Origin of the sequence: Methylomagnum ishizawai (assembly GCF_900155475.1) — a bacterium.
Lineage (GTDB): Bacteria > Pseudomonadota > Gammaproteobacteria > Methylococcales > Methylococcaceae > Methylomagnum > Methylomagnum ishizawai_A.
Window position 1 is genome coordinate 4460843 of sequence record NZ_FXAM01000001.1, and the last position, 168058, is coordinate 4628900.

The 168058-nt window shown below is 63.8% G+C and carries 150 protein-coding genes, 2 tRNA genes and 4 pseudogenes (1 of these 156 only partly in view); 83 read left to right on the plus strand and 73 right to left on the minus strand.

Annotated elements, in window-relative coordinates:
- From fliP to B9N93_RS20115, 5 genes are all read right to left on the minus strand, one after another.
- Positions 1 to 170 carry the 5' end (the start) of a flagellar type III secretion system pore protein FliP gene (fliP, locus tag B9N93_RS20095; RefSeq protein ID WP_085215985.1) on the minus strand. It extends 595 nt beyond the left edge of the window, so the window shows 170 of its 765 coding nt (coding positions 1–170); its start codon is at positions 168 to 170; the stop codon falls past the left edge of the window.
- Positions 167 to 586 (minus strand): flagellar biosynthetic protein FliO, encoded by a 420-nt coding sequence (gene fliO / locus B9N93_RS26090; RefSeq protein WP_085215986.1) that lies wholly within the window; start codon positions 584 to 586, stop codon positions 167 to 169. Before fliO ends, fliP begins: the two co-directional genes overlap by 4 nt.
- Positions 583 to 900 (minus strand): flagellar motor switch protein FliN, encoded by a 318-nt coding sequence (gene fliN / locus B9N93_RS20105; protein ID WP_246628668.1) that lies wholly within the window; start codon positions 898 to 900, stop codon positions 583 to 585. The genes fliO and fliN overlap by 4 nt, the downstream gene beginning before the upstream one ends.
- 189 nt (positions 901 to 1089) lie before the next feature.
- Positions 1090 to 2097: a flagellar motor switch protein FliM gene (gene fliM, locus B9N93_RS20110; protein ID WP_085215987.1), complete on the minus strand. Its 1008-nt coding sequence runs from the start codon at positions 2095 to 2097 to the stop codon at positions 1090 to 1092.
- An 8-nt stretch (positions 2098 to 2105) separates the two neighbouring features.
- Positions 2106 to 2735: a flagellar basal body-associated FliL family protein gene (locus tag B9N93_RS20115; RefSeq protein WP_176225347.1), complete on the minus strand. Its 630-nt coding sequence runs from the start codon at positions 2733 to 2735 to the stop codon at positions 2106 to 2108.
- A 290-nt stretch (positions 2736 to 3025) separates the two neighbouring features.
- On the opposite strand from B9N93_RS20115, the gene B9N93_RS20120 reads away from it, so the two are divergent.
- Together B9N93_RS20120 and B9N93_RS20125 are read left to right on the plus strand one after the other, a co-directional pair.
- Positions 3026 to 4240: an NAD(P)/FAD-dependent oxidoreductase gene (locus B9N93_RS20120; protein ID WP_085215989.1), complete on the plus strand. Its 1215-nt coding sequence runs from the start codon at positions 3026 to 3028 to the stop codon at positions 4238 to 4240.
- 330 nt (positions 4241 to 4570) lie between these two features.
- Positions 4571 to 5227: a hypothetical protein gene (locus tag B9N93_RS20125; protein ID WP_085215990.1), complete on the plus strand. Its 657-nt coding sequence runs from the start codon at positions 4571 to 4573 to the stop codon at positions 5225 to 5227.
- 70 nt (positions 5228 to 5297) lie between these two features.
- Here B9N93_RS20125 and B9N93_RS20130 read toward each other — a convergent pair whose 3' ends face one another.
- Entirely contained in the window at positions 5298 to 8111 is a 2814-nt protein-coding gene (locus B9N93_RS20130) for a class I adenylate cyclase (RefSeq protein WP_085215991.1), read from the minus strand.
- 9 nt (positions 8112 to 8120) lie between these two features.
- The gene (locus tag B9N93_RS20135; protein ID WP_085215992.1) at positions 8121 to 8888 is read right to left on the minus strand and encodes a GGDEF domain-containing protein; all 768 of its coding nucleotides are present in this window, start codon (positions 8886 to 8888) and stop codon (positions 8121 to 8123) included.
- A 113-nt stretch (positions 8889 to 9001) separates the two neighbouring features.
- Here B9N93_RS20135 and B9N93_RS20140 point away from each other — a divergent pair, with 113 nt between their 5' ends.
- The 4 genes from B9N93_RS20140 (at position 9002) to smbP (B9N93_RS20155) (ending at position 10958) form a co-directional block, all read left to right on the plus strand.
- Positions 9002 to 9571 carry an IMPACT family protein gene (locus B9N93_RS20140; RefSeq protein WP_085215993.1) on the plus strand — a complete coding sequence of 190 codons (570 nt, stop codon included), beginning with the start codon at positions 9002 to 9004 and terminating at the stop codon, positions 9569 to 9571.
- Positions 9572 to 9586: 15 nt separating this feature from the next.
- Positions 9587 to 9976, plus strand: coding sequence for a CoA-binding protein (locus B9N93_RS20145; RefSeq protein ID WP_085215994.1), 390 nt, complete (start codon positions 9587 to 9589; stop codon positions 9974 to 9976).
- A gap of 78 nt (positions 9977 to 10054) precedes the next feature.
- Entirely contained in the window at positions 10055 to 10450 is a 396-nt protein-coding gene (smbP, locus tag B9N93_RS20150; RefSeq protein ID WP_085215995.1) for a small metal-binding protein SmbP, read from the plus strand.
- A gap of 169 nt (positions 10451 to 10619) precedes the next feature.
- Positions 10620 to 10958 (plus strand): small metal-binding protein SmbP, encoded by a 339-nt coding sequence (smbP, locus tag B9N93_RS20155; protein WP_125469084.1) that lies wholly within the window; start codon positions 10620 to 10622, stop codon positions 10956 to 10958.
- A 34-nt stretch (positions 10959 to 10992) separates the two neighbouring features.
- Here smbP (B9N93_RS20155) and B9N93_RS20160 read toward each other — a convergent pair whose 3' ends face one another.
- Entirely contained in the window at positions 10993 to 11916 is a 924-nt protein-coding gene (locus B9N93_RS20160; protein WP_085216354.1) for a DNA/RNA non-specific endonuclease, read from the minus strand.
- 160 nt (positions 11917 to 12076) lie between these two features.
- On the opposite strand from B9N93_RS20160, the gene B9N93_RS20165 reads away from it, so the two are divergent.
- From B9N93_RS20165 to B9N93_RS20175, 3 genes are all read left to right on the plus strand, one after another.
- Positions 12077 to 13852, plus strand: coding sequence for an SLC13 family permease (locus tag B9N93_RS20165; RefSeq protein WP_085215997.1), 1776 nt, complete (start codon positions 12077 to 12079; stop codon positions 13850 to 13852).
- 78 nt (positions 13853 to 13930) lie between these two features.
- Positions 13931 to 16255, plus strand: coding sequence for a hybrid sensor histidine kinase/response regulator (locus tag B9N93_RS20170; protein WP_125469085.1), 2325 nt, complete (start codon positions 13931 to 13933; stop codon positions 16253 to 16255).
- A gap of 75 nt (positions 16256 to 16330) precedes the next feature.
- Positions 16331 to 16675, plus strand: coding sequence for a zinc ribbon domain-containing protein YjdM (locus tag B9N93_RS20175; protein ID WP_085215999.1), 345 nt, complete (start codon positions 16331 to 16333; stop codon positions 16673 to 16675).
- A gap of 116 nt (positions 16676 to 16791) precedes the next feature.
- Here B9N93_RS20175 and B9N93_RS20180 read toward each other — a convergent pair whose 3' ends face one another.
- Entirely contained in the window at positions 16792 to 17565 is a 774-nt protein-coding gene (locus B9N93_RS20180) for a dienelactone hydrolase family protein (protein ID WP_085216000.1), read from the minus strand.
- Between the two features lie 536 nt (positions 17566 to 18101).
- Here B9N93_RS20180 and B9N93_RS26880 point away from each other — a divergent pair.
- Together B9N93_RS26880 and B9N93_RS20190 are read left to right on the plus strand one after the other, a co-directional pair.
- Entirely contained in the window at positions 18102 to 18254 is a 153-nt protein-coding gene (locus B9N93_RS26880) for a transposase (RefSeq protein WP_085216001.1), read from the plus strand.
- A 376-nt stretch (positions 18255 to 18630) separates the two neighbouring features.
- Positions 18631 to 19863: an anion transporter gene (locus tag B9N93_RS20190; protein WP_217807325.1), complete on the plus strand. Its 1233-nt coding sequence runs from the start codon at positions 18631 to 18633 to the stop codon at positions 19861 to 19863.
- Positions 19864 to 19874: 11 nt separating this feature from the next.
- Here the strand turns inward: B9N93_RS20190 and B9N93_RS20195 are convergent, their stop codons facing one another.
- The 4 genes from B9N93_RS20195 to fusA (B9N93_RS20210) all read right to left on the minus strand — a co-directional run bounded on the left by B9N93_RS20195 (position 19875) and on the right by fusA (B9N93_RS20210) (position 25593).
- On the minus strand, positions 19875 to 21587 hold the full coding sequence (locus tag B9N93_RS20195) for a hypothetical protein (RefSeq protein ID WP_085216002.1): 1713 nt from the start codon (positions 21585 to 21587) through the stop codon (positions 19875 to 19877).
- 2 nt (positions 21588 to 21589) lie between these two features.
- Entirely contained in the window at positions 21590 to 21841 is a 252-nt protein-coding gene (locus B9N93_RS20200) for an acyl carrier protein (RefSeq protein WP_085216003.1), read from the minus strand.
- A 115-nt stretch (positions 21842 to 21956) separates the two neighbouring features.
- Complete coding sequence (locus tag B9N93_RS20205) at positions 21957 to 23462, minus strand: amino acid adenylation domain-containing protein (RefSeq protein ID WP_176225349.1); 1506 nt, start codon at positions 23460 to 23462, stop codon at positions 21957 to 21959.
- Between the two features lie 70 nt (positions 23463 to 23532).
- The gene (fusA, locus tag B9N93_RS20210; protein WP_085216005.1) at positions 23533 to 25593 is read right to left on the minus strand and encodes an elongation factor G; all 2061 of its coding nucleotides are present in this window, start codon (positions 25591 to 25593) and stop codon (positions 23533 to 23535) included.
- Positions 25594 to 25904: 311 nt separating this feature from the next.
- On the opposite strand from fusA (B9N93_RS20210), the gene B9N93_RS20215 reads away from it, so the two are divergent.
- From B9N93_RS20215 to yjgA, 3 genes are all read left to right on the plus strand, one after another.
- Positions 25905 to 26573: a PEP-CTERM sorting domain-containing protein gene (locus B9N93_RS20215; RefSeq protein ID WP_085216006.1), complete on the plus strand. Its 669-nt coding sequence runs from the start codon at positions 25905 to 25907 to the stop codon at positions 26571 to 26573.
- A 593-nt stretch (positions 26574 to 27166) separates the two neighbouring features.
- A complete protein-coding gene (locus B9N93_RS20220) occupies positions 27167 to 31495 on the plus strand; it encodes an SdrD B-like domain-containing protein (protein ID WP_085216007.1) in 4329 nt (1442 codons plus the stop codon).
- A gap of 151 nt (positions 31496 to 31646) precedes the next feature.
- A complete protein-coding gene (yjgA, locus tag B9N93_RS20225) occupies positions 31647 to 32213 on the plus strand; it encodes a ribosome biogenesis factor YjgA (protein ID WP_176225350.1) in 567 nt (188 codons plus the stop codon).
- A gap of 11 nt (positions 32214 to 32224) precedes the next feature.
- Here yjgA and B9N93_RS20230 read toward each other — a convergent pair whose 3' ends face one another.
- Entirely contained in the window at positions 32225 to 32998 is a 774-nt protein-coding gene (locus B9N93_RS20230; protein ID WP_085216009.1) for a class II glutamine amidotransferase, read from the minus strand.
- A 169-nt stretch (positions 32999 to 33167) separates the two neighbouring features.
- Between B9N93_RS20230 and B9N93_RS20235 the strand changes: the two genes are divergently transcribed.
- A complete protein-coding gene (locus B9N93_RS20235) occupies positions 33168 to 33518 on the plus strand; it encodes a cyclic nucleotide-binding domain-containing protein (protein ID WP_085216010.1) in 351 nt (116 codons plus the stop codon).
- Between the two features lie 8 nt (positions 33519 to 33526).
- On the opposite strand, the gene B9N93_RS20240 is transcribed toward B9N93_RS20235, so the two are convergent.
- Positions 33527 to 36649 carry an efflux RND transporter permease subunit gene (locus B9N93_RS20240; protein ID WP_085216011.1) on the minus strand — a complete coding sequence of 1041 codons (3123 nt, stop codon included), beginning with the start codon at positions 36647 to 36649 and terminating at the stop codon, positions 33527 to 33529.
- A gap of 379 nt (positions 36650 to 37028) precedes the next feature.
- On the opposite strand from B9N93_RS20240, the gene B9N93_RS20245 reads away from it, so the two are divergent.
- Complete coding sequence (locus B9N93_RS20245) at positions 37029 to 38684, plus strand: IS1634 family transposase (protein WP_085214819.1); 1656 nt, start codon at positions 37029 to 37031, stop codon at positions 38682 to 38684.
- 211 nt (positions 38685 to 38895) lie between these two features.
- On the opposite strand, the gene B9N93_RS20250 is transcribed toward B9N93_RS20245, so the two are convergent.
- From B9N93_RS20250 to B9N93_RS20270, 5 genes are all read right to left on the minus strand, one after another.
- Positions 38896 to 40143, minus strand: a complete 1248-nt coding sequence (locus B9N93_RS20250; RefSeq protein WP_085216012.1) for an SBBP repeat-containing protein — start codon at positions 40141 to 40143, stop codon at positions 38896 to 38898.
- 131 nt (positions 40144 to 40274) lie between these two features.
- Positions 40275 to 41138, minus strand: a complete 864-nt coding sequence (locus B9N93_RS20255) for a transglutaminase family protein (RefSeq protein ID WP_085216013.1) — start codon at positions 41136 to 41138, stop codon at positions 40275 to 40277.
- Between the two features lie 164 nt (positions 41139 to 41302).
- Entirely contained in the window at positions 41303 to 41605 is a 303-nt protein-coding gene (locus B9N93_RS20260) for an RNA recognition motif domain-containing protein (RefSeq protein WP_085216014.1), read from the minus strand.
- Positions 41606 to 41677: 72 nt separating this feature from the next.
- Positions 41678 to 41947: an RNA recognition motif domain-containing protein gene (locus B9N93_RS20265; RefSeq protein ID WP_085216015.1), complete on the minus strand. Its 270-nt coding sequence runs from the start codon at positions 41945 to 41947 to the stop codon at positions 41678 to 41680.
- A gap of 31 nt (positions 41948 to 41978) precedes the next feature.
- A complete protein-coding gene (locus B9N93_RS20270; RefSeq protein ID WP_085216016.1) occupies positions 41979 to 43211 on the minus strand; it encodes a DEAD/DEAH box helicase in 1233 nt (410 codons plus the stop codon).
- 382 nt (positions 43212 to 43593) lie between these two features.
- Here B9N93_RS20270 and B9N93_RS20275 point away from each other — a divergent pair, with 382 nt between their 5' ends.
- The 6 genes from B9N93_RS20275 to B9N93_RS20300 all read left to right on the plus strand — a co-directional run bounded on the left by B9N93_RS20275 (position 43594) and on the right by B9N93_RS20300 (position 47735).
- Entirely contained in the window at positions 43594 to 43857 is a 264-nt protein-coding gene (locus B9N93_RS20275) for a hypothetical protein (RefSeq protein ID WP_085216017.1), read from the plus strand.
- 75 nt (positions 43858 to 43932) lie between these two features.
- Complete coding sequence (locus tag B9N93_RS20280; protein ID WP_085216018.1) at positions 43933 to 45303, plus strand: O-linked N-acetylglucosamine transferase, SPINDLY family protein; 1371 nt, start codon at positions 43933 to 43935, stop codon at positions 45301 to 45303.
- Positions 45304 to 45358: 55 nt separating this feature from the next.
- Complete coding sequence (locus B9N93_RS20285) at positions 45359 to 45547, plus strand: hypothetical protein (protein ID WP_125469086.1); 189 nt, start codon at positions 45359 to 45361, stop codon at positions 45545 to 45547.
- A gap of 427 nt (positions 45548 to 45974) precedes the next feature.
- On the plus strand, positions 45975 to 46211 hold the full coding sequence (locus B9N93_RS20290) for a hypothetical protein (RefSeq protein ID WP_085216020.1): 237 nt from the start codon (positions 45975 to 45977) through the stop codon (positions 46209 to 46211).
- Positions 46212 to 46323: 112 nt separating this feature from the next.
- Positions 46324 to 46698, plus strand: coding sequence for a hypothetical protein (locus B9N93_RS20295; RefSeq protein WP_085216021.1), 375 nt, complete (start codon positions 46324 to 46326; stop codon positions 46696 to 46698).
- 170 nt (positions 46699 to 46868) lie between these two features.
- A complete protein-coding gene (locus B9N93_RS20300; RefSeq protein WP_085216022.1) occupies positions 46869 to 47735 on the plus strand; it encodes a TrmH family RNA methyltransferase in 867 nt (288 codons plus the stop codon).
- Positions 47736 to 48631: 896 nt separating this feature from the next.
- Here B9N93_RS20300 and B9N93_RS20305 read toward each other — a convergent pair.
- Both B9N93_RS20305 and B9N93_RS20310 read right to left on the minus strand, forming a co-directional pair.
- Entirely contained in the window at positions 48632 to 49390 is a 759-nt protein-coding gene (locus tag B9N93_RS20305) for an SHOCT domain-containing protein (RefSeq protein WP_085216023.1), read from the minus strand.
- Positions 49391 to 49924: 534 nt separating this feature from the next.
- A complete protein-coding gene (locus tag B9N93_RS20310; protein ID WP_085216024.1) occupies positions 49925 to 50590 on the minus strand; it encodes an O-methyltransferase in 666 nt (221 codons plus the stop codon).
- A 58-nt stretch (positions 50591 to 50648) separates the two neighbouring features.
- Between B9N93_RS20310 and B9N93_RS20315 the strand changes: the two genes are divergently transcribed.
- On the plus strand, positions 50649 to 51356 hold the full coding sequence (locus tag B9N93_RS20315; RefSeq protein ID WP_217807326.1) for a TetR/AcrR family transcriptional regulator: 708 nt from the start codon (positions 50649 to 50651) through the stop codon (positions 51354 to 51356).
- A gap of 65 nt (positions 51357 to 51421) precedes the next feature.
- Here B9N93_RS20315 and B9N93_RS27005 read toward each other — a convergent pair.
- Positions 51422 to 51541, minus strand: a pseudogene (locus B9N93_RS27005) (IS630 family transposase); the annotation flags it as partial.
- On the opposite strand from B9N93_RS27005, the gene B9N93_RS26490 reads away from it, so the two are divergent.
- Together B9N93_RS26490 and B9N93_RS20320 are read left to right on the plus strand one after the other, a co-directional pair.
- Positions 51482 to 51607 carry a hypothetical protein gene (locus B9N93_RS26490; RefSeq protein ID WP_254899445.1) on the plus strand — a complete coding sequence of 42 codons (126 nt, stop codon included), beginning with the start codon at positions 51482 to 51484 and terminating at the stop codon, positions 51605 to 51607. The pseudogene B9N93_RS27005 and the gene B9N93_RS26490 overlap by 60 nt on opposite strands.
- 65 nt (positions 51608 to 51672) lie before the next feature.
- On the plus strand, positions 51673 to 53052 hold the full coding sequence (locus B9N93_RS20320; RefSeq protein WP_085216025.1) for an IS1182 family transposase: 1380 nt from the start codon (positions 51673 to 51675) through the stop codon (positions 53050 to 53052).
- Positions 53053 to 53201: 149 nt separating this feature from the next.
- Here the strand turns inward: B9N93_RS20320 and B9N93_RS20325 are convergent, their stop codons facing one another.
- On the minus strand, positions 53202 to 54026 hold the full coding sequence (locus B9N93_RS20325) for an IS5 family transposase (RefSeq protein ID WP_176225166.1): 825 nt from the start codon (positions 54024 to 54026) through the stop codon (positions 53202 to 53204).
- 75 nt (positions 54027 to 54101) lie between these two features.
- Between B9N93_RS20325 and B9N93_RS20330 the strand changes: the two genes are divergently transcribed.
- The 4 genes from B9N93_RS20330 to B9N93_RS20345 all read left to right on the plus strand — a co-directional run bounded on the left by B9N93_RS20330 (position 54102) and on the right by B9N93_RS20345 (position 56167).
- The gene (locus B9N93_RS20330) at positions 54102 to 54785 is read left to right on the plus strand and encodes a hypothetical protein (RefSeq protein WP_125469087.1); all 684 of its coding nucleotides are present in this window, start codon (positions 54102 to 54104) and stop codon (positions 54783 to 54785) included.
- On the plus strand, positions 54772 to 55056 hold the full coding sequence (locus tag B9N93_RS20335; protein ID WP_085216027.1) for a hypothetical protein: 285 nt from the start codon (positions 54772 to 54774) through the stop codon (positions 55054 to 55056). Before B9N93_RS20330 ends, B9N93_RS20335 begins: the two co-directional genes overlap by 14 nt.
- Positions 55057 to 55508: 452 nt before the next feature.
- Positions 55509 to 55799 carry a YkvA family protein gene (locus tag B9N93_RS20340; protein WP_085216028.1) on the plus strand — a complete coding sequence of 97 codons (291 nt, stop codon included), beginning with the start codon at positions 55509 to 55511 and terminating at the stop codon, positions 55797 to 55799.
- An 11-nt stretch (positions 55800 to 55810) separates the two neighbouring features.
- On the plus strand, positions 55811 to 56167 hold the full coding sequence (locus B9N93_RS20345) for a hypothetical protein (protein ID WP_085216029.1): 357 nt from the start codon (positions 55811 to 55813) through the stop codon (positions 56165 to 56167).
- A 62-nt stretch (positions 56168 to 56229) separates the two neighbouring features.
- Here the strand turns inward: B9N93_RS20345 and B9N93_RS20350 are convergent, their stop codons facing one another.
- The 6 genes from B9N93_RS20350 to B9N93_RS25770 all read right to left on the minus strand — a co-directional run bounded on the left by B9N93_RS20350 (position 56230) and on the right by B9N93_RS25770 (position 65504).
- Positions 56230 to 59673 (minus strand): type I restriction endonuclease subunit R, encoded by a 3444-nt coding sequence (locus B9N93_RS20350; protein WP_085216030.1) that lies wholly within the window; start codon positions 59671 to 59673, stop codon positions 56230 to 56232.
- Between the two features lie 165 nt (positions 59674 to 59838).
- Entirely contained in the window at positions 59839 to 61485 is a 1647-nt protein-coding gene (locus B9N93_RS20355; protein ID WP_085216031.1) for an ATP-binding protein, read from the minus strand.
- Complete coding sequence (locus B9N93_RS20360) at positions 61482 to 62708, minus strand: restriction endonuclease subunit S (RefSeq protein WP_085216032.1); 1227 nt, start codon at positions 62706 to 62708, stop codon at positions 61482 to 61484. Before B9N93_RS20360 ends, B9N93_RS20355 begins: the two co-directional genes overlap by 4 nt.
- Before the next feature lie 40 nt (positions 62709 to 62748).
- A complete protein-coding gene (locus B9N93_RS20365; RefSeq protein ID WP_125469088.1) occupies positions 62749 to 62973 on the minus strand; it encodes a hypothetical protein in 225 nt (74 codons plus the stop codon).
- A 10-nt stretch (positions 62974 to 62983) separates the two neighbouring features.
- A complete protein-coding gene (locus tag B9N93_RS20370) occupies positions 62984 to 65116 on the minus strand; it encodes a class I SAM-dependent DNA methyltransferase (protein WP_085216034.1) in 2133 nt (710 codons plus the stop codon).
- Positions 65117 to 65393: 277 nt separating this feature from the next.
- A tRNA-Gln gene (locus B9N93_RS25770) sits at positions 65394 to 65504 on the minus strand.
- A 545-nt stretch (positions 65505 to 66049) separates the two neighbouring features.
- Here B9N93_RS25770 and B9N93_RS20375 point away from each other — a divergent pair.
- The 13 genes from B9N93_RS20375 (at position 66050) to B9N93_RS20430 (ending at position 76800) form a co-directional block, all read left to right on the plus strand.
- Complete coding sequence (locus B9N93_RS20375; protein ID WP_085216035.1) at positions 66050 to 67234, plus strand: tyrosine-type recombinase/integrase; 1185 nt, start codon at positions 66050 to 66052, stop codon at positions 67232 to 67234.
- Positions 67235 to 67640: 406 nt separating this feature from the next.
- Complete coding sequence (locus B9N93_RS26885; protein WP_085216036.1) at positions 67641 to 67844, plus strand: helix-turn-helix transcriptional regulator; 204 nt, start codon at positions 67641 to 67643, stop codon at positions 67842 to 67844.
- A 340-nt stretch (positions 67845 to 68184) separates the two neighbouring features.
- Positions 68185 to 68394, plus strand: a complete 210-nt coding sequence (locus tag B9N93_RS20385) for a hypothetical protein (RefSeq protein ID WP_085216037.1) — start codon at positions 68185 to 68187, stop codon at positions 68392 to 68394.
- 98 nt (positions 68395 to 68492) lie between these two features.
- The gene (locus B9N93_RS20390) at positions 68493 to 70373 is read left to right on the plus strand and encodes a hypothetical protein (protein WP_085216038.1); all 1881 of its coding nucleotides are present in this window, start codon (positions 68493 to 68495) and stop codon (positions 70371 to 70373) included.
- A complete protein-coding gene (locus B9N93_RS20395) occupies positions 70366 to 71172 on the plus strand; it encodes a hypothetical protein (RefSeq protein ID WP_085216039.1) in 807 nt (268 codons plus the stop codon). The genes B9N93_RS20390 and B9N93_RS20395 overlap by 8 nt, the downstream gene beginning before the upstream one ends.
- Before the next feature lie 284 nt (positions 71173 to 71456).
- Positions 71457 to 71786: a hypothetical protein gene (locus tag B9N93_RS20400; RefSeq protein WP_085216040.1), complete on the plus strand. Its 330-nt coding sequence runs from the start codon at positions 71457 to 71459 to the stop codon at positions 71784 to 71786.
- Between the two features lie 206 nt (positions 71787 to 71992).
- Positions 71993 to 72160 (plus strand): hypothetical protein, encoded by a 168-nt coding sequence (locus B9N93_RS25775; RefSeq protein WP_176225351.1) that lies wholly within the window; start codon positions 71993 to 71995, stop codon positions 72158 to 72160.
- 561 nt (positions 72161 to 72721) lie between these two features.
- Complete coding sequence (locus tag B9N93_RS20405) at positions 72722 to 73618, plus strand: helix-turn-helix transcriptional regulator (RefSeq protein ID WP_085216041.1); 897 nt, start codon at positions 72722 to 72724, stop codon at positions 73616 to 73618.
- A gap of 59 nt (positions 73619 to 73677) precedes the next feature.
- Positions 73678 to 74517 (plus strand): lecithin retinol acyltransferase family protein, encoded by an 840-nt coding sequence (locus B9N93_RS26890; protein ID WP_368655832.1) that lies wholly within the window; start codon positions 73678 to 73680, stop codon positions 74515 to 74517.
- Positions 74518 to 74698: 181 nt separating this feature from the next.
- On the plus strand, positions 74699 to 75418 hold the full coding sequence (locus B9N93_RS20415; protein ID WP_085216043.1) for a hypothetical protein: 720 nt from the start codon (positions 74699 to 74701) through the stop codon (positions 75416 to 75418).
- Entirely contained in the window at positions 75405 to 75689 is a 285-nt protein-coding gene (locus tag B9N93_RS20420; RefSeq protein ID WP_085216044.1) for a hypothetical protein, read from the plus strand. Before B9N93_RS20415 ends, B9N93_RS20420 begins: the two co-directional genes overlap by 14 nt.
- Positions 75690 to 76189: 500 nt before the next feature.
- Complete coding sequence (locus tag B9N93_RS20425; protein WP_217807327.1) at positions 76190 to 76432, plus strand: YkvA family protein; 243 nt, start codon at positions 76190 to 76192, stop codon at positions 76430 to 76432.
- Between the two features lie 11 nt (positions 76433 to 76443).
- Positions 76444 to 76800: a hypothetical protein gene (locus B9N93_RS20430; RefSeq protein ID WP_085216046.1), complete on the plus strand. Its 357-nt coding sequence runs from the start codon at positions 76444 to 76446 to the stop codon at positions 76798 to 76800.
- Between the two features lie 48 nt (positions 76801 to 76848).
- On the opposite strand, the gene B9N93_RS20435 is transcribed toward B9N93_RS20430, so the two are convergent.
- The 8 genes from B9N93_RS20435 to B9N93_RS20470 all read right to left on the minus strand — a co-directional run bounded on the left by B9N93_RS20435 (position 76849) and on the right by B9N93_RS20470 (position 84801).
- Positions 76849 to 77322, minus strand: coding sequence for a PIN domain-containing protein (locus B9N93_RS20435; protein ID WP_085216047.1), 474 nt, complete (start codon positions 77320 to 77322; stop codon positions 76849 to 76851).
- Entirely contained in the window at positions 77319 to 77579 is a 261-nt protein-coding gene (locus B9N93_RS20440; protein ID WP_085216048.1) for a UPF0175 family protein, read from the minus strand. The genes B9N93_RS20435 and B9N93_RS20440 overlap by 4 nt, the downstream gene beginning before the upstream one ends.
- 358 nt (positions 77580 to 77937) lie before the next feature.
- Positions 77938 to 78011, minus strand: a tRNA-Gln gene (locus tag B9N93_RS20445).
- An 18-nt stretch (positions 78012 to 78029) separates the two neighbouring features.
- A complete protein-coding gene (rpsI, locus tag B9N93_RS20450; RefSeq protein WP_085216049.1) occupies positions 78030 to 78422 on the minus strand; it encodes a 30S ribosomal protein S9 in 393 nt (130 codons plus the stop codon).
- Between the two features lie 18 nt (positions 78423 to 78440).
- Positions 78441 to 78869: a 50S ribosomal protein L13 gene (rplM, locus tag B9N93_RS20455; RefSeq protein WP_085216050.1), complete on the minus strand. Its 429-nt coding sequence runs from the start codon at positions 78867 to 78869 to the stop codon at positions 78441 to 78443.
- A gap of 60 nt (positions 78870 to 78929) precedes the next feature.
- On the minus strand, positions 78930 to 80819 hold the full coding sequence (locus tag B9N93_RS20460; RefSeq protein ID WP_085216051.1) for a polysaccharide biosynthesis protein: 1890 nt from the start codon (positions 80817 to 80819) through the stop codon (positions 78930 to 78932).
- Positions 80820 to 80821: 2 nt separating this feature from the next.
- On the minus strand, positions 80822 to 81850 hold the full coding sequence (locus tag B9N93_RS20465; protein WP_085216052.1) for an MraY family glycosyltransferase: 1029 nt from the start codon (positions 81848 to 81850) through the stop codon (positions 80822 to 80824).
- Positions 81851 to 81963: 113 nt separating this feature from the next.
- The gene (locus tag B9N93_RS20470) at positions 81964 to 84801 is read right to left on the minus strand and encodes a tetratricopeptide repeat protein (RefSeq protein ID WP_125469089.1); all 2838 of its coding nucleotides are present in this window, start codon (positions 84799 to 84801) and stop codon (positions 81964 to 81966) included.
- A 452-nt stretch (positions 84802 to 85253) separates the two neighbouring features.
- On the opposite strand from B9N93_RS20470, the gene B9N93_RS20480 reads away from it, so the two are divergent.
- Positions 85254 to 86570, plus strand: a complete 1317-nt coding sequence (locus tag B9N93_RS20480) for a M18 family aminopeptidase (RefSeq protein ID WP_085216055.1) — start codon at positions 85254 to 85256, stop codon at positions 86568 to 86570.
- Between the two features lie 13 nt (positions 86571 to 86583).
- Here the strand turns inward: B9N93_RS20480 and B9N93_RS20485 are convergent, their stop codons facing one another.
- From B9N93_RS20485 to B9N93_RS20505, 5 genes are all read right to left on the minus strand, one after another.
- Positions 86584 to 86979, minus strand: coding sequence for a DUF6524 family protein (locus tag B9N93_RS20485; RefSeq protein ID WP_085216056.1), 396 nt, complete (start codon positions 86977 to 86979; stop codon positions 86584 to 86586).
- A gap of 110 nt (positions 86980 to 87089) precedes the next feature.
- The gene (locus B9N93_RS20490; RefSeq protein WP_176225352.1) at positions 87090 to 89402 is read right to left on the minus strand and encodes an EAL domain-containing protein; all 2313 of its coding nucleotides are present in this window, start codon (positions 89400 to 89402) and stop codon (positions 87090 to 87092) included.
- A 287-nt stretch (positions 89403 to 89689) separates the two neighbouring features.
- Positions 89690 to 91168, minus strand: a complete 1479-nt coding sequence (locus tag B9N93_RS20495) for a RimK family protein (RefSeq protein WP_085216058.1) — start codon at positions 91166 to 91168, stop codon at positions 89690 to 89692.
- 1 nt (position 91169) lies between these two features.
- Positions 91170 to 92279, minus strand: a complete 1110-nt coding sequence (locus B9N93_RS20500) for a GNAT family N-acetyltransferase/peptidase C39 family protein (protein ID WP_085216059.1) — start codon at positions 92277 to 92279, stop codon at positions 91170 to 91172.
- Positions 92276 to 93133, minus strand: coding sequence for a 23S rRNA (adenine(2030)-N(6))-methyltransferase RlmJ (locus B9N93_RS20505; RefSeq protein ID WP_085216060.1), 858 nt, complete (start codon positions 93131 to 93133; stop codon positions 92276 to 92278). Before B9N93_RS20505 ends, B9N93_RS20500 begins: the two co-directional genes overlap by 4 nt.
- Before the next feature lie 129 nt (positions 93134 to 93262).
- Between B9N93_RS20505 and B9N93_RS20510 the strand changes: the two genes are divergently transcribed.
- Complete coding sequence (locus B9N93_RS20510) at positions 93263 to 93757, plus strand: hypothetical protein (protein WP_085216061.1); 495 nt, start codon at positions 93263 to 93265, stop codon at positions 93755 to 93757.
- Between the two features lie 14 nt (positions 93758 to 93771).
- Here B9N93_RS20510 and B9N93_RS20515 read toward each other — a convergent pair whose 3' ends face one another.
- The 6 genes from B9N93_RS20515 to B9N93_RS20540 all read right to left on the minus strand — a co-directional run bounded on the left by B9N93_RS20515 (position 93772) and on the right by B9N93_RS20540 (position 97830).
- Complete coding sequence (locus B9N93_RS20515) at positions 93772 to 94200, minus strand: GFA family protein (protein ID WP_085216062.1); 429 nt, start codon at positions 94198 to 94200, stop codon at positions 93772 to 93774.
- A gap of 127 nt (positions 94201 to 94327) precedes the next feature.
- Positions 94328 to 94684: a hypothetical protein gene (locus B9N93_RS20520; RefSeq protein WP_368655821.1), complete on the minus strand. Its 357-nt coding sequence runs from the start codon at positions 94682 to 94684 to the stop codon at positions 94328 to 94330.
- An 82-nt stretch (positions 94685 to 94766) separates the two neighbouring features.
- Complete coding sequence (locus B9N93_RS20525; protein WP_176225353.1) at positions 94767 to 95243, minus strand: DUF3124 domain-containing protein; 477 nt, start codon at positions 95241 to 95243, stop codon at positions 94767 to 94769.
- Positions 95244 to 95275: 32 nt separating this feature from the next.
- Entirely contained in the window at positions 95276 to 96034 is a 759-nt protein-coding gene (locus tag B9N93_RS20530; RefSeq protein WP_085216065.1) for a LytR/AlgR family response regulator transcription factor, read from the minus strand.
- Positions 96015 to 97070: a sensor histidine kinase gene (locus B9N93_RS20535; protein WP_085216066.1), complete on the minus strand. Its 1056-nt coding sequence runs from the start codon at positions 97068 to 97070 to the stop codon at positions 96015 to 96017. The genes B9N93_RS20530 and B9N93_RS20535 overlap by 20 nt, the downstream gene beginning before the upstream one ends.
- 103 nt (positions 97071 to 97173) lie before the next feature.
- A complete protein-coding gene (locus B9N93_RS20540; RefSeq protein WP_085216067.1) occupies positions 97174 to 97830 on the minus strand; it encodes a thiopurine S-methyltransferase in 657 nt (218 codons plus the stop codon).
- A gap of 288 nt (positions 97831 to 98118) precedes the next feature.
- Here B9N93_RS20540 and B9N93_RS20545 point away from each other — a divergent pair, with 288 nt between their 5' ends.
- The 5 genes from B9N93_RS20545 to B9N93_RS20565 all read left to right on the plus strand — a co-directional run bounded on the left by B9N93_RS20545 (position 98119) and on the right by B9N93_RS20565 (position 108671).
- The gene (locus B9N93_RS20545; RefSeq protein ID WP_085216068.1) at positions 98119 to 103362 is read left to right on the plus strand and encodes a PAS domain-containing hybrid sensor histidine kinase/response regulator; all 5244 of its coding nucleotides are present in this window, start codon (positions 98119 to 98121) and stop codon (positions 103360 to 103362) included.
- Entirely contained in the window at positions 103359 to 104393 is a 1035-nt protein-coding gene (locus B9N93_RS20550) for an HD-GYP domain-containing protein (RefSeq protein WP_085216069.1), read from the plus strand. The genes B9N93_RS20545 and B9N93_RS20550 overlap by 4 nt, the downstream gene beginning before the upstream one ends.
- Positions 104394 to 104444: 51 nt before the next feature.
- Entirely contained in the window at positions 104445 to 105725 is a 1281-nt protein-coding gene (locus B9N93_RS20555; protein ID WP_085216070.1) for a radical SAM/SPASM domain-containing protein, read from the plus strand.
- A 256-nt stretch (positions 105726 to 105981) separates the two neighbouring features.
- Positions 105982 to 107277 carry a TolC family protein gene (locus tag B9N93_RS20560; RefSeq protein ID WP_085216071.1) on the plus strand — a complete coding sequence of 432 codons (1296 nt, stop codon included), beginning with the start codon at positions 105982 to 105984 and terminating at the stop codon, positions 107275 to 107277.
- Positions 107274 to 108671: an efflux RND transporter periplasmic adaptor subunit gene (locus tag B9N93_RS20565; RefSeq protein ID WP_085216072.1), complete on the plus strand. Its 1398-nt coding sequence runs from the start codon at positions 107274 to 107276 to the stop codon at positions 108669 to 108671. Before B9N93_RS20560 ends, B9N93_RS20565 begins: the two co-directional genes overlap by 4 nt.
- 100 nt (positions 108672 to 108771) lie before the next feature.
- Here the strand turns inward: B9N93_RS20565 and amoB are convergent, their stop codons facing one another.
- The 3 genes from amoB to amoC form a co-directional block, all read right to left on the minus strand.
- Positions 108772 to 110016 carry a bacterial ammonia monooxygenase, subunit AmoB gene (gene amoB / locus B9N93_RS20570; protein WP_085214203.1) on the minus strand — a complete coding sequence of 415 codons (1245 nt, stop codon included), beginning with the start codon at positions 110014 to 110016 and terminating at the stop codon, positions 108772 to 108774.
- A gap of 121 nt (positions 110017 to 110137) precedes the next feature.
- Positions 110138 to 110881: a bacterial ammonia monooxygenase, subunit AmoA gene (gene amoA / locus B9N93_RS20575; RefSeq protein ID WP_085214205.1), complete on the minus strand. Its 744-nt coding sequence runs from the start codon at positions 110879 to 110881 to the stop codon at positions 110138 to 110140.
- Positions 110882 to 111016: 135 nt separating this feature from the next.
- Entirely contained in the window at positions 111017 to 111796 is a 780-nt protein-coding gene (amoC, locus tag B9N93_RS20580; RefSeq protein ID WP_085214207.1) for a bacterial ammonia monooxygenase, subunit AmoC, read from the minus strand.
- A 371-nt stretch (positions 111797 to 112167) separates the two neighbouring features.
- Between amoC and B9N93_RS25780 the strand changes: the two genes are divergently transcribed.
- Complete coding sequence (locus B9N93_RS25780) at positions 112168 to 112455, plus strand: DUF4389 domain-containing protein (RefSeq protein ID WP_176225354.1); 288 nt, start codon at positions 112168 to 112170, stop codon at positions 112453 to 112455.
- Positions 112456 to 112529: 74 nt separating this feature from the next.
- A complete protein-coding gene (locus B9N93_RS20590; RefSeq protein ID WP_085216074.1) occupies positions 112530 to 113093 on the plus strand; it encodes a DUF2058 domain-containing protein in 564 nt (187 codons plus the stop codon).
- Between the two features lie 21 nt (positions 113094 to 113114).
- On the opposite strand, the gene B9N93_RS20595 is transcribed toward B9N93_RS20590, so the two are convergent.
- Both B9N93_RS20595 and B9N93_RS20600 read right to left on the minus strand, forming a co-directional pair.
- Entirely contained in the window at positions 113115 to 113900 is a 786-nt protein-coding gene (locus B9N93_RS20595) for a response regulator (RefSeq protein WP_254899447.1), read from the minus strand.
- Positions 113901 to 113918: 18 nt separating this feature from the next.
- Positions 113919 to 114326, minus strand: a complete 408-nt coding sequence (locus B9N93_RS20600; RefSeq protein ID WP_085216076.1) for a bacteriohemerythrin — start codon at positions 114324 to 114326, stop codon at positions 113919 to 113921.
- A 301-nt stretch (positions 114327 to 114627) separates the two neighbouring features.
- Between B9N93_RS20600 and B9N93_RS20605 the strand changes: the two genes are divergently transcribed.
- Positions 114628 to 115644 (plus strand): FAD:protein FMN transferase, encoded by a 1017-nt coding sequence (locus B9N93_RS20605; protein ID WP_085216077.1) that lies wholly within the window; start codon positions 114628 to 114630, stop codon positions 115642 to 115644.
- Positions 115645 to 116022: 378 nt separating this feature from the next.
- Positions 116023 to 118116, plus strand: a complete 2094-nt coding sequence (gene fusA / locus B9N93_RS20610) for an elongation factor G (protein ID WP_085216078.1) — start codon at positions 116023 to 116025, stop codon at positions 118114 to 118116.
- Positions 118117 to 118235: 119 nt separating this feature from the next.
- On the opposite strand, the gene murU is transcribed toward fusA (B9N93_RS20610), so the two are convergent.
- Together murU and B9N93_RS20620 are read right to left on the minus strand one after the other, a co-directional pair.
- Entirely contained in the window at positions 118236 to 118913 is a 678-nt protein-coding gene (gene murU, locus B9N93_RS20615; protein WP_085216079.1) for an N-acetylmuramate alpha-1-phosphate uridylyltransferase MurU, read from the minus strand.
- Positions 118910 to 119923, minus strand: a complete 1014-nt coding sequence (locus tag B9N93_RS20620) for an aminoglycoside phosphotransferase family protein (protein WP_085216080.1) — start codon at positions 119921 to 119923, stop codon at positions 118910 to 118912. The genes murU and B9N93_RS20620 overlap by 4 nt, the downstream gene beginning before the upstream one ends.
- 471 nt (positions 119924 to 120394) lie before the next feature.
- Here B9N93_RS20620 and lptD point away from each other — a divergent pair, with 471 nt between their 5' ends.
- Genes lptD through rsmA form a run of 4 tightly spaced genes read left to right on the plus strand, consistent with a single transcriptional unit; the run spans position 120395 to position 126385 of the window.
- Positions 120395 to 123205 (plus strand): LPS assembly protein LptD, encoded by a 2811-nt coding sequence (gene lptD, locus B9N93_RS20625; RefSeq protein WP_176225355.1) that lies wholly within the window; start codon positions 120395 to 120397, stop codon positions 123203 to 123205.
- 27 nt (positions 123206 to 123232) lie between these two features.
- On the plus strand, positions 123233 to 124588 hold the full coding sequence (locus B9N93_RS20630) for a peptidylprolyl isomerase (RefSeq protein WP_085216082.1): 1356 nt from the start codon (positions 123233 to 123235) through the stop codon (positions 124586 to 124588).
- A complete protein-coding gene (pdxA, locus tag B9N93_RS20635; RefSeq protein ID WP_085216083.1) occupies positions 124585 to 125565 on the plus strand; it encodes a 4-hydroxythreonine-4-phosphate dehydrogenase PdxA in 981 nt (326 codons plus the stop codon). The genes B9N93_RS20630 and pdxA overlap by 4 nt, the downstream gene beginning before the upstream one ends.
- 34 nt (positions 125566 to 125599) lie before the next feature.
- Positions 125600 to 126385, plus strand: coding sequence for a 16S rRNA (adenine(1518)-N(6)/adenine(1519)-N(6))-dimethyltransferase RsmA (gene rsmA / locus B9N93_RS20640; RefSeq protein ID WP_085216084.1), 786 nt, complete (start codon positions 125600 to 125602; stop codon positions 126383 to 126385).
- An 82-nt stretch (positions 126386 to 126467) separates the two neighbouring features.
- Here rsmA and B9N93_RS20645 read toward each other — a convergent pair whose 3' ends face one another.
- Positions 126468 to 128102, minus strand: a complete 1635-nt coding sequence (locus tag B9N93_RS20645) for an alpha-D-glucose phosphate-specific phosphoglucomutase (protein WP_085216085.1) — start codon at positions 128100 to 128102, stop codon at positions 126468 to 126470.
- A gap of 474 nt (positions 128103 to 128576) precedes the next feature.
- Here B9N93_RS20645 and B9N93_RS20650 point away from each other — a divergent pair, with 474 nt between their 5' ends.
- Positions 128577 to 128846 (plus strand): Lpp/OprI family alanine-zipper lipoprotein, encoded by a 270-nt coding sequence (locus B9N93_RS20650; RefSeq protein ID WP_085216086.1) that lies wholly within the window; start codon positions 128577 to 128579, stop codon positions 128844 to 128846.
- Between the two features lie 60 nt (positions 128847 to 128906).
- Here B9N93_RS20650 and B9N93_RS20655 read toward each other — a convergent pair whose 3' ends face one another.
- The 3 genes from B9N93_RS20655 to ccmA are packed head-to-tail and all read right to left on the minus strand — an operon-like array spanning position 128907 to position 130964.
- Positions 128907 to 129656 (minus strand): heme ABC transporter permease, encoded by a 750-nt coding sequence (locus tag B9N93_RS20655; RefSeq protein ID WP_176225356.1) that lies wholly within the window; start codon positions 129654 to 129656, stop codon positions 128907 to 128909.
- 4 nt (positions 129657 to 129660) lie between these two features.
- The gene (gene ccmB, locus B9N93_RS20660) at positions 129661 to 130338 is read right to left on the minus strand and encodes a heme exporter protein CcmB (protein ID WP_085216087.1); all 678 of its coding nucleotides are present in this window, start codon (positions 130336 to 130338) and stop codon (positions 129661 to 129663) included.
- A complete protein-coding gene (gene ccmA / locus B9N93_RS20665) occupies positions 130335 to 130964 on the minus strand; it encodes a cytochrome c biogenesis heme-transporting ATPase CcmA (RefSeq protein WP_085216088.1) in 630 nt (209 codons plus the stop codon). Before ccmA ends, ccmB begins: the two co-directional genes overlap by 4 nt.
- 144 nt (positions 130965 to 131108) lie before the next feature.
- Between ccmA and B9N93_RS20670 the strand changes: the two genes are divergently transcribed.
- From B9N93_RS20670 to B9N93_RS20730, 13 genes are all read left to right on the plus strand, one after another.
- Complete coding sequence (locus tag B9N93_RS20670; RefSeq protein ID WP_085216089.1) at positions 131109 to 132263, plus strand: NAD(P)/FAD-dependent oxidoreductase; 1155 nt, start codon at positions 131109 to 131111, stop codon at positions 132261 to 132263.
- 73 nt (positions 132264 to 132336) lie between these two features.
- A complete protein-coding gene (locus tag B9N93_RS20675; protein WP_085216090.1) occupies positions 132337 to 132819 on the plus strand; it encodes an SRPBCC family protein in 483 nt (160 codons plus the stop codon).
- Positions 132820 to 132908: 89 nt separating this feature from the next.
- Positions 132909 to 133370: a type II toxin-antitoxin system RatA family toxin gene (locus B9N93_RS20680; protein ID WP_085216091.1), complete on the plus strand. Its 462-nt coding sequence runs from the start codon at positions 132909 to 132911 to the stop codon at positions 133368 to 133370.
- 17 nt (positions 133371 to 133387) lie between these two features.
- Positions 133388 to 133693: an antibiotic biosynthesis monooxygenase family protein gene (locus B9N93_RS20685; RefSeq protein ID WP_217807328.1), complete on the plus strand. Its 306-nt coding sequence runs from the start codon at positions 133388 to 133390 to the stop codon at positions 133691 to 133693.
- Between the two features lie 417 nt (positions 133694 to 134110).
- A complete protein-coding gene (gene fliW, locus B9N93_RS20690) occupies positions 134111 to 134554 on the plus strand; it encodes a flagellar assembly protein FliW (RefSeq protein WP_085216092.1) in 444 nt (147 codons plus the stop codon).
- A gap of 70 nt (positions 134555 to 134624) precedes the next feature.
- On the plus strand, positions 134625 to 135155 hold the full coding sequence (locus B9N93_RS20695; protein ID WP_085216093.1) for a DsbE family thiol:disulfide interchange protein: 531 nt from the start codon (positions 134625 to 134627) through the stop codon (positions 135153 to 135155).
- 46 nt (positions 135156 to 135201) lie between these two features.
- Positions 135202 to 135657: a cytochrome c-type biogenesis protein gene (locus tag B9N93_RS20700; protein WP_176225357.1), complete on the plus strand. Its 456-nt coding sequence runs from the start codon at positions 135202 to 135204 to the stop codon at positions 135655 to 135657.
- Between the two features lie 44 nt (positions 135658 to 135701).
- Complete coding sequence (gene ccmI, locus B9N93_RS20705) at positions 135702 to 136919, plus strand: c-type cytochrome biogenesis protein CcmI (RefSeq protein WP_085216094.1); 1218 nt, start codon at positions 135702 to 135704, stop codon at positions 136917 to 136919.
- Between the two features lie 110 nt (positions 136920 to 137029).
- Positions 137030 to 138364 (plus strand): SWIM zinc finger family protein, encoded by a 1335-nt coding sequence (locus B9N93_RS20710; RefSeq protein ID WP_085216095.1) that lies wholly within the window; start codon positions 137030 to 137032, stop codon positions 138362 to 138364.
- A complete protein-coding gene (locus tag B9N93_RS20715) occupies positions 138364 to 139917 on the plus strand; it encodes a DUF5691 domain-containing protein (protein ID WP_085216096.1) in 1554 nt (517 codons plus the stop codon). The genes B9N93_RS20710 and B9N93_RS20715 overlap by 1 nt, the downstream gene beginning before the upstream one ends.
- Positions 139914 to 140996: an ATP-binding protein gene (locus tag B9N93_RS20720; protein WP_085216097.1), complete on the plus strand. Its 1083-nt coding sequence runs from the start codon at positions 139914 to 139916 to the stop codon at positions 140994 to 140996. The genes B9N93_RS20715 and B9N93_RS20720 overlap by 4 nt, the downstream gene beginning before the upstream one ends.
- Positions 140997 to 141078: 82 nt before the next feature.
- Positions 141079 to 141537 (plus strand): YqiA/YcfP family alpha/beta fold hydrolase, encoded by a 459-nt coding sequence (locus B9N93_RS20725; protein WP_085216098.1) that lies wholly within the window; start codon positions 141079 to 141081, stop codon positions 141535 to 141537.
- A gap of 1 nt (position 141538) precedes the next feature.
- Positions 141539 to 142519 carry a DMT family transporter gene (locus tag B9N93_RS20730; protein WP_254899448.1) on the plus strand — a complete coding sequence of 327 codons (981 nt, stop codon included), beginning with the start codon at positions 141539 to 141541 and terminating at the stop codon, positions 142517 to 142519.
- Here the strand turns inward: B9N93_RS20730 and B9N93_RS20735 are convergent.
- From B9N93_RS20735 to gcvPB, 3 genes are all read right to left on the minus strand, one after another.
- The gene (locus B9N93_RS20735) at positions 142479 to 143411 is read right to left on the minus strand and encodes a carbohydrate kinase family protein (RefSeq protein WP_085216099.1); all 933 of its coding nucleotides are present in this window, start codon (positions 143409 to 143411) and stop codon (positions 142479 to 142481) included. The genes B9N93_RS20730 and B9N93_RS20735 overlap by 41 nt on opposite strands.
- Before the next feature lie 65 nt (positions 143412 to 143476).
- Positions 143477 to 143839 carry a diacylglycerol kinase gene (locus B9N93_RS20740; protein WP_085216100.1) on the minus strand — a complete coding sequence of 121 codons (363 nt, stop codon included), beginning with the start codon at positions 143837 to 143839 and terminating at the stop codon, positions 143477 to 143479.
- A 91-nt stretch (positions 143840 to 143930) separates the two neighbouring features.
- A complete protein-coding gene (gcvPB, locus tag B9N93_RS20745) occupies positions 143931 to 145385 on the minus strand; it encodes an aminomethyl-transferring glycine dehydrogenase subunit GcvPB (protein ID WP_085216101.1) in 1455 nt (484 codons plus the stop codon).
- A gap of 333 nt (positions 145386 to 145718) precedes the next feature.
- On the opposite strand from gcvPB, the gene B9N93_RS20750 reads away from it, so the two are divergent.
- Both B9N93_RS20750 and B9N93_RS20755 read left to right on the plus strand, forming a co-directional pair.
- Positions 145719 to 148007 carry a DUF5682 family protein gene (locus tag B9N93_RS20750; protein ID WP_085216102.1) on the plus strand — a complete coding sequence of 763 codons (2289 nt, stop codon included), beginning with the start codon at positions 145719 to 145721 and terminating at the stop codon, positions 148005 to 148007.
- Positions 148004 to 149185: a VWA domain-containing protein gene (locus B9N93_RS20755; protein ID WP_085216103.1), complete on the plus strand. Its 1182-nt coding sequence runs from the start codon at positions 148004 to 148006 to the stop codon at positions 149183 to 149185. The genes B9N93_RS20750 and B9N93_RS20755 overlap by 4 nt, the downstream gene beginning before the upstream one ends.
- 67 nt (positions 149186 to 149252) lie before the next feature.
- On the opposite strand, the gene B9N93_RS20760 is transcribed toward B9N93_RS20755, so the two are convergent.
- From B9N93_RS20760 to alaC, 4 genes are all read right to left on the minus strand, one after another.
- Positions 149253 to 150563, minus strand: a complete 1311-nt coding sequence (locus B9N93_RS20760; RefSeq protein WP_085216104.1) for a homoserine dehydrogenase — start codon at positions 150561 to 150563, stop codon at positions 149253 to 149255.
- 116 nt (positions 150564 to 150679) lie between these two features.
- A complete protein-coding gene (locus B9N93_RS20765) occupies positions 150680 to 150964 on the minus strand; it encodes a virulence factor (RefSeq protein ID WP_085216105.1) in 285 nt (94 codons plus the stop codon).
- Complete coding sequence (locus B9N93_RS20770; protein ID WP_085216106.1) at positions 150964 to 151158, minus strand: DUF5397 family protein; 195 nt, start codon at positions 151156 to 151158, stop codon at positions 150964 to 150966. Before B9N93_RS20770 ends, B9N93_RS20765 begins: the two co-directional genes overlap by 1 nt.
- A gap of 33 nt (positions 151159 to 151191) precedes the next feature.
- On the minus strand, positions 151192 to 152376 hold the full coding sequence (gene alaC, locus B9N93_RS20775; protein WP_085216107.1) for an alanine transaminase: 1185 nt from the start codon (positions 152374 to 152376) through the stop codon (positions 151192 to 151194).
- Between the two features lie 101 nt (positions 152377 to 152477).
- On the opposite strand from alaC, the gene B9N93_RS20780 reads away from it, so the two are divergent.
- The 4 genes from B9N93_RS20780 to B9N93_RS20800 all read left to right on the plus strand — a co-directional run bounded on the left by B9N93_RS20780 (position 152478) and on the right by B9N93_RS20800 (position 157114).
- On the plus strand, positions 152478 to 153203 hold the full coding sequence (locus B9N93_RS20780) for a class II aldolase/adducin family protein (protein WP_254899449.1): 726 nt from the start codon (positions 152478 to 152480) through the stop codon (positions 153201 to 153203).
- A 111-nt stretch (positions 153204 to 153314) separates the two neighbouring features.
- A complete protein-coding gene (locus tag B9N93_RS20785; protein ID WP_085216109.1) occupies positions 153315 to 154754 on the plus strand; it encodes a DUF4331 domain-containing protein in 1440 nt (479 codons plus the stop codon).
- A gap of 63 nt (positions 154755 to 154817) precedes the next feature.
- Positions 154818 to 155987: a hypothetical protein gene (locus B9N93_RS20795; protein WP_125469091.1), complete on the plus strand. Its 1170-nt coding sequence runs from the start codon at positions 154818 to 154820 to the stop codon at positions 155985 to 155987.
- Complete coding sequence (locus tag B9N93_RS20800; RefSeq protein WP_085216112.1) at positions 155984 to 157114, plus strand: HupE/UreJ family protein; 1131 nt, start codon at positions 155984 to 155986, stop codon at positions 157112 to 157114. The genes B9N93_RS20795 and B9N93_RS20800 overlap by 4 nt, the downstream gene beginning before the upstream one ends.
- A 24-nt stretch (positions 157115 to 157138) precedes the next feature.
- Here the strand turns inward: B9N93_RS20800 and B9N93_RS20805 are convergent, their stop codons facing one another.
- The 4 genes from B9N93_RS20805 to B9N93_RS20820 form a co-directional block, all read right to left on the minus strand.
- A complete protein-coding gene (locus B9N93_RS20805; RefSeq protein ID WP_085216113.1) occupies positions 157139 to 157744 on the minus strand; it encodes a cupin domain-containing protein in 606 nt (201 codons plus the stop codon).
- A complete protein-coding gene (locus B9N93_RS20810) occupies positions 157741 to 158319 on the minus strand; it encodes a sigma-70 family RNA polymerase sigma factor (RefSeq protein ID WP_085216114.1) in 579 nt (192 codons plus the stop codon). Before B9N93_RS20810 ends, B9N93_RS20805 begins: the two co-directional genes overlap by 4 nt.
- Positions 158320 to 158452: 133 nt before the next feature.
- Positions 158453 to 160756 carry a hypothetical protein gene (locus B9N93_RS20815; protein ID WP_085216115.1) on the minus strand — a complete coding sequence of 768 codons (2304 nt, stop codon included), beginning with the start codon at positions 160754 to 160756 and terminating at the stop codon, positions 158453 to 158455.
- Between the two features lie 291 nt (positions 160757 to 161047).
- Entirely contained in the window at positions 161048 to 162034 is a 987-nt protein-coding gene (locus B9N93_RS20820; protein WP_254899450.1) for a lytic transglycosylase domain-containing protein, read from the minus strand.
- A gap of 342 nt (positions 162035 to 162376) precedes the next feature.
- Between B9N93_RS20820 and msrP the strand changes: the two are divergent.
- Positions 162377 to 163308: pseudogene (msrP, locus tag B9N93_RS20825) on the plus strand (protein-methionine-sulfoxide reductase catalytic subunit MsrP).
- Positions 163309 to 163416: 108 nt separating this feature from the next.
- Positions 163417 to 164729: pseudogene (rimO, locus tag B9N93_RS20830) on the plus strand (30S ribosomal protein S12 methylthiotransferase RimO).
- Between the two features lie 43 nt (positions 164730 to 164772).
- Here the strand turns inward: rimO and B9N93_RS20835 are convergent.
- A complete protein-coding gene (locus B9N93_RS20835) occupies positions 164773 to 165258 on the minus strand; it encodes an FKBP-type peptidyl-prolyl cis-trans isomerase (protein ID WP_085216116.1) in 486 nt (161 codons plus the stop codon).
- 88 nt (positions 165259 to 165346) lie between these two features.
- Positions 165347 to 165547 carry a hypothetical protein gene (locus tag B9N93_RS20840; RefSeq protein ID WP_085209720.1) on the minus strand — a complete coding sequence of 67 codons (201 nt, stop codon included), beginning with the start codon at positions 165545 to 165547 and terminating at the stop codon, positions 165347 to 165349.
- 237 nt (positions 165548 to 165784) lie between these two features.
- Here B9N93_RS20840 and B9N93_RS26895 point away from each other — a divergent pair, with 237 nt between their 5' ends.
- From B9N93_RS26895 to B9N93_RS20855, 4 genes and pseudogenes are all read left to right on the plus strand, one after another.
- Positions 165785 to 166339, plus strand: a complete 555-nt coding sequence (locus B9N93_RS26895) for a hypothetical protein (RefSeq protein WP_368655822.1) — start codon at positions 165785 to 165787, stop codon at positions 166337 to 166339.
- Positions 166333 to 167109 (plus strand): hypothetical protein, encoded by a 777-nt coding sequence (locus B9N93_RS26900; protein ID WP_368655823.1) that lies wholly within the window; start codon positions 166333 to 166335, stop codon positions 167107 to 167109. Before B9N93_RS26895 ends, B9N93_RS26900 begins: the two co-directional genes overlap by 7 nt.
- 137 nt (positions 167110 to 167246) lie before the next feature.
- A pseudogene (folK, locus tag B9N93_RS26500) lies at positions 167247 to 167581 on the plus strand (2-amino-4-hydroxy-6-hydroxymethyldihydropteridine diphosphokinase).
- Positions 167582 to 167700: 119 nt separating this feature from the next.
- A partial coding sequence (locus B9N93_RS20855; protein ID WP_254899451.1) for a 3-methyl-2-oxobutanoate hydroxymethyltransferase occupies positions 167701 to 168058 on the plus strand: 358 nt, incomplete at its 3' end.

A 168058-nucleotide genomic window follows, 5' to 3' on the forward strand; every position in this document is an offset into this window, starting at 1 on the left:
ATCAGCACCAGGATTTGCAGGCTGACCGTGTAGGATTGCCCGCCCGCGGGGTTATTGGTCACGGTCACGGCGTCGATGCCGGGCGCGGCCTGCGCGGCGGCGACGAATAACACCCCCCAGGCCAGCAGCACACCCGCGCCGAATCCCCGGAGCGGATGCCGCGCTTTCAAGGCCGCTTCCGGTTCAACAATTCCGCCAGCCGCTGGGCGAACAGGCCCGCGGTTTCCGGCGGTGGCGGGGCCGCCTCGACCGGGATCGAGTCGTTCCCTTCCAGCACGCACAGGGTTTCCACCCGGCCCGGCGCGACGCCCAACACCAATTGCTTGCCGCCCGCCTGCAACAACACCGCCCGTTCCCGCGCCCCCAGCGACACCGCCGCCAGCACCCGGAACTGCCCCGGTGCCAGCCGCGAAAAACTCCCCAAGCGCCGCAGCAGCCAAGCGCCGAGGAAAATCAATCCCAGCACCAGCACCAAGGCAGACAGCCATTGCCCGAGATTCACGGCGGGCACGGCGGGAGGGATCGGGGTTTCGGCCCATACCGCCAGCGGCCACAGCGTCCAGCCCACTGCCGCCCGTCTTTTCATCTCAGTTTCTTCACCCGTTCGGCGGGGCTGACCACGTCGGTCAGGCGGATGCCGAACTTGTCGTTCACCACCACCACTTCGCCATGGGCGATCAAGGTGCCGTTCACCATCACGTCCATGGGTTCGCCCGCCAGCCGGTCCAGTTCCACCACCGAGCCTTGGGTCAGTTGCAGCAGGTTGCGGATATTGATGCGGGTGCGGCCTATCTCCATGGCGATGGTGACGGGCACGTCCAATAACACGTCGAGGTTGACATCCTCGGACTTCGCCTCGACCGTGGGCGGCGGCACCAAGTCGTCGAACTCGGCCCGCATGGGTTGGGCGATCTTGGGGGCGCTCGCGATGCGGTCGGCCAAGGCCTGTTGTTCCTGCATCGCCGCCGCCCAATCGTCGGCGAAATTGTCGCCCGCCCCGTCGCCCGCACCTTCCAAGGGATCGTCCAATCCCAGATCGTTCTCGCTCATCGCTTGTTTTCCTCACCACCGGGCATGGCCCGGCACGCCCTAAATCAACACACCCCGGTCCGCCTCCGGCTGCCGGGCCACCTTCTCCAATATCTGCACCGCATAATAACCCTTGGAGACGCCCAGCTTGGCTCGGAACACCGGAATGTCCTCGATGATGACGGTGACGGTCTCGGGCAGTTCGACCGGGATCACATCGCCGGGCTTGAAGTGCAACAGGTCTTCCAGCACCAGTTCCTTTTCCACCAGGAGGCTGTGCATTTCGAGTTCGGCCCCCAGGATTTCCGCGTGCAGGGCCGAGCGCCAGCGCCCATCGACATCCTCGCCGCGGTCGCCCTGGATACCGGCGTCCAACAGCTCCCGGATCGGCTCGATCATGGAATACGGCATGGTCATGTGCAAATCGCCGCCGCCGCCTTCCAGTTCGATATGGATGGTCGAGACCACCACCACCTCGGTCGGGCTGACGATATTGGCGAACTGCGGGTTGACCTCGGAACCCAGGTATTCGAAATCGATGGGCATGACCGGAGCCCAGGCTTCCTTCATGTCCTTGAAGATCAAATCCAGGATGATGCGGATGATCCGCATCTCGGTGGGGGTGAACTCGCGGCCCTCGATCTTGTTGTAGAACTGCCCGCTGCCGCCGAAGAAATTGTCCACGGCGGTGAACACCAAGGTCGGCTCGATCACCAGCAAGGCCCGCCCGCGCAGGGGGTTCATGCGGACCACGTTGAGGTTGCTCGGCACGAACAGGCTGTGGACGTATTCCGAGAATTTCAGCACCTGCACCCCCGACACCGAAATCTCGGAGGAGCGCCGCAGCATATTGAACAAGCTGACCCGGAAATGGCGCACGAAGCGGTCGTTGACCATTTCCAGGGTCGGCATCCGGCCCCGGACGATACGGTCCTGGCTGGTGAAGTCGAAGGCCCGCACCTCGCCGCGGGTGTAGCCGGCATCCGACTCGGTCTTGATCTCGCCATCGTCCACGCCATGCAAGAGCGCGTCGATTTCTTCCTGGGTCAATAAATCATGGACGGCCATGGCGGGGGCTACTGCATGACGAAAGCGGTGAAATAGACCTCATCGACGGCATCGCGCTTGCGGGCCTGCTTTTTGATGATGGCGTTGATTTCCTCCAACAGCTTGGCACGCAAGGCTTCCTTGCCCTCGGTGGTCTTGAGGGCGGCGGGGTCTTCGGCGCTCATCAGCATCAGGAGGTTGTTGCGGATCATGGGCGAATGCTTCTTCACCGCCTCGACCACACTGGCATCGTCGGTCGCGATGCTGAGGCTGACTTGCAGCACGCGGGCGTCCGGGCTGCCCTGGAAGTTGACCACGAAGGCCGGTTCCAAGTCCTGGTAGAGCGTCGGCGCTTCGTCGTGTTCGCCATGTTTGCCCTTTTTGTGCTTGCCATGATCTTCCTCTTCGCCCTCGTGTTCCGCCGCCTCGGCGGTTTCGGTCTTTTCCGCGCCGTGTTCGTCATGTCCGGCCGCCGTGGCTTCCTGGCCCGCCGGGGCCGCGCCGTCCGCCGCCTTGGGCGGGAAGATGCCGAGGAAATACAAGGCCGCGAACACCGCGATCAAGGTGCCCAACACCGCGCCCAGCACGATGAAGGCGAGCTTCTTGACGGACGAGGTTTTGCGTTCCTCGCCCAGGTCCAGTTTGTCTTTTTCCGCCATGGTGGATTCCTTGGAAGTTCGCCGGGGTGGGAGTCCACCCAGTGCCATAAAACATAGCCCCATTCACCGCAATTGGTAAGCGGCGGCGAGATTCCGGCGGGCCTGGGCGCACCGGGCCGCGCCAAAAACCGGACGCGCACCGCTCCGCCGGGCCGCCCGCCGGGAGCGCAGGTGGATTGTCAACACGCCGGGCCGGGATGCAGAATGGCGAGGGTTCCGCGCCCAAGGCCGCGGTGTCCATCCCTACAAGCATAATCCCCATCACCCAATTATCCCGGAGAGACTATTCCATGGAGAACGCAACCCATCACCGTGTCGTCGTGGTCGGCGGCGGTGCCGCCGGACTCGGCGTCGCCGCCCGTTTGCTACGCGCAGGCATCAAGGATGTCGCCATCGTCGAGCCTTCCGAAAACCATTATTACCAGCCGTTCTGGACCTTCGTCGGCGGCGGGGTCGTGAGCCGCGAGCAATCGGTACGGCCCATGGCGGGCCTGATCCCCAAGGGCGCGACCTGGATCAAGGACGCCGCCGCGAGCTTCGATCCCGCCAATAACAGCCTCGCCACCCAAGGCGGCAAAACCCTCAATTACGACTATCTGGTGGTCTGCCCCGGCTTGCAGATCGATTGGGGCAAGATCAAGGGCTTGCCCGAAGCCCTGGGCAAGAACGGCGTATGCAGCAACTACGGCTACGACCTCGCCCCCATCACCTGGGACAATATCAAGAATTTCCAGGGTGGCAACGCCGTGTTCACCTTTCCGCCGCCGCCCATCAAATGCGCGGGGGCCCCGCAGAAGATCATGTACCTGGCCGAGGATTATTTCCGCAAGCACGGGCTGCGCGACAAGACCCGCGTCCTGTATTACTGCGCCACGCCGACTCTCTTCAGCGTGCCCAAGTACGCCAACGCCCTGATGGAACAGGCCGTGGGACCGCGCGGCATCGAGACGTTCTTCAAGCACAACCTGGTGGAAATCCGCGCCGAATCCAAGGAAGCCGTGTTCCAGAACGCCGACTCTGGCGAAGAAGTCGTGCAGCCCTACGACATGATCCATGTGGTGCCGCCGATGAGTTCGCCCGATTTCATCAAGCAAAGCCCCTTGGCCAACGCGGGCGGCTGGGTGGACGTGGACAAGGCCAGCTTGCAGCACACCCGCTATCCCAATGTGTTCAGCCTGGGCGATGCCAGCAGCCTGCCGACCTCGAAGACCGCCGCCGCCATCCGCGCCCAAGCCCCGGTGCTGGAAGCCAACCTGCTCGCGGTCATCAACGGCGGGCAGCCGACCCTGGCCTATGACGGCTATACCTCCTGCCCGCTGGTCACGGGTTATGGCAGGCTGATCCTGGCCGAATTCGACTACGATCTGAAGCCCAAGGAAACCTTCCCCTTCGACCAGAGCAAGGAACGCCTGAGCATGTATCTGCTCAAGCGCTACGCAATCCCGATGATCTACTGGGAAGGCTTGCTGAAAGGCTACCAGTGGCCGCGGCCCGGCATGTCCTGATGGCATTCTGGCGGCGGGCGGGCTGATCCCCCCCGGTGCCCGGTCCCGGCGGTGGCGTCCCGGTTCGACGGCCCAAACTGGAGTCCAAAGTTTGCTTTGGACCGCCCCGGCCAAAGCAAGCTTTGGACTCCAGCCCTGGCGCGCTACCGCGTGCCACCGCCCCGGCCCGAATATTACAAAACAGCGGGCGATATGCTATAAACCCCGCGCCTTGCAACGCCGGTCGATACCGCTGTCCACCGCCTTTCCCGCCCGGAAAAAAACCAAAAACCGCCGGTGGTTCCGCAACCCCGACCGGATCGCCCCACTTCAAACATTGGCCTCAGAACCATGACCCAACCACACTCCACACAGTCCTTCCCCCTCCTGAAAAGCGGCCTGTGCGCCCTGTCCATCGCGCTGGCCGCGGTGTTCGCGGCGGGCTGCGACAGCGGCCAGAGCGGCGGCGGCGGCGTCTCGGCCCCCGCCAGCGAGGAGGCCCATATCGCCGGCAATGTCCAGGACCAGCACGGCCCGATCATGGACGGCAAGGTCGAAGTCCACGACAAGAACGGCAAGCTCATCGTCAGCACCCCGCTGTCCGGCAATTCCAACCATTACAACCTCACCGTGCCGGCCGGTACCCTCTATCCCATCGTGCTGACCGCGACCCCACCCGCGAATGACGTGGTCGGCCCGGTCAAGGCCGTGGTGACCAGCCCGCTGGCCGACCGCATGGACATCACCGACGTGACCACCATCGTGGTGGATTCCGCCCTGACCCTGGGCGGGCTGACCGCCGAAAACATCGCCAAGGCGTCCGGCGCGGCCATCGGCCTTAGGCAGCGCGAAGGCGTGAGCGCGGGCGCGGGCGGCGGTGGCAGCGGCGCGGGCCAGAGCGCCGGCGGCGTCAGCCGGGGCGGCCATGGCGGGCACGATATGTCCGGCATGGGCGGTGGCGCTGGCTCCAATAGCGGCGACCCCGCCATGCAAGGGATGCAGCACTGAGCCGGGACGGCGGCTTCCCGCTAAAAAACGGCGGTGGGAACGACCCACCGCCGTTTTTTTAGCGCCCGAGCTACGGCCTGGGCTGGTTCAAGCGCTGCTCGATCTTGCGCTTGTACAACAGGAAATGTACGGTCTGGAGCTGCTCCGCCGTCTCGACCCCCAGGATCGACAAGGGCAGGTCGATATCGCTGATATAGATCGGATAGCGCAGCCCGCTCCGGCGCAAGGCCAGGATGTGTTCTGCCGCCGCCGCGAACACATCCCGCCCGCTCTCCATGGACGAAAACTCCCGGTCGTCGCAGGCGATGGTATACGCCGCCCGCCCCGGCCCGATCTCCTGGGCGAACACCCGCACCTCGATCTTTTTGCCGACCGCCCCCGGCGGGAACCCGGCGGGCCGCACGGCATATTCCCCCGCGCCATCGCGCTCGACCAGGTAATACTCGATCCCCGCCGCCGCCAGCACATAACGCTGCGCCACCGCTTCCAGGAACACCGCATACGGTCCCAGCACCACCGACGGTCCCAAAGGTTCGTGGACCCGATGGAACAAGGAGCCGCGCTCGTCCAGGACGAACACCCGCACCTGCGCCGCCTCCACCAGGCAGAATACCTGGACCGCCCCCGGCTTGTTGCGCCGGTAGAGCGCGGGCAAAGGGTCCGGCCCATCGCCCGCCAGGGCCGGATCGAAGCTCAAGGGCGCGAAGGCCGCCCTGGGCTCGGCCAGCTCGGTATAAAGCCGGTCCTCGTCGGGAATCTCCCGGAACTCCACTCCCAAAGGCAGGCGCTCGAACAAGAAATAAGAGCGCCCGCCCCGTACCAGGTAACGCGCCGCGCCCGTGCCGAACGCCGCCCGCAGGTCGCGGTACAAGGTTTCGACCCGGCCCGCGATGGTGCGGGCGCGGGTGGTGGAAAAGCAAAAACCGTGGAATTCCGGGGCGGCCCCGCCGGATTCGCCGACCAGTTCGGCCAAGCAGGCAAACAGCCCGCTCAAGCCCAGGTATTGATGGACCAGGATTTCGCGCCAGGAAGTCAGGATCAAGGCATCGACCCGGTCGATCAGGTTGGCCCGCTCATAGCCATAGCTCAGGGCGTCGTAGCGGTTGCTGGCAGGCCGCAGGTTATCGCGGCGCTGGGCCTCGGCATCCACGCCCAGGTTGATGAACAAGGCCACGGCCACGGCGCGGGGGGGGCGGGTGTATTCGTCCAGGGTTTCCGATTCCGCCCGTTGCGCCTTGAATACCCCGGCCAGGGCGTCGCATACCTGCCTCAGCTCCGCAGGGCCGAATACGCTGTTCTGGGTTTCCAGGAACGGATTCATCGATGGGCGGTACAGGCCGTTATGCACCAGCCAGGTGAGGTTTTCCAGGAGGCTCCGGGTTTTGCGGAGGATGGGCGGCGCGGCGGCGGCGCCCGTACGCCGCAGCGATAGCGCCCAGCCCGGTTCACCATCGGCCAGCCGGATTTCTTGCAAGGCGTAGTCCTCCGGCTCGATATGGTCACCGCCGTCCAGGCAGAGCGTGTCGATCTTACCCGGCTTGCGTTCCAGCGCGGCGGCCATGCGCCGCCCCAGCCGGATGATTTCCTCGCCCACCAAGGCCCGTCCGCCCGAATGCAGCAAGGCGAACCGGCGCATCCCTTCATAGCTCAGGCGCAGTTCGCCGGCGATGGCTTTCTGTTCTTCCAAGGCCGCCACGACGCGCCAACGGCGGCGCTGTTCGATGGCTTTGAGCCGGGCGGGGGTCCAACCCCAATCGCGCACCATCCGGGCCAGGACTTCGCGCCGCCGCGCCTTCTCGGCGGGAGCCGCCGTCACCGCCGCCATCAGCCCGTTGATCTTGAGGTAGAAGCTTTGGCGGGCCAATTCCAGCCGGGCGCTTTCGCCGCGCCCGAGCAGGTAGCGCTCGACCTTGCGGTACATCAGGAGATAGGAATCGAGTTCCTCGCTATCGGTACGGTCCTGGTACAAAGCCGCCTTCAAGCGGGTGCAAAGCCATTCGATGCGCGGGTATTCGGCGCTGTAGCTCTCCATCAGCAGCAGTTTAAGCAGGGATTTGTGCGGGGAGGCGATGGCCTTGTTCAAATGCCACAGCGCCCCGCCCAGGAATTCCTCGGCCCGCACCTGTTCCAGCCCGCCGAAATCGATCAAATCGTCGGCGTTGACGAAGCGGTTGTCGATCAAATGGCGGAGGTATTCGTCATGGCGGTCCTCTTGCTCCGGCGGCACCAGCCACCAGCCCGGAATCCGGCCCGCCAGCCACACGCTGGTGCGGTAGAACTCCTCCAACAGCAAATGACGCTGCACGCTGCCGCAGCTCTCGGTCGAGACCGGCGTGCCCTGGCCTTGCCGGAACAGTTCGCTGTCGATGAAGAAGATATGGGCTTCCAAGCCCAGGGACGCGGCCCATTGCTCGATCCCCGCCGCCTTGCGGTGCAGTTCTTCCAAGCCGGATGCGGCCAGGCCGGGCCGGTGGCACAGCCAGATATCGAGGTCGCTTTTGCGGGAATAGGCGATGCTGCCGACACTGCCCATGAGGTAGAGGGCGTCGATGGGATATTCCGGGCGCAGGGCGCGGCTACGGGTCTCGAAGCTTTTGGAGAGCCGGGCGGCGCAGCGCAAAGTGGCACGGCCCGGTTGATAATCCGGGAGTCCGGCCGGGGTGTCGAGGCTGACGAAACCCGGCAGGTTGGGATGGTTGCAATGGAACAGCAAGGGCAGGAGGTCGAGGAATTCGCGCTGGCGGAGGGTCTGGCATTCCTGGATATGCTGGGCTTGCAGACGGTGCAGGTTCTTGAAGCGGCGCACCACGGTGGCGAGGTCGCGGCGGTCGATGTCCTCGCCGGGAACGCCAAGATGGATGGGACGGGCGTCGGGACCGGACATGCCCCGGCCTCAGCGCTGGGGCGGGGTGGGCAACAACCGCCGCAGGAGCTTGCGGGCGTCGTCGCCGGTGCGCCAATCGGTGGCGGACACCGCGATGGACCCGCCCCCGGCCCGGACCCGCGCCGCCCGTTCCGCCCCGAGCTTGGCGGCCAGCGCCTCGGCGGCGGCCAACCGGGTTTCCGGCAGCACCACTAGGAACGAGTTGGCGTCGAAACGGCCAATCTGGTCGGCCCAGCGCAGTTCGGCGTTCAATTCCTGGGCGACGCGCTTGAGCGCTTCGGGATCGGGTTCGCCGTCCGGCGGCAGGACGCGCAAGAGAATCGCCGCCAGCGGATTGCCGTAGCGGCGGCTGCGGCCCATTTGATTTTCCAGCGCCTGTAGGATGGCCCGGAGGTTGAGGACGCCGGTTGCGGGATCGCGGGTTTCGAGGCTCTGGGCCAGGGCGCGGTATTGGTCGCGTTCCTGGGCCAGCCGCGCCTCCGCGCCCATGTCCTCGAAGAAATAGGCGGTGCCGCCCGCCGCCAAGGGCGTCTGGGTACGCCGCCAATGGATGGCTCCGGCCACCGTCTCAAGCGTGCCTTCGGTGGCCGCGCCGAACCAAGCCGCGACCGGGGGTGCCGTCCAATCCAGCCCGACCAGCGCCACAGGTTCACCGCCGCACCAAGCCGCCCAGCGCCGGTTCGCCCAGGCGATCCGCCCGGCTTCGACGATCACGGCCCCGCAGGGAGCCGCGTCCAATACCTCGCGCAAGGCCAGCGCCGCCACCGAATTCCCCATGCATACTTACCTCGTGTCCGAGCGCCGTCGCGCTCTATCCGACAGTTTACCGGAAGCGCGGGCCTTGCCCTATGATGGCGGTCCCCGCTCCACGCCCCACGGCCCGGCCTGCCATGCTGTTGATCGAACAAAGCTCCGAAGTCCACCACACCGTCAACCATTCCCGCTTCATCGGCTTCGCCCTGCCCTGCGCCGACGAGCGCGAACTGCGGGCGCGGCTGTCCCAGGTCGCCCGCCAACACGCCGACGCCCATCATCTGGCCTTCGCCTACCGCATCCAGACCGGGCAGGGGCTCGCCACCTATTGCACCGACGCGGGCGAACCCGGCGGCACGGCGGGACGGCCGATCCTGGCCCATCTGGAAGGCTTCGCCGTGGTGAACGCCGTGGTGGCGGTGATCCGCTATTTCGGCGGGATCAAGCTGGGAGCGGGCGGCTTGGTGCGGGCCTATGGCGGCACCGCGAAACTGGCCTTGGAAGCCGCCCGGCTCATCCCCTATGTCGAATACACCCACATCCGCCTGAGCATCGCCTATCCCGACCTTCAACCGCTGACCTACGCCCTGGGCAAGGCGGGCGGGGAAATCCTGGCCAAGGACTTCGGGGCGCGGGTGGATTTGACCGTGAAGCTCCCCGCGCCGGAAGCCCCGGCCTTCCTGGCCCGGTTCGGCGGCAAACCCTGACCCCGGGGAGATTCCATGGACTTGATCGGACACCTCGACACCCCCGGCCTCCGCATCGCCCTGGTCGGCGCGACCGACGATCCCGGCAAATTCGGCGCGGCCATCTACCGCGACCTTAAGCGCAAGGGCTACCGGGTTTATCCCGTCAATCCACGCCGCGCCACGGTGGACGGCGACCCGACCTATGCCAAGCTCGGTGATTTGCCCGAGAAACCGGATTGGGTGAACCTGGTGGTTCCGCCCACCATCGGCCTCGCGGTGTTGCGCGAATGCCTGGCGCTTGGGCTGCAACGGGTGTGGTTACAACCGGGGGCCGAGGACGCGGCGATCCTGGGGTTCTTGGACGCGCACGGCTTCGCATACGTGGCCCGGCGCTGCATCATGGTGGAGAGCCGGGCGCAGTAATCATCCGTAGAGACGCCCCCTATCCACCCGCCCATAATCCGCGCCACCTTCCCCCGCACTCAGCAAGGAGCCACCACCATGCCCACCAGGACCGCAGCCGGATTATGGGCGGCGTTCGCCGCCGCGCTGGTCGCTACCCCGACCCTCCTCCCCGCCTCGCCCGCCCAGGCCGAAGCCGCGCCGGAAGCCGGGAAATCGCCGGAAACCGGCAAACAACACATCCAGGCGGCCCTCAAACACGCCAAGGAAGCCGCTAGAAGCGGCAAGAAAGGCGATGCCAGCGTAGTCGCCCAGCACGCGCAACTGGCGAAAACCGAAGTCGAGGCGGCGCTGGGCCAAAGTCCCGACAATCCCCACCTCAAGGCCGCGCTGGACAGCCTGAACCAAGCCATCCGCCAGGGCGAATACGGCGGAGGCGAAGAAGCCAGAGCCGCCGCCCACGAAGCCGTCACCCACCTCAAAGCCGCCCAATAGCCCGGTCCCAGGTTTTTGGACGCGGGATGCAGCAACCGGGCTGGAGGCCGGTCTAAGGCTCACTTGCCAGGCGACCGGACCCGGTCCCCGGCGAGCCGACCCAGCCCATAAGGGTCGCACACCCACCCCGCACCACGGGGCAATACCAATAATCCCAATGGAGGATGCTATGCGTGGAATCAACCTGTTCAGTCTGAAGGTCGGCGTCCTGGCCGCGCTGCTGGCCCTGAACCCAGCCATCGCCGCCGAGAACCACAAGGCCGAAGCCCTGAAACACGCCGAGGCCGCCGCCGAAAGCGGCAAGAAAGGCGATGCCCCGGCCGTGGTCACCCACGCCGAAGCCGCCAAACCCCATGTCGAGGCCGCCGAGAAGGAGAAAGCCAGCCCGCATTTCGAAGCCGCCGACAAGAGCCTCGACAGCGCTATCGAACATGGCAAGATGGGCCATGCCGACCTCGCGGGCAAAGCCGCCGAGGAAGCCGTCACCCACCTGAAGGCCGCGCCCTAGGCCCCCGCGCCGGACGGGCCATCCGCCCGGCGCCTCACTCCCTCCCCGTGAATTTGCCCTTCCTGTCGCCGTAGCGCCCGGCCACCGCCGCCCATTCCCCCACCTGCCAGAACACCGGATCGATCTTGCCTTCCGCCGCGGGTTCGAGCTTGGGATCGAGTCCGGGGAAAAAATCGAAGCCGGTACGGCGCTCCACCTCGTCCACCGTCACCACGAAACGATCCAGCGACTCGTTGCCCCGCACCGTCTGCGGCACCACCACGGCCAGGAACCGGGGCGCGCCGTCCGCGCCCTGGGCCGCGTAAATCTTGTAGCAGGCATCCGGCACCTCGACCCGGAACGCCGATTTGAGCCGTTCGGTGCCGCCCTCGAACACCGGCCCGGTGACGACCCACAGCTTGCCGAGGCGCGGGGCCAGCCGGTCCAGTTCCATTTCTTCCAGCCGTTCCCACACCCGTTCGTTCAGCGCCGCCGTCTGCGGCACGATATTGGTCATCAGGAAGGTATCGCGCTGGCCGGCCCGGCCATACAGCAGGCTGATGGCATGGTTCGGGGCCATGTGGCCGCGGTCGTAGCCGCTCTTGTCGTAATCGTCGTGGCCGATACGGGTCAGGCTGCGCCCGTCGGCGATGAAACGGTTGAGGCGCTTGAGGTGCGGGGCGTCGGCGGGCGGGGCCGAAAGGGCGTAGATCACCCACAAAGGATCGCCGCGCAATTCCGAGTAACCCGCCAGATAGCCCTGGTTGCGGAACACCCGCGTCCAGGTCATGGGATCGGCCCAACGGGTGGCTTGCGGCAGGCCCAGATAGGCCATCTGTGGCCGGACATATAGCGCTTCGTAGCCATACCAGCCCCCCAGTCCGGCCAGCGCCAACAACAAGGCCACGGGATTGCCGCGGCCCCAGCGCCACACCCCGGCGAACAGCGCCCATAGCGCCAACAGCTTGCGTAGATTCACGGTATCGCACCCCAAAACATGGCAAAATCGGGAATTTTACCGGCGGTTCCGGGTTCGGAAACCCTCCGCCCCGGCTTCTACCCTGCCGCCTATCCCCCTAAAATCCGTCATCTTATTCAAATCATCCAAGATCATCGTTCAAATAGGGAGGGGCAATTCGATGGGTACTCAAGCCTGGATCGCGGTCGGCGTGGTATCGGGGTGCTTGGTTTTCCTGCTGTCCACGGCGGCGGCACCGGAATTGATCCTGATGGGCGGGGTGGTGGCCTTGCTCATGTTTGGCGTGTTGACGCCCGAGCAAGCCCTGGGCGGTTTCGCCAACGAGGGCATGATCACCGTGGCCCTGATGTATGTGGTGGTGGCCGGCATCCGCGAGACCGGCGGCGTGGACCTATTGGTGCAGTACGTCCTGGGGCGGCCCAAGACCCTGCGCGGCGCATTGCTGCGGCTGACGGTGCCGGTGGCCACGGTCAGCGCCTTCATGAACAACACGCCCCTGGTGGCGATCTTCCTGCCGGCGGTGTTGACCTGGGCCAAGCGCCTGCAAGTCTCGCCGTCCAAGTTACTGATCCCCCTGAGCTATGCCGCGGTGTTCGGCGGCACCATCACCTTGATCGGCACCAGCACCAACCTGATCGTCAACGGCCTCCTGGTCAGCGGCAACAAGGGCCATCTGGGCTTGTTCGATATCGCCTGGGTGGGGATTCCCTGTTCGGTGCTGGGCATTCTGTACATCTGGTTGCTGGCCCCGCGTTGCCTGCCGGAACGCAAGCCCGCCAGCGCCGTGTTCGAGAATCCCAAGGAATACACCGTGGAAATGGCGGTGGAAGACAACGGCCCCTTGGTCGGCAAAACCATCGAGGAAGCCGGGTTGCGCCATTTGCAGGGCTTGTACCTGGTCGAGATCGGGCGCGGCGAGGAAGTGTTGGCGGCGGTCGGGCCTTACGAGCGCTTACAGGCGGGGGACCGGCTGGTGTTCGCCGGGGTGGGCGATTCGGTGGTGGAATTGCAGCGCATCAAGGGCCTCCGGCCCAGCATGGACCACGCCTTCACCCTGGAAGACCGGACCCACCGCGAGCGCGTCCTGGTCGAGGCCGTGATCTCGCCGCATTGCGCCTTGATCGGCAAGACCTTGAAGGAAGGCCGGTTCCGCATGGCCTATGGCAGTTCGGTCATCGCCATCGCCCGCAACGGCCAGCGCCTGGAAGGCAAGCTCGGCCAAATCCGCCTGGAAGCCTCCGACACCTTGCTGCTGGACGCCCGCCCGCCGTTCCTGGAACGCCACCGCAATTCCAACGACTTCCTGCTGATCAGCCAGGTGTCGGACTACATCCCGGTGCGGCACGAACGCGCCACGCTGGCGTGGTTGATCCTGACGGCGGTGGTGGCGAGCGCCAGCCTGGAATGGCTGTCGATGCTGAAGGCCGCCATGCTGGGCGCGAGCGCCATGCTGTTGACCGGCTGCTGTTCGGTGTCGGAAGCCCGCAAGAGCCTGGACGGACAGGTCTTGCTCGCCATCGCCGCCTCGTTCGGCCTCGGCAAAGCCCTGGAACTCAGCGGGGCGGCGTCGGGGGTGGCGCACGGCTTCCTGGCCCTGGTGGGCGGCGAACCCTGGCTGGCGCTGGCCCTGTTCTATTTCCTCACCGTGGTGCTGACCGAACTGCTCAGCAACAACTCGGTGGCGGTCCTGATGTTCCCCCTGGCCCTCGCCATCGCCGACAAGCTGGGCGTGAGCTTCTGGCCGTTCGTGGTCGCGGTGATGGTCGCCGCCTCCATGGGCTTCTCCACGCCCATCGGTTACCAGACCAACCTGATGGTCTACGGTCCCGGCGGTTATCAGTTCCGCGATTTCGTGCTGTTCGGCGTGCCTTTGAATCTCCTGATGGGGATCGTGGCCTTGATCGTGATTCCCTGGATGTGGCCGTTCCATCCTTGAATAGGGTGGTGGGCGGTGGAGCGGAATAGTATCCTCGTCCCCTCCCCCCTCGCACCCGGCGGACACGGAGCGCACATATTGAAGCAGCCGGAATCCCAAGACGCCTCCCATCCTCCCAGCCACCCCCCCGCCCCATCACCGGAATTCGCCGACAACCCCTGGCTGGACGAGCTACCCCACATCGTTTGGGTCGCGGACCCGGACGGCGGTGCCGTCCATTTCAACCACGCCGGGCGGGATTATATGGGTGCCGACCCGGCCGGCGCGGATTGGTCGGCCTGGGTCCACCCCGAGGACGGCCCGGTCCTCGGGGCGGCGTGGACCGAGTCCCGGCCCTATGCCGTCGAGGCCCGGCTGCGGCGGCGCGACGGCGCTTACCGCTGGTTCAGGATCGTGGGCAAACCGCTGCCCGATGCCGGGGACGGGATCGCGCATTGGTTGGGCACCTGCGACGATATCCATGAATATAAACAGACCGAACACGCCCTGGCCTCGAAACACGCCCTGCTGGCCACCGCCCCCATCGGCCTGGCCTGCCTCGACCTGGAACTCCGCTACGTCCAGATCAATTCCGCCCTGGCCGATATGAACGGCCTGCCGGTCGACGCCCATCTGGGCCGGAGCGTCGCGGAGGTCCTCCCGGAACTCTGGCCGGGCTTGGCCCCGGTCTTACAACGGGTGTTGGATAACGGGGAAGCGCTGGTCGATCTCGAACTCAGCGGCGAGACGGCGGCGGAACCCGGCATCACCCGGCATTGGCTGGCCGGCTATTTTCCACTGCGGGTGGAGACGGCCCTGGTCGGCCTGGGCGCGGCGGTCCTGGAAATCACCCCGTTCAAGCGGACCGAGGCGCTGCTGCGCGAAAGCCGGGATTTCAAACGGGCGGTGCTGGATTCCATGGAGGCGCAGATCGCCGTGCTGGACCGCGACGGCGTCATCGTCGAAGTCAACGCGCCTTGGCATAGCTCGGCCCTGGCCCGCGGCTCCGAACCCGGCAGGCCCGCTCCCCGCACCGGGATCGGCACCAACTACCTGGAAGTCTGCCGCGCCTGCCAGGGCCCGTCTTCCGAACACGTCCTGGAAGCCCATGACGGCATCCGGGCGGTGCTGGACGGGGCGCTACCCTGTTTCCAACTGGAATATCCCTGCCATATCCCGGACCAAGAGGAGTGGTACAGCATGAAAGTCACTCCCTTGGGCCCGGATATCCGGGGCGCGGTGGTGGCCCATAGCCGCATCACCGAATACAAGCGGATCGAGGTCAAGCTGGCCGAACAGGCCCGGCAGCTACGCGAGGCCGACCGCCGCAAGGATGAATTCATCGCCATGCTGGCCCATGAACTCCGCAATCCCCTGGCCCCCATCGGCAACGCGCTCAAGATCATGGGCCACACGGACGGCCTGCCCGTGCGGGCCGCTTGGTGCCGGGGAGTGGTCGAGCGCCAGGTCGAGCATCTGACCCGCTTGATCGACGACCTTCTGGACGTATCCCGCATCAACCATGGCCGCATCGAACTCAAGCGGGAACCCCTGGCGCTCCAGGAGGTGGCCCGGCAAGCGGTGGAAACCAGCCGCCCGCTGTTCGAATCCCGCCACCAGCGTTTCTCCCTGGCCGCGCCCCGCGAGCCGATCTGGATCGAAGGCGACCGCATCCGGCTGGCCCAGGTGATCGCCAACCTGCTCAACAACGCCGCCAAATACACCGGCGAGGGCGGGCGCATCACCCTGGCCCTGGAAGCCCGGCCCGGCCATGTGGACATCCGGGTCCGCGACACCGGCTGCGGCATCGACCCGGCCTGCCTGCCCAATTTGTTCGAGCTGTTCTACCAGGCCGACCACAGCCTGGACCGCGCCCAGGGTGGCCTGGGCATCGGCCTGTCCTTGGTGCGGCGCCTGGTGGAGATGCACGGCGGCGAAGTGCGGGCGTTCAGCGCCGGGCGGGGGCGGGGCAGCGAATTCGTGGTATCCCTGCGGCGGCTATACAGCGTCCCGGTTCCATCGGCGGCCCCCCTCCCCGGCCCGTCCCCGGCGGGGCTGAAAAAAATCCTGATCGTGGACGATAACCAGGACGCCGCCGAAAGCCTGGGCTTGTTGCTGGGACTCGGCGGGCACCGGGTCTGGATCGCCCATGACGGGCCGGACGCCCTGACCATGGCCCTGGCCGAACCGCCCGAGGTGGTGCTGTTGGATATAGGCTTGCCGGGAATGGATGGCTACGCGGTGGCGCGGGCCATGCGTGGATCCGCAGGCACGGACCGCCCAACGATCATCGCCCTGACCGGCTATGGCCAACCCGAGGACCGGGAGAAAACCCGCGCCGCCGGTTTCGACGCCCATTTGGTCAAGCCGGTCGATCTCGACACTTTGAACCGGCTGCTGGGCGCCGCGGATCGCGGGCCGTAGCGTGGGCTCCCGCCGTGGGGATGGCGGCCCGCCCACGGGTATAATGTGTGGTTTCATCCGAGCCGTACCACCACCATGTCCAATGTTTTCCCGCCCTGTCCCCAATGCGCCCTTGAAAACACCTACCCCGACGGCGACCGCTATGTCTGCGCCGATTGCGGCCATGAATGGTCCGCCACCGCCCCGGAGGACGCCGACGCCACCGATAGCCGGATCGTCCGCGACGCCAACGGCAATGTGCTGGCCGATGGCGATGCCGTGGTCCTCATCAAAGATTTGAAGGTCAAGGGTTCGTCCACCGTCCTGAAGATGGGCACCAAGGTCAAGAGCATCCGTCTGGCCGATGGCGACCACGAAGTCGATTGCCGGATGGAGGGCGGCAATTTCATGCTGAAAGCCTGCTATCTGAAGAAGGTCTAGCGGGTGGCTCGTGGGATGGCTGGCCGGTATGTTGGTAGGCCGACGGGTTTCGGCGACCGCTTCCACCCTTCCATGCGCCACCCACAGGAAAAGCGCGAACGCTCCCCGCCGACGGTTTACAGGGGCGGCCCCAGGTCGTCCTCCCCGGCCGGCTTCTTCTTTTTCTTGTCGGCCTTGGCGTTCGCGGACGCGGCGTAGGCACCGGCGTTCTTGAGGGTGACGGTGGGCGGGCCTTCGACGGTGTGGGCAATCAAGGTCGCCACCCGTTCCAGGGCCAAGCCGGCCGCCTCGGCGCTATAGCCCGCCCGGCCCTCGGCGGCGAAACCATGGCCGGCCGGATATTCGTACACCCTGACATCGGGCCGGGTCGAGCGGAACCCGATGATCCGCGCCGCCGGGATGTGGGGATCGGCCAGACCGAAATGGAGTTGGGTCGGTATCCGCCGCTTGGGGCCGGGGTCTTCGGCGATGCCGCAGCCGTAGTAGCCGATGGCGCAGGCCAGCCCCTTCACCAGGTTCGCCGCATGGTAGGCCAGATACCCGCCCCAGTCGTAGCCGATCAAGACCACCTTGCCATGGGCGGCGACGGATTCGACCGTGGCCTGGATATCGGCCATGGCTTTCCCGAAACCCACGCCCCGGACCAGGGCCAAGCCCTCGGCGGCACCGGCCTCGTCCGCGCCCAGTTCCACGCCCTTCTTGGCACGGTCGAACAAACAGGGCGCGACCGCGACGTAACCCCGCGCCGCGTGGGCGTCCACCACGTCCCGGATGTGCCGGGTCACGCCGAACAATTCCTGAAGCACCACCACCGCGCCTTTCGGCGCACCCGCCGGGTCCGCCCGGTAGGCGGAGAAAACAAAGCCGTCACTTGCCGTAATATCGATCATCGTCGCTTATCTCCAAACTTGGATCCGCCCGCGACCCGCCCCCGGAAGGATCGGTCCCGTCCGGCCAATGGGCCGCCACCTGCCGGAATCCCATGGGTTTCGCGTTCCGACCGCAGCGTTTCCGGCCCTGGTCCGCTACGCAGGTTCCGGGCCAGGGAGCGGGTGGGTGGCCGGTCGCCGCCCCTGGGGACCGTGCTGGATATGGGCCGGGCCTCCTTAGAGAAACATAGATTAATCAATGATTTGGAGCTGGTCGGTCCGGGTTTTCCGCCGTCCGCCCTCACAGTTGGGAGATATGGTCCGGGGTGTGGCCATCGCTGTCGGCGGGCATTAACTCCACTAAATACCATGTAATTTACTCAACATTTTGTCCGGTCCCGCCGCACGAAACGCGACAAGGGGAACGGGCGGCGGGATGTCCGGGCGGAACCCAAGCGCGGTGGGCACCGGATCACCCTGGGCAGGCGGCAGGCTAATTGTTTAATAGCCGGGGCCGGAAACCGGGGGAAAGCCTTTATGGCGGGCTTCGCGGCCCTATGCTGGCTGCCGCGCCCTGGATCATGGAACGCGCGTTGGGCTGGCTGAACCATTCCCGACGGCTGAGCAAATGCTACGAGCGCCTCACCCGGACCGACGCAGCCTGGATTTACATCGCCATGACCCGCATCATGCTTCAGCGAATAGCTTGAGCGGGGAATTCCCTAACAGCCTCTAAGCGATTCCGGCCCAAGGCAAAAACCGGGCTTGGATTCTTACCCTTATTTTCACCCTCTTACCACCCTCCACTCACCTCCACAGGGAAGCCGGTTGCCCCGTGGCCCGGAAGATGGGAAAATGGCCCAAGCTATTGTTTTCAAATGACCTTATACCTAGAACGGCTCATGCTGGTCGAACCCGACTCCCAAACTCCCAAGGGGAAGGTCGTACGTTCCAATCGTATTCGGGGCACCCTGTTCATCAAAGGCTTATCCCCATCACGGGGGTGGGCCTTTTTCGTTTGCGGCGGATTCCATCCGGCTCTTCACCCAGGCCGGTCCTCATCACACTCCACGCGAGGCTTTGCCCTTGACCACCATCGCCGTGATTTTCGCCTTGGTCTACCTCGGCATGTTGCTGGGGGGTTTGCCGTTCTTGCAGTTGGACCGGACCGGCATCGCCCTGCTGGGCACCATCGCCCTGCTGGTCAGCGACTCGATCACCCTGGAGGACGCCGGGCGGGCGATCCATATGCCGACCTTGATCCTGCTATTTGCCTTCATGGTGGTGGCGGCCCAATTACGGCTGGGCGGCTTTTACGGCTGGATCACCGAGCGCTTCGGGACGCTGCGGACCAGTCCGCCGGGCCTGCTCGCCGTGTTGATCGCGGTGGTCGCGGGGCTTTCCGCCGTCTTCAGCAACGATGTGGTCTGCCTTTCCATCGCCCCCGTCTTGATCGACATCTGTCTGTACCGCCGTCTCGACCCGGTTCCGTTCCTGCTGGGACTGGCCTGCGCGGCCAATATCGGCTCGGCGGCCACTTTGATCGGCAATCCGCAAAACATGCTGATCGGCGGCAGGTTGGGCCTTTCGTTCACCGGCTACCTGCAAGACGCGGCCATTCCGGTGCTGCTCGCCATGATCGTGACCTGGCTGGTGATCGCCGGTCTCTGGCGGGGGCGGTGGGCCGGGCAAAGCCGCCCCGGCCCGCTCGAAACCGCAACCCACCCCCCCACCCAGCTCGATGGGTGGCAAGCCGCCAAAGGACTGCTGGTGGCGGCGACCCTGTTCGTGTTATTCCTATTTTCCGGGGAGTCGCGGGAGTTATTGGCCCTGGGCGGGGCCGGCCTGCTGCTATCGTCCCGCAAGCTGCATTCGCGCCAGATGCTGGGCTTGGTGGATTGGCAAGTGCTATTGCTCTTCATCGGCCTTTTCATCGTCAACGCCGCCCTGGAACGCACCGGCCTGCCGCAACGGGCGGTCGCCGACTTGGCGGCTTCCGGGGTCGATTTGCACCGTCCGGCGGTGCTGTACGGCGTCACGTTCCTGCTCAGCAACTTGGTTTCCAACGTCCCGGCGATCATGCTGTTGCTGCCGGTCGCCGCCCCCAAGGACGGGGCGCTCCTCGCCCTGTCGAGCACCTTCGCCGGGAATTTGCTGGTCATCGGCAGTATCGCCAACATCATCGTGATGGATGCCGCCGCCCGCCGTGGTATCCACATCGGTTGGAAACAACATGCCTGGGTCGGCGTGCCGGTGACTTTACTCACCCTGGGGATTGCCGCCGCGTATCTGTTGGTCTGGCCGGGAGCGATGCGCTAACACGGTCCCCGTCATCCAGAGAGCCCCAGCCCGATCAAGAACAAGCGCCCATAATCCGCCAGCGTCCCGCCCTGGCAAGGCCGGGCGAACACATGGATCAAGGCATAAAATTGCAAAGTGCCATACACCGCCAGGATATCCAGCGGCCAGCGCCCGTCCCAGGTCCAAGGCTTGCGCTTGCTCCGCTTGCCCAATAGATAAAGTTCGGTCAGCGCGATCCCCAGGCCCAACAGGACGAAATAAGGCCAGGTCTGCAATACGCCCCAGAAATTCTCGAAGCGCAAACCCTTATAGAAAAACTCTTCCGGCACATGTCCCCAAAACAGATTGCCGAAGCAAGCCGCCGCCATCGTTGCCACGAAAATCCGCAGCCGGGTATGCTGCTTGAAAAACCGGAAAAACACCGGATAAAAGAACGCCCGCACCAGGAATTCCCGGTAATGGAAAGTGAAGCGCGTCCAAAATGAAACCAGGTTGGTCGCCAACCAAGGCCGGTCGAAATAAGGGTCCATCCGATAGCCGAATACCCGCCATACCCCGGTTTTGAAATGCAATACCGCCGCCCAGACCAGGAACCAGCGCACTTGATCCAATAGCGTGGTCAGCAATACTGAAGCCGTGGTCGCCGTGTGGGTCGCGACATAATCGCACACCAATTGCTTGGTATGGGCCTGATGGACATCCAGTCCCAGCGCCGCGAATCCCGCCACCAAGCGCAGGCGCAAATATTCGCCAAATACCAGATACAGCAAAGCCACGCCCCAGATCTTCACGCCTTCCCAAGCCAGTTTGTTCTTATCCTCGGCCAGATAAGTTTCATCGAGATAGCGATACCCTTGGCCGATGGCCACGCCCCAGTGCCAATTGGGCAGGGCGGCGGGCGTCAGGAACACGGCGAGATACTCCCGGAAAGCCAGGTCTTGCGGTACTTGCCGCTGGTTATAATCGATGTGGTACAGCATCAGCCGTTCCCATTGCCAGAAGAACAGCAAAATACCCAGCGGCAGTTTCCAGGCGTGGCTCCCCAAACCCTCGGCCAACGCACCCAGCAAGACCACGATCAAGGCCGATTGGATGGCGACGATCCGTGCCGCCGCCAAGGCGCGGGGCTGGCGCTCCAAGCGCGGCAAACCGTGGCGGTAGAGTTCCATGACCGCCCAACCGGCCAGCAAGGCCGGGGCGGCACCGGCATCGCCCCCGGCCAAGGCCCAATAGCCCAGGCCGCCGCTCGCGGCGGCGATGGCAAGCCCGAACCGCGGCGGGCAAGCATGGAACAACAGGTAAACCACTCCATGCGCCGCCAGCAAGCCCGCCAAGGCCGCGCCGCCATACACCACCCACCCCGCCAGCAAGAACCACAGCACCAGCGCCGTCCGCTTATGCCGCAGCGGCAGGAAATACGCGCTGAGGAACGCACCGGCCACCGCGCCGAACAGCACCAGGCGCTGGTCGTCGGTGTCGAGCGCATCGGTATCGGCTCGATACATCCACAACTTGCTATCGACATTGTGGTCGGTGTCGAACACACCTTCGGGCACCCAACCCAGCCAACGGGCCAAGTCTTCCGGGGCAGGCAGGCCCAGCGCCGTGGCGGCGTGGGTGAACAGGTAGCCATAGACGGCCAGCATCGCCAGCACGGCGGCGACGGTTTTGGGGTCGTGGCGGACGGCGTTTTCGGCGCGGCGGGAGGCGCTGGCGGGGCGGTTGCGGAACAGGCCGGCCATGCCTAGCCCGCGAGCTTGGCGAGTACGAAATCGGACAGGGCGTCCAGGGTCTCGAAATTATCGGCGCTGATATCGGCGTCGCCCAGTTTGATGCCGAAGCGCTGTTCCAGGAATAACACCATTTGGATGACCTCCATGGAATGGGCGAACCAATCGTCGAGCAAAGGGGTATCCGGGGTTAATTCGCCGGTTTGTTCCGGGGCGCTGTGTTGGAGATGGGCGGCGAGTTGGGCGATAACCGTATTTTTATCCATGGCGTGGGCTTCCGGGAGTTTTTAGGAATAAGGTAGCCCGCATGGAACGGCGCGTCATATGGGGCACGCGGCCCGGGGACCGAATCCCCCGGATCGCGCTATCGCTCCATCCGGGTTACGCGGGGGAGGAGCATCCGGCCAACAGGGTTTCCCGGTCGATCTTGCCATTGGGCGTGACCGGGAAATGGTCCAGGTATTGGCAGGTTTGGGGAATCATATAGGCGGGCAGGCAGGCCGCGAGTTGTTGCCGCAAATCGGGCAGCGGCTGGCCGCTGGCGGCGGTATAGAACGCCAGTATCCTTTGCCCGGCGCGGTCGTAGAGGGCGCAGCACTGTTGGATGCCCTCGATCCGGCCCAGGGCGGTTTCGATTTCGCCGAGTTCGATCCGGTGGCCCAGGTATTTGATTTGCTGGTCGCGGCGGCCCACGAAATAAATCAAGCCATCCCGGCCCGAGCGATAACCATAATCCCCGGTTTTATACAGGATTTCCCGGTAATGGGGGTTGCCGGGGTGTTGGATGAAAGCGGCCTGGGTTTGCTCCGGGTTGTTCCAGTAACCTAAAGCCACGCCGATACCGCCCACACAGATTTCCGCCACGGTATCGGGTTCGGCGACCACTCGGCCCACGTCGTCCAGGAATATGATTTTGCTATTGGCGCAGGGTAGACCCAAGGGCACGGCGTCGAGCCCGGCCAATTCATCCCCGAAGATATGAAAAATGGCATCGACCGTGATTTCGGTCGGGCCGTAGAGATTAGATAACAGGGCGTGGGGGAGTTTTTCGCGCAGGTATTTCAGGGTATTGAGCGGCATGGCCTCGCCCGCGAATAGGACTTTCCGCAAGCTTTCCAACTTCCGCCCGGAAAATAAATCGAAGGCGGCGATATTCGCCAATAACGAAGGCACGAAGAAAATCAGGCTGATGCGTCGGGCTTCGAGATAGGCCACCAAATCCGACAGGAAACGGAATGTGCGTTTGGGAATGAGATGCAGGGTGGCCCCGGTGGCGAAACTGGCATAGAGGTCCAGCACCGAGTTGTCGAAATATAAGGGGGCTTGGCTGCCGATGATTTCGTCGGCGTGGATTTGGTAGGTCGCCACCACCCAATCGATGTAGTCGATCACGGCGGCGTTGGCGATGGTCACGCCCTTGGGTTCGCCGGTGGTGCCGGAGGTGAAGATGATATAGAGCGGGTCCAGCCCGGTCAGCGGGGCGAGGTCCGCGAGCAAGGCCGTCGCCTGCGCGGGATCGTGATCCAGCGCGACGGTCCGGCCCGCCACCTGGAAATCCGCGCCGTCCCATTCCACCACGGGCGGATCGTCCAGCAAGCGCCACACCGCCGCCCGCCGCGCCGCGGGACTCGTGACATCGAAGGGCACGTAGATATGCCCGGCGAGTTGCACGGCCAAGATCGCCGCCACCGCCGCGCTGGATTTGTCGATGGCGACCACCACCGGGCGGCGCGGTCCCGGCACGGCTTGTTTGATGCGCCAGCCTAGGGCTACGGCTTGCCGCCACAGTCCGGCATAGGTGATGGACCCCTGCACATCGACCAGGGCGGTGCGGTCGGGGTGGCGGTCCTTCGTGCTTAGGAAATAATCGAGCGCAAGTCTTTGCATGGCGGGAACGGGGATGGGGTGGCCGGACGGGTTGCGACAGCGTAACCCGCCCCGGCGCGGAATCCCAGGCTCAATCCTCCGGCCTGGGCTTGAACTGCGCCGCCAATTGCGCCTGCACATTGGGCGGCACCGGCTCGTAATGGCTGAGTTCCAGGGTATAGGAACCTTGCCCGGCGGTCAGCGCCTTGAGCCGGGAATGGTAGCCTTCCAACTCGGCCAAGGGGGCGCGGGCCTTGACCTGGGCCATGCCGCCCCGCGCCGGATGATGGCCCGTCACCTGGCCGCGCCGGGCCGACAAATCGCCGCTGACATCGCCGATGGCGGATTCGGGGATGTTGAGTTCGATGGCGACGATGGGTTCCAGCAGGATGGGCTTGGCCTTGGCGATAGCGTCGAGGAAGGCTTTCTTGCCCGCCGACACGAAGGCGACTTCCTTGCTATCCACCGAATGGCTCTTGCCGTCGTAGACCGCCACCTTCACATCTTGCAAGGGATAGCCGGCGATGGCCCCGAGTTCCAACACCTGATGCACGCCCTTGGCCACCGCCGGGATGAATTGGCCGGGGATGGTGCCGCCCTTGACCTCGTCCACGAACTCGAAACCCGCCCCGCGCGGCAAGGGTTCGACCCGCAGGAACACCTCGCCGAACTGGCCCGCGCCGCCGGTTTGTTTTTTGTGGCGGTGATGGCCTTCGGCAGGGGTGGTGATGGTTTCGCGGTAGGGGATTTTGGGGGTGTGGGCGTCCACGTCGAGCCGGTATTGCTCGTGCATCTTTTCCAACACCCGCTTCAAATGCAGTTCGCCCAGGCCGTGCATCACTTCCTCGTGGGTCGAGGCATCGTAGTCCACATGGAAACTGGGGTCTTCGGCCTCGATCTTGTGCAGGACTTCCGACAGTTTATGCTCGTCGCCCCGGCGCTTGGGCTTGATGGCGAGGCCGAACACCGAATGCGGGAAATCCAAGGGCTTGAGGTGGATATGGTCGTCCTCGGGCGCATCGTGCAAGACCGAGTCGAACACCACTTCCTCGACCTTGGCCACGGCGCAGATATCGCCCGGCCCGGCGCGGTTGATCGGCATATGCTGCTTGCCTTGCAGCATGAACAACTGGTTCACCTTGAACGGCTTGCGCGATTCGCCGACGAACAGCTGGGTGTCCGGGGTGATGGTGCCCTGGTGGACCCGGAACACCGTCATCTTGCCGACATAGGGGTCGATCTCCACCTTGAACACATGGGCCAAGACGTGCTTGGAAGGATCGGGCACCGAGCGGAACGGCACGGCGTCCTTGCGCTCGCTATTCGAAGGCCAGCGCTCGAACAAGGGCGGATTGCCCTCGCCGGGATGGGGCAGGAGTTTCACCATCATATCGGCCAGTTCCGCCACCCCCGCCCCGGTGCGGGCCGAGACGAAGCACACCGGCACCAGATGCCCTTCCCGCAAGGCCGCCTCGAACGGCGCGTGCAATTCTTCCGGGGCGATCTCGCCCTGTTCCAGGTAGCGGGTCATCAAAGCCTCGTCCACCTCCACCACTTGATCGACCAAGGCCCGGTGGGCTTCCGCCACCGAGGAAAAATCGGCCTCGCCCGCCGGATTGAAGAAGCAATCCACCACGCGGGCACCGTTGGCGGCGGGGAGGTTGATGGGCAGGCATTCCTTGCCGAAGGCGTCCTGGATTTCCCGCAAGAGTCCGGGCAGGTTGCCGTTCTCGCCGTCAATTTTATTGACAACGATCATCCGGCATAGGCCACGGGCCTCGGCCCAGTGCATCATGCGCTGGGTGGTGAATTCGACACCGTTCTGGGCATTGATCACCACGGCCACGGTCTCCACCGCGTCCAGGGCGCATAGCGCCTGCCCCAGGAAATCGGGAAAGCCGGGTGTGTCCAATAAATGGACGCGGGTATCTTGGTGGACGAGATGGGCGACGGCGAGTTTCAGCGAGTGTTGGTGGGATTTTTCGAGGGGCTCGTAATCGCAGACGGTATTGCCTTTCTCGACGCTGCCGGGCGTGTTGATCATGCCGGTCTTATGCAGCAAGGCTTCGGCCAGGGTGGTTTTGCCCGCCCCGCTCTGGCCCACCAGGGCGAGGGTGCGGAGGTTTTCCGTGGGATAGGCCAAGGCATTCATAGTGTTTCCCTCCGAGGCTTGTTCTGTTATCTATTCATAGCGCCGCCCGCGAGTGTAGGCGAGGGGGTGGGAAGGTTCAAGCGGCCCTACGGTCCTGATAAAGCCCAGTCCCACCAGGGCCGGATTTGTATGGATTTTCTTACGGCGGACCCCGCCGCCGCCGCCAAACCCCGTCCGAACAGAGAAAAATATCGCGTCCAGACAAAGCCTTGGCCGACATGGTGCGATTCATGCTATGCCGGAGGCAGGCGCTGGCTTGACGGCACCACCGCAAACCAGCCGGAAAATTTTCGATTCCCCGAGGAACCACAATGAACCAAAACGCTCCTTACCGCGGCCTGATCGGCACGGTGGCGGCACTCGCGCTATGGGGGTTCGCCACCCTGGGCCAGGCCGCCTCCCTGGTCACCAAAACACCCGGTCTGCCCGATATCGACAGCAGCGGCGACAGCCCCCACCTCGAAATCCATTACAACGCCGGCAGCCAAGCTTTCTCGGCCAACAGCGGCGGGTTTTTCTTCTTCGATCCCGCGCCCCCCACTTATTTTTCCGACGGGAGCTATTCGGTGTCGGCCCAGATCGACACCAGCGGCAACCTGATCGCCGATCCCGGCAACCTCGTCAGCCTGTACGGCGATATCGATGGCGGTACCGGCGTCCTCAACCTCTTCACCGGGCATATCTCCCAGTTCGCCTATACCTTCGACGCCTCCGCCAACACCAGCGAATTCCAATTCGTGGTCGATGTGACCAGCACCGACGCCAGCCTGGGCTTCAATCCGGGCACGCAGGTCGGCATCATCATGCTCAGCCACACCAACTGGGGCAGCTTCGGCGGCGGCTTCGACGACACCGCCGGCACGGCGACCGTCGATAACTTCCTCCTCGCCTCCGTCCCCGAACCGTCCATCCTGGCCCTGTTGGGCATCGGCGCCTTGGCGACCGGCCTTCGTTCCCGGCGCGGCGCGACAACCGCCTAAACCGGCCCCGGCCCAAGCCCGGCCATGGGCCGGGCTTCACAATTCCGAAGCCCATCCCTCTTGCCACCGCGGCGGCACCAGAGCGAAACTTTGCCGACGCGGGATGTCTGGAATTTTTTACTCCTTCCCATCCCTCCGACACTTCCCAGGAATATCCAGCCAGCGCTTGCCAACCCAAGCGGGGCGAAGGCGTCCCGTGGGCAGTAACACGCCCATAGACCACTTGACGGCGCAGGGTGGCAACGCCAGGCCGGGGTATCCGTATGCGATTTTTTACGATTTAGCTGGCTTTCCTTTACAAAGCCCTGAAAAAAAACAAAATTTCCCTTACAATCAAATGCTTACATTAAAAAAGATAGGGTGGCCCGGTTTGTGCTTACACCAAGTATCCAGGTTAATTACCACAAAACACCTGAAAAACAAAGTGATTTAAGTCTCATTTTGGACAATAAAGCCGCGAACCCGCTGGCGGGATTGGAGATTTCCCCGGCCCAGGTTCACGGCAATACACGGCCCATGGATACGCAATATTTCGATGTCGCCCCCCGTCATTGGCTCATCGATGAATACAATCAATCAAAAGTGACAATAAAATGAGTCCATTCATCCGACCATTCACACTACTAGCCCTCTTGTCCTATTGGGTCGGCGGCTCTGCGGCCATACCGACACCTGGCTATCCCAAGATACAGCTCACCAACCCCGGCAGCCTCAGCTATAACGCCGCTTCCGGGCTGGTCACCCTCAGTTCCTCCCTCAGCACCGCGACCCTGGTGTCCGGTGGCAGCGCGGCCTTGGTCCAGCCGATCGCTACCGCCGCTTCCCGGAACCTCAGCGTCAAGCTGATGCTGAACCCGGCCAACGGCAGCTTCGTGGGCGGCGTGACCGGCAACGACTTGGTGGTGACCGGCAACATCGGCAGCAGCTACGCCTCCCCCCTGCTGACCGGCGAGGTCTTGAGCTTCCAATACAGCGATACCGCCAGCGCCACCGACACCGCCGAATTGCGGGTCAAAGTCACCGGCGGCAGCCTCGCCAGCGATCCCGGCTACCAAGGCCAGGACATCGGCATCCTGTTGACCCTGGAATCGGTCACGATCAATCCCGTGGTCTATAGCCAGAACTTCACCAGCGCCTCGGCCAAGGGCAATTTCGGCCCGATCCCGCCGGTCGCCGCCCCGCCCTGCACCGTGGAAATCGGCGATTACGTCTGGCAGGACAGCAGCCGCGACGGCATCCAGGACAGCGGCGAACCCGGCCTCAACAACGTCAAGGTCAACCTGCTGGACGCCAGCAACGCCGTGGTCCAGTCGATCCTGACCGCCCAGGGCGGCCCGACCAACCAGGACGGCTACTACGTGTTCTACGCCCAGTGCGGCACCTACACCGTCTCGGTCGATACCACCACCCTCCCGGCCGGCTTCTCCCCGACCACCCCGAACGCGGGCACCAATCCCACCGCCGACAGCAACGGCAGCCCCTACACGGTGAGCCTCGGCACCGACGGCAGCGCCGACGATAGCATCGACTTCGGCTATACCCCGCCCTGCACCGGCAGCATCGGCGATTTCGTCTGGCAAGACACCAACCTCAACGGCAAGCAGGACGGCGGCGAACCCGGCCTCGACGGCATCACCGTCTACCTGAAAGACAGCACCGGCACCACCATCCTGGCCACCGCCACCACCGGCACCGGCGGTCCCAACAACCAATCCGGCTACTACCAGTTCTCCGGACGTTGCGCGGGCAGCTATCTGGTCGAAGTGGACGCCACCACGGTCCCGGCCAACTTCACCGCCACTACCACCAATGTCGGTGGCGACGCCAGCCTGGACAGCAACAGCCATCCTGCCCCGGTGACACTGGCGAGCGACAGCGGCAGCGACCAAAGCGTCGATTTCGGCTACAAGCCGCCCTGCACCGGCACGCTCGGCAACCTCGTCTGGAACGACCTCGACCGCGACGGCATCCAAGACGCGGGCGAACCCGGCATCAACGGCGTCAAGGTCTTGCTGCTCGACGCCAACCAGAACCAGATCGCGATGGCGATCACCAATCCGGGCGGCTCCGGCAACCCGGACGGCCTGTACCAGTTCACCGGCTTGTGCGCGGGCACCTACTACGTCAAGGTCGACGAAACCACCCTCAACCCCGATCTGGTGGCGAGTCCGGTCAGTGTCGGCGGCAACCGCACGGTCGATAGCAACCCGCAGCCGGCCCAGGTGGTGTTCACCCTCAACAACGGCGGCGACCAAACCCTGGATTTCGGCTACAACTCCCCCTGTAAGGGCAACATCGGCGACTACGTCTGGCACGACCTCGACCGCGACGGCATCCAGGACGCGGGCGAACCCGGCATGAACGGGATCACCGTCAACCTCAAGGATTCCACTGGCGCCATCGTCGCCACCACCGTGACCGGCCCCGGCGGTCCCGGCAGCCAGGACGGCTACTACCAGTTCAACGGCCTGTGCGCCGACAACTACACGGTGGAAGTGGACACCGCCAGCCTCCCGACCGACTACACCGCGGCGCCATCGGTCCAGGGCAACAACACCAACCAGGACAGCAACGGCAGCCCCGCCACGGTCAGCCTGGGAACCGACACCAGCACGGCCCAAGATATCGACTTCGGCTTCCTGTCGCCCTGCTCCGGCGTCATCGGCGACTATCTCTGGGAAGACGACAACCAGAACGGCCTCCAGGACTCGACCGAACCGGCCCTGGACGGCATCACCGTGCAGTTGAAGGACGGCCTGGGCAATATCGTCGCGACCGATATCACCGGCACCGGCGGTTCCACCGGCAAACCTGGCTACTACGAGTTCCGGGGCTTCTGCGCGGGCACCTACACCGTGGTGGTCGATCCCACCGGCCTGCCGCCCGGCTTCGTCCCCACGCTGAACAACGTGGGCGGCAACCGGGGCGTGGACAGCAACGGCAGCCCGGCCAGCGTCACCCTGGCCTCCGACAACGCCAGCGACCTCAGCATCGATTTCGGCTACAAACCGCCCTGCCTCGCCAAGATCGGCAACTACGTCTGGGCCGACAAGAACCAGAACGGCCTCCAGGATGCCAGCGAAACCGGCATCAACGGCGTCACCGTCAACCTGAAGGACAGCAGCGGCACCCTCATCTACACGGAGCAGACCTACACCAACACCAACCCCGGCTATTACCAGTTCAGCGGCCTTTGCACGGGCAGCTATAGCGTCGAGGTGGACGGTTCCACCCTGCCGCTGGGCTATATCCCGACCACCGCCCTGGTGGGCGGCGACCGCGGTGTCGATAGCAACAACATCCCGAGCGCCGTCACCCTGACGACCAACAGCAGCTACGACAGCACGGTGGACTTCGGCTATGTGCCGCCCGCCAACCTGGGCGATAGGGTCTGGAACGACGCCAACGGCAACGGCATCCAGGACGGCGGCGAAACCGGCCTCGTCGGCCTCAAGGTGGAGCTGTACCAATGCACCAGCAACACCCTCAAGGGAACCACCTACACCGGCACCGACGGCCTCTATGGCTTCCCGAATATCGCGCCGGGCAGCTATTACATCCGCGTCTACGCCAACGCCACCTACCCGGTGTTCACCACCGCCAACCTGGGCGGCAACGAAGCGCTGGACAGCGACGCCAACGCCAGCGGCGTCACCCAGTGCGTCACCTTGACCTCGGGCCAGACCTACAACGACCTGGATGCCGGGTTGCAACCGGCCACCGCCAGCCTGGGCGACTTCGTGTGGAACGACGCCAACCAGAACGGCTTGCAGGATAGTGGCGAGGCGGGCATCGGGGGCGTCTTGGTCAGCCTCTATAACTGCGGTTCGACCGCCGCGCTGCGCACCACCAACACCGGCTCCGATGGCAAATACGCCTTCACCGGGCTGGTGGCGGGCTGCTACGAAGTCGGCTTCCAAACCCCAGGCGGCTACACCCTCACCGTGGCGAACGTGGGCGCGGACGACGGCATCGACAGCGACCTGATCCAGACCACGGGTCGCACCACCGCCTACACCCTGGCGATAGGGCAGGCGTTGACGACCGTGGATGCCGGGTTCTACACCAAGGGCTCCAATGGCTGCGACGAGGACGACGACGATAAGGACGGCGATAAATCGGGCGACAAGGACGACGACAAATCCGGCTGGGGCGACAAGTCCGACGACAAGGACGGTGATAAATCCGGCTGGGGCGACAAGTCCGACGACAAGGACGGTGACAAATCCGGCTGGGGCGACAAGTCCGACGACAAGGACGGCGACAAATCCGGCTGGGGCGACAAGTCCGACGACAAGGACGGCGACAAGTCCGGCTGGGGCGACAAGTCCGACGACAAGGACAGCGACAAATCCAGTTGGGGCGATAAATCGGACGATAAGGATGATGACAAATCCGGCTGGGGCGATAAATCGGATGACAAGGACGGCGACAAATCCGGTGGCGGCTCCAGCAGCGACTGCGAACACGACCACGATCCGTGTTCCAGTGGCAACACGGGTTCCGGCGATAAGTACGGCGACGACAAATCGGGCGATAAATCCTGGGACAAGTCCGACGACAAGGACAGCGACAAATCCGGCTGGGGCGATAAGTCCGGCGACAAATCCAGTTGGAACGACAAGGATGGCGATAAATCTTGGGACAAGTCCGATGACAAATCCGGCGACAAGTCGGATGACAAGGACGGGGATAAATCGGGCGCGGGTAGCTGCGGCGATAAGTCCGATGACAAATCGGGCGATAAATCCGATGACAAGTCCGGCTGGGACGATAAGTCCGATGACAAATCCGATGACAAGTCCGGCTGGGACGATAAGTCCGATGACAAATCCGACGACAAGTCCGGCTGGGATGACAAGTCCGATGACAAATCGGGCGATAAATCCAGCTGGGGGGGATGGTATGGCTGGAAACACTAAACCCTAGCTTCGTCCACCATCGGGGCGCGGCTCGACGCCTGTCCCGGAAACCAAGCCCTTGCCCTTACGGGGCAAGGGCTTTTTCATGTCCGCCGCCCAGCACGAGCGGTGCTATAGTTGCCAGCCCTTAGCGAACCCTTTGGACCAACCTATGTGGACGGACGATCCCGATGATTACGAACCCGAGCTTCCCCCCAGCAAATCCCAACTCAAGCGCGACAGCGCGGCGCTACACGACCTGGGCCAGGAACTGATCGAACTCCCCCCCGAGCAACTCGCCCGGCTGGACCTGCCCCCCGGACTCCTGGACGCGGTGCGGCTGGGCCAGACCATCACCGCCCACGGCGGACTGCGCCGCCAGCGCAAATACATCGGGAAGCTGCTGCGCGACCTCGACCCCGAACCCATCCGCCAAGCCTTGGCCGATTTGAAAGTGGTCAGTGCCGACGCCGTCCGCCTGCAACACACCTGCGAGCGCTGGCGCGAACGGATGCTGGCCGGGGGCGACGCCGCCGTGAACGAATTCCTGGCCGAATACCCGGAAGCCGACCGCCAGAAACTCAGGCAATTGGTCCGCGACGGCCAGCGCGAGCGCCAAGCGGGCCAAGCGCCACGGGCGGCGCGGGCGCTGTTCCGCCATGTCCGGGAAACGCTATCGGCGGACGCGGACGCGGACGGGACGGGGGAGTTCGAGGAGGAGGCACCGGAAGCCGATTGACGCGGCCCGGCCTACAAACCCTCGACCGGAACGCCATCCCGGAACAGCACCAACTGATGGGTCCGCAGCGCCGTCCAGGCCTCGTTGTCGGTGAGCGGCAAGGTGGCGATCACCGCGACCCGGTCCTCGGGCGTGGTGAGCTGGCTGAAATCGACGGTCACGTCCTGATCCACCAAATGGGCGCAGCTGAACGGGGCTTGGCGCACCAGATAATGCAACTGGGTCGAGCAATGGGCGTAGAGAGCGTCGCCGTTCGACAGCAGGCAATTGAAAGTGCCATGGGCGGCGATGTCCTGGCAGAGCCGCTTCAGCACCCCGAACAAGGCGATCTCGTCGGGCGGGCCGTTGGGGAATTCGCGGCGGAAGGTGTCGAGGATATGGCAGAAGGCCCGCTCGCTGTCGGTATCGCCCACCGGGCGGTAATCGCCGGACAGCGCGGGCGCGTAGTTTTCCAGATTGCCATTATGGGCGAACAGCCAATAGCGGCCCCACAGCTCGCGCTGGAACGGATGGCTGTTCTCCAGGGCGATGCGGCCCTGGGTGGCTTTGCGGATATGGGCGATGACATTGGTGGAATGGATCGGATAGCGCCGTACCAATTCGGCGACCGGCGATTCGATGGTGGCCTTGGAATCGAGGAACACCCGGCAGCCCCGGCCCTCGAAAAAGGCGATGCCCCAACCATCGCGGTGATGGTCGGTCAGCCCGCCGCGCAGTTGGAAACCCTCGAAGGAAAAACAGATATCCGTGGGGACGTTGCAATTCATGCCTAGCAATTGGCACATGGCGGTGTCGGTCGGGAGGTTGTGGAAAACGCTTACCAGTATGCCACGAAGCGGCCCCGGCCCCGCCCGGATTCCACCCCGCGCCGTCCATCGCTCCCGCGTGGCGGGCCGGGAATGGGGCTGGTACACTCCGGTCCATCGCACTCCAGTCCTCCAGAACGGGACCGCCATGCACATCGATTTATTCAAGAACACCGACAGCGTCGAAACCTTCCCGGCCGGGACGGCGATCTTCTCGGAAGGCGAGGATTCCGACGGTCTCATGTACGTCCTGCTGGAAGGCGAAGTGGAAGTCTTCGTCGGTGGCAAGCCGGTCAACCTGATCGGGCCGGGCGAATTCCTGGGCGAGATCGGCCTGATCGACCGCGGCCCGCGCAGCGCCACGGCCATCGCCACGATGGATTCCAAACTGGCCCCGATCAACGAAAAGCGCTTCCAATTCCTGGTGCGGCAAACGCCGAACTTCGCCCTGGCGGTGATGCGGTCCATGGCCGAACGCCTGCGCCTGCCCCGCGACTGAGCGGAGCCTCAGCCCGGACGGACGGGCAACCCCCGCCCCTTCACCCAGGCATACAAGGCCGGAATCACCACCAAGGTCAGCACGGTGGAGGACAACATCCCGCCCACCATGGGCGCGGCGATGCGGCGCATGACCTCCGAACCCGTCCCCGTCCCCCACATGATCGGCAGCAAGCCCGCCATGATGGCGACCACGGTCATCATCTTGGGCCGCACCCGGTCCACCGCGCCCTCGCGGATGGCGGCGTAGAGATCGGCGGCCCGCAGCGCCCGCCCCTCCCGCCCGCAACGCGCCCGCGCCGCGCCGAGCGCCTGGTCCAGATAAATCAGCATCACCACGCCGGTTTCCGCCGCCACCCCGGCCAGGGCGATGAACCCCACCGCCACCGCCACGCTCAGGTGATAGCCCAAGCCATACAACAGCCACACCCCGCCGATCAAGGCGAAGGGCAAGGACAGCATCACGATCAGGGTTTCGGTCAACCTGCGGAAATTCAGATACAGCAGCAGGAAGATGATGAACACGGTCAGCGGCACCGCCAGCGCCAGCTTGGCCTTGGCCCGCTCCATGTACTCGAACTGCCCGCTCCAGGTGGCGTAATAACCGGGCGGGAACTTCACCCGTTCCAGCACCGCCCGCTGCGCTTCCGCCACATAGCCGCCGATATCGCGGTCGCGGATATCCACGAACACATAGGCCGACAACAGCGCGTTCTCGGTGCGGATAACCGGGACGCCACGCTCCAGGCCGATCCGCGCCAATTGCCCCAAGGGCACCATGGCCCCGGCGGGCGTCGGCACCAGCACTTCCGAGGCGATGCGCTGCGGCGAATCGCGCAGTTCCCTGGGATAGCGCACGATCACATCGAAGCGCTCCCGGCCCTCGACCGTGGTGGTCACGGTCTCGCCGCCCAGGGCCGTGGCGATCACCTCCAGGAAATCGCCGACCCCGAGGCCGTGCCGCGCCAATTGCAGCCGGTCCGGCTCGATATTGAGGTAATAGCCGCCGGTGATGCGCTCGGCGTAGGCGCTGCCGGTGCCGGGCACGGTCTTGACCACGGCCTCGATCTGGGTGGCGAGCCGCGCCATTTCCGCCAAATCCTTGCCGAACACCTTGATGCCGATGGGCGTGCGGATGCCGGTGGACAGCATATCGATGCGGTTCTTGATCGGCAGGGTCCAGGCGCTGGTGACGCCCGGTAGCTGGGTCGCCCGGTCCATCTCGGCGATGAGCCGGTCCAGGGTCAGGCCGGGCCGCCATTGGTCCTCCGGCTTGAGGTTGACCACGGTCTCGAACATTTCCAAGGGCGCGGGATCGGTGGCGGTGGCGGCGCGGCCCGCCTTGCCGAACACCGACTCGACCTCGGGGAAGGTTTTCAGGATGCGGTTCTGGGTCTGCATGATCGCCGCCGCCTGGGTCACCGACAACCCCGGCAGGCTCATGGGCATGAACAGCAAAGTCCCCTCGTTCAACGTGGGCATGAACTCGCTGCCCAACCTGGAGGCGGGATAGACGCTCGCCGCCAGCGCCAGCACGGCCACGGCCAGGGTGAGCTTCTGCCAGCGCAACACGGTCTCGATGACCGGGCGGTACAGCCAGATCAACAGCCGGTTGATGGGATTTTCATGTTCCGGGACGATCCGGCCCCGGATGAACCAAACCATCAGCACCGGCACCAAAGTCACCGACAGCAAGGCGGCCCCCGCCATGGCGAAGGTCTTGGTGAAGGCCAAGGGCTTGAACAAGCGGCCCTCCTGCTCCTCCAGCACGAACACCGGCAGGAACGACACGGTAATCACGCAGAGGCTGAGGAACAGCGCCGGGCCGACCTCCCGGGCCGCCGCGATCATGAGTTCCAGGCGGTCGGCGCCGGGTCCGGCACGTTCGAGGTGCTTGTGGGCGTTCTCGATCATCACGATGGCGGCATCGACCATGGCCCCGATGGCGATGGCGATGCCGCCCAGGCTCATCAGGTTGGAATTGATGTCCAGCCAACGCATCACGATGAAGGCGATCAACACCCCCACCGGCAACATGACGATGGCGACCAGGGCGCTGCGGACGTGATAAAGGAACACCACACAGACCAAGGCCACCACTAAGCTTTCCTCGAACAGCTTGTCGCGGAGGTTGGCGATGGCCTTGAGGATCAACACGGAGCGGTCGTACACCGGCTGGATCGACACCCCGGCGGGTAAGCCGGGCGCGAGTTGGGCCAGCTTGGCCTTGACATGGTCGATCACGTCCAGGGCGTTCTGGCCGTAGCGGGCGATGGCGATGCCGGACACCACCTCGCCCTCGCCGTTCAATTCGGTGATGCCGCGGCGTTCGTCCGGGCCGAGTTCGACCCGCGCCACATCGCGGATCAGGACCGGCGTGCCGCCCTCGGCCTTCACCACCAAATCCTCGATATCGCGGATGCCACGCAGATAGCCCTGGCCGCGCACCATGTATTCGGTCTCGGCCATTTCCACCACCCGCCCGCCCACGTCGCGGTTGCTGGCGGCGATCACCCGGCCCACCTCGCCCAAGGCGATGCCATAGGCTTGCAGCTTGCGGGGATCGACCACCACTTGATATTGCCGCACGAAGCCGCCGACGCTGGCGACCTCGGCCACGCCCTGGGCCTTGGTGAGTTGGTAGCGGAGGAACCAGTCTTGCAGGGCGCGGAGTTCCGCCAAGGAATGTTGCACGCCCAGTACGGCGTATTGATAGACCCAGCCCACCCCGGTGGCGTCCGGTCCCAGGATGGGCACGGCGTTTTTGGGCAAACGGCCCGCGAGCATGGCGAGATGCTCCAACACCCGCGAACGCGCCCAATATAAATCGGTCCCGTCCTCGAAAATCACATACACGAAGGACGCGCCGAAGAACGAGAAACCGCGCACCACCTTGGAACGCGGCACGCTGAGCATGGCCGTGGCCAAGGGATAGGTCACTTGGTCCTCGACCACCTGCGGGGCTTGGCCGGAATATTCGGTGTAGACGATCACCTGGGCGTCGGACAGGTCCGGCAAGGCGTCGAGCGGGGTTTTCAGCACGGCGTAGACGCCATAGGCCACGACGAAGGCCGTCGCCAGCAGGATGAGGAAGGCATTGCGGGCCGAGCCGTCGATGATGCGCCCGAGCATGGGGGCTCCTTACGGGGAGGGAGGGAGCCGGTGTTATGGCGGATGGGCGGGGGATGGTCAAGGCATTCAATGCATCCCTCCCTTCTTGGCAAAAGGGAGCCGGGGGATTGCATACGCCTCGCTCGGATTCAACCTCTGTAATCCCCTTTACAGGGGACCGGGTACGCGGCGACTCCAGCAACCCGGTCATATCGACGGCATCGCTGATACCCACAACGTCCGTATAAAAAACATCCAGCAAATCGGGGTTATTTCGCGCCTCTCCGGCAAGGCTATGCGGCACAAGCGGCTCGTCCGCGATCAACTCCCGCGCCGATACCCCTTAAACCGTCATTCCGCACCCATGCCCTACACTTTGGCCTTTTCTGAGTGAGGGAGCATGACTTCGACGGTTTCGATCCCGGCGGCGGGTGAAGGAGGTGCCGCCGACTATGCCGTCCAGGACCTCGATCACCTGGGCTTGGTGGCGGGGATGGTCGATGAACTGGGGTTGGTGGAACTGATCGACCGCCTGGTTCCGCAGGACCATGGACAGCGCAAGCTGTCGGTGGGCGTGTTGGTGAAGGCGATGATCCTGAACGGCCTGGGGTTCGTGCAGAGGACGCTGTACCTGATGCCCCGGTTTTTCCAGGACAAGCCGGTGGAACGGCTGCTGGGGCCGGGCGTCCTCGCGGAGCACCTGAACGACGACGCGTTGGGCCGCGCCCTGGACGCCATCCACCGGTACGGCCCCACGGAACTGTTCGCCGCGCTGGCGGCGCAGGCGGTGAAGCGGCTGGGCTTGGCGTGCCGGACGGGGCACCTGGACGCGACCAGCCTGCACACCGACGGCCAGCCCAAGGGTGGGGAGGAGCCGGAAGTCGTCCGCGTCACCCAGGGGTACAGCCGCGACCACCGGCCGGATTTGAACCAGGTGGTGGCGCAGTTCATCTGCGAGAACGAAGCCGGGATTCCCTTGCTCATGAAGGCGCTCGGCGGGAACAGCAGCGACCAGGCCGACTTCCGCCAGACGGTGTCGGCCCATGTTGGGCAATTGCGGACCGACGTGGGGCTGGAATATCTGGTGGCCGACAGCGCGCTCTACACCGGGGAAACCCTGCGGGAATTGGACGGCTTCGGCTGGATCAGCCGGGTGCCGGAGACCGTCGGCCTGGCGCGCGAGTTGACCCTGGCGGTGGCGGGCGACCTGGCGCGGAGCCCGGAGGAACTGGCCTTCCGGAGCCTGTGCGTTACGCATGGCGGCATCCGGCAGCGTTGGCTGGTCGTGCATACCCAGGCCGCCCGCCACCGCGCGGGGAAGGCCTTGGGCAAACGGCACCTGGCCCAGGGCGAGGCCGAGTGGAAAGCCTTCGACCGGCTCCAAAGGACCCCCTTCGCCTGCGCGGCGGACGCCGAAGCCGCTTTGTGCGCCTTCCGCAAGCAGCACAAGCTCACCTCGGTCCACGACGCCCAGGTCCTCGCCCGTCCCCGCTACGCCAAGCAGGGGCGTCCCGCCCAGGGCCAGCCACCGGACGCCCACCAATACTTCGTCCAAGGGGGCCTGGCTTCCCGGATCGATCTCCACCGCCAGGCGCTGGACCGCAAAAGCTGCTTCATCGTCGCCACCAACGAACTGGACGGCCAGGCGCTCCCCGACGGCCGGGTCATCGACCTCTACAAAAAGGGCCAACAGAAGGTCGAGCGTGGATTCCGTTTTTTGAAGGACCCACTCTTTCTTGCCTCCACGCTGTTCCTGAAATCGCCCCGCCGCCTGATGGCTTTGCTCATGGTGATGACCCTGTGCTTGCTGATCTACGCCGCCATCGAATGGCGGATCCGCCAGACCCTGCAAATCAGCCAGCGATCCTTCCCCGACCAGAAGGGCCAGGCCACTCAGTGCCCCACCGCACGCTGGGTCTTCCAGTACTTTTCCGGCATCCGCCTGCTCAAAGTCATGGACTCCCAAACCCTCGTTCTTGGCCTCAACCTCCACCACAGGACAATCCTCGACCTGCTCGGCAACCGCTACGCCGAGCTATATGCCAATTCAGCGTGAAGGGGTGCGGAAAGACGGCTTAAAACAAAGGCCATCCGCATCCACGCGGATTGCGGGCCCGGCGAGACGGCTCCGGCACAGACAGACTAGAGCAATGCGAAAGCTAGCGCATTTTCACATTATTTGTAGGGTGGGATAGCCCAGAAATGGTGGGCATAAATACATGCCCACCCTACGCCTGAACGTAAATCTAAACCGAAAATACCCTAGATCATTGAAATATTTTATACTTTCGGAGATATATATCTAATTTACCCTTGGCTGCCCCGCCCAAATTGCCATTGGTATTGCCTCCGACATAAACCGCGTTGTTATCATCAACACAGACAGCATTGGCGATATCGAAGTCGCTCGTACCGAACTGCCGACCTCTCAATAATTGGCCGTCCATATTATATTTGCGGACGAAGGCGTCGTAGGAGCCCTGGTTGGTGCCATTTAGTTTGCCCATGCTCGATCCCACGACATATATATTCCCCACCGAATCGACTGTTAGGTCGTTTCCGTAATCATCGCTGTCGGTGCCGAATTGCTTAGTCCACAGGATGCTTCCGTCTGAGCCATATTTACGCAAAAAGACATCATCGTAGCCCTGGTTTTGATCAACGAGATTGCCCCTGGTAATCCCTGTGAGGTACACATTACCCCCCTTATCCGCCGCTAAGGCATGCACGTAGGTAAGCTGGGTCGAACTGGTCGGAAAGAAGGGGACGGTCCAGGTGGCAATCCCTTGGGCATCCAACCGGGTAAGGCTGGTATTCCATTTTTGGAAAGAAACACTGTTGGCCGCGACATAGATATTGCCATTGGGGTCGATGGCCAAGCTCGGGCGGGCCGCATAGGGCGACGAGATATCATTGACCTGTTTTTCCCAGAGCAGCCCCCCTGAGACATTATATTTTCTAATGAAAACCTGCCGATTTTGATATGGGTAATAAGCCTTTTCGAAAAGGATGACGATGGCGTTCTTGCCTCGGGGGTCGGTGGCGATAGCATTGGCGGTTAAACGGGTACGGTCGCTGACCACTGGAACCGTGAATTGTTTGGTCCATAACGTGGTCCCCGTTGAATCCAGGCTCTGAAGGTAAATGTAGTCGCGCTCGTTAGGCCAGGTTCCGGCTGTATAAGAGCCCACGATATACGCATGGCCGTTTTTATCCATGGTGATTCCATCCATCGAGGCGGAATCCTTGCCTTGGTGCCAGAGGAGGGCTCCAAGCCCATCGTATTTGCGAACAAATCCATTGGTACCGCCGGAACTGGAGTCCACGCTGTTCCCTACGACAAGGGCGTTGCCTAAAGCATCGTGCGCGATACCCGTCAACTGTTCATCCAGGGGAGACCCGTAATGTCTGGTGTAATCGACGGTGATCAGAGGCGGGGCCGCTGCGCAGGTGTCAGCGAAGGCGAGGGCAAAAAACGCGGCGCAGAGGAATTTATAGACGTTGTGATTGTTCATGACCTGTACCTAGTTGCGTCTCGACACGTTGAATCGATACTAACAGAAAATAATATTTATTCCCAATTTCATCGACAGACTACGTCCATGCGAGCGGCGGGTCCATAAAAAGGGCGCAAAATCGATACGGATTAGCCAGCGATCTCGGCCACTTTTACCGCCACCTGCATGACCGGCGACTCCGGGGAAACCGCGGTGAACGCCCCTGTCACCGGGGACACCGCTTCGGGATGCCGGTGTACGGCGACGGCGATGTGCCGGTCGCCGACCACCTGACCCGAGGTGGCGTCGAAGCCCCGCCAACCGGCACCGGGCAGATAGACCTCAGCCCAAGCATGGGTGGCCCCCGCCGCCGGGATGGGCGTCGGCTCGTACAGGTAGCCGCTGACGAAACGCGCCGCTAGTCCCAACCAATGGCAGGCGTCGATGAACAAGGTCGCGAAATCGCGGCAAGAACCGGCGCGCCGCGCCAAGGTGGTCGCCGGGGATTGGACGCCCGGCTCCTCGCGGGGCTGGTACACGAACCCGATCGCGATGGCCTTGTTGATCCGGTCGAGCAAGAGATAGGTTTCGACCACCTGCCCGACACGCCAGAACTGCTCCAGCCAAGCCCCCACCGCCGCCGAGTCCTGGCCGAAGACCGGCGGGAGATAGGGTCCGAGGTCGATCCGCTCCCGTGCCGGGTATTGGAAAGGGAAATAAACGGCGTATTCCGCCACCACGAAATCCAGGGGCCGGTCCTGGTAGTGGCGCAGGCCGACGCGGCTTCCGATGGCAAGCCGCCGGGCCGGTTCGAGGAAATCCACCACCGCCAAGGCGTTGTCGTAGGCGTCCCGCTGCCAGCGTAGCCGGTGGGCCGGGGCGATCCGCAGTTCCGCCGTCTCGACATGGATATCCCGCCCTTCCCTGGGGCGCAGCAGCAGCCTGTGCTGCAACAGGATCACGGGATTGCCGTAGTCATAGACCGTATCGTGTTCGATCAACAAATAGCGCATGGCATCTCCTCCTGGGCTGGGCCGGAAGAATCAGCCCGGGCCGGGCCGATGCCCGATCCAGGCGGGAAAGTAGTGGCCATAAAAAAGCCGCCCCGCGCCTTTTGGGCTCGGGACGGCCTTGAATCATACCGGAACGCCGACGTTCCGGGCGGTTTCCGAACCGCTTAGAAGCGACGGCCTCCGCCGAAGCCGCCACCGCCGAAACCACCGCTCCGTTCCTCGCGGGGACGGGCTTCGTTGACGGTCAGGCTGCGGCCATCGATATCCTTGCCGTGCAGGGCGGAAATGGCCATCTTCGCCTCCTGGTCGTTGCCCATCTCCACGAAGCCGAAGCCCTTGGAACGGCCCGTGTCGCGGTCGGTGATGACATTGGCGGAAGACACCGAGCCATGGGCGGCGAACAGGGATTCGAGCTCGCGGTTGTCCACGGAATAGCTCAGGTTGCCGACATATAATTTCTTGCTCATAAAAACTCCAAAACTGGAAAAAAGGTCAGGTCAGGGGTGGAAAAATGGCGGCCGGTGGGTCCGGCGCCGTGGTTAGCGGTGCCTTCTGCCGCCGTTACGTCCGCGCGGGCGCTCTTCGTTGACACGAAGGCTGTTGCCGCGCAGGGTGAACCCGTTCAGGGCGCTGATCGCGGCCCTGGCTTCGTGGCCCTCCATTTCGATGAAACCGAAGCCACGGCAACGGCCACTGAAGATATCGCGCACCAAATCCATGGAGCGCACGCGCCCGTGCTGGGCGAACAGTTCGGTGAATTCCTTTTCGGTGAGATCGGCGGGCAGGTTGCCCGCGTAGATTCTCAGCATCTTTATTTCTCCTTTGGGTTGGGCCGCGCGCTCAGCGGGTGCGGCGGGCGAGGGATGGGGCGCCGGGCCGCGCGTTCTTGCGGCGGGATGGGGCGGCGTCCGGCAGGGTGTCCGCCGGGAACAAGGATTCGATGACCTCCGGCAAGGGCTGGGCGGCCAAGCGCCGACCCAGGAGGCGCTCGATGTCCCGTAATTGCGGGGTTTCCTCCCGACACACCAGCGATACCGCTGCGCCGTCCGCGCCCGCCCGGCCCGTGCGGCCGATGCGGTGTACATAGTCCTCGGGCACATGGGGAAGCTCGTAGTTCACCACGTGTGGCAATTGCTGGATATCGAGGCCGCGGGCGGCGATATCGGTCGCCACCAGGATGCGCACCCGGTCGGCCTTGAAGGCGGCGAGCGCCTGGGTTCTCGCGGTCTGGCTCTTGTTGCCATGGATCACCGCGACCTGGAAGCCGCCTTGTTCCAACCGCTCCGCCAGCTTGTTGGCCCCGCGCTTGGTGCGGGTGAAGACCAGGGTCTGGCCCCAACCGCCCTCGCTCATCAGATGGGCGAGCAGGTCCGGTTTGCCCTGTTGCGGAACGTGGTAGACGGTTTGGCTGACCCGCTGGGCCGGGGCGTTGCGGGGCGCCACGTCGATGCTCAGGGGACGGTTCAGCAGTCCCGCTGCCAGCGTGCGGATATCATCCGGGAACGTGGCCGAGAACAGCAGGTTCTGGCGGGCGCGGGGCAGCAAGGCCAGGATGCGCTTGAGATCGTGGATGAAGCCCATGTCGAGCATCCGGTCGGCCTCGTCCAACACCAGGAAGCCGATGCCGGACAGGTCGGCCTGGCCCTGGCCGACCAGGTCGAGCAACCGTCCGGGCGTGGCGATCAGGATATCGACGCCCCGGCGCAGGGCGGCCACCTGGGGATTGAGTCCGACCCCGCCGTACACCGTGGCGGCGCGGAGGCCGGTATGGCGGCCATAGGCACGCACGCTGTCGCCGACCTGGGCGGCGAGTTCACGGGTGGGGACCAGTACCAAGGCCCGGGGCGGGCGTCTGCGCGGATCGCGGGAAGGGGAATCGGCCAGCAGGCGTTGCAACAGGGGCAAAGTGAAGGCGGCGGTCTTGCCGGTGCCGGTCTGGGCGGCGGCCAAAAGGTCGCGGCCCTCCAGCACAGCGGGAATGGCCCGGGCCTGGATGGGCGTGGGCGTGCCATAGCCTTGCTCGGTGATGGCACGCAGCAGGGCTTCGGAAAGCCCCAGGGAAGTGAAAGCCATATTTGGTTCCTGGCCCGACCACTACCGGTGGAGGCGGGCGTTGGGTGGAGTGACCACAGGACACGGGTTCCGGGGGAGGGAATCCGCCGAGTGTGGTTTGCGGGAGGAGGCGGGCTAGCAGAAGGTGCCGGGAGGCAATGACTGGAAGAGGATTCCGTATCCTCGGGTCCAAGACCGGGCTTGGACCGCGACAAACTGGGGCCAGCATACGCCACTTTTCCCGGATCACCTAATTTTTATGCCGCCCATGCGCCGTGCCGGTTTTTTCGCGCGGCTCCATGGACATTTCCTGGGCAAAGGCGCATTGTGCCGGGCAAGTGAAGCATCGCCCGGAGGCGGCGCCCATCCCGCCCCTTGCCGCAGGTGAAGACCGGAGGTCGAAATGTCCACCACGAGCCCGATGCCCATCCAACCCTTGCACGTACCCAGCCACTTCCTCCATACCTGCGGATTCTGCGGCTGTGTGTTCCGAGTGGAACTCACCTGGTGCGCCAGTCATTCCTACAAGCTCAACCAAAACACCCTGCCCTACGCCTGCCCGGAATGCCAGCGCCATTCCCGGATCAAAACCTCCTCCGAACCCCAGGTGGTCCTGGTCTCGAAGCGCACCGACGGACGCACTTCCCAGTGCCCGGCCATTGAATAAACCCCGGACGGCGGCCATTTCCGGCACTCCCCCGGTGCCGGAATATCACCGTATCCGCGGCGGATCCGGCGCTCCATGAAGTTTTACGACCTGAGCCGGAGCCTGTGCGAATGGGAGCGCCTCCCGGAATGGCGCGGCAAGGTGAGGGACGCCCTCACCCGGAACGAGGCGGGCAAGATTCCACCGTTCCATCTGCTGTCCCTGCCCGGCATGAGCGCCACCGAGCAACGCGCCTGCGCCGAACTCTGGATGCGGGCCCGCCTCGAAGCCTCCCAAACGGAGCGCGACGGCTTGGCGTTCGCCTTCCTACCGCCCACAGGGCCGAGGATCCGCCTCGGCTATTTGTCCTGCGACTTCCACGAACACGCCACCGCGCACCTGATGGCGGAACTGTTCGAGTCCCACGACCGGGAGCGCTTCGAGGTCTGCGCCTATTCCTATGGCCCGGACGATGGCAAGGGCATGCGGGAACGGCTGGAGCGGGGTTTCGAGCGCTTCGTCGATATCGAGCATTTGTCCATCGCCGAAGCCGCCCGCGCCATCCACGCCGACCGGGTGGATATCCTGATCGACCTCAAGGGCTATACCCGGGCGACCCGCACCGCCATCCTCACCTTCCGGCCCGCGCCCATCCAGGTGAACTACCTCGGCTATCCGGGCACTTTGGGTGGGGATATCTGCGACTACATCGTCACCGATGGCTTCCTGACGCCGCCGGGCAGCGAGGCCGATTACAGCGAAGCTTTCGCCTATCTGCCCGGCACTTACCAGCCCCATGGCCGCCGGGCACCCATCGGCACCCGCCCCACCCGCAAGGAGGCGGGTTTGCCGGAAGCGGGCTTCGTGTTCTGTTGCTTCAACCAGGCGTACAAGATCACGCCGGAGGTTTTCGACCTCTGGTGCGGTTTGCTCGGCGCGGTTCCCGGCAGCGTCCTGTGGCTGCTCGGCAACCCCAGGGCGGAAGGCGCGCTCAGGAACGCGGCCTACCAACGCGGCATCATGCCGGACCGGCTGGTGTTCGCGGCGGAACGGCCCCAGGTTGAACACCTGGGCCGCCTGGGCTTGGCGGACGTGGTGCTGGACACTTCGCCCTATAACGCCCACACCACCGCCAGCGATGCCTTGTGGGCGGGCGTGCCGGTAGTGACCTGTCCCGGCGGAACCTTCGCCTCGCGGGTCGCGGGGAGCCTGTTGCACGCCATCGGCCTGCCGGAACTAATCGCCGCCGACCCCGCCGCCTACCACGACCTCGCCCTCGGGCTCGCCACCCATCCCGGACGTTTGTCCCGGATCAAGGCCAAACTCGTGGCGAACCGGCTCGCTACCCCGCTGTTCAACATCCAAGCTTATACCGGCCACCTGGAGCGCCTGTACGAGGCCATGTGGCAACGGCACCGCGATGGCCTGCCGCCGGGGACCATAGGCCGGGCCGACCGTGGCCCATGAACCGTATCCAATAACCGGGACCGCCGGAAACCCACCGGGACCGGAGATGTTCCCCTTGCCCGAATCCATCTATGCCGCACCCATGAAAAAACAGGAAAAGCTCCCCAATCCGGCCAAGTATCGTTGTCCCCTATGCAAGCAATGGGTGGCCTCGGTGGATTACCTCTATACCCGCCGCCGTACCGCCAAGGGGGCCTGGGTCATCGTCGAATCTTGCCGCAAGTGCCGGGATACCAGCTTCTGAACCGACCGCGCCCACCGTTTTTCCGACACCGCCGGTTTTGCGGGGGACGGGCAAAGGGTGGCGGCGGCGGGCATGGTCTGGCATAATTTCACACGGGCCAGCGGTGAATATGCTTTGAAAACATGTAGTTATGTAATGGTCGCCTGCGTTTTCAATGCGGGGGTCGCTGGTACGGCCCGGCATGGCCCACCCATCAGGAAAAGCCCCGTGTTCGTGAAGGCGCGGGGCTTTTGATTTGCTCGCGTATGGAAGCCATCCTCGGGCGCGGCGGCTACAACGCCATACGCGGCCACGGCGGAAATCTTGGAAGGCGGCCTCATCGCGTTGGGCGATCCGGTGATTCCCTGGCGGGCCGATATTTGCCCGGATTGAATCCGCGCCGGTTCCATAATCAGGCTTTTTAAGAAAGCAGTGTTGATAACAGGCCATGAAAAACTTCATGATCCTGGCGGTTTCGACCGTCCTGGTTTCCGGATGCGCCACCTTTGTCAAGGGCGGCGAGGAATATTTATCGGAAGATTATTATTTGAAGCGGGAGGCCGAGCTACAAAAGGCTTACGACGCCTGCCTCAAACGTACCGGCAACGACGAAGCCAAGTGCAAGCCGGAAAAGGACGAGCTATTGCAGCAACAGGAATGGAACGAGATGGAGGAAAGCGGTTGATTAAGCCGGACGCGCCATTCCGTATACCGTTTTTTCAAACCCGGACCCGCTCCACCCGGCCCCCCGATCAAGCCGCGTGCTTGGCTCGGCCAAAACCCTTGGAAATACCCGCATGAGCTATCAATCCAGCTTGGTCAAACTGGCGATAAAGCTGACCCCGACCCCGATGATCCTATGGGTCGCCAACAAGGTCTTGAAGGATATCGCCGAGTTGAGATATTTCCATTTCGATATCGATGCGCGGAAACTCTATGTCGAAATACAACTGCTGGGCGAATCGGAGACGATAGAGATTTTCCTGGAAGGATTCCATATGGCGCATGAACAAACAGCCTATCGGATTGTGATCGAACAGGCCCGCTCCAACCGGCTGTGGTTGGGCAACCTGTTGTCGCGCTTCACCGGAAAAGCCTGGAAAATCCCGGAAATACCCCAATACGCACACCAGATGAAACTCCTCGCGGAAGTCATGGCCCCACGGGGCTAGGCCGGGCGGCCTTGGGGTTCGGACTCCGGTTGGCGGGCGGCTTGGATTAGAATAAGCCCCCTTTGACTTCCGATCCGTGTAATCCCGTGTCCAAACCGACCCAACCTCCCCGAACCCGCCGCAAACCCGCCACAAACCCGAGCCATCCCCCCTTCCCGTCTAGTCCCCGGTTGGAAGCCCCGCCCGACGGCCCCGCCCAGGAACGCACCCTCAAGATCGCCGGTCTCCCCGCCGTCGCGGCTTTGTTCAAGCGCGAGCCGGAGCGGGTGCTGCGCTTGTTCTACGAGGACCGCATGGTGCCCAAGGTCGGCGATTTCTGCGCTTATCTCGCCCGCTCGCACCGGCCCTACCGCTTGGTGGATGGCGAGGAACTGGCCCGCGTGGCCGGGACCGTGCTGCATGGCGGCATCGTGGCCGTGGTCGAACCGCGCCCGCTGGTGGAACCCGATCCCGAGGCGGTGCGGACCTGGGCCGGGGCCGGGGAATCCTTGTTCATCCTGGACGGCGTCGGCAATCCCCATAACCTGGGAGCCATCGCCCGCAGCCTGGCTTTCCTGGGCTTCCGGCACCTGCTGATTTCCGACCATCCGGCCCAGGCGGGTTTGTCGGAAGCAGCCTACCGGGTGGCCGAGGGCGGGCTGGAATATCTGAGCATCCATCGTGTCCCGCGCCTGCCCCTGTGGCTGAAGCGCATCGGACGGGAATACCGGGTGGTGGGCACGGCCTTGGCGCGGGGCGGCGTGCCGGTCGAAGCCCTGCGCGGGGACGACCCGCGCCCGGTGGCCCTGGTTCTGGGCAACGAGGAGGACGGCCTTCCGCCCGCGACCTTGGAAGCCTGCGAAGCCATCGTCACCCTGCGCGGTTCCGGCGCGGTGCAATCGTTGAATGTCGCCGCGACCGCCGCGATCCTGGCCTACGTCCTGCGGACCGCGCCGAAGCCCCCGACCACGGGACCGGCCCGCGCCCCGCGCAAAACCCCGCCGCCGGGCCGTCCATCCCGACCCGCCATCCGCCGGACAAAAAAAGACCCACTTTGAGGGTGGGTCGTCAAGCGAGGAGGAATGAGAGCGAACAGGACATCAGGAGTCGGACGAGGGCTTGCCCGGATAGTTGTTGCGCAGGAACCGGATCGTTCCGCCTATCGTGCCGACGAAAGCCAGGATCAAGATCAGTTCAAGGGTGGTCATGGGAGGAACCCGTGAAGCTGTTAAGTTGGATCACAGTCTAATACTTTCCAAATCAACCACAATCCCAGTCTTAATCGCATATCTGTTGATTTTAATGAAACAATGACTTCATCGGTCGTCGAGGCGGGGTCGGGACCATGGCGGGAAGGTGGCAAGCCTGGGCCGCTGTTTGGCTGTGGGGCATCCCCTATGCCGCCACGCGACGCCGCGACAGCGGGCGGAAAAGCCGCGCTACTGATCCGTTTGAAACGCGAGCGATTGAATTGTCAGGACGGAGCGGAGGCGATGCGGCGGACCGCCAGATTGTGTGGCGGTTGGCGGAAGCTTGAGCGGGGCGGTGGCGGTAGGGCATGGATCAAGGTGAGGCAAATGCCTCATAAACCCCTGTGATAACCTGCATAAAGTATTCTAATAACCTTCGCCAAAAATGCGTCAATCTGTCGCATTGCAGCAAATAGGGTTTTAAATTAATCTGTAACCACTCTCCGGTTTTCTAGTATCGATTGGTTTAGGAGCCGTTGTGAGTGCGTTAACATACCTCCTCATTCCGGCGGGACCCCATACGATGGCGTCCCGTTTTTTTATGCCCGTCGATGTGGGCGACAAGCTGCAATCCGCATCCAACTTGTTGATCCACATGAATTATACCCTCCAGCTTGGTCCGGTACCGGTCCGGCCCCAGGTCTCTTTTTGCGGGTATATCGAATAATCCGTCGCCACGGGCGGTGGAATATCCGGGCGGAATTTCAAATCCGGTTCAGCAATTCCGCTTTCTTGGCGGCGAATTCTTCCTCCGAAAGGATGCCTTTGGCCTTGAGTTCGGCCAGGCGCTCGATTTTGGCGAAGATATCGTCCTCGTTTACAAACGGCGGCGGGGAGGCCGGCGCGTAGGACGGAGCGGGTGGGGGTGGGGGCGGGACCGCGCCCGGATCGGGGACGACCGGCAGGTCGGCGATCCTGATCGTGCCCCACTGGCTGGTAAAGGTCAGGGACGCATCGGAACCTTGTTGTTGGCCCACGCCCCAAATCTCGTGGTTCAGGGTGTCGTAGACCGTGACTCGCCCGTCGATGTCCAACGCCAGCCGGTGTTCCTGCGGGAACACGGCATAGCGGACGTGGTTCTGGGCACCCGACGAGGCGGGCATCCCCAGGTCGCCGGGCCACCAGTGGCCACCGCCCGCGTTGGACAGGTTGAAACTGGCCGCACCGGGCGCGGCGGGCCACTCGGCCTGGGCAAACAGCGTGGTATTGGCCGCGGCCTGGGCGAGTTCGCAGCACAGTCCGTCGACCCTGGCCTTGAGCGCCTGGTTGAACATATCGCCCACCATGGTCATGCCGCCTTGCATCCATTGCCCGCTGCCGCCCAGTTCGGGGTGGCTGAATTGGGCCATGGTCCCGCCACCGTTGATGACCGCTTGGAGCAAGGTCGTGACCGCATCCACGCTGACTTGGTAGCGTTGGGCGAGTTCCTCGATGATTTGTGATCCTTGGGGGGTGAGGTTCATGGCGGGCCTCCGGGCCTGGCGTGGATGGATAAACTGCGGGAATGGGAGTCAGCATGGGGCAAAGGGCCGCGGGTTGCAACCCGCGACGGCGGCAGGCCGCCAGGAATATGCCAGACCGTGCCAGCCGCCGCCGCCTTTGCCCGCCCGCTTTCACGCTCTTTCACACTACCCTACCCTGTCGCCCCAGGCCACGATCCGGCCATGCCATGAACTGCCGGTCGGGTGTGGTGCGCCGCTGGTGCGGGTTGGTCTCAACCATGAACTGCGCTACCAGCACCCGGGCGGACTCAACGAACCGCGGGGGAATGCCTCCGATGGTGTCGGGGTGGACTTGGAGCGGGGGGTTGTGGGCGTGTAGGGCTTGGAAGGCCGGGCCGAGCGGCTGGAGTTTGTCCCCGGCTTATGGCGCGGGCAAGCCCTTGATTTATCTGGCTTGCCCGGCTGTGCCAAAATTCCTGGGTTGTGATGCAGGACTTCCCGCAGGTTATTTTTTCCGGGGATCGGCGAAAAACCGCGCCTCAGCTCGATCCAAGATTATTGCCCGGATATGCTCAGCTTCATCGACAATTCTACGTCGCTGGCAAAAGGCACTGAAAAATACCCCCCGGTTGGCGAGCGGACCTTGGCGAGATAATCCGGGCTCCAGTCGGCGTTGTCCGCGATGATGAGCGCACCAGCGCGTAAATTCGTCTCCAGAAGTGTGAGGACACGGCTATAGAGCGGTTTCGCTCCGTCAAGAAGAACTAGGTCAATCGTTTCCGGCAGATCATGCGCGAGCGTTTCCAGCGCATCGCCTTCCCGTATTTCGACAAGATGGGACAGGTTTGCCGCCATTAGATTTTCGCGTGCCCGGGCGACCTTTGACGGCTCGAACTCCGTGCTGATGAGATGACCACAGCCATTGTCCCTGAGAGCGGCAGCAAGATGCAGTGTCGAGATACCGAAGGAAGTCCCGAATTCGATAATCGAGCGTGCTCCCGTAGAGCGGGCAAGCAAGTATAGAAGCTTGCCTGTGTCCTTCGATACAGCGAGGTGAACGTCCTTCATCCTGGTGTAGAGTTCCCGGTAATCGCCTTGTCCTATCAAGGCATCGCGATCCTCGGGAGAAAACCGTTGTTCCAGTTCGGCCTTGGTTACATCCGCGTCAGCGAATAACTGCACCAGGAGCGGTGCTAGAGGCGGGGTCGCTAGTGTATTCATTTGAAACTCCTTGAATGGAAATTGCACAACGATTGGTGCCGATCCATAATACGAATGATTGATCGCATTTGAAATTCGCATTCTTGGAGCATCGCCTGTGAAAACCAGGAAACCCCTTGTTATTTCAGCAAGAAAACTCCCATCGCAGGCCCGCTCAACGCGCCTTGTCGCGGATATTTTGGAAGCAGCGGTTCGCGTTTTGGTCTCTGGCGGCGCTCGCCATTTCACTGCGGCGCGTGTAGCGGAAAAGGCCGGTATTAGCGTTGGCTCGCTTTATCAATATTTTCCAAACAAAGAGGCAATCCTGTTCAGGCTTCAAGCGAACGAGTGGCTGGAAACTTGCTCACTGCTCGAAGGCATTTTGGCTGATTCGACTCATCCGCCCTTCGAGAGGCTGCGAGAGGCCGTGAAGGCATTCTTTTTGAGCGAATGGCAGGAAGCCGGGCTTCGAATGGCGCTTGATGATGCGGCCCCCCTCTATCGGGACACGCCTGAGGCGTGTGAAATCAGGGAAGCCTTCAGAGACTGCGTGCTTGCTTTTATGAATGAAGCGCTGCCGCAAGTATCCGACAAAGACAGAGCGTTTGCGGCAGATATGGTTATTACGGTCATGTCCGCCGTAGGAGAAAGGATTTCCGAGCAAGCCCGTTCGGAATCTGAAGTGAATGTTATTGCAATAGCAATCAGCGAAATGCTCTGCGCGTATCTTGAGAGATTCAGGCATTCTCAACACGATATAGAACAAAAAACTGATGTTTTTCTATGACTTAAGGAGGGTACCGGTCCGTGCTCGACCCTGAGTCATTGAATTCAACATGGTCTAGTGCTCTGTCACCCGTCGAATGTGGGGTAGAGCTTGCGGAGCTTGATGCGGGCGTCGGCGGTGGTGAATTGCCAATTGGCCTTGACCTGGGTTTGGTTGCGGCGCTCTGTCCAGGCGGCGACGTGGCGGACCAGGTCGTCCCGTTGGCCGACGCGCTCGGGCAGGTCGCGGGCCAGGGCGCTCAGAGGCTGTGAAAAAACCCCGGAAACGGATATAGCCCCGGTAAAATAGCATCCTCCGCAGCGAAACGGCCCAACCGATGACGACCCGACTCCAGCCTTCCCTGTTTGCCGACCCGCCCGAGGACGCCGCCGAGGTGGCCTGCCCGGTCAAGCCGATCCCGCGCGGGGTGGCGCGGGTGCTGATGCCGAACCGGACCCAACTGGAACTGCGGGCCACCGATCTGGATTCGCTGTTGCCGGAGGGCCACCGGGCGCGGATCGTCTGGGCCTACGTGGCGCGGGCGGACCTCGGCGGGATGTATGCCGGGATCAAGGCGGTGCGGGGGGGCGGCGGGCGCACCCCGATCGCCCCGGAAATCCTGTTCGCGCTGTGGCTGTACGCCACGGTCGACGGGGTGGGGAGCGCCCGGGCCATCGCCCGGCTGTGCCGGGACCACGACGCCTACCGCTGGATTTGCGGGGGCGTCCAGGTCAACCACCACACGCTCTCCGATTTCAGGGCCGACCATGGCGAGGCCCTGGACGGCCTGCTGACGGACAGCGTGGCGGCCCTGCTGGCGGCGAAGGCGGTGAAGCTCAAGCGGGTGGCGCAGGACGGGATGCGGGTCCGGGCCAGCGCCGGGGCGGCCTCGTTCCGGCGCCGGGCGACCCTGGAGCGGCACCTGGAGGACGCCCGCGAACAAGTGGCCGCGCTCAAATCGGAGATCGACGCCGACCCCGCGGCGGCGGGCCGGCGCCAACAGGCCGCCCGGACCCGGGCGGCCCGCGAACGCCAAGAGAAAGTCCAAAAAGCCCTGGACCGCCTGCCGGAACTGGAGGAAATCAAGGCCCGGCAGGGCAAGAAGCCGGAAGAGGCCCGCGCCTCCGCCACCGACGACCAGGCCACGGTCATGAAGATGGCCGACGGCGGCTACCGGCCCGCCTACAACGCCCAGTTCACCACCGACACCGAAACCCAAGTCATCGTCGGCGTCGAGGTCGTCACCACGGGCAGCGACATGGCCCAACTCGAGCCGATGGTCGACCAGGTCGCCGGGCGCCATGGCCAAATCCCCGAGGAATGGCTGGTGGACGGGGGCTACCCCGCTCATGAGCAATTGGAGGCAGTCGCGGATCGCACCACCGTCTATGCCCCGGTGCCGACCCCCAAAGATCCCGCAACGGATCCCCACGCCCCCAAGCCCAACGACAGCGAAGCGGTGGCCGAATGGCGGCAACGCATGGGTACCGACGACGCCAAGGAGATTTATAGGGAGCGCGCGGCCACCGCCGAATGCGTCAATGCCCTGGCGCGGAACCGGGGGTTGCAGCAGTTCCGGGTACGCGGGCCGGGCAAGGTCCGGTGCGTCCTGCTCCTCCACGCCTTGGCCCACAACCTGCTCCGCACCTTCGCCTTGGCGCCCGGGTTGCTCGGGCTGGGGATACCTGCGCCCGAAATGGCGGGAATGGCGGCCTAACCGGTCGCCGCCCCCCCAAAACGCGGCTTCCGGCTTCCCGCCGCTCAACGCCGGGTCGAAAACAAGCGAATTTCGTTGCCCGCCGGGCAATCCGTCCGCTCGAAAGCCGCTCCGCCGATCCCTTAGAGGATATCCGGCACATAAGCTGCTTACGCGGAGTTGGCCTTGATCCGTCTTTCAAGGATTAGGGCGCAGGCGAATTGAAGAAGGGCCAAATAATTGGCTCCACGGCAGGTGTAGCGGGTTCGGATGGCCCGGAAGCCCTTGAGCCAAGCGAATGTCCGCTCCACCACCCACCGCCGAGCGGGGTGTGTTTCCGCGGAGCCGGGGCGTTTTTCCTCGCCGATCTTGCGAATGTGGGGAACGTAGCCCAATCCCGCAACCTCCCGCTCAACCCGCTCGTACCCATAACCCTTGTCCAGGCAAAGATGCCGGGGTCCTTGCTGGGTGCCGGCGGGTGCCGCGATCACGGCCGCCTCGACCGTGACAGTCACCAAGCGGCTGTCGTGTACGTTGGCCCCGGCTTGCACGACGGCAAAGGGCATCCCTTTCCCATCCACCTGGAGGTGGATCTTGCCGCCACTACGCCCGCGATCCGTGGGATTGCGCCCCAGCCCCTCGTCCTTCCGGCAGTGGGCTTGGCGCACCGGGGCCTGCACCAGGCTGCCGTCCATCGACTGCCAGGCCAGTTCAAAACCCTCAAGCTCCTCATAATCCGCCGCCGACCAGCGGAACATCTCCGTGAACACGCCCGCAGCGGCCCATCGCTGGAAGTGTTCGTGGACCGCGCTCTTCGAGCCATAGCAGGGCGGCAGGCAATTCCATTGGCAACCAGTTTTGAGCACGTACAAAATCCCATTCATGACCGTCCGGAACCCCAGCGGCTTGGAACCGCCCGGCCTGCGCCGCTTGAACGGCTCCAACAACGACGCTACCCGCTCCCACAGTCGATCCGAGATTTCCAAGCAACTCACGACTCTCCTTCGCTTCCCGCCTTGCAAAAAACGGGGCTTTTAAACGCTCGCCGCGAAAAGCACAAGATGTGCCGGATGTCCTCTAAGGCAGCGGCATCGACCCCGACCCCGCCCTCAACTCCGACCCCCGCCGCCGTCAATAACACCGGCGACGGCGTGACCCCGCTCCGGGTCCAAGCCGTGCCCAAGCTCAGTGGACGATCCTCCGGCCTCGTCACCTACCAGATCGGCCTGGACGCGGACGACGGGCTGTGCCTGAGCATCGTCGCGAACGACGGCGGTGGCTATTTCAGCACCGAGCAGGTGCCGTTCTCCCGTATCCGCGAGTGCCTGTCCGGGCCGCTGGCGACCGGCGCTGATTTCCCCACCAGCGCACTGCGCCCGGCCTTCGTGGGCCGCTCGGTCAACAACGGCTGCTTCCTGGCCGCGATCCTGCGGAACGAGGGCTTGCTACAGGCGGGCGAGAAGCCCCACCTCCACCGCCGCGCGGGCGACTGGGACGCCTGGGAGGCGATGCAGAAATCCGCCGGGCCGTCGATGCCCGCGCAGGGTGGCGATGGCCGGGTCGATGTCCCGGCAGAGGCCGACACCCCGGCTCCACCGCCGGAAGAAGGCGATGATGTCGCCGACCCGGTTCCCGTCTCCGAACCCGGTCCTGCCGGGGATGGCGATGGATCGGACGCCGCCAGCGTCGAGGCCGCCGCCCGCAAGTCCCGCAAGGCGTCGATGCCGAAGGAGGATCGCCATGAAAACGAGTGAGCCCTTGTTCCCGCTGGGTCAGGTGGTGGCGACGCCCAACGCGCTGGCGGTGCTGGCCGAACACGGCGTCGATCCTGGCACCCTGCTTGGTCGCCACGTCCGGGGCGACTGGGGCGTGCTGCCGCCGGAAGATGCCAAGGCCAACGATGCGGGCCTGCGCCATGGCGAGCGCCTGCTGTCCAGCTACCCGCTGGCCGATGGCGTCAAGGTGTGGATCATCACCGAGTGGGACCGTTCGGTCACCACGATCCTGATGCCCGGTGACTACTGAGCGGCCCGAAGATCGGTCAAGGACTCATCGCGGCGCTCGCGGGCCGTGAAGTGTGCCGACGGTTCCGGAAATGGACCGGAAGAAGGTGGCGGGGCGGGTTCGGCAGGCCCGACCCGCCGCCTTCTTCCCCTGGCTATGCTGGGCCTCGGTGCTTTGTTTTTTCCGGTGGTGGCGGTAAGGCTGACGGACTGGGGTAACGGCGGGCTTCCTGGCCGCGCGCGAAGGCGTGGATGGCGGCATCACCGATCTTGGCGCCGGGGCCGATGGCGGCGGCGCTGGGTGGGTGTCACCGCCGCGCTGCCCACCCGGACCGGTCCAGGCGGATTTGATCCCGCTCACGCCCAGATATCATCCCGATGATCCTGTCAGGCGCGTGCCAGACCGGAGATGAGCCCGTTCCGACCCAACGTCGGAACGGGCTTTTTCGTGTGTGAACATTGGGGGGCGATACCATGCAAGACTACCAATCCTTTCGGGTCCACTTCAGCGAGCAAGGGCTCAAGGACAAGCTCCGCGACCTGCCCATCGGTGGCGAACTCGCCGCGCGGGCGCGGCGGCTGCTCAAGCTGCTGCGCGATCCACGGGTGCCGGTGTGGGCCAAGGCACTGATCACCGGGGCGCTGGGCTACCTGATTTTTCCCTGGGACGCGAGTCCGGACTTCCTGCCCTGGATCGGCTACCTGGACGATGCCGCCGCCTTGGCGGCGGCGCTGTCGGCGGCTGAAGAAAGCCTGGATGGTTGAGGGGAACGGCCATGTATATATTCAAATCGTTGCGGGACTTGAAGGGTGCCCGCCTGCCTTTGGAAATCTCGGCGCTGATCCGTGGGCTGGTGGGCGACCTGATCGTTGCTTGCCATCCCTATGACCCGGAGGCCGACGGCTACGTGGCCTTGGTCGAGGACGGCGACGACTTGGCCGAACTCTCGGCGCTGGGACTGCCCTACGGCCTGGACTGCGTGCCGTTCGAGGCGGTCGAGGTCGAGGCCGGGTGCTACGTGGGCGTGTTCCTCGCCAATAATCAATTTGGCCTGACGGTGGTGGTACCGGACGCGCCCTGGCTGCCGCCGGAGTGCCGTTCCGCCTTGGAGGCGCAGCGCGACTTCACCTGAACCTTCGCGGTGCCGGTGGGCAGGGTTGGGCGCGATGCCCGGCTCCGCCCGCGCGGGCGGTTTTATAGTGACAATGGCGACCGGGAGTTTCCGCCAGCGCTACGCTGCCAAAAATGCTGATAGACCTGCTGGGCGATTTCTTCCCGGTTCTTATCGGTGTAGAAGGGTTCCCGCAGCGCTTCGTAGAGGTTGTCGAGGATGAAGACCTCGACTTCGGCCTGGGTTTGCTCCTTTTCGGTCCACTGTTCCATAGGGGCGATTAGCCGCTCCACTTCGGCCAACAGCGCCTTGCTGGCCTCTTTCAGTTCATCCCGTTCTTTTTTGGTCAGGGATTCTTTGACCAATAGGTCAAACAGCGCCAATTCATCCTCGCTCAAGCCTTCCTCGACGGCCCGGCGCTGTTCGGCGTCCAGGCTGTTCACCAAATCGACCAGCTTGGCGAAAGTTTCCTCTATGCTGATCCGGTCCTTATCGCTGTTGTAGTCGGCGACGATGGCTTGATACGCCTTCTCGTAGTTCATCCGCTGCGGGTTGTCCATCAGCATCTTGGCGAGCTTCTTCTCGACGATTTTGCGGATGTCCTCTATGACCGTCGATTTGCGCTTCACCTTCTTGGCGAACTCGTCGCGCAACTTGACTAAGTCTATTTGGCTGAGGTCGTAATAGCGGGCTTCCGATTCCTCGACCCTGCCTTCTTGGGTCTGGATGGCTTCGTTGACGATCCTGTGCAATACCTTGAGCAATTCGCTCACGTCCGCCGTGTCGCGCCGCTCACCAAGCTTTTTGTAGATGGCTTCGAGGTTGTCGTGCCGCTCGGCGTAGGGGTAGGTGGAGGGCTCCATCAGCAAGGCTTTGAAGCGGTTGAACACCACGCGGGCCAGGATTTCAAAGCGGCGTTTGGATTCATCCGGGCCGCTGCTGGTGGCATCGCCCGGCTTCAGGGGGGTGGAGGTCGCCGCGCCGCTATAGATCGCCTCCACGGCGTCCGCTAGTCCCTGGATGCGGGTAAAGCCCTTGGCCCCGATCAAACGGGCCGGCTCGAAGCTCAGGCCGCGCAGGTGGTCCTCGGTGGCTTCGATGGCTTGAACCAGGGCGCGCACCCGATCTTCCAGCGGCGCGACGATTTCATCCCCGCCGTCGCCGCCATCCCCCAGCGCGTATTGGGCCAGCGCCGCGCGCAGGCTCTTGAGCATCCCGTTGTAGTCCACGATCAGCCCGAAATCCTTGCCGGGATAGCAACGGTTGGCACGGGCGATGGCCTGCATCAGGGTATGCGCCTTCATCGGCTTGTCGAGGTACAGGCTCGATAGGCATTCGACATCGAAGCCCGTCAGCCACATCGCGCAAACGATGGCGATGCGGAAGGGGTGTTCGGGATTCTTGAAGGCGGATTCCACATCGATGCGTTTGCCGTCGGGGGTCTCGAAACCCTGCTTCATGCGTGCCCGGTGGGGGATGATATCGAAGCCCCATTTTTTGAAGTCGGCGACCTCGTTCTGCGCCTCGCTGATGATGATTTCGATGAGGGTGGTTTCCATCCACGCCGCCTTGGCGAGCAGGCGGTCGCGCTGGGCATGCAAGCGCTGCCGGGCTTCCGGGTCCGTGGCCGCCGCTATCGTGGGCTTCATCAGGTCGGCCTCGGCCCGGATGCTTGCGGCTTTGGCCCGCCAGTGGGGTTCTATCAACATCAGCATCCGGGCGCAGGTGATCTTGTCGATACAGACGATCATCGACTTGCCGGATTCCCAGCGGGTTGTGCAATGCTCCACGAAGTCCTGGGCGATTTTTTCCAGGCGGTCGTCGGCGGTCAGCACCTCGTAATCCTGGCCCAGCAATTTCTCCAACAGGGCTTCCTGATCCGGGTCGAGGTCGGCTTCCTCGATGGCCGCCACGATGCGCTCGTTCAGGTCCAGCCGGGCCAGTCCCAGCTTTTCGCCCCGGTTTTCGTAGACCAGCTTGACGGTCGCGCCGTCCTCTTCGGAGCGCTTGAAGTCATAGCGGGAGATGTAGTCGCCGAAGATACGCTTGGTCAGTTGGTCGTGCTTGAACAGGGGCGTGCCCGTGAAACCGATGAAGGCGGCATCCGGCAACGCCAACCGCATATTGCGCGCCAGCTTGCCCGCCTGGGTGCGGTGCGCCTCGTCCGAAATCACGATGATGTCGTCGCGCCCGCTATAGGCTTGTCCGGGGTCCACGTCCTGGTTGAACTTGTGGATCAGGCTGAATAGGTAGCGGTGGTTTTGGCCGAGCAGGGTCTCCAGTTCCTGGCCCGAACCGGCACGCGGGGTCCGGTCATCGGCCACCCCGCAACCGACGAAGGTTTTGTAGATTTGGTTGTCCAGGTCGTTGCGGTCGGTCATCAGGACGAAGGTGAAGTTGCCTTTCACCGTGCGCCGCACCTTCTCGGCGAAGAACGCCATCGAATAGGACTTACCGCTGCCCTGGGTGTGCCAGACCACGCCCAAGCGGCCTAGGTCCGGGTGCGCCCGCTCTACCACGGTGAGGGTCTGCGGTTCCTGGGATACGGGGCGGTTGGAGGGTTCAGCGGGCTGGGGCGTGGGCAATTCCACGGCGCGATGCGTCAAACGCTCGCCCGGCGGGAAGTCGCGCTTCAATGCCTCTTGCTTCAGCACCGATTCGACCGCCCGGTTCACGCCCAACACCTGATGGTTGCGGGCCACGATCTTGCGCACGGCCCCCGGCTTGCTGGCGTCGAACAGGATGAAATTCTCCACGAGGTCGAGCAGGCGGTCCTTCGCCATCATGCCGTTCAGCAGGATTTCCGCCTTGACGCTGCCTTGATCCTTTTCGTCCAGCCGCTTCCATTCGTAGAAGTGTTCCCAGGTGCTGGTGATCGAGCCGTAGCGGGCGTTGTCGCCGTTGCTGACGATCAGGAAGGCGTTGTGGTGGAAGGCGTGGGCGATGACGTTTTCATCGAGGTAATCGCGCAGGTTGCCATCGAAGCCCGCCCGGATGTTTTTATAGACCGCCTTGAGTTCGATGAACACCAGGGGCAGGCCGTTGACGAAGCACACCAAGTCGGCGCGGCGGTTGTAGTGGGGTGCGCGGAGGCCGGTGATTTTGAGTTCGCGGACGGCGAGGAAGCGGTTGTTGCCGGGGTGGTTGCGGAAGTCGATCACCGCCGCCTGGGCGTTGCGGAGTTGGCCCTTGGCGTCCCGGTAGGCCACCGGCACGCCGTCGCGGAGGTAAGCATAGAAAGCTTGGTTGTGTTGGAGCAGCGAGCGGGAAAAATCGTGGTGGGTGAGCTTGGCCAGGGCTTCGTCGATGGCTTTGGGCGGCAAGCCCGGATTGAGCCGTTCCAGCGCGGCGCGAAGATCACGGGTCAGGACTGCCTCGCGTTCATTGCTGCGCCCCAACAGGCCGGAAGGACCGAAGGTCTCCTGGTTCCAGGCGTAGGCGCTATCCCAGCCCAGTACGTTCTCCAAATGGTCGGCGAAGGTTTGTTGGACCAGCCGGTCTTCGCTGTTGATGTTGGTGATCGCCATGCCTGCCCTTAGCTCTTTGGCTTGTTTGTAACGGACATCCTGCCTTTCCCATAAAAGACAGTCGCTTTAGTGTCCGATAGAAAACCCCTGGAAAATCAGAACGGTAAAGCGTTTATAAAAGACACTCCCGACTCTTGGCCTACGAACTTCCCGCTACCCTGTCTTTTATTTTTCATGGTCTGAAAGTCGGTAGCGCCGCCAACGCACCGCCCCTACAAAGATGATCCTTCCTTCATCGGCCAGTTTGTCGAGTGAGCGCTTGAGCGTTCTCGCGGCGATTTCGGTACCGATCCGCCGGTTGATATCCGTGCTGGATGAGTCGGGGTAGCGAGCCAAATCTTCCAGGATCAGAGCCCGTAATCGATGGGGCGGGATGCGGGTTAGGGTTGTCGTATTGTCGAGCCGGGCACCACGCAGCCATTCGGGTTCCACGAAATAACGCAACGCGCTGGTTTTGCCGTTAGTGCCGACGACGTTTAGTGTCGTCAGTCGCCCCAGCCATGGCCGCAGGTCTTCCGTGCCGCGCAACTCCAACTGTTGCACTAATTCCCTGGCGGTTAAGCCCTCGCTCTGCGCCAGCACGCCGAGGGTGATTCGTTCGCGCTGGGATAGTTGGAAGCGTCGGTCGGCTTCTTCCACCAATTTGATGACTTGGGGTCTCAAGATGCGGCGCTGAATCGTGACCCGGACCGAGTCCTCGCCTTCCAGCAAGCCCGGCACCGGGCGGCCCGAAGATAGGAGCCGGTCATAGAGCAGGTCGAAACCGCTGCCTTCCTTTTCCATCAATTGCAGATCGTGGAACACACGGGCCAAGCCGTCGTTACGGCGCTGGCTGGCGTGCAGGATATTCCGTGGCGTCACGCCCAGCGGCAAGCGCCCCGGATTGATGATTTCCAGCCGATCCGGGTGCAGCAGTAGGAATATGTCGCCGCGCTGCGTGTAGGGGCGGTGGACCAGTGCGTTCACCAGCAACTCGCGGATGACCTTTTCATCGAAGGCGGGCACGCTACGCCGGAAAAGCCCTTCGGGGAATTCGTAGCTCTCGCGGAAGTCGGGGACTTCGCGCCAGATGGCATCGACCAGTTCGGTGGGGGATAGCGCATAATCATCCCAAAGTAGTTTGTGGACCTTTTGCCCCAGTTCGTCGTACTTGATGAACTGCACCGCTGGCGCGGTTCCCAAGCGGCTTCGGTCGGAAGCGTTGCCGAGCAATAAAACGCCTAGGTGGGTCAATTCCGTTCCTGTCGCCAAGCCGTAGTGGGTGAGCAGTTCATCCGCCGTCTTTTCCTTGACCGAATCCTTGACCCGGTTCGATGCGCGAATGCCCGCCATGAAAGCCTCGCATTTCGCGGGGTCGATGGCTGAGCGCGGCAAATTCAGCGAGGTCATGGATTCCCACGGCAACCCAGGCCGTTCGTTGGCGAGTCGTAGAACATCATCGCCAACTACGGGCTTACAGGTATCGCCAATGCGTAAGAAGTAGCGGCCATCACAGGTTGATGCTACGCCGATGGAGCGGGAAATCGCAAGATCGATATATTGGCCGCCGTTCTCTGCCGTGACGGTTTGTGGAAGGGCTTGTACGTTTACGGTGAGTTCGGCGATGCGCTTACGCAGGCGGTCAAGCAGTTCTGGCGCGACTTTTTGGTCGGGGGGCGGGTGGATTTCGTTGTCCTCGATACCAATCTGTAAGTGTCCTCCTTGGCCGTTGGCGAAGCATACGCAGTCTTTGGCTATTTCATCCCAGCCAGGGTTTTTGCCGGTGAGGGTGCGCAGCGATTTTCGGTCCAGGTGCTGGTTTTCCAAGCTCATACGGCGATTTCGCCGCTCATCAGGCGGGGGAGTAGGAGGTCGCGGGCGGCGCGGAGTTTTTGGCTTTGGGTGGTCAAATTCTCAACTTGCTCGAAAATTGGACCAACTACATCATCGAAAAAGCGAATTATTGAAGTTGGCGGAATGAGTATATGTATTCGTTTGAAAGTATCGACCACGATAGCATCGAAGACCGCGCCTACGGCTTGTTGGCGCAATGATTCAACTGCAGCGTGCAGTGCCATGTAAACAAAAATCTGGGAAATATGATCTTTGCCAATAAGTGCATAGCAGGATTGGCTCATCGCCATTGGCCGCTGGGCCATATTTAGTTTTCCAACGGTGCCTCTTGCAGAAATAAATACCGTTTTTTTTGGATAAAGCTTACTGTTGCAGTTTTTTAAGCCTAGTTCAGTAATGCTGCGTTCACAGTGAGCCACCCATATTCCATTGGCCGCATCCTTTGGCGTGTAGAATGGAATATCTCCATCCCAATAATCAGAAATGGAGGTCTTGGGTGTGCCACCGCTGCAAATCTGAAATGAATCATAAGCGGTTTTCAATTCCCAGCCTTCCGGCACACCATCAACAACCCGGACATGCTCATAGCCAGGAAACCGCAGGCGGATAAACCATTCTTGGTATAGCAGTCGCGCCGATTCCTCTAGTAAGGCTATGCGGCGTTGGTTGTTTTCGATTAACTCATCATGGCTTGAAAGGATTGAAGCAATCTCATGCTGAGATTTAATACTGGGATAACGAATAGGAAGTGCTGACACGATAGATGCGCTGAGATTCAACATCGTGGTTCCAACCGCGTGTTGCTCCAGCCATCGGACTGTTTCCAACTGCTCCATAAAATAATATAGAAAAGTCGGAAGTAAGATATTTCCATTAAGTTCTATCTTTAAGCATCCGGTTCCGCAAAGCCAACCCTCTTGCTCATTTCTAATGAAAGCGCGTTTGGTGATTTCCCCCCTCCTTGGCAAGACTATTGAGCTTGGTTTTAATTTATGGCGATCAAGTCTAGTTGCGGTTTCTTCGGAGACTCGAGCAATCGTGGTGATTGATATATGACCATCAATTATATCTTTAGGCATAACAACGGGGATACCTTCTGGTTGGTATTCTGCTTGATGAAGTTGTGAGCCAAATGGTCCCGTTTGAATAATCCCGCCGTCGCGTTTTGCGATTTCCCCAAGGGTTGAGAAATTCCAGCTCATATAAGCTCCTCAAAATTCCCCTGAATCCTCGCCGCCGCCCTCATAACAACGGATTCTCCACACGCAAACAGGAATCCCTGTCAGGCATGACTAACTCCTGGACATCCAAGACCTGATAACGCTTGGCCGCAATGGGTTCGGCTATTTTTTCCTCCTCGGAAAACAACACCACCACCCGCGCTTTGCGCCCGAAACATTGGCGGAACGAATCCGGTAATTTTCCATCACTGGGAATCACAAATTCCTGTTCTATTACCTGGGTCATACTCATGCTCCTAAAACATTTCCTCAAAATTCCCCTGAATCCGCGCCGCCAATTCCACCGCCTCCTGATTCAAGTCGGCCAACTCCACATGAATATCCCGCAACGCCTGCTCGAAATCGAAATCCTCGTCCACTTCGGGTGGGGCCACGCCCACATAGCGGCCTGGGGTCAGGCTCCAATCGGCGGCTTCGATCTCGGTGCGGTCCACCACCTTGCACAGCCCCGGCACCGCCCGCATTGCCGCCTCGGGGAAACGATCCTGTAGCCACACCACCTGCCGATGGAAATAAGCGGCGGCTTTGAGCTGTTCGACGGCGGCCTTGCGCTCCTCGTCCAACTGCTTCAGGCGCTTGCTGGCCTGCTTGCGGTCGTGGAGCTTCGCCACCGCTTCGACAGCCGACAACGCCTGCGCCAACTGCCCGCCCCGCGCCGCCAGTTTGTACAAAAGGTCTACCTGCTTCACCAAGCCCTTGGTTTTCTCCGCCGAGGGCTCGAATAACTCGCGGGCCGCGTGCTGGTCGAGGTTGATGGTCGGCGGCGTAGCCGCGTAATAAGCGCCGAAGGTCGCCAAAGCCTTGACCAGCGCTTCCCGGTCGCCCCGGTAGGCGGCGGTGGCCGCGGCCCATTCCGCCAACGCTTCGGTCAGCGGGGCCGTCTGTTCCGGCTTGGGTTCATCCAAACCCTTGAGGCTGTCGGCCAAGGCCGCAAGCTGCCCGTACAACTCCGCCAGCGTCTTCTCGAATACCTCCAACTCGCCGGGAATCGCTGCCGCCTCCTCGCAGATGTGGACGAAATAGCTTTTCACCAGCCCCAAGAAACGCGCTTGCTGGCCGCGATAAAGCCAGACGATGGCCGTCAGGTTGGCGAGCTGCTCCAGGCTGAAGTCGTAAATCTTGCGCGTGACCTTGCGGTAGACATTGCGGGCGTCGAGCATCAAAACCCGGTCGCGGCTTTCCTCGGGCTTGCCCTTGTCGAAGAACCAAAGCTCGCAGGGCACGGTGCGGGTATAGAAGAAGTTGGAGCGGATGGCGACCATCACATCCACATCGCCGGTTTCCACCAGCTTGCGGCGCACTTCCGCCTCGCCATGCCCGGCGCTGCTGGCCTGCGAGGACATGACGAAGCCCGCCCGGCCTTTCTCGCCCAGGTAGCTGTGGAAGTAGGAAATCCATAGGTAATTGCCGTTGCCGACCTTCTTCTGCTTGTTCACGCCCGGCAAACCGAACGGCAGGCGGCGGTCGTCCTTGATGCGCTCGGCGTCCACCATGTCCACGTTGAACGGCGGATTGGCCATCACGAAATCGCAATTTCCCCACAACGGGCGACCCTCCGGCAAACGATGCACATCGTCGTAGAAGGAATTGGCCTCGCGGATATCGCCTTCCAAGCCGTGGACGGCAAGGTTCATTTTCGCCAAGCGGATGGTGGTGGCGGTCTTCTCCTGGCCGTAGAAGGTCACGCGCTTTGAGGTTTCCTGGCCCTCGTGTTCGATGAAGTGGCTGGACTGCACGAACATCCCGCCGGAACCACAGGCCGGGTCGAACACCACGCCGTGGTCCGGCTCAATCACGCCCACAATGGTTTGCACCAGCGAGGGTGGCGTGAAGAACTCGCCGTTGTCCTGGGCACCCTGCATGGCGAACTTCATCAGGAAGTATTCGTAGATGCGCCCGAACACATCCCCGCTGGCGGTGCGCAGGGTGGCGTTGTCGAAACAGCGCAGCAGGTCTTCCAACAGGCGGCTCTCGAAGCGGTCGTAGTCCTTGGGCAACTGACCAGCCAAGGGCGTGAAATCGGCTTCGATGGCGTTCATCGCATCCACCAATGCACCGCCTAGGTTGGTGCCGGTGGGAAGCTTGAGCAAGGTTTCATAGTGCGCCGACTCCGGCAGCATTAGCGCCCGGCGTTTGATGAAGTCGCTTTTGACCAAGGCGCGCTTGGGCATCTTGCCCGCCGCCTGGTCGGCCTCAATGGCTTTCAGTGCTGCCTCATAACGATTGCTGGCATGGCGCAGGAAAATCACCCCAAGAACGGGCATGCAATATTCGCTTGAGGTCAGCTTGGAATTGGCGCGGAGCTGGTCGGCGGCTTCCCAAAGGCTGGATTCGATCTGGGTGATATTGTGGAGGGGGTCGGCAGTCATGATCTGTTGCTGGGATGCCTTCGTGAGTGGAGTCGTAGGACACAAAACCCGCTCATTTTATACGAGCGAACGCGGCCCACCCGCAGGTGAAGGCACCCGGAGCTAGATATTCTTTATTTGAAGTGGACCGAAGCGCCCATGGGCGCGGTCGATAGGCGGGAAGCGGGGCGTGGGACCGGAAGCAACCGGAACAATCGGGACGTACCTCCGCCCAGAATACGCCCGGAAGAAAAAACAAAGGGCTTAGCCTTGCGGCTAAGCCCTTGTTTATATTGGCTGGGGGACTAGGATTCGAACCTAGGTTGACGGAGTCAGAGCCCGTCCCGTCACACTGGCTTTACATGGCTTCAACATTACCAAGCTTGACCTAACTGTCCTGCCCGGTTCCCCACTTCTGCATTAAACCGTACCTATCCTTGCTTTGTCGAGATGTGGCTCCGCCCAGCCGACGCCCAGCAGCCAGCCGGGCCTACCGGAGGACTTCCGGAAGCTTCCGTTCCGGAAAGGCCACCGCCTTCGCCGATCCCGAGAGGGCCTATCCCTTCCTTGTCCAGTTTGTCCACGTTCGCGTGATAGGCGTTCTGTCCACCAAGCCGATGGCTTCGGTGCGCGCCCTATATATATGAGTACGACGCGCGGGGCGCGGGCAGAGTCAACTGCCACGCGGTCTGTCGCATCCGTACCCCCCGCCGAATCTTCCGAAGTCTTCCATTTAATAAAGCTCCGCCTTCGCCTCTCGGAAGCGACCTGACTTCCCCGGCTTCCTGCCGTGTCCCAACCGAAATAAGTCCCACCTTCTGGCCCTGTCTGGCCCAAGCAGGATCGGGCGGGTCTACGCCTTTCAAACATTCTGGAACCATTTCACCGACATCTTACAGCCCTGCAAGACACACATCGTTCGCAACGATTCCTTCATACCAAGAGGTACACACCATGAGCGACGGCTCGAAAAAATTCCGCTTCACCAAGCGCGACCTGGAAAATTTGCCCGCCCACCCCAAGGACTCCCCCTCGCGCGAGACCGAATACTCCGACACCGAGTGCGTGGGGCTGAAGATGCTGGTCAACCGCCAGGGCAGGAAATTCTTCTACTATCGCTACAGCCATAAGAAGCGCAGGCATGGCATCAAGATCGGCGAGTTCCCGTCCATGTCGTTGGTGGAGGCCCGTCAGCGGGCCAACGAACTCAGGGCCATGGTGGATCGCGGCATCGACCCCCAGGCCGCGAAGCGGAAGGAGAACTCCGTACCGTTCTTCAAGTCGTTCGCCCTGGACCAGTACATGCCCTACGCCGAGAACACCAAGCGTTCGCACCAGGACGACCGCTCGCGCTTGGAGCAGCACTTGATCCCGCAGTTCGGACGGCTGGCCTTAGACGCCATCACCACGCAGATGGTCCAGCACTTCCTGGCCGACGCATTGAAGAAAGGGCTGGCCCCGGCCACCGTGAACCGCTTGCGCTCGTTGTTGCACCGCCTGTTCGGCCTTGCGGTTCAATGGGAAATCATCGCAAAGAACCCCGTCCACGGCATCCCAAAGTTCCAAGAAAACAATCAGCGCCAACGGTTCCTGAACGCCGACGAGATCAGGGCGCTATACCGGGCGCTCGATGATGACCCGAACCCGCAGGCCGCCGACTTCATCAGATTGCTCCTGTTGACGGGGGCCAGGGTGGGCGAACTGTTGAACGCCGAGCATGCCCACATCGACTTGGAGGCTGGTATCTGGCGCATCCCGCGCAGCAAATCCGGGAAGGCGCGGATCGTGCCTCTGAACGATGTGGCCAAGGCATTGCTCGGGCGGCAGGCGAAGCGCGCGGGCAACGCCTTCGTGTTCCCCGGTGCCGAGAAGTACGGCAATGCCCGCATGGCCCATCCCCAGCACGCCTTCGACCGCGTGAAGAAGCGCGCGGGGCTGACCGATTTTCGCATGCATGATCTGCGCCATACCCACGCTAGCTTGGCGGTAGGCCGCGGCTCAAGTCTTTATGATGTCCAGAAGCTACTTGGCCACAGCAGCCCGAACATGACACAGCGTTATGCTCACCTCGCCGATGGGCGACTGATGCAAGCGAGCAACGGGGTGGCCGACGCCGTGGAGGAGGCCATTAGGAAGTGAACTCATTGTTTACGCATAGATTCAATGAGGGGTAAGGGGGGGGCAAGGATGAGTAACTGGGGGGTGGGTATTGGTATATAGGCGCGGGCATGGCCGGTCTTTCCTGGGGTTCTACCGCGCACGCGGTGGAGTATATGGAATTACCGGCTATGCCCGCGCCATAGTCATTAGTCATTTAAAATCAAATACTTATAACGTCTAATTGGAGACTTGATTGATAGCGACCCTGCATTGGACTAATAGTGGTCTTGTATTAGATAGTCGATCACCGACTTTCTATATCTGTTGTGTTCTCATCAAACAATGACTACACTTCACTCACCGGTAGCCGCCAATAAAATTAAGTATTATTGGTACCAATCGTGCCGGTATTCAAAGGCACTTAATACCTTTATGGAGAAAGTAAATGCCGCCTGAAGATGATGATCTGGTCGTCTTAGGAGCTTGCGAACTCGCGAGCATTCTGGGGATCGCCACCGATACCCTCTATAAACGGAGATCCATATACCCGGAGACCTTGCCCCCCGCCATTAAAAACGGACGCAGGCTCCGCTGGTTCAAGCGGGACGTCATGGCTTGGATGCGCTTACAAACCGAAGAGCGACCTTGAGCCCTGAGCGTCCGCGAATAGAGCCGAAGAGAGGGACGAATTAGAACGTCCCTCCCGGCCCGGTCCCGGCGAGTGTCATGCCATCCCATGAACCGCCCCGCGACCGACCCGAGCCCCGTGAGGCTTTGAATTTGATGGCCGCGTTGATCGACTGCCAGATGCAACCCTCGCCTTCGAACATGAAGCGGCCCCGCACCAATGGCAGATGGTGCCCCGGTTCGCTAACCCCAGGACGACGCGCCCGATGGTGTCGGGTCCGTCGCCCTGGCTGACCCCGACCCACCCTCAAACGAAGTGTGGGTTCGGAACCAACATCAACGAATGAGAGATAGAGATCGTTATGTCCAAGAAGGTTCTTTACAAGCTGCCCGACGGCACCCTCATCAACGCTGCCAAGGCTGAGAAATGTTGGATCACTAAAGAGGGAAAGATCGCCCTCAGCGGTGAGAACGGCGAACACATACACTCGTTCGAGGAGAAAGATCCCGAGCTTCGCAAGGCGAAGCATGAGGAAATTGTCAACTTCCTGATCAATCTGCCGCAGGAATAAGACCGCGAGGCGGGCCATCTCCGAACGATAGCCCGCCATGGCACCAAAGCCCGTCCGGTCTAGCCGGACGGGCTTTTTTGTCCTTCGAGGTATTGAGGATGGATAAAGAAACCTTGCTAGAGATCAATGGGCACGACTGGAAGATCCTCCGCTGCGAACTGTCCCGCAGCGCCGAGGCCAACCCGCTGTTCGCCGCCGACGACCGCGATCCCGACGACATCCTGGAAGAGCAGATGCGGTTGATGGAGGCGGAATTCGAGGCTCTCGCCGAAGACCCCGACAAGCCCTTGGCCGGGACCGACCCGCCGGTTCATGTCGCTCTCGACACCGAGTATCAGCACAACGCCGAGGGCGACCGCTTGGACGTGTTGTCCTACCAATTTTTCTTGGTCAGCCTGTGGGGCATCATGGCCGGGATCGTCTACCCGAAAAGGTCCGGCAAGCACGGCAGGCTCAAGTTCGAGAGCTTCGTCGGCATCATCATCGGCGAGGCCCGGCGTCGGAAGGTCGTCAGGATGTGGCCCAAGATGGTCATGGTCTACGCGCACTTCCTACGCGCCGACCTGCCCAATTTCGGCGACTTCGAGTCTTTCAGCGACCAACTGGACTGCATCCAGGGCACCCTGGCCAGCGTGGGTGGCGACTTGGTGGTTCATTCCGATTACGATGCCGACGTTGGTCCCCGCCCGAACGGGCGGATGGTGCTGCGCGACCGCCAACGCCGTCTCCGACTGACCCAGGTGCGCTTCATCGACACCTTGCTGCTGACGCCCGGTCGCGCGGGTCTGGCCGTGACGGGCGAGATGATCGGGTTGCCCAAGCTCGAACTTCCCGAAAGCTACGACAAGTCAGAGATGAGGAAATTCTTGCGGGAGCAGCCGGAAGCCTTCGAGGCTTACGCCCTCCGGGATGCGGAGATCGCCGTCATGTACGGGCTCAAGATGCAGCGGTTCGTGCGGGATGAACTGGGCATGCGCCGCCTTCCGCCCACGCTCGGCGCGCTGGCCGCCCGGCTGTGCCGCCAGTTGCTGGATGTCGATGACGGTGGGTTCGAGCGGGCGTTCGGGATCGAGCGCGGTCATCGCAAGACCTATTGGAATGAGCGGCAGGGGCGGAAGATCGTCATGAATGCCACCGGCCCCACCGCGTTCCGCGAGCGTCATGAGAATTTCGTCACCAAGTGTTACCACGGCGGTCGCAACGAAAGTTTTGCGTTGGGGCCGACCGCCATTTCGGATTGGCACGACTTCGACCTCAAAAGCGCCTACACCGCGAGCATGGTCGATATCCTGACGCCCGACTACGCGGCGGCCTACGACAGCAAAGACCCCTTGGCGTTTGTCGGCCATGTCTGCGGCTTCGCCTGGGTGGACTTCGAGTTCCCCGAGGGTGTGCGGTTCCCTTGCCTGCCGGTCCGGGTCGAGGATCGTGGCCTGTATTTTCCGAGGCGTGGGCGGACCTACTGCACGGCCCCGGAATTGGCCCTCGCGCTGGACCTGGGCTGTGCCATCGATATCCAGATCGGCCTGATCGTGCCCTGGGCCCCGGATGGCGCGCGGGTCTTCGAGCCCTTCGTCCGGCGCGTCCGGGAACGGCGCTTGCATTTCAAGGCGCTTGGTCAGCTCTTGGAGGAGAAACTATGGAAGGAAATCGGCAACTCCGCCTATGGCAAGACCGCCCAGGGCTTGAGGGAAAAGTCGGTGTTCGATGCGCGCACCCGGAAGGGTAAGATGCTGCCGCCATCGCCTTTGACCAACCCGTACTTCGCGGCGCACATCACCGGGTTGGTGAGGGCCGTGGTGTCAGAAATCATGGCCCGCATCCCGCCTCATCGCACCGTGGTCAGCGTCACCACCGATGGCTTCCTCACCGATGCGGACTTGGATGAGTTGGACCTGACCGGCCCCATGGCGGTGCGCTTCCAAGCGCTGCTGGACAGGGTGGACGGGGCGGCGGCGGGGGGTGCCGACCATGCTTGAACGCAAGCACCGGGTGCGGCAGGTGGTGGCCGTGAAAACCCGTGGCCAGATCACCGCTATGGTCTACGAAGCTGAGCCGCCGGTCCTGGCCAAGGCCGGGGTGAAGCCGCCGATGGCCGATAAGAAGGCCCACAACGGCTACATGTTGAAGCTCTATCTCGACCGGGGGCCAGGCCAGCGCATCGAGTTCAGCCACTTGATCTCGCCCAGGCAGCAACTGCTGACCGGGTCGGACTTGGTCGAGGTGCGCAAGTCGATGTTCCTGAACCTGGAATTCGACTTCAAGCGCCGCCCCGTCAATCCGCGCATGGTGGCGGTCGATGGCGTCCAGCACCTCGCCTGCGACACCGTGCCCTGGCCCACCGCGTTGGAAGGCGAGGAAGCCAGGGCCATATTCGACGGCTGGCGGCGTGCCGGGCATTGCCTCAAAACCCTGGAGGACTTCGTGGCTTGGGAAGAATACTACGCCGCCCGCGTGATGACCCGGAACCGGTCGATCAACGTCACCCAGGAGGGGGCCGTGGGCCTGTTGAGGCGGTCCTTCCTCGCCGCCTACGCGCAAGGCGCTTGGGGCACATCGCGGACGATGAACTACCGGGAGGTGGCGGCCTGGCTGACGGCGAAGGGCTACCCCACCACCGAGAGCGGGGCGAAGAACGGCAAGCGGGCCAAGTTGGTCGAGGGCGTGGTTCCGGCCACCCCGGCGGCGTTGGCGCTCATGGCCATCTTGCTGGAAGCCCAGCCGAGCCTCGAAGTCGATCGGTTCTTCGGGAAAGGAACCAACGACGCGGCGGGTTGAGGTTCGGCCCCTGACATTGCAAGGCGGTGTGCCAAGCGGGCGCACCGCCTTTTTTGTGCGGCCCCATCGGCGCAAGGACATCCTGCGTGCGCTGGCAGGTCCGCGAGTATTCCTTGTTGGATCAGCGGGTTGGGCTGCGGTGCAACTTTGTCTATGGGGCTATGTTAATAGCCCCCGCTAGACCGCTCTTCCGAGGATTTTTTGACCGGCTTCTTCCTATCTTGGGATTGGTCGGTGCCCGGCCCGAACACGCCGATGTCCACCCCGATCAGGAGAAAAATCCGATGCTTACACGTAAGACGCCCCCGCTGACTCGCCCCTCACATCGCCCCGTCAGCTTCGACTGGGTGGAGCGGGCCGCCCGCCTGCCCGGAAAGTCGCTGCACGTCGCCCTGTCGATCCTGTGGGCCGCCGCGATCGACAGCGCCCCCGTGGTCAGGGTCAGCCGCTCGGCCCTGGACCGGTTCTCGGTGTCCAGGGACGCCTGCTACGACGCGCTCAGGCATATGGAGGATGCCGGGCTGGTGCGGGTCAAGCGTTTGTCCGGGCGGAGGACGGTCGTCACCCTGCTGGATCGCGACGGCTCGCCTATGCGTATGGTTCCACAAACCTGAGGCTGCGGGCCTCAGGTTGGGCTTCCCGGCGAACAACCCCATGGGAAGGCCGGGGCGCTGGGTGCGGACACCGAAAGATCGGGACGGGATCGAGCGCTTCTGATTCCCGCCTACCGATGGGGTCCGCGCCGCTCAATACGTTCCGTCGAGGTCGCCATCATGCCGCCAGCTTCTCCACGCCCGAAAACTGTCCGATCAAGTGCTTCGTGTCCGCCCTTGTGGTCCGGGGCTTCGCCGCCCGTTGGTACAAGGTGGGTGCCCCGCCGCCCGCTTGGTTCCTGCGCTGGGCATTGCCCTGGCTACCGTTGTGGTTCCCCGATTTGACGGGGGAGTTCGCGGTCTTGGAGTTGAGGTTGGTGGCGATGGGCGGCTGAATGTTGCCCGGCGCGGGGCTTGTTGATGGCGAAGCGCCGCGATGAATGGATAGACCAGTCCTACCGGCGTACCGGCGATGATCGGTGCCGGTCGGGAGTTCCGGCCTCCTTGTGCATAGATAACCCCCATGCCTTTTAGGCATGGGGGTTATCTACAAGTGGGCTTCGCCATGCGCTCCTGGGCGACCTTCACCGCTTGCGAGATCGATGATTTTTTCAGGCTACCGCCTCAAAACGACATGACCTGTCCGGCCTCTCCCTTATCGTGGGTCACAAGCAGCCAACCCCATCCAGAGTTCTATGAAGGAAGGCCAAGGCTGTGACGTAGTTCACAGGCAGCTTGTGACTTATTTCACAAGAGCTTGCTTGAAAGTGAATCTATACTTTCCTAGTAGCGAGTCGAATGGCTCGTCTATCGGTAATGTCACAGGCGTTCGAGCCCGGCCACAAGACCAACAACAAGCTGTACCGAAGAAGAATGATCATGCAGCTACGGCCCACTTTCCGCTGGGACGATGTTAGCCCGGCCCCAATGCCCCGATTACGGTTAGGAGGACGGTCGTGAGCCGCGCCCCCTCCCACGATACCCTGGTGTACCGGCTCTCGCAGATTCTGATCAAGCTGAACCAGGGTGAGCGGCTGGATGCCCATCAGCTGGCCGATGAGTTCGGCGTCAACCCGCGCACCATCCAGCGCGACCTCAACGAGCGTCTCGCCTACCTGCCCCTGGAAAAGGTCGATGGCCGCTACCGGCTCGACCCCGCCTTCCTGGGCAAGCTGGGGCTGCGCGACATCGAGCGCTTCGCCTCCCTGGCTGGTGTGAGGGGATTGTTCCCATCGCTATCGGATGACTTCCTGCGCGATATCTTCGACCGCCGTATCGAGGGTGCGCTGCTGGTCAAGGGACACCACTACGAGAACCTGAACGGCAAGGAAGCGCAGTTCCGCCAGTTGGAGCGGGCCATCATCGGTCATCGGCGCGTCGGCTTCGACTACGCCAAGGATGGCGGGACCAAGACCTACGACGAGGTGGAGCCTTACAAGCTCGTCAACCATAAGGGCATCTGGTACTTGGCCGCCATGGACGGCGGCAAGCTCAAGACCTTCGCCTTCTCGCGCCTGGACAGCCTGCGCTTGCTGGACGGCACGTTCGTACCCGACCCGGCGGTGGAGCGCAGCTTGGTCGAGGACGACGGCATCTGGATGGGCGATGAGAAGAAGGAGATCGTGATCAAGGTCGCCAAGGAGGTGGCGGGCTACTTCAAGCGGCGGAAGTTGATCGCCAACCAGGTGGTGGAGAAGGAGCTTGAGGACGGGGGTTTGATCGTGTCCGCGAAGGTCGGACATGTGAATCAGGTTGTCCCCATCGTTCGGTACTGGATACCGCACTTACGAATCATTAGTCCTGAAGGGCTGCAAGGGCAAATGGAGAACGAGATGGCTACGTATATATCCTGAACGCAGCCGAAGAAAACCTATACCACTAACCACAAAGGGGAATCTTTATGCCAAACCTTATGCCTCTTGGCTCGCACTTAGTCACACCCCGCACTGGCTATTCTCACCATGGCATCTACGTCGGCGGTGGAAGGGTAGTTCACTATTCTGGACTGGCCGATGGGGTGACTGCTGGCCCTGTCGAAGAAGTATCGCTTGCCGAGTTCACCTGCGGGAAGGGGTATGACTTTAAAAGGCATGCGGGAGCCATGTATATCGGCGAGGCCGTTGTCGAGCGTGCTCGGTCGCGGATCGGTGAAGAGTGCTACGCCGTCTTCTCGAACAACTGCGAACATTTTTGCGAGTGGTGCATCAATGGCGACCATCAAAGTGATCAGATTGACAACGGGACTGTCGCTACTGGCCTAAGCGGTGCTGCTCTGGCAGGCAATATAGCTAAAGGTGTGGTGGCGGCTAGCGGCTCAGCGGTTGGCCTCTCTGGTGCCGGAATAATGAGTGGCTTGGCTACCGCAGGTGGGGTAGTTGGGGGTGGGGCTGTGGCGGGAATTGGTGTGCTTGGCGCTGGTCCCGGTCTAGCGATGGCTTCCTTGGTCAATAACACCGTCCTTAAAGATAACCCGGCCTTAGACCAAGATGAACGCGACTCGCGAGCCGTTGGGAGAAAAGCGACCTATGCTGGCGCAGCAGCTGGAACTGTGGGCAGTATTGCGGCGGTTAGTGCTATGGGGACTACCGCAGGGCTGAGCGGAGCAGGAATAGCCTCGGGCCTAGCTGCGATCGGGGGTACCGTTGGTGGCGGCATGGCGGCGGGTGTGGTTGTAGCAACAGCTGCGCCTGTGGCTGCCGCTGCTGCGGTCGGTTACGGACTATACAAGGCGGTCAAATGGTTCAAGAAGTGAGTATCCTTGATGTGAAGACAGGCATTAAATTGATACAATTCAACCGGAGTTGATACTAATCTCAAGCAGATATCCTTAGGTTGATCCCCTCCGAGCTTTGTCAAGCGCCCGACGCCTCCCGCGTCGGGCGTTTTCGTTTGAGAGGGGCGCATCTTCCACTTCAACCCCGAGGAGTCACCCCATGAAATCCAACAACGCCCGCCGCGCCCCGAAAGCGGCATCGATCCCGATCCCGGCCTCTTCCTCACCCCCGTCCCCCGCCGCCGCCGCCGCCACCTCCAACGACACCGGCAACGGCGTGACCCCGCTCCGGGTCCAGGCCGTGCCCAAGCTCAGTGGGCGATCCTCCGGCCTCGTCACCTACCAGATCGGCCTGGACGCGGACGACAGGCTGTGCCTGAGCATCGTCGCGAACGACGGCGGCGGCTATTTCAGCACCGAGCAGGTGCCGTTCTCCCGTATCCGCGAGCGCCTGTCCGGGCCGCTGGCGACCGGCGCTGATTTCCCCACCAGCGCGCTGCGCCCGGCCTTCGTGGGCCGCTCGGTCAACAACGGCTGCTTCCTGGCCGCGATCCTGCGCAACGAGGGCTTACTACAGGCGGGCGAGAAGCCCCACCTCCACCGCCGCGCGGGCGACTGGGACGCCTGGGAGGCGATGCAGAAATCCGCCGGGCCGTCGATGCCCGCGCAGGGTGGCGATGGCCGGGTCGATATCCCGGCAGAGGCCGACACCCCGGCTCCACCGCCGGAAGAAGGCGATGATGCCGCCGACCCGGTTCCCGTCTCCGAACCCGGTCCTGCCGGGGATGGCGATGGGTCGGACGCCGCCAGCGTCGAGGCCGCCGCCCGCAAGTCCCGCAAGGCGTCGATGCCGAAGGAGGATCGCCATGAAGACGAGTGAGCCCTTGTTCCCGCTGGGTCAGGTGGTGGCGACCCCCAACGCGCTGGCCGTGCTGGCCGGGCACGGCGTCGATCCCGCCTCCCTGCTTGATCGCCACGTCAAGGGCGATTGGGGCGTGCTGCCGCCGGAGGACGCCAAGGCCAACAACGCGGCCCTCCGCCATGGCGAGCGCCTGCTGTCCAGCTACCCGCTGGCCGATGGCGTCAAGGTGTGGATCATCACCGAGTGGGACCGTTCGGTCACCACGATCCTGATGCCCGACGACTACTGAGCGCCGGGGATCGGGCAAGGGCTCATCGCGGCGGTCGCGGGCCGCGAAGTGTGCGGACGGTTCCGGAAATGGACCGGAGGAAGGTGGCGGGGCGGGCGGGCTAGGCCCGGCCCGCCGCCTTCCTCCCCTGGCTATGCTGGGCATCGGCCCTTTGTTTTTTCCGGCGGTGGCGGGAAGGCTGACGGACTGGGGTAACGGCTGGCTTCCTGGCCGTGCGTGGAGGGCGGGATGGCGTCATCGTCGATCTCGCCGCCGGTGCCGATGGCGGCGGCGCTGGGTGGGCACACCTCCCTCCGCTCCACCCGCCCGAACTGGCCCTGACGGGTTTGATCCCGGTGTCGGCCAGATATCATCCCGATGATCCCGTCAGGCGCTTGCCAGACGGGAGATGAGCCCGTTCCGACCCAGCGTCGGAACGGGCTTTTTCGTGCGCGAATATCGAGGACAACACCATGCAAGACTACCAAGCCTTCCGAGCCCACTTTAGCGAGCAAGGGCTCATGGACAAGCTTCGCGACCTGCCCGTCGGTGGCGAGATCGCCGCGCGGGCGCTGCGGCTGCTCAAGCTGCTGCGCGATGACCGGGTGCCCGTGTGGGTCAAGGCCATCGTCACCGGGGCGCTGGGCTACCTGATCCTTCCGTGGGACGTGAGCCCGGACTTCCTGCCCTGGATCGGCTACCTGGACGATGCCGCCGCCTTGGCGGCGGCGCTGGCGTTGGCGGAAGAGAGCCTGGATGGTTGAGGGGGGCGGCCATGTATATATTCAAATCGTTGCGGGACTTGGAGGGTGCCCGCCTGTCCTTGGAAATCTCGGCGCTGATCCGCCGCTTGGTGAGCGACCTGATACTCGCTTGCCACCCCTATGACCCGGAAGCCGACGGCTACGTGGCCTTGATCGAGGATGGCGGCGACTTGGCCGATCTCTCGGCGCTGGGGCTGCCCTACGCCCTGGACAGCGTGCCGTTCGAGGCCGTCCAGGTCGAGGCTGGATGTTATGTCGGGGTGTTCCTTGCCAATAATCAATTTGGCCTGACCGTGGTGGTGCCGGATGCGCCTTGGCTACCGCCGGAGTATCGCTCCGCCTTGGAGGCGCAGCGCGATTTCAGTTGAGGCTTCGCGGGCTGATAGGCGGAGTTGGGTTGGATGCCCGACTCCGCGTCATTCGCCCGCTCGATCCAAGCAGGAACGGTAGACCGCGCTGGAATACCAGCGTCCCTTGGCGATCATATCGTCCAGCAAGGGCTTGATCCTGTCGATGTAGCCCTTCTCTTTGGCTTTCAGCAGGATCGAAAGCGTCCTGATGGCCGACAACCCTGCCGTGGTGGCGACCTTGTAGCCTAGGTTTTCATCGATCAGCACGAAGTCGGCGGAGATTTCCTTGGCCAGGATGATAGTCTCGGTCTCTCCCGAGTCGAGTTGGCTCAGCAGGAAATCTTTATATAGGCATCCTTGGATGGTCTGGACTTGAATGAAGGGCGCGTCGATCTGCTGGTGGCCGTAGCTGGGTTTGGCCTTGATCTCCTTGTACACAGCCTCGGCGATGACGATGTTGCCGAAGAGCTTTTCGAGCAGGTTCAGGTGGCCTATGGCCGCCAGCGAAATGATCGGCGTGGTGTTGGAGACGACCCTCATGGGAGCTTGGCCGCGTCCGCGAAAACCTCGGCCATCTCATCCTCGTTGTAGTCGAAGATGGGTTCGTTCTCCAACTTCATGCGTTCGATGAAGTCCAGCTTGGTGTACCCGGCCAGTTCCGCCGCCTTACCCAGCGAGAGCTTGCCCTTGCGGTACCACATCAGGGCCGAGAGGAAGCGCAAGTCTTGGGTGAATTCCTGGGCGCTCTCCCTGAGCGCCAACAGGATGTCGTCGTTGATGGTGAATGAGACGTTCATGGATGGCTCTCGGCTTGATGGCGGTTATTGAGGCGTTGTCTGGCTAGCCCTCGATCGGCTAACTCCTGTTGACAGGCAGTTTCGCATCATTCCCTGCCTGATGTTCCGGGCATGGTGAGCGAGGGCGGGGCTGTGGGGCATTCTATACGAGCTGACCCGGCCCACCCGCAGGTGAAGGCACCCGGAGCCGGATATTCTTTATGTGGAGCGGACCGAAGCGCCCATGGGCGCGGTCGATAGGCGGGAAGCGGGGCGAGGGACCGGAAGCAACCGGAACAATCGGGACGTACCTCCGCCCAGAATACGCCCGGAAGAAAAAACAAAGGGCCTAGCCTTGCGGCTAAGCCCTTGTTTTTGTTGGCTGGGGGACTAGGATTCGAACCTAGGTTGACGGAGTCAGAGTCCGTAGTCCTGCCGCTAGACGATCCCCCAATAACCCTTGGAAGCGGATTAACGCTTGGAGTACTGCGGACGGCGACGGGCTTTGTGCAGGCCGACCTTCTTACGCTCGACCTCGCGGGCGTCGCGGGTCACGTAGCCAGCCTTGCGCAACGGGGAACGCAGGTTTTCATCGTAAACGATCAATGCGCGGGTCAGGCCATGGCGGATGGCACCGGCTTGGCCGGTGGGACCGCCGCCCGCGACGGTCACGATTACATCAAGCTTGTCGGTCATAGAGACCAATTCCAGCGGTTGGCGAACCACCATCTGGTCGGTCTTCCTGCCGAAGTATTCGTCCAACTGCTTGTTGTTGACGACGATGCGTCCGGTGCCGGTTTTGGTGTAAACACGCGCCACCGCGCTCTTGCGGCGACCCGTTCCGTAATACTGCGATTGTGCCATGGCTAGCTCGACTCGTTTTTAGATGTCCAGCACTTTCGGCTGCTGGGCCTGATGATTGTGGGTGGAACCCTTGTAAATCTTAAGCTTGCGGTACATGGCCCGGCCCAGCGGATTCTTGGGGAGCATGCCCTGAACGGCGGTTTCGATGATACGCTCGGGGTGCGTCTGGCGCAGCTTGCCGAGGGTCACCGATTTCATATTGCCGATGTAACCGGTGTGCTTGTAATAAACCTTGTTCAGTTCCTTGGTGCCCGTGACATGGACCTTCTCGGCATTGATTACGATGATGTAATCACCCGTGTCCACATGGGGCGTGTATTCGGCTTTGTGTTTACCGCGCAGACGACGCGCGATTTCGGTGGAAAGGCGTCCGAGCGTCTTTCCTTCGGCGTCGATGACGTACCAGTCGCGTTTGACTTCGGCTGGTTTTGCGCTAAAGGTCTTCATTGCTGCGCGCTCCAAACTATGGCGTTGCACGAAAAGAGGCGAATTCTAGCGGCATCCCGTTCATAAGACAAGCTTTCTTCGCAAGGCCGCCGCATTTTCTCCCGTGGACTCCGATTCGTCTTTGGCCTGGGGCGTGGCTTGATACTCGGGCACCAAGGCTTTGAGCTTCTTGGCGATGGCGTCCTCGTCGAACACCCGGCAGGACTCGGCCAGTTCGCTCACGCTTTTGCGGATCACCCGGTGATCCAGCACCATGGGTCGGGCCAGCAAGAGCTTGGTATGCCCGGTGGGTGTGGGTCGCTCGTGGTCGAGGAACAATTCCTCGGTCACTTTTTCGCCTGGGCGCAGGCCGATGTATTCGATGCGGATATCCCGCTCCGGGCATTTCCCGCTGAGCTGGATCATCTGCTCGGCCAGATAGCTGATCTTGATCGGCTCGCCCATGTCCAGCACGAACACCTCGCCGCCCTGTCCCACCGCCGCCGCCTGCATGATGAGTTGGCAAGCCTCGGGGATGGTCATGAAATAACGGGTCACGTCGGGATGGGTCACGGTGACGGGGCCACCGGCCTTGATCTGCTCGCGGAACAAGGGCACCACGCTGCCCGCCGAATCCAGCACATTGCCGAAGCGCACGGTGATGAAGCGGGTTTCGGTCACGCCGTTCAGGCTTTGCACCAGCATTTCCGCCGCCCGCTTGGTCGCGCCCATGATATTGGTGGGGCGCACGGCCTTGTCGGTGGAAATCAGCACGAATTCCCCGACCCCCGCCGCCATCGCGGCCTCGGCCACGATGCGGGTGCCGACCACGTTGTTCCTGACCGCTTGCCGCGCCTGATGCTGCAACAAGGGCACATGTTTATAAGCCGCCGCGTGGAAAATCACCTGGGGCCGGTAGCGGGCGATGGCCCATTCCACCGAGGACAGATCGGTGACATCGCCCAACAGGGCGACGAAATTCAATTCGGGAAAAGACCTGAGCAAGTCCTGCTCGATCTTGTAGAGGTTGTATTCGCAGCGCTCGAACACCACCAGTTCGGCCACCGCGAAGCGGGCGATCTGCTTGCACAGTTCCGAGCCGATGGAACCGCCGCCGCCCGTCACCAACACCCGCTTCCCGGCCAGGTGGTTGCGGACGGCCTTGCGGTCGAGCCGGATCGGGGCGCGGCCCAGCAAATCCTCGATGGACACCTCCCGCAACGCGCCCGCCTGCCCGGCCAGCATGTCCTGCACCGAGGGCAGGGTCAGGAAGGGCACGCCCGCGCCCTCGCAGATTTCGACGATGCGGCGCATCTCCTTGTCCGAGGCCGAGGGCACGGCCAGCAGGACGGCGTCGATGCCGAGCTTGTCCACCAGGTTAGGAATGCGTTCGCAGCCGCCCTTGACCCGGACGCCCTGGATTTCGCTGCCGCGCTTGCCCGGATCGTCATCGACGAAAGCCACCGGCACGAACTGGGCATAATGGGTGCGCAACAGGTCGCGCACCAACATTTCACCCGCCTTGCCCGCGCCGACGATCAAAGCCCGCTTGCCCACCGACAGCACGGCGCGGCGATCCTTCCAAATCCGATAGAGCAGCCGGGGCGCGGACAGCAGCAAGGGCAACAACAGCACGTAAAGTAAGATCGCCGACCGCGGCACGCCATCCAAGCGGTTGACCACGAACAGGGTGAGCGCCGCCGCCACGATGCCCACCCCCGAGGCCTGGACGATGCGGACCAAATCGGGAATGGAGGCAAACCGCCAAATCCCCCGGTACAGCCCCACGCGCCAGAACACCACGGCCTGGACCACCATGACCCAGGGCAGGCAAACCAGGGCGGAATGCACCTCGTACTTGGGCGGCATCGACAGGTTGAAACGCAGCCAATAAGCGCCCAGCCAAGCCAAGGCCACCATGACCAGATCGTGCAGGAAAATCACCGTGCGCGAGCGCAGCTTGGAAACCATCTTCACCTCGTCCCGTGCGATAAGCCGGCCCCGAACCGGAGCGCCAGGGCCAACAAGGGCGCGTAGGCCATGCCCAACCATGCCCATTCCAGGGCGGGCCACCGCGCCGCCGCCCAGGCCAACGGTCCCAGCCAAAAGAGATTGATGGCGAGTACCGCCAGGGTCACAGGCCGGTGGCCATAGCGTTGCGCCGCGTGTTGATAGGCGTGGCTGCGGTGGGCCTCGTACCAGCGCTGCCCGTCCGCCATCCGCCGCAGCAGGGTGAAAGTGGCATCGACGAAGAACACGCCCAGCGCGATCAACCACACCGCGAGGCTAGGCCCGCCGGTCGCCGCCGTCCGCAGCGCCAGCACGCCCAGCAGGAAGCCGACGAAGCCGCTCCCCACATCGCCCATGAAGATTTTGGCGGGGGGCCAATTCCATAGCAGGAACCCGCCCGCCGCCGCCGCCAATGCCGCCGCCACCTCGGCGCTGCCCGGCAACACCGGGGCCGGGTCCAGCCCGATCAGCGCCGCCAGCGTGAAGCCGACGGTGAGGGTCTCGACGCCCGCGATGCCGTCGATGCCGTCCATGAAGTTGAACAGGTTCAACACCCAGACGATGAACAACAGGCCCAGCGGCATACCCAAGCCACCCAGCGCATAGGCTTCCCCGGCGAAGCGCAGTTCGCCGAAACCGCCCAGCCAATACAAGGCCCATCCGGCGGCGGCGAACTGGGCCAATAAGCGCCAACGGGCGGGCACATGGCCGTGATCGTCCCAGAACCCGACCGCAGCTACCGGCACAGCGCCCGCGAGGGCCATCAGCCAATCGAGGGACACCCAACCCAGTCCGTAGAGTTGGATCGTGGCAAGGACCAGGGCGGCGACGATCCCCAAGCCGCCGCCCCGCGGCGTCGGGACGCTATGGGAACTGCGGGTATTGGGCAGGTCCAGCAACCGTTTCAGCGCGTAACCCCGCACGGCATGGGTCGCGAAAGCGGCGACCAGGAACGGGAAAAACAGGGGTAAAAGATAGGAAAACAGGCTCATCTGGCGACTCGCAGCGCCTCCTGGGGCTGGAAACAGGCTGCATCATACCCGCAAAAGGGCGGGGGGATCACACTGGCGCTAGGGATAAGGGTGGCGGCGAGGGGTTTTCATCCCTATTTCGCCGCCACGGGTTCGGCCAAACGCCTGCGGGCTTCCTCGACCACCGCCGGATCGGCGTGCCGGGTTTGGATAATCTCCCGATATAAGGCCATGGCCTCGTCGCGCCGTCCCAAGCCCTCCAGCGCCCTGGCCCGATATAAAACAGCTTTGGTCCCATCGAACGAACGCTTGGGAAGCGTCAGATAAAACCAGCCTTTTTCATAATCGCCGAGTTCCACATAACTCCGGCCCATCCGGTAAATTGCCTCTTGATCGCTGGCATCCACCGCCAATTCGCGCTGGTAATTCTCCAAGGCGTCGGCGTGACGACCCATCGCCTCATAAGCCGAGCCGATATTGAAATAAGCGTTATCGTAGCGCCCATCCAGCGCCAAGGCTTGCCGGAATTGATCGATGGCTTCCTGATAGCGCCCGTTTTCCAACAAGCGATAGCCGTATTTATGGTGGGCCTTGGCGGTTGGGGTTTGACCCACCAAGGCTTGCCAATAATCCAAATTCGCCCCGCTATAATCCCGCAGATAATCCTGGGCAGCGGCCCGCACCAAGGCGCTCCAGCGGCGGGTGAGATAAGCCTCCTTGTCCAATCTTTGCTCGGCCTCGACCACCAACCGCGCTGGTTTCCATTCCCCCAATGCTGTCAAATAATCCCGCACATGCTCCAATTGCACCCGGCTTTCCAGCACCGCTTTGAAGCGGGGAATCCCTTTGTGCTTCAAGCGAGCGATCTCGAATTCCAAGGCCGGGAAATCCAAGGTATTGACCGGCACCGATTCCGGGTTTTCGACCAAGGACAAAGCCCGCCCGGACAACAGGTTATAGGGAATCCAGTCCGGCACGGTCAGATATTGACCGCCCAATTCCCGCCAGACTTCGGGCGCTTTGCTGGCGAGGCCGGTTTGCCGAAAAACCACCGGTTCGTCGCCGCAGAGGATCAAGAAATAGGTGGCTTTGACATAGAAGATCGAACAGTGCTTGAAAGCCGCGCCCAAGGTTTTGAGGATGATATTGATACCGGCATCGCCGATGCGCGAATCCACCCAGGTCGCATAGACACCATCCGGGCGTAGCTGGGTTTTCACCGCCCGGTAGAAGTCCAAGGTGTAGAGCTTGGCCGAGCTGAAATATAAGGGCGAAGTCACAGTATTTAAAACCAGCGAGTAAGCCTTGCCAACACCGCGTACATAATGGATGGCATCGTCCAGGACGATATTGACCTTGGGGTTATGGGCGATATCGTGGTTCCAGCGCTTGAGCTTGCCGAGATTGGCCCTCACGGCGGGGTTGATTTCCACGGCGTCGGTATGATCGAAGACCATGCCCACCACCGAGGCGGTGGCACCGCTGCCCAGCCCCAAAACCAGGGCCTCATCGGTGCGTGGCGAGAACATGGCGGCCATCAAGCCGACGATTTGCTCGGAAGAAGAGTTCAACGGGAAACTCACATAGCCATTGATGAAGAAATAGGGCTTATTGCCGATCCAGGTGATCGAGAAAATATCCTGGTGGCCTTTGAAGCGATCCGTGATTTTGAAGGAAGCGCGGGTTTTGGTGAATTCGGCGTGGGATTGGAAAGTCACGTAATTCATATACAGCAAACGCTCGTCCCAAACCCAGCGCTGCACGGCGAGCAATAACGCCGCCCCCGCCACGGCGAATTCGATTTCCTTGACGCCCAATCCCCGGTAAACCAGCCACGCCGCCCCGGACAAACCCGCCACCACCAACAATTGCACTCCATAATCGAGATAGGGATGCAGGGCGAATACCATCAACAGGAAACCGGCGCTATTGGCCAGGGCCGCGACGCACAGGAGATAACCCGATTCCTTCGCAACCTGGGTGGAGCGGATCAACAAAGCGGGCACGGTGGCGCCGAAACTGAGCGCGGGCAAGGCCATGAGCGCCAGCAGCAGCAGCGCCTTGAGCGCGGTGGCCGCGCCAGGAATTTCGCTCGCGCCCTGATAAAGCAGGGAATAGGCGGTCACGGCGGGTTCCACGGCGGCCAAAAGCAACGCCAAGCCGGCCAGATTGCCCAGCATCAGGGTGGCGAAACCGACCCGGAAGCGCTTGACCAGGGGCGTGCCCAGCGCGATGCCGAACAGCACGATGCCCAACACCAGGGCGAAGGTTTCCCGGAACGGCCCGAACATGAATTCGGCCAGCTTGACCATGAACAATTGGAAAATCGCCGAAGCCACCGAGGCCAGGACCAGGGCGGCGACCTCGCGGACGGGGAAAGCCCGCGATTCCGCCGCCGCCACCGGAGCCGGGCGCGGTTCGCCATAACCCAGACGCAGCCACACCGCCACCCCGAAATTGATCCCCACGAAGCCCAGCATCGCCCCGGAAATCCCGAACCAGCGCAGCACCGCGAATTCCAGCGCCACGGCGGTCACGCCCGCCCCCAGGTTGTAGATCGAATAGACCTGGGCGAAACCGGAGTCGTCGGCCTCGGTCGCCAGATAGCCCGCGAACAAGGGCACGCTGCATCCCACCAGGAACGCGGGCAACAGCAGCAAGACCACGCCCACCCCGACTTGCGCCCCAAGGCCGGAAGCGGCGGAAATCTGCCCGCTGTAAAGCAAGGTCTGCAAGCCCCCGTAACACAGCACGAAGGCCAAACCGCACGCGCCGATCCCGGCCTCGATCAACCACAGCCAGCGCCACAGCCGATGGGCGCAGGCCGAACCCAGGCCCGATCCCAGTAAGAACGTAATCAGTACCGCCGCCGAGACCGCGAATTGATCGCCGATCAGATTGCCCAGCAAACGCCCGTACAGCACCTCGTAGGAAATGCCCGCGAACCCGGACAACAACAACAGGCAGGGCAAGGGGTTCCTCGGCCAAAGCCGGGAAGGAAGCGGGAACGGCAGGGTCATGGGCGGGGCACGATGTTGGATGGGAAGAAGATTGTAGCGACGAAGGACACGCCAGGCATGATCTGGATAGGTGAAGCGGAAATGAACAAACCGGGCCCGGTGATCGATACGGATTGCTACGTATTCTTCGCGGCAAGCCGGGCCATTAGATTAATGGCCGTCCGGCAGTGGTCGATGATGCATCCCCCCCTTATCATCGACTGCCCCGTCCGGGCGCGGGAAATGGATATTTCCGCTATCTAGGCGTGCGTCGGAAGAGGGAGACCGCACAGTTCATACTGGAATGCGCTAACGGAACAAGGATGTTCCGGATTTTTCCGACGTGCTTCGCCTTTGCCCCGTCTCGCCGCTCCGGCGGATTCGGCGCTACACTGGCGGCTTTTCGCCGACCCGTCTAAACGCCCATGAATATCGCCCCGGAACCCCAGCGCCACGCCCAAGACCTCCTCGACTTCATCGACCACAGCCCCAGCCCCTGGCACGCCGCCGCCACCTTGGAGACCCGGCTGCTGGCCCAGGGCTATACGCCTTTGCACGAAGGCGGAACCTGGTCCTTGGTCCCCGGCGGCAAACATTATGTGATCCGGGGCGGTTCGTCCTTGATCGCCTTCCACATCGGCGACGGCGCTTTGCCCGAGCGGGGTTTCCGCATCGTCGGCGCCCATACCGATTCCCCAGGGTTGCGCCTGAAGCCCAAAGCCCCGCACAAGGTGGAGAACCTGTTGCGGCTGGGGGTCGAGGTCTACGGCGGGCCGATCCTGGCGACCTTCGCCGACCGTGATTTGAGCCTCGCGGGGCGGCTACACCTGCGCGGCCCGGCCCGCATCGAAACCCGCTTGCTGCGCTTCCCCCGCGCCCTGGCCCGGCTGCCCAACCTCGCCATACACATGAACCGCGGCGTCAACGAGGACGGCCTCAAGCTGAACAAGCAAAGCGAACTGCCCCTGCTGCTGACCGGCTTGCAGGGCGAAACCCAGCCGGAACCGCGTTTCCTCGGCTTGCTGGCGGAGCAGGCGGATTGCGCGCCCGAAGATATCCTGAGCTTCGAGCTGAATGTCTACGACACCCAACCGGGGGCGTTCTGGGGCGCGGCGGGGGAGTTCATCGCCGACGGCCAGATCGACAATCTTTCATCCTGCCATGCGGGCTTGACGGCCTTATTGGCGGCGGAGACCGGGGCGCATACCCAGGTGGCGGCGTTCTTCGACCACGAGGAGATTGGCAGCGAGAGCCACAAAGGGGCGCAGGGCGGCTTCCTGGCCGATGTGCTGGAACGGATCGCCCACGGCCTGGGGCTGGACGCGGCGGATTACAAACGGGCCTTGGCCCAGGGTTTCCTGGTCAGCGCCGACGCCGCCCACGCCTACCATCCCAATTTCCCCAACGCCTACGAACCGGCCCATGGCCTCAGGGTGAACGGTGGTCCCGCCGTCAAGATCAACGCCAACCAGCGCTACGCCACCGACGGCCTGGGCGAGGCGCGGTTCATGCGGTTGTGCGAACAGGCCGGGGTGCCCTATCAAAAATACGCCCACCGCACTGACCTCGCCTGCGGCTCCACCATCGGCCCCATGACCTCGGCCCGGCTGGGCCTTCCGGCGGTGGATTGCGGCTGTCCGATGTGGGCCATGCACAGCGCCAGGGAAAGCGCCGGGGTATTGGACCAGGCGTGGTTCGCCCAGGTGTTGCGGCAATTCCTGGGCGTGGCCGAACTGCCCTGATCCGGCCCCGCGGCTATCCGTGGTCATGCCCCTCGTCGATCTCGACCTGCCCCGACATGCGCCGCCAGATGTGCGCCCAGGACATGCCTATCGCCAATACAGCGGCGATCAACACCAAAGCCACATAGGCCATGACCTCGCTCTGGGCCGATAGCCACCCCAGGTCGAATAGCAGCCAGGCCAGCGAACCCAGGAAAGCCCCGGCCAACACGATGCCCAGGAAGCCGAGCGATTCCAGCGTGGCGTGCAGGAACAACACCCAGCCGATCAACAACACCACGCCCACGAACGCTTCCGGCGCACCCCATCCGGTTGCCGTCGCCCAGCGCACATAGTTCCACGGCGAGGGATTCCAGGTCGCGAACACCAGGACCAGGGAGGCGAGGAAACGAAGCGTGAAACCGAACATGCGATGATCTCCGATGCGCCAAAGCCACGCAGTTTAGGGGGAAGGATGCGCGGCTGGCAACGCGGCGGGACAATACTTGGCATGGAGCGGATCGAAAATTCCCCGGCCATTCAAACCGCCAACATCCGGGCGATCTCGTCGGCGGGCGCGGGCCGGCCATAGAGGAAGCCTTGCGCCTCCCCGCAACCCTCGGCCAGCCATTCGTCACGCTGCCGCTCGGTCTCCACCCCCTTGGCGATAATGCCCAGGCCCAGGGTGCGCCCGACGGCGACGGCGGCGCGGGTCAGGCCGGAACCCGTCGCCCTGGCTGCGCCCAGCACGCCCCGGTCCAGTTTCAAGCGCCGCACCGGCAAACTCGCCAGCAGCAGCAGCGAGGTCGGGCCGGTGCCGAAATTGTCGATGGCGACGGCGACCCCGAGCCGGTTCAAGGCGTCCAGCGCCGCGGTCAATTCCCGGTCCTGGGTCGCCAGCGCGGTTTCGGGGATATCGATCTCCAGGTCGGCGGCGGGCAGGCCGGTTTCTTCCAGTATCCGGCGCACCGTAGCGCCGAAATCCCGGCAGCGCAGATGCGATTCCGCCACGTTGACGGTGATGCGCCCGAAGTTGAGTCCCGAATCCAACCAGCGCCGTCCCTGGGCGCAGGCCCGGCGCAACACCCAGCGGTCCAATTCGGGCATGAAACCGCCGCGCTCGGCGGCGGGGAGGATGCCGTCGGGGGCGATCAAGCCGCGTTCGCCATGCTGCCAGCGCACCATCGCCTCGACCCCGACCACCCGGCCGCCTTCGATTTCCACCTGGGACTGATAGCACAGGCTCAACTCGTCGCGTTCGATGGCCCGGCGCAACTGGTTTTCGAGACCCACCGCCCCGGCTTCGCGCTCGAACCAGTCCCCGGCTCCACACCAGATGGGTTCGGCGGCGGGCATCCCCGACACCAAGGCCAGATAGCGGGCCGGCGCGCCCCGCCCCGACGCCACCGGGCCGACCCGGAGTTCGCGGGCATGCAGGCTGCCATTGCGGCCCTGGTGCAAGACCGTTCCGCGCCAATCCCGCCCGGAATCCACGGCTTCCCACAAGGCGCGGAACAAGGGCGCGGCGGGACCGTGGTCCACCCAACCCGCCAACTCGGAACCGAGCAAGGCTTGCTCGCCGCACCCGACGATCTCGCAGAAGGCGTGGTTGGCCTCGACGATCCCGCCCGCCGCCGAGATGACCAGCACGCCTTCGGTGGACTGTTCCATCAACGCCCCCCACAGTTGGTCGCGCTCTTCATGGCGCAGCGTCCCGCTCAGATCGCGGATACTGAATAGCTGGCCGGCCAGCGCCAGCCCATCGAGTTCGAGCGGGCTGCTGCCGAGCAACACGGGAATCCCGAAAGGGTTGCGCGGGTCTTGGGCGGCGAGGGCCAAATCGCCGCCGCGGCGCTTCAACCAAAAGCGCGGGATCGGCGCGGCGTTGTGCGTATTCAGGACCGCCTCCAAGGGATGGCCCAGGATTTCCGCTCTATCGCGCCGGAGCAGCTCGGCCAAGGCCCGGTTGGCACGGACCACCCGGCCCGCGCCGTCGAGGATCGCCACGGCGTCTTCCCCGGCATCGGCGATGGCCCGCCATTCCAGCCCTTCCTGGACGGCGTGGGCCGGCGCGGACCCGGCCTGTTCCCGCCCCAGGCCGCGCAAAAGATCGTGCCGGCTCAAAAGACCCACGATCCGGCCCAGTCCGTCCACCATCACCAAGCGCCGCACGCCCGGTTCCCGCAGCGCCGCCAACGCCGCCGCCGCCGCGCCATCGACCGGAAACACCGGCACCTCGCGCCCCATGCGGGCACTGGCCGGGATCGTCGCGAGGTCCACGCCGTATTGGATCAAGGGCGCGATATCGGTATCGGCCAACAGGCCCGCCGGCTTGCCGCGCCGCTCCACCACCACGCAGCCGATGGCGTGGCGGGCCATGTGCCGGATCGCCAGCAACAGGCTGTCGGTTTCCTTGACCGTGACCACGGCGCGGCTCATGGCCTGTTCCGGCACCGGCAGCCGGTCGGTGAGGGTATCCACCAAGCCCCCCCAGCAATCGTCCAGGCCGATCAAGCCCGAGCAATGACCTTCGGCATCCACCACCGCCCGGTGGCAGATGCCCTGCTCGATCATGGCGGCATAGGCCGTGGTCCAGTCCTCCCATGCCCCGGCCACCGGCACCGGGGAGTACATCAATTCGGCAATGGCCACCTCGGGCAGGTTGCGGTAGCGCAGCGCGGCGAACACGCATTCCCGCAGCGTCACCAGCCCCAACAGCCGCCCGCCCTGAGCCACCAAGGCCGCGCCACCGCCGACCGCCCGCACGCTCCGCAACACCTCCGCCACCGGGGTTTCCGGCTCCACCGTCAACGCCCCCGAACAGGTCGCCTGTTCCGTTGTTTTTATCATCATGGCCTCGTTTGATTCCCGCCATTCCTGGAATGGCCCACGCCTCATATCGTAAATATCGAATATCCACGCACCATTGATTTTCATCACAGTTTCGCCGATCCAGAGCGTAATCTGAACAATACAGGATGAAAAGCTCCGGCCCGGCACCGCCCGGTGCGCCCAGCCTTTACAACGCAAGAATTGCTTTGAAATCAAGAGGTCATGGTCGCCAAGCGCACGGGATAGGGCTGGCGACAGGTTGTGGAGCGCTGCGGGAAAAGAGCGTATTCACGGAAACCGGCGGCGGCTCAAGCCCGCCGCCGGGCTTCAAGCCGCCGGACGAATTCGCCGACCAGGCGGTCGTACAGTTGGTCGCCCAGGATTTGATCCTCGATCCCGGCGTCGAGGTTGGGGTTGTCGTTGATCTCGATCACATAAACGCCGTGCCCGTCCTGCTTCACATCGACGCCATACAGGCCATCGCCGATCAGTTTGGCGATGCCGAGCGCGGCGTCCAGCACGGCCTCCGGCACGGCAGCCACCGCCAGGGTTTTGAAGCCGCCCTCCACCGCCCGTCCCGACGCCTCGTGCTTGACCACCTGCCAATGCGACCGCGACATGAAATATTGGCAGGCGTACAAGGGCTGCCCGTTCAAGACGCCGATGCGCCAATCGAACTGGGTGTACAAGAATTCCTGGGCCAGGATCAAATCGGATTCCTTGAACAGGCGCTGGGTCAAGTCCTGGAATTGGCGGGGATCGTCGGCCTTGAACACCCCGCGTGAGAACGAGCCGTCGGGGATTTTCAGCACCAGCGGGAAACCCAGGCCCTCGCCCAGCTTGGCGAGTTCCGGGTCGCCCTTTTGCAAGATGCGGGTGGCGGGAGCGGGGATGCGGTGGGCGGCCATCAACTCGGCCAGATAGACCTTGTTGGTGCATTTCAGGATGGAATCGGGGTCGTCGATCACCACCAGCCCCTCGATCTGGGCCTTGCGGGCGAAACGGTAGGTGTGATGGTCGATGGCCGTGGTTTCGCGGATGAACAGGGCGTCGTATTCGGCCAGGCGTTCGTAATCGCGCTTTTCGATCAAGGCCACGTCCACGCCTTGCTTCTTGCCGGCCCTGGCGAATTTGTGCAGGGCCAGGGCATTGGAGGGCGGCAGTTGCTCGGCGGGATTGCGCAGGATCGCCAAATCCCACCGGGCGGTGCCGCGCTGGCGCAAGGCCCGCCATGGCTTGGCGAGATAGCCGTTCAGCGCGTCGATGAAGAATTGGCGGTGCGGGCCGGAAGCCATGCCGTTCAAGGGCAGGGCCTTCACGGTGTCGATCAGCCATTTGCCGTGATAGCGGAATTCCACCTTGAGCAGCGGGCAGGGGAACAGGTCGAAAATCTGCCGGGCCAAATCCTGCAAGGCCGGGTCCGCGCCGCGCCCGAAGAAGATCGGCAATTCGAATTCGTCGCCCGGCCCCGCTGGCCGCTTCTTGAGGCTGCGCTGGATCAAGCCGTCCAGGTCTTCGGCGTTGAGGCTGTAGATCGATTTGCTGCTGAGGCTGGCCAGGGTCCGCACCGAAGGCAAGACCCGGTGGCTGCGGGCCTCGGCCAGCAGCGAACAGTAATAGCCGGTGCTGAGATAGCGGTAACTCCGGCACAGGTTGATGACCCGCAAATCCTTGGCCTTGAGGTATTCCGGCCTGGACAGGTAATCCCGCGCCGCCACCACCCGGATATTGGGATAATCGGGCTGCCAATCCTTGAGGCTTTCGACGACGACGAGGTGTAGGGCCATGCTAATGGCGGCGGCGCTTGCCCGGTTTTTTCAGGATCAATACCGCCTTCTGCCCGGTCTTGCCGTAGCGGGCCATGCGCTGGAAATCCTTTTTCAGGATGGGCAGGTTCACGCAGTCGGTCAGGGTCTTGCCCGCCTCGGTATCGACATAGGGATCGTGCAGATAGAAATAGAGTTCGTCGTAGCCTGTGACCACGATCCAGTGTGGGAATTTTTCTTGGTAAAGACGATAAGAACTAATCAGTACCACCGGGATGCCGCCCCGTTCCATCTGCTCTTGCAATTCCATGACGTTCAGGGCGCCGTGGACGATCCGCACCGGCAGGGTCCGCAATTCCTCCAGGAAATCCTCCTGCACCACCTGCATCACCTCGCGCTTCTCCGGGTCGCGCACCGAGGTGATGAACAAGGCACCGTCGTCGTTGACATAGACCTCGACCTCGAAGCCCCGATGATAGGCCGAGAGCGCCATGCCATACGGCCCGCAGCCGCCGTGCCCCGAAGTCATGAACACCGTGGTGGCCTCGCGCCAGATGCGCAGTTCCAGCTTGCGGCTCAGTTCCAACTCGGGCTGCAAGGCTTTCATGCCCATCATCAGCGAAGCCGGGCCGCAGGTGAAATCCAGGGTCTGCTGGTAATACGGCACGCGGGCCAGTTCCGGGTTGAGGTGCGGGGCCAGGGTTTTCTCGAAGCGCAGGGCCGAGGCGTGGTCCTCGTAATAATCCGGCACGATTTCCAGATAGCGGTAGCCCAGTTTCTCGAACAGCTTGAGGGAAGGCGGGTTGTCGCGCCGCACTTCCAGGCGGAGGGCGATGCACTCGCGTTCCAAGGCCAGGGCTTCGCAGCGCTGCACCAAGGCGGCCCCGATGCCGCGCCGCAACCAAGCCGGATCGACGGCGTAGGAATACAAGCGGGCCAGTGAGGTGCCGGTGTGAAACAAGGTCGTGGCATAACCGCACACCGCGCCCCCCTGCTCGTAGACCAAGGTGGCGGCATTGGCCTTGGTCAGCAGGTAGCGGAAATTGCGCCGGGAAATGCGGTCGGTCTCGAAGCTGGTGTTCTCGATGCGGACCAGGGTTTCCAGGTCTTCCAGGCGGGCGGGGCGGATCATTCGGCACCGCGCTCCCGCTCCCCGGCCAGCCATTCCACCCGCCAGCGGCCTTGCCCGCCGGCCGCGAGCCGCTCCCACAACCAGGGCAAAGCGGCCCGCAATTGCTCCTCCAACTGCCAGGGTGGATTGATGACGATCATGCCGCTGCCGCTGAGGCGGAACGGCTCGTCCGGCAATACCGAGAATTCCGCCAGCAGCACCTTGGGAATCTCCAGCTTTTTGAAGCGGCGCAGGAAATCGTCCGCCGTGGCGCGGTCTTGGATCGGATACCACAGAGCGTAGATGCCGGTGGCCCAGCGCTTGTAGCCTTCGCGCACCGCCTGCAACAAGCGCTTGCGCTCGTCCTTGAGTTCGTAGGCCGGGTCGATATGGACCAAGCCGCGGCGTTCGGGCGGCGGCAACAGGGCTTTCAAGCCTTGGTAGCCGTCCAGATGCTCGACCCGCACTTGGCGGTCGCCCGCGAATTCGGCTGCCAGGAGGTGGGCCTCGTTGGGATGGAGTTCGCACAGGGCCATGCGGTCCGGGTCGCGCAGCCAGGGCCGGACGATGCGCGGCGAACCCGGATACCAGCGCAATTCCCGGCCCGGATTGGTGGCGCGGACGGCGTCGAGGTATTCGCGGATGCCGGCGGGCGGACTGGGCTCGTCCCATAGCCGCGAGATGCCGCTTTCGTGTTCGCGGTTTTTGCGGGCCATTTCCGAATGGAGGTTATAACGGCCCGCCCCGGCATGGGTGTCGAGGTAGAAAAACGGCTTGTCCTTGTGGAGCAAGGCCCGCACCAGGAAGCTCAAGGTGAGGTGCTTGAAAACATCGGCGTGGTTGCCGGCATGGAAGGCGTGGCGATAGCTGAGCATGGCGCGGATGTCGGTGACGGCGGAAACACGCTTTCGACGCGATTCCTGTGGTAAAAAACGCGGCATTATAACGCCGGGGCGGACGATCCGCCGTCCGGCCCCGATTCCGCTTGGACCGCGCCCATATCCATGAATCCCTTCCTATACAAAGCCCATCCCCTGCTCCACCGGCTGATTTCCCTGTTGCTCGACCCCACCAGCGCCACCCCGGCGGACGCGCTGGCCTTGGCCGCCCTGATGCTCGGTCTCAACCTGCTGTGGGTGCCGGCCTTGCTATGGGCGGCGCTGAAAACCGATAGGCTCCGGCTGTCCTTGCCGCTGGCCTATGGTCTGGCCTTACCCGCCAGCCTGTTGTATACGCCCATGCTGTTGACCGTGGTCAGCGATGTGGCCGCCCATGGTTTCAGGTTCCAGGAACGCTTCCTGCTGGTGTTCGCGTTGTTCGTGGTGTCGCAGACCCTGGCGGGGCTGTATGCCTTCGCCCTGCGCCACCGGCCCAGCGGCTATCCTGCCGGACTCATGACGGGCGAAACCATCGCGCTGTTCATGCTGTTGTATTCGCTGGTGATGGCGGCGGGCTTGCTGGGACTGGATACGGTGTTCGGGATTTTCCGGGGGCTGTAGCGGAGCCCGCCCGATCATGCGGACCGATGGATTGGCGGCGGTGCGGGTTGCTGTTCCACCCGCTCCAGCGCCGGGTCGAGGCAGGCCCAGCCAGGGGCGCTCGCGGCCCATATATTCATGCCGGGACGGAGCGACGACGGGTCGTCCAGGTTGCCGATACGCACCATCCGAAACTGGGGCCGGGCGGAGGATTGCGCGAAGAGCTGCGTGCCGCAAGCCGGGCAAAACTGGCGCGTGACCACATTGCCGCTATCGGCCTGCTTGATATATTCCGACAGCGGCCCCGCGACCACCAGCGCCTCGGCGGGCACCATGGCGTTCACGCTGCCATTCGCGGCAAGGTGCTGGCAATCGCGGCACCAGCAAACCCGGACCGCCAGCGGTTCGCCCACCAGCGTGAAAGTGACGGCACCGCATAAGCAGCGCCCGGTTCTTTCGATCATTCAAAACCTCCTTTCGGTTAAATCAGACATCCAGCGACCCAACCCGGATGGAAAGCGGTGGAATCTTGGGCATTGGGGTTTTCCAGCGGCCTATCCTCCCCTAACCCAAGGGCTTTATCTTAACCCATCACAAAGCATGCTTTAAAAAAGCGAAGCCAACCCCTATAAAACCCAAGGTCGTAATCACAAAGCTGGCCGCCGTATAAATCTTCCAGTGGGTTTTATTCCAAAAATCCGGGTCAAACGCGGCGATGACAAAAACCGTGGGGTTGGCAAAACCGCCAATCGCCACACACCAGCATGCGAACACGGGCAAATCGATGCCAGCGCCATAAAAGGCCAAATTAAACAACGCCATCAGGGCATAATCGACATGCGCCCTAATCATGGTCTTATAATCGACCAAGAATTTTTTATCTATGCCCTCTATTGGAAACCACCGGGCAAACGTCATCAGCCACGCCGACACGATCAATGCGGTCATACAAAGAACCGCACCCACTAATAAAACCGCCATCAACCCGCCTTTTTAATTAATCAAAGTTTATCCAAGCCCGCAAGCGATATTACCGCCGCTCTTCCAACACCCGCGCCGGACTATTGAACGCCAAGCCCTGGTTATAACTGCTGCTCACCATCAAGGCTTCGACCACCGGCGCGGACACCGGCTTATCGCTTTCCCATTCCACCAGGAAACTGGCGCTGATGCCACCGCTGCGGTCGGATTCCTTGACGATGGCCTCGGTGGACGCCATCGGCCTGAGGGTTTCGCCCTGCCTGAGGTAGGCACGCACCAAGCTCCCGGTAGCGCTGTAGTAATCGATGCGCTTCAAGCGGATGGCATGGCCGCGGTCGGTATTGCGCAGGCTCAAGGTGGCGGTCAGGTTCAAATCCACGCCCTTGTCGCCATAGGGCACCTCGGAATACACCGGCACATACAGCAATTGTCCCCGCACCATGGCCGGAGCCTCGGCCCCCGCCGCCAGCGGCGCGGCCAATACCACCCCGGCCACGACGGGCCGGAACCACCTAGGAATCTTCATCGCGACCTCCAAAACCGGGACAACCCACACCATCACGGCACCAAACCGCCGATTTGCCGGAAGCGCTCGCGCACGCCGGGCAGATGGCGGCGGCTGACTTCCAACAACTCCGCCACGCCGACCAAACGCATCCCCATGCCGCCCTCGGGCAGTTTGTGCAAACCCTCGACCCGGTCCACCGCCACCAGGGCGTTGCGGTGGATGCGGATGAAGCTCTCGCCGAACTCCCGTTCCAAGGACACCAGCGAATCATCCAGCAGCGCCTCGCCCTCGTCGAAGCGCACCGTGGTGTATTTGTTGTCGGCCCGGAAATAGGCCACCGCCGCCAAGGGCACCAAGCGCAATTCGCCATGGCGGTAGACGCACAAATGCCTGCGGGCGGGCCGGCATTCAGGCGGCAGGGCTTCGGCCAGCTTGCTCCAGGCTTCGCCGGTGAAGCGCTTGGCCTTGGACAGGGCGGCTTCCAAGCGCTGCTTGCGCACCGGCTTCAACAAATAATCGATGGCGCTCAGTTCGAAGGCGTCCACCGCGTAATCGTCGTGGGCGGTAGCGAACACCACGGCGGGCGGCTCGGCCAGCTTGGAGATTTCCCGCGCCGTGGCGATGCCGTCGAGCCGGGGCATCAGGATATCCAGGAACACCAGGTCGGGCGCGGCCTTGGCGATCAAGCGCAGCGCCTCGCCGCCCTCGCCGGCCTCGCCGACGATTTCGGTGGCGGGGTCGATCTCCGCGAGCAGTCCGCGCAGCCGGTCGCGGGCCGAGGGTTCGTCGTCAACGAGGAGGATTTTCATGTCCCGCACCTTGGTAGGGAATGACGATGCGCACTTGATACCGGCCATCGGCCTGGCTGGTATACAAACGGGCGCGGTTGGGGAAACAGCTTTCCAGACGGGCCTGTAGGTTCTCCAGGGCCACGCCGTTGCCGGGCCGGGAGCGGCGGACCACCTCTTCCGGCAAGCTGTTGAGGATGCTCAGCACCAAGCTGCCACGGGCCAGACGGCCCTGGATTTCGATTTTGCCGCCGTTCAAGGCGGGTTCGATGCCGTAGCGGATGGCGTTCTCGACCAAGGGTTGCAGGCTCAGGGGCGGCAGCAAGGCGTCGCCCGGCGCCTGCCGCATATCCCAGGCAACCTTGAGCCGCGGTCCCAGCCGGTATTGTTCTATCCCTAGATACTGGCGGGTCAGGGCGATTTCCTCCGACAGCGGCACCAGCTTGCCGGTTTTCTTGAGGATGGCCCGGAACACCTCGGCCAAATCCAACAGCAATTCCTCGGCGGTGGCCGGTTCCTTGCGGATCAGGCTGGCGATGGTATTGAGGCTGTTGAACAAAAAATGCGGCTGGACCCGCGCTTGCAGGGCATCGAGCCGGGCGATGGATTCGGCCCGGATTTGCGAGCGCCAGCGCGATTGCACATATTGGTGGCGCAACCAAGCCAGGGTGACCAGGGCGCTGATGGCGAGGATGCGCCCATAGAACGCCCAGGGTTCCAGCCCGGTGCCTTCGGGATAGCCGATCCGCGCCAGCCCGGCCTGGGCCGCGCCGCCGACCGCCAGCGTCACCAGCAATACCGTGGCGAAAGCCGCGGCCCCCGCCCGGAACGCCCGCCACGCCTCCAACCAGCGCCGCATCGCACACAACAAAGCCGCGCTCAGCCAAGCGATCCAGGCGATGAACAAACCGCGCAGCCCCACCTCGGTGAGGAAATCGTAGCGCGGCGAAAAATCGGCCAGGGCCAGCACGAAGGCCAGCAACAAACTGCCCAGGATCAGCATGAAGGCCGTGGTCAGGGAGCAGAAATCGGGCAGGAACGCTTCGGGGGTTTTCATCTCCGCCGCCTTGGGCCTCGGGGTGGACACAGACAGCGGGAGGCTCCAACAAATATGGGTCGGTTGTCAATCGATATGAACGGTCCCAGGCCGGGGCGCGGCCTCAACCAGGGGTGCGCAGACGCCACGCGGTTTCGTTCAGGGCGGTCAAGCCCCGCGCCCGGAGTGCCGGACTATCGGCCAGGGCGTCGAGGACTTCGAGCGCGGCTAGGGCGCGGCGCGGACCGTACAGACGTTCGACCTGGGCCGCCGGGGTGGAAAACGGCGGCCCCTGCATTTCCCCGGCGGGATAGTCCAAGGCGATCAGCAGGATGGGCGCGGCGGCGACCAGGGCCAGTAGATGCTCGGCGTAGGCGGGCTGGCGCTCGGGCGGCAGGGCGATCAGCGAGGCGCGGTCGTACACCGCGCCGATGGCGGGCAGGTCGGCGGGGGTGAGCGCGAACAAATCGCCCTGGTACAAAGTGATGCCCCCGGCCTCGAACACCCGCAGCGGGCCGCGCTCGGCGACGCGGGGTTCCAGGCCGTTCTCGGCGAAGAACTGCCCGACCGCCAGGGCGCTGAGTTCCACCCCCACCACGGGATGGCCCAAGCGCCGCAGATACACGAGGTCCAGGCTCTTGCCACACAGGGGCACGAACACGGCACACCCCGCCGGGGCGTCCAGGGCGGACCAATGGCGTTCCAACAAGGGGTTGACGCCGTCGAGATGGAAGCCGATTTCCTGGTTTTGCCAGCGGTCTAGCCAGAATTGTGGGTCCATGGGGTTGATCTCCAAAGTTCGGGGGACGGACGGGGCGTATCGGCAGCAAGTTTCAGCTTACTGTGCCGGGCAATAATACAAAACCCCCGTGGGAACTGTTTCATATTCAAAACTTCCAAAACCAGTGCCGCGCTTCGATCCGAGGAATATCAAAAGCCAAATACGCTTAAACCGCTAATATATACATAAAACCGACCCTTTGGTTATAAGCTCGCGGCGACCGACCCAGGCCGATGGCCGTTCCGCCGCGCAGGTCCACCCGCTTCCCATGCCAATAGCCCGCCCGCCATGCCACTCCCACCCCCAACCTTGGATACCCGCCGCCCGACCCTGGGCATCGCCCTGGTCATCGCGCTGGCCTTCGCTGTCTTCGCCCTGCTGAGCCACACCTGGGTTTCCCGGCTCGGCCAGGACTGGTACGACTATCACCACAACGCCCTGCGCGCCGCCCGGCAGTTGGAGAAAATCCGCACCGCCTGGGACTACGGCGGCTTCGTCCACCATTTCAAGGATTGGGTCCTCCACCGCGACCCCGGCGATTACGACCGGGCCGGGGCCGCCCTGCAAGCGCTCTACGCCGCCATCGACGGCTACGAGCGGCTCAAGCCCGATGCGGAGGAACACGCCGACCTGGACCAACTCCGCATCGGCGTGGACCAGTACGCCGCCCGCCACCGCCGCTCGGGCCTGCCGGAAAACCGCGGCCTCCCGCCGTCCGAACTCGTCCAGCGGGTGGGCGTGCCGGACCGGGACCCGCTCGGTGCGGCCATCGCCCGGCTCCAAACCCATATGGACGAACAAGCCGCCCGCCAGGATGCCAAGCTGGCCCACAGCCTGGACCGCCTGGGCACCTTGATCGCGGCGGGACTCGGCTTCCTGCCCGCCTTCCTCCTGGGGGGCGTCTCGCTGGCGCGGTCCCAGCAACGCTCGGCACAATTGGCCGAGAACCTACGGCATTCCGCCCAGCGCCTCGCCGAGAGCGAGCGCACCTTCCGCCACCTGGCCCAATTCTCCCCGGTCGGTATTTTCCGTTGCGATGCCGGAGGCGATTGCGTCTATGTCAACGAGCGGCTGGCACAGATGACGGGCCGGGCCGGGGACGCCCCGCCCGTGGGGCCGGATTGGCTGGGCGACCCCCACCCCGAGGACCGCGGGCGGGTGCGGTCGGCTTGGGACGGGGCGGTGGCGACGAGGACCGAATTCCGCGAGGAATACCGCTTGCTCCGGGCCGGTGGCGGTATCGCCTGGATCATCGCCGAGGCCCGCCCCGAGCGCGACGACGACGACGCGGTGGTCGGCTATATCGGCACCTGCACCGAAATCACCGAATCCCGCCACCTGCAAATCTGGCACGAGCATTTCTTCGCCCTGTCACCCGACCTCCTTTGCATCGCCAACCTGGACGGCTATTTCCGCGAACTCAGCGCCTCCTGGCACAGCACCCTGGGCTGGACGGCGGAGGAACTCCGCGCCCGGCCCTGGCTGGATTTCGTCCATCCTGACGACCGCTCGGCCTCCGAGAACGCCCGGCTGCGCCTGCTGGAAGGGCGACGGGTACACACCTTCGAGAACCGCTACCAAACCCACGAAGGCGGCTACCGCTGGCTCAGTTGGCATGCGCTGCCCTTGCCCGAGGAAGGCGTCTGCTACGCCGTGGCCCGCGATATCACCGAGCAAAAACGGGCAGAGGATGATATCCGCCGCCTCAACGAGAACCTGGAACGGCGGGTGGCGAAACGCACCGCCGAATTGGCGGCGGTCAACGCCGCCCTGCGCGTCAGCGAAGCCCGCTTGCAGGCCATCCTCGACAACACCCGCACCGTGGTCTTCCTCAAGGATTTGCACGGTCGCTACCTGCTCGCCAACCGGCGCTACCTGAAACTGTTCCAACTGGCCCCGGACCAAGTGCTGGGCAAAACCGACCAAGATTTGTTCCCCACGGCCACCGCCGCCCACGTCCAGGCCAACGACCTGGCGGTGGTGCGGAACGGGATGCCGATGGAATTCGAGGAAACCGTGCCCACCCCGGACGGCGTGCCGCATATCTACATCAGCATCAAATTCCCCTTGCGCGACGAGCAAGGCCAAATCTACGCCGTGGGCGGCCTCGCCACCGATATCACCGAGCGCAAGATGGCCGAGGCGGCGCTCAAGGCCAGTGAGGTACGGCTGCGGCTATTCCTCGAACACGCGCCCGCTTCCATCGCCATGTTCGACCGCAAGATGCGCTATCTGGCGACCAGCCGCCGCTGGATGACCGACTACAGCCTGGGCGACCGCGATATCACCGGACGCTCCCACTACGAGGTCTTCCCCGAAATCCCCGAGCGCTGGAAGGCCATACACCGCCGCGGCCTGGCGGGCGAGGTGCTGCGTTCCGAGGAGGACCGCTTCGAGCGCTGGAACGGGGAGGTGCTGTGGCTGCGCTGGGAAATCCAGCCCTGGTACGACGGCGGCGATACCCCGGCGGGACTCGTGATTTCCAGCGAGGATATCAGCGGGTACAAACGCGCCGAGCGCGACCTGCGCCTGAGCGAAGAACGGCTGAAACTCGGCATGGAAGTGGCGGGCGTGGCGCTGGCCGAGATCGACTACGTCACCGGCCTGTGTCATCTCTCCGCCGAGGCCGCGCACCTGTTCGGCCTGGGCCTGGAGCCCGCCGTCCTGTCGCGCGCGGCGCTACACACGGTGTTCCATCCCGACGACCAGGCCGAGTTGATGGACCATATCGCGGCCTGCCTCGATCCCGGCGGGCCGGGCTGGTTCGCCATGGAACACCGGGTGGTCTGGCCCGATGGCTCGGTGCGCTGGCTCAGGGTGCGCAAGCAGGTGTTCTTCGCGGACGAGGGCGCGGCCCGCAAGCCGGTCCGGGCCATGTTGGCGGCGCTGGACGTGACGGTGGAGAAAGCCGCCACCGCCGCCGTGGCCGCGAGCGAGGCTTTTGTGCGCGGCGTGCTGGACTCCCTGCCGCAACAGGTGGTGGTGCTGGACGAAACCGGCGAGATCCGCGCCGTCAACGAGCCTTGGCGCGATTTCGCCAATACCCACGGTGCCTCGGAAAGCGCCGTGTCGATGGGCACGAACTACCTCGACGTGTGCCGCCGCGCCGCCACCGGGGGCGACCCCTACGCCCAGGAAGCCCTGGACGCCCTGCAAGACCTGCTGGCCGGACGACGCGAACACTGCGTGCTGGAATATCCCTGCATCGGGCCGGAGCGCGAGCAATGGTTCCTGCTGCAAGCCCGGCGGCTGTTGTATAGCCGTCCCGGACTCATCCTCAGCCATATCGATATCTCCGAACGCAAACAGGCCGAGGAAGCGCTCCGCAACCAGGAGGAACGCATCCGCACCGTGTTCGAGCATGTGGTGGACGCCATCATCACCATCGATTCGCACGGCCTGATCCATTCCTTCAACCCCGCCGCCGAGCGGATTTTCGGCTACCGCGCCGAGGAAGTCCTGGGCCGCAACGTCGGCCTGTTGATGCCGGAAGCGCAGGCCGCCGCCCACGATGGCTATATCAAGCGCTACCTGGACACCGGCGAGGCCCACATCATCGGCCTGGGCCGCGAGGTGCTGGCCCGCCACCGGGACGGCCACGAACTGCCCTGCGATCTCGCGATCAGCGAGTTCCACATGGGCGGCGAGCGCTATTTCACCGGCGTCCTGCGCGATATCACCGAGCGCAAAGCCATGCTGGCCGCCCTGGCCCAGGCCAAGGAGGAAGCCGAGCAGGCCAACCAAGCCAAATCGCTGTTCCTCGCCAACATGAGCCACGAAATCCGCACCCCCATGAACGCCATCATGGGCATGACGGCGCTCTGCCTCGCGGCCAATCCCAGCGAGCAACAGCGCAACTACCTCGCCAAGATCGGCAACGCTTCCGAGTCCCTGCTGCACGTCATCAACGACATCCTGGATTTCTCGAAGATCGAGGCGGGCAAGCTGGATATGGAGGAGGCGCCTTTCGTCCTCGCCGCCGTATTCGAGGGGCTGGCCTCGATCCTGGGGGCCAAAGCCCAGGAACGGGGCTTGGCACTGGTATTCCACATCGCCCCCGGACTCGATCAAACCCTGGTCGGCGATGCCCACCGGCTCAACCAAGTGCTGGTCAACCTGGTCGGCAACGCCATCAAATTCTCCCGCCAGGGCCAGGTGCGGGTGGATGTGGACGAATTGGCCCGCGAGTCCGGGCATATCACCCTGGTCTTCACGGTGCGCGACCAGGGCATCGGCATTGCCGCCGCGACCCAGGCCCGGCTGTTCCAGCCGTTCAGCCAAGCCGACGCCTCGACCACCCGCGGCTTTGGCGGCACCGGGCTGGGATTGGCCATCAGCAAGCGGCTAGTGGAAATGATGGGCGGCGGAATCGAGGTCGAAAGCGCGCCGGGCCAGGGCAGCCTGTTCCGTTTCACCGCCCGCTTCCGGCTGGGCGATCTGGCGTCCGTTCCCCTCCCGCAACCCCCGTTCGCCCAAACCCCGGAAGGCGCGGCCCTGGACCAAAGGCGCGGCGCGGATATCCTGGTGGTGGAAGACGCCGACTTGAACCAGGAAGTCATGCGCGAACTCTTGGAACGGGTCGGTTTCAAGGTGCGGCTGGCCGTCAACGGCGCGGAAGCCCTGCGGGCCGTGGCGGAGGCGGTGCCGGATTGCGTGCTGATGGATTGCCAAATGCCGGTGATGGACGGCTTCGAGGCCACCCGGCGGCTGCGGGCGGAAGGCTACGCGGAACTGCCCATCGTCGCGCTGACCGCCAACGCCATGGCGGGCGACCGCGAGCGCTGCATCGCCGCCGGGATGAACGGCTTCGTCACCAAGCCGGTCAACCTGATCGAACTGCTGGACACCCTGGTCCGCTGGGTGAAGCCACGGGCCGCGCCGCCGCCCGCCCAGTCTCCCGCCGTGCCGGGGGGGCCGCCCCTGCCGGAGTTGCCGGGCATCGACACCGGGCAGGGCTTGGCGCGGATAGCGGGCCACATGGCGGCCTACGTCAAGCTGTTGCGGCGCTTCCGCGACCAGTACGGCCCGGAATTCCGCGCCGACCTCCAGGCGGCGCGGCGGCGCGGCGATTGGACGGAACTGGGCCGCTTGGCCCACACCCTCAAGGGCACGGCCCTGACCCTGGGCATCGCCGAACTGGGCGGCTGGGCGGCCCGCCTAGAGCAAGCGCTGCGGTCCGGCCAGACGGAACTGGCCGCGCAATGCCTGGACCCCCTGGAACAGCGCCTGAAAACCGTACTGGCCGGACTGGCCCGGCTCGAATCCTGGACGGAGACCGCAGCGCCGCCGCCCGCCGTGGCCGATCCGGTGGAATGGACGCGGCTATGCCGGGAACTGGAACACCTGCTGGAAGAACATGACACGGCGGCCCTCGAAACCGTGACCGCGCTCGCGCAAGCCATGCGCGGCAGCGGCTTCCACAGCGAGATCGCCGCCATCGCCGGCTTAATCGCACACTATGCTTTTAACGAGGCGCGGGAACGGCTGACGCGCCTCATCCCCCTCCTTCCCGGTCCTGGAAACATCCTATGAACAAGCCCTCCCTGGAAACCTTGCTCTTGGTGGACGACTCCCCACAAATCATCGATGTGCTGGGGGAAATCCTACGTCCCCGCTACCGGGTCAAGTTCGCCACCAACGGGCCCGACGCCCTGGCCCTGGCCCGGAAAGCCCCGCCCAGCCTGATCCTCCTCGACGTGATGATGCAAGGCATCGGCGGCCACGAAGTCTGCCGCCGCCTCAAGGCCGACCCGCGCACCCGCGACGTGCCGGTGATCTTCATCACCGCCAGCGACGCCGCCGCCGACGAACAACTGGGCCTGGAACTGGGCGCGGTGGATTATCTGCACAAGCCGCTCAATCCGCCCCTGGTGCTACAGCGGGTCCGCATCCACCTGGACCTGCACAACCAAAACCTGGCGCTGGAAGCCAAGGTGCGCGAGCGGACCCGGCAACTGGAGGAAACCCGCATCGAGATCGTGCGCCGCTTAGGCATGGCCGGCGAATACCGCGACAACGAAACCGGGATGCACATCGTCCGCATGAGCCATACCGCGCGGCTGCTGGCCCTGGCGGCGGGCGTGCCGGAACGGCAGGCCGAGGTGCTGTACCAAGCCGCGCCGATGCACGATATCGGCAAGATCGGCATTCCCGACCGCATTCTGCTCAAACCGGGCAAGCTCGACCCGGACGAGTGGGAGATCATGAAGCGCCATACCTTAATCGGGGCCGAGATCATCGGCCAGCACGATTCGCCGCTGCTGCGCACCGCCCGGCTGGTGGCCCTCACCCACCACGAAAAATGGGATGGCTCGGGCTATCCGCACGGGCTGGCCGGGGAAGATATCCCGTTGGAAGGCCGCATCGTGGCCCTGGCCGATGTCTACGACGCCCTGACCAGTCAACGGCCCTACAAGCGGGCCTGGCCACCCGCCGAGGCGTTCGCCTTCCTCCAAGAGCAGGCGGGGCGGCATTTCGATCCCAAGCTGACCGGCTTGTTCCTGGGGCTGGAAGCGGAGATCATGGGCATCAGCGCCACCTACCAAGAAACCTCCGGCCCGTAGCCCCGGACCCTGGCGCCCCCTTCCCAACAGCGCCCCAAGGATTTCCGCCCGATGTCAGCTTCCTCGTTCCCGCTCGTACTGCCCAAGGTCCAAGACACCGCGCTGGAAACCACCAAATACGAAAACCTGCTCCGCGCCCTCCGCAACCGGCGGTTGAACGTGGCCCGGCTCGACCATACGCCGCTGGATATTACGGTCGATATGTGTACCGCCTGCCATTTGCGTTGTCCTTATTGCGCGACTGGCAGCGGGGTTTTGGACCGCAAGGCGCAGGTTTTGGGCCTGGATGAACACCGCCGCATTTTGGATTTCTGCGGCGAACAGCTTTTCACCATTTGGTATTTCAGCAATGGCGAACCCTTGCTGAACAAACGCCTGCACCAAATCGTGGCTGATGCCAAGCGCTACGGTATCTTCACGGTGATTTCCACCTCGCTGAGCGTGCCCTTATCCGCGACCCGGATCGATGAAATCCTCTATTCCGGGCTGGATTTGATTTCCTGTTCCATCGACGGTCCCGACGCCGCGACCTATAACCGCTATCGTATCGGCGGCGATTTCAATCTGGTACAGAGTAATCTGGAACGGCTCATCGCCCGCAAACGCGAACTGGGTTTGCAATACCCCTTGATCGAATGGCGCTATCTGGTCTTCCGCCATAACCAAGACCTGCAAGCCGAAACCCGGCACCTAGCCCATGCTAAAGGCGTCGATATCCTGGAATTATTCCAAGGCTCCGCGCCCGCCCAAGCCCCCGAAGGCGCGGTCGCGGCCATGACCGGCGGGCTACTCAGCCCGGCGATTTCCGGCCCGGCGGTCGAGGCGGGATTGCGGCGGCGCGATACCTTATTGCGGCGGTATCTACCGGAGTTATCGATCAATCCGGGCGAACCGGGGCCGGGGTTATTGGGCCGGAAATGCGATTGGCTGTATTTCGGCTCGATGTTCTATCCCGACGGCAGTGTCGGACCGTGTTGCGTCCTGGGCAATTCCGATACCGATTTCGGCCAGCGCGGCCCCGGCATGGATTATCGGGCGCTCTGGAACAACCCCAAATACCTGGACGCCCGCGCCAGTTTCCCCACCCCGCCCCCAAACCCCCGCTCGATCTGCGCCCATTGCCCCGCCCCCCAGGTACAGGACTGGTTTTTCCGGCAATCGCTGCGGGCTTATCTCCTCAACGCGCCGGAATGGTTCATCCAAGCCGTGTTGGCCGAACCCGACCAGTTGTTTTATCCGGTGGATTTATACTTGATGCCGGATGAATTCATGGCCTTGAAGCGCTATCAACAAGCCAAGCCATCGGTTCGACAAGCAGGCGAACCGGGCTAGATTATCCGCTCCCTGAAAGAGATTCCCAGCCACAACCCAGCGAGGGAGAATAATGTTTTCGTCGCGCCGTACCCGAGCCTCCTGGGCGAGGACGCTCCACAGCGGCATCACAGACTACGCGAAGTTTTCAACAGCCGATTGGGAATCCCATCCCGCAAGCTCCGCTGGCCGCAAGCAAAATGCCGGGTAACCACCCATCGCCAGCCGCCCGCGCCTGTGCTAAGGTCCAAGCCCACCTCCGTCCCGGACCCATCGCGTGCCAGCCCAACCCCAACCATCCCGCAGACCCCGCCTGGCCCCGGCGCTGGCCTTGTGCTTGTCGGCGTTCGCCGCCCAGGCCGAAGAACCCGCCCTCACCGCCGAACGCGCCGTGACCATCGCGCTGGACGGCAATCCCACCCTGGCCCAGATCAAGGCCCGCGCCGCCGCCCTGGCCGCCGTCCCCGCCCAGGAAGGCAGCCTGCCCGACCCCATGCTGAGCTTCGAGGCGTTGAACCTGCCCACCGCCTCCGGTTTCAACCTCCATCAGGAGGACATGACCATGCTGGAGGTCGGTGTCAGCCAAACCCTGCCGTTTCCCGGCAAGCTGGCGCTCAAAGAACAAGCCGCCGCCTTCGAGGCCGAAGCGGCGGCGCACACGGTGGCGGAAGCCCGCTTGCGGCTGGCCCGCGAGGTGCGGAGCCGGTGGTGGCAACTGGCCTATATGCACCATGCCTTGCTCATCATCGCCGACACCGAGCAACTCCTGAAGCAGGTGGTGGATATCGCCGATACCCGCTACCGGGTCGGCGAAGGTTTGCAGCAGGAGGTGCTGGAAGCCCGGCTGGAACTCGCCAAGCTCGGCCAGGAACGCGCCCGGCATATCGGTATGCACCGGGGCGAAATCGCCCGCCTCAACGCCTTGCTCAACCGGCCCGCCGACACGGCCATCCGCCTGCCCGAAGAAATCGACACCCAGTTGCCCGACCTCCACACCGAGGCCGACCTAGCGGCGCTGGCCGAGCATAACCGGCCCGTGCTGGACCAGGGCCGCAAGCGCGTCGATGCCGCCCGCAGCCGGGTGGAATTGGCGGAACGCGAGTTCTACCCGGATTTCACCCTGGGCGCGGGCTACGCCTTCCGCCAAAGCACGCCCACGGGTCAGAGCCGCAGCGACTTCGCCAGTTTCCGGCTGAGCCTGAATCTCCCGATCTACGCGGGCAGCAAGCAAGCCGCGATGGTCGATCAGCGCAATAGCGAGCTATTGAGGGAGCGCTATGCCCTGGCAGAGACCGAGCGCAAGCTCGAAGCCGAACTCGCCGCCGGGCTGGCTGAATACCGGGGCAACCGCGAGCAATTCGGCTTGTACCAGCGCGATATCCTACCCCTGGCCGAACAAACCGTGATCGCCGCGCTGAACGCCTACCCGGTGGGCAAAACCGATTTCCAGGCCGTGATCCGGGCCGAGAACGCCTGGTTCGAAACCCGGTTGCGCTATTGGCAAGCTTTGGCCGAGGCGCGGCAATCCCTCGCCAAGCTGATGGCCGTGGTCGGCGACGGGGCGGAGCCATGAGCCGGGCGGCCTTGTTGTGGACGGCTGTGCTGGCCGGGACGCTGGGCGCGGTGGGTGGGAGTTGGTGGGCGCGGCGGCACGGCCCGGAACCCGCTCCGGTCGTCGCGCAGGCGGCGCGGAAACCCTTGTTCTATCGCCATCCCATGAATCCGGCGGCGACCTCGCCCGTGCCCGCCAAGGATGAGATGGGCATGGATTATGTGCCGGTCTATGCCGAAGCCCCCGCCCCGCTGTCCGCGGAGCCACCGCGTACAATCCTGCATTACCGCCATCCCATGGGCCAGCCCGACACCTCGCCCGTGCCCAAGAAGGACACCATGGGCATGGATTACATTCCGGTCTATGCCGATGGGGACTCCGCCGTCCTCCACATCGCCCCGGAAAAAATCCAGAGACTCGGCGTGAAAACGGCGCGGGCCGTTGGGTCGGAACTGGCCCAGGTGGTCCACAGCGTCGGCACGGTCGAGGCCGACGAGCGCCGCTTATACGCCGTCGCCCTACGCTTCGAGGGCTATATCGAGCAACTCCATGTCAATACCACCGGCCAGGCCGTGACCCGCGGCCAACCCTTGTTCGAGCTTTACAGCCCGGAACTGGTGTCGGCCCAGCGCGAATACCTGGCCGCCCGCAACGCCCAGGCCGCGCTGGACCAAAGCCAGGATTGGATCCGCTCCGGGATGCGCGACATGGCAGAGAACAGCCTGGACCGTTTACGCAACTGGGGCATTTCCGAGGCCGAACTGGCCGAACTGGCCCAGCGCGGCCAGGTCCGGCGTACCCTGGTGGTGCGTTCGCCCGCCACCGGCGTGGTGATGGAAAAAACAGCGGTCGCCGGGGCCAGGGCCATGGCCGGGGAAACCTTGTTCAAGATCGCCGACCTCTCGGAAGTCTGGGTGATCGCCCAGGTCTACGAACAGGACATCGGCCGGATCGCGCTGGGGCAGGCGGTGACGGCCCGGCTCGATGCCTATCCCGAGCGGGAATTCCGGGGCCGGGTGGGTTTCATCTATCCCATGCTCGATTCCGTCACCCGCACGGCGCGGGTCCGGGTGGAATTCCCCAATCCGCAAGGCTGGTTGAAACCCATGATGTTCGCCCACCTCGAAATTGCCACGCGGGCGCACACGGCGCTGTCCGTGCCGCACTCGGCGGTGTTGGAAAGCGGCAAGCGCCGGGTGGTTCTGGTGGACCTAGGGGAAGGGCGGTTCGAGCCGCGCCCGGTGCGGTTGGGACTACGCGGCGAGGATGCGGTCGAGGTACTGGAAGGCTTGCGCGAGGGCGAATCGGTGGTGGTGGGCGCAAACTTCCTGATCGATGCCGAGAGCAATCTGAAATCGGCCTTGGAGGGCTTCGCCGCGCCGCAGGAAGCGCCTGCGGTGGGCGCGCTTCGATAAGCTCAACAAAATCGTTCCGGCAATAAAAAGGCCCCCCCGCCTGAGGCGGGGGGGCCAAGCCGATCACGGCCGGTCGGGGCGCGTCAAGCGCCCCTCCCGCTTACATGAAGGACGGGATTAACGGCGCGTCGATCTGGGTCACCTGACGGTTGCCAGCGGCGTCGAAGAAGAACAGGAGGCCGGCGAAGCGGCTGTCCGGGTCGTAGATGATGTCGGACAAGCGGTAAACTTCCCACGCCGCGTCGGAAGCGGTCACTTCCACGGTGCGGGTCTCGCCGGGGGCCAGCGGGCTGTTGTCGCTGACTTCCAGGCCGTCCTCGGCCAGCAGGTCCTCCGGATAGCCGGTGGTGTCCTTGTACACGTCGGAGTCCAGGAACCGCACGGACGCGGTGTAGAACTCGCCCAGGCGCACGGCGCTGCTGCCGCTGTTGGTGATGGTCAGCTTCATGCGCATGGCGCGGCCCGGCACGCGGTAGCTGGCGTCTTCCACCTTGACGGAGACGGTCGGCTTGGTCATCTCGATCGGCTTGATGCCGCGCAGGGTACCGGCCTGCAGCGGGATGGTGATCGGGTACTTGCCGTTGGCACCGGACATCGCGAAGATCACCAGCAGGATGGTGCCGGCCGCGAAGCCCATGGCGACCTTGCGGTCGGTCCCGGAAACCAGCTCGTTGGCGCGACCGGCGTCGGTCAGCAGCATGCGCGGCAGGAACACCGGACGGCGGACCCAGTAGACGATCCAGGCCAGGCCGACCGCGTACCACAGGGCGTGCCAGAAGTAGGTGTTCTCCAGGTTGTAGCTCTCCAGATCGACGGTCTGGCCGGTCAGGGTGGTGACCGGGTTCTTGAAGTCGCCCATGGAGCCTTCGATGGTGATCCACTTGCCGGGCCCGATGATCGGACCACCGCCTTGGACGTTCATCATGGTGTGGACGTGCCAGTCGCCGGGGCGACGGGCCTTCAGCACAACCTTGAACTCATAGGTCTTGCCGATCTCGAGACGCACGGAACGCGGCACCAACTGGCCGCCGATGTAGGATTCCTTGCGGATAAAGACCGGACCGGGAATACCGATGTTCAGGAACGATACATCCGGCTCGTCCACGGTTTCCGGCCAGCCTTCGAACACGTGGAACTTGCCAGTGATCTCGACCTGTTCGTTGACCTTGACCTTTTCCTTGCTCCACTTCAGGTCGTACCAGTGGATGGTACGCATACGCATGAACGCGGCCTGGGACTTTTCGCCGTGCGCGGAGGCGTTCGGCGCGTAGAAACTGGTCGCCGCGAACGCGGTCAGCAAGCCGACCATGGACCACTTGGCGATCCTGTCTTTGAGTAGTTTCATAGTTCTTCCTCTCTCTCGAGTCTGTTCTGTTGTGGCCGCCCCCGCGCCCCTCGGGCGCGCTCCGGGGCTCCGGTGCGGATGGGTGCGTTCCCGGCCGGGCGGACCCGGCCGATCCCTATTATCAGGTGTTCTTCAGGAAGCGGACGTTGGCGAACCAGCGACCGACGAAGTGCCACATGAAGTAGATCAGGATGGACATGAAGCCGGAGAAGAACGCGGACACCGGGGCCACGTCCTTACCGAAGGTACGCAGGGTGCCCTTCTCGACCATGCGGATGTACTCGGGGGTACCGGTACGCACATAGTTGTAGCCCTGGATGTCGGCGATGGACATCAGCATGCCGTTGTATTCCACCGGCACGTGGATCGGGGCGATGATCGGCCAGTTGCCAGGGTAGAAGATCAAACCCCAGGCCAGACCGCCAATGATGGCGGTGAACAGGTAGCTGCCGGACAGCATCAGGCAGACGTCGAGGATGATCGCGCCCGGGACCAGGATGGCCGGGAACACGAAGTTCACGGGGAAGTAGGTCCAGCCCCAGAAGTTGAAGTAGCGGTTGACCCATTCACCGAACAGCAGCGCCAACACGCACACGGTCGCCGCCCACGGCTGGCGGAAACGCTCCCACAGGAACACCTGCGCGGCGGCCGGGAAGGTCACCAGCACGATCGGGGTCACGGTGACCCACAGGCGGCGGTCTTTCCAGTCGGACCAGAAGTCCCAGTCGCCCATGGTCAGCATCGCGTGGATGTGGTACGAACCGCAGATGACGAAGAAAAAGATGAACAGGCCCAGATAGTCGATGGTCCGGGAAACCTGCACGGCCTCGGCGTGGGACCGGACCGCAGATTGAAGTGCGCTCATGAGTTACCTCCAAAGTTTCGTTTTATAGTCTTCTCGGGCGCGGCCACAACCGACCGCGCCCATCACTCCCTGTGTCCGGTACCGGCACCCCTCACGCCCACAGGGCATCGGGAACCGGCACCGCTTCCGTCCGCCTTACTTGGCGATCAGGCCCTGGTCGACCGCTTCGCAGACGTCCTTGCCGATCACGGTCGCGAAGCTCGCGAAGATCTGCAGCAGCACGCCGGCAATGGCCAGTGCCAGCCAGCCGAAGATCACGAAGCCGTAGTGCAAGGGAGCCACGAACAGCTCTTCCATGAACCAGAAGGTGTGGCCCCATTCGTTCAGGCCCACGTTCGGCAGGATCATGAACGGACCCACAACGGTCACCAGGTACGGCAGGGACAGGCCCTGCGCGAAGTACGGCAGGCGGGTCTTGGCGTACAGGAACGCGCCGAAGCCGGTGATGATGTAGATCGGGTAGCTCAGGTAGAACTCGATGATGTGCGACGGGGTGAAGTCGGTGTCGCGCACGATGGTCTGGTGCCAGGTGCCATCCTGTTCGGTGAAGTAGGAAGCGCCCCAGTAGATCGCCCACGCATAGGCGAACACCCAGATCAGGTGGGTCATGTTGCGGCGCAGCTCTTCGCGCGGGGTGATCGCGGCCAGGTTGCGGTCGCGGCTCTTCCAGATATAACCCCACAGGATCGACGCGGTGGTCACTTCCAGCACGATCTCGGTGTACAGGAAGTTCATCCAGTACGTCTCGAACTCAGGCGCGAAGGAGTCCAGGCCCGCGGCCCAGCCGTACACGCCTTCGTACCAGCGCACCCACATGTAGAACACGGTGTAGATCGTGAACGCGAACGCCAGCCACTTCGTATCGAGCAGCGGCTTGTCCTGCGCGGCGACGCCGCCAGCGGTTGTTGCAGCCATTTGTTTTACCTCTTGAAAATTGCTTCTATAACGGCGGTTCGACCGGAACCCAGCCTCCCCTCCGCCTCGCCCCGGACAGCCCTTGAACGCCTCCCGGAACCCCCGGTCCCCCGGGTGCGGTGCAGTCTATCACCCGCCAAACCCTTGTCAAGAAATTATCGCGACATTTTGTCGCAGCGCTTCCGACCGCCTCCTAGCGCCCCCAATTGCCATACGCCGCCCTCATGAAGGCTTGTGGAAAATATCCGTCAAGCCCTAAACTTTTCGGCGTTTTATCCAAGCGTAGCCCTGCCGTTCCCGATATCGCTCAAGATTCGGACCCCTACTTCGCCACGCACTCACACACCAGCCGAGCCAATAATCCATCTACCATGAAAGACCCAGCCATCGAGAACATCATCGGCACAAATCCGTTTAAACGCTTGATTTTTATGGCTTTATTTTTCGGCCTATTCGGAATAGTGCGCCTATTGCTATGGGTGTTGGTGGTTTTCCAATTCCTGGCCCATATGCTCACCGGCAGGGTCACGGCGGTGGGAATGAAATGGGGCAAGGCGCTCTCGAACTGGATTCATAAGATGCTGCTTTTCATGTCCTACAACACCGAGCAGATGCCCTTCCCGTTCGCCGCCTTCGGAGCCACCGCGGACGAGGATTGACGCCTAACGGGATCACACGACCACGCCACGCCCCGGCGCGGCATTGCCGAAACTCCAAAGGAGAGAGGACCATCATGGGTGGGCTAAAAGATCAATTGCTCAAGGCGGGCTTGGTCAACGAGAAGCAAGTCAAGAAGGCGCAGCAGGAAAAGCGTAAGGAAAACCAGCAGAAAACGGCCCCGCAGAAAACCGCCGAAGCCCAGGAAGAACAGGCACGCCGACAACAAGCCCAAGCGGAAAAAGCCGAGCGGGACCGCCAACTCAATTTGCAACGCAAGGAGGAGGCCGACCGCAAAGCCCTGATCGCCCAGGTGCGGCAATTGATCGAAACCCATCGCCTCCCCAAGGCCGAATGGGAAAACCCGCACAGCGAAACACCTTACAACTTCCAGGACAGTGGCATGGTGAAGCGGCTGTTCGTCGCCGAGGCCGTGCGCGGAAAGATCATCAAAGGGATAGTCGCCATCGTAAAACTGGATCGGCAATATGAACTCATCCCCGCCGAGATCGCCGATAAAATCCGCCAGCGGGACGCCACGGCGATCCTCGTACAGAACACCCCGGCCCCCAACACCGCCAGCAGCACTGTGGACGATCCCTACGCGGCCTATCAAATCCCGGACGACCTGATGTGGTGAATCGGCGGACGCCTTCCCTTCCTAGCCCTCGTCCAACACCCGCCATAAAATTTCCCGCAAATGCTGCAAGTCGAACGGTTTATCGCAGATCGCCGACACCCCGGCTTGTTCCACGCTGGCGAGCCGGGCTTGGCTCTGCTCGCTGGTCACCATCAGGATCGGCATCGAGGCATTGCCCATCCGCCGACGGATATGCTCCACCAAGCCCTGCCCGTCCAGTTCCGGCATGTGCAAATCGGTCACCACCAGATCGAACAAATGCCGTTCGACCAAATCCACCGCCTCCATACCGTCCTGTGCGGTCAGGACGTGATCGATACCCAGCGCGTTGAGCGTCCGCGCCATGTGTTTGCGCGAGGTGGTGCTATCGTCCACCACCAGCACCCTGAGGTCTTGGAAAGCCACCGGCACCGCCGCCGCGGGATCGAGATAATCCGCCGTCGAGCGCAAGGCACGGCGCAGGTGTTCATGATCGAACGGCTTGGGCAAAATCGCCAGGATGCCGGCTTGGCGCAGGGGTTCCAAGGTATGGATGTCGGTCTCGCTGGACACCAGCATGAACCCAACCCCGGCCCATCCGGGATTGCGCCGCAACGCCGCCACCAATTCGGGCGCGGTCATATCTGGCAAATACATCGCGCTGACGACCAAATCGGGCACATAGCCCGTCATCAACGCCAAAGCCTCCTCCCCGGAATGCACGCCTTCCACATGGCCCACGCCCGCCTCGGTCAAATGCCGCTGTATCAGCTTGATCTGCGTGGGCGAAGGCTCCACCAGCAGGATCGATAATTCTTCCACCTTCATAAACATCCCTACCGTCGTTCAATGTTGCCCCTTGCCCCTGAGATAATGCCCGAGCTTCATATCCGACCCCAGGATATGGTGGTTCAACCAATCCTTGAGGAAATGCATGGTGGTGAGGGTCAGGCTGGCGGTACCCGCATGGACGGCCTTTTGCAATTCGGCCGCGGTATTCACCAAATCCTTGTGTTCCTTCTCGTGGTTGATGTGGTCCGCATAACCATGGAGCCGCATCAAGCGCTCCTCGGTGGCAAAGTGATAGACGGTATACCGGACCAATTCATCCAGCACCTTGGTCAGCACATCCTTGCCGTGGCCCACGGTCATGGCGTCATGCAACTCATTGATGATCGCCACCAGTTTCATATGTTGGTCGTCGATTTCCTTCACTCCGACCGCAAGCTTATCGCTCCAAACAATCAATGACATGACGGGCCTCCTCGCGTTTGAACACGCCCCGGAAACACCGGGGCTTTGTTCCTAAATGTAGCGTATGCCCGTAGGAAAACCGGCCCAACCCAACGTATCGGGACACGGCGGCGACGGCCCACAGTAAAATGGAACGGCCTCGGCGTAGCGACCATCGCCGAAGATCGCGGCCAAGGTCCCGCGCCCAGTCTTTCCGGGCCGATGACCGCCCCGCCACCGCCTGGTCGGGCCAGCTATTCCGATAGCGGAACCCGATTCCCGGCTTGTTCCGCCTTCACCCACCGTTTTTTTTGAATTCCCGATGAACATCAGCCGCGCCACCGCCCTCCTCGCCGCCCTCTCGCTAGCCGCCTGCCAACCGCCCGCCACCGAAACCGAACTGGCCGGCAATATCCAAGGCACGACCTACCACATCAAAGTGGTGTTGGACGGCCTCCCCGCCACCCCGGAACAGGTGAAAGCCGATGTCGAAGCCGCGTTCCGGCGGGTGGACGAGAAGCTCTCCAACTGGCGGGAAGACTCCGAAATCTCCCGGATCAACCAGCAGAAAACCACCGAGTGGCTGGACGTCTCGCCGGAAATCGCCACCGTAGTCGGCGTGGCGATGGATGTGTACCGCCACACCCAAGGCTGCTACGACCTGACCGTCAAGCCGGTCTTCGACCTATGGGGCTTTTCCAAGCACGCGCAAAAGATTCCCGAGCAAGCCGATATCGACCGCGTCCTGCAACACATCGGCATGGACAAGCTGGAACTCGACCGGGAACACCATCGCCTGCGCAAACAAGACCCCGAACTCCAAATCAGCCTGGATTCCATCGCCCAGGGCTATACCGTGGCCGTGGTGGCGGCGGGCTTGGAACAGCGGGGCATCCAGAACTATCTGGCCGAAGTCGGTGGCGAAATGAAGGTGAAAGGCCGCAAGGCCAATGGCAAGCACTGGCGGGTGGCGGTGGAAAAGCCCACGCCCGTGGCCCGCGAAGTCGAGCGGGTTTTGGATATCCACGAAGAGAACGGCACGGCGGTCATGACGGCGGGCACCTACCGCAATTTCTTCGAGGACCAAGGGAAAACCTATTCGCATATCCTCGATCCGCGCACGGGCCGCCCGGTGACGCACAACCTGCTGTCGGTCACCATCCTCCACGACGACCCCACCATCGCCGATGCCTGGGACACCGCCCTGCTGTGCATGGGCGAAATCGAAGGCCGGAAACTGGCGGAAGCGGCCCAACTCAAGGCGCTATTCATCTATAAGGAAGGCGACCAGCTCAAGGAATGGATGAGCCCCGCCTTCACCAGCGCCCCTGGGGGTTGATCGCGGGGCACCGCACCGAAGCGGGATCGGTGGCGGACAGCGGCTCCGTGATCGATTTCCGCCCGGCCTGTCGTTGCGCCATACTTCGGCCCGGCATTTGCCGTATCATTGCCCGCTTCCCAAGGCCCCCGGCGGCGCGCCGTTTCCTGGTTCGGACCCGCTAAAATGCTTTCAGGAACTAGCAAACGTCAAAGAGTTTCAATAGGCTATGCGGCTCTTTCCGTATTTGCGGCGCATCCTGGGCGCGTACCACCCGCCGGGAGGGGTACGCGACGTGTGGGCAGGATCGCCACGGGCAACGGAGCGGATACGCGGAGCCATGGACTTCCGCCAAGCGCAGAGCCATAGCCAGTTTTTTTCAACCTTCAGAAGACAGTCATGACAGATTTATCGCACTACAGAAACATCGGCATCTTCGCCCACGTCGACGCGGGCAAGACCACCACCACCGAGCGCATCCTGAAACTCACCGGCAAAATCCACAAGATCGGCGAAGTTCACGACGGCGCGGCCACCACCGACTTCATGGTGCAGGAACAAGAACGCGGCATCACCATCCAGTCGGCGGCCACCACCTGTTTCTGGAAGGACCACCGCTTCAACATCATCGACACCCCCGGCCACGTCGATTTCACCATCGAGGTGTACCGCTCGCTGAAAGTCCTCGACGGCGGCATCGGCGTGTTCTGCGGCTCCGGCGGCGTCGAACCGCAATCCGAGACCAACTGGCGCTACGCCAACGATTCCAAGGTCTCCCGCGTCATCTATGTCAACAAGCTCGACCGCATCGGCGCGGACTTCTACCGCGTGGTCAAGCAGATCAAGGACGTGCTGGGCGCCTATCCCCTGGTCATGACCTTGCCCATTGGCCGTGAAGACGGCTTCGTCGGCATGGTCGAACTCCTGACCCGCAAAGCCTGGATTTGGGACGATTCCGGCGATCCCATGAAATACAAGATCGAGGACGTGCCCGCCGACATGGCCGACGATGTCGAAGCCTACCGCTCCGAACTGGTCGAAAAAGCCGTCGAGCAAGACGACGACGTGATGGAAAAGTACCTGGAAGGCGAAGAGCCGGATGTCGAAACCCTCAAGCGCCTGATCCGCAAGGGCACCATCGCCATGGACTTCTTCCCCACCTATTGCGGCTCGTCCTTCAAGAACAAGGGCGTGCAATTGGTGCTGGACGCCGTGGTCGATTACCTGCCGAACCCGACCGAAGTCAAGCCGCAGCCGGAAGTCGACCTCGAAGGCAACGAAACCGGCGAATACGCCCTGGTCGATCCCAGCCGCCCGCTCCGCGCCCTGGCTTTCAAGATCATGGACGACCGCTACGGCGCCCTGACCTTCCTCCGCATCTACTCCGGCAAGCTGGAAAAAGGCACCACCGTCCTCAACACCTACACCGGCAAGACCGAGCGCATAGGCCGTATCGTCGAGATGCACGCCGACAACCGCGAGGAAGTCGATTCCGCCCAGGCCGGCGACATCGTAGCCGTGCTGGGCATGAAGAATGTGCAGACCGGCCATACCCTGTGCGACCCCGACAAGCCGGCCACCCTGGAACCGATGGTGTTCCCCGATCCCGTCATCTCCCTCGCCATCGCCCCGAAAGACAAGGCCGGCAATGAAAAGATGGGCATCGCCCTGGGCAAAATGGTCGCGGAAGACCCGTCCTTCCACGTCGGCACCGACGAAGAAAGCGGCGAAACCATCCTCAAGGGCATGGGCGAACTCCACCTCGACATCAAGATCGACATCCTCAAGCGCACCCACGGCGTCGAAGTGACCGTCGGCAAGCCCCAAGTGGCCTACCGCGAAACCATCACCAAGCGCGTCGAAGACGGCTACACCCACAAGAAGCAGACCGGCGGCTCCGGCCAATACGCCAAGATCGATTACATCATCGAGCCGGGCGAACCAGGCACGGGCTTCGTGTTCGTGTCCACCGTGACCGGCGGCAACGTGCCGCGCGAATACTGGCCGGCGGTGGAAAAGGGCTTCAAGAGCATGATCGACAAGGGCACCCTGGCCGGCTTCCCGGTGGTGGACATGAAGGTCAGCCTGACCGACGGTGGCTTCCACGCCGTGGACTCCTCGTCCATCGCCTTCGAAATCGCGGCCAAGGCGGCCTTCCGCCAGACCGTGCCCAAGTGCGCCCCGCAGTTGATGGAACCGATCATGAAGGTCGACACCTTCACCCCGGACGCCCACGTCGGCGACGTGATCGGCGACCTCAACCGCCGCCGCGGCATGATCAAGTCGCAGGAAGCCGGCATCTCCGGCGTCCGCATCAAGTCGGAAGTCCCGCTCAGCGAAATGTTCGGCTACATCGGCGACCTCCGTACCATGACCTCGGGCCGCGGCCAGTTCTCCATGGAGTTCTCGCACTACATGCCCTGCCCCAAGAACGTGGCGGACGAAGTCATCAAGGAAGTCAACGAACGCAACGCCGCCAAGGCCAAGGGCTGAGGCGCGTTGTCCCTAACGGCGGGGCGCACGGTCCCGCCGCCCACGGGAAAGCATGAAAAAAGGCGGTCCGCACGGACCGCCTTTTTTATGGCCCGGCCCCAGCGGGCCGGGATGGGCCATCAGACCGACCCGGCGCTCCCGCCGTCCAGCCAGCGGCCATAGGCTTCCAGCCGCTCCGGCGTGCCGATATCCATCCAGAAGCCCGGATAAAGCTCCCCGCCCACTTGATCTCCGACCATCGCCGCCCGCAACAAGGGCGCCAGCGGGAATCGTCCCGGTGCGCGGTCGGCGAACAATTCCGGGCGGTAGACCCCGATGCCGCTGAAGGTATGGCGTTCCGTCCCCAGGTCGGCGACCCGCCCACCGTCCAGGGCGAAATCGCCCCGCGGATGGTGCGGGGGATTGGGCACCAACACCAGATGGGCCAACCCCGGCGGCGGTTCCCGCAAGCGCCGGAACGGGAAATCGGTGGCGATATCGCCGTTCACCACCAGGAAGGGTCCATCGCCCAGGAGCGGCAAAGCTTGGCGGATACCGCCGCCGGTTTCGAGGGCTTCGGTTTCCCGCGAATAGGCCAGTTGCGCGCCCAGGCGCTCGCCGTCGCCGAGATGCCGTTCAATCATCGCGCCGAGATGGGCGGTGTTCACCACGATATCGGTATAGCCGCCCGCCACCAGGGCCAGGATCAAATGCTCGATCAAAGGCCGTCCACCGGCCTGGAGCAAGGGCTTGGGGGTGTGGTCGGTCAAGGGGCGCAGGCGCTCGCCCCGGCCCGCCGCCAGGATCATCGCCTTCATAGCCGGACCTCCGCCGCGAAACGGGGCAAGGCCCGACCGTTCAGGAAAGCCAGGAAATCGCGGAATTCGGGATAGGCCGCGCCCGCCTCGACCACATAGCCCAAGGTGCGCGGGATATCCTTGAGATAACCGGGCCTGCCATCCCTGAGCCACAGCCGGGCGAAAATCCCGGCGGCTTTCAAATGGCGCTGCATCCCCATCAGATCGAACCAGCGGCGGAAGCGGGCGGTATCGCCCTCTTGCAGCAAGCCCAATCCGCACAGGGTCTCGCGGTAGCCCGCCATCCAGGCTTCCACCCGCGCCGACGGCCAGGCGATATAGCAATCGCGCAGCAGCGAGACCAGATCGTAGGTGATGGGTCCGATCACGGCATCCTGGAAATCCAAAACGCCCGGATTGGCCGTCGCGACCACCATCAGATTGCGCGAGTGGTAATCGCGGTGGACGCAGACCTGGGGTTGTTCCAGCGCCGAAGCGACCAGGGCATCGCCCGCCCGGTCCAAGGCGGCGGCTTCGGCGGCGTCCGGTTCCAGACGCAGCAATCCGCCCAGGAACCACTCGCGGAAAATGCCCAATTCGGTACGCAAGAGCTTTTCACCATAGGCGGGCAAACCGGCGCGGGCCGGGTCCACGCCGGTTTGCAGCCGCGCCAGGCTGGCGAGGGCGTCGGCGTAGAGCGCGTCGGCGCTATCGGCATCGAGGCGGTCGAGATAGCACTGGGTGCCGAAATCCCCCAGCAGCAAAAACCCCCGTTCGGGATCGGCGGCATGGACCACGGGGGTTCGCACCCCGGCCCCGCGCAATAGTTCGGCCACCTTGAGGAAGGGCCGTACATTCTCGCGCGGCGGCGGCGCGTCCATGACGATATAGCTGTCCGCGCCGATCCTGGCCCGGAAATAGCGGCGGAAACTGGCGTCCTGGGAGGCGGGTTCGATCCCGGCGACGGTATGGCCGAGGTCGTCCCCCAGCCAAGCGAGCAAATGGGCGAGGCGTGTGTCCGGTGCGGGCATGGGCGATGGTGGGCTGATGAAAAAAGCTTAACGGGGACCGACGATACGGTAGAATTGTCGGGAACAAGCGGGATATTTCACCATAAAGACTATCCCGACGATAACTCCGAACCAGGAACCCCACGCGCTCCGACCCGGATCGGCCAGGGTGGCCTACTACTCACGGCGAATCCGTCGGCGATCATTATTCCCGCAGAGCATGGTTTTTCCGATTCACCTCACGCGCAGCCGCTTGGCGATGGCCCTTTGTTTAGGCGTGGTACCGCCGTCCGCCTGGGCCGCGGCGGCGGATTGGAACTGCGCCCCCGGCCCGGATAACCAATGGGTGTGCGGCGCCAAAAAGAAAACACCCCTCCCGCAAGGCGGAACCGATGCGGCCCCCACAACCCCGCCCAGCGTATCGCCCCCCGCCCCGCGCCAGCCCGCCCCCCCCCGGTACAGGCCCAACCACAACCGCTCCGCCACGAACCCATGGCCCCGGCCGCGCCCGTCCAACCCGAACCCCCGACAGCGGCCCCCAGTCAACCCGAACCCGCTCCGCTCCAGGCGGAAACGCCGCACCGCGCCGCCCCCGCCGCCCCGACGGTGCCACCCGCCGTGGCCGCGCCACCCCCGAATCCGCCCGAATCCCCGGTCCCAGCGCCAGCCCGCGCGGTCATCCCGGTTCCCGCCACCGCGCCCGCGCCGGTCACCCAAGCGGTCCCTTCCGCCCTGAAACGGATTCCCCTGGCCCTGCGGGCCGCGCCCCCGGCCAACGCCCCGCTCGCCGAGCAAGCCGCCAGCAAACCCCGCCAGCCCGGCTGGACCTGTTTGCCGTCCCAGGCCGAGGAAGCCGCCGACAAAGGCTGGGATTGCTCGCTGGAAGGCCCGGACCCCCGCGGCGCGGCCCGCGTGGTGGACGCCACCAGCGGGCAGGTCGAGAACTGGGCCGAAGCCACCACCCTCACCCGCGAGGACGAACGGCGGCTCGAACGCATCGTCAGCCAGTTCCCGGTCGATCCCTGGAAAAACATGTGCGCAAACCGGGCACGGCTCATGCCCATGAGCGAATTCCTGCTCACTCCCGAGGAAAAACTGGCGCGGGACAAGGCTCCGCTGGAAATCCAGTCCAATTATTTCGAGATGTTGGACGGCGAGATCGCCAATTTCGCCGGCGGCGTCGAGATGGTCCAGGCCGACCAGAAACTCTGGGCCGATTTCGCCACCCGCGACGTGAAGACCAACGCCTTCAACGCCCATGGCAATGTGCTGATCATGCAAAAGGGCTTGGCCCTGTCCAGCGACACCGGCTTCATGGACAGCGATACCGACCGCGGCGTGTTCCGCAACTCGCAATTCGTGCTGCCCCAGGTACCGGCCCGCGGCGCGGCCCGCCTGACCCATCTCGACAGCGACACCTTGTCGCGCTACGAAACCGTCACCTACACCACCTGCCCGAACGGCAACCACGATTGGTTGATGCACGCCTCGGACCTCAAGATCAACAAGGAAACCGGCGTGGGCCGGGCCCAGAACGCCTGGTTCGAGTTCAAGGACGTGCCGGTGTTCTACACGCCCTACATGACCTTCCCCACCGACAACCGCCGCCAATCCGGCCTGCTGGTCCCTTCGCTGGGCTATAGCCGCTATTCCGGCTTCAACTTCTCGGTCCCCTATTATTTCAACCTGGCACCCAATTACGATTACACCTTCATCCCCCGCTATTTCTCCAACCGCGGCATCCAGTTGAAGAACCAGTTCCGCTATCTCACCGAAGCCACGCGGGGCATGGTGGAACTGGATATCGTGCCCCACGACGACCTGACCGGCACCACCCGCGGCCAGGCCACGGTATTGAACGACACCCGGTTCAGCCAAAACCTCAGCAGCCACGTCAGCGCCAACTACGTCTCGGATTATTCCTATCTCGGGCAACTCGGCTCCACCTTCAATATCAACAACCGCAGCAATATCCCCAGCGTCGGCTATATGCTCTACCAGGGGGATTCGTATTCCCTGCGGACCCAAATCGATTATTTCGAGACCATCGACCCCACCGTCGCCAAGAATGCCCGGCCCTATTTCCACCTGCCGCAATTGGCGTTCAACTACGGCACCGGGATCGCCAACACCGGGCTGCAATTCCAAAGCCTGGTCCAACTGGATAGCTTCCAGAATTCCGGCATCGACCGTACCACCGGCCAAAGACTCCGGCTGCAACCCAAGATATTCTATCCCTTCCAGGGCGCGGCGGGTTATATCACCCCCAGCTTCACCTTGCAGAACAACCAGTATTGGTTGCAAAGCCCCGAGTATTGGGCGGAATCGAACAATACCCAGGCCAAGGATTCCGTGAATTTCACAGTGCCGATCACCTCCATCGATAGCGGAATGTATTTCGAGCGAGAATTCGACCTGGGAGGAAAAGCCTTGACCCAGTCCTTCGAACCACGGCTGTTCTACAACTATATCCCCTATGTCGACCAGGCCGACGCCCCGGCCTTCGATTCCTCGGCCTACGACTTCACCTTCTACCAGTTGTTCCGCGAAAACCGTTTCACGGGTGGCGACCGGGTCGGCGACACCAACCAGTTCAGCCTGGCCCTGACCACCCGGTTCATCGACCAGGCCACAGGCCGGGACCGGCTGACGGCCAGCGTGGGCAGCGCCTATTACCTCTCGAACCGGCGGGTGACTTTGCAGGGGGCACCCTCGACCTACCAATCGCAGAAAAGTTCCAACCTGATCGCCGACTTCTCCGCCATGCTGACGGAAAACTGGAGCGTGCATACCGGCGGACAATGGAATCCTTATGAAAACCAGATCGACCGGGGCATCGCGGCCCTGCAATATAACGACCGGCAGAATACCCTGCTCAATATCGCCTATCGTTATCGCAGGAACCAGAGTACACTGACCTGTGAACCCAGTCTTTTGGGCACCGGCAGTGACCAATATGTCAATCCCAACCCCTGTATCGACCTGACCGATATTTCCCTGCGGCTACCCGTTGCCCAAGGTTGGCATGTCCTGGGGCGCTGGCAGTATTCGCTCGTGGACAATTTGACCCTGCAAACCTTCGCGGGCTTCCAGCGTGAAACCTGCTGCTGGCGTTTCAGCCTCATCGCCTACCGCAATATCAATAACTTCCAATCCTCCTCCGGGCAAACCCAGGCCAATAATGGCGTCTATGTCCAGCTGGAATTGAAAGGGCTGGCCTCGTTGGGCGATTCCATCGACGAATTCATGCGCTACCAGATCAGCGGCTATCGCATGCCCGATGAAATCCTCCAGAATTATTAATCCCCAAGTTTTCCGGTATCTCCCTTTATGCAATGCAAGCGCGGATCGATAATCCTATATCTCTGCGGTCTAGGATTCGCCCTGTGGGCGGGGTGGTTGTCCGGCCCGGCCTGGGCCGATACCTCCCTGGACCGCATCGTGGCGGTGGTGGAGGACGACGTGGTGCTGGAAAGCGAGTTGGATAGGAAACTCGCCGAGATCAAGCACAACCTGGCCAGCCGTAGCGATACCCGGTTGCCGCCGGATTCGATCCTGGCCCGGCAGGTGCTGGAACGGCTCATCGTCGAGAAAATCCAGCTCCATCTGGCCGAGAAGATGGGCATCCGGGTGGACGACGAAACCCTGCGCCAAGCCGTGCAGCAAATCGCCCAGCGCAACAAGATGACCCCGGACGAACTGCGTAGCTCGCTGCGCCAGGAGGGCGTGGAATACGCCGATTTCATCGAGCAAATCCGCGGCGAGATCACGGTCCAGCGCCTCAGGGCCAGCCAGGTCAACAGCCAGATCAAGATCAGCGACCGCGAGGTGGAACAATGGCTGGCGGCGCGGGGCGAATCCAGCGCCGGGCAGGACAGCGAATACCTGCTGGGACATATCCTCATCGCCACCCCCCAGGCCGCTTCCCCCACCGAGGTGCAGAAGGCGCGGGAACGGGCCGAGAAACTGGTCCAGGACCTGCGCGGCGGCTTGGACTTCAAGCAAGCCTCGATGACCGCCTCGGACTCCAGCGAAGCCCTGAACGGCGGCGAACTGGGCTGGCGCAAGCTGGGACAGCTCCCCAGCCTGTTCACCGAGCAGGTGCCCAAGATGCACGAGGGCGAAATCGCCGACCCGATCCGCAGTCCCAGCGGTTTCCATATCATCAAGCTGTTGAGTGTCAAGGGCGCGGGCGGCGAACACATCACCAAGACCCATGTACGCCATATCCTCATCAGGACCAACGAGGTGCTGACCGACGAGGACGCCAGCAACAAGCTGCTGGCACTGCGCGCCCGCATCGAGGCCGGCGACGATTTCGCCACCCTGGCCCGCGGCCATTCCGACGATAAAGGCTCGGCGGTCAAGGGCGGCGACCTGGGCTGGGTGCAGCCGGGGGCCTTGGTGGCGGAATTCGAAGAAGCTATGAACCATCTTGCGGTGAACCAGATCAGCGAGCCGGTGCAAAGCCAATTCGGCTGGCATTTGATCCAGGTTTTGGGGCGCGAGGAATCCCAGGATACCGGCGAACTGCTCAAGAAACAGGCCCGCGACGAAATCTTCAAGCGCAAGGTGGAGGAGGAAACCGAATTGTGGATGCGCCGCATCCGCGACGAGGCCTATGTCGAAATCCGGCTCGACGATCAGACTTCGCCCAGTGCCTACGTCCCCGAGACGCTGCGATGAGGCCGCGGCTCCTGCTCAGCGCCGGGGAACCCGCCGGGATCGGTCCCGACCTCTGCGTGGCCGTGGCGCAACAGGCGTGGCCCTGCGCCCTCGCGGTGGTCGGCGACCCCGGCGTGTTGGCGGCGCGGGCGGCGCAACTCGGGCAGCCCTTGCGCCTGGAAACCATCGGCCCGGATAGCGCATTGGAAACCCACCGGCCCGGCACGCTCAATATCTGGCCGTTCCCCACCGCCGCCCCGGTCGTGCCCGGCCAGCTCGATCCCGCCAATGCCGCCCATGTGCTGGACCTCATCGACCACGGCAGCCGCGCCTGTCTGGCCGGGCATTTCGACGCGCTGATCACCGGCCCGGTCCACAAGGGTGTCATCAACCAAGCCGGGATCGGCTTCACCGGCCATACCGAATTCATCGCCGCCATCACCGGCGGCGAGCCGGTCATGATGCTGGCCGCGCCGGGGCTGCGCGTGGCCTTGGCGACCACCCATCTACCCCTGGGCGAGGTCAGCCGCGCCATCACCCGCGACCGCCTGGAAACCGTGCTGCGGGTGCTGCACGGGGATTTGCGGACCCATTTCGGCATCGCCGCGCCGCGCATCCTGGTGTGCGGCCTCAATCCCCATGCGGGCGAGGGCGGGCACCTGGGCCGCGAGGAAATCGACACCATCGAGCCGGTGCTGGCACGATTGCGGGCGGAAGGCATGGACTTGTCCGGTCCCCTGCCCGCCGACACCGTGTTCTTGCCGAAATACTTGGCGGAAACCGACGCCGTGCTAGCGATGTACCACGACCAGGGCTTGCCGGTGCTGAAGCACCTGGGCTTTGGCCGGGCGGTGAACATCACCTTGGGCTTGCCCATCATCCGCACCTCGGTCGATCATGGCACGGCGCTCGATCTGGCCGGGAGTGGCCGGGCCGATGCCGGCAGCCTCGAAGCCGCCCTCGACACCGCCATCGCCATGCAGGCCGCCCGCCGCTGAATCCTCCTTCCATCCCCCACGCTATTCGACTTCGATGAGCCATATCCCCCGCAAGCGCTTCGGCCAGAACTTCCTCCGCGACACCGCCGTGGTCCATCGTATCCTCATGGCGATTGCGCCGGGCCTGGAGGAGCATCTGGTCGAAATCGGACCGGGCGAAGGCGCGATGACCCAAAGCCTGTTGCCGAATTGCCGCCGCCTGGACGCCGTGGAAATCGACCGCGACCTGGCCGAGGGGCTGCGCCGCAAATTCGCCGCCGATCCCAGGTTCCGGCTCCACAGCGCCGACGCCCTGCGCTTCGATTTCCGCGGCCTGCGGGAAGGGAACGAAAAGTTGCGTGTGGTCGGCAACCTGCCCTACAACATCTCGACGCCCTTGATGTTCCATCTATTCGGGCAGGTGGAGGGCATCCACGATATGCACTTCATGCTGCAAAACGAGGTGGTGGACCGGCTGGCCGCCGAGCCCGGTTCCGCCGACTATGGCCGCTTGAGCATCATGGCCGGTTATCACTGTCGGGCCGAGAAACTGTTCGAAGTCCCCCCGGAAAGCTTCCATCCCCGGCCCAAGGTGGTGTCCGCCATCGTGCGGCTGATGCCCCATGCGACGCCGCCGGTCGAAGTGGACCCCCAAGTGCTGGGCAAAGTGGTCGCCACGGCATTTTCCCAACGCCGCAAGACCTTGCGGAACTCGGTCAAGACTTTGTTCGAGGAACGCGAGATCGAGGCCATGGGGATCGACCCCAATGCGCGGGCGGAGACCTTGGGCCTGGAGGACTATGCGCGGATGGCGCAGCGGTGGGTGGAGAAATCGCGATAGGGCGGCTTAGCGGTGGATAAGGAAAAGCCCGGTGGGCCATAACAACCTGCCGGGCTTTTTTTCAATCCGAACCGACCGCGCTTCAGGTGATGACCGTAGGCGCCACCATCCCCGAACGCTGCTTCACACCACCCAATTGCTCGGCCAGGGCGATCAAATCCGCCAGGAACACCTGGGTATCCTGATTGTGCAGCGCCGGGTCGCGTTCATAGCGTTCCAGGTAGATACGCAAGGTCGCGCCCTCGGTGCCGGTGCCGGACAGGCGGAAGACCATGCGCGAGCCGTTATCGAAGCCGATGCGGATACCCTGCTTATCGCTGACGCTGCCGTCCACCGGATCGGTGTAGCTGAAGTCGTCGGCGAAGGCGACCTTATAAGCCCCAAAGCTCCGCCCCGGCAGGTCCGGCAATTGCCCGCGCAGATGGGCCATGACGCCTTCGCCCGCCGCCAAATCCATGCCTTCGTAGTCGTGGCGGGAATAATAATCGCGCCCGAACTTCTTCCAATGCTCCTTGACGATATCGGCCACCGATTGCTTGCGCACCGCCACCAAATTCAGCCAGAACAGCACCGCCCACAGCCCGTCCTTCTCGCGCACATGGTCGGAGCCGGTGCCGAAGCTTTCCTCGCCGCACAAGGTGATCTTGCGGGCATCCAACAGGTTGCCGAAGAATTTCCAGCCGGTCGGGGTTTCGTAGCAATCGATACCCATCGCCGCCGCCACCCGGTCCACGGCCTGGCTGGTCGGCATGGAGCGGGCCACGCCGCGCAGGCCGGATTTATAGCCCGGCAGCAGATGGGCGTTGGCCGCCATCACCGCCACGCTGTCGCTGGGCGTCACGAAGAACTTGCTGCCCATGATCATGTTGCGGTCGCCGTCGCCGTCCGAGGCCGCGCCCAGGGTCGGGGCACCAGGACCATACATGAGCGCCGCCAATTCGTGGGCATAGACCAAATTGGGGTCGGGATGGCCACCACCGAAATCTTCCAAGGGCACGCCGTTTATCACGGAGCCGGGCATCGCGCCCAGGCGGTCTTCCAGGATGCGCTTGGCGTAGGGGCCGGTGATCGCATGCATGGCGTCGAAACACAGGCTGATGGCCCCGGTGGTCAGGGCCGATTTGATCAGGCTGAAATCGAACAGGTGCTCCATCAACTGGGCATAGTCGCCGACCGGATCGACCACGGCCACGGTTATGCCGTCGAGTGCGGTTTCGCCCAAGGTATCGAGGTCCAGGTCGGGGATCGCGGCGATCTTGTATTCGGTGATGGCCTGGCTGCGGGCATAGACGGCGTTGGTGAGGCTTTCCGGGGCCGGGCCGCCGTTGATGCCGTTGTACTTGATACCGAAATCCTCGTCGGGACCGCCGGGGTTATGGCTGGCCGACAGCACGAAACCGCCATGGGCTTTGTATTTGCGAATCAGGCAGGACGCCGCCGGGGTCGAGAGCAGGCCACCCTGCCCCACCAACAACCGTCCCACGCCATTGGCCGCCGCCATCTTAATGATGGTCTGTGCGGCCTGGCGGTTGAAATAGCGTCCGTCGCCGCCCAGCACCAGGGTCTGGCCGGCGACATCACCCAGGGTATCGAACACCGATTGCACGAAGTTCTCTAGATAGTTCTCCTGCGTAAAGACTTTGACCTTTTTGCGCAAGCCCGAAGTACCAGGCTTTTGATCCGAATAAGGTGTGGTTTTGCGGGTTTCGATCTGCATGGAGGTAATCCTGATGAGCTGGCTGAAGCGACCGGGATAGTTTACCGCGGAAACGGGCCGGGCAATCCGGGCTGGCCGGTGGCGGGATGTCACGCGGAAGGGCGCAATCTCCTGGGAATGTCAAGAAATAAACTGCTACCCAGCCCGCGACGATGGGCCACCTAACTTCAGGCCGGACTTCACGCCACGGAGCCGGAATCCCCGTCCAATAGGGCCTGATCCGCCCGTAATCTTTGGCCTATCGGCCTTTCCGGCGAGCCGCCACACTACCGCCATCCAGGACATGCCAGCGAAGTCGCGCCCTGGTACCGGGCCGGACCGGGGCCATGCTGGTGAAAATTGGCTAAGTTGTGCAAAAATAATGGTGGCAAGAGCGCCGGATTCCCGGCAAACTAAAACTTGAGTGGCATTCGTCGCCTTATCGGGCGGCGATGTCCCGTAAAATTTTCCAATCCAATAAAAAGGAAAGAAGCAATGATGAAAGCAATCAAGTTGACCGCAGTTTTGTTGTCTGCCGGCCTGACCGTGGGCTGCGCCAGCAAGTCCGACATCACCAACCTGCAAACCCAGGTTGATGGCTTGAAGGCTGAAATTTCCTCCGTGAAGAGCACCGCCGACGAAGCGCTGTCCTCCGCCCAAGCTGCTGAAGCCGCCGCCAACAAGGCCGCTGCCGCCGCTCAACGCGCTGAACAGGCGATCAACGACAAGCTGGACCGCGGCTTCCGTAAAGGCGCCATGAAGTAATCGTTCGCCCCGCGCGAAAGATTTAAAAAAACCCGGTGGGTTCGCCCCACCGGGTTTTTTTTATGCACCTTCCACCACGTCCTGCGCCCAGGCGCTGCGCCGCTCCCGGTCCAGCACCTCGGCCCTGGCCCGCATCAGCGCCACCGTGAAATAGTAGAACTGGAACGCCAGCGCCATCAGCAACAAGGGCCACAACATGCTGGGATGGATGGAGGGCTTGTCAAATTTGGTCACGGTCGGGCCTTGGTGCAAGGTGTTCCACCATTCCACCGAATAATGGATGATCGGGATGTTCACCACGCCGACCAGGATCAACACCCCCCCGGCCCGCGCCGCCGAACGCGGCTCCTCGATGGCCGAAACCAGGGCGATATAACCCAGGTACAAGAACAGGAGGATCAGCTCCGAAGTCAGCCGCGCATCCCATACCCACCACGCCCCCCACATCGGCTTGCCCCATAGGGAACCCGTCACCAAGGCCAGGAAGGTGAACGACGCCCCCAGGGCCGCCGAGCCGCGCACCATCACATCGGCCAGCTTGATGTTCCAAATCAGGTGGATGGCGCTCAGGACCGCCATGAAGGTATAGATGAACATCGACATCCAGGCGCTCGGCACATGCACGAACATGATGCGATAGCTCTGTCCCTGCTGGTAATCGGGCGGGGCCACGAACAGGCCGAGATAAAGCCCCGCCAGCATGAAGATCAAGGTGATGCCGCCCAACCAGGGGACGAGTTTCCCGGAGATGCGGTAGAAATGCTTGGGCGAGGCCAGTTTATGGAAAAACAACCAGATAGTGTTCCACATGGTGTCAACTCAGGCTGATGCGCAGCGCGGCGGCGGTCGCCAGCGGCGCAAGGGTGAGCGCCAAGACCAGCAAAGCGCCCAGGAAATAAAGCTGCCCCTCCACCGGCATCCCGGCGGCGGCGGCGGCGACGGCATTGGTGGCGAAAATCAGGACCGGGATATACAAGGGCAGCACCAACAAGGTCAGCAACACCCCGCCGCGCCTGAGGCCCACTGTCAAAGCCACGCCGATGGCCCCGATCAAGCTCAACAACGGCGTGCCGACCAGGAGGGTGATTTCCAGGGCGTAAACCGCCGGAGTGGGCAGGGCCAGGAACAGCGCCAACAGCGGGGCCATCAGCAACATGGGCAGGCCGCTCACCAGCCAATGCGCCAACACCTTGGCCAGCACCAGCACCGCCAAGGGATGCGGGCTGAGGGCGATTTGCTCCAGAGCGCCGTCGTCGAAATCGGAGCGGAACATGTTTTCCAGCGAGAACAGCGCCGCCAACAGGGCCGCGATCCAGATCACGCCCGGCGCGATTTTGCGCAGCAAGGCTTCCTCCGGGCTGACGCCCAAAGGGAACAGCGTCACCACGATCATGAAGAACAGCAAGGGATTGACCAATTCACCCCGGTGCCGGAACGCCAGGAGCAAATCCCGCTGTAGCAGGGCCAGGAAGGCGCGGAGAAGTTCGTTCATGCCAAGGTCAGTTTGACCAAGCCGCCGCGTAGCTCGACCGCTTGATGGGAAGTGAGGACCGCGAGGCCGCCGCGGGCGGCATGGTGTTCGAGCAGGCGCTGGACTAGGGCGATGCCGCCGACATCCAGCGCGGTGAACGGTTCGTCGAGTATCCACAACGCCGCCGGGGACGACACCAGCCGGGCCAGCGCCACCCGCTGCCGCTGCCCGGCGGAGAGGGCGCGGACCGGCAAATCCATCCGGTCCAGGAGGCCCACTTGGTCCAGGGCTTGCTCCAGTTTTTGCGGGTCCAGGTCCAAGCCGTTCAGGGCGAAGGCGAAACGCAGGTTTTCGCCTACCGAGAGTTCGGCTTTCAAGCCCAGATGATGGCCGAGATAGCCGATTTCCGCCAAGAAGGCCGCGCGCCGGTGGGCGATGCGGGTGCCGCGCCAGCGCACTTCGCCTTCGTGCGGGGGACTCAGCCCGGCCAGGATGCGGAGCAGGCTGGTTTTACCGCTGCCGTTGGCCCCTTCGACCTGCATGATCTGACCGGGCGCGACGCCGAAACTCAGCCCCGAAAACAGCGGGATATCGCCGCGCAGGCATTCGAGTCGGTGGGCTTCGAGGGCGGGGAGAGTCCCGGTCATGGGGCGATGCGATGGACGGGTGACGGACATGGGGGCGCATTATCTCAGAAAGCGGGCCGGGCTTACGCTGAATTTTCCCCCACCACGGGCGGTCTATCCCAGCAACGGAATTCTCAACCCACGCCGAAACCGGAACGGATCACCATGCTCATGCCTTTTTATATTCCAGGCAGGCGGCGCTTGCGGGTCGTGGTCGCGGGCGGCGGCTATGCGGGCTTGGCAGCTTTATCGGCCCTCAGGACACAGCGCCCGGACGCCGATCTCGTCCTGATCGACCCCCGCCCCCACCATCTCAAAATCACCCATCTCCATGAAAGCTTCCGCCGACCGCTGGCCGAGTTCCAGGTGCCGTTCGCCGCCTTGGGCCAACGCTTCGGCTTCCGCCATGTCCAGGCCGCGCTGCCTATCGACGAACTGGCCTTGTTGCAATGGAATACCGATCGTGCCTTGACGGTCGCGGGCCGGGCGCTGGACTTCGATTATCTCTTGATCGCCACTGGCGGCAGTTACCCCAAGCTGGAAAAAAGCCCGGAAACCCTGGACCTGGACGATTTCAGCGCCGAAACCGGCTCCGGCTTGATCGACCTCTACCGCGACGCCATCGAAACCCGGAGCGGCTATCTGACCGTGGTGGGCGCGGGCGCGACCGGCATCCAATTCCTGTTCGAGATCGCCCATTACCTCCAGCGGCAGCGCAGCGCCTGCCGTTTGCGGCTGGTGGACGCCAACCCCGCCCCGCTCGGCCAATTCCGGCCCGAGTTGGGCCGTTACGTGCAGGCCCGCCTGGCTGATCTCGGCATCGATTACCACCCCGGCCAATTCTTCCAGGGGCAGGCCGACGGCGTCCTCAAACTCCGCGCCAGCGTTTCCGGCGAACCGCTGGCATTGGCTTCAGACCTGACGCTGTTGTTCCTGGGCAATCACCCGGTCCAGCGCTGGGAGGCCAATCGGTTCGGCCAGATCGTGAGCGGCGGCGCGGTGTTGGAACGCCTCTATACCGCCGGGGATTGCTCGCGTTACCGCCCGCCGGGTTCCAACGCCTTGAGCGCCCAGACCGCCCTCCGCAAAGGCCGGCTGGCGGCCCGCAACCTCCTGCGCCACGCCAGCCCGGTGCGGCTGCTGGAACCTTATTTGCATCGCGATTTGGGCTATGTCGTCAGCCTGGGACCGGAAGACGCGGTGGGCTGGATCGGCCTCGAACCCAATGTGGTGGGTGGCGCGCCCGCCACGGTGGCGAAGGACATCGTCGAGGCCCAATATGATTTGCTGCTGGCGGGGGTCGATACCTATGTGCCTTGAGCGGACCCGGCGGAGGCATTGCGGGTGGGCGGGTCAAAAGATTTCGGTAGGCATCAGTCCAAAGGAGAAAGCGATGTTGTTTGGCGCGAAACAGCCGGTGGTGGCGAAAGCCAGCACGGTCATCAAAAAGCCCGTGGTGGATGTGTTCCATTTCATCGGCGAGGATTTTTTCAGCAACTACCCCAAGTGGTCGCCCGAGGTGGTCGAATTGAAGCCGCTGTCCACCGGCCCGGTGCAGGTCGGCTCCATGGCCTGGCAGGTCCGGGTGGACCGCGGCCACCGCACCGAATCCACCTTCGCCGTGACCGATCTCCAACCCAACCGGCGCATCGCCTTCAGCGGCGTGTCCAACGCCTTCCACTGCGCCTACGAATTGCGGCAGGCCGGCCCGGACGCGGCTACCCAGGTCGCGTTCACCTTCGAGTTGCCGGAACTGGAACTCTATATGCGGCCCTTCGAGCAATTGATCCGGCTCGCCGTGCAGGAAGGGGCCGAACGCACCGTCCAGAATCTCAAGGGCTTGCTCGAAAACCCAACCCGGTCCATGGGCGGTTGAGTCCCGGTGGGATTCAAGCTAGAGTCCGCGCCACCCGTGGCGGCCCGCCACGGCGGATTTCCTTCCAGAGCAATAGCAGGTTAGCCGGTATGGCGAACGTCTCCACCAGCGTGTGCGTGAATTACACGGCCACGGAAATGTACGAGTTGGTCAACGATGTCGAGTCCTATCCCAGCTACGTCCCCATGTGTTCGGCGGTGAAGCTGATTTCCAAGACACCGACCCGCCTCAAGGCCACACTGGTCCTTTCCAAGGGCAAGATCAAACTGTCCTTCACCACCGAGAACAGCATGGAGGAAGGCCGGGGTATTCACATGAAGTTGGTCGAAGGGCCGTTCAAGCAACTGCGCGGGGTCTGGCGGTTCGAGCCTTTGACTGCGGGCGGTTGCGAGACCACGTTCCGGCTCGATTACGAATTCGCCAATGCCTTGTTGGGCATGGCCTTCGGCGGTTTCCTCAAGGAAGTCGCCGGGTCCATGGTCCAGGCCTTCTGCGACCAAGCCGCCCGCAAATATGGCGAGCGGCCCCAAATCCCGGCCCAGCGCCGTTAATCCCTTAGGAGCTAGTTATGTTGTTCATCGCCATGAATCGTTTCAGGATCGCGCCCGGCAAGGCGGAGGAGTTCATCGAGATTTGGCGGCAACGCGAGTCTTACCTCGACGGCGTGCCGGGATTCAAGGAATTCCATTTGCTGCAAGGACCGGCCACCGAGGAATACAGTTTGTTCGCCTCGCATTCGGTCTGGGAATCGCGGGAGGCGTTCGAGGCTTGGACCCGTTCCGAGGCGTTCCGCAAGGCGCATGCCGGGGCGGGCGCGGCCAAGGGCATCTATTTGGGACCACCGCAGTTGGAGTTGTTCGACGCGGTGATTTGAAGTTTTCGCCGCTCGACAGCCCTTCACGCCCCGAGCCTGAGTCCAAAGCTGGCTTTGGACGCTTGTGGACCAAGACCAAAGCCAGCTTTAAAATTTCCAGCGTCCGCCCCCGGACCCCGGATACAAGCCGCCGTGCCGCCCCCAAGTCCCGCCCGGCTTGCCCACACACGAAACTCCGCGCAACCTCCCATCCACCCTTTGTGCAGGAGCTTTATCCATGAGTCAAAACCTCTTACCCCTGGATGACACCGACCAGGGGAGCTTGCCGCCTTCCCTGATGGACTCGACATCCCATATACGGGACTACGTGTTCCCCAATCCGCTTGGGAACAAGCCTTTCCCCATCCCGGTATAAACTTCCCGGTAGGGCCACTCCGGCCCACCGCGCCTTTCCTCCCCCAAACCCAGGAGCCCCCCATGCAAGCCCTACCCACCCTGGCTTTCGGCGAACAACCCATCGACCCCGACACCCTCATCCATTTCCCCGAAGGTATCATCGGCTTCGAGGATTGCACGAGCTTCAAGCTATTCCATGAAGAAGGCGGCGAGGAACTCGTATATTGGTTGCAATCGGCGGACCGCCCCGACCTCAGCCTGTCGGTGGCCGATCCCGTCCGTTTCGGCATCCATTACGACTTCGCCTTGGACGACCGCGAAGCCGCCTTGATCGGCCTGGAACAGCCCGAGGACGCCCAGATTTTGCTCGTCCTCTACAAAAAAGCCGACCAGCCCGGCATCCACGGCGCTATCGGCGCACCCTTGGTGGTGAATGTCAAAAACCGCCAGGCTTTACAGAAAGTGCTGGACAATATCGAATCCGGCGCCCTGTTGAACGCCCTGGTCCACGCTCAAACCCATTAAGCCCATGCGATAATGGCGGGCATCGGCGGGGCGGTCCCGCCGATGCTGTTCCCTCCCGGATTTTCCCACCATGCGCTTCCTCATCCCCCTCGCCGTCTTCTTCGTGATGGTGATCTTCCTCGCCATCGGCCTGACCCTCGACCCCAGGGAAGTGCCTTCGCCCTTCATCGGCAAGCCCGCCCCGGCCTTCACCCTGCCCCAGGTCGCCGACGCCCAGAAAACCCTGGCCCCCGCCGATTTCAAGGGACAGGTGGCCTTGGTCAATGTCTGGGCCTCCTGGTGCGTCTCCTGCCGCCAAGAGCATCCGGTGCTGGTGGAACTGGCCAACCGCCATGTGGTGCCGATCTATGGGCTCAACTACAAGGACCAGCGCGAGGACGCCCTGGGCTGGCTGGACCACTACGGCAACCCCTACACCGCCAGCGCCTTCGACGCCGATGGCAAGACCGGCATCGACTGGGGCGTGTACGGCGTGCCGGAAACCTTCGTCGTCGATAAGGCCGGGATCATCCGCCACAAATTCACCGGACCCATCACCCCGGAAATCCTGGAAAATACCCTGCTTCCCCTGATCCGCCGGTTGCAAAGTTCCCCCTCATGACCTGTTCGACCCGGTCGTCCCCTGTTCGCCAACTGCAAGGCTCCCCATGATCCGCTTCATCCTGTTGTTCCTCGCGGGCCTTTTCGCCGGCTCCGCCCTGGCGGTCGAAGTCCGCCAATTCGACGACCCCGCCAAACAGCGCCGTTATGAGAACCTGATCGAGGAACTGCGCTGCCTGGTGTGCCAAAACCAATCGCTGGCCGATTCCGACGCCGATCTCGCCAAGGATTTGCGCGACGAGGTCTACGGCATCATCCAAAGCGGCAAGAGCGAAGAAGAAGCGGTGCGCTTCCTCACCGACCGCTACGGCGATTTCGTGCTATACCGTCCGCCGGTCAAGCCCATCACCTTGTTGCTCTGGACCGGGCCGGTGTTGATCCTGCTGGCGGTGGCGCTGTTCCTGTGGAAACACAACCGCCAGCGCCCCCCCTTGGCCCGGTTGGAACTGACCGACGAAGAGCGCCAGCGCCTGGAGCGGCTCAAGAAGAACCTCGAAGGCTGATTTCCACCCCGCCGACCCGGCGCGGCATGATAGGAACCACAGGCATGATTGAATTTTGGATCGCGGCGGCCTTGCTGCTGCTGCTGGGCTATACGTTTTTCCTGCCCGCCCTGACCGGCAAGACCGGCGGCGGCGGGGCCGACCGGGCCAAGCTCAACCTGTTATTGCATCGGCACCGGCAACAGGAATTGGCGCGGGAAACCGCCGACGCCGAGGATTGGCGCAAGCTGGATGCCGAATCGGAACGCAGCCTGTTGGACGATTTGGAAATGGCGGGACACCCCCACGCCCCGGCGGAAGCCCAAGGCGGGCGCCTCGCGTTGGCGGTGACGCTGATCGCCTTGCCTTTGGTCGGCTTGCTGGCGTATTTCTCGCTGGGACGGCCCGATTTGCTGGGACTGGCCCCGGCCCAGATGCAGGCCCAAGCCCAGCCCAATACCCCGCCCGGCCTGGAAGACAGCATCCAGCGCCTGGCCGAGCGGCTCAAGCAGAATCCCAACGACCTGGAAGGCTGGACCATGTTGGGCCGCTCGCTGTTGATCGTGAACCAGCCCGACAAGGCCGTCACGGCCTTCGAGTACGCCATGAAGCTGGCCCCCGACAACCTCGACCTCAAAGCCTATTACGCCGAAGCCCTGGCCGGGGCCAGCCAAGGCGTGCTGGAAGGCAAGCCGACCGAGTTGGTCGAGGCGGTACTGAAGCAAGACCCCCAGCACAAGGGCGCGTTATGGATGGCGGGCATCGCCGCCGCCCAGCGCAAAGACATCCCCAAAGCCGTGGACTACTGGACCCGGCTCAAGGCCCAATTCCCGCCGCAAAGCGAGGAAGCCCGCCAAATCGACCGCTATCTGGCCGAGGTCCAGGGCTTGCCCACCCCCGCCGCAACCGCTCCGCCCACCCAGACCCCAGCGCCCGGCAAGCGCATCCATGTCCAGGTCAAGCTGGCCGAAGGTTTCAAGGAGCGGGCCGCGCCGGACGATGCCTTGTTCGTGTTCGCCCGCGCCGCCCAAGGCCCGCCCATGCCGCTGGCCGTGGTCAAAAAGCGGGCCGGGGATTTGCCGCTGGAGGTGGTGCTGGACGATTCCATGGCCATGATGCAGGGTATGAATCTATCGTCGTTCGAGCAGGTGGTGATTGGGGCGCGGATTTCCAAAAGCGGCAAGCCCACGCCCAGCCCCGGCGATCTCCAGGGCCAGACCGCACCGCTCGCCCCGGAGAACGACGGCCACTACGCGGTGACGGTGGACCAGGTGGCGCCATAGCGTCTAACCGTGCTGGCAAGAAAGCCACAGGCCCGGTAGGCTTGCCTATCGTCGGCTTCCAAGTTCCGCTTGGAAACCGGCGATAATCTTCCACCCCATGAGCGCGGAACATGTTGTTGACCCCCGAACAAGTCCTGCAACTCGCCCCCGACGCCGCCTCGGCCAAAGCCGGACAAGGTTTGGCCATGCCCGCCAAATGGCCCACGCTGGGCCAATCCGGGAACGCCCTATGGGGCGAATGCCAGGGCAGCGGTTCCAAACCCTATCAAGTGCAAATCGACCTGGGCGGCGGGCCCGTCTTCCGCTGCACCTGCCCCAGCCGCAAATTCCCCTGCAAGCACGGCTTGGCCTTGCTGCTACTGCAAGCCCGCAAACCCGACGCCATCGCCACCGCCGAGCCACCGGCCTGGGTGGCGGAATGGCTGGCTTCCCGCCAACAACGGGCAGCGCGGCAAGAAGAGAAAAAAGCCCAGGCAACGGAACCCGCCACCACCCCAGCCGCCGATCCGGCCACCACCGCCAAACGCGAAACCAAGCGCCTGGAACGCATGGCGGCGGGGGCTGCGGAATTGCGGCGCTGGCTGGAAGATCAAGTCCGGCAAGGCATCGGCAATCTGGCCGATCCCAAGACCGATTGGCGGGCCTTGGCGGCGCGGATGGTCGATGCCCAAGCCCCCGGCCTCGCCTTCCGGGTGCGGAAGCTCGGCGAAATCGCCGGGACTGGCGGCGATTGGCCCACACGGCTCCTGGCCGCGATGGGTCGGCTCGCCCTGTTGTTGGATGCTTTCGACCGCTTCGCCGACTTGCCGCCCCCGGTCCAGGCCGATGTCCGCGCCGCGCTGGGCTGGCCCTTGGACAAGGATGAAGTGCTGGCCCAGGGCGAGCGCTGTACCGACCTGTGGGATGTGCTGGGTTGCCAGATCGAGGAAAACGAACGGCTGTGGGAGCGGCGGGTCTGGTTGCGCGGGCGGGAAACGGGACGCCGCGCCTTGCTGTTGGATTTCGCCCATGGCAATCCGGTGTTCGCCCAGCCTTTCCTAGTCGGCTCGGCCTTGCGCCTGACCCTGGCCTATTATCCCGGTTCCCGGCCCAGCCGCGCTTTGATCGTTGCGGGACCGGAAGCCGAAGGCTCCGCCCGCGTCCCGGCACAAACCCTCGAAGACGAATGGACCACGTTGGCGGAAGGCATCGCCGCCAATCCCTGGCAAAGCCCTTGGCCATTGGCGGTACCCGCCGCCGTGCCGGGGTTCGATGACAACGGATGGGCTTTATATACGGCAGAGGGCGGACGCCTACCCGTAGCCTTGGCGGATGACGAGGGTTGGCGCTGGCTGGCCTTGTCCGGGGGGATGCCCATGGGGGTATTCGGCGAATGGGACGGCGAAAAACTGCTGCCCCTGAGCGCCTGGGCACCGGACTTGGTTTGGAGTGGAGGACAGCGCTGATGTCTGGCTTGGAAACCTTGGCGGCGCAAGCCGTGGTCGGCGTGGCGCGGCAAGCGCCGGTCTGGCCCGACACCGGGGGCGCGGTGGGCGCGACCCTACATGAATTAATCCAACAACGGACCGACCCGGCCTCGGCCTTGCTCGGTGTCGCCGGGGTGCTGGCGGTGTGCGGTGCCGCCGGTTATTGTCCGCCCACGCACGGACGGAACAGTGCGCCACCCTGCCCACCCGAAACCCTACCCGCCGCCCAAGACCCGCCGCTCGCCGCCGCCTTGGCCGCGATCCTGGCCGACGGTCCTGAACGCTTGCAGGCCGAGGCCCTGCGCCGCTTGGCCGGGGCCGGTGCGCGCTGGCCGGAGCGCCTATTGCCAGAGGTGTTGGAACTCGGTCGCCGCAACCGCGCCTTGCGTCCCTGTTTGCAGGCCACGCTCGGCCAGCGCGGCCCATGGTTGGCGGGACTGAACCCCGCTTGGGCCTATGCCGTCGGTCCCGTCGGCCCGGATAGGGATATCGCCCTCTGGGAAACCGGCACCCTGGAGCAACGCGCCGCCTATCTCCGCCACTGCCGATCCGACGATCCGGGCCGGGGCCGCGAACTCTATCTCCAAGCCTTGCCGGAATTGGGGGCCAAGGAACGCGCCGCCCTGCTCATGGAACTGGCGGTAGGACTCGGCCCGGACGACGAAGCCACCTTGGAAACCACCTTGAAGGACCGCGCCAAGGAAGTCCGCATCGCCGCCGCCGCCTTGCTGGTGCGGCTACCCGACAGCGCCTACGCCCGGCGCATGGCGGCGCGGCTGGATGCCTGCCTAGGCCAGACCCGGAAGCTACTGCGGACGGTGTGGACGGTGGAACCCCCGGAAACCTCCGGCCTCGACTGGAAAGCCGACGCCCTGGAAGAATCCCCGCCCAAAGGCGAAGCCCTGGGCCAACGGGCGTGGTGGCTGTACCAATTGACCCGGAATACCCCGCTGGCCTGGTGGGAAACCCGCCTGGAACTCACGGCGGCGGACATATTGGAATGGGGACTCAAAAGCGAATGGCGCAACGCCCTCTGGCGCGGCTGGCTGGACGCGGCGGAAACCAGCGCCGCCGCGCTCTGGCTGGAAGCCTTCCTCGCCCGTAAACCGCCCAAGGGTGTCCACTACGATTACCGCCGCTTCCTGCGCCACCTGCCGCCGCACGCCTGCGAACACCTCTGGCTCGACCTCATGGCCCGCGAGAACGCAGGAGCCGGCCTGGCCTTGGCCTGCGAATCCCTGCCGCTGGATAGCGGGGCGGTGTCCGCCGAATTCGCCCAGGCCGCGCTGGGGCAGGTGGCGGATTATCTGGCGCGGCGCGAAGCCACCTGGGATTACCGGCTGCGCGAAACCCTGCCGCAATTCGCCTGCCTGATCCCGCCCGAATTATTCGAGACCATCGAAGCCACCCGGCCCCTGGACTGTAAGGATGTCCATCCCTCCCTGACCGAAACCGTGGCGCGGTTCCATGCCGTTTTGGAACGCCGCGCCCTGCTGCATCAACATCCCTTATTAGCGAGTGCCGATCCATGAGCGAAATCCTGCGCCAGCACGCCGAACACCAATACGCCGAGGAACTGGACCAACTGCGCCGCGTCGATACCCGCCAGCGCCCGCCCAACTGGGAACTCTCGCCCTGGGCGGTCTCGACCTATCTGCTGGGCGGCAAGCTCGACAACGGCTTCGAGATCGCGCCCAAATACATCGGCCAGCGCCGCATCATCGAAATCGCGGTCTCGACCCTCGCCACCGACCGCGCCCTGCTGTTGTTCGGGGTGCCGGGCACGGCCAAATCCTGGGTGTCGGAGCATCTCGCCGCCGCCATCGCCGGCAATTCCACCCTGTTGATCCAGGGCACGGCGGGCACCAGCGAAGAACAAATGCGCTACGGCTGGAACTACGCCCGCCTGCTGGCCGAAGGGCCGTCGCCGCAAGCCCTGGTGCAAAGCCCCTTGATGCGGGCCATGGAAACCGGGCGCATCGCCCGCATCGAGGAATTGACCCGCATCCCCGCCGATGTGCAGGACACCCTCATCACCATGCTGTCCGAGAAAACCCTGCCCATCCCCGAACTCGGGAGCGAAGTACAGGCGGTGCGCGGCTTCAACGTCATCGCCACCGCCAACAACCGCGACAAGGGCGTGAACGAACTGTCCAGTGCCTTGAAGCGCCGTTTCAATACGGTGATCCTGCCGACCCCGGCCAGCGAGGACGAGGAAGTCGCCATCGTCACCAAGCGGGTGGCGGAACTGGGCCGCGCCCTGGAACTGCCCACCGAACCGCCCGCGCTCAAGGAAGTGCGCCGCGTGGTGCAAATCTTCCGCGAACTCAGGAACGGCCAGACCGAGGACGGCAAAACCAAGCTGAAATCCCCCAGCGCCACCCTCAGCACGGCGGAGGCGATTTCGGTCATCAACAGCGGCATGGCCTTGGCCGGGCATTTCGGCGACGGCGTGCTGCGGGCGGCGGACGTGGCGGCGGGGCTCACCGGGGCCATCATCAAAGACCCGGTGCAGGACGCCTTGGTGTGGAAGGAATACCTGGAAACCGTGGTGAAGGAACGGTCGGAATGGAAGGATTTGTACCGGGCTTGCCGGGAAGTCGAGGGTTAGCCTTACGACATCGAAAACACCCTGGCCGAACGCGGCGGCACCACCGATAATCCCGGCCTTTGCCCCCAGCGAGGCTGTCCCAATGAAAATCCTCTACCTGCACGGCTGGCAATCGGTGCCCGGCGGCGTCAAGCCCAGCCATCTCCAAGCGCTGGGCCACGAACTCATCGAACCGGCCCTGCCCCACGACGATTTCGACCTTGCCCTGCGTATCGCCCAAACCGCGCTGGAACAACACCGGCCCGCGCTGATCGTGGGTTCCAGCCGGGGCGGGGCGCTGGCGATGAACCTCCGGGCCGGGGAAATTCCCCTGGTCCTGCTGTGCCCGGCCTGGAAACGCTGGGGCACGGCCCACACCGTGAAACCCGGCACGCTGATCCTGCACGCCTTGGCCGACGAGGTCATCCCCTACGCCGACACCCTAGAATTGCTCGCGAATAGCGGCCTCGTCCCGGAAACCGCCCTCGTCACTGTGGGTTATGAACACCGGCTGGCCGATGCGGCGGCGCTCGCGGCCTTGGCGGCGGCGGTGGATCGTTAGGGTGGAAACCGCATCTACCACCCCGTCCCGCCCGCACCTCACCGCCGCCTACCTCAGCGTCATCCTGCTCTGGTCCACCACGCCGCTCGCCATCAAATGGAGCGGGCAAGGGCCGGGCTATCTGTTCGGCGTCACGGCCCGGATGGGCATCGGTTTCCTGTGTGTGCTGCTGGCGGCGCTGGTCCTGCGCCACCGCCTGCCCGCGCACCGCAAGGCGCTGTGGGCCTATGCCGCCGGGGCCACGCAAATCTACGGCGCGATGCTGGCGACCTATTGGTCTTCGCAGTTCATCCCCTCGGGCTGGATTTCGGTGGTGTTCGGGCTGACGCCCTTGCTGACCGCGTTGATGGCAGCGCTGTGGCTGAAAGACCATGGCTTGACGCCGGGGCAATTGCTAGCCTACGGCCTGGGGCTCGGGGGCTTGGCGGTGATGTTCGATTCGGCGCTGGCTTTCGGGCCGGAGGCGGAACTGGGGATCGGCGGGGTGTTGCTGGCATCCTTCCTGCAAGCGCTGTGTTCGGTGTGGCTCAAGCGCATCGACGCGCGGATTCCCACCCTGTCCTTGCTGGGCGGCAGCCTCGCGCTGGCCGTACCCGCCTATCTCCTGACCTGGGCTTTGGCCGATGGCCGCTGGCCGGAGGCCCTGCCCTGGCCCAGTCTGCTCGCCATCTTGTACCTGGGCACGGTGGCGACGACGATCGGTTTCGCCCTGTACTTCTACATCCTCAAGCATCTGCCCGCCACCCGCGTGGCCTTGATTACCCTGATGACGCCGGTCCTGTCGCTGTGGGTGGGCCATGCCATCGATGGCGAGCCGGTGGGCTGGAGGGTGATGCAGGGCACGGGATTGATCCTCTGCGCCCTGCTCTTGCACGAAGCCACGGGCCGGGGCCGCAAAGCCCCGTCGCCCGCGTCCGCCCGTATCCAGCGGCGCAAATGGCCTAAAAAGCGTGGCCGAAATTCTCGTGGTAGCGCTCCTTGAAGCCCGCCAGGGTGAAGGAGTGGTTCTGGGTGCCGTAGGTTTCCACCTTGATGGCTCCCATCAGCGAGGCGATGCGGCCCGTGGTCGGCCAATCCAAGCCTTGCAACAGCCCGTAGATCAAGCCGGCCCGGTAGGCGTCGCCGCAGCCGGTGGGATCGAAGGCGGCGTTGGGCTTGGCCGAGGGGATTTCCAGGCATTCCCCGCCGGTGTAGATCAAAGAGCCGCTCGCCCCCTTGGTGATGATGAGTGCCTCGACCTTCCGGGCCAGTTCTTCCGGGGACAGGCCAGTGCGCTCGCGCATGAGTTGGGCCTCGTAATCGTTGAGCGCGACCCAAGTCGCCAATTCCACGAAATCCAATAGCTCCTGGCCATCAAACATCGGCATGCCCTGGCCCGGATCGAAAATGAAGGGAATCCCGGCCTCGTCGAATTGCCGGGCGTGCTGGATCATGCCGTTGCGGCCATCCGGCGATACGATCCCCAAGCGGATGCCCCGGTCGGTGGGCACCGAATTGAGGTGGGCATGGTTCATCGCGCCGGGATGGAAGGCGGTGATCTGGTTGTCGTCCAGGTCGGTGGTGATATAGGCCTGGGCGGTGTAGTTGTCGCCCAGCACCTTGATGAAATCCTGGCCGATGCCGCAGTAGGCCAGCCATTGCGCATACGGGGTGAAATCCTTGCCCACGGTCGCCATGATCAGCGGCTCGGCCCCCAACAGTTTGAGGTTATAGGCGATATTGCCCGCGCAACCGCCGTACTCGCGCCGTAATTCCGGCACCAGGAAGGACACGTTGAGGATATGCACCTGCTCCGGCAGGATGTGGTGCTTGAATTTGTCCTGGAACACCATGATGGTGTCGTAGGCCATGGAACCGCAGATTAATGCCGTCATTGTGGTTTTTTCCTTGGGTTGAAATGGAAACGGTCGCGCCCTGGGGCGGATGCGGGGACTATGCCCTAGCGCATCAAAACCAGCAACCACACCAGCGCCGCCAGCGCCAACGCCAGGAACACCGCCGCGGAACCGATGTCCTTGGCCCGGCCCGACAAGGTATGGCGCTCGTAGCCGATGCGGTCCACGGTGGCTTCCAGGGCGGAATTCAGCAATTCCACCACCAGCACGTTCAGCAGCACGCCGGCCAGGAGGGCGCGTTCTATTCCGGTCTGGCCCAACCATAGCCCCAAAGGCACGCCCACCAAGCACAAGAGGCATTCCTGGCGGAACGCCTCCTCGTGATCCCAAGCCGCGCGGAAGCCCGCCAGCGAATTGAAGAAAGCCGCGTAAATCCGGCGGATGCCGGAGAAGGATTGTCCTGCCATGGTGGTTTTTGCCGGTGGTGGGGAGGGAAGGCGAAAGGGCCGGAAAGCTCGGCCCGCTGGGCGGCATTTTCCACCATTCAGCGGCGGGCCACTATCGCGCCGGGCCGGGGCGATAGGCCAAATCGGGATGGCGGGCCGCGTTCACTTCGTCCAACCGCCGCACCGGCAGGGTATAAGGTGCGCCCTTGAGGATTTCCGGGGTGGTTTCGGCTTCCTTGAGGATCGCAGCCAGGGCGGCGGCGAAGGCGTCGAGGGTTTCCCGGCTCTCGGTCTCGGTGGGTTCGATCAACAGGCACTCCGGGATCAGCAGCGGGAAATACACCGTCGGCGCATGGAAACCATAATCCAGCAGGCGCTTGGCGACATCGTAGGCCGAGACCTGGCGCGCCTTCGCCAGCGTTTTGAGGGTCAGGATGAATTCGTGGACGGCGCGGCGACCGGGGAAAGCCGGCTCGAACCCGGCTTCGACCAGCTTTTTCATCAGGTAATTGGCGTTCAGCGTGGCGATTTCCGCCACCCGCCGCATCCCGGCCCCGCCCAGCATCCGGGCGTAGATATAGGCCCGTAGCAACACGCCGATATTGCCCGCGAACGCCAGCAAGCGCCCAATGCTCTGGGGCCGGTCGGCCTCATCCAACAGGCGGTAGCGTCCATCCTGCCGCGCCACCACCGGCAAGGGCAGGAAGGGCCGCAGCCGTTCCCCTACGCCGACCGGCCCGGCACCGGGACCGCCGCCGCCATGGGGCGTGGCGAAGGTCTTGTGCAGGTTGAGGTGGATGACATCGAAACCCATATCGCCGGGCCGGACCTTGCCCAGGATGGCGTTCAGATTGGCCCCGTCGTAATAGAGCAAGCCGCCCGCGTCATGGACGATAGCGGCGATCAGCCCGATATTGCGCTCGAACACGCCCAGGGTCGAGGGATTGGTGAGCATGATGCCCGCCGTGCGCGGACCCACCGCCACCCGCAGCGCGTCCAGGTCCACATGGCCCGCGCCGTCGGTGGGAATTTCCCTGAGCTTGAACCCCCCCATCGCCGCCGAGGCCGGATTGGTGCCATGGGCCGCATCCGGCACCAGCATCTCATCCCGGCTAAAATCGCCGCGCTGGCGGTGATAGGCCCGGATCATCGCCACCCCGGCGAATTCGCCCTGCGCCCCCGCCGCCGGGGCCAGCGCCACCGCCGCCATGCCGGTCGCGGCGGCGAGAATATCCTGTAGCTCGTACAAACAGGCCAAGGTACCCTGCCCGGCCCATTCCAGCCCGTGCGGATGGACCTCCAGGAATTCCGGCAGGCTGGCGAGCGTGTGGCAAGCCTTGGGGTTGTATTTCATGGTGCAAGAACCCAGCGGATAAAACTGGGTGTCGATGGAGAAATTGCGCTGCGACAGCTTCGTGTAATGGCGCACGGCGTCGAGTTCGGAGACTTCCGGCAAGAACGGTGGACAGGTCCGCAGGAAGCTCGCGGGGATGGCGGGCGGGGTGGATGCCGTTGGGATGTGGGCCTGGGCGGTCCGGCCCTTCCGGGATAGATCGAAAATCAACATTGCCGCGCCTCCATGGGGTGGGCTTGGGCTGGTTCGCTTCGGGCCGTCGGCGAGCGGACGCCCCGGCCAATCCGGTCGATTACCGCTGTAGCGTGCTTTCCGGGTGGGATCGGCCCAGGGTTTAACATGGGGACATTGCGCGCCGCCTATCGCGATGCGTGGATTCCGCCGGATCGACGAACTATCTTCCGGCAAATCGGCACTATCCGCCAAGGGCCGAAATATTGCCGCGGACGCTGGCGGATTCCCGCGCTTGGACCGACTATATGGCGCGAATGATTCCACCGCCACGGACTTGGGCCATATCCCCGAACAGCAGAGGACCCCCATCCCATGACCGAATCCCATTACTTCGGCATCCGCCATCACGGTCCCGGCTGCGCCCGCAGCCTGGTCCGCGCCCTTGATGAGCTACGCCCCGATTGCCTCTTGATCGAAGGTCCGCCCGAGGGCGAAGACCTGCTCCGCTTCGTCGCCGACGCCGGGATGGAACCGCCGGTGGCTTTGCTGGTGCATTGCCCGGACGATCCCGGCTTGGCCACGTTCTATCCCTACGCCGAGTTTTCCCCGGAATGGCAAGCCCTGCGCTATGGGCTGGCCCAGGGGATTGCGGTGCGCTTCATCGACCTGCCTTGCGCCGTGGATTTCGCCCTGGACCGGCGCGAGGCCGGGTCCGAATCCCCGCCGCCCACGGCCTTGGAGGTGGACGGTGCCACGCCGGAGCTTGCCGTAGGGCCCGACCCGGAATCCTTCCTGGCCCAGCGCCACGACCCTTTGGACTGGCTGGGTCGCGCCGCCGGTTATGGCGACGGCGAATCCTGGTGGAACCATAGGGTCGAGGAACGCGGCGACGGCGAGGGTTTGTTCACCGCCATCCGCGAAGCCATGACGGCGCTGCGCGGCGAACTGCCCGAATCCGATCCCGCCTCATTACATGGACGCCGCGAACGCCTGCGCGAAGCCCAGATGCGTAAATGCCTGCGGCAGGCGCGGAAGGACGGTTTCGAGCGCATCGCCGTGGTCTGTGGTGCCTGGCACGTCCCGGCGCTCGAAAAGATGCCGCCGCTCAAGGACGACAACGCCCTGCTCAAAGCCCTGCCCAAGGTCAAGACCGCCGCCGCCTGGGTGCCGTGGAGCAACGGCCAGTTGAGCTATGCCAGCGGCTACGGGGCCGGGGTGGAATCCCCCGGCTGGTATGAACACCTGTGGCGCTATCCTGACCGCCACCGGGGCATGCTGGCCTGGTTCGCCAAGGCGGCGGGCCTGTTCCGGGCGGAAGATTTGGATTGTTCCTCGGCCCATCTGGTGGAGGCGGCGCGGCTGGCCGAAGCCTTGGCGGCCTTGCGCGACCGGCCCTCGCCCGGCTTGGACGAACTGGCCGAAGCCCTCCGCACCGTGGTCTGCCTGGGCGACGATACCCCGATGCGCTTGATCCAGCGGCGCTTGATCGTCGGCGAGCGCTTGGGCCGGGTGCCCGCCGACGCCCCGGCCCCGCCCTTGCAGCGCGATTTGGAACGCGAGCAAACCCGCTTGCGGCTCAAGCCCGAAGCCTTGCAAAAAACCCTGGACCTGGATTTGCGCCAGCCCAACGACTTGGCGCGGAGCCGCTTGCTGCATCGGCTCAACCTGTTAGGAATCGGCTGGGGTCGGCGACAAAACCAGGGCTACGGGGCCAAGGGTACTTTCCACGAGGTGTGGACCCTGCAATGGAAACCGGAACTGGCCCTGGATGTAGTCGCGGCGGGCCGTTTCGGCAATACCGTGATGGAGGCCGCCACCACCAAGGCCGTGACCCGCGCCAGGGATAATCCCCCGTTGGCGGAACTGGCGCTGTTGGTGGACGCGGTGCTGCTGGCCGATTTGCCCGCCGCCGTAGGCACCGTGGTCGCCGCCCTGGAAACCCAAGCCGCCATCGCCGCCGATGCCGCCCAATTGCTGGACGCCCTGCCGCCCTTGGCCAATATCGTGCGCTATGGCGATGTGCGCGGCACCGGGGCCGGTTTGGTGCGGCCCGTGCTGGACGGCATGGCCTTACGCGCCGCCATCGGCCTGTCCGGGGCGTGCGCCGCGCTGGACGACGAGGCGGCAGAAAACATGCAGGCGCGGATCGCCCAGGCCCATCCGGCGATCCGCCTCGCCGCCGGGGAGGAACCGCAGGAAGCTTGGCTCTCGGCCCTGGCCGGACTGGCGCGGCAGGACGGCGGGCATGGTTGGGTACGCGGACTGGCGGCGCGGCTGCGCTTCGACGAGCGGGCCGACCCCCCGGACACCACGGCGCGTTACCTGAGCCAAGCCCTCTCCATCGGCCCGGAACCCGCCGCCGCCGCCGCGTGGCTGGACGGTTTCCTCAACCAAAGCGCCCTGGTCCTGTTGCACGACGACACGCTGTGGCGCTTGGTGGATGCTTGGGTGGCGGAATTGGACGAAACCCAGTTCCAGCGCGTGCTGCCCTTGGTGCGGCGCACCTTCGCCGAGTTCAATCCCGCCGAGCGGCGGCAACTCGGCGAAAAGGCCGCGGGCGGCGCGCGCCGCGCCGCGCCGGTGGTGGCGGCCGAATGGGACGGGCGGCGGGCCGAATGGCCCCTGCCCTTGTTGCGAACTTTATTGGGACTTTCCGCATGAGCCAATACGACGATCCGCGTTTGCGCCGCTGGCGCTTGATACTCGGCGGCCCCGCCCAGGAAAGCTGTGGTGTCGGCCTCACCGGCGACGATGCCGCCATCGACCAAGCCCTCGCGGCGTTGTACGACCCCGACGGGCCGGGCGGCTTGCGCGGCGAGCGCCGCGGCGGCAGCGAATCCTCCGCGCCCAGGGTCGCCCGCTGGCTGGGCGATATCCGCAAATACTTCCCGGCCTCGGTGGTCCAGGTCATGCAGAAGGACGCCCTGGACCGCCTGAAACTGCGCGACATGCTGTTGCAGCCGGAAATGCTGGAAGCGGTACAGCCCGATGTGCATCTGGTCGCCAGCCTGATTTCGCTCAACCGGGTGATTCCGGCCAAAACCCGCGAGACGGCGCGGCTGGTGGTGCGCAAAGTGGTCGAAGCCCTGATGAAACGGCTGGAAGAACCCATGCGCAGCGCCGTCAGCGGAGCGCTCAACCGCGCCGAGCGCAACCGCCGCCCGCGGCTGGCCGAAATCGACTGGCACCGGACGATCCGCGCCAACCTGCGCCATTGGCAGGCGGAATACCGCACGGTCATCCCCGAAACCTTGATCGGCTATGGCCGCAAATCGCGCCGCACCCAGCGCGAGGTGATCCTGTGCATCGATCAGAGCGGCTCGATGGCGGCGTCGGTGGTGTATTCCAGCATCTTCGGCGCGGTGCTGGCGTCCTTGCCCGCCGTGCAGACCCGGCTGGTGGTGTTCGATACCGCCGTGGTGGATTTGAGCGACCAACTCGACGATCCGGTGGAATTGCTGTTCGGGGTGCAATTGGGTGGCGGCACCGATATCAACCGCGCCATCGGCTATTGCCAGGGCTTGGTGCGCGAGCCGCACAACACCATCCTAGTGTTGATCTCGGATTTGATCGAAGGCGGCGTGGCCCAGCAGTTGTTGCGGCGAGCGGCGGAATTAGTGGATTCGGGCGTGCAGTTCATCACGCTGTTGGCCTTGAGCGACGAAGGTGCGCCGGTCTACGACCATCGGCTCGCCGCCCAATTGGCCGCGCTGGGCGTGCCGTCCTTCGCCTGTACGCCGGACCTGTTCCCGGAACTGATGGCGGCGGCGATCCGGCGCGAGGATATTGGGCTATGGGCGGGGCGGCGGGGGATCGCGGCGGCGCGGGAGGCGCGGTAGGCAAATCGGCGGGAAACGGCCCCGGCACCGCAGGGCGCGGCACCGGGGTGGCGGGCGATAACCCAGGCTACCCCAAGGTTTCCAACCGGATCCGCTTCACACTGCCCCCAATCGTCGGCAAAGCTTCGATCCGCGCCACGGCTTCATTCAACTCGCGCTCGCGCACCTTGTGGATCAGCAGGATCACCGGCAACTGGCTTCCACCCTGGGGCGCTTCCTTCTGGATGATGGCCTCGATGCTGATGTTGTGATTCGCCAGGATGCGGGTCACATCGGCCAGCACGCCCGGCTTGTCCTCGGCGCTCAGGCGCAGGTAATACGCCGTCTCCACCGCCTCGATGGGCAGCACCGGAATATCGGCGATGGCCCCCGGCTGGAACGCCAGATGCGGCACCCGGTTGTCGGGGTCGGAAGTCAGGGTCCGCACCACATCGACGATATCGGCCACCACGGCGGACGCGGTCGGCTCGGCCCCGGCGCCCGCGCCGTAATACAGCGTCGGTCCCACCGCGTCGCCCTTCACCAACACCGCGTTCATCACCCCGTTGACATTGGCGATTAAACGGCGGGCCGGGATCAAAGTCGGATGCACCCGCAGTTCGATCCCCTCCGCCGTGCGGCGGGCGATCCCTAGCAACTTGATGCGATAGCCCAAAGCCTCCGCATAGGTCACGTCCAGCGCGGTGATGCCGCTGATGCCCTCGATATACACCTTGGCGAATTGCAGCGGAATGCCGAAGGCGATGGAGGCCAGGATGGTGAGCTTATGGGCGGCGTCCACGCCTTCCACGTCGAAGGTCGGATCGGCCTCGGCATAGCCCAGCGCCTGGGCTTCCTTCAGCACCTCGCCGAAATCACGGCCCTTCTCCCACATCTCGGTCAGGATGAAATTGCAGGTGCCGTTGATGATCCCGGCCAGCCATTCCACGGTGTTGCCGGACAAGCCTTCGCGCAGCGCCTTGATGATGGGGATGCCGCCCGCCACCGCCGCCTCGAACGCCACCATCACACCCTTCTCACGGGCCTTGGCGAAGACTTCGTTGCCGTGGAGGGCGATCAGCATCTTGTTGGCGGTGACGACGTGCTTGCCCGCGTCCAGGGCTTGCAGCACCAAATCCTGGGCGGGGTCGAGGCCGCCGATGAGTTCGACCACGATGTCGATCTCGGGGTCGTTGACGATTTCATAAGGATCGGCGGTGAGGCGGATGCCGGTGGTATCGCAGATGCGGGCCTTGTCCAACGAACGGGCCGAGGCGGCGACGATCTGGATGTCCCGGCCCGCCCGGCGGGTGATTTCGGAGGCGTTGCGTTTGAGGACGCGGACGGTGCCGCCGCCGACGGTGCCGAGGCCGAGCAGGCCGATTTTTACGGGTTTCAAGCTGGATTCTCCTGGCTTTGGGCTGAGGGTTTGGTTTTAGCGGGGGCGGGTCGTGCCCCCCCTGGATTCTGGGTCCATTCGGCGGGTTACACATCGCTAACCCGTCCTACGACAATTTAGGCTTTCCGCTTGATCCGCGCCGTGAAGTCGGACCATTGCTCCACTCGGAAAGCCCGAATATCACGCACGGAGCGGGGGAACCAGGGCAACAGGGCCAGGGCGTCCAGCGCATCCATCAGGTTCGCCATATCCTCGTTGTCGCACACGTAAAGGCTACCCTGCACCCGGCGGAAACCATAATCCGCCAAGGCCGCGCCGATGTCGGCATAAGCCGCCGGGACGCCTTTGGGATGATGCTGGGCGGTGTTCTTGACCACCAAATCGAAAGCGATGGCGAACATCAGCGAGCCTCGGGATCGTTCAAGACCGCATCGAGGCTGTATTCCAAGCGTTCGCCGGTTTCCGGTATCTCGATTTCAACCGTCCATCCTGCGCCCGTTTCCCGCTCGGGGCGCAGGACTTGGTAGGGAATACCAAACGGGCCGAATTGGTGGAAGCTGCCGATGATTTCGGGGTGCGGGAAAGCGGTTTGCATGATGACCTCCAATGATGAAACGCAATGGCGTGGTTATGCCGCGCTGTCCTTGCGCATCATGTTCTTGATGCCGCGGATGGCCTGGCGGGTGCGGTGTTCGTTCTCGATCAGGCTGAACCTGACATGGTCGTCGCCGTATTCGCCGAAGCCGATGCCGGGCGATACCGCCACCTGGGCTTCCAGCAGCATCTTCTTGGCGAATTCCAGGGAGCCGAGAGGCTTATATTGCTCGGGGATCGGCGCCCACAGGAACATGGTGGCCTTGGGTTTTTCCACCGCCCAGCCGATGTTGTTAAGGCCGGTGCAAAGCACATCGCGACGGGAGCGGTAGAGTTCGCAGATTTCGGCGACGCAATCCTGCGGGCCTTCCAGCGCGGTGATGGCCGCGACCTGGATCGGGGTGAAGGTGCCGTAGTCGAGGTAGGATTTGATGCGCCCGAGCGCCGCGACCAATTCGCGGTTGCCGACCATGAAGCCGACGCGCCAGCCCGGCATGTTGTAGCTCTTGGAGAGCGTGAAGAATTCCACCGCCACATCGGTCGCGCCCGGCACTTGCAGGATGGACGGGGCGACATAGCCGTCGAACACAATATCGGCATAGGCGATATCGTGGACCACCCAGATTTTGTACTCGCGGGCCAGTTCCACCACCTTCTCGAAGAAATCCAGTTCCACGCATTGGGTGGTGGGATTGCCGGGGAAGTTGAGGATCAGCATCTTCGGTTTCGGCCAGGAAGTCTTGATGGCCTTTTCCAGTTCCGCGAAGAAATCCACACCGGGCAGCAAGGGCACATGCCGCACATCGGCCCCGGCCAGCACACAGCCATAAGGGTGGATGGGATAGGCTGGATTCGGCACCAGCACCGCGTCGCCCGGCCCCAGGGTGGCGAACATCAGATGGGCCAGACCTTCCTTGGAACCGATGGTGACGATGGCCTGGGAATCGGGGTCGAGATCGACGTTGAAGCGGCGTTGATACCAGCCGCAAATGGCCTTCCGCAGGCGGATGATGCCTTTCGACACCGAATAGCGATGGGCCGTGCCTTTCTGGGCGACTTCGACCAGCTTATCGACGATGTGCTGGGGCGTGGCGCGGTCGGGATTGCCCATGCCGAAATCGATGATATCGACCCCGGCCGCCCGCTCCTTGGCCTTGAGGTCGTTGACGATGTTGAAGACGTAGGGCGGCAGGCGTTTGATGCGTTGGAATTCTTCCATGCGGGACTCTTTAGAGGTGGGATTTCTAGGAAAAACGCTGGCTTGAAGCCAAGCGGCTAAAGCTACCGACGCGGCCATGGGCTGTCAACGGGCGGGATGGCATGGCAAGTTTGGGGAGGGTGCGCGAGGTTTCCTTGGCGGCAGGTATCGGCTACCGTTGCGGGCTTTCCCGGAACCCTTATCCCGCCATGCACCATCCCGACCCAGCCGCCGCCACCGAAGGGGTGGTCAAATACCACATCGATTTCACGCCCGCGCCCGCGCCGGACTGGGCGCTCCTGGCCGAACTGGACGCTTGGCGCGGCTTGCTGTTCAAGCTGGGGTTGACGGGCTTGGACCCCGCCCGCTATGGCGGCTTGGCCTACGGTAATGTCAGCCTGCGGACCGAGGGCTGTCGTTTCCTGGTCAGCGGCACCCAGACCGGCGGTATCGAGCGGTTAACGGCGGAGCATTATTGTTGGGTCACGGATTTCGATGTGGAGCGGAACGCCTTGACGGCGGAAGGACCGATCCGGCCCTCGTCGGAGGCGCTGACCCATGCCGCCGTGTACCGGGCGGCTCCGGGAATAGGCTGCGTGCTGCATGTGCATGCGCCGGAACTGTGGCGGCGGGCGGCGGGCTTGGGCCTCCCCGTCACCGATCCGGCCATCGCCTACGGTACGCCCGCGATGGCGCTGGCGGTCGAAGCCTTGCTGCGACAGCCGGAAACGCGGGTCATCGCCATGGGCGGGCACGAGGACGGGCTGATCGCCGTGGGGAAAACGGTGGACACCGCCGCCATGCCCTTGATTCGTAAGCTGGCGGAGGCGGCGGTGCGAAATATTTGAGCGTTATCGGCATTTTTTCACGGTTCCGCTCAATCCAATCCGGCCCTGGTCTCCGTATAGGGGGATGTGGACGCAGTCCACTGATCCACCTATCGAAATACGGAGGTCTTTATGTTCCATGCGCGTTTATTGCCGTCCTGCCTGGCGGGCCTGCTGCTGGCCGGGATGGTTGTCACACCGGCCCAGGCCGCCAGCCACCGCGAAGCGCCCCTGATCGCCCAGCAACCGGCGGCGGATATCACCGATGTCTACGCCTTCCGCAGTTGGAAGAATCCCGCCAACGCGGTGTTCATCATGAATGTGATCCCGGCCCAGGAACCCGGCGCCGGACCCAATTATTTCTTTTTCGATCCCGCCCTGGTCTATGAATTCCACCTGGACACCAACCGGGACGGCAAGGCCGAGGATATCGTCTATCAGCTCAGGTTCACCACCGAGCTGAGGCCGCCGTTCGACGACCTGCCGCTGTCCTTCGCCGGGGTGGATACGGTGCCGGGTTTGCCGCCCGCCATCCGCCATCTGGACGGTCCCGGTTCGGAAGGGCTGGGCCTGCGGCAGAGCTACACCGTGACCCGCCTCGTCAACGGCGTCCCCACCCCGGTGGGCGGTGGATTCGCCGTGCCTTCCAATATGGGGCCGCGCACCATGCCCGATTACGAGGCGTTGGCGGCGGAAGGCGTGGTGGCGCTGGCGGGCGGGGGCAAGGCTTTCGCCGGGCAGCGCGAGGAAACCTTCTACATCGATCTGGGCGCGACTTTCGATACCCTGAATTTCCGCCAAGCCCCCATCCTCAGCCCGGACCAGGACGCGGAGCGGACCAGGAATCCCTTCGGCAACGATATGCTCTCCGGCTTCAATGTCAGTAGCATCGCGTTGGAAGTGCCGATCAGTCAACTCGGTGGCGACCCGGACGCGGTCATCGGTGTGTATGCCTCGACCAGCCGGGTCGCAGCGACCGGCGAACTCCGGCCATTGGCGCGGATGGGCAATCCCTTGGTCAACGAATTGGTGATCGGCACCGGCATGAAGGATGCCTGGAACATGACCGACCCCGACAAGGAAGCCAAATTCCTGGATTTCTATCTGAATTCCAGGGTGGCGGCTTTGCTCAATCTGGCGTTCGGGACCGGCTTCCCGACCACGGGCCGGACCGATTTGGTCCAGGCGCTACTCCGCTATCCCGGCCAAAAGCCCGGTGCTTGCACCAAGGCCAATCCTTGTTCCGAATTGCTGCGCTTGAACCTCGGGGCGATGCCGACCCCGCCCGGCCAGCAGCAACGCCTGGGCGGTTTGGCGGGCGACGGGGCCGGTTTCCCCAATGGCCGCCGTCCCAACGACGACGTGACCGATATCGTGCTGCGGGTGGTGGCGGGCGCCTTGACCGGGCCGGTACCGGCCCTGGGCGATGGGGTCAATTTCAACGTCGGCGCGAAGGGTTCCCACCTGACCGCCAGCGGTATCTACACCGAGTTCCCCTATCTGCCCACGCCCTACGATGGCCGCAATCGCCGCCATATCGATTGCGGCGAGGCCAAGGCCAATCCGTGCTGAGTTGAGCGGACGGGGTCCGCGCCAGCGCGGCGCGGACCCCGTTCTCCCCAAGGAGGAAGATCAATGCTGTTGAGGGGTGCATGCCTAGTCTTGGCGCTGTACGGCTTGGGCGCGGCGGCGGAGCCTTATATCCCCGTGGAAGATGCCGTGGTACTGGAACGCCTGCCGGTGGCCGGGGCCGAGCGCCGCGAACTGCGCCGGGCGCGGGCGGAATTGGCGGCGCAGCCGAACGGGCCAGGACCGGCCTTGGCTTTGGCGCGGCGCTATATCGCCCTGGGCCGGGCCGAGGCCGACCCGCGTTATTACGGCCATGCCGAGGCGGTATTGACGCCTTGGCTGGAACGGCCCGACCCGCCGCCCGAGGCGTGGGTGTTACGGGCGACCTTGCTGCAAAACCGCCATGATTTCGCGGCGGCGCTGCGCGATTTGGACGCGGCTGTGCGGCGCGATCCCCGCTCGGCCCAAGCTTGGCTAACCCGCGCCGCGATCCTGGAGGTGCAAGGCGATTATCCGGCGGCGTTACGGAGTTGCTGGGCCTTGGCCGGTTTGGGCACGTCCCTGGGCGCGACGGTATGCCTGGGTTCGGTGTCCAGCCTCGCCGGGCGCGGGGAAGCCGCCTATAAACAACTGCGGGCGGCGGTGGAAAACAGCGGTACGGACGATGCCGACGAATTATTGTGGGCAAGGACCACCCTGGCCGAAATGGCCGAGCGCCTGGGCCATGCCGACCAGGCCGAGGCGGATTACCGCGCCGCTTTGGGCCTGGGACGGCGCAGTCCCTATCTGTGGGCGGCCTATGCCGATTTCCTGCTGGACCACGACCGGCCCACCGAGGTGGCCGGATTGCTGGAAGGACAGGCCCGCGCCGATGGCTTGCTGTTGCGGCTGGCCTTGGCCGAGCAACGCCTGGGGCGCTCCGGCTTCGCGGGCCACGCGGCGGACCTCGCGGCCCGCTATGCCGCCAACCAAGCGCGGGGCGATGCCAGCCATCTGGGCGAGGAATCGCGCTACGCCCTGCGGATCGGCCACGATCCGGCGGCGGCGCTGCGGCTGGCCCAGGCCAATTGGTCGGTCCAGCGTGAACCCCGCGATGCGCGGGCGGTGTTGGAAGCGGCCCAGGCCGCCCGGCAACCGGAAGCGGCCCGGCCCGTGTTGGATTTCCTGGCCCGCAGCGGACTCCAGGATGCCCGGCTCGCGCCCCTGGTCGCCGCCCTGGCGGGAGGTGCCCGATGATCCGGCTTATGGTTTGGGTATTCGCGCTCTGGCTGGTTGCCGCCGCCGCCCTGGCCCATAAGGCCAGTGACAGCTATTTGAGCTTGGAGACCACGGCGGCGGGCATTACGGGACGCTGGGATATCGCTTTGCGCGACCTGGACGAGGCGGTGGGCTTGGATGGCGACGACGATGGCACGATCACCTGGGGCGAGCTACGCCGCCGGGCGGCGGCGATCCAGTCCTACGCCCTGGCCCGGCTCAAGCTGGAATCCGGGAACCGGCCTTGCCCGTTGGAACCGGGGAAAATACGGGTGGACCACCACAGCGACGGGACTTATGCCGTGCTGGGCTTCGCCGCCCATTGCGCCGCCGGACCGGAGCGGCTGACGGTGGAATACCGGCTGTTGTTCGATCTGGACCCGCAGCACCGGGGCTTGCTGCGGCTGACGGCGGACGGAACCACGCAGACGGCGGTGTTCGCGCCCATGGCGGCGCGGCAGGTGTTCGAACCCGCATCCACACCGTGGCGGGGCTTCGTCCAGTATGTGGCGGAAGGGGTTTGGCATATCTGGACCGGCTACGACCACATCTTGTTTTTGTTGAGCCTGTTGCTGCCCGCCGTGCTGGTGCGCGAGGCGGGGGCGTGGCGACCCGCGCCCAGGTTCCGCGACGCGCTATGGGACGCGGTGCGGATCGTGACGGCCTTCACCCTGGCCCATTCCCTGACCTTGAGCCTCGCGGCGCTGGGGTATCTGGCCTTGCCCTCGCGTTGGGTGGAAGCGGCCATCGCCGCTTCGGTGGTCGCCGCCGCCTTGAACAATATCTTCCCGCTGCTGCATGGGCGGCGGACGCGGTTGGCGTTCTTGTTCGGCTGGGTGCATGGGCTGGGGTTCGCCAGCGTGTTGCTGGACCTGGGCCTGCCCCCGGCTGTGCGCTTGGTGGGTTTGGCGGGGTTCAACCTGGGGGTGGAAGCAGGACAACTGGTCTTGGTGGCCGGATTCCTGCCCCTGGCCTATGGCCTGAGCCGTTCGCCCTGGTATCCACCCGCCGTCCTGCGCTGGGGTTCCGCCGCCATCGCGCTGTTGGCCGGTGTATGGCTGGTGGAGCGCGGCTTCGACCTCAAGCTTCTATCCTTCCCAAGTTAGGGCATTTTCGGTTTGGGCTTATGCTCAGCTTGGCGCGGGCGCGGGCCGGAACTGGTTGTCCAACCCGACCAAGGCCAGAAAGGTGCAGTCGGTCTCGGCATGGACTTCCTCGTGCAAGGTGCCGGGGTCGGCGCGGCAATAATCGCCGGGGCCGAGCCGGTACCCGGACAGGGTGATACTGCCGGACAACATCAAAAGCTCCTCGGTTTGGGCGTGCCAATGGCGGGGGTAGACGCTGCCCGCCGCCATGCTCACCAGATTGCTGGCGTAATTGCGGGCCGGATCGAAATGCAGGGTTTTCACCCGGATGCCGGGCAGGCCGGTCTCTTGCCAATCCATGCGCCCGGCGAAAACCACGGCGATGCCGGGACTCAGGGCCACCTGGGCGGGCGGCGGGGCTGCTTCGGCGCGGATGGCCGCCAACAGCCGTTGTTTCAGGCGTGGCGGCGGCGGCGACTCGGGCGCGAGCCCGCCCAGCGCGGCGGCGGCTTCGGCCAACCGGACCAGTTCGTCGCGGGCGGCGGCGTCGTCTTGCAAGCGGGATTCGAAGCGCGAGCGCTCCTCCCCGTCCAATAAACCCAGCGCATGCAGCGCGGCCAGACCGGCCCAATCGTCGGTGGTATCGCTCATAACAGCCCGTCCTCCCGCCCGCCAAGCAGTTCGCGCAGCCGGCCCAGCCCTTGGCGGATATGGGTTTTGACCGTGCCCAGCGGCAAGCGGCTATATTCGGCGATCTCGCTATGGCTCAAGCCCTGGAAGAAGGCCAGCGCCAGTAATTGGCGTTGGACCGGCGGCAATTGTTCCAGGCAGTTCCGCACCAGGGCTTGGCGCTGGTCGGCGGCGGCTTGTTCCTCGGGTGGGAACTGGTGGGGATCGGGCAGCGATTCCGAAGGCTCGTCGTCCAGGAGCGCGGTGTTGGACTTGTGCGAACGCAAGCGGTCGATGGCCCGGCTGCGGGCGAGCAGGATGAGCCAGGCCCAGGGCGAACCCCGCGATGCGCGATAGCTGCCGGCCTCGCGCCAGATTTGCAGATAGGTGTCCAGGGTGGTTTCCTCCGCGAGGGCTTCGTCTTTCAGGATATGCTGGATCAAGCCGTGGACCTTGCCACTGGTGGCGTCGTAGAACGCGGCGAACGCGGCCTCATCGCCCTGGGCGATGGCCGCCAGCCAGCTTTGGAGTTCGGCGTCAGGGCGCGGTTCCGGCAAGTGCGTTCTCCTTGGATAAGCTTACGGACGCGGTGGCCGGTTGGATGTGGGAATCCAGCGGGCCGCCGTGGTCGGCCTAGTGTAAGCCAAGGAGGTGGGCCGGAATGCGACGCCGCGACGCTATCCCGGCGCTTCACGGCCCGCCGGTTTCGATCCGCACTTCCGCCGGCCATTCCCCGACCGTCACCGCGTCCGCCGTGAAGGCCGGGCTGGGCCGGCCATTGATCCACACCGCCCGCACGGGCCGGTCCAGCGGCGGCCGGATGACGAACTTGCCGGGCGGCACGGTCATATCGCCGCCGAGGCTGAGGCGCAATGTCCCATCGCCGCCGCGCTTGAGGGTGTAGTCGAGGACGCCGAATCCGGTCGGCAAGCGCCGCACGCCCACGCCGCTTTCACTTTCCAGCCAGTCCTTGGGGATGCCCGCCGCCAGCACCAGGGCGTGGTCGCTGTCGCGTTCGTAGGCGTAAAAGCTCCGCACGGCCTTCACGAATTCCGCGCCGATCCAAGCATGGGGCATGTCGCCGATGAACTTGGGCGCTTGAGGGTCGCGCCAGACCACTTCGGCCCACTGATTCCATGCCTTCGGACGCTGGCCGGCCAAAAGGAAATCCAGCACGGCCAAAGCCTGCTCGCGACGGCCCAGCCGCACCAGCGCCTCGACCGTCCGCACTTCGTAGGGGGTATAGGCGTCCCAGTCCAATTGACCGGCCCGGCGCTTCTGGAAATAGGCCCAATATTCGTCGAAGGTCTGGCGCAAGGCGTCTTGCGGCAGGTTCGGTACTTCGCTGCCCAGGTTCACGATCATGGCCGTGGCGTTGGAATCGAAATCCCCGAGTTCCACCGAACCCGGCAGGTAGCCGATATTGCGCCGTTCCATCGTGAGTTTCAGCGCCGCGTAGACGTCGGCCCGGAAAGCATCGCGCAAGGCGGCGAACCGGGCGGCTTCCGGGGCGTCCAAGCGCCGCGCCAGTTCGGTGGCGTCGGCCAGTCCGCGCAAGCCCCAGAAATCATCCCAGAACGAATGCACCGGACGGGCCGAATAACCCTCGTGGCTGATGGATTCCGGCAGCAGGCCGTAAAAGGCTTGCCGGTCGGGCGTCCGATAGTCCGGGACCAGGCGCTGGGCGCGCAAGGCTTCGATATAAGCCACGGTTTTGACCAGCGAGGGCCACAGGTCGCGCACCAAACCCAAGTCGTGGGTGTAGCGCTGGTATTCGTAGACCGCGTGGATGAATTCGCCGGGGCTGTCGTTCTCCGGCGTGGGGTCCGCGCCACGGCTGTCCACGCAACAGGGAATCTTGCCGTCCGGGTACTGGAATCCGGCATACCATGCCAGGAAACGCCGCACGGTGTCCGGGTAGCCCATGCCCAGCAGGGCCGAGGCCATCACGGTGGAATCCCGGACCCAACTGCGGGCATAGGCGCGGCTGCCGGGGAATAGCGCCGGGCCGTCGCGGTTGATGAGGATATAGGCCAGGTTGCTACGCACGGCGTCGAGCAGGCCGCGGGCTGCGGGCGGGCCGAGCAATTCGGCGCGGGAGAGCTTGGCCTGCCAATGGTCCAGGCTGGCTTGCAGGGCGGCGTGGGCGAAATCCCCGCCCCGGCCCGACCGCGCCTGGGCCGTGTCGGCGAAGGTGGCCGGGTCCAGGTCCGGTACGGCGAGATAAACGTCCCGCGCCGCGCCGGGCGCTAGGTCGAGATCGTATGCGAGGACGGCGGAAGCTTGGCCCTGGGGATCGTGGGCTTGGGTTCCACGCGGCGGCTTGTTCCGGGCCAGGGCGCGGATCAGCGGACCCGCCCCCTGGGCCATGGCTCCGAAACGGTCGGGCGGCGTCAGCGCCACCACGGTCCGCCCATCGACCCGGATCAACGGCCCTTCCCGCCGGATCGCGTGGATCGGAGCCACGCCGCCGACCATGTTCAGCGATTGCCAGGGCGGATTGACCTGGAAGGGTCGGAGCGCCAACCAAAGCTTTGCCCGTTGCCGCTCCTGGCCGGTGTTTTCGACCCGGTAGCGGGCGTAGAGCGCGGCTTCCGCGCCGTCTGTCGCGTAGGCGGTAATATCCAGGACGAGATTCCGCCCCCGCCAAGCCACCGAGGGCACCGGCAGATAGCCCAGCGCCAAGGAGGGGCTGGGCGCGGCCTCGTTCCAGGTCGTCAAAGTCCCTTGGGCATATAAAAACGGCTCGATGGAAAACGCCGCCCGGTCCACTTCCAAAGTCCCTTCCTTGTTCAGCAAACCTTCCCGATCGCCCGCGGCGGCACCGACCACGGTGAAATAGCTTTGCTCGCCCAGGAAATATCTGGGGTAGTGGCCGCGTGGAGCCCACCGGGCGGCGGCTTCGGCGGCAGTGTTGGACGGGGTGGCTCCGGTGGCGGTATTGATCGCAAGCGCCGCCAAAACCAGGAAACAACGGAGGGAGGATGCAGGCATGGTGATCGTTGGGGAAGCCGCGGGTCAGGCAAGGATAGGAAAGATGGGCCGGATTTGGCCAGGGCGTGGCGGGCAAACCGCCTGGGGCTACGGGCATGAAAAAGCCGGTTCCAAAGGGGGGCTGGAACCGGCCTAAACCCACCGTAGGTGCAGACGACGGTGGGATTAGGATAATCCTGTATAGCGCCGGGTCCGGTCAAACCCACTCTGTATCGGCTTGTATCGTCGATACAAAGCACAGTAATAAGGGGCTTTACCAAGCCGGGCGGCGGCGGGATTCGCCAATCCACCCTAGGGCTGGCTTTCCGCCGGGGTTTGGAGGCCCGGTGCCAATTCCGAGAAATAACGCTCGGGCTGGCTGGCGATTTCGCGGGCGGCCAGGAATTCGGCGTAATAATTGCGCGAAGCGAAGCCGAACAAGGGGCTGTCGTATTCTTCCACCATGCGCATGAAATCATGGCCGTAGCGGCCACGGGCGCGTTTCATGCCGTTGATGCCGTGGTTGTAGGAGGTGATCGCCATCGGCCAGTTGCCGATGTTGGCATAGGCGTATTTCAGGTACCGCGCCGCGCCCTGGGTGGAGGCGATGGGGTCGAGCCGGGGGTCGGCGGCACCGTTCACGGGCATGAATTTCTCCGCCGCGCCCTTGGTGAATTGCCAGATGCCGACCGCCCCCGCCGAGGACCGCGCCGCCGCCTGGAACGAGGACTCCACATGAGGCAGGTAGGCCAATTCCTCGGGCAGGCCGTTGTCGCGGAAAATCTTGCGGAACCGCGCCTCGTAGCGGGCGCCGATTTCCAGGCCGCGCCGGAAGCGCTCGCGCATCCCGCGCTGGGAGCGGATGCGCTTGGCGGCGTTGTGGGCCATGGCGCGGAGGTCGCGGCGCTGGCCGCCGGTCAGCAGGATGGCGGTGGCACGGTCTTCCGCGTCCAGGGCTGTGCCGGTATCCAGTTTGGTTTCCAGGGCGTACAGGCGGTCCTGCCAATAGCTGCGGCGGTTGGCGACCCAGGCTTTCTGGTCGGCGGTAAGGCTTTCCCCGACGGCGGGAAATTCCAGGACTTCGTAAATGGTGTCGAGATAACGGTCGTCGTGGATGACCACCACCGCACGGCCCCAGGTCGCATAGACATTGCGCCAGAACGCCACCTGGGCTTCCAGCGCGGCGGGCCTGGGAAAGACGCCGGAATGGCGGGTGTGGTCGGGCAGGGCGCGGTAGGGATTGGGGGGTGGAGGATACCGACCGGGCTGGGTTTGGGCGCGGGGGTTTGATGGCCGCAAGCGGCCAGCAATAGCAGCAGCGTCGGCAAGAAGCCGTGGCGTAGATAGGCGGAAAGCATGGGGGTTCCCGGTATATCCCCATCCCGGAAGGCGTGGGTGGGGCTGATGGTTCTCGCGCCCGGAGGCGGTCTCGGTCGCACCCGGTGCCCCGCGTGGAAACGCCGATCAGCCGGTTGCTCGCCGGGACAATTCTAGTGCTTGCCCGGCGGCCGGTAAATTACGGACGGGGCTTGTCGCGCCCTTTTGCTGGAGCCGCCACGGCCATGGGAAACTCACGCCGCCCGGTTGTTGTCCCAATCGTCCTGAAGCGCCCCTTTCCCCCATCCCCGAGGCCCGATCCCTATGCTGATCCAACGCCCCTCCGACATCCGTTCTTCGGAAATCACCCCCCCGGAATTGTTCCATGACCGCAGGCGTTTCCTGCAAATGACCCTGGGCGCCACGGCGCTGGCGGCGCTGCCCCCGGTCTTCGCGGCGGGCCTTCCCCTGGCGGGGATCAGGAAGAGCCAGTACACCGTGGACGACAAACCCACGCCCTACGAATCCGTCACCACCTATAACAATTTCTACGAATTCGGCACGGCCAAGGAAGACCCGGCCCAATACGCCGGTGGCCTGAAAACCCGGCCCTGGACCATCGCGGTGGAGGGCGAGGTCCACAAGGCCCAGGCTTTCGATATCGAGGATATCCTGAAAATGGCACCCTTGGAGGAACGCATCTACCGGCTGCGCTGCGTGGAGGCGTGGTCGATGGTCGTGCCCTGGGTGGGGTTTCCCTTGGCGGAATTGCTCAAGCGGGTGGAGCCGACCGGCAATGCCAAATTCGTGGAATTCACCACGCTGCAAGACGCCGCCCAAATGCCGGGGCAGCGCACCCGCGTGTTGGATTGGCCGTATCGGGAAGGCTTGCGGATGGACGAGGCCATGCATCCCTTGACCTTGCTGACGGTGGGGCTCTACGGCGAAGTCCTGCCTAACCAGAACGGCGCCCCGGTGCGGATCGTAGTGCCGTGGAAATATGGCTTCAAGAGCGCCAAATCCATCGTCAGGATCAGGCTGGTCGAGCAGCAGCCCAGACCACCTGGAACGACGCCGCGCCGGGCGAATATGGGTTCTATGCCAACGTCAACCCGGCGGTGGACCATCCGCGCTGGAGCCAGGCCAAGGAGCGCCGCATCGGCGAGTTCTTGAAGCGCCCCAGCTTGCCATTCAATGGCTATGCCGAACAGGTCGCCCCGCTTTATGGCGGGATGGACCTGAAGAAATATTTCTAGCGGCACGCGGCTTCCCATGCTCCGTTTGGGAAGCCGCCAGGGATTCCCCTGCGTTCCGTCCGGGCGGCGGGCTAGAATAGCCGCCTTTTCCCTCCGTATCCCACGCCCATGAAAACACCCCGCATCGGATTCGTCAGCCTCGGTTGCCCCAAAGCCCTGGTCGATAGCGAACGCATCCTCACCCAGCTCCGCGCCGAAGGCTACGAACTCTCCCCCACCTATCAAGATGCCGACCTGGTGGTGGTCAATACCTGCGGCTTCATCGACGCCGCCGTCGAGGAATCCTTGGATGCCATCGGCGAAGCCCTGGCCGAGAACGGCAAGGTCATCGTCACCGGCTGCCTGGGCGAACGCGCCGACGAAATCCGCGCCGCCATCCACAAGTCCTCGGCATCACGGGTGCCCACGCCTACGAGGCCGTGGTCGGGACCGTGCATGAGCATTTGCCGCCCTTGCACGATCCTTTCGTCGATCTGGTGCCGCCCGAGGGCATCAAACTCACCCCGCGCCATTACGCCTATCTCAAGATTTCGGAGGGCTGTAACCACCGTTGCTCGTTCTGCATCATCCCGTCGCTGCGCGGCGATCTGCTCAGCCGCCCCATCGGCGAAGTGATGGGCGAGGCCGAGCGCCTGGTCGCCGCCGGGGTGAAGGAATTGCTGGTAGTGTCGCAGGACACCAGCGCCTATGGCGTCGATCTGAAATACCGCACCGACTTCTGGGGCGGCAAGCCGCTCAAGACCCGCTTCCGCGATCTGGCCCAGGCTTTGGGCGGATTGGGTGTGTGGGTACGGCTGCATTATGTCTACCCTTACCCGCATGTGGACGAAGTGATTCCGCTGATGGCCGAGGGGAAAATCCTGCCCTAATCTGGATATTCCGTTCCAGCACGCCAACCCGCGTCTCCTCAAGCTGATGAAGCGCCCGGCGGCGGCGGAAGATGTGCTGATGCGGATCGAACGCTGGCGCGGCCTGTGCCCGGACCTAACTTTGCGCAGCACCTTCATCGTCGGCTTTCCCGGCGAGACCGAGGAGGAATTCGAGGAATTACTGGATTTCCTGGAGGAAGCCCAACTCGACCGGGTGGGCTGCTTCGCCTATTCGCCGGTGGAGGGGGCGCCGCCAACGCCTTGCCCGACCCGGTGCCGGAAGCCGTCAAACAAGACCGGCTGGCCCGCTTCATGGAAGTGCAGGAACGCATCAGCGCCGAACGCCTACAGGCACGGGTCGGAGGCCGGGAAATGGTGCTGATCGACGAAGTGGTGGAAGAAGGCGCGGTCGCCCGCAGCCGGGCCGACGCCCCGGAAATCGATGGGCAGGTGTTCATCGATGGCGCGACCCAGCTCAAGGTCGGTGAGTTCGTCGAGGTGGTGATCGAGGAAGCCGACGAACACGATATGTGGGCGCATCTCGACGGCTAGGACAGGACGGCGGACGGCCGGAGGACCGTCCGCGCGGCGGGGCTCAGTGATGATGACCACCGCCACCATGGACATGGCCATGGTCGAGTTCTTCGGCGGTGGCATCGCGGATGTCGGTGATTTCCACATCGAAGGTCAGGGCGATGCCGGCCATGGGGTGGTTGCCGTCCAGGAGGATGACCTCGTCTTCGTCCACGCCCAGGACGGTCAGGAGTTGCAGCCCTTCCGGGGATTGGGCTTGGAACTGCATCCCCGGCAAGATTTCATCGACGCCCTGGAAGGCGCTCTTCGGCACCGATTGCACCAGGTCGTCGTCGCGGAGGCCATAGGCGTCCTCGGGCGCGATGGTGATCTTGAAGCTATCGCCGACCACGCGGTCGGTCAGGGCGTTTTCCAGGCCTGGAATGATGTTCCCCGCGCCATGCAGATAGGCCAAGGGGCCGTGGTCGCGGGAGGAATCGAGGACTTCGCCCTCGTCGTTGGTCAGGGTGTAGTGGATATGCACTACCTTTTGGGTCGCGATCCGCATGGGAAATTCCTTGATTTGAAAGTTAAAATTTCATCATAACGGGTTTTCCCTCGGCTAAACAGCGCTTCCCGGTGACGGGAAGCGGTTTTCAGGCCAGGAAATGGGTATCGGACCGGGATTCGCGCCGGGGCGGGGCCGGAGCGGGTTCGGTATAGACCCGATAGAGGAAATAACCCATCAGCACGGTGAGCAACCCGCATTTCAGGCGCAATAAGAGGCCCAAATACGCGATCCAATGCGGATGGGTGTGCAGGAAATGGTTGATCGGCTCGAACCCGTTTTCGATCATGGCGCTATCCTCCCAAGATGAAGCGGTCTGTCCAGGTTTGGCGCCTCCCCTGGGCCGGGATTCTCCGGGGGGTGGCCGCCTTGGCTCCAAAGATGCGTTGAGCGGGTCGGCGGGCTAGGGTAATATGCCGCCTTCCTGCCGTTCCCACCAGCGCGTTACTCCTCTGGCAATCATCGACTTCGTCAAAAAGCTGTTCAGCCCCCGCCACCGCCGCGACCCGAGCCGGAACCCGAGCCCGTGGCGCCGACCTGGCCCAGGGTCTATCCGCGTCCCGAGCATATCATTTCGCGCAGCCATATCAGCGACAATGCGCTCAAGGTCTTGGGCCGCTTGCGCCAGTCCGGCTATCAGGCCTATCTGGTGGGCGGTTGCGTGCGCGACTTGCTGCTGGGGCGCGAACCCAAGGATTTCGACGTGGTGACCGACGCCCGGCCCGAGGAAGTGCGCGAGGTGTTCCGCAATTGCCGCTTGGTGGGGCGTAGGTTCCGGCTGGCCCATGTCTATTTCGGCGACGAGATCGTCGAGGTGGCGACCTTCCGCAGCATGAGCGGCGAGGATTCCCAAGGCGCCCATGTCCGTGCCAATGGCCGCATCCTCCGCGACAACGCCTACGGCAACATCGAGGACGACGCCTTCCGCCGCGATTTCACCGTCAACGCGCTGTATTACAACATCGAGGATTTCTCGGTGGTCGATTATGTCGGCGGCATGGACGACCACAAGGCCGCCATCCTGCGCTTGATCGGCGACGACCCGAACAGCGCTACCGCGAAGACCCGGTGCGGATGCTGAGGGCGGTGCGGTTCGCGGTCAAGCTGGGCTTCAGCATCCATCCCGATTGCGCCGAACCCATGCCCCGGCTGGCCCGGCTGCTCGGCGAAATCCCGCCCGCCCGGCTCTACGACGAAATGCTCAAGCTGTTCCTGGGCGGCTACGCCGTGCAGACCTTCGAGCAATTGCGCCAGCACGGGCTATTCGCCGCCCTGTTCCCCGACACCGAGCGTTGCCTGGGGCGGGAGCCGGAAGGCTTCCCCTTGACCTTCCTGGCGAAATCCCTGGAGAACACCGACCAGCGCATCGGCGCGGGCAAGCCGGTCACGCCCTATTTCCTGTTCGCGGCCCTGCTGTGGGAGCCGACGCGGGCGCGGGCCGAATCCCTGATCGCGGGCGGCCAGAACCCGCTGCTGGCCTATCAGGACGCTGCCGGCGAAGTCATCGCCCGCCAAGTCCAGCGCATCGCCATCCCGCGCACCCTCACCCTGCCCATCCGCGAACTGTGGTCCTTGCAACCGCGGCTGGAAAACACCACGGGCCGCGCCTTCCGCATGCTCGGCCATCCGCGCTTCCGCGCCGCCTACGATTTCCTGGTGTTGCGGGCCGCGACCGGCGAGGCCGATCCCGATCTCGCCGATTGGTGGACCCGCTTCCAAACCGCCTCCGAAGCCGAGCAAAAAGCCATGACCCGCACCGGCCGCCGTCAGGCTTCGGCCCGTTCCAAACCCCGCAAGCGACGGAACCGCGCCAAATCGCGTAAACAGGATGCCTCAACCCCAACCCCTTGAACCCGTCCTCGCCTATATCGGCTTCGGCGGCAACCTGGGCGATCCCGTCGAACGCCTGAAGGCGGCGCGGCGCGAGGTCGCGGCCATTCCCGGCGTGCGCGAGACGGCGTTTTTCCAGCCTGTACCACAGCGCCCCGATGGGTCCGCAGGATCAACCCGAATACGTGAACGCCGCGATGGCGATCCGCACGACCCTGGCCCCCTTGGAGTTGCTGCGCGAATTGCAGGCCGTGGAGGCCCGGTTCGGGCGGGTGCGCGGCGTCGGCGAGCGCTGGGGCCGCGGACCCTGGATTTGGACCTGTTACTCTATGGTCAGCAAGCCTTGGAGTGCGACCGCCTCGCCGTGCCCCATCCGGGCTTGGCCGAACGCGAATTCGTCCTCTATCCCTTGCTGGAAATCGCCCCGGCTTGGAAGTTCCGGGTTTGGGTCCGCTGGCCGAATTGGCGCGGCATTGTCCTTTGCGGGGTTTGACCCGGATCGAGGAGGAACACCATGGATAAACCGTTGACTATCCCCGCCCTGCTCGCCATGAAGGCGCGGGGGGAAAAAATTGCCCCCTCACCGCCTACGACGCCGCGTTCGCCGCCGTGATGGACGCGGCGGGGGTGGATTTGATCCTGGTCGGCGATTCCTGGGGGGTGGTGCAGGGCCATTCCGGCACCTTGCCCGTGACCCTGGACCAGATGGTGTACCACGCGGCCTGCGCGGCGCGGGGCGTGCGGCGGGCGGTGTTGGCGGCGGATTTGCCGTTCATGTCTTATGCCAGCATCGGCAGGCGCTGGACAGCGCGGCCCGGCTGGTGCGCGAGCGGGCGTGCAGATGGTGAAGCTGGAAGGCGGGCGCAAGCGCCTGGAAGTCGTCCGCGCCTGGCGGGGAGGATATTCCGGTCTGCGCCCATCTCGGGCTGTTGCCCGCAGTCGGTGCATAAGCTGGGCGGCTATCTGGTGC

What these genes read in the sequence shown, in the direction of transcription:
- fliO (WP_085215986.1), bottom strand. Translation starts at nt 586, where the DNA reads ATGAAAAGACGGGCGGCAGTGGGCTGGACGCTGTGGCCGCTGGCGGTA.
- fliN (WP_246628668.1), bottom strand. Translation starts at nt 900, where the DNA reads ATGCGGGCCGAGTTCGACGACTTGGTGCCGCCGCCCACGGTCGAGGCG.
- fliM (WP_085215987.1), bottom strand. Translation starts at nt 2,097, where the DNA reads ATGGCCGTCCATGATTTATTGACCCAGGAAGAAATCGACGCGCTCTTG.
- B9N93_RS20115 (WP_176225347.1), bottom strand. Translation starts at nt 2,735, where the DNA reads ATGGCGGAAAAAGACAAACTGGACCTGGGCGAGGAACGCAAAACCTCG.
- B9N93_RS20120 (WP_085215989.1), top strand. Translation starts at nt 3,026, where the DNA reads ATGGAGAACGCAACCCATCACCGTGTCGTCGTGGTCGGCGGCGGTGCC.
- B9N93_RS20125 (WP_085215990.1), top strand. Translation starts at nt 4,571, where the DNA reads ATGACCCAACCACACTCCACACAGTCCTTCCCCCTCCTGAAAAGCGGC.
- B9N93_RS20130 (WP_085215991.1), bottom strand. Translation starts at nt 8,111, where the DNA reads ATGTCCGGTCCCGACGCCCGTCCCATCCATCTTGGCGTTCCCGGCGAG.
- B9N93_RS20135 (WP_085215992.1), bottom strand. Translation starts at nt 8,888, where the DNA reads ATGGGGAATTCGGTGGCGGCGCTGGCCTTGCGCGAGGTATTGGACGCG.
- B9N93_RS20140 (WP_085215993.1), top strand. Translation starts at nt 9,002, where the DNA reads ATGCTGTTGATCGAACAAAGCTCCGAAGTCCACCACACCGTCAACCAT.
- B9N93_RS20145 (WP_085215994.1), top strand. Translation starts at nt 9,587, where the DNA reads ATGGACTTGATCGGACACCTCGACACCCCCGGCCTCCGCATCGCCCTG.
- smbP (WP_085215995.1), top strand. Translation starts at nt 10,055, where the DNA reads ATGCCCACCAGGACCGCAGCCGGATTATGGGCGGCGTTCGCCGCCGCG.
- smbP (WP_125469084.1), top strand. Translation starts at nt 10,620, where the DNA reads ATGCGTGGAATCAACCTGTTCAGTCTGAAGGTCGGCGTCCTGGCCGCG.
- B9N93_RS20165 (WP_085215997.1), top strand. Translation starts at nt 12,077, where the DNA reads ATGGGTACTCAAGCCTGGATCGCGGTCGGCGTGGTATCGGGGTGCTTG.
- B9N93_RS20175 (WP_085215999.1), top strand. Translation starts at nt 16,331, where the DNA reads ATGTCCAATGTTTTCCCGCCCTGTCCCCAATGCGCCCTTGAAAACACC.
- B9N93_RS20180 (WP_085216000.1), bottom strand. Translation starts at nt 17,565, where the DNA reads ATGATCGATATTACGGCAAGTGACGGCTTTGTTTTCTCCGCCTACCGG.
- B9N93_RS26880 (WP_085216001.1), top strand. Translation starts at nt 18,102, where the DNA reads ATGCTGGCTGCCGCGCCCTGGATCATGGAACGCGCGTTGGGCTGGCTG.
- B9N93_RS20195 (WP_085216002.1), bottom strand. Translation starts at nt 21,587, where the DNA reads ATGGCCGGCCTGTTCCGCAACCGCCCCGCCAGCGCCTCCCGCCGCGCC.
- B9N93_RS20200 (WP_085216003.1), bottom strand. Translation starts at nt 21,841, where the DNA reads ATGGATAAAAATACGGTTATCGCCCAACTCGCCGCCCATCTCCAACAC.
- B9N93_RS20205 (WP_176225349.1), bottom strand. Translation starts at nt 23,462, where the DNA reads ATGCAAAGACTTGCGCTCGATTATTTCCTAAGCACGAAGGACCGCCAC.
- fusA (WP_085216005.1), bottom strand. Translation starts at nt 25,593, where the DNA reads ATGAATGCCTTGGCCTATCCCACGGAAAACCTCCGCACCCTCGCCCTG.
- B9N93_RS20215 (WP_085216006.1), top strand. Translation starts at nt 25,905, where the DNA reads ATGAACCAAAACGCTCCTTACCGCGGCCTGATCGGCACGGTGGCGGCA.
- B9N93_RS20220 (WP_085216007.1), top strand. Translation starts at nt 27,167, where the DNA reads ATGAGTCCATTCATCCGACCATTCACACTACTAGCCCTCTTGTCCTAT.
- yjgA (WP_176225350.1), top strand. Translation starts at nt 31,647, where the DNA reads ATGTGGACGGACGATCCCGATGATTACGAACCCGAGCTTCCCCCCAGC.
- B9N93_RS20230 (WP_085216009.1), bottom strand. Translation starts at nt 32,998, where the DNA reads ATGTGCCAATTGCTAGGCATGAATTGCAACGTCCCCACGGATATCTGT.
- B9N93_RS20235 (WP_085216010.1), top strand. Translation starts at nt 33,168, where the DNA reads ATGCACATCGATTTATTCAAGAACACCGACAGCGTCGAAACCTTCCCG.
- B9N93_RS20240 (WP_085216011.1), bottom strand. Translation starts at nt 36,649, where the DNA reads ATGCTCGGGCGCATCATCGACGGCTCGGCCCGCAATGCCTTCCTCATC.
- B9N93_RS20245 (WP_085214819.1), top strand. Translation starts at nt 37,029, where the DNA reads ATGACTTCGACGGTTTCGATCCCGGCGGCGGGTGAAGGAGGTGCCGCC.
- B9N93_RS20250 (WP_085216012.1), bottom strand. Translation starts at nt 40,143, where the DNA reads ATGAACAATCACAACGTCTATAAATTCCTCTGCGCCGCGTTTTTTGCC.
- B9N93_RS20255 (WP_085216013.1), bottom strand. Translation starts at nt 41,138, where the DNA reads ATGCGCTATTTGTTGATCGAACACGATACGGTCTATGACTACGGCAAT.
- B9N93_RS20260 (WP_085216014.1), bottom strand. Translation starts at nt 41,605, where the DNA reads ATGAGCAAGAAATTATATGTCGGCAACCTGAGCTATTCCGTGGACAAC.
- B9N93_RS20265 (WP_085216015.1), bottom strand. Translation starts at nt 41,947, where the DNA reads ATGCTGAGAATCTACGCGGGCAACCTGCCCGCCGATCTCACCGAAAAG.
- B9N93_RS20270 (WP_085216016.1), bottom strand. Translation starts at nt 43,211, where the DNA reads ATGGCTTTCACTTCCCTGGGGCTTTCCGAAGCCCTGCTGCGTGCCATC.
- B9N93_RS20275 (WP_085216017.1), top strand. Translation starts at nt 43,594, where the DNA reads ATGTCCACCACGAGCCCGATGCCCATCCAACCCTTGCACGTACCCAGC.
- B9N93_RS20280 (WP_085216018.1), top strand. Translation starts at nt 43,933, where the DNA reads ATGAAGTTTTACGACCTGAGCCGGAGCCTGTGCGAATGGGAGCGCCTC.
- B9N93_RS20290 (WP_085216020.1), top strand. Translation starts at nt 45,975, where the DNA reads ATGAAAAACTTCATGATCCTGGCGGTTTCGACCGTCCTGGTTTCCGGA.
- B9N93_RS20295 (WP_085216021.1), top strand. Translation starts at nt 46,324, where the DNA reads ATGAGCTATCAATCCAGCTTGGTCAAACTGGCGATAAAGCTGACCCCG.
- B9N93_RS20305 (WP_085216023.1), bottom strand. Translation starts at nt 49,390, where the DNA reads ATGAACCTCACCCCCCAAGGATCACAAATCATCGAGGAACTCGCCCAA.
- B9N93_RS20310 (WP_085216024.1), bottom strand. Translation starts at nt 50,590, where the DNA reads ATGAATACACTAGCGACCCCGCCTCTAGCACCGCTCCTGGTGCAGTTA.
- B9N93_RS20320 (WP_085216025.1), top strand. Translation starts at nt 51,673, where the DNA reads ATGACGACCCGACTCCAGCCTTCCCTGTTTGCCGACCCGCCCGAGGAC.
- B9N93_RS20330 (WP_125469087.1), top strand. Translation starts at nt 54,102, where the DNA reads ATGTCCTCTAAGGCAGCGGCATCGACCCCGACCCCGCCCTCAACTCCG.
- B9N93_RS20335 (WP_085216027.1), top strand. Translation starts at nt 54,772, where the DNA reads ATGAAAACGAGTGAGCCCTTGTTCCCGCTGGGTCAGGTGGTGGCGACG.
- B9N93_RS20340 (WP_085216028.1), top strand. Translation starts at nt 55,509, where the DNA reads ATGCAAGACTACCAATCCTTTCGGGTCCACTTCAGCGAGCAAGGGCTC.
- B9N93_RS20345 (WP_085216029.1), top strand. Translation starts at nt 55,811, where the DNA reads ATGTATATATTCAAATCGTTGCGGGACTTGAAGGGTGCCCGCCTGCCT.
- B9N93_RS20350 (WP_085216030.1), bottom strand. Translation starts at nt 59,673, where the DNA reads ATGGCGATCACCAACATCAACAGCGAAGACCGGCTGGTCCAACAAACC.
- B9N93_RS20355 (WP_085216031.1), bottom strand. Translation starts at nt 61,485, where the DNA reads ATGAGCTTGGAAAACCAGCACCTGGACCGAAAATCGCTGCGCACCCTC.
- B9N93_RS20360 (WP_085216032.1), bottom strand. Translation starts at nt 62,708, where the DNA reads ATGAGCTGGAATTTCTCAACCCTTGGGGAAATCGCAAAACGCGACGGC.
- B9N93_RS20365 (WP_125469088.1), bottom strand. Translation starts at nt 62,973, where the DNA reads ATGACCCAGGTAATAGAACAGGAATTTGTGATTCCCAGTGATGGAAAA.
- B9N93_RS20370 (WP_085216034.1), bottom strand. Translation starts at nt 65,116, where the DNA reads ATGACTGCCGACCCCCTCCACAATATCACCCAGATCGAATCCAGCCTT.
- B9N93_RS20375 (WP_085216035.1), top strand. Translation starts at nt 66,050, where the DNA reads ATGAGCGACGGCTCGAAAAAATTCCGCTTCACCAAGCGCGACCTGGAA.
- B9N93_RS26885 (WP_085216036.1), top strand. Translation starts at nt 67,641, where the DNA reads ATGCCGCCTGAAGATGATGATCTGGTCGTCTTAGGAGCTTGCGAACTC.
- B9N93_RS20385 (WP_085216037.1), top strand. Translation starts at nt 68,185, where the DNA reads ATGTCCAAGAAGGTTCTTTACAAGCTGCCCGACGGCACCCTCATCAAC.
- B9N93_RS20390 (WP_085216038.1), top strand. Translation starts at nt 68,493, where the DNA reads ATGGATAAAGAAACCTTGCTAGAGATCAATGGGCACGACTGGAAGATC.
- B9N93_RS20395 (WP_085216039.1), top strand. Translation starts at nt 70,366, where the DNA reads ATGCTTGAACGCAAGCACCGGGTGCGGCAGGTGGTGGCCGTGAAAACC.
- B9N93_RS20400 (WP_085216040.1), top strand. Translation starts at nt 71,457, where the DNA reads ATGCTTACACGTAAGACGCCCCCGCTGACTCGCCCCTCACATCGCCCC.
- B9N93_RS26890 (WP_368655832.1), top strand. Translation starts at nt 73,678, where the DNA reads ATGCCTCTTGGCTCGCACTTAGTCACACCCCGCACTGGCTATTCTCAC.
- B9N93_RS20415 (WP_085216043.1), top strand. Translation starts at nt 74,699, where the DNA reads ATGAAATCCAACAACGCCCGCCGCGCCCCGAAAGCGGCATCGATCCCG.
- B9N93_RS20420 (WP_085216044.1), top strand. Translation starts at nt 75,405, where the DNA reads ATGAAGACGAGTGAGCCCTTGTTCCCGCTGGGTCAGGTGGTGGCGACC.
- B9N93_RS20425 (WP_217807327.1), top strand. Translation starts at nt 76,190, where the DNA reads ATGGACAAGCTTCGCGACCTGCCCGTCGGTGGCGAGATCGCCGCGCGG.
- B9N93_RS20430 (WP_085216046.1), top strand. Translation starts at nt 76,444, where the DNA reads ATGTATATATTCAAATCGTTGCGGGACTTGGAGGGTGCCCGCCTGTCC.
- B9N93_RS20435 (WP_085216047.1), bottom strand. Translation starts at nt 77,322, where the DNA reads ATGAGGGTCGTCTCCAACACCACGCCGATCATTTCGCTGGCGGCCATA.
- B9N93_RS20440 (WP_085216048.1), bottom strand. Translation starts at nt 77,579, where the DNA reads ATGAACGTCTCATTCACCATCAACGACGACATCCTGTTGGCGCTCAGG.
- rpsI (WP_085216049.1), bottom strand. Translation starts at nt 78,422, where the DNA reads ATGGCACAATCGCAGTATTACGGAACGGGTCGCCGCAAGAGCGCGGTG.
- rplM (WP_085216050.1), bottom strand. Translation starts at nt 78,869, where the DNA reads ATGAAGACCTTTAGCGCAAAACCAGCCGAAGTCAAACGCGACTGGTAC.
- B9N93_RS20460 (WP_085216051.1), bottom strand. Translation starts at nt 80,819, where the DNA reads ATGGTTTCCAAGCTGCGCTCGCGCACGGTGATTTTCCTGCACGATCTG.
- B9N93_RS20465 (WP_085216052.1), bottom strand. Translation starts at nt 81,850, where the DNA reads ATGAGCCTGTTTTCCTATCTTTTACCCCTGTTTTTCCCGTTCCTGGTC.
- B9N93_RS20480 (WP_085216055.1), top strand. Translation starts at nt 85,254, where the DNA reads ATGAATATCGCCCCGGAACCCCAGCGCCACGCCCAAGACCTCCTCGAC.
- B9N93_RS20485 (WP_085216056.1), bottom strand. Translation starts at nt 86,979, where the DNA reads ATGTTCGGTTTCACGCTTCGTTTCCTCGCCTCCCTGGTCCTGGTGTTC.
- B9N93_RS20490 (WP_176225352.1), bottom strand. Translation starts at nt 89,402, where the DNA reads ATGATGATAAAAACAACGGAACAGGCGACCTGTTCGGGGGCGTTGACG.
- B9N93_RS20495 (WP_085216058.1), bottom strand. Translation starts at nt 91,168, where the DNA reads ATGGCCCTACACCTCGTCGTCGTCGAAAGCCTCAAGGATTGGCAGCCC.
- B9N93_RS20500 (WP_085216059.1), bottom strand. Translation starts at nt 92,279, where the DNA reads ATGATCCGCCCCGCCCGCCTGGAAGACCTGGAAACCCTGGTCCGCATC.
- B9N93_RS20505 (WP_085216060.1), bottom strand. Translation starts at nt 93,133, where the DNA reads ATGCTCAGCTATCGCCACGCCTTCCATGCCGGCAACCACGCCGATGTT.
- B9N93_RS20510 (WP_085216061.1), top strand. Translation starts at nt 93,263, where the DNA reads ATGAATCCCTTCCTATACAAAGCCCATCCCCTGCTCCACCGGCTGATT.
- B9N93_RS20515 (WP_085216062.1), bottom strand. Translation starts at nt 94,200, where the DNA reads ATGATCGAAAGAACCGGGCGCTGCTTATGCGGTGCCGTCACTTTCACG.
- B9N93_RS20520 (WP_368655821.1), bottom strand. Translation starts at nt 94,684, where the DNA reads ATGACCGCATTGATCGTGTCGGCGTGGCTGATGACGTTTGCCCGGTGG.
- B9N93_RS20525 (WP_176225353.1), bottom strand. Translation starts at nt 95,243, where the DNA reads ATGAAGATTCCTAGGTGGTTCCGGCCCGTCGTGGCCGGGGTGGTATTG.
- B9N93_RS20530 (WP_085216065.1), bottom strand. Translation starts at nt 96,034, where the DNA reads ATGAAAATCCTCCTCGTTGACGACGAACCCTCGGCCCGCGACCGGCTG.
- B9N93_RS20535 (WP_085216066.1), bottom strand. Translation starts at nt 97,070, where the DNA reads ATGAAAACCCCCGAAGCGTTCCTGCCCGATTTCTGCTCCCTGACCACG.
- B9N93_RS20540 (WP_085216067.1), bottom strand. Translation starts at nt 97,830, where the DNA reads ATGGACCCACAATTCTGGCTAGACCGCTGGCAAAACCAGGAAATCGGC.
- B9N93_RS20545 (WP_085216068.1), top strand. Translation starts at nt 98,119, where the DNA reads ATGCCACTCCCACCCCCAACCTTGGATACCCGCCGCCCGACCCTGGGC.
- B9N93_RS20550 (WP_085216069.1), top strand. Translation starts at nt 103,359, where the DNA reads ATGAACAAGCCCTCCCTGGAAACCTTGCTCTTGGTGGACGACTCCCCA.
- B9N93_RS20555 (WP_085216070.1), top strand. Translation starts at nt 104,445, where the DNA reads ATGTCAGCTTCCTCGTTCCCGCTCGTACTGCCCAAGGTCCAAGACACC.
- B9N93_RS20565 (WP_085216072.1), top strand. Translation starts at nt 107,274, where the DNA reads ATGAGCCGGGCGGCCTTGTTGTGGACGGCTGTGCTGGCCGGGACGCTG.
- amoB (WP_085214203.1), bottom strand. Translation starts at nt 110,016, where the DNA reads ATGAAACTACTCAAAGACAGGATCGCCAAGTGGTCCATGGTCGGCTTG.
- amoA (WP_085214205.1), bottom strand. Translation starts at nt 110,881, where the DNA reads ATGAGCGCACTTCAATCTGCGGTCCGGTCCCACGCCGAGGCCGTGCAG.
- amoC (WP_085214207.1), bottom strand. Translation starts at nt 111,796, where the DNA reads ATGGCTGCAACAACCGCTGGCGGCGTCGCCGCGCAGGACAAGCCGCTG.
- B9N93_RS25780 (WP_176225354.1), top strand. Translation starts at nt 112,168, where the DNA reads ATGAAAGACCCAGCCATCGAGAACATCATCGGCACAAATCCGTTTAAA.
- B9N93_RS20590 (WP_085216074.1), top strand. Translation starts at nt 112,530, where the DNA reads ATGGGTGGGCTAAAAGATCAATTGCTCAAGGCGGGCTTGGTCAACGAG.
- B9N93_RS20595 (WP_254899447.1), bottom strand. Translation starts at nt 113,900, where the DNA reads ATGAAGGTGGAAGAATTATCGATCCTGCTGGTGGAGCCTTCGCCCACG.
- B9N93_RS20600 (WP_085216076.1), bottom strand. Translation starts at nt 114,326, where the DNA reads ATGTCATTGATTGTTTGGAGCGATAAGCTTGCGGTCGGAGTGAAGGAA.
- B9N93_RS20605 (WP_085216077.1), top strand. Translation starts at nt 114,628, where the DNA reads ATGAACATCAGCCGCGCCACCGCCCTCCTCGCCGCCCTCTCGCTAGCC.
- fusA (WP_085216078.1), top strand. Translation starts at nt 116,023, where the DNA reads ATGACAGATTTATCGCACTACAGAAACATCGGCATCTTCGCCCACGTC.
- murU (WP_085216079.1), bottom strand. Translation starts at nt 118,913, where the DNA reads ATGAAGGCGATGATCCTGGCGGCGGGCCGGGGCGAGCGCCTGCGCCCC.
- B9N93_RS20620 (WP_085216080.1), bottom strand. Translation starts at nt 119,923, where the DNA reads ATGCCCGCACCGGACACACGCCTCGCCCATTTGCTCGCTTGGCTGGGG.
- lptD (WP_176225355.1), top strand. Translation starts at nt 120,395, where the DNA reads ATGGCCCCGGCCGCGCCCGTCCAACCCGAACCCCCGACAGCGGCCCCC.
- B9N93_RS20630 (WP_085216082.1), top strand. Translation starts at nt 123,233, where the DNA reads ATGCAATGCAAGCGCGGATCGATAATCCTATATCTCTGCGGTCTAGGA.
- pdxA (WP_085216083.1), top strand. Translation starts at nt 124,585, where the DNA reads ATGAGGCCGCGGCTCCTGCTCAGCGCCGGGGAACCCGCCGGGATCGGT.
- rsmA (WP_085216084.1), top strand. Translation starts at nt 125,600, where the DNA reads ATGAGCCATATCCCCCGCAAGCGCTTCGGCCAGAACTTCCTCCGCGAC.
- B9N93_RS20645 (WP_085216085.1), bottom strand. Translation starts at nt 128,102, where the DNA reads ATGCAGATCGAAACCCGCAAAACCACACCTTATTCGGATCAAAAGCCT.
- B9N93_RS20650 (WP_085216086.1), top strand. Translation starts at nt 128,577, where the DNA reads ATGATGAAAGCAATCAAGTTGACCGCAGTTTTGTTGTCTGCCGGCCTG.
- B9N93_RS20655 (WP_176225356.1), bottom strand. Translation starts at nt 129,656, where the DNA reads ATGTGGAACACTATCTGGTTGTTTTTCCATAAACTGGCCTCGCCCAAG.
- ccmB (WP_085216087.1), bottom strand. Translation starts at nt 130,338, where the DNA reads ATGAACGAACTTCTCCGCGCCTTCCTGGCCCTGCTACAGCGGGATTTG.
- ccmA (WP_085216088.1), bottom strand. Translation starts at nt 130,964, where the DNA reads ATGACCGGGACTCTCCCCGCCCTCGAAGCCCACCGACTCGAATGCCTG.
- B9N93_RS20670 (WP_085216089.1), top strand. Translation starts at nt 131,109, where the DNA reads ATGCTCATGCCTTTTTATATTCCAGGCAGGCGGCGCTTGCGGGTCGTG.
- B9N93_RS20675 (WP_085216090.1), top strand. Translation starts at nt 132,337, where the DNA reads ATGTTGTTTGGCGCGAAACAGCCGGTGGTGGCGAAAGCCAGCACGGTC.
- B9N93_RS20680 (WP_085216091.1), top strand. Translation starts at nt 132,909, where the DNA reads ATGGCGAACGTCTCCACCAGCGTGTGCGTGAATTACACGGCCACGGAA.
- B9N93_RS20685 (WP_217807328.1), top strand. Translation starts at nt 133,388, where the DNA reads ATGTTGTTCATCGCCATGAATCGTTTCAGGATCGCGCCCGGCAAGGCG.
- fliW (WP_085216092.1), top strand. Translation starts at nt 134,111, where the DNA reads ATGCAAGCCCTACCCACCCTGGCTTTCGGCGAACAACCCATCGACCCC.
- B9N93_RS20695 (WP_085216093.1), top strand. Translation starts at nt 134,625, where the DNA reads ATGCGCTTCCTCATCCCCCTCGCCGTCTTCTTCGTGATGGTGATCTTC.
- B9N93_RS20700 (WP_176225357.1), top strand. Translation starts at nt 135,202, where the DNA reads ATGATCCGCTTCATCCTGTTGTTCCTCGCGGGCCTTTTCGCCGGCTCC.
- ccmI (WP_085216094.1), top strand. Translation starts at nt 135,702, where the DNA reads ATGATTGAATTTTGGATCGCGGCGGCCTTGCTGCTGCTGCTGGGCTAT.
- B9N93_RS20710 (WP_085216095.1), top strand. Translation starts at nt 137,030, where the DNA reads ATGTTGTTGACCCCCGAACAAGTCCTGCAACTCGCCCCCGACGCCGCC.
- B9N93_RS20715 (WP_085216096.1), top strand. Translation starts at nt 138,364, where the DNA reads ATGTCTGGCTTGGAAACCTTGGCGGCGCAAGCCGTGGTCGGCGTGGCG.
- B9N93_RS20720 (WP_085216097.1), top strand. Translation starts at nt 139,914, where the DNA reads ATGAGCGAAATCCTGCGCCAGCACGCCGAACACCAATACGCCGAGGAA.
- B9N93_RS20725 (WP_085216098.1), top strand. Translation starts at nt 141,079, where the DNA reads ATGAAAATCCTCTACCTGCACGGCTGGCAATCGGTGCCCGGCGGCGTC.
- B9N93_RS20735 (WP_085216099.1), bottom strand. Translation starts at nt 143,411, where the DNA reads ATGACGGCATTAATCTGCGGTTCCATGGCCTACGACACCATCATGGTG.
- B9N93_RS20740 (WP_085216100.1), bottom strand. Translation starts at nt 143,839, where the DNA reads ATGGCAGGACAATCCTTCTCCGGCATCCGCCGGATTTACGCGGCTTTC.
- gcvPB (WP_085216101.1), bottom strand. Translation starts at nt 145,385, where the DNA reads ATGTTGATTTTCGATCTATCCCGGAAGGGCCGGACCGCCCAGGCCCAC.
- B9N93_RS20750 (WP_085216102.1), top strand. Translation starts at nt 145,719, where the DNA reads ATGACCGAATCCCATTACTTCGGCATCCGCCATCACGGTCCCGGCTGC.
- B9N93_RS20755 (WP_085216103.1), top strand. Translation starts at nt 148,004, where the DNA reads ATGAGCCAATACGACGATCCGCGTTTGCGCCGCTGGCGCTTGATACTC.
- B9N93_RS20765 (WP_085216105.1), bottom strand. Translation starts at nt 150,964, where the DNA reads ATGTTCGCCATCGCTTTCGATTTGGTGGTCAAGAACACCGCCCAGCAT.
- B9N93_RS20770 (WP_085216106.1), bottom strand. Translation starts at nt 151,158, where the DNA reads ATGCAAACCGCTTTCCCGCACCCCGAAATCATCGGCAGCTTCCACCAA.
- alaC (WP_085216107.1), bottom strand. Translation starts at nt 152,376, where the DNA reads ATGGAAGAATTCCAACGCATCAAACGCCTGCCGCCCTACGTCTTCAAC.
- B9N93_RS20780 (WP_254899449.1), top strand. Translation starts at nt 152,478, where the DNA reads ATGGCAAGTTTGGGGAGGGTGCGCGAGGTTTCCTTGGCGGCAGGTATC.
- B9N93_RS20785 (WP_085216109.1), top strand. Translation starts at nt 153,315, where the DNA reads ATGTTCCATGCGCGTTTATTGCCGTCCTGCCTGGCGGGCCTGCTGCTG.
- B9N93_RS20795 (WP_125469091.1), top strand. Translation starts at nt 154,818, where the DNA reads ATGCTGTTGAGGGGTGCATGCCTAGTCTTGGCGCTGTACGGCTTGGGC.
- B9N93_RS20800 (WP_085216112.1), top strand. Translation starts at nt 155,984, where the DNA reads ATGATCCGGCTTATGGTTTGGGTATTCGCGCTCTGGCTGGTTGCCGCC.
- B9N93_RS20805 (WP_085216113.1), bottom strand. Translation starts at nt 157,744, where the DNA reads ATGAGCGATACCACCGACGATTGGGCCGGTCTGGCCGCGCTGCATGCG.
- B9N93_RS20815 (WP_085216115.1), bottom strand. Translation starts at nt 160,756, where the DNA reads ATGCCTGCATCCTCCCTCCGTTGTTTCCTGGTTTTGGCGGCGCTTGCG.
- B9N93_RS20835 (WP_085216116.1), bottom strand. Translation starts at nt 165,258, where the DNA reads ATGCGGATCGCGACCCAAAAGGTAGTGCATATCCACTACACCCTGACC.
- B9N93_RS20840 (WP_085209720.1), bottom strand. Translation starts at nt 165,547, where the DNA reads ATGATCGAAAACGGGTTCGAGCCGATCAACCATTTCCTGCACACCCAT.
- B9N93_RS26900 (WP_368655823.1), top strand. Translation starts at nt 166,333, where the DNA reads ATGCTGAGGGCGGTGCGGTTCGCGGTCAAGCTGGGCTTCAGCATCCAT.